Here is a 230,686-nt window from a genome sequence, read left to right on the forward strand (position 1 = left end):
GCAAGTCACGCTGACCCAGATCCGCATCATCGGCGGCTTCGACGCCACCGCACCCGACGGCACCGACCAGTGGTCCAAGCACCGCATCGTCACCAAACTCGAGGTGTACTTCCCGAAAGACCTCAGGCGAGACCCGGTGACAATCGACACCGGCGGCGCCCGCGACTGGCGATTCATCGCCTTGAACCCGCCGGCCACCGTCAGCAAATTGCTTATCCGCGTCGCTGAAACGTCTCCACCGCCCCAACCAGCAACGCCGACAAGTGAAACCGCCTCACCCAACCCGGACGAAGTGACCTCGGTAGCAATGTCGGAGATACAGTTCATCGGTATCGACGGACAGGCACCCCCACCCTGACGGTTCACCCCCGACAGTGATGCACCGTGCATCACCGACCGGTCACGCACGGAGCACAGCCGAGTCTCGCGCGTACCGTCGAAACGTGCCCACCACCAGGACTAAGCCCGCCGTGCGCGACGCCGCGTACGCGCCGATGCTGGCCACCCTGGGCGCCCCGCCCCAGGGCACCGGGCGGGCCGTGGAAGTGAAGGCCGACGGCCAGCGCGGCACGATCGTCGTGGCCGACGGCGCCGTCACCGTGTTCTCGCGCAACGGCACCGACATCACTTCTCTCGGGGTCGGCGTGTTGCGAATGGTCGAAAACCCTACGTCACGGCGCTGACCCTTTGCCTCACCGCCGCAACACGTGTTGTGCACGGCGTCTCCTGCGGATGGCGGGGCCGCGTGCGCGCGGAAACGTCACTATTAGTCACGGCTGTGGTCCTGCTTTCGAAGGGATGTCGTCAACATCGCTGCACCAGCGACTTCCGGCCCGGTTTCCCGGTGCTGAGCCCGGTAAACGCCCGCCCGCGTAAGCCGAACTGCTTGCCGGCTGTGTATTGCTTTTCGGGAGTCAGCCCACACCCCGGCCCTGGAGTCGGGGCTACTGCGGATCGGTGTCGGGATTGGTGTTGTCGGTGGCGGTGCTGTTTTGTCGGGCGTACGCGGCGTCGCGCACGACATCGTCGGTTTCTAATCCCGCGCCCAGCGCGCCGCCCAGGGTGGCCAACGAGCAGGTCAGCCACGCCAGCTCGGCGTAATCGCCGATGTGGACGGGATGTCCGACAGCGTCGCTGAAGCTGCGCGGCACCACCAGGCAGGCCGCCCCGATACCGGCGAGCACCAGCAAGACGGCATACAAGGCCGCTACGCCGATCACTACCGTGGCCGTGGTGGCGATGTTGAACAGCACCACCTGTTCCCGGTTGCGCCGCCCCGGCGCACGCTCCCACAACTCAGCGCCGATGATCAGGGTGGCGACCACCGCGGTGAGGGAGCCGATGGTGGCGCCGGCCAGCCGCACCGCGCCGAACGTGTCGGCCAGTCGCCAGATGTCGGAGGTCACCAACGCGAACACGCCGGCGGCCGCAGCCGCGGCCAGTGCCCGCGATAACCGCAGCGTCAGCCGCCAGGGCTGATTGGCCCGGACCATGCCGATCAGCAGTCGGATGTTGCCGGTGAGCACCCGGGCGGTGAAGGCATACGGTTGCTCGCCGATGTCGGTGCCCAGTTCCCGCACCCGCTGCGCGACGTCCTCAGCAGACCCCGCGTCGGTGTGCGTCACGTTCTGGTCGACGCCGAGGAGTTGCTCGACGAGCTGCACCATCAGATGTTGGGCGCGGTGGCGCCGTCCCGCGCCGAGCGCGGGCACACACAGCACCGCCACTTGATGCACCGGGTTGGCATGCGCGAGGACCGGACGACGGGCGCGGGTGTGCAACGGCAGATCGGTCAGACACACCACCACATCCCAGTCGCGGCGCAACAGCAGCCGCCGGGCCGCACGCACGATGTCCGCGTCGCTGGCGGGCGCGGCGACGAGCCGATCCTGCTCAACCTCGATGCGCCACGTCGCGCCGGGCAACCGCTGCTCGAGAAGGGACTGAAGACCATCGGCGATCACCCGATGCGCCATCTCCATTGATCGGCCCGGGGTGGCAACCACACCAAGCACCACGCACGCAGCTTGCTGCGCCTCACCTGCTGCCGGGCTCACCACCGCTCCCACCTCAACATCGCTCGGCGGGCACCGCCCTGGGCGCCCTCGTCGAGCAGGAATCTCCAGGTCGACACGACCGATCCGTCGTCGGAGACAGCGGATACCTTCACCGGTCCATCGGCCAGCAGTGCTGCCCCTCGACGAGACGTTCGAGCCGGTCCAGAACGGATTCGAGCATGTTCTCGAACTCGGTGGCGCTGTGATCTGCTGACAGCATCATCTCCAGTCGTTGCAGATGAGGATACTTCGACAGATCACCGCTGGCGCGCCGCTGGTTCAGAACGGTCTGGTCGGGATGCAGGTGAGCCCCGCGGGCAGAAATCTCCAACAACAGCTGCCCCAGCAGCGACGCGGTGTAGGTGCGGTAGGCCGCGACCGCGGCGACATCGTCGAAACCATAGGAGATCAAGGTGTCCAGGAAGGTCTCCATCCAGCGCAGACTCCGCAGCGGGGGACGCACCCACGGCGCCTCCGGCGCTTCGGAGGCCAGCAACGGAAACACCTGGGGATGATCGAGCGCGATCTGACGGACCCCATGGGCCAGCCGCAGCAGATAGTCCTGCCAGCTGTCGTGTTGGTACCGTGCGGCGAGGTGGTCGGCATGGAGTCGGTCCACGATATGGTCGACCACCCCGGTCAACAAGTCGCCGCGGCCGCGCACATACCGGTACAGCGCCATTGCTTCCACGCCGCACGCCCCGCCCAGCCGGCGCATCGTCAATCGGGCCAGGCCGTGCTGATCGATGAAGGTCAGGGCCGCCTCGACGATGACCTCGCGGCTCAGCCCAGACACACTCTGAACAGCACGATCGTCAGCGTGAGGAGCACCGTCATCGCGCTCGACCACACGCTGGCTGTCCACAGCCCATCGTCCTTTCCACGCCGGAGCTGCCGCCCCGCCACACCCAGGGGGTGAAGTGGCGGCCCTGTCAGACGCACCGGGTCGTCGAACTGCCCGCCTGCCGCGTGACACCCCACCCTGAGCAGTGTAGAGCGGGCCGCGGTGGGCGCTGAAAAGCGCGGCTGTGTCGGGCAGCCGAACAGTGGCCCGCCCCACACACATTGCCTGTTTACACCGTAAACAGAGTGGGGGTAGGGTCAGGTTCACCGGCTTCAGCGCGTAGGGCGGTAACCATCACCGCTAGCCCCGCGCAGCCTGCGCGAGAGAGGGTCGGGACCTCCGATGAACACCTCCGTCTCCACCTTTTACCCTGGTCTGCGGCTCAGTAAGTGTCTTGCTGCCGCACTCATCGATCCGCACAGCATGCTGCGCATCACCGCCGAGCGCGTCGGATCCGCGGTGGTGGTGCACGCCGGCGGCGAGATCGATGCACGCAACACCACCACCTGGCGATGCGTGCTCGATGAGGTCACGGCCGCCGCGGTCGCTCCCGGCCCGGTCGTGATCGATCTCGACGGGCTCGATTTCCTGAGTTGTTCGGCGTTCGCGGCGCTCAGCGAGGCCGCCGACCGGTGCCGATCGCAAGGGATCCCGCTGCGTCTGGTCAGCACCCGATCCGCGGTGGACCGGGTGCTGGCAGCCACCGGCTGGCAGGACCAGTTGCCCGTCTTTGGTGATGTGTGGGCCGCAGTCGATACCGACAACACGCCCGCCGCGGCCAGCCTCGACAGCGCCCTCTAAGCGCGACCGGCAGTTCTTGCTGCAGGCAATCCAACGTCTGGGCTCACTCGTGTCCGGCCTCGCCGCCGGGGGACTTTATGGAGATCATGATGAAGACAATCGACAGGGGGGCACTGGCAGATCGACGCGTCGATGGCCAGCGCGGTTTCTCCGGCTCCGCGCGCGGGTTTCCGGTGCCGCAGCTGGGGTCGGTGCGCTTTCTCTTCGATGAGGCGCGGTGGGACTGGTCGCCCACCGTCGCGCATATCCACGGCTACCGACTGGGAACGACGGCACCCGATACCGGGCAGCTGTTGAGCCACATCCATCCCGATGACCGCAGCCACGTCGAAAGTCTTCTCCAACGGCTATGGCGCACGCCGCAACCGTTCAGCACCCACCACCGCATCATCGACACCCACAACCGAGTGCACGACGTGGTCGTAATCGGGGCGCCGATCTACCGCAGCGGCGGTGACCGCGCTGCGGTGGGAATGCAATGCTCCTGCGTTGACCTCACCGCAGCCACTTCCCCCGCCGATGCCGTGCGCGAGCAGCCGCGCAGTACGGCGGAATACGGCTACACCGATGATGAGGATCGGCGACGCCGGATCCGCGCCGCCACACGATGCTGACTCCGCGGGCCAGGAGCGAAGAACCCGGTCGTTCACCCCGCCCACCTGCCGCGGTGACAACGACCGCGCTCCTTGCCCGTCGACAAGGAGCCATCAACTCAGTTCCGCCCGACAGCACCGGCGGTAGACCCGAACCGAACAACCGTCGAGGAGACCCTTCGCTCATGACCGCAACCGCCGCTGCCACCCGCTGCCCGTGGCCGGGAATCCTCACCGCCTACGCTGACCGGCTGCCGACGGAAACCGGTTGGGCCGCGGTCACTCTCGCGGAGGGGGCCACCCCGCTGCTGCCGGCGCCCCGGCTGTCCGCGCTCACCGGGTGCACGGTGGCGCTCAAGGTCGAAGGCCTCAACCCCACCGGGTCGTTCAAAGACCGCGGCATGACGGTGGCCCTCACCGCGGCGGTGGCCAGCGGCGCCGAAGCGGTGCTGTGCGCCTCGACCGGTAACACCGCCGCCTCAGCCGCAGCATATGCCGCGCGCGCGGGCATCACCTGCGCGGTGCTGGTACCGCACGGCAACATCGCCGCCGGCAAACTCGCGCAAGCGGTCATGCACGGCGCCACCGTCATTCACGTCGCGGGCTCGTTCGACGACTGCCTCACCCTGGCTCGCGCCGTGACCGCAGACGATCCGGCGATCGCGTTGGTGAACTCCATCAACCCTTATCGCATCGCCGGTCAGAAGACCGCCGCCTATGAGGTCGTCGAATCCCTGGGCGGCGCCCCGGACGTGCACGTGCTGCCGGTGGGCAACGGCGGCAACATCACCGCCTACTGGCAGGGCTACACCGACTACCATCGTGAAGGGCTCACCGACAAGCTGCCCCGCATGCTGGGCGTGCAGGCCGCCGGCGCAGCCCCGCTGGTGCGCGGTGAGCCGGTCACCGAGCCCGACACCGTCGCCACCGCCATCCGCATCGGCGCACCGGCGGCCTGGACCTCCGCTGTCGAGGCCCAACACGCCTCGGGTGGCGCGTTCCTCGCCGTCGACGACACCGACATCCTGGCCGCCTACCGTACGGTGGCGCGCCTAGAAGGCCTGTTCGTCGAGCCAGCCTCTGCGGCCAGCATCGCGGGCCTGCTGAGGGCAGCTGAGCAGGGCTGGATCCCCCGCGGATCGACCGTGGTATGCACACTGACCGGCAACGGCCTCAAAGACCCCGCCACGGCACTGCACGGGCTACCCCCGATCAGCGCGGTCCCCGCCCACACCGCCGCCGTCCGGGCCGCCATCCACGCCACCGACCCCGGCGAGCAGCGGCGATGACGATCCACCGGTGGGCAGGTGACTTCCGGCGCTCCAGCGTCGCCGCATCGACGGCACCGCGATCTGAGGGCTGTCGGGCGGGTCGACGCGCCAGGGGCGGCTCCCGCGCGTGACTGACGACGCGTCGACACGCACCGACCGATTGATCGCGCCGCCGGTCTTGGCGACTGACGACACCCGCAGCGCCTCTCGCCTCGAATTGTTCTTCGACTTGGCTTACGTTCTGGTGGTCGCGCAGCTGGCGTCCCGATGGGCCAGCGACATGTCGTGGAAGGCCGCGGCGGAGTTCGCCGGGCTGTTCACTGTCGTGTGGTGGTCGTGGGTAACCACCACGCTTTATGCCAACCGTTTCGCCAGTAACGATGTGCTGTACCGACTGACCAAGTTAGCCATCATGGGTGCGGTGGTGGTGATGGCCGGCAGCGCGACCACGGCAACGACAACAGATGCCAACATCTTCGCCGGCGGCTACCTGGCCACCCGCATCCTGCTGATGGGCCTGTACCTGCGCGCCTTACGTCACGTGCATCAGGCCCGCCCAACCATGGCGATCTACAGCGCCTGCATAGCCGTCGGGATCGGCGCCTGGGCGACGTCGTTAGCCGTTGACGGCGCTGTGAAGCTCGCCCTGTGGGCCGTGGGGATCGCGGTCGAGGCGCTGGCGCCGGTGCTGGCGAGCCGGTATGGATCCAACGTCCCGGTTCACGTCGAGCACCTCCCGGAGCGGTTCGGCCTGCTGGTCATTCTGGTGCTCGGGGAATCCATCGCCGCGGTGGCGACCGGTCTGCACGATTCGCACTGGAACCGGCCGTCACTGTTACCGGCGGCGTGCGGGTTTATCCTCGCCGCGGCCGCCTGGTGGGTGTACTTCGACCTCGGCGGCAAGGCCGCCCAAGGCCACCTGCAACACGGCCGGGATCCCCAAAGCAGCGGCGCCGCTGACCGCTACGTGTACGGCCATCTCCCGCTCACCTTCGGATTGGCTGTGCTGGGCGTCGGGATCGAGCAGCTGGTGCTACATCCGGGTGGGGACGTGTCCACCACCGGGCGGTGGGCGTTGACGATCGGTTTCACCGCCTTCCTCCTCGGCACGACCATCGTGCTCGCCGGGACAGCGCATTCCTGGCGAGCGGGCTGGCCATGGCCGGCCGCGGCGATTCCTGGTGTCCTTGCCCTGGGTGTCCTCGCCCAACGCTGGACAAGTTTGTCTGCGGTGCTGCTGACCAGCGCCGCCTGCCTCACCGTGATCACCGGACTTGCTGTCCGGGCGAAATCCGGGCAGCAGCGCGCCGCGCCCCCCGAATGACCCCGCTGCGCTGCGCAGTTCGCCCCTCCTGCGAGCCCGCGCCCAGCAAAGCCCCCGGCCGGTAGCTCAGCGACCCGGCGGTGATCTGTTCACGTCGACACCCACTGGGCCGATCAGCGCCAAGCGCGCCGCCGTTACCCCAACGGGGGTTCGGGCGGGTTCGGGTGTGACGGCGCACGGCCGCGGACTTGACGCCGGATGCCGTCGAGTGCCTCGTCTTCGGTGTCGGCCTGCCACGACAGCGCCGGTTCGCAATCACACAGCCCTCGATACAACAGGCACTCGGGCGACCACAACACCCGGTAGGTGAGGCCGTCAACCACGCTCACCCGCACTGTTGACCACTCGGCATCACTGGGGCCGCGTCGCCGCGGCGCGCGGCTCACCGACCACCGCGAGTGGTGCGCATGGTGTCATCATCGCGCGCCCGCGGTCTGTGCGGAAGCGGCGGCGTGCCCCGGTCCGCCGGCAGGGCCAGTGCCGGAGGGTGGCCGAGGCGCAGCGTCCGGGACACCGCGGCGCCGGGGGGATCACTGCCCACCAGATCCCGCAGTCTTCAGGGCGCCGACCGAGCGCCCGCCAGCCCGCAGCGGGAGACCCTGACGACCGGGCCCCGGCCTGCTCGCCGCCGCCGAGCAAGGCCTGCTCACTCGCGGCTCGACCGTGGTGTGCACCATTACCGGCAACGGGCTCAAAGACCCCACCACCGCACTCGACGGCCAGGCCCCGATCGCCGCGGTTCCCGCCGACGCCCCGCGGCCATCGTTGCCGCCCTGCACCTGTGACCGGCGGCGCAATGAGCGAGTGTGGCCCAGCACCCCGAACTCATTCGCGCGATGGACTGTGCAGCACCTTCAGGCCCGCAGCTTTCAACGCGCGATAGGCTTCTGCACCGGGAATCGCAACCAACGCGATGGCGATGCCGTCGCGCTCGCCGTTCGCAACGAGACGTTGAAGCGCCTCCACCGCGCAGGGGCTGAACCACGTCACAGCACTGACATCCACGATCACCGAACGGCACCCCGGACCGGAAACGGCGATTGTCTCGGCCATCAGCTCATCCACCCTGCGGAAGTGGCGACCGAAAAGCTCTCCGAACAGAAGCAGACAGCCGTCGCCGTAGATGCCGAAGTCGAGCGTGCCCAAGTAGTCGTATCCGATTCTCAACGGCTCGGCCCCGAAGTCCGCGTTCGACACGACGGTCATGGCCCCGCCCCACTCCACGCGACAGTCCGCTTCACCAGCGAATTTACGCCCACAGTTGCGAACCTCGCGGCAACCGTGCACCGCTCTTCGTTTTTCGACACCGATTCGTCGTAGATCGAACCGTCGTGGTGTGGGGGCCCGGCGACCGGCAACACCCGTGCCTGGCAGCGTGGGACAAGCCCGACCCGGCACGCGTGTTTCCAGGGCAGCGACCGCGAGCTGATGCTGACTGCTTAACATCAGGATTGACCCGGAGTCGCCTACACCAGGTCGCCCACGACGCAATCTCATCCACTACCCGCTGATGCCGGGCGGGTGCCCGGTCCACGACCGGCTAAACCGGCGCGGGCCAACGGGTTCGCGGACCGCTCGGTCCGTCGAGGAAGCTGACGGAGCTGCGAGCGACGCGCGCCACTGTGAGGCGTCGACCCGCGGATGTTGGTCTCCGCCCCGTGGGTGACGATTGGCTGGTTCGCTCGGTCGTCGGCGCGGTATGTGGAGGCCTGGACCGGACTCGATGCTGGTCGACTCGGTGGGTGTCGCTGGGATGGTCACCGGGTGTCGATGACGCGTTGTGCGATCTCGACCAGTTTGGTGTTGGTGTCTTGGGACAGTTGCCGCAGCATCGCGAAGGCGCGGCCGTCGTCGACGGTATAGCGCTCCATGATGATGCCCTTGGCCTGGCCGATGCGGTCCCGAGTGGACAACGCGGACTGCAGTTGCTCTCCTTCGCGGCTGGCCACGATCGCTGCTGCGGCGTTGCGCGGCCAGCACCAATCCGACGGTTTCGGCGTCGCCGTTCCACCGGTGGGGCGCGAACCCGAACAGGTTCAGCGCCCCCGCGGTGCGCTCGGCGGTGTAGAGCTTGAACGACAGCGCGCTGAGCACACCGAGGTCGACGACCTTGGACGCGTAGGTGGGAAGCGGGGCTCGGCGCGGAAGTCGTCGGTGCGCACCATGACCTCGTCGAGCGCGGCGTGCAGGCACGGCCCCTCGCCGGTTTCCATCTGCAGGGTGTCGAGTTCGAACATCAGATCGTCGGTGGTGGCAAGGGTCTGGTGCGTGGCGTCCTTACCGACCAGGAGCACTCCGGCGACGTCGACGCCGGGGATCATCTCCTTGGCAGCGGTGGTGACGTCGATCAACACGTCCTCGACGGTGCGCTGCGCCAGCGCCCGAGCCAGCTCCGCCATCCTTCGCGCGAGGTGGTGCCGGTCGGGCGAGGCGGTCATCCGCGTCATTCTGCCCTCCCGCGCATCGAACCGTGAGCCGGCGCTGAACGCCGGTGCGGGATCACGACGCCGGGGACGCGGTGCTCATCGAGTTCGCCCACGGCGGCGCGGCGCATCCTCGGCGACGACGCCGTGTTCGCCCGACGGATGGGTGGAGAGGAGTTCGTTGTGGCGATGCTTGGCCGCGACGTGGGCAGCAGTCACCGCGTGTTGAGCCGCATCGGCGCCAACATGCCACCAGGAGCAGAGCTGTTCGAATCGGCTACACCTGTTGGCGCCCACCGGAAGCACTGGCCACCACGGTGGCGCGAGCTGACGCTGCGCTGTACCGGGGGAAGGACCGTGGTCGCAATCAGATCGCCTACCTCGCCCACCCCAGCACTGCCGGGAATGTGCCCGATGTCGTGCGCTTCGCGCCGCCGTAGCGGAGTCCATCAGCCCGCGAATGCGCCCCGGGGAGGGAGGGGATCTCCGCCGGACCGGTCGGTGCTCGCCGCGGTCTACAGGTCAGAGGTCACCGACTTGCGGGTCTTCTTCACCTTCTTCAGATCGGTTTCCAGACCTTTGACCGTGGTGCGGTGCTCAGAGAGGGACTTCTTCACCTTCTTCAATGCTTTGGTGTGCCGCTCAAGGGATGTGCGCAGTGCCGCTTCGCGGCGTTCGACGCTGCGCAGCACTTTCTGGGCAGCCGCAACGCTGGCCGCGGGCGGCGTCGGTGCCTTGGCCGGCTTGCGGCTCGCCGGCTTTCTGCTGGCCGGCGTGCTCTTCTTACCCGATGAGGATGTCGGTGTAAGACTCGACTTGCGAGAGGAGCGCTGGGTGGAAGCCATGATGAATCCTTGTTTGAAGGGTTGGGACGCCATGGGTTTGGCGGTGCGTGTCAGCCGGTCACTGTGGGGGTGCGGCCGGGGTCGTGGTGGCCGGCGGCGGCGCCAGGGGCGCGCTGTCGGGGTGCGGGTTGTCGATGAGGTCGGTGTCGTCGTGGCCGCGTCCGCTGCGGCGGCGGGTGAACGCCGACACCGACAACAGCGCGCGCGAGAGCCTGGTCGGGGCGCCGCCGTTGCGACGTTGCAGATACAAGCCCACCTTTGACAGGACGAAGGCGATCAGCGGGAGCAGCAGGCTGGCCAGCAGCCAGCGGCGCACAGGCGAACTCAGAAGTGCCAGCATGGCGAGTCCTTTCCGAAATCGAGGGAGCGGCTAACGGGTGCGGGTGCCGCGGCGGCCGGTGATGCCGAGGTAGCCGGCGATGAGCAGGACCGCGAAGATGATGCCGACCAGGAACGGGATGATTTTGAAGCCGCCGTTCTGGTTGGAGTAGCCGAGTTTGTAGGACACCCAGGTACCCAGGAAGGAGCCGATCGCACCGAGCAGCACGGTCATGATGACGCCGATGTTCTGTTTGCCGGGCATGACGAGTCGGGCCAGCACGCCGACGATGAGTCCGACGACGATCGCGCCGATGATGGTTCCGATCACGGAATTCTTTCCTTTGATGGTTGGGGGCCGCGTCTCTTGAGAGCCGCGGTAGCGACGGAATATTTGGGGTCGCCGGAAGATGAACGGTGGCCGCCTCTGCCAGGCGGTGGGGATCGGGTAGGTCGGCTGCCCCGCCGCAGGGGGCGGGGCAGCCGGTGTGACTACTCGGCGGCTTTCTGGCGTGCTTCGTGGGTCTTGGCTTCACCGCGGGCGGCTTCGGCTTCGGCTTCCTTTTGGGCGACGTCGCGTTGGGCGTCGGCCTTGTCCTGCTGGGCCTTGCCCTCTTCAGTGAGGCTGTCGTTGCCGGTCACCGCGCCGATGGCCTCTTTGGCCTTGCCCTTGACTCCTTCGACGGCGCCCTTGATGCCTTCGGCGGGGCCGCTGTTGCTGTCTGCCATGATGGTGTTTCCCTTCTGGTGGTGGTGCTGACTTCTCCCGCCCCCTATGTGGACGGGAAACCTGGTGATACCCAACGTGTTCGGTGGTGGGTGTGGTTATGCGAGTCGCCGGGCTTGGGTTTTGCGGGTGTTGACGTGCAGGCGGGTTTGGACGGCGATGGCGTCGCCGAGCATGCCCACGGTGGTGGCGGCGACCTCATCAGCGGCGTGCGCGGCGTGGGCCAGGGCGTCGGTGCCAGCGGCGGTGACATCGAGGTGGATGCTGGGTTTGCCGCGGTCGATGACGGCTTTGCCGCTGGCTGACGCGATGGCGGGGCGCTCGCGCAGTTCGGCGGCCGCGGCGTCGGCCAACGATCCCAGGTTGGCCGACAGGCACCCTTCGGACAGATTGCTTTCCGCCAGGGTGAGATCGCGGGCGCGGCGGGCGGGCCGGTGGGTGGCCAGCCAGCGCAGGCCGAGCAGCACCAGCAAGACTCCTGCGGCGGTGACGGCCCAGGGCCACCACGCCGTTGCGGCGGCCGACACCAGCCCCGGCGCGGTCAGGTAGACCGGGGTGCCGTCGATGAGGTGGGTTGTCCAGATCACCATGGCAGCACCGACGGCCGCGAGCAGAACTCCGAGGACGAGGGCGGCGATGCGGTCGATGACGGTGGCGGTACCGGTCATGGGTTAGGGCCTTTCCACTCGGGTGCGCACCGAGATCCGCGGTGTTGAGGACAGTGGTTGCAGCGCGGTACGGACCGCGCCGGCGATGGTGTCTTTGGTGACGTCGGGTCCGGTGGTGCGGGCGGTCACTTTGACGGCGCGGCGGCTGGCTGAGGCGGTGGCCTTGGTGACTCCGGGCACCACGCGGGCGGCGGCGCCGGCCAGTTTCGCGGTGTCGCACACGTCGAGGTACACACTGGTCTGCGCGGTGACGGGGATGGCCTTGCGGCGGCGCGGGGACAGCGCGGCGCCGATCAGGACCAGCCCGGCCAGAGCGGCGATCACGCCGACGGGCACCATCCAGCCGTGCGCGGATTGACCGTCGAACCAGTCAATGGCGGCGCGGGTCCACGACGGTCCGCTGATCCAGCCGGCGGCGGCGATTCCATCGCGGATACCGACCGCACCAGCGGCGATCAGCAGCAGCGCGCTGATTACGCCGACATAGTGCGCAGCCGCCGGGGCCAGGGGCGGGGGCGCAGCGGCCGGTGTCTGCGGCGTCGCGGCGGGTTGGCGGGTGCCGTTGTGAAGGACCCCGGGCGCCGACGGTGCCGAAGGAAGGTGTTCGAGGTGTTCGGGGACGGTCATCATTGGACCCGCTTTCGGGTGGTGGCGGCGGGAGTGGTGACCGCGGCGACGGCCACGTCGACCCCGTCGACCTGCAGTCCGGCCAGGTGCGACAGCGCGAAGGTCACGTTGGCCCGCACCGCGGCACCGACCGCGCCGAGGTGATAACTCCAGGGCACCGCGATGTCGACTGTGGCGCGCACGCGGTCACCGGCAATGCTGACCTGGGTCTTCGGGGTCGTGCGTCCGGTCAGCTTGTCCAGGCCGCTGGCATGGAACTGCACTCCGGCGGTGTCCAGAGCCGCCTTGGCGGCGATCTGTTCGGCAACCCGGTCGTGCACGGTCAACGAGCCCCGCTCCCCGGGATCGCGGCCGACCGATGGCGGGGTGTCAGCCACGGCCGCGTCCCCGCAGCATCGCCGCCAGGTCGAACTCGCCGTCGCGCTGCCCGCCGACCGCGTAACCGACCGCACCCAGGATCAGGGCGATCAGGAAGCCGGTGAATCCGCCGGCGGCGGCAGCGACGCCGAGCAGCAGCCCGGCCAGTAAACCCACAGTGGCAGTGGTCATGTCGATGGTCCTCTCACATTCTTATGGTCGTTAGGGGTGGGCGGTTCAGAGGGTGATGTAGCGGCGGGCCCGGCGCCGGCGCCGCCACTGATACAGCCGGCGGCGCAGTCGCGCCTGCCGGGAGTGACGGACGATGAGCACCGGCTGGCCCGCGTCGGTGCCGTGGTCGATCGCGGCCAGCGCGGCGATGAACGCTGCCGCGGACCCGCCACGGTCGGGGTGATGGCGCCAGGCGGCCGACCGCCGCGCCCGGCGACGAGCGTGGCCCGCCTCCGCCCCCGGATCGGTCACCGCGATCTCGTGTCCACCGCTGGGGCGACATCTTCAACGGTGACGTTGACCGTGACGCCTGGATGCAGGCGCCCGACGGTGGCGCGCACCGCGGCGGCGGTCTCCCGCACGGCGGCACCAAACACGATCACCACATGAACGTCGACGGCCTCGTCGGTGACCCGGATCCCCGCGACACGGCGTCCCGGCAGATAGGTGCCGACCTCGCCGAACATGCCGGGGTGCAACGCGGCGACGCCGGGCACCGCCAGGACCGCCGCGGCGAGCCGCTCGGCGGGCTCCCGCGGTGCCGGCGTCGCCGCACCCCCCAGGGTCATCTACTGCACCCGAGCCGGGCGGCTGCTGTCGGTGCTGGTGTCGTCGTCGCTGTCGTCTTCGACGTGCACGTCGTTGACGGTGATGTTGACCTCGGTGACCTCCAAGCCGGTCATCTTCTCGATCGCGGCGATCACATTGCGGCGAATGCCGTTGGCCAGATCGGCGATCGCAACGCCGTACTCGGCGACGATCTCCAAATCGATGGCGGCCTGCTTCTCGCCGACCTCCACCGACACGCCCTGGGAATGGTTGACCGTCGCGCCGGGGATGCGCTCCCGCAACTGACCGACAATGCGCGACGCGCCGCCGCCCAGATCGAACACGCCGTTGACCTCGCGGGCCGACAGGCCGGCGATCTTGGAGACCACCGTGTCGGCGATCGTGGTCTTGCCCTGCGAGGAGGTCAACGCCGAATCGGCGGCGGTCACCGCCGGGGACTTCGGGGCGGTCGCAGTCGGTTGGGTGCTCGTCATGGGCACGTTCCTTTCATCATCCTGATTTCGGTTACAGGGGCGTAGACGGGGTAGAAGCAGCGAAGTGCACGCCCAGCGCGCAGATGTGAGGTAGAACACATGCACGCGGTTTCACACGGCTGCACAAGAGGTATCTCCCGACATGCGCCGCCGTGGCGCGCCAACCCGGCAAGGCAGGGCGCTCGGGAGGAGGCCGCGGTGGAACCCCCACCCCGTGCAGCTGCTGCGGCGGCCACACGTTTAGGTGACCGGACATTGGCCGCCGCCGCAGCGTTGGGCGAACGCGCAGCGTTCGAGACGATCGTGCACCGCTACGGCCCGATGCTCTACGGCTACGTGCGGCGCATGGTCGTTGACGGCGGTGCGGTCGACGACGTGGTGCAGGAGACGCTCGTGGCCGCCTGGCGCCAAATGGACCGCTACCGCGGCGAGGCGAGTCTCAAAACCTGGCTCTTCCGCATCTGTGACCGCAAGATCATCGACTCGCGGCGGGTCCGCTACGCCGAACCGATCGATGACCGCCTCCTCGATCCCGTCGACGGAGCCGCCGACGCCGACCCGGCCGTGGTGCTGTCCAACACCGAATTCCTGGCCTCATTGGAGCGCGCCCTGGCCGAACTCCCGGTCCGCCAACGCGCATCATGGGTGCTACGCGAGATCGATGGCTTGACGTTCCCCGAGATCGCAGTGACCCTGAATCTGAGTCCCGGCGCAGTGCGTGGACACCACCACCGGGCTCAATCAACCCTTCGACAAAGGATGCAGCGGTGGCAGCGATGAACGGGGACGACCCGCTCGATGTGCTGCTGAGCCGCGCCGGACAAGCATTGCGAGAACTCAGCGAACCCGGCTGGGATCGCATCGCCGACACCGTGATCGCCGCCATCCGCAACACCCCCCGCTCGGGCTGGCCGGTGGCCGCCGAAGACCCCGACCCGCAGGAGCCCCCGCAGCCCGGCGGTATCGCGGTCAGCGATCTGGTCATCCGCGCCGCACTGGCCGCCGCGCTACGCCTCGACCAGATCTGCGCGCCCGCCGCAGTCGACGTGCATCTCGACGGCACCGAACTGCACCACATCAGCGTCGAAATCACCGGCCGCTACGGCCACCGGCTCACCGAAGTCGCCGACCACGTGCGCGGTATCGCCGCGACCATCCTCGATGACCTCCTCGGGGCAGCCGCCCTCGGACATCAGATCGACGTCGCCGTCATCGACATCGTGCGCGCAAACCCGCTCACCGAATAACGCGCTGAACCCTAGTCAGGGGATAAGTGTTTCGTTGAGCGGGATGAGGGAACTGTCTCCGACGACGTAGCTCACGAGGACTGGAGTGCACATGAGGGACGCTCTCAACGACATGTGGCGCTCGGTAGCCACCTTCGCCCCGAAACTGGTGGCATTCCTGCTGATCCTGATCATCGGGATCATCGTGGCCAAACTGATCTCCAAAGCGGTCGACAAGATCCTGGAACGGGTCGGTTTCGACCGCGCCGTCGAACGCGGTGGGGTCAAACGCGTCCTAGTACTACAGCCGTAGATCGTTGCTCGTCGGCGTGTTTGCCTTGCTGGATTGGGTGACCGCGGCATCGTTCGGAGTTTGTGAGAACTAACGATGATGCCGCGGTCGCCGCGGCTTACAGGGTAGACGTTGATCGGTGGCGAAGTGGCTTTGATGAGGTGCTGGATCGGGTCGCGTCACGGTTCGCTCGGTGCGAGCCGCTGCGCAACGCCGGCGCGTTGATGCTCGGGTTGGTCTGTGACATTGACCGTAAGAACTGTTGGACGCTGGCCGAGCGTTGCGGCCACAGCAGCCCGGACCGGATGCAGCATCTGCTGGCGCGGGCGAAGTGGGACGCCGAGGGAGTGCGTGATGATCTTCGCGCCTACGTGGTCGACCACCTCGGCGATGACGAGGCGATCCTGATCGTCGATGAGACTGGAGACGTGAAGAAGGGCACTCATACCGTCGGGACTCAGCGCCAGTACACCGGTACCGCGGGCAGGATCGAAAACGCCCAAGTCGCTGTGTATTTGGCCTATGCGGGGCCCAACAGTCACGCACTGGTGGACCGCGAGCTATACCTGCCGAAGTCGTGGATCGACGACTCGGAACGCCGTCAGTGCGCCGGGGTGCCCACCGATGTCGAGTTCGCCACCAAACCTGCGCTGGCCGAGCGGATGATCACTCGTGCTGTGGCCGCCGGAGTCCCTGCGCGATGGGCCACCGGCGACGAGGTCTACGGCGCCGACCCCGACCTGCGCGCCGCGATCGCCGCCCAGGGGCTGGGCTATGTGCTGGCCGTCGGGTCCAATCGCACCGTCACCACCAGTACGGGCAGCCAGCGAGTAGACGAGCTTGCCCGGTCTCTGCCGCGGCGGGCCTGGCGGCGCGTCAGCGCCGGAACCGGCGCCAAGGGCCAACGCTGGTACTCCTGGACGTTGGTCGAAATCACCGACGCCGAGCCCGGCCACCATCACCTGCTGGTGCGCCGCAACGACAAGACCGCTGAATTGGCCTATTACCGCTGCTACAGCCCCAATCCGGTCACCCTGGCCGACTACGTACGGGTCGCCGGGCGGCGCTGGAAGGTCGAGGAATCGTTTCAAGCCGGCAAGGGCCTGGCCGGGCTCGACGAGCACCAGGTACGGACCTGGACCTCTTGGCACCGCTGGGTCACCCTATCCATGCTTGCCCATGCCTTCCTCGTCGTCACGACCGCCGCTCAACGGCGCAGCGACGAACCCGACGACCAGACCGGCCAGACACTGATCACGTTGACAGTCAATGAATTCCGCAGACTCTTCATCGCCCTGGTATTGCAGCCGCTACACGCGGTTGCCGACGTCCTCGCCTGGTCCACCTGGCGGCGACGACATCAAACGAGAGCCCGCACCTACCATTACCGCAAACAACATCAACAACAATGAACGCTATCTACGGCTGTAGTACTAGCCAACAGCCAATACGACGCCTCCACCATCGCCGGAAAAATCGTCTACTACGCACTGGTGCTGTTCGTGCTGCAACTGGCGTTCGGCGTGTTCGGCCCCAACCCCGTCAGCGACCTGCTCACCGGGGTCATCGCCTTCCTGCCCAAACTGTTCGTCGCCCTGATCATCGTGGTCGTCGCGTCGGCCATCGCCGCCGCGGTGCGAGATCTGTTGTCCAACAGCCTCAGTGGCCTGTCCTACGGCAGAATGCTGGCCAACATCGCCAGCATCTTCATCCTCGGCCTGGGGATCATCGCCGCCCTCAACCAGATCGGCATCGCGCTGACAGTCACCCTGCCGGTGCTCGTCGCGATCCTGGGCACCATCGGGGGCATCCTGGTGGTCGGGGTCGGCGGCGGACTAATCAAACCAATGCAGCACCGCTGGGAGGACTACCTCAACAAGGCCGAGCAGGAAAGCCGCAACCTCCGCGACACAGTGTCCTCCTCGCCCGACACCTCGCGTCCACAGCCACCAAACCAGGTCGGGGCGCCACCGAACTTCTACGACCCCTCCGCGCAGCAGCAAGCCCAGCCAGGCAGTCAGCCACCCTACGACTACCAGCAGCCCGGCTACCCGCCCCCCGGACAGCAGCAATCGCCCTACGGGACCAATCCGCCGCATCGGCCGGAGTACTAGCCCCTCGTTAACACAACCTGTTCCGTCGATTCGGTATCAGGGTCAGGGACCGGGGCGGTCGCGCGACTCTGTCGTGGAACGTCTCACTGCGGTCTCGCGCCCGTTTCCGACCAGACCATGACGCTAGGACTCGCATTTGTGTCCGGCGCCTTGTTGCTTGGCTCGGTACATGGCTTGGTCGGCGCGCTGCAGTGCATCGCCACCGGATTGGCCAGGGCGGATCATGCTGACACCGATGGAAACACTCCCTCGGGAGTGGACCCGCACCTCGTCAACCAGAGTGCGAGCCAGTTTATGGGCCTGGTTGGAAGTGGTATGTGGCAGCAGGGCGGCGAATTCATCGCCACCGATACGGGCGAAAACATCGGAAAGACTCAGGCGACGACGGATGGTGTGAGCGACGCTCTTGATGTAGTCATCGCCAGCGGCGTGGCCGTGCTGATCATTGATCCGTTTAAGCCCGTCAAGGTCGATCATGGGACTTGACCCCGTGTGTTGGACACGCTCAATCCCAGGAATGTGCTGGGGGAAGCGAGATGATCCAACCCGATGGCAAGGAAAAATTACCCCGATGAGTTCAAGCGTGACGCGGTCGCGCTCTACCGGGACACCGAGGGCGCGACGATCGCCCAGATCGCTGCCGAGCTCGGTGTCAGCGAGGCCACGCTCTCGGCGTGGTGCAAGTCGGCCGGGGTGCCGATTCGGCACCGCCGCGGTGTCGTAGTGGCCGAGCCTGTGCCAGGGGCCGAGAGCCCTGAGCAGGAGCTGGCCCGCCTCCGCAGTGAGGTCAAGGCGTTACGCGCCACCGAGGCGCGGTTGTCCACCGAGCGTGACATCTTGCGGTCGGCGGCCAAATATTTCGCCGGGGAGACGAACTGGTGAGCCGCTTTCAGTTTGTCGCCGACCACCTGCACGCCTTCGAGGTGAAGTGGCTCTGCGCAGTCGTCGAGGTTGCGCGTTCGTCGTTCTACGCGTGGTTGGCCGGTGCTGACGGACGAGCGGCCCGTCGGGCTGCTGACGAGGCGCTGGCCGAGCGTATCCGCGCCGTCCACGACGAGGACAACACCTACGGGGCGCCGCGGATCACCGCCGAGCTCAACGACGGTGCGCCCGAGGGGCAGCGGGTCAACCACAAGCGGGTGGCTCGGGTGATGCGCGGCGCCGGGATCGCCGGTTATCGACGCCGACGTCGGGTCAAGACGACCGTGGCGGACCCGGCGAACCAGAAGGTCCCCGACCTGCTCAAACGGGATTTCACCGCCGCGCAGGTCAACACCCGTTACGTCGGCGACATCACCTACTTGCCATTGGCGACCGGCGCCAACCTGTACCTGGCCACCGTGATCGACTGCTGTTCACGGCGGGTCGCCGGGTGGGCGATCGCCGATCACATGCGCACCGAACTGGTCATCGATGCGCTCAAAGCCGCTGCTGCACTGCGGGGTTCACTGGCTGGTGCAATATTCCATGCAGATAATGGAAGTCAGTACACCTCACGGGATTTCGCGAATCTCTGCCGCGATCTGGGGGTCGTCCAGTCGATGGGTGCGGTGGGGTCAAGTGCCGATAACGCGTTGGCCGAATCGTTCAACGCCGCCCTCAAGCGCGAGATTCTGCAAGACCGTAACTGCTGGCCGGACGCGGCGATCTGCCGCCGTGAGGTCTTTCGGTGGCTGGCCCGCTACAACACCACACGACGGCACTCCTACTGCCGTCATTCCAGCCCCGCGACCTACGAAAGGAACCTGACACCGGCTACGCTGCCCGAAGCCGCATAACCACAAATCCCGTGTCCACTACATGGGGGCAAGGCCCCATCAACACCGCAGCCTCGCCGTCGTAACCCTCAGAGCCACTCAACGCTGCGTAAAGCGCAAGTTCTTCTTCGAATCGCCCGCGGTTGAAGACATCTGTCAACGTGTCGTGAGTTGCCTGGCGCCGCAGAAGTTGCTCGTCCCGCTTACGAGCCGAGATATCTTCAATGTGGGCAATGAAATTGAGGGGTTGCCCCTCGGCGTCATGGGCCATTGAAGCCGACAGATGGACCCAGATAAGGTGGCCATCCTTTGCGTAGTAGCGCTTGTCCATCTGATAGCTCGTGATATCGCCTTGCAGCAATCGGCCAGCCTCGTGCAGGTCGGTGTCGAGATCATCGGGATAAGTGATGTCTTGGAACGTAAGTTGAGTCAGTTCGTGTGACCCCTCCCGGCGAGTCCGGAGGCTGTGTTCGTTGAATCACCCTGCCTTTGGTGGGGTGCGTTTGTGATCGTAGTGGAGCTTCTCGACGGCCTCGGGGGTGAAGTCGTCGAGGTACTCATGCGGACGCTCGGCGTTGAACCACACCACCCATTCGGCGGTGGCCAACTCGACCTGGTTGACGTCGCGCCACGGCCCTTGGCGGCGGATCACCTCGTTCTTGAACGACCCGACGGTCGTCTCGGCCAACGCGTTGTCCAGGGCGTCGCCGACGGAGCCGACCGAGGGATCCACGCCTTCGTCGATGAGGCGCTGGGTGAACGCCACCGAGGTGTACTGATCAGGCTCAACCGGTGGACGCAACACCCGAGGTCAGGAGGGTACTGTGGGACGTCCGTCGGATTGGGTTCGTGAGGTTACCGGGCGTAGACCGCTGCGGTCGCCGGGGCATCCCGGTCACCATCGTGGGTTGGAGCGTCGATTCTGGGGCAAGGTGGCCGAGGGGATGTTGCCTTCGGAAGCCGGGGTGGCGGTCGGTGTGTCGGGCGTCGTGGGATCACGATGGTTCCGTCAAGGTGGGGGCATGTCCCCGTACTCGTGGCCGGCGCCTTCAGGTCGCTATTTGACCTTTCCCGAGCGAGAAGAGATCGCGCTACTTCGCGTGCAGGGTAGAGGGATTCGGGAGATCGCTTCGGCTTTGGGGCGGAGTCCGTCGACGATCTCGCGGGAGCTGCGCCGCAACGCAGCGACCCGCAGCGGCACACTGCAATATCGGGCGTCGGTAGCGCAATGGAAGGCAGAACTGTTCGCCCGCCGACCGAAGGCCACCAAGCTGGAGACCAATCCGAAGCTGCGCGAGTACGTGCATCAACGACTGTCTGGCCAGGTTCATGATGCCGAGGGCAATGTGGTCGCCGGACCCGCGGTCGGGCAGTGGACTGGCCGCAACAAGCCGCATCGGGCCGATCGACGGTGGGTGCAGGCGTGGAGTCCTGAGCAGATCGCGAACCGGATCACGATCGACTTCCCCGATGATCTGTCGATGCGGATCAGCCACGAGGCGATCTACCAGGCCTTATACGTCGAGGGACGGGGTGGCCTCGACCGTGACGAGATCCTGAGTCTGCGCACGGGTCGAGCGTTGCGCATGCCGCGAGCCCGCTCGAAACGGGTCGCGTGGGCGCATGTCACCGAGGACACCGTGATCAGCAAGAGACCGAAGGAGGCGGATGACCGCGCAGTTGCCGGCCACTGGGAGGGAGATCTCATCATCGGGCTTGGACGCTCGGCGATCGGCACGGTTGTCGAGCGAAAGACGAGGTACACCATGCTTGTTCACCTGCCACGCCAGGATGGGTGGGGCGTGAGTAAACCGGTCAAGAACGGCCCGGCTCTCGGCGGCTACGGAGCGCTGTCCATGAACACCGCGCTGGAAGCGAAGCTGACGAAACTTGCAGAGCCGCTGAGGAAGTCACTGACATGGGACCGAGGCAAGGAACTATCTGCTCACACCGCGTTGACCGAGGCGACCGGTGTGCGGGTGTACTTCGCCGATCCGCACAGCCCGTGGCAGCGCGGAACTGATGAGAACACCAACGGTCTGCTGCGGCAGTACTTCCCCAAGGGGACTGACTTATCACGTTGGACATCAGCAGAATTGCAAGCTGTTGCCGACACATTGAACAACCGTCCGCGCAAGATACTCAAGTGGCGAACACCCGCCGAACTGATGCACGATGAACTATCCTCGATCGAGATTAGTGTTGCGTCGACCAATTGAATCCGCGCTGGCTGCCCGCATCGCTGTGTGCAATGAGCCCGCGCAAGCTGGTGCCGTCCTGGGTGCGGGTGAAGAATGCGTGCTCGACGGCGTCGAGGACCAGATCGGTGGTCATCGACCGGGCGGCCCTCCAGCCCACGATCCGGCGGCTGTACGCGTCGATGACGAACGCGACGTAGACGAACCCCATCCACGTCGCCACATAGGTAAAGTCGGCTACCCACAACCGATTTGGCGCCGACGCGTAGAACCGGCGGTCCACCAGATCTGGATACCGCCGGTGGGTCTCGTCGGCGATGGTGGTCTTGTGTTTGGACCCGTACCGGGCACCCTCCCACCCGTTGTCGCGCATGATCCGCTCCACCGTGCAGCGGGCGACGTCGTGGCCCTGGCCGCGTAGCCAGATCCACAACTTGCGTGACCCCAGCGTCTGGACGAACCTGCCCTTCTTCTTGTCTTCCCTTGCCGCGGTGATGATCTCGACCAACTCGGCATCGCGGATCTCGCGCCGGGTCGGGGACTTGGCGATCCACTCGTAGTAGGTCGACGGGCTGATCGCGGTGCCGTGCTCAGACAGCACGGCACACATGGGCTCGACACCCCAGCGCAGCCCGGCCCCGCCGTCGGGGCCGGCCACCTGATGGTCCTTGTGTTCGGCGATGAACCGGATCACCGTCTCCCGGGCCGGTCGAGCTCGGCCCCGAAGAAAATCGCCGCTGCTTTCAAGATCTCATTGGCCCGACGCAACTCGGCGATCTCCTTACGCAGCGCCTTGTTCTCCTCGGCCATCTGCGTGGTCACCCCCGGACGCTGGCCGGTATCGACCTCCGAGCGGCGAATCCAGGTCCGCAAGGTCTCCGGGGTGCCGATCCCCAACATGCCCGCGACCGCGGTGATCGCCGCCCACTGCGACGGGTACTGCGGACGGACCTCGGCGACCATGCGCACCGCACGCTCACGCAACTCGTCGGGGTACTTGCTCGGACGTCCCATAACTCAGATCCTCCCAAGATCGGGAGCCTCCGGAAACGCCGGGACGGGTCAATGACTGAAAAATCAGGCGTTTTTGCTGCGAGAAGACGAGTCTCCTCTCCGCTGAGATGAAGTGCCGCCCGCCAGGAAGCTAGGGAGCCGAGCCTGACGGACGGCACTTCACCATCGCACATCACTTGGGGTGTGCACAGCGATTGACGGAGCCCGAAATTAAGCCGACGGCCATCTTCGCCGCGATTGCCAGAACTCTGCGCCGCACCCACGGTGTTCCCAAACCGCCTATGTGCAGAGATTGTCTCGTTTGTAGTGAATGTGGACGGCTCGTATCTTGTCTCGTCTCACGCCTCGAAGCACGTTGACGCGTTTCGACTGAGCAGCGGGCCGCAGTCTGCGGCGATCAGGCCACTCTCGACAGCTCGGCTGCCGGAGCCTGGCGTGTCTGGTGTGGGCCACACCATGGGGTCGCGCCGTTTCCGAGCAGCCGTCCGTTCGATGAGGCACACTTCCCCCGATGACATACACCGGTGGCGCGGACTTGGCGGGGCGAATGGCGGAATTGGCGCGAACGCTGGCCAGCCCACGCCCCGTCAAGCGCGTGCTCTCAGACGTGTGCACCGCCGCGCTGGATCTCATACCTGGGGTGGATGCCGCTGGAGTGCTGCTGATCGGAAAAAATCGCACGTTCGAGACGATCCCCGCTGAGCACGATCTGGCGCACCGGTTGCACGCGTTGCAGATGGAATACGACGAAGGACCCTGCGTGCAGGCAGCCCTAGAGGACGTCGTCGTACGCACCGACGACTTCCGCCACGAGGCACGCTGGCCGCGGTACGCGCCGGCGTGCGTCGAGATCGGCATCTTGAGCGGATTGTCGTTCAAGCTGTACACCGCCGAGCAGATCGCCGGGGCGTTGAATTTGTTCAGCTTCCAGCCGAACGTGTGGAGCGCCGACGCCGAGAACGTCGGCGCCGTGCTGGCCGCGCACGCCGCGGCGGCTATTTTGGCCAGCCAGAACAACGAGCAACTACAGGCTGCGCTATCCACCCGCGACCGCATCGGTCAAGCCAAGGGCATCATCATGGAGCGCTTCAAGGTCGACGACGTGGCGGCCTTCAACATGCTGCGCCAACTGTCCCAAGAGAGCAACGTCAAGCTCGTCGACATCGCCGCCAAAGTCATCGCCACCCGCGACTAACTCCACAGACCGGCGGTCTCCAGTAGCCCATCCATGCCTACGACGGTGAACCTAACGTGGGCGCATCGGTGGCACGAGCTGCATTCACGCTTCGAGGTGTTGATGCGATGGGTAGGGTAAGTCCCCTGGGGTGGTGGGGTTTCGGGGGTGAGGCGAGCGAGCCGGGACTGACTTGAGGTGTGTCGGTGAGCCTCTTGAAGTGGGGCATCGCGTAGTGGTCATTGAGTTACCGACCAAAGTGACTCAAGTAAAGGACGCACCACGCGATGACCCAGGACTATTCTGCCTTGCTCGCCCAGCTCGATGCGCTCAAGTCCGCTGATGCGGGCGCGGTGTTCGCCGAGTTGATCCGTGCTGGACTGCAGGCGTTGATCGAGGCCGAGGCCGCTGAGGCGATCGGGGCCGGGCGCTATCAACGCAGCGAGCAACGCAACACGCACCGCAATGGGCATCGGGCCAAGACGGTGTCGACGACGTCCGGGGACATCGAGGTCAAGATCCCCAAGCTGCGGGCCGGCTCGTTCTTCCCGTCGCTGCTTGAGCGGCGCCGCCGCATCGACAAAGCGCTGCACGCGGTGATCATGGAGGCCTACGTCCACGGTGTCTCCACCCGCAGCGTCGATGACTTGGTTGCTGCCCTCGGCGTCGGCTCGGGGGTCTCCAAGTCCGAGGTGTCGCGTATCTGCGCCGGTCTCGATAAGGAGATCGAGGCGTTTCGGACCCGCAGGCTGACTCACACCCAGTTCCCCTACGTGTTTTGCGATGCCACGTTTTGCAAGGTCCGCGTCGGGGCCCATGTGGTGTCCCAAGCGCTGATCGTGGCCACCGGGGTGTCCATCGACGGCACCCGCGAAGTGCTCGGCACGGCCGTGGGTGACAGCGAATCCTTCGAGTTCTGGCGCGAGTTTTTGGGCTCGCTCAAAGCGCGCGGCCTGACCGGGGTGCATCTGGTGATCTCCGATGCCCATGCGGGCCTCAAAGCCGCCGTGGCCCAGCAGTTCGCCGGATCGTCGTGGCAGCGCTGCCGGGTGCATTTCATGCGCAACCTGCACGGCGCGGTCGCGGCCAAACATGCCCCGGCGGTCACGGCGGCGGTCAAGACGATCTTTGCCCACACCGATCCCGCCGAGGTCGCCGCTCAATGGGATCAGGTAGCCGACACGCTCTCGGCGAGCTTTCCGAAAATCTCGACAATGATGGATGAGGCCAAAACCGATGTGTTGGCGTTCACCGCGTTCCCGCGGGCGCACTGGCAAAAGATCTGGTCGAACAACCCCATCGAACGGCTCAATAAAGAGATCAAACGCCGCGCCGACGTGGTAGAAATCTTCCCCAACCCTGCGGCGTTCCTACGACTGGCGACCGCGGTGGTCATAGAAGCCCACGACGAATGGCAAGTCACTCGCCGCTACCTCTCCGACATCTCGATGGTCGAGCTGCGCAAAGTCATCGCCGCCAAACAGGCCGCCGCTGAACCCGCCGCCAAAGCCCTCGCCGAACAGCGCCAAATCGCCTAGCATTCACCACGACTCGTTGATCACTACGCGTACACCCACGCCGATCCGAAGTCCACCACGCCACGGGACTCTGTCCCAGACACCCGTCCGCTAGACACGGGTGCGAAATTGATCGGGGGAACCGTGACAACGCGCTGCAGATTGGCGAACCACACCGAAAACAAGCTCGGCGCCGCCAACTTCACCGTGTCGAAGCCCTACGGGATATTGTCCCGCTGGCCTCGGCGCAGAGCTTCCCCCGTGAAAGACCACCATCGCGGCAGTCCACCGTTGACGCCGGTGCGATTCAGTGCGCCGGTTGATTTCGATCGGGAGGCTACGTGATGCTGCTTCGTTTTGCCACGGTGGTGACCGCTTACATATTGATCTCTGTTGCGACGGCGCCACTGGCATCGACCGCTCCAGAATCAGATCCCGATCCTGCAGTGGCCGCGGCGAGTAGCGCCGATCCGCCTGCACCACCTCCAAATGACGGCCTGGTGCCCTCTGGGGCGCGCGCCACCCGCACGACCGCTGACGGCTGGACGATCAGCGTTTGGGCCGACGACGAGTCAGAAGTGCCGGTGGCGCCATTGACGACTTCCACGGCGTCACGTGAGTACATCGTGGGCGGCGCGTTCAACGCGTCGGTGACCGGCGCGGGCACCACCACGTTGACCGGCGGGACGCTCGAGGTCGGCTATCAGATCGGTTGTGGCATCGAGTTAGGGGTCAATGGCGTGCAATTAACGGGCTCGGTCGGCGTGGTCCCGGCGCTGGGTCCGACGGGACTGAGTGCCGGGCTTCCGATCAACGGCTCGGTTGCGGTCTACTTGGTGCCAGGCAAAGTCAACATCGTTCCGGTCAGCAAGATGGTGTTTAAGGGCACTGATCCGCGGATCACCATCTCGGACTTCCGCGTGTAAATCGACGGCTGCGTCGGGGAGTCGTTCCTGCGCTCGTATGCCACGCTGACGGGCACAACGACGGATACCCAAGACATCATCTCCTACACCGGCATCACGAAGGCCGTCTGACGCTGGATGCTCGTATTTGATCATTGGTCCCAGAGGAAGCGCCGCGAGACCGGCTGCCTACGCGCTGACACGACCAGATATGGAGTGAGCTTCATCATGACGGCGTCACCAGTGGGAGAACTTGCCCGGGCATTCGCATTGTTGCTCACCGCTTTTGGCGTCAGCCTTGCTGCCCTACCAGCGGCGGGCGCTGACCCCAACGACCTGGCGGTCCCGGGCACGCCCGAGCCCGGCACAGTCGTTGCGGGGTCGAGCGCTGCGGCGGACGCCAACCCGGCGTCGGCGGCAGCGTGCTCGCAGTTCGCCAACGCGCTCGACTCTGCCGCGGTCAACTACTCCGATTTCGCTGCTGGGATGTCATCTCCAGACTGGAATTACGCGAATCCGACGGTGCGGAGCGCCAATGTGGCCGGCAGGACCGCGCTACGGGAAGCGGCTCGCGCAGCTCTTAGCGCCTCGGACACGCCGGGTTTGCAGTCAGACGTCGCGGCTCCGATACGGGTCTGGTCGACACGGGCAGCGAAACTGCTCGTCAATATGTTTCTTCACCGCAGCAACGACGCTGTCGACACCGCGGCCACCGAGCTGAATGAGGCCACCTACAATGTCCAGATGGCTTGCGCGAAGGCCGGTACCCCGGCGGTGACCAGCTAGACTCAACGGGCTGCTGTGCAGGACCGAAAACTAAACGGCCACAAAGGGATGCGGCTAGGCTAAGCCCTTTCCATCCGACATCGTGGGCATACCGCCGCGGTGTATTCGGTTCGGACATATGGTGATTACTGGCACCCGGCGACGAGGTGAGCTTGCCCAAGCTCACCCGCAGCCACGCCCGGTCGGGGTCAGATCGATCGCGGTGGCGAACGCTCAGACAGGCTATACGGCAGGTCACGAGCGGGGGGCCGCCACCTCAATTTCCACCAGACCTGGGGCTAGAGAATCGGTGACACCAGGGGCGCGATTTTGCCGACTTCGGTGATTCGTGCTGTGATCGAATACGCGATGTGACCAGCGCCGTACCGCTATCCGAAAAATTCTCGGTAGTGTGCGGAATAACCGGGATGCCTCTGCTTCCTGGCTTAGCCTTGATCCACCGATCGAATAGGAGTTGGGGCGGGTTGTAAAAACGAAATGCCCTGTCGCGGTGAAAGAATGGGATTTGTCTAGGATCACATTCGGTCAGAACGAAGGGCATCTCGTAGATGCAACTATCTCACACTCGTCCTGTGGCGTCAGCCCGCTTTGATGACCCCAATCTGGTGTCGTGTGCCGGGCTGGTCCCGATGGCCGCTCTGGCTCATCAGTGCGGGTTGAGCAGCCTGGCTGATGAGCACATCACGGTGCCGACCGACAAGGGCGCCAACGCCGGGGCGAAAGTCTTGTCGCTGGTCGCGGGCATGGTAGCTGGTGCTGACAGCATCGATGACATGGCCTTGCTGCGCCACGGCGCGATGGGCACCGTGTTCGACCGCCCGTACGCCCCGTCGACGCTGGGATCGTTCCTGCGCGAATTCAGCTTCGGTCATGTCCGCCAACTCGACGCCGTGGCGGCGCGGTTGCTGGCCGGTCTGCACGAACGCACTCCGGTGCTGGCCGGTGTTGACGGTCCGGTGTGTGTTGATCTCGATGACACCATCATCGAAGTGCACGGCTACACCAAACAGGGATCTGGTTACGGATACTCCGGGGTCCGTGGGTTAAATGCGCTGATCGCCACGCTCACCACTGAGCATGGTGCACCGATCATCTGCGGCCAACGCCTACGCAAAGGCGCCTGCGGATCAGCACGTGGAGCTGCCCGCATCGTCGGCGACACGCTGGCCACCGTGACACGACTGCGCTCTTCGGCGGCAGCCACCCGGCCGCTGCTGCGAGCCGACTCGGCGTTCTACGGCTACCCAACCGTGGCGGCTGCTCTGCGCGGTGGTGCCGACGTGTCGATCACCGTGCGCCTGGACCCAAAAGTCAAAGCCGCCATCGCCGCCATACCCGAGGACGCCTGGATCCCGATCCAGTACACCGACGCGATCTACGACGAGAACACCCAGCGCTGGATCTCGCGCGCCGAGGTCGCCGAGATCGACTTCACCGCGTTCAGCTCCCGCAAAACCAGCGAGCAGATCCCCGGCAGGCTGGTGGTGCGGCGCATCCCCGACCTCAACCCCGCCAGCGGCGAGGGGCAGACCACCCTGTTCGACACCTGGCGCTTCCATGCCTTCTTCACCACCACCGACCTCGATACCGTCACCGCCGACAAGACCCACCGCGGCCACGCGCTCATCGAGCAGGTCCACGCCGACCTCAAAGACTCTGCTCTGGCCCATCTGCCCTCGGGGCGATTCGGCGCCAACGCCGCCTGGCTGGTGTGCGCAGCGATGGCGTTCAACCTCACCCGCGCCGCGGCCACCCTGACCGGACCAGCGCTGGCCAAAGCCCGCACCGGCACCATCCGCCGCACCCTGATCAGCGTGCCGGCACGCATCGCCTCCTCGGCCCGACGCCTGACCCTGCACCTGCCACGCAACTGGCCCTGGGAAACCGCGTGGAACACCCTGTTCCACAGTCTGTTTGGCCGAAACCGGCCACTGCTGGCCTAACAGAGCAACCCCAACCGCCCGCACGAGACGAAAGACCCACAGGAACAAGCCGATACCGAGATCGGGCCATCACACACACCCACCTCACGGCACACCCCGGGCCCAACGCACACAATCGAAATCGACTTCACACCGACAGCTCACCGGTGGATCGAGGCTTAGTGAGTGTGCGAACTGACAGAGAGGATCCCACGCCATGCCGGCTTCTGCTTCGGCTGTAGTAGCGGACGCCGACGCCTCCGTGGACCCACCTAACAGCCTGCGTGACCGTCTGAAGACCGTCGCGAGGTACGACCTTCCGGCGTCGATCGTGGTCTTTCTCGTTGCGGTGCCATTGTCGATCGGGATCGCAATCGCCTCCAACGCACCGATTATGGCGGGGCTGATCGCCGCGATCGTCGGCGGCATAATTGCTGGCGCGGTGGGTGGAGCGCCTCTGCTTGCCTCGGGTCCGGCCGCCGGCTTGACAGTAGTGGTAGCCGAGACGGTCAATACCTTTGGCTGGAAGACCACCACCGCCATCGTCGTCGGAGCCGGGTTGCTGCAAGTAGTTCTCGGCGTGAGCCGGCTCGCGCGATCGGCGCTGGCCATATCGCCCATCGTGGTGCACGCAATGCTCGCCGGGATCGGCATCACGATCGCCCTGCAACAAGTTCACGTACTGCTCGGCGGCAGCTCTCGGAGTTCGGTGTGGCGCAACCTGACCGAATTGCCGGCTCAGCTTCGGGCTCCCCACCTAAGCGACATCGTTGTAGGGCTCATTGTCGTCGCGATCATGCTGAGCTGGAAACGAAGCCCGGCTCGGCTACAAATACTTCCCGGGCCGCTAGTCGCAATCGTCGCCGCGACGGCGATATCGTTCGTGCCGCCGCTGAACGCCGACAGAATCGAACTCAACGGTTCGATCCTCGACGCGATCGGCTTGCCGACTCTGCCGCACGGCACCTGGGTGCCGTTTGTACTGGCTGTGTTGACCATCGCGTTGATCGCCAGCGTGGAAAGCTTACTTTCGGCAGTTGCGGTCGACAAGATGCACAACGGCCCGAAAGCCGATCTGAACCGCGAGCTCATCGGTCAGGGCGCGGCCAATATGGTGTCGGGGATGCTCGGCGGGCTGCCGGTAACCGGCGTGATCGTCCGCAGCGCAACCAACGTGGCGGCCGGTGCACGCACGCAGGCTTCGTCGATTTTGCACGGCGTGTGGGTGCTGCTGTTTTCCGTGTTGCTGGCCGGTCTGGTGCAACAAATTCCGAAGGCCGCCCTGGCCGGGTTGCTGATCGTGATCGGTATCCAGTTGGTCAAGTTGGCACACATCCGGCTGGCCTGGCGTACCGGCGACCTGGCTGTTTATGCGATCACAGTCACCGGAGTTCTGTTCCTGAACCTGCTGGAAGGCGTCGCCATCGGCGTCGCCGTCACCCTCGTCGTGGTGTTGTGGCGGGTGGTGCGCGCCTCAGTACATGCCGAACCGATCGACGAGGAGCATCACGAATGGCGTCTCACACTCGAAGGAGCCCTCAGTTTCCTTTCCTTGCCGCGGCTATCGCGCGTGCTGGCCTCAATTCCGCGTGGCAGCCGGGTCACCGTGGAGATCACAGTCGACTTCCTTGATCACGCCGCATACGAGGCCATCGAGGAGTGGGCTCGGCGGCACCGCCTAGCTGGCGGCTCGGTTTGCATCGACGAAATCGGCGAGAGCGCGATGGCAGCGGCCACCGTAGGGCCGCCGATTCGCCGGTCGCACAGCGCGATAGCCCGCGGCCTATCGCCCTGGCGCTCTCACGGCCACCACCCAGGGGACACCGGTTCGATGCTCACCCCGGTGTTGGACGGCGTCGCGCGTTACCATCGCCGACACGCCCCGCTGCTTCGCGAACATTTCAACGAGCTGCGCGGCGGGCAGCGACCGCGCGCTCTGTTCCTGACCTGCGCAGACGCTCGCTTGGTGCCCAATGTCATCACCGCCAGCGGGCCCGGTGACCTTTTCACCGTGCGCAACCTCGGCAACCTCGTTCAGCCGAACGCCGCTGACATGTCGATGGAAGCCGCATTGGCGTACGGAATCATCGAGTTGAACGTCAACACCATGATCATCTGCGGCCACTCCAGATGCGGAGCGATGACGGCATTGCTCTCCGAGGCTGGCCATCGTGACGGCATTCCCCCCGCTGTCGCGGCATGGATCGAACAGGCGCTGCCAAGCCTCGACGCGTTCCGCGCCGGTCACCCCGTCGGCCGGGCGGCGGCCAGGCAGGGGTATGACGCCTGCGATCAGTTGGCAATGGTCAACGTCGCTTGGCAAATTCAGAACTTGAAAGTCCATCCCGTGGTGGGTCCCGCTCTGGAAGAGCAGCGATTGGATACATTGGGGCTCTTCTTCGATATCGCCTCGGGCCGGGTACTGCGTATTACAGAGAGCGACGTCGAAAACCTCGGCGCGCCGAACGACTGACTCTTCCAACAGGGTAAGTCCCTCGGGCCTCGACAGCGGGGTCTCCAATCGGTCTCACGAATCTGCGCCGGCCCGGATGATTGATCGCCGGGATGCGGTTGCGGGCCGGCGGGCCAACTCGGGCGAGGGTGCGGGGCGCATGGTCGCCGGAGCGATCGCGTGATTCGTCGAGGGACCGACCAAAGTCACTCGAGCAAAGGAATCGACGCGATGACCACTGGCCACAATATTGACAGGCCGGCTGTGCTGGCTGATCGACTCACCGCCTGCCGCCCCGATGTGCTGCGCGAGCTGCTGGCAACTTTCATCCACGCCCTGATGGGTCGAAGTCGACGCTCTATGCTTCTCGAAGAGGCAGCCTCGGCGAGGTGCTCTTCACCCCAAACATGAACGGACGCAGTCGTTCTTGTTCAAGCTCCTCTGACGACGACGGGGCTAACCTCAGGCGTGCGTTCCTGCGGCGGCACATGCCGTTTGGGCGTTGTAGGCGTCGTTGTTGAGCTCGGTGGCCACATTGTCAAGGGTGTCACCGCCGCGGCGGAGTCCCATGATCAACAGGAGCTTCGTCGCGTCCACTGACCATGCCCGCATCGGCGCGGCGATCTCGGGCTGCAGACCCGGTGTCGCCGCCGCGGTCATGGCCGCGGCCGCCGCTTCCCGCAGCGCGGTCCGAGCGGTCACGTTACTGTTCCTGACAGTCGGATCTCTGTAGTCGGGAAGGTCCGTACCTTCGGTGGCGTCGGCGAAACCCGAGTAATTGGTCGCGGCGAAATTCAGCGTTGTGGCGAACTGCTTGCAGGCCACCGCCGCCGCGGGATTGACGTTGTCCGAGGTCGGCGCGGGGACCGTTACCATACCCGGAGCCGGCGTGTCCGTCTGTTCTGCGTCGTTGGGGTCGGCGGATGCGGTTGGGACGACCGCTAGCCCGATGCCAAACGCGATGAGAGACGCGGCCAACCCGCGCTCGCAAACATGTGATGACCTCAACAATTCCTCCTGCCGTGTCGGCCTGATCGCGGGCGATGCCGCGCCACCGGACCAGCTGATCTTGCCCTCACCGCCATTGAGCGGCTCTCCGTGCGAGACCACAGCAGAGTCAGGCGAATACGAGGCCGCAGTGATCGACAGAGAGCTCTCATGATCAGGTTCAAGGCATGGTTGTATATATCGAATGGTCGAGTCTACAGCTCACCAAATGATGAACCGCCGCTCAACGCTGGGTGGCCGTGCGGCGTCCATTCGATGCTGTGGACAGCCAGAGGCGCTCTCGATGGGTATGTGGCATGAACTGTTTTCGGTCCGTTTACCGTTTGGACACTCGGCCACTCAATCATACGACGCGACAGTTCCCTTGAATTCGGACCACGAGAGGCGTCACCGCGACCATGCCGAATCGTTTTGCCACCTTGACCGCCGTCTGCATGCTGATCCCGGTTGGGGTTGCGCCACTCGCGTCGGCCGAACCGCCCCCGGATCCCGCGGTGGAGCCGGCGGGAAACGCCGCACCTCCACCCCCGCCGAACAACGGCGCCGTCCCGCCCGCGGCACCGGGGGTCTTGGATACCCCGGACGGTTGGCATTTGACGGTGTCCGCGGTGGCCGAGACCCAGCTGCCGGTGGCGCCGCTGACTACCTCGCTGGCGTCGCGCGAATACCTCGTGGGCGGCACGTTCGTCGGGGCGATCACGGGCTCGGGTAAAACCGAGCTGAACGGCGGAAAACTGGAGGCAGGCTATCAGATCGGCTGCGGCATTACGCAAAATACTATCGAAACTCTTGTCGGGGCCGGTATTACCCCTTCGATCCGCATACCGTTTGCTGACAACGATCCGTCCTTCGCTCCGAACCTCACATACCGGGGAAGAATAGACCTCCGTCCCGGCACCGTGTCCACGGTTGCGGTCGACGAGAAAGAGTTCGAGGGGAAAGAAACGCGGGTCACGATCACCGGTTTCCGCATTGGCGTCGACCAATGTGCCGGTCAGTCGTTCATCCGGTCGTACGCGACGTTGACCAGCTCGACCGAGAACACCGAGGACGTCATCACCTATCTCGGTGTCACCAAGGCCGTGTGATGCGGTTTCGCAAGCGCGGCTGTGCCGGCGTCGATTTGGTGCCGCCGCGAAAGCCGCTCATGCAGCGAGACCTCGTGGGTTCAGGGATCGAGGCGCCGGTTCGCCTCCCGCCGACACCGGCGTATCCGTCACCGTGGTCACGCCCTGAACTGTCCGCCGACGTGATCAATCGCGCAGTGACCGAAGCGGTCCCGCGGGTCACGGTGCGTCGCCGGCTGGCCGCGGCGCGATCAAGCCGCGCCAATGGTTCACGTGTGCCGTTATCCGGCGAATCCATTTCAGAAATGGCTTACCAGCTTGAGAGACGCGCACTCGATAGTTTCGGGTGGCAAGTGTTGTTCATCCGTTCACCGTTTAGATACCTGGTCCATCGATCATTCGGCGGAACAGTTGCTTTGGATTACGACGACGAGAGGCGCCCCCGCACAATGTTTTATCGTTTAGCCACTCTGGCCGCTGTTTGCATGCTGGTCTCGACCGGGACAGCTCCGCTCGCCGCGGCGGAGCCGGATCCCAACCCGCCGCCGGTACCCGTCGCAAACGCCGGTCCCCCGCCGGACACCGGCGCCGTCCCGTCGGAGCAGCCGGGAATCGTCACGACCCCGGACGGCTGGCAGTTGACGGTGGCTGCGCTGAACGAGACCCAGCTGCCGGTGGCGCCGCTGACTACCGCGCTGTCGTCGCGCGAATACCTCGTGGGCGCCACGTTTACCGGGTCGATCACGGGCTCGGGTGACACCACGTTGGACGGCGGAAAGCTGGAGGTCGGCTATCAGATCGGCTGCGGCATCGAACTGGATAGGGTCAGGCTGGCTGGCCAGATCGGCATTGGCACGTCGGGGTCGACGCTCGCGGGTCTCGTACCTACCGGCGCCTCGCTCCCGATCAGCGGTACGTTTGAAGTCCAGCCCAAGCCGGGCGAGGTGACCACCGTTTCGGTGACCAAGAAGAAGTTCAAGGCCCAGGATGCCCGGGTCACCGTCAAGGATGTTCACATCAAGATCGACGGCTGCGTCGGTCAGTCGTTCCTGCGGTCATTCGCGGTATTGACGAGTTCGACCGCGGACACCAACGACATCGTCGCTTACTACGGCGTCACCAAGACCGTCTGACATCAGAGGTGGAGCGTGGGTATCCGAGCCGAAGGAGACGCCAGCCATGAGTAGCCGAGATCGCGGGGCGGTCGCCAAGGACGTGATCGCGAGCATTGTGGTGGCCGGTGCGCTCGCCGTCGGTGCGGCGGTCGCCCACGCGGCGCCCGCCGCTGCGGACCCTCCCGCGCCGCCCGCTGATCCGGCGATTCCGGTCCCGCCGCCGCAAGGGCCGACGATACCGATCATCGGCGCGCCTTTAGGGCCTAGTGGGCTTTCGGGATTGGCGCAAATTGGGGCTCCTGCCGCCGGCCCTCTTGGCCTACCCGAGATGCCCGACCCGACCGTCGGCAACGACTTGATGCTGGGCCAGAACCCAATTCCCTCGCCACCGGGCGGCCCCCCAGGCACGCCGCCGAACCTCAACGCGTTCAACAACGCCTACCTGCTCCCGCAGAACGTCGATCCCGCAGCGCCCGGCCAGGGAACGATGTTCGGGGTGGCGCCGGGCGACGAGAATGCGGACATCTCCGGCTTGGACTACCTCAGGCGCCTGCGTGCGATGTATAGCGACGACCGTCTGAAAGGCGGGCTTCTCGGCCAGATGCCACTGGATCAGCTCGGTGAGCCGCTGCCTGGTACCGCGCCCCCGCCCGGTACTGCGATTCCGGCCGGGCTGGGACAGGTCTTGCCGGATCAACCGCCGATCGTTTCACCCGGGCCGCCGCCGGTAAGTCCACCGGGGCCGCCGCCGGCCGGTTAACCTCCGCCGGTCCGTGGTACGCGGACCGCGTCGACGGTCGCTTCGATCAGCCGGTCTAGCACTTCGGCCGTTGCGCCAGTCCTGGTGCGGAGGGTGATCGCGTTCAGTGTCTCGGTCGCGATCTCGGCGAGCGCGCCGGTCGCCCAAGGCCAGAGCATCGGCGGCACACCACGTCAGATTTCACTCCCCGACGTTCGCGCATGCTCCACAACCGGCGAGTAAAGCAGAGGCGCCACGCTGTCGACCGTCACGTAATTCCCCCGGGGTATCCGTCAGGTAATTCCGCCACCGGTGGGCCTCGGGTGTAGGTCTACCGGGTGGCTTTGGTGTTGTCTACTGGCGCGGTGGCGCCGGGTCGTTTCCGCGGTCGATAGCTGGGTCCGTCCATCAGGATTTGGTGGCTGGTGTTGATCAGTCGGTCGAGCAGTGATTCGGCGACGACGGGGTTGGGGAACAGGTTGTACCAGTCAACTGGAGCTGGCACATGTTCGTTGTGACCGTTTTGCCCTGCTAGCTGGGCTTTCGACTGGTCTGCGTGTCTTGCCGATCTTCAAGGCGTGGTCGCGATATATTAGGTGCTGCCTTAACCAGTTAGGTGAGAAGAAGGTGTGCGGCTAGTGGAGGGTCTGCGGCTGATTCCCGGTGGCGCCGCACCGGTCGAGCCTGTTTCTGCCGATCCTGTTGTGTTTCAACGTGAATGCGTCGATGCGTTGGTGGCGTCGTGGCATGCTCGAGGATTCAGCCTGGTGACGATCGACAATGATATTGGGTTGTTGGAGCGGACGTTGGCGGCGCTGGGGCGTCCGGCGTGGGAGGTCACCAGTGAGGACATCGATCGCGTGGTCGGCGAGCTGGCGATGGCGGGGCGAGCGGCGTCGACGCGCCGAGAGTACGTGCAGATCTTCAAGGGGTTCCATCGGTTCCTGCAGACCCGCAAGGCTGCTGAGATCGAGGCCATGTTCGGGACGCGGTTGGTATGCCCGGTGGACGAGTTCAACGCCTCCCGGCACGTGGGCGACGACTCGCCGGCAGTCGCGGCGCCGCCGACCCCGGAGCGGGTGAGCGAGTTCTTCGAGTTCCTGAAGTCGAGGATCGCCACCGCCCGCAAGTACGGTCCGGCCGCGCGGGACTACGCGATGTTCCGGACGCTGTATCACGCTGGGTTGCGGTCGGAAGAGTCTGCGCTGCTGGAGATTCCGGACGTGCATTTCGATCGTGGACCGTTCGGTAAGTTGCACGTGCGGTTCGGCAAGGCTGCCCACATGTCCGGTCCCCGGCCGCGGTGGGTACCGATGTTGGACGGGCTGGAGGTGTTGTTGCGCTGGTTTCTGGCCGATGTGCGCCCGAAGTTCCCGGACTCGCCGGTGCTGTTCGCCGACGAGTCCGGCGGCCCATTGCATCGTGGCACGATCCGCAATCGGCTGCGATATCTGATGGAGCTGGAGGGCCGGCCGGCGACCGAGCGGTTCAGCCCGCACGCGCTGCGCCGGGCCTGCGCTACTCACAACTATGAGCGCGGTGTGGATCTGGTTGCGATTCAACAGCTGTTGGGGCATTGGACGGTGAGCTCGACGATGCGGTATGTGCGGCCGTCGGCGACATTCATCGAGGACGCCTACCGGCGTGCGGTCACCTCGACGCTGGCCGAGCTGAGCGGAGAGGACGGGACGGCATGAAGATTCGATGGCGGCTACGGATGGCCGCGGCCCAGCGCGAGGTCTGGACCGGCACCGAGCTGCGGCGGCTACTGGCCGAGCGAGCGGGTCTGGAGTTATCAGCGGCGTCGGTGTCAGCGCTGTTGACCAAAGAGCCCACCCAGATCAAGCTCTCGACGCTGATCGCCTTATGCACCGCGCTGGACTGCACCGCAGATGACTTGTTCGAGATCGACACCACCCCAGTCGAACAGATCGCGCCATCGCCGCGCCCAGTTGTCTCAGAGCCCAAGACCGCCACCGCGCGGGGTCGGTCGATGCCGCCAATGTAGGGCCCCACTCAAGGGTTAGAACGGGTTGCGGCTGATGGGGAAACGGCAACGAGACTGCCTCGACTGCGGCGCACCGGTCGGATACATCGGCCGCGAGCACTGCTGCCGGTGCACCCGCCGGTTACGAGAGCAGGCGGCCAAGGCGCGATGCCCGGGCTGCGGCCAGGGCCGGGTGTTGATTCCGGAGACGGGCCGGTGCGTGCTGTGCTCACGCCGCTGCCGCGAAGAGCCTGTCACGAATTTTGTGTAAGTCAGAGGTGATTTGACTACGAATTGTATTCTAAGACAACGGAAGTCGCCCTGGAAACAGCTTGGCGAGTGTGTTCAATGCCACAGTCCAGTTGTATGTTCCGGTGCCCGAGAACCCTCCTCTCTCGCTGGAGATGTTGCGCAGCCCGAGGTACAGCAACTTCATCGCGGCGTCCTTGTCGGGGAAATGGCCGCGGTTCTTGGTGATCTTGCGCAGTTGGAAGTTGATCGATTCGATCGCGTTGGTGGTGTAGACGATCTTGCGCAGCTCGACCGGATAATCCAGGAACGGCACGAACTCGGGCCAGGCGTTGCGCCACACGTCGATCGCGCCCGGGTACTGGGCGCCGTAGGCGGTGTCGAAGTCCTTGAGCGCGAGCTCTGCGGCCTCCACGGTCGGCGCGCTGTAGATCGCGCGCATCGATGTCGCGACCTTCTTGCGGTCTTTGTAGGACACGAACCGCATCGCGTTGCGGATCACGTGCACCACGCAGACTCCCGCTGTCAACCTTCTGATTCCGGACGCGTTCGTTCGCGCTGCAGCGATTGTTTGCTGCCTGCAGCGGGACGCTTCTGTAAACCAGTTAGGCCGCGGTCGGGCGGTGATGAACTGCCGGGTCGTAAGCGGTGTGGTCTTGCCAGCAGCGCCACAGGATCCGCACCCAACGAGCACCGAGACCGCGTAACGCTCGATGGTGGGCATGGCCGGCAGCACGGGCCTGCTGGTAAATCTCGGCCGACCACGGATCTTCACGGGTGGCGACGAACATCCACCAGTCAATGGCGTGCCGCATGCGGCGGTTAGCGGCGTAACGGAACCGAACCTGCCGTGTGCGCCCGGAGGCCTTGGTAACTGGCGCCAAACCGGTGTCGGCCAGCAGCGACGACGGCGAGGGAAACCGGGTGCGCTCTTCACCCATCTCCGAGATCAGCACTGCGGCGGTGACGGGTCCGATACCGGGGAAGCTGGTGAAGATGTGGGTGTCGGGGTGAGCGTCGAGTAGTTCACGTAGACGCTTGTCGTGGCCTCGTAAGTGGGTGTTGAGCAAGGCGAGTTGTTCGGTGAATGCTTTCGCCGCCACCGCTTTACCGGCCACAGTGCCTTCGCTAGCGGACAAAAGGTGCGGCTGCATGCGCTCGATGAGCGCTTCGGGCTTCTGGCGGCCGCTATAGCCGTGACGGCCGGTGAATCCACCCATCCGCGTCGCGGTGATCCTGCCCGCTTGCGCGGGCGTGGGATAGGTCTGGATGAAGGCCAGGGTGATGTCACGGTCCAGTGAGGAGAACAGGTGCAATGGCGCGGGATGGTAGGCCTCCAAGATCGAACGCAGCCGGTTTTCGGTGTCGACCTGCATGTCGAGGATGCGTTGACGGTCGCGACTGATCGCGGTCAGCTCGGCAAGGACCGGCGACGGGGTGGCTAACGGCCGCCACTGGGCATGCTGGTGACGCAACGTGTCGGCCAGCACGTAGGCGTCGAACTCGTCGGATTTTGCTGCCGCCATCCGATACCGTTCACGGGCCCGAGCCGAGATCTTCGGTGATACGCAATAGATTTCAGCTTCGCATTGCTGTTGGAGATGTTCGACAAGCAAGCCCTCGGCGCGTTCGATAGCGATGAGCACTGAGCCGGCCAACGAAGCGATCACCTCGACCAGGGCCATCAGACCGTCGACGGTGTGCGCGATTTTGCGGCTGAGGAGCTGTTGGCCGTCGTCGTCGAGGACGCAGAGGTGATGGGAGCGTCCGCCCCAATCGATGCCGCACCAGAAACGTTTCCCACCGTCCGGACTATCCTGAATCACTGCAGTCAGATCCCTTCGATCCGAAAGTTCACGCTGCAATGACGGGGCGTGCCCGGAACCTCATCTCGGCACTCACCGCTGATACCGGTGGTGCTGCTCTCGCTGGCCGGTCCATGCCCCGCAGCCACCACGGGCGGACGGGTCTGCATGTGGACCTCGAAGGTGACGCGTTTGCACAGGTCCTGCCCGTGGTGGTGCAGGTGAACGCCGAGACCATCCCGGCTCGTCCATTGTTAATAGATGAGGTCTGCACCACGGTCTCGGGGTAGATCGAGCGGATCGCGTCGGGCAGCCCGGTCAGCCCGTCGCAGCAGGCGATCAGGATGTCGCGCACCCCGCGGTTGCGCAGATCGATCACGACTTTCTGCCAGAACTTCGCCCCCTCGGAGTCTTGGATCCAGACCCCCAGGGCGTGTTTGCGGCCGTCGAGATCCACGCCGATGGCCAGATAGGCCACCTTGGTGGTGACGACCCCGTTGTCTTTGATGCGCAGCCGCAGCCCGTCGATGTAGAGGATCGGATAGACCTCGTCGAGCGGGCGCGATTGCCAGGCCTTGATCTCATCGACCACCACCTCGGTGATGTTGGAGATCAGCTCTCGCGACACCGACGCGCCGTACACCTCCTCGAGATGTGCTTCGATGTCGCGGGTGGTCATGCCGCGCGAGTACAGCGACAACACCACCGAGTTGAGGTTGCCCAGCCGGCGGACCTTTTTGGGCACGATCGCCGGCTCGAACGAGCCGTTACGATCACGCGGCACCGCGATGGCCACCGGGCCGTTGACCGTGGACACCGTCTTCGGTGTCGTGCCGTTGCGGGAATTGCCGCTGCCGCGCCCGGCCGGGTCACCGGCCTCGTATCCCAAGTGGTGGGTCAGTTCCGAATCCAACGCCCGTTCCAGCACCGCCTTGGTCAACTCGTTGAGCAAACCATCGGCGCCATCAATCGGGGTTCCCGACTTCACCGCATCCTTGATCAACGAATCCAGCGTCTCAGCCGAAAACGTCTCCGCCAGTTGCCGAGCCGCCGACTTTCCCGAACCCGACGACGCTATGGCCTTGGTCACAAATCACTCCTTCTGTCCGCCCGAACGGCGGTCCGATCTTGGACCACCCCGGACTTACACAGATGGAATGACACGCCCTCAGCCGTCGCAGCAGGCGATCAGGATGTCGCGCACCCCGCGGTTGCGCAGATCGATCACGACTTTCTGCCAGAACTTCGCCCCCTCGGAGTCTTGGATCCAGACCCCCAGGGCGTGTTTGCGGCCGTCGAGATCCACGCCGATGGCCAGATAGGCCACCTTGGTGGTGACGACCCCGTTGTCTTTGATGCGCAGCCGCAGCCCGTCGATGTAGAGGATCGGATAGACCTCGTCGAGCGGGCGCGATTGCCAGGCCTTGATCTCATCGACCACCACCTCGGTGATGTTGGAGATCAGCTCTCGCGACACCGACGCGCCGTACACCTCCTCGAGATGTGCTTCGATGTCGCGGGTGGTCATGCCGCGCGAGTACAGCGACAACACCACCGAGTTGAGGTTGCCCAGCCGGCGGACCTTTTTGGGCACGATCGCCGGCTCGAACGAGCCGTTACGATCACGCGGCACCGCGATGGCCACCGGGCCGTTGACCGTGGACACCGTCTTCGGTGTCGTGCCGTTGCGGGAATTGCCGCTGCCGCGCCCGGCCGGGTCACCGGCCTCGTATCCCAAGTGGTGGGTCAGTTCCGAATCCAACGCCCGTTCCAGCACCGCCTTGGTCAACTCGTTGAGCAAACCATCGGCGCCATCAATCGGGGTTCCCGACTTCACCGCATCCTTGATCAACGAATCCAGCGTCTCAGCCGAAAACGTCTCCGCCAGTTGCCGAGCCGCCGACTTTCCCGAACCCGACGACGCTATGGCCTTGGTCACAAATCACTCCTTCTGTCCGCCCGAACGGCGGTCCGATCTTGGACCACCCCGGACTTACACAGATGGAATGACACGCCCGCCGCCGAGGGAACCAGGCTGGCATCGCGTCGCTTACCAGAAGGGCTGGCTGGCATTCGCGGGTTCCACGAACTGGTGGCTGCCCACGCCCAGGATCCCACCGAGGTGGTAATCGGCATCGAAACCGACCGCGGCCTGTGGGTCGAAGCACTCGCCGCGGCCGGCTACGAAGTGTTCGCGGTCAATCCGCTCGCCGTGGCCCGCTACCGCGACCGCCACCAGGTATCGGGTGCGAAGTCTGATGCTGCTGACGCCAAACTCTTGGCTGATCTGGTGCGCACCGACCGGCACAATCACCGCCCGATCGCCGGGGACACCCCGGAGGTGGAGGCGATCAAAGTCCTGGCACGGGCGCATCAAAACCTGATCTGGAGCCGCAACCGCAACACCAACGCGCTGCGCAGCGCGCTGCGCGAGTACTACCCCGCTGCGTTGGAGGCCTTCGCCTCGCTGTCCGACCGCGACGCCCTGGCGATCCTGGGCCGCGCTCCCACCCCGACCGACGCCGCACGGCTGAGTGTCTCAAAGATCCGATCAGCGCTCAAAGCTGCTGGGCGACAACGCAACCTCGACGCCAAGGCACTCGAGATCCAAACCGCATTGCGCAGCGACCAGCTCGCCGCCGCGCCCGCGGTCACCGCCGCGTTCGGGGCCACCACCCGCGCCGCGGTCGCCATCATCACCGAGTTGAACCACCACATCGCCGACCTCGAAGCCGAATTGGCGGCACATTTTGAGACACACCCGGACGCCGACATCTACCTCTCCCTGCCAGGACTCGGTGTCATCCTCGGCGCCCGGGTGCTCGGTGAGTTCGGGGACGACCCCAACCGCTACACCACCGCCAAGTCTCGCAAGAACTACGCCGGAACCTCCCCATTGACCATCGCGTCGGGCAAGAAACGCGCCGTACTGGCCCGCCACGTCCGCAACCGCCGCCTCTACGACGCGATCGACCAATGGGCCTTCTGCGCCCTGACCAACAGTCCCGGCGCACGCACCTTTTACGACCAACACCGCGCCGCCGGCGACCTGCACCACCAAGCACTACGCGCCCTGGGCAACCGCCTCGTCGGCATCCTGCACGGCTGCCTCCGCCACCACACGCCCTACAGCGAACACAAAGCCTGGGCCCACCGCCAAACCGACTCCCGAGCTGCTTGACAACCTACGGTCCTGGGATGTCTAGGCTCACAATCCGCCCCGGGACTTCTTCACCCGCTCGACCAGATCGGCCGGACCGTCGAACGACACCCAGGCCTCATCGCGGCCCGCGGCGAACATCAACAGCTCACCGGGGTCCCCGGTCACGGCGACCTCGGCGCCCTTGCCGACGGTGGCCAGGGTGTCACCCTGCGGGGTGCGGAACACGACCTTCGCCGGCGCTTTGCGCAGAGTCATCCTGGCCATCATCGCGACCGGCCGGCGCAGCGCCGACACCGTCTGGTCGTCGAGGGGACGCGGTTCCCAGTCGGCCCCGGCGCGCCGGACGTCCTCGTGGTGGATGAACATCTCCGCGACGTTGGCGATCGGATCGAGCAGCTTGAACGGCGAGTACAGCGGCGGGCCCTCGGCGACCCGGCCCAGCAGCACATCCCAGTCCGTCGACGACGCGACCTGCTCCTGCACGCGTTCGGTGTAGTCGGCGAACGCCGGGATCAGGATCCCCGGCGCCGCGTCGAGGCGACGCTCCCGGACCACGAGGTGCGCGGTCAGATCGCGGACGTCCCACCCTTCGCACAGCGTCGGGGAGTCGGGTGCGGTGTCGCGGAAGGTGGCCACCAGGGCGGCCCGCTCTTGCTGAGCAACGGTCATCGGGTGCCTTTCGGTTCATCGGGACGGAGGTCAGTCATCATCGGGCAGCCACCATCCTGACCGCGGCAGTTCCACCGCGGATTGTGGACCCCAGGAGCCCTTGTCGTAGGCCTCGACGGCAGGGGGATCGTCGAGGACCGGTTGGCACACCTGCCAGAGCCGGTCGACCTCGTCACCGCGCGCGAACAGTGTCTGATCGCCGCGCAGCACGTCGAGCAGCAACCGCTCGTAGGCGTCGAGGCCGTCGCCGCCGGTGCCGTCGGGAGTCAGCGCCACCGGCACGCCGACCCGCTCCACCGTCAGCTCGGGGCCCGGGCGTTTCACGTTCAGCGCCAGCTGCGCCGTCGGGGTCTCGGTCAGGTCCAGCACCAGCCGGTCCGGCCGTCGAGTGTCACCGAACAGCTCCCCGGGCGGCGTGCGGAACGTCAGAGTGACCGTTCTGCGGTTGTCCTCCATGGCTTTTCCGGTGCGCAGGTAGAACGGGACGTCACGCCACCGCTCGTTGTCGACGTAGGCCTCGAGCGCCACGAACGTCTCCACGTCGGAGTCGTCGTCCACCCCGTCCTCGTCGCGGTAGCCGGCGTACTGCCCGAACACCACCCGGGCGGGATCCAACGGCCGCATGTCCTCGAACACCTGGGCCTTGGCGTTGCGCAGACCGTCGGCGTCCAGAGCGGACGGCGGCTCCATCGCGAGAAATCCGAGCACCTGGCACAGGTGGGTGGAGACCATGTCGCGGAAGCACCCGGTCGATTCGTAGAAGCTGCCCCGGCCCTCCAGCGCGATGTCCTCGGGCACATCGATCTGGACCGATTCGATGTGGTGTCTGTTCCAGGCCGGTTCGATCAGGCCGTTGGCGAACCGCAACGCGAGGATGTTCTGGACGGCTTCCTTACCCAGGAAGTGGTCGATGCGGTAGATGCGCTGCTCGTCGGCGACGGACTCGGTGGCCGCGCCGAGTTCGCGTGAGCTGTCCAGGTCGGTGCCGAAGGGCTTCTCGACGATGAGGCGCGCGCCCTCGGCCATGCCCTCGCGGCCCAGCATGGCGATCATCGGTTTCATCGCCGACGGTGGTACGGACAGGTAGATCAGCGTCCGGACGTCCTCACCCAGTTCCTTCTGCGCGGACGCCACCGCGGCGGCGAGGTCGGCGCCGTCGTCGGCGTCGGCGGACTGGAACGACAAGCGTTGCAGCAGGCCCTCGACCACCGCGTCGTCGAGATCGTCGATCGACTCGGACAAACCCTCGCGCACCGAGTCCCGGAACTCCTCGACGCTGTCGGGGGAGGACCGTCCCGAGCCGATGATGCGATGGTCGGCAGGCAGCCGGCCGGCCGCGGCGAGCCGGTAGAGGCTCGGAAAAAGCATGCGGCGGGCCAGATCTCCGCGGGCGCCGAACAGCACGAGGATCACGGGATGGTCGTCGCCGGTCATGAACCGTCCTTGTCGAGGGCGAGTAGTGCGTTCTCCACGACCTCGGTCAGCGCAGGGTGGATCCAGTAGGGCCGCCGGGCCAGCTCTGCGGCGGTGATGCCGAAATTCATGGCGACGACGAAGATCTGGACCAGTGTGGCGGCCTGCGGACCGATGACGTGCGCGCCGAGGATGCGCCCGTCCGGGGCGGCGAGCACCTTGCACAGACCGGACTCGTCCTGCATCGCCCACCCGTAGGCGACGTCGGAGAACTCGGCGACCCCGGTCCGGTAGTCGAGATTCTCGTCGCGGCAGTCCTTTTCGGTCCGCCCGATCGACGCGATCTGCGGGTGGGTGAACACCGCCGACGGCACCAGTTCGTGGCTGACGGCACGCAGGTCGGCGGGGTGGAGCAGATTGTGTTTGACGACGGCGGCCTCGCGGTTGGCGACGTGTTTGAGCGGGATCTCGGTGCTGACGTCACCGAGCGCGAAGACCCCGTCGGCGGTGGTGCGGCAGTATTCGTCGACGACGACGCGGCCGTCCTCGTGGGTGTCGATGTCCCCTTTGGCCACGTCGAGGCGATCGCTGTTGGAGCGGCGTCCCGCCGCGACCAGCAGCATGTCGGCGTCGACGATTGACCCGTCGTCCAGTCGGATGCGCAGATCGCCTGGCGCACCGGATATCTCGGCAATCTGACTCCCGCAACGCAGGTCGTAGCGGGAGCGCATCAGCTCGGTGTAGGTCGTGCGGACCGCGTCGTCCTGGAAGCCGCCGAGCAGCCGGTCGGAACGCTCGATCACCGTGATCCGGCTACCCGCCGCGGCGAAGACGTGGGCGAGTTCGGCCGCGATGTAGCCGCCGCCCAGCACGGCCAGATGGGCCGGCGCGGCGTCGACGCGCATCACGGTGTCGGAGGTCTCGTAGGGCAGGCCGGACCCGGCGACGACGTCGGGGATCACCGGCCGGCTTCCGGCGGCGATGACGATCCGGTCCGCGGCGATCTCGACGGTGTCCCCGTCGACGGCGACCTGCAGCCGGCCCGGCTGGGTGAACCGGGCGTGTCCGTTGTAGACGGTGATGAAATCGCTGTCCCGGCGGCCTTGTTCGCCGTCGGCGGCGATCGCGTCGGTGCGCCCGAAGACGCGGTCCCGCAATTGTGCCCACCGGAGCCGGCCGAAGTCGGCGTCGGTGTCGGTGTCGGTGTCGGCGTCGATGTCGATGTGGATGTCGAAGTCGCCCGCGGCCGCGACGGTGTCGGCGACCTGGGCGGTGTAGGACAGCATTTTCGACGGGATGCACCCGTAGTTGACGCAGGTGCCGCCGAACTTGCGGTCGTCGATGATGGCGACGTCGAGATCGGAGAAGCGGTCGTCGACGACCATGTTGCCCGACCCCGCGCCGATGACGACCAGGTCGTGTGTGCGCACCCGCCTGCTGTTCCCGCAACGCGGCGGGGATCAAACCCCGCGAGGATCTCAGAAGCTCTCGACGCCCTCGATGCGGACGACCATGCCCCGGCCGGTGGCGTCGTTGGTGAACCGGGTGCCGCTCTCGGTGGCCTCGATCGTCCACCCCAGCGCGCTGTAGGTGCGGTAGTCCAGCGTCACCGCCGGAATGGCGCCGAGGTTGCCGACCACCCAGCTCAGCTCACCGTCGGCGCTCAGGCGCACGCCGTTGGCGGGCATGCCGTCGATCACGGGCGCGTCGGTGAACGCCGACTCGCAGCCGACCTCCTGCTCGTCGAGCTGGCAGCGCGTCTTGCCCGACTTCGTCTGGATGAACACGTAGCCGTTCTGCGGTCGGAGGACCTCGCCGCCCGGCGGTCGGGGCCGCGTGGGGGTGGGGGTCGGCGCCGACGTCGACGGAGGCGCTGTGGTCGGCCGGCTGGGGCGCGGCGTCGGGAACTCCGGCTCGGTGAACGACGAATCGGGGGTGCGGGTCGCGGTCCCGTCGATCACCGTCTGGCACCCCGCGAGCACAGTCGCCGAGGCCAGCACCGCCGCCGCCATCAATCGCGTCCTCATCGGGTGCCAGCCTAACCTGGGGCCATGGGCACACCCGGGAACCTCGACGCGCAGATCCACGAGACGCACACGGGTCTCGTCGTTCTTCTCGGCGAGCGGGCGTACAAGGCCAAGAAAGCGGTGAAGACCGACTTCCTCGACTTCAGCACCGTCGAGCAGCGGGCGCGGGCCCTGCACCACGAGGTGACCCTCAACCGACGTCTCGCCCCGCAGAGTTACCTCGGGGTCGGCGAGTTCGCCATGCCGGGCGGTTCGCAGCCCGAGCCGGTGATCGTGATGCGCCGTTACCCGGACTCGGCGCGCCTGACCTCGCTTGTGGCACAGGGTAAACCGCTCACCGCCGAGCTCCGTGAGATCGCGGGCAGGCTCGCCGATTTCCACCGCGACGCCCGCCGCGGACCCGACATCGACGCGCAGGGCCGCCCGGAGGCGGTGTGGGAGCGCTGGGCGCAGAACCTCACCGAGCTTGGCCGCCACGCCGACGTGGTGTTCGACCGCGCGGACCTCGACGAGATCCATGCGCTCGCACAGCGGTTCCTCGCGGGCCGGTCGGTGTTGATGGCGCAGCGCATCGCGCAGGGGCGCATCGTCGACGGGCACGCCGATCTGCTGACCGACGACATCTTCTGTATGCCCGACGGTCCCGCGATGCTGGACTGCCTGGAATTCGACGACCTGCTGCGCTATGTCGACGGCGTCGACGACGCGGCGTTCCTCGCGATGGATCTGGAGTTCCACGGCAGGGGCGACCTCGGCGACGAGTTCCTTCGCGAGTACGTGGCGCGTGCGGCGGATCCGGCACCGCGGTCGCTGCAGAACTTCTACATCGCCTACCGCGCCGTGGTCCGCGCCAAGGTCGACTGTGTGCGCGTCGAGCAGGGTCACCCCGAGCCGGCCGACGACGCCCGCCGGCACCTGCACCTCGCCGCCGATCGTCTGCGGGACGGGGCGGTCCGCTTGGTCATCGTCGGTGGCGGCCCCGGCTCGGGGAAGACCACGGTGTCCCGGGCGCTCGCGGAAGTACTTGGCGCGCAGGTGATCTCCACCGACGACGTCCGCAGGGAGCTGCGCGACGCCGGCGTCATCAGCGGCGCCGTCGGTGCTCTCGACAGCGGGCTGTATGCGCCCGAGAGCGTTGCGCGGGTCTACGACGAGGTGCTGCGGCGGGCGGAGGCGGCGGTGACCGGCGGGTGTTCGGTGATACTCGACGGCACGTGGCGCGACGAGGAGGCGACCGGGCGGGCACGCCGGCTCGCCGAGAGCACCGAGACCCCGCTGACCGAATTCACCTGTGTGCTCCCGGTCGAGGAGGCCGGCGCACGGATCCGCGCGCGGACGCAGACCACGTCGGATGCGACCCCGCAGATCGCTGAGGCACTCGCCGGACGCACAGGCGTCGCCGGCAGGCACCCGCTCGACACCGGGCGTCCGTTGGCCGAATCGGTGGCCGAGGCGCAGCGCATCTGTCGAAAGGTCATTTCGCCGTTCACCCGCGGGTAACCCGGCTTCGATAGCGTCGCCCGCACCATGACCACACAGCGATCGGATGCGCGGGCCCACGATGACGGGGCCGACGGCCGGATCGGCGACCTTGCCGGCCTCGCCGAGGAGCTCGACTCGCTCCTGGACAACCTCGCCGCCGGCGAGGCCGCCTGGGCGGATGCCCTCCCCGCGGTGCCGGCGACCCGCCGGGCCAGTGCCCGCAACATGGCGCACTACTGGTCGCTGCGGCAGACCGACCTGCGGGATCTGCAACGTCGCCTCGCCGACCACGGATTGTCCTCCCTGGGCCGCAGCGAAGCTCATGTCGAGGCGACACTGCAAAGGGTCCGCGCCGCCGCCCGGGCGATGGCCGGAGAAGGATTCGGCGACCCCGCTCCTGCGGGACTGAGTCCGTCGGCGGGACGGGAGCTGTTGCAGCGCAGGACTGTCGAGCTGTTGGGTGCCGCGCCGCGGGATCGCGAGACCCGCATCATGGTGACCCTTCCGACGGAGGCGGCCACCGACCCGGACGTCGCCCGGAACCTGCTCGAACGCGGGATGGACGTCGCACGGATCAACTGCGCCCACGACGACGCGTCCGCGTGGGGGGCGATGGCGCACCACGTCCGCACCGCAGCCGCGGCGATCGACCGCCCGTGTCTGATCGCGATGGACCTCGGTGGGCCCAAGCTGCGAACCGGGCCGATCCGGCCGGGTCCGCGAGTGGTCAAGATGAAGCCGCGACGCGACGGCTGGGGACGTGTCAGCGCACCCGCGGAGGCGTTGCTGATCGCGCAGGAGGCGCCGGAGCCCTCGACCGGCCGGCTCCTGCTTCCCGTGCCGGGCGACTGGTTGGCGCGGCGGCGGGCCGGCGACGAGATCACCGTGCGCGACACCCGGGGAGCCGCCCGCCGTCTCGTCGTCGGCGGAACTGCGGACCGCGGCCGGATCGTCACGGCGACCAAGACGACGTACCTGAGCACCGGGACGGCGTTGCACGCAGACGGCCGGCGCGACAGCGCCGCGCTGGGCACGGTGCCCGATCTCGCACAGAGCGTGCTTCTGCGGCCCGGGGACCAACTGCGCGTCACCCGGGACTGCTCGCCGGCCGCACCGGACGCCGACGGTATCCCGAGGATCGGCTGCACCCTGCCCGAGGTGTTCGACAACGCCCGCGCAGGCGACCGGATCTTCTTCGACGACGGCAAGATCAGCGGCGTCGTCGTCGCGGCGACCCCCGACGCGCTGGACGTGCGGATCGCGCGCGCTGCCGAGACCGGCTCGAAACTGCGAGAAGCCAAGGGCATCAACGTTCCCGACACCCACCTGCCCATCTCGGCGCTGACCGGGAAGGACCTCGCGGACCTGGCGACCGTCGTCGAGGTCGCCGACATCGTGCAGCTGTCCTTCGTGCAGAGCCCCGCCGACGTCGGCGCGCTCTACGACGCGCTGGAGCAGTTCGGCGACGACGGCATCGGCGTGGTGCTCAAGATCGAGACCCGTCGGGCGTTCGAGAATCTGCCCCGGTTGCTGTTCGCCGCGATGCGCCGCCCCCGCGTCGGCGTGATGATCGCGCGCGGGGACCTCGCGGTGGAGGTCGGCTACGAACGCCTCGCGGAGTTGCAGGAGGAGATCCTGTGGTTGTGCGAATCGGCGCATCTGCCGGTCATCTGGGCGACCCAGGTGCTGGAGTCGCTGGCCAAGAGCGGTCTGCCGTCACGCGCGGAGGTCAGCGATGCGGCGATGGGAGCGCGGGCCGAGTGCGTGATGCTCAACAAGGGCCCGCACATCGGTGACGCGGTCACGGTGCTCGACGACATCCTGTGCCGCATGACCGAGCACCATCACAAGAAGAGCGCGCTGATGCGGCGACTCCGATCTTGGCATCCGCAATCCGGCGACGATGGGTAGCATCACGCGCATGCCCTCAGAGCCGCAACCGGTTTCGATCCTCCCGGTCTCCGAATGCTGGGAACTGCTGGCCGGCGCCCCGATCGGTCGACTGGTCACCAATTTCGAGGGTCAGTCCAACATCTTCCCGGTGAACTTCGCCGTGCAGAACCGCACCGTGCTGTTCCGCACCGCCGAGGGCACGAAACTCGTCGCCTCGGCGGTCAGCAGGGAAGTGCTGTTCGAGGCCGACGGATACTCGGGCGGCGAAGGGTGGAGCGTGATCGTGCGGGGGCCGGCGCGGTCGCTGCACACCAACGAGGAGATCGCCGAGGCCGAAGAGGCCGCGCTGTTGCCGTGGACGAACCCGGACGACAAGTCGCATTACGTGCGCATCCGCCCGATGAACGTCACGGGCCGGCGGTTCTTCTTCCGCGACGACATCACGCGTTAGACACCGCGCACAAATTCTTCGCCGGGCGGGAACAAACCCCGCAGGGGTGCCGTTGACCCTTTCGACAGTTGAGTCACATAGACTCAAGTCTCGCTTGACACGGTGGACCCGGGTGGAGCAGTCTTGAGCCCGGTGCACTCATACAACTGAGAACCAGGAAACGTCTATTCAGGAGGCAGTAACTATGGCTCGTGCGGTCGGTATCGACCTCGGGACCACCAACTCCGTCGTCGCAGTGCTCGAAGGTGGCGACCCCGTCGTCGTCGCAAACTCTGAGGGTTCCCGGACCACCCCGTCGGTCGTCGCGTTCGCGCGCAACGGCGAGGTGCTGGTCGGCCAGCCCGCCAAGAACCAGGCCGTCACCAACGTCGACCGGACCATCCGGTCGGTCAAGCGTGAGATCGGCACCGACTGGTCGGTGGAGATCGACGGCAAGAACTACACGCCGCAGGAGATCAGCGCCCGCGTGCTGATGAAGCTCAAGCGCGACGCGGAGAGCTACCTGGGCGAGGACATCACCGACGCGGTGATCACCGTCCCCGCGTACTTCAACGACGCCCAGCGTCAGGCCACCAAGGACGCCGGCCAGATCGCCGGCCTCAACGTGCTGCGCATCGTCAACGAGCCGACCGCGGCCGCGCTGGCCTACGGCCTGGACAAGGGCGAGAAGGAACAGACCATCCTGGTGTTCGACCTCGGTGGCGGCACGTTCGACGTGTCCCTGCTGGAGATCGGCGAGGGTGTCGTCGAGGTGCGCGCCACCTCCGGTGACAACCACCTCGGTGGCGACGACTGGGATGACCGGATCGTCGAATGGCTCGTCGACAAATTCAAGGGCACGTCGGGCATCGACCTGACCAAGGACAAGATGGCGATGCAGCGGCTCCGTGAGGCCGCCGAGAAGGCCAAGATCGAACTCAGCTCCTCGCAGAGCACCTCGATCAACCTGCCCTACATCACCGTCGACGCGGACAAGAACCCGCTGTTCCTCGACGAGCAGCTGACCCGCTCGGAGTTCCAGAAGATCACCCAGGACCTGCTGGACCGCACCCGCAAGCCGTTCCAGTCCGTCATCAAGGACGCCGGAATCTCGGTCGGCGAGATCGACCACGTCGTGCTCGTCGGTGGCTCCACCCGTATGCCCGCGGTGTCCGAGCTGGTCAAGGAGATGACCGGTGGCAAGGAACCCAACAAGGGTGTGAACCCGGACGAGGTCGTCGCCGTCGGCGCCGCGCTGCAGGCCGGCGTGCTCAAGGGTGAGGTGAAAGACGTTCTGCTGCTTGACGTCACCCCGCTGAGTCTCGGCATCGAGACCAAGGGCGGCGTGATGACCAAGCTCATCGAACGCAACACCACCATCCCGACCAAGCGGTCGGAGACCTTCACCACGGCCGACGACAACCAGCCGTCGGTGCAGATCCAGGTCTTCCAGGGTGAGCGCGAGATCGCCTCGCACAACAAGCTGCTCGGCTCCTTCGAGCTGACCGGTATCCCGCCGGCTCCGCGCGGTGTCCCGCAGATCGAGGTCACCTTCGACATCGACGCCAACGGCATCGTGCACGTCACCGCCAAGGACAAGGGCACCGGCAAGGAGAACACGATCAAGATCCAGGAGGGCTCCGGCCTGTCCAAGGAGGAGATCGACCGGATGATCAAGGACGCCGAGGCGCACGCCGACGAGGATCGCAAGCGTCGCGAAGAGGCCGACGTCCGCAACCAGGCCGAGTCGCTGGTCTACCAGACGGAGAAGTTCGTCAAGGAGCAGCGCGAGGCCGAGGGAGGATCGAAGGTCCCCGAGGACACCCTGACCAAGGTCGACGCCGCGATCTCCGACGCCAAGGCCGCGCTCGCCGGCACCGACATCGCCGCCATCAAGTCGGCCATGGAGAAGCTCGGCGAGGAGAGCCAGGCTCTCGGCCAGGCGATCTACGAGGCCACCCAGGCCGAGCAGGCCGCGGGCGGCGCGCCCGGCGGTGAGTCCGCCGGTGCGTCGAACTCCGGAGACGACGTCGTCGACGCCGAAGTTGTTGAGGATGATCAGGAGCGCAAGTGAGTGACGCAGATCGAGTAGAAGAACCGATCACCGTCACCGACAAGCGCCGCATCGATCCCGACACCGGGCAGGTGCGCGAGAACCCGTCCGAGCCGGCCCCCAGCGGGCCGGCCACGGACGAGTTCGCCGGGGAGACGGAGGAGGAGGCCGGTAAGGCCGCCGAGTTGCTCGCCGATCTGCAGCGGGTGCAGGCGGACTTCTCCAACTACCGGAGACGGACGCTGCGGGACCAGCAGGTGATCGCCGACCGGGCCAAGGCGTCGGTGATCACCCAGCTGCTGCCCGTGCTCGACGACCTCGACCGCGCACGCAGCCACGGCGACCTGGATTCCGGTCCGCTCAAGGCCGTCGCCGACAAGATCGTGACAACCCTTGAGGGGCTCGGACTTTCGGGCTTCGGCGAGGAGGGTGACGAGTTCGACCCCGAGTTGCACGAAGCTGTGCAACACGAGGGAGAGGGCACCCATCCGGTCCTCGGCTCGGTGATGCGGCGCGGTTACAAGGTCGGCGACGTGGTCGTCCGCCACGCGATGGTCGGTGTCGTCGACACCGTGCCCGACGCGTCCGGATCCGGTAATGCCGACTCTGGGGCCCAACAGCCTTCAGAATCGTAAGAATTGACGTATCAGAGATGACAACAGGTGAGGAGGTGACGCGTCATGGCCCAGCGTGAGTGGGTTGAGAAGGACTTCTACAAAGTGCTCGGCGTCGCTTCCGATGCCGACGAGAAGGAGATCAAGCGGGCCGCCCGCAAGATTCTCGCCGAGAACCACCCCGACCGGAATCCGGGCAACTCCGCCGCCGAGGAACGCTACAAAGAGGCGTCCGAGGCCAAAGAGGTGCTGACCGATCCCGCGAAGCGCAAGGAGTACGACGAGACCCGTCGACTGTTCGCCGGAGGCGGGTTCGGCCGCGGCCGCTACAGCGGTGGCGGGGGTGGTTTCGGCGGGTTCGGTGGTGACGGCGCGCAGGAGTTCAACCTCAACGATCTGTTCGACGCCGCCGGTCAGGCCGGCGGCGCGAACATCGGCGACCTCTTCGGCGGACTGTTCGGGCGCGGCGCACAACAGCCGCGGCCGAGCCGTCCCCGCCGGGGCAACGACCTGGAGACCGAGACCGAACTCAGCTTCCTGGAAGCCACCAAGGGCGTGGCGATGCCGCTGAGGCTGACCAGCCCGGCTCCGTGCACGAACTGCCACGGCAGCGGTGCGCGCCCGGGAACCAGCCCGAGGGTGTGCGCCAACTGCAACGGCGCCGGCGTCGTGAGCCGCAACCAGGGGGCGTTCGGGTTCTCCGAACCGTGTACCGAATGCCGGGGCAGCGGGTCGATCATCGACAACCCCTGCGACGAGTGCAAGGGCACCGGTGTCACCACCCGCACCCGCACCATCAACGTGCGGATCCCCCCGGGAGTCGAGGACGGACAACGGATCCGGCTCGCCGGCCAGGGCGAGGCTGGGCTACGGGGTGCGCCCTCGGGCGACCTCTACGTGACCGTGCATGTCAAGCCCGACAAGGTCTTCGGCCGCAACGGTGACGACCTGACGGTCAGCGTCCCGGTCAGCTTCCACGAATTGGCGCTCGGCACAACACTTTCGGTGCCGACGCTGGAAGGGAAGGTCGGAGTGCGGGTGCCCAAGGGCACCTCTGACGGCCGAATCCTGCGGGTCCGCGGTCGCGGCGTGCCGAAACGCGCAGGCGGCCACGGGGATCTGCTGGTGACCGTCAAGGTCGCGGTGCCGCCGAACCTCGAAGGCGAGGCCGCCGAGGCATTGGAGACGTACGCCAAGGCCGAGCGTGCGAGTGGGTTCGACCCCCGGGCAGGATGGGCGGGGAATATCTGATGAGCGGCCGTAAGGAAGAAGCACGCACGTTTCTGATCTCGGTGGCCGCCGAGCTGGCCGGTATGCATGCGCAGACCCTGCGCACCTACGACCGGCTCGGCCTCGTCAGCCCGCAACGGAGTTCCGGTGGCGGACGCCGCTATTCGCAGCGCGACGTGGATCTGTTGCGCGAGGTGCAGCGGCTGTCGCAGGACGAGGGCGTGAACCTGGCCGGCATCAAACGCATCATCGAGCTGACCAATCAGGTCGAAGCGCTGCAGTCGCGGGTCCGCGAACTCACCAACGAGGTCGAGCACCTGCGTTCGCAGCCGCGGCCCAAGAGCACGGCCCTGGTGGTCTGGCAGCCACGCCACCAACGCTAGACGACATCGCCGAAATTGCATTCCAGCAGGCGTCTTCTCGAACTTTCCCTGCTGGATTGCAATTTCGGCGTTTTGGGGTCAGGAGACCTTGATCCGGAACCGGGCCACGGCCGACTCCCCGGGCTGGACTTCGTGGTACCCGCCGCGGCGCAGCGCGTCGGTCGCCGCGGCCATCGGCTCGAAGCACACGACGTCGTCGTCGCCCGGGGCGTAAACCTGCGCGGCGGTGTAGCCCTGGTCGAAGTGCACCTCGATGCGGCGGTCGCCGCCCGAGAGCGCGAACACTGACCCGGCGGGAACCTCATCGAAGCCGTCGTCGATGAACTTGTCTCCCAACACTTCTGTGGCTGCGGGACGTTGCTCCACCCGGCCCGTGGGAATGCCCCACGCGTTCACCGGCTGATAGCGCATCGCGGGCGTCTCGATCTGCCACTGGGATCTGGGCACACCGGGCAGTTGCAGATACGGGTGGAATCCGAAGCACAGCGGCACCCGGGCGCCGGTCGTCGCGGTGACGGTGGTCGTCACCGTCAGCGTGCGGTCGGCCAGCGTGATGTCCAGCGTCAGCAGGTGCGGGAACGGGAACGTCGCCAGCAGCGCGGGCCGGGCCGCGAAATCGAGTTCGGCCGTCAGCTGGGACTCCAGCAGCGTCGTGACGGTCCAGTCCCGGTAGCCGCCCAACGTGCCGTGGATCGGCACGCCGTGCTGATCGGTGCGCACACCGCCGGTGCCGGGCGTCAGCGTCACCACAGCGCCGTCGACGCCGTAACCCATGCTGCTCAGCCGGTTGGCCCACGGGTAGAGGATCGGGATCCCCATCGTCTTGTGGTTGGACACGTAGGCCTGCAGGCCGCGGCGCTGGCCGAGCAGTTCCACCCCGTCGTCGGACAGCGACGTCGCGACCATGCCGGCGATCGGGACATAGGTCGCGGTCAGCGCCGAGGACGGATCGCGCAACGTGACGGTTTCGAACTCCTCCATGGCAGCGATCCTGCCATGCGACCCTCAGTTGCCCAGCGGATCGTGCTGGATCCTCTCGGCAGGTGCGCCTTTGGCGATCAGCGCCGACCGTGTGGCGGCCACCATCTCCGGCCGCCCGCACACCAGGATCTGCCGGTCCCCCCAGCTGCCGTACCTCGTCACGACCTCGTCGAGGCGGCCGGTCTGGCGGACGTGCAACCCGCGGGGCGGCCGGTTGTCGGGATACTCGGCGGCCCACGGCGGGTCGAAGTCGAACTCGGAGACCGGCGTCACCGACAGCCAGGGGTTCATGGACGCGACCTCCCACAGCGTCGGCAGGTCGTAGAGCTCGCACGGGTACTTCGCGCCGAAGAACAGGTGCACCCGCGGGTTCGCCGCGAACCGGCACATGTCCATGATCAGTGCCCGCAGCGGCGCCAGCCCGGTGCTACCCGCGACCATCAGCACATCGCCGGCCTCCCGATCGACGTGCATCGCGCCGTGTGGGGCGGCCAGGCGCCAGCGATCCCCGGGCCGCGTCTCCCCGAGGATCGTGGTGCTGACCATGCCGCCGGCGACCGAACGGACGTGGAATTCGACGTATCCCTGCGGATCCGCCGGGATCGCCGGGCTCAGAAAGCGCCAGCGCCGCGGCCACTGTGGCACCTGTACTGAGACGTATTGGCCTGCGTGGTAATCGATGTGGTGATCCATCTTGAGACGGATCACCGAGACGTCGCGGGTGGGACGGAGATGTTCGAGCACGGTGCCGTCGCAGAACGGGGGAGCGGTCTCGGCCTCGCCGGCCCCGCTCATCACCCCGACGGCCAGTGTCACGACGTCGGTCGCGGCTTCTTCCAGGCGCGCGTCCCACCGGTCGGTGAGCGTGGTGCGCACGGTGGCCAGCAGCGCGTCCTGCAGTCCCGCGTAGTGCTCCGGTGTGACGCCGTACTTGCGGTGATCGCGACCGAGTTGGGCGAGGAACGCGACGGGCTCCTCGGCCCGCTGGGCGATCAGTTCGTCGCACAGCCAGCGCATGGCGTGGGCGAAGACCTGGCGTTGCCCGGCCATGTCCGGCGGGAACAGGTCGCGGGCCGTCAGATCGGCGGCGAACCACCGCGTGTAGAACTCGCCGACGAGCCGCTCGGACCCCGGCCCGGGCTCGAACGCCTCCCGGAGGATGCGCACCGAGTCACGGTCTTCGAGTCCCACGCCGCCCGATACTAAGTCACTGCGCCGGCACCGCGCGGGCGCGAACTGCTGCGGCCGCGACGAGAGCGGTGCCTAACACGATCCAGCAGGTCAGCACGGTGATCGCGGTGGTGGCGCCGGCACCGCCGAAGGCGGCCGCCGACCGCAGCAGGGTGGCGGTCGCGCCCTGGGGCAGCAGCTGGCCGAACTGCCCCCAGCCCGCCGGCAGCATCTCCGGCGCACTGGCCAGGCCCGACAACGGGTTGCCCACCAGCAGCGCCAACGCCGCGCCGGCACCGAGGCCCGCGCGACCGAAGAGCGACCCGAGCCCGAGCACGCTCAGGACCGCCGCGGCGACCCCGAGCGACAGGGCGGCGGCGACGGCCCAGAAGTTGTGGTCGATGGCGCCGAGGGTGAACCTCAGCAGGGCTGCGGTCGTAATGCCGGCGAGCCCCGAGAAGACCACCGCGGCGGCGTACCGGATCCAGACCTCGCGGCGCAGAGCGAGGAGGAGTGCGATCGCGGGCAGGATCCCTGCGAGCGTGAGTGGCAGCGCGGACGCGGCCAGACCCACGCCGCGGGGATCGCGGGCGGTCGGGGGCGCGAGGTCCTCGGTGGTCAGCGGCATCCCGGTCTGGCGGCTGATCTCGGTGCCGAGTTGTGTCAGCACCTGCGCCACCGCGGGTCCCGCCTGGGTGGCGATGAGCATCGCGGGCTGGTCGCCCGGCGAACCTGGGAGCGCGATACCGCCGTAGACGTCCCCGCGCCGGATCGCGTCGCGCAACGCCTCCTCCCCGGGGTAGAACGTGACGTCGAAGGCTCCGGGCGCCTTCTGTTCGAGGACGTCGGCGATCCGGCCGCCGGCGGACTGTGGCCCGGCCGCGCCGATCGGGACGTCATGCGGCGCGGACCTGGTCGCGGGCAGCGCGAACGCGACCGTGACGACCGCGAGCAGGGCGGTGATGGCGAGGACGATGCCGGCGGCGCGAGCGCCCGCGGGCGGGTGATGTGCGTGGGCGTGGGTGACCCGGTGGGAGACGGCTGACGACATGACGCCCTCTATTCATTGGCTGTTGAATTACTGGTGAGGATAAGGCTAGGACTCTGGTGCCCATAATTCAATGGCTATTGAAATGTTAGGGTGATCCGGTGCCCCCACCAGCCCAGACAGGCCGCCGCCGCGGGCGTCGAAAGGGTGACCCGGTGTCCAGGGAGACGGTGCTCGCCGCGGCCAAGGGCCGGTTCGCCCGGGACGGTTTCGAGAAGACGACGCTGCGGGCCATCGCCGAGGACGCCGGCGTGGACGCGTCGATGGTGCTGTATCTGTTCGGCTCCAAGGAGGCGCTGTTCCGCGAGTCGCTGCGCCTGATCCTCGATCCCGGCGTTCTGATCGAGGCCCTGTCCGGGGGTGAGGCCGACATCGGCACGCGCATGGTGCGGGCCTATCTCGGGGTGTGGGAATCCCCGGAGAGCGCGGAGAGCATGCGCACGATGCTGGCCTCGGCGACGTCGAACCCCGACGCCCGGGAGGCCTTCCGCGGATTCATCCAGGACTATGTGCTCGCCGCGGTGGCCGGCACCCTGGGCGGCGACGATCGGGCCAGGCTGCGCGCGATGCTCGCGGCGAGCAGCCTGGTGGGCACGGCGATGATGCGGTACCTGATGGAGATCCCACCGCTGTCCGAACTGGCCACCGAGGATGTCATCAGACTGGTCGCACCGACGGTCACCCGCTATCTGACCGCGCCCGCCGACGAGCTCGGGTTACCCGGCTAGCGCGTGAATACCCTTGTAGAGCACCAGAAGACCGATGACGACCAGGATCGCCGCGATCAACGTGGCGTGCTGACGCTCCATCCACGCCTGCACCCGGTTCAGCGTCGGGTCGAGGCGCTCACCGGAGATCGCGTAGGCCACGATCGGCGCCGCGACGGTCGATGCCGCCACAAGCACGAACCACAGCACGGCGGCCCACACGGTGGGCGTATCCAGACCCGACGACCCAATCGCCAATCCTGCTGCGGCGCAGATGAACAGGACCTTGACATTGAGCACGGTCAGCGCCGCTGCCGTCGCGGCGGCTTTCGCCGGGGTCAGCGCGCTGATGCGGGTCATCCACCCCGGCATGTGCTCTGAGCTCGCACGCTTCAGCCAGCGGTAGGCGCCCCAGAGGATGAGGAGAACGCCGACAACGATCCGCAGCCACGACGCCCAACTCGGCGGTTTGGTGCCGATGCCGCCGACCAGATCCGACAGCTGCAGGAAGACCGCGGTCAGCGCGGCCAGACCGAGTACCCAGCCGGCCAGGAACGCCAGTCCCGTCGGCCTGGGCCGCGCGGCGCTGAGCACCAGCACCGCCGGAATGATCGACAGCGGGGACAACGCGATGACGAGGGCGAGCGGAATGAGCTCGATCAGGATGGATCCCCAGGTACCCGGCACCGACAGAAGGTAGCAAGCGACGCCAGGGGTTGCGATGAGTTCGGCGGCAGTGCCCGGTCGGTACGGAGGAGACCGTTCGAATCAGACGAGAAGGGAGCCGCATGTCGCTCACCCATGTGCTCGCGGTCGTCCACGTCACCGACGTCGACGCCGGCAGAAGGTGGTACGCCACGCTGTTCGGCAGACCCGAGGGCAACAACCCGATGCCGACGCTGGTCGAATGGCAGGTGCTGCCCGGAGCCTGGGTACAGGTCTTCCTTGACCCGGACAGGGCGGGCACCGACGAGCTGAACTTCGCGGTCGACGACCTCGACCGGCATGTCCGGGAACTGCGGGCCCGCGGTCTGGAGCCCGGTGACATCGTCGACGCGAGCAACGGGGTTCGCCTGTCGCGCATGCCGGATCCCGACGGCAACGTCGTCACCCTGATAGGCGGGTTCCGGGTCGTGTACTGACCCGACTCACCCGGTCCTGAGATCAATACTCCCGCAGGCTCTCTCGCAGTGTGGTTCCGGGGTAGCGGGTGCGGAACCGGCCGCGCTTCTGCAGTTCGGGGACCAGCAGCTCGGTCATGTCGTTGAAGCAGCCGGGGGTGTCGGTGGCCAGCATCATGAAGCCGTTGCAGTCGCCTTCGTCGAGGTACTGCTCCATCTGGTCGGCCACGTCGGCGGGCATGCCGACCGCGACCGGCGCGCCCATCGAGACCCCGTAGATCTGGGCGGCTTCGCGCACGGTGACGGGGGCGCCGTCCTTGGCTTCGAGGATCGCGTCGAACAGACCGCGGATGCCTTGGACGTCGGCGTCGACGACGTTGTCGTCGAGGCCGAGGGTGGAGAAGTCGAAACCGGTGTGGCCGGACAGGATTCCGAGTGCGCTTTCGATCTGGACGTTCTCGACGAACTCGGCGTAGCGGTCGTTGGCGCGGCCCTTGTCGCGGTCGATGATGGTCTGCAGGCCGTAGATCAGCTTCACCGACTCCGGGTCACGTCCGGCGTCGCTGGCGCGGGTGCGGATGTCGGTGGCGTAGGCTCGCATGCTCTTCGGGGTGGGGAAGATGCCGAACACCGATTCGGCGTGGCGGGAGGCGAATTCGCGTCCCTGATCCGAGGAGCCGGCCTGCCAGAGCACCGGGCGCTTCTGCGGTGACGGCGCGACGAAGTGCCGTCCCCTGGACTGGAAGAACTCGCCCTGGAAGTTCACTTCACGGACCTTGGCCGGGTCGGCGAAGACGCCGTTGTCGCGGTCGTAGACGATCGCGTCGTCATCCCAGGAGTCCCACAGCTGATAGAGCAGCTGCATGTACTCCTCGACCACCTCGTAGCGCTTGTCGCGCGGGGTGAGGTTCTCCTTGCCCATGGCCTGGAACTCGCTCTTGGAGTACGAGGTGACGATGTTCCAGCCGACGCGGCCGCCGGTGAGGTGATCGAGGGTGGAGAGTTGGCGGGCCATCATGTAGGGCGGCACGAAGGACGTCGACAAGGTGATGCCGATGCCGAGGTGCTTGGTGAAGGCGCCGACGATCGGTACGACGCTGGCGGGTTCGTGCACCGGGCATTGGCCGGCGAACTTCACCACCGGATCGGAACTGCCCTTGTAGGTGGTGTAAGGGGCCAGCTCGTCGGCGATGAACATCGCGTCGAACAGCCCGCGTTCCATGGTCCGGCCCAGGTCGCGCCAGTACTCGGGGCGTGACCAGTGGTATCCGACCTTGTCGCGCGGGTGCGCCCACATCGTCGAGGCGTGGTTCATCACACCGTGCTGAACGAACCCCAGCAGATGGGCTTTGCGCTTAGCGCTGTCGGTCATGCGGCAACTCTCCGATCGATGAGGAATGCGACTGTCACCGCGACCGCCGAGCCGATCGCGAGAATGGCCGGCAGGTACCAGAACACGCTGTCGACACCGAGCAGGACGATCACCGATGTGGAAGCGATGACCGCAGCGCCGGCCTTCCAGGTGAACGTCGTCGCGGCCCCTTCGAGCTCCCCGGCGGAGTCGGGTCCGGCATCACCGTCACTGGTCAGGATGTCCCGACGGACCCGCAGGAACGTCTGAATTCCCAGTGCGACATAGACGATTCCGATGGCGACGCCCGCGATGACGGCGATCCAGAACGCGATCATCGGACCGGATCCGGTTCTGCGACAGGGGCTTCGGTGATCACATCGCCGGCCAGGGCGTCGCCCCGGCGCAGCGATCCGTAATCGAAGGTCTGCCTGGACAGCAGGCTGATGCCGACGGCGGCCACGAGTGAGATCCCTTCCAACGTGATGATTCCGGCGAGTTCGCCGACGTACTGACGTACCGGGTAACCGACGGCGACGGCGAGCACCAGGCTGGCGACGAACGCCGTGGAGGTCATGCGCTTCCAGAAGATGGCCAGGCCCAGCGGAATGATCAGCGCTGCCTTGAGGAAGAACACGGTGGTGACGAGCTCGACGTAGTCGATGCCCGAGCTGACCACGATGCCGCCGATCACGCCGGCGACCAGGATCGAGGTCTTGGTGTAGCGGAACAACGACTTCGGCGCGATGTCCGGTTTGGCCTGCTTGAGGATGTCGACCGCGACCACGGAGGACAGCGCCGAGAACGCACCGTCGATCGACGAGTAGCAGGCGTTCAGGATGATCAGCACGTACAGCGCGATCAGGATCACCGGCAGACCCAGGTGGCTGATGACGTACGGCCCGATGCCGCCGGCGCCCGCGTCGCCGAGATCCTCTGGGGTCACCCCGAATCCGAGACCCACCAGGCCGAGCAGGCCGAGCACGATCGGGATCGGATAGAACCACAGCCCGGCCCACACGAAGGTGCGGCCCATCGACGCCGGCTTGAGCGCCCAGGCCTTCTGCCAGAACGTCTGGTCGGCCATCGTCGAGGCGAGCAGGCCCAGCGCCAGCGAGATGCCGAATGCCGCTGCGGCAGAACCGTCGAACGCGTCGAGGGTGTTCGCGCCGGCCTCGTCGACCTTCAGGAACACGAGCTCGGGTCCGCCGACCTTCTGCAGCACGAACAGCACGACGATCGCGGCGGGCACGGTGATGAGCAGGGTGTTGAACGTCGCGGTGATCGCCGAGGTCCACAACCCGCCGAAGTAGGAGTAGACGGTGACCGTCAGCAGCGTCAGGATCAGCACCGCGGTCGGATCGAGGCCGAAGACGACGCCCATCACCAGCACCACGCCGAACAGGTTGATGAAGATCTCGGCGAGTAGCCCGAGCAGCATCGCGACCAGCATCACCGTCGTCGCGGGCTTGTTCTGGAAACGCTCACGGATGAACTCGACGATCGTGTAGCCGGCCGGCATCTGACGGCGCAGCCGCAGCGCGAACGGCACCATCACCATGACCGCCAGGCCGTTGGGCACCACGAACCAGAGCAGGCCCGAGGTGCCGAACGAGAAGGCCTGCGCCGAGGACATCATCACCGCCATCGACCAGGTCCAGACGGCGATGACGGATCCGACGCCGAAGCCGAAACCGATGCGGCGGTCGGCAATCACGAAACCGTGGGTGTTCCTGACCATCGTGCGCACCGCGAAGGCCACGACGAACATCAGGGCACCCAGCCCGAGCATCAGCGCGATGCCGATGCCCGGTGAGAGGTTGGACGGGTGGAACACGCGGGACTCCTCGGGCGGGCTGACTCTCGCCGCAGTGCAGCGGCTGCGCCAGCTTCGTCGCCCCGGAGGCTTCGGAGAAGACTTGAACTCAGGGTGAGTCGAATCGTCCCAAGCGTTGTATCAGCGCCTAGGTGCCCTCGAACTGGTTCTGTCCGAGGCTGTCGACGAACCGCGGTCCGATCAGGTCGAGCTCGCGGCCGTACGCCTCGGCCCACCCGCCGAACGGATGGTGCGCGAGGTACTCGTTGCGGAAGCGGTCGTCCTCGGAGACCTCGGTGGTGCAGAACGACGGGATCGCGAGATCGACGACGGGTCCGTCGCGTTCGACCTCGGTCAGCACCAGCGGAGCGTTGCCGCCCAGGAACCGGTCGATCACCCAGCCGTCCTCACCCAGCCAGACCGACGACCGGATCTTGAGGACGACGTGGGCGGCGCGCGTGACGATCTGGCCGGCGACCAACGGATCGAGTTCACGCTCGGCCTCATAGCGGGTGCCGCCCGCGGCGGGGCCCTTGGCGGTCATGGTGCCGATCGCGTCGTCGCCGAGCGCCGTCACGAGATCGGAGACCTCCCGGTCCAGGTCCGCGGGCGCCGGGCCCTGCAGCCGGACCCGGACCGCGTAGCCGTCCGAGGCGAACAGATACGCCTGCGCGATCAGGACCGGGGACGGGTCGGACGCGGCGACGGCGGGCATGTCACGGACGAAGAACTTGCGTTCGAACTCGAAATCACCGATGCCGGAATCGGACATCTGGCGACGTTAACCCGGCCGCGGCCGGTTGTGTCGGCACGCGGTCCGTGTCCAGGCTTGAAAATCCCGCCGAAATTGATCAGAGTTGAGCGGAACAGACTCAACCTTGACGGCGTTGAGGAAGGCGAGAAGCATTTTTCCAGGGCCACCTCATGGCCCTCTGTATACGAAAGGGAGTGTCGTGGACTCGTTCAATCCGACGACCAAGACCCAGGCGGCCCTGACTTCGGCGCTGCAGGCGGCGACAGCCGCGGGCAACCCGCAGATCACTCCCGCCCACCTGTTGATGGCATTGCTCACCCAGAACGATGGCATTGCCGCACCTCTGCTCGAGGCCGTCGGTGTCGAACCCGCGACCATCCGCGCCGAGACGCAGCGTCTGCTCGACCGGCTGCCCAGCGCAACCGGCTCGGCGTCGCAACCCCAGCTGTCCCCACCGGCGATCGCCGCGATCACCGCGGCGACGCACCTGGCCACCGAGATGGACGACGAGTACGTCTCCACCGAACACCTGTTGGTCGGCCTCGCCACCGGTGACAGCGACGTCGCCAAGGTGCTCACCGGGCACGGCGCCTCACCGCAGGCGCTGCGCGAGGCGTTCGTCAAGGTCCGCGGCAGCGCCCGGGTCACCAACCCCGATCCCGAGGGCACCTATCAGGCGCTGGAGAAGTACTCCACCGACCTGACCGCGCGCGCCAGGGAGGGCAAGCTCGACCCGGTCATCGGCCGCGACCACGAGATCCGTCGTGTCGTGCAGGTCCTGAGCCGCCGCACCAAGAACAACCCGGTGCTCATCGGCGAACCCGGTGTCGGCAAGACCGCGATCGTGGAGGGCCTGGCCCAGCGCATCGTCGCCGGCGACGTCCCCGAGAGCCTGCGCGACAAGACCGTCGTCTCGCTCGACATGGGCTCGATGGTGGCCGGCGCGAAGTACCGCGGTGAGTTCGAGGAGCGGCTCAAGGCCGTCCTCGACGACATCAAGAACTCGGCCGGACAGATCATCACCTTCATCGACGAGTTGCACACCATCGTCGGCGCCGGTGCCACCGGCGAATCGGCGATGGACGCCGGCAACATGATCAAGCCGATGCTGGCCCGCGGCGAGCTGCGGCTGGTGGGCGCGACCACCCTCGACGAGTACCGCAAGTACATCGAGAAGGATGCCGCGCTGGAACGACGCTTCCAGCAGGTGCTGGTCGGCGAACCGTCCGTCGAGGACACCGTCGGCATTCTGCGCGGGCTCAAGGACCGCTACGAGGTGCACCACGGTGTGCGCATCACCGACTCCTCGCTGGTCGCGGCGGCCACCCTCAGTGACCGCTACATCACGTCGCGCTTCCTGCCCGACAAGGCCATCGACCTGGTCGACGAGGCGGCGTCGCGGCTGCGGATGGAGATCGACTCCCGGCCTGTCGAGATCGACGAGGTCGAGCGGCTGGTCCGTCGCCTCGAGATCGAGGAGATGGCACTCGCCAAGGAGGAAGACGCCGCGTCGAAGGACCGCCTGGAGAAGCTGCGCGCCGAGCTGGCCGACAAGAAGGAACAACTGGCCGAGCTGACCACGCGCTGGCAGAACGAGAAGAGCGCCATCGACGTCGTCCGCGAACTCAAGGAACAGCTGGAATCGCTGCGCGGCGAGGCCGACCGGGCCGAGCGTGACGGCGATCTGGCCAAGGCCGCCGAGCTCCGCTACGGACGCATCCCCGAGGTCGAGAAGAAGCTCGACGCGGCGCTGCCCCACGCGGAGGCACGCGAGAACGTGATGCTCAAGGAGGAGGTCGGTCCCGACGACATCGCCGAGGTGGTCGAGGCGTGGACCGGCATCCCGGCCGGCCGCATGCTCGAAGGCGAGACCGCCAAGCTGCTCCGGATGGAGGAGGAGCTGGGCAAGCGGGTGGTCGGCCAGCGCAAGGCCGTCACCGCGGTCTCCGATGCGGTGCGCCGGTCGCGGGCCGGTGTCGCCGACCCGAACCGGCCGACGGGCTCGTTCATGTTCCTCGGCCCGACCGGTGTCGGTAAGACCGAGCTGGCCAAGGCACTTGCCGAGTTCCTGTTCGACGACGAGCGCGCGATGGTCCGCATCGACATGAGCGAGTACGGCGAGAAGCACTCGGTGGCTCGCCTGGTCGGTGCGCCTCCCGGCTACGTCGGCTACGACCAGGGCGGTCAGCTGACCGAGGCGGTGCGGCGGCGTCCGTACACGGTAATCCTGTTCGACGAGATCGAGAAGGCCCACCCGGACGTGTTCGACGTGCTGCTGCAGGTCCTCGACGAGGGCAGGCTGACCGACGGGCAGGGACGCACGGTCGACTTCCGCAACACCATCCTGATCCTGACGTCCAACCTCGGCGCCGGCGGTTCCGAGGAGCAGGTGATGGCCGCGGTGCGGGCGGCGTTCAAGCCGGAGTTCATCAACCGGCTCGACGACGTGATCATGTTCGACGCGCTCGATCCCGAGCAGCTGGTGTCGATCGTCGACATCCAGCTCGAGCAGCTCGCCAAGCGGCTGGCTCAGCGCAGGCTGACGCTGGAGGTGTCGCTGCCCGCCAAGAAGTGGCTGGCCGAGCGTGGGTTCGACCCGCTCTACGGCGCGCGGCCGCTGCGGCGGCTGGTGCAGCAGGCCATCGGCGACCAGCTGGCCAGGATGCTGCTGGCGGGTCAGGTGCACGACGGCGACGTGGTGCCGGTGAACCTCAGCGCGGACGGGGACTCCCTGGTTCTGGGATGAGCGCTCGCGCGAAGACCCGACAGCTGGGCTGAGCGCTGGCGCGAAGACCCCGCCACACCCTCGGTGTGGCGGGGTTTTTCGTGTGTGGACGTCGCGAGCGAGCGTCCAGAGCGTCGATCCACCTCGTGACCTGGTTGTGATCTGCTCGAATTCTCAGATCCCGCCGCCGAGAAGTTACTCTGGAGCCAATGGTCCCGCTTTGGTTCACGCTGTCCGCACTCTGCTTCGTGGGTGCGGCTGTATTGCTGTACGTCGATCTCGACCGTCGTCGCGGGTTGGGCCGTCGCCGCAAGTCATGGGCGAAATCGCACGGCTTCGACTACGAACACGAGTCCACCGACATCATCAAGCGCTGGAAGCGCGGCGTGATGTCGACCGTCGGCGACGTGACCGCCAGGAACGTGGTGCTCGGGCAGATCCGCGGCGAGGCGGTGTTCATCTTCGACCTCGACGACGTCGCGACGGTGATCGCGCTGCACCGCAAGGTCGGCACCAACGTCACCGTCGACATGCGGCTCAAGGACGTCAAGGAGCCCCGCGAGAGCGACATCTGGCTGCTCGGTGCGATCGGACCGCGGATGGTGTATTCCACCAACCTCGACGCCGCGCGCCGCGCCTGCGACCGCCGCATGGTGACGTTCGCCCACACCGCGCCGGACTGCGCCGAGATCATGTGGAACGAAGGCAACTGGACGCTGATCAGCATGCCGGTCACCAGCACCCGCGCCCAGTGGGACGAGGGGCTGCGCACCGTGCGGCAGTTCAACGACCTGCTGCGCGTGCTGCCGCCGGTGCCGACCGCGGCCACCGGTCAGCCCGTCGCCCGCCGCACAGGCTCGCCGAGTCGCCCGCTCACGCCCGCACCCGCAGGCCGCGACCTGCCGCCCGGCCCCGCCGGCCCGGTCGGTCCGCCGCCGCGTCGACCGGCACCTCAGGGCCCGCCCCCGCCCCGCAGCGGGCAGCAGTCGCCCAACTATCAGCGGTAAGTATTCTCTGGGGCATGACCCGCCCCGTCGCACTGATCACCGGACCCACGTCCGGTCTGGGCGAGGGTTTCGCGCGCCGCTACGCCGTCGACGGTTACGACCTGGTGCTGGTCGCCCGCGACGAGTCACGGCTGAACACGCTGGCCGCCGAGCTGCGCGACGAGGCGGGAACCGCCGTCGAGGTGATCCGCGCCGATCTGGCGGATGCCGCGGACCGCGCCCTGGTCGCCGACCGTCTGCGCGCCGGGGTTCAGGTCCTGGTCAACAACGCGGGCTTCGGCACCTCCGGTGAATTCTGGACCACCGACTACGCCGTGCTGCAGTCCCAGCTGGACGTCAACGTCACCGCCGTCATGCAGCTCACCCACGCGGCCCTGCCGTCGATGCTCGACGCCGGGCGGGGCACGGTCCTCAACGTCGCCAGCGTGGCGGGGCTGCTCCCGGGACGCGGCTCGACGTACTCGGCGTCGAAGGCGTGGGTGGTGTCGTTCACCGAAGGCCTGGCCAACGGTCTCGACGGCACCGGCGTTGGGGTGCACGCGCTGTGTCCGGGCTTCGTGCACACCGAGTTCCACGAGCGGGCCGGCATCGACATGGCCGGCACCGCGGGATTCCTGTGGCTCGAGGTCGACGACGTCGTGCGCGAGACGATGGCCGATGTGGCCAAGAACCGGGTCGTCATCATCCCGGGTCTGCAGTACAAGGCGCTGACCACCGGGGGCCGGCTGGTGCCGCGCAACGTGGTGCGCGCGCTGACGAAAGTGGTGGGCAAGGGCCGTGGCCGGACCTGAGTGCCTGTGCGTCTGATCGCTCTGCTGGCCGCGCTGGTGCTCGCGGTCGCCTCGTGCTCGGGTGATTCCGCCGATCGCCGCGATGTCTTCTCGGTGCCGACGGCGACGCTGGGCGAGTCGCAGACGCTGCTCGGATGGAACATGTCGGTGGCCAACCTGCGGTTCGAGGCCGAGTACGTCCTCGTCGACGTGGACGCCGCACCCGCCCGGGAGGGCGAGCCGCACGCGGCGCCCGAGGACCTGCGGTTCGGGCTCTACGGCGCCCTCGTCCACCCTCTGGAGGCCGACGGACTCGGCAGCTGCGAGGACGTGACAAGCCTTGGCGTCAACCCTGTTTCGGCGTCACCGGACCGGATGAGCGGAACGGTGTGCATCGGCCCGCTGCGTGACCGGTCCCAGGTGCGCGGGGTATACGCGTATTCGCCGCGCGACCGCATCGCCGAAACCACCGTCGCGTACCCGGCGGCGTTCCCGGTCGGGGTGCTGCCCACCAATTCCAGCGAGACCGGACTGTCGGTGAAGACCAGCAGTGTGGATGCGTTCCGTGCCGACGGCGCGCAGCTGAACCCGACCGCCCTCGGTGACCCCGCCGCGTTCACCGGCAACGGATACATGCTGCTCGGACTCGAAGTCGACGGCCTGGCGGCGCGATACCGGGACGACTCGGCGCAGCGCGGCGGGCCGATGATGGTGCTGACCGCGCCGACCATCCCGGGCAAGGGGCTCAGCCACGCCTGCGACGTCTACGGCTCCTCGGTGCTGGTGCTCCCGGAGGCGTCACGGGAGGCGGTCCAGTTGCGAGCGTCGCTGTGCACGCAGGGCGAGATCAACGCCGCGCTGCTGTACGCGACGGTGTCCCTGGTCGGGACGCACGCGGCGCTGTGGACCACCGACGATGGCTGAGCCGCCCGGTCCCACCGAGTGGGGCGGCGACGGTCACGGTGTCGGCCCCTGGTCCGGTCCGCCACCCGACGACCCGCGCTACGACCCGGCATTGCTCAGGGACGGTGACAGCCGCAATGTCGTTGACGCCTACCGGTATTGGACGCGTGAGGCCATCATCGCCGACATCGACACCCGCAGACACCCGCTGCATGTGGCGATCGAGAACTTCGGCAACGACGCCAACATCGGCGGCGTGGTGCGGACGGCGAACGCGTTCGCGGTGGACACCGTCCACATCGTCGGCCGGCGCCGCTGGAACCGGCGCGGTGCGATGGTGACCGATCGCTATCAACGGCTGTGCCATCACGACACCACGGCCGGGCTGCTCGGCTTCGCCGCCGAGGCCGGACTGACCGTCGTGGCCGTCGACAACGTGCCGGGCGCCGTCAGGGTCGAGGAGCTCAGCTTGCCCCGCGAGTGCCTGCTGATCTTCGGCGCCGAAGGTCCCGGGATCACCGAGGACGCGAAAACCGGTGCGGCACTAGCTGTGTCGATTGCCCAATTCGGCTCCACCCGCAGTATCAACGCCTCCGTCGCCGCGGGCATCGTGATGCACGCCTGGATCAGGCAGCACGCCGACCTCAGCCGGGCCTGGTGACCGCAGCAGCCACCACACCGCGACGGCCGAGGTCAGCAGCAGTGCCGCTCCGACACCGGCCGAGACCGAAAGGCCAAGGGTGAACGACTCTTTCGCGGAGTCGAGAAGCGCGCTCTGCGCAGCGTCGGGGAGCCCGCGGGCGGCGTCGATGGCCTTCGGGAGCGAGTCGCGGGCCTGCGCCGCGGCGTCGGCCGGGACGCCCGCGGGGATGGTGACCGTGCGGTACACCGCGGTGAGGATCGAACCCAGCACCGCGATACCCAGGGCCATACCGAGTTCGTAGGCGGTCTCGGACACCGCGGCTGCCGCGCCGGCACGTTCCTTCGGGACGCTGGCGAGGATCACGTCGCTGGCGACGGTGAACGCCAGACCGAGCCCGACGCCGACCACGAACAGCGAGATCCCCAGTGGCAGATACGGGGTGAGGGGCCGGAAGATCAGCAACGACGCCATCAGAGCGGCCATCGCGGTCCCGACGAGCGCCAGCCCCGTGGTGAGCACGCTGCGATGCGAGAAGTAGCGCACGGCCACTCCGGCCAGGACGCCGAACACCGTGGCGGTCACGGCCGCGGGCAGCTCGGCCAGCCCGGCCTTCAAAGGCCCGTAACCGTGCACGAGCTGGAAGTACTGGGACAGGAAGAACACCAGGCCGGACAGGCCGAGCACGGAGAACAGGTTGGCGCCCACCACGCCGGAGAACCTCGGGTTGGCGAACAGCCGGACGTCGATGAGCGGGTGGGGCAGCCGCAGCTGGCGCCGCACGAACAGCGTCAGCGCCGCGGCCCCGACGGCGGCCGCGATCACCACCTCGGCGCCGAGCCCGTGCACCAGGCCGGTGAAGCCCTCCTTGATCGCGTAGACGATGCCCAGCATCCCGACCATCGACAGCGCGACACTGGGCAGGTCCCAGGGGCCCGGGTCGGGATCGCGGTGTTCGGGCAGCAGCACCAGTCCGCCCACGAGCAGGATCACCATGACCGGGATGTTGATCAGGAAGACCGACCCCCACCAGAAGTGCTCCAGCAGAACGCCACCCACCACCGGACCCAGTGCGGCGCCGGCCGAGAACGCCGAAGCCCAGATGCCGACGGCGATGCTGCGCTCACGAGAGTCGGGGAACAGGCCGCGGATCAGGGCCAGCGTTGCGGGTGCCAGCGTCGCTCCGGCCATGCCCAGCAGCGCGCGGGTCCCGATCAGCATCTCGGGGCTGGTCGAGTACGCGGTCAGTGCCGAGACGGCGCCGAATGCCGTTGCGCCGCAGAGCAACAGCTTGCGGTGGCCGACGCGGTCGCCGAGGCTGCCCATCGTGACCAGCAGCGCGGCCAGCACGAACGAGTAGATGTCGCCGATCCACAGCAGTTCGGTGCCCGTCGCGCCGAGGTCGGCGCTGATGAACGGGGTGGCCAGCGCGAGCACGGTGCCGTCGACACCGATGAGCAGCACGGCCAGGGTCAGGACGCCCAGGGCGAGCCAGCGTCTGCTCATCGGGGAGTCGCTCCGTTGAGTAGTAGGTCGAGGATCAGTCGGTTGAAGTCGCGGGCGGCGGCCCGCCCGGCGCGCACGCTCCACGCCGTGCCCCCGATCAGGCCGTAGAGCGCCTCGGTGAGCCAGGCCGCGGGCAGTTCGGGGCGGAAGTCGCCGTCGCGCTGCCCGCGCAGGAACAGGTCGGTAATCGCCGTGTCGATCTCCTGCCAGGCGTCCAGCGTGGAGTCGAAGTCGAGTTCCTGGCTCTGGCTGTACAGCAACGCGAGGTACGGCGACACCGGTTCGCACGCGGTGACCAGCCGGCGCAGCGCGTCGATGGCTGAATCCTCCTGTAGCCGAGCGTCTTCGAGGACATCGCGCATCTCCGCCACGGCGAGTTCCTCGAGCGCCGCCATCAACGCCGGACGCCCCGCGAAGTGCCGGTGCAGGGTCGCGCGGCTCACGCCCACCGCGGCGGCGATCTCGTCCTGCGTCGCGTTGGGACGCCGACCGAGAAAATCCGCGGCAGCGCGCAGGAGATCGTCCCGGGACAGCGCCATGCGACGAGAGTATCTCAAATGAGACAAAAATGTCTCATAGCTGTCGGACCGCCGATAGGGCAGGATCAACGTCATGGATCAGATGTGGGCCAACCGCGCCGCCAGCGCCGAAGCCGCCATCACCACCCGGCACCTGCGTCGGGTGTGGGGACTACCCGGCACGCAGCTCGGGGTGGTCGCCTGGCCCGCGGCGACCGGCCACCGCCGGTTCGGCACGTGGCACTACTGGTGGCAGGCACATCTGCTCGACAACCTCGTCGACGCCCAGCTGCGGGACCCTGCGCCCGAGCGCCTCACCCGGATCAACCGCCAGATCCGGGGTCAGCGGATCCGCAACATCGGCAAGTGGACCAACAGCTACTACGACGACATGGCCTGGCTGGCACTGGCGCTCGAACGCGCGCAGCGGCTCACCGGCGTCGGCCGGCCCAAGGCGCTGGACACGCTGGCCGACCAGTTCCTCACGGCGTGGGTGCCCGAGGACGGCGGCGGAATCCCATGGCGCAAGCAGGACCAGTTCTTCAACGCGCCCGCCAACGGGCCCGCGGCGATCTTCCTGGCACGGCACCTGGCCGCGCAGGGCGAGAGCCTGCGCCGGGCCCAGCAGATGGCCGACTGGATCGACGAGACGCTGCTCGACCCGCAGACCCATCTGATCTTCGACGGCATCAAGGGCGGCTCGCTGGTCCGCGCGCAGTACACCTACTGCCAGGGTGTGGTGCTGGGCGTCGAGACCGAGCTCGCCGCGCGCACATCCGACTCCCGGCACGCCGAACGCGTGCACCGCTTGGTGGCCGCAGTCGCCGAACACATGGCGCCGGGCGGCGTCATCAACGGCGCCGGCGGCGGTGACGGCGGGCTGTTCAACGGCATCCTCGCGCGCTACCTGGCGCTGGTCGCGACCGCGCTGCCCGGCACCTCGCCGGCCGACGAGCAGGCCCGCCGGACCGCGACGGAGCTGGTGCTCGCCTCGGGCCGGGCGGCCTGGGACAACCGCCAGACCGGCAAGGACACCGAGGATCTCCCCCTGTTCGGCGCGTTCTGGGACCGGCCCGCGCAGGTGCCCACCGCGGGGACGGCGGACGCCCGCAGCGTCGACGGCGCGGTCAACTCCTCGGAGATCCCAGAGCGGGACCTGTCGGTCCAGTTGGCGGGATGGATGCTCATGGAGGCCGCCTGCGTTGTGACCGCAGGTGACAGTGACTGAACCGGCCACGCAGCGGGGTTTCCCGCTGCTCCCGTCGCGGCTCAGCCGGGGCAGCAAGGCCACCAGAACCACCGACAACACCGCAGCCGCACTGCTGCTGACGTTCACCGTCGTCGCGATCCTGTGGGCGAACTCCCCATGGGCGCACACGTATTCGGCGCTGTTGGACACCCATGTGGGGTTCAGCTTCGGGAGCCATCACGCCGAGATGACGGTCAAGCACGTCGTCAACGACGCGCTGATGACGTTCTTCTTCTTCATCGTCGGGCTCGAGGTGACCCGCGAGTTCACCATCGGCGAGCTCACCGACCGCTCGCGCGCAGCCGTCCCGGTCGTCGCGGCCGCCGCCGGACTGATCCTGCCGGCCGTCGTGTTCCTGACGTTCAACCCGTCGGGGGAGAACGCGCACGCGTGGGGTGTGGTGATCTCGACCGACACGGCGTTCCTCGTCGGCGCGCTGGCGATCATCAAGCCGAAGTTCCCCGCCCGCGTGCGGCTGTTCCTGCTGACCCTCGCGGTGGTCGACGACGTCGGCGCGCTGATCGCGATCGCGGTGTTCTACTCCGACAGCATCCAGGTGGCGCCGCTCGTGGTGGCGGTGGCGCTGCTCGGCGCGCTCGCGTTGGTGCGCTACCTGCCCAAGGCGCGCGGTCCGGCGTACGCGGTGCTCGGCGCCGCGCTGTGGATCGCTCTGTACCTGGCCGGGATCCACCCCACCCTGGCCGGTGTCGCCGTCGCGCTGCTGATCCCCGTCTTCACCCCGGAGCGGGCGCCCGTGGAACGGGCCGTCCAGCAGATCCGGGCTTTCCGGCAGTCGCCGAACTCCCGTTACGCCCGCGCGGCGAGCCGCTCGCTGCGCGACTCGATCTCGATCAACGAGCGCCTGCAGACCGCGGTGAGCCCCGTGGTGTCGTTCGTGATCCTGCCGCTGTTCGCGCTGGTCAACGCCGGTGTGCTGCTCGACGGGCCGAGCCTGACGGCCGCCTTGCGGTCACCGCTGACCTGGGGCATCGTCGCGGGCCTGGTGGTCGGCAAATTCGTCGGGATCACCGGCGCCACGTGGCTGATCCGCAGGACCGGTCTCGGGGTGCTCGCCCCGGGGCTCACGTTGCGCCGCATCGCCGGCGGCGCGGCCCTGTCGGGTATCGGCTTCACGATCTCGCTGTTCATCGTCGATATCGCGATCGACGATCCGTCGCGCCAGGATCAGGCCCGCATCGGCGTCCTGGCCGCCTCGGTGCTCGCGTTCGCCCTCGGCTGGGCCATCTTCCGGATCACCGACTGGCTCAGCCCGCCCGAGCCCGTCGGCCTGAAACTGCTGCGGCCGATCGACCCGGAGCGCGACCACGTGCGCGGCCGTCCCGACGCACCGCTGACGCTGGTCGAGTACGGCGACTTCGAGTGCCCGTTCTGCAGCCGGGTGACGGGCGCGATCGACGAGGTCCGCGCGCACTTCGGCGACGACCTCCTCTACGTGTGGCGACACTTCCCGCTCGAACGTGCCCATCCTCGGGCGTTCGACGCGGCGCGGGCCAGCGAGGCGGCGGCGCTGCAGGGCCGGTTCTGGGAGATGACGCACGAACTGTTCACCCATCAGGACGACCTGGAGTGGTCGGACATGTACCGCTACGCGGTGGCGGCCGGGTGCGACATCGAGCAGTTCGACCAGGACGTCCGGGTGCACTCGTCGAAGGTGCTGCACCGGGTGAGCGACGACGCCGAGGACGCCGACGCGATGGATCTCAACGCCACACCGACGCTGTTCGTCAACGGCAAGCGGCACCGCGGGCCGTGGGATGCCGCGAGCCTGATCCGGGCGCTCGAAGCGGGCAGAGGCTAGCCCGCCTGCTCGCCGGCCTCCATCGGCGGTGTCGCGATGCCTGCCTGCTTGGCGGCTTTGCGACGCTTGTACCACTCGATCGCGATGGGCAGCACCGACAGGATGACGATGCCGATCACGATCGGCTCGAGGAGCTTCTGGATGATCTCGATGCGACCCAGGAAGAAGCCGAGCAGCGTCAGACCCACACCCCAGACGATGGCGCCGACGGCGTTGTAGAGGGTGAACACCGCGTAGTTCATCTTGGCTGCGCCCGCGGTGATCGGCGCCAGGGTGCGCACGATCGGAACGAAGCGCGCGATGACGATCGCGAACGGACCGCGCTGCTCGAAGAACAGGTGGGCCTCGTCGAGGTACTTCTGCTTCAGGAACCGCGCGTTCGGCGTGAACATCGCGGTGCCGACGTTGCGGCCGATCCAATACCCCACCTGGGCGCCGAGGACCGCCGCGATCGGGATGAACACCAGCAGCTGCCACAGCTGGAAGTTCACGACGGCGACGTTGCCCTCCGCCGACTGCGCCGAGATACCGGCCGCCAGCATGCCGGCGACGAACAGCAACGAGTCACCCGGAAGGATCGGGAACAGCACCCCGGACTCGACGAAGACGACCACGAGCAGACCGATCAGAGCCCACGTACCGAAGTAGCTCAGAAGGTTGATCGGGTCCAGGAAATCGGGCATCAGCGCGAGATTGTCGACGACCACGGATACCAAGGGTACCGGCGCTAGTCTTCGACCATGCCCACCCACAAGGCCGTGCATGTCGCCGGTGCCAACGAAGATCTGACTCTCGTCGAGGTGGAGACCGCGCCACCACCGCCCGGCCACGTCCGCCTCGCCGTGAAGGCCTGCGGCGTCTGTGGCACCGACCGGGAGTTCCGCGCCGGCCATTTCCCCGGTCTGCAGTGGCCGTTGACGCTGGGCCACGAGATCGCCGGGGCCGTCGCCGAGGTCGGTGACGGCGTCGAGGATTTCTCGGTCGGCGACCGGGTCGCCGTCGGCTGGTTCGGCGGCAACTGCAACCGCTGCATCCCGTGCCGGCGCGGATCGTTCATGCAGTGCGAGCGCATGCAGGTGCCCAGCTGGCACTACCCCGGCGGGTACGCCGAGTCGGTGACGGTGCCGTGGACGGCCCTGGCGCGCATCCCGGACGGACTGTCATTCGTCGAGGCCGCACCGATGGGGTGCGCCGGGGTCACCACGTTCAACGGTCTGCGGCAGACGCGCGCCAAAGCGGGTGACGTCGTCGCGGTGCTCGGGGTCGGTGGGCTCGGCCACCTCGGTGTGCAGTGGTCGCGGGCGATGGGCTTCGAGACGGTCGCGATCGCGCGGGGGACGGGTAAGGCCGAGGAAGCCCGCGAGCTGGGAGCCCACCACTACATCGACTCGACGGGGCAGGATGTCGCCGCGGAACTGAAGAAGCTCGGCGGCGCGGCGGTCGTGCTGGCCACGGCCAACAACGCCGAGGCGATGGCCGCCACCGTCGGGGGGCTGGGTCCGGCCGGCGAGCTGGTGGTCGTCGGCGTCTCCGCGGACAATCTCCCGATCAGCCCGCTGCACCTGATCAACGACGGGCTGTCGGTGACCGGCCACCCGTCGGGCACCTCGCGCGATGTCGAGGAGACCCTGCACTTCGCGATGCTGTCCGGGGTACGGGCCAGGGTGGAGGAAGTGCCGTTGGCTCAGGCCGCGGAGGCCTACGAGGCGATGGACTCCAGCCGGGCCCGCTACCGGATGGTGCTGACCGTCTGAGGCCGGCGGCGTTCTAGAAGCTCGAAAAGTCCTGCTGCACGCGACCTATTTCAACGTTCTGGCCGTTGAAGTCGGCGCGGCACGCCACCACGACGGTGTAGGTCTGCCCGGGAAGCGGAGCCGCGAACTCCAGCGGCGTGGTGCCCTTCGGGTTGACCTCGAACTCGCGGCTGACCGGAATGCCCAGACCGTTGACCTCCGTGGCGTTGTAGGTGCACTGCGCCCGCAGATTCGACGTGTTTCCCACAGTCACCTTGGCACGCAACCCTTCCCGCACGATGTCCAGCGTGACGGCGTTCGTCGGTGCCTGTTCGACGGCCGCGGGAGGCGGTTTGGGCGGGCACGTCTGCCCGGCAGGCACGGTTCCACCTCCGGTGCACCGGATGGGCTTCTGCGCCGCGGGTGGGGGTGGCGGCGCGGCGGGCGGTTCGCCGAGCGCGAGACTCACGACACTGAATTCCCGGTCGTCGTTGCGGACCATGCCCACGCCGAAGTCCTTGTACGCGCAGTTGGTGATCAAGGGACGCATCTTGTCGACCAGAACCCGGATCGCCTCCGAGGTCGGATCCTCCTGCGAGTCGCCCTCGGCGGTCTTGCCGTTGTAGCGGCCGGCCGGGGGTACACCCGGTGATCTGTTGCCCACCATCGCCTGCGCATTGCCCTCGAGGTCGATGTTGTAGTTCAGCGGCCCGCACGGCGACCCACTGCGCGCCGCGTTGACGGCCGCACGGATACCGTCGAGCGGACTGGCCTGCGCCGTCGGCGCCGCCACCCCGGACAGCGCGACAGCGGCCACGAAAAGTGTTGCAGAAGAAGCAGATAAAGTTGATCGAGTCTTGGTCACGGCCGTCTCCTTGGATGCGTTCGGTGGGTCGACCGTAAGCCGCGACAGGCCGAGGACTGTAGAGGGTGTCTCCCTGTTTCCGGGCGGCGCCATCGGGACGGGAATAGGGGAAAACACCCTGTCCGGCCGCGCTCCGGACTCCGCATCCGGCTGCAGCGCTGTGCGGCGGGGTCGTTCTTGACATACTCGACACACGCACGCCGGCCCAATCGCCGGCTCAGCCGGCCCGAGAGGAACCGCCATGCCGATCGCCACGCCCGAGGTCTACGCCGAGATGCTGGCCCGGGCCAAGGAACACTCGTTCGCGTTCCCGGCCATCAACTGTGTGGGTTCGGAGAGCGTCAACGCCGCCATCAAGGGGTTCGCCGATGCCGGTTCCGACGGAATCATCCAATTCTCTACCGGCGGTGCGGAATTCGCGTCCGGTCTGGGTGTCAAGGACATGGTCACCGGCGCGGTGGCGCTCGCGGAGTTCGCGCACGTGATCGCCGAGAAGTATCCGATCACCGTCGCGCTGCACACCGATCACTGTCCGAAGGACAAGCTCGACACCTACGTGCGCCCGCTGCTGGCGATCTCCTCGGAGAGAGTGCAGGCCGGCCGCAACCCGCTGTTCCAGTCGCACATGTGGGACGGCTCGGCGGTGCCGATCGACGAGAACCTGTCGATCGCCCAGGAACTGCTCAAGCAGGCCGCGGCGGCAAAGATCATCCTCGAGATCGAGATCGGCGTCGTCGGCGGTGAAGAGGACGGCGTCGAAGCCGAGATCAACGACAAGCTCTACACCACGCCCGAGGACTTCGAGAAGACCATCGAGGCGCTCGGGGTCGGCGAGCACGGCAAGTACCTGCTCGCCGCCACGTTCGGCAACGTGCACGGCGTCTACAAGCCGGGCAACGTCAAGCTCAAGCCCGAGGTGCTCGCCGAGGGGCAGAAGGTGGCGTCGGCCAAGCTCGGCCTCGAGGACGGGTCCAAGCCGTTCGACTTCGTCTTCCACGGTGGTTCGGGTTCGCTGAAGTCCGAGATCGAGGATTCGCTGCGCTACGGCGTGGTCAAGATGAACGTCGACACCGATACCCAGTACGCGTTCACGCGGCCCGTCGCGGCGCACATGTTCTCGAACTACGACGGTGTGCTCAAGGTCGACGGCGAGGTCGGCAACAAGAAGGTCTACGACCCGCGCAGCTATTTCAAGAAGGCCGAGGCGTCGATGGCCGAACGCGTCGTCGAGGCGTGCAACGACCTGCACAGCGCGGGCCGGAGCGTGTCAGCGGGCTGACCCTGCCGCAGGCGCCGTCGAGATCCACCTTTTGCGACGGAAGTGCGAGTGAACCCCTGCAAAAAGCGGATCTCGACGCAGTCGCCGGGCCGCGGGGGCTGAGCCTGAGGCGGGGTGCCTGAGTCCCTACTGCGGCGCCTGGCAGATCTTCCACTGGTCGTCGCGGAACTGCAGGTCGAAGCTGCGGGTCGAACGGGTCTGGGGTGCGAACGCCATGAACGTCGTGACGTTGGCCTCGGCGTGGTCGCCGTTGATGACGATCTCGTCGATGCTCGCGACGACCGGGTACCGGCCGGCCTCGGCGACGCGGCTGTGGGTGTCCTTCCACTGACGTTCGTCGAATTTGTTGTAGCTCTCGGCGGTCGCGCCGCAGGTGATGCTGCGCAGCGTCGCCAGGTCACCCTTCTCGATCGCCGCGTCGTAGTTCTGGATGGCGGTGCGGACACTGTCCTCCTGCGACACCGAGGTCGCCGATCCGCGGGTGAGCAGCAGCGTGCCGACCACCGCGGCGGCCGCGAGCGCGGCGATCACCAGGATGATCGCGATCACCCAGCCCCAGTTCCTGCGTCCCGTCTTCGGCGGTTTGGGAGTCTCGCCCCGCGGCGGGATCATCTGCGGCGCCGCGGGTTTGTGCGCGGCGAAGGCCTCGGTGGGCAGTTCGTGCGGGCGGTTGATGACCTGGGTCGAACCGGCGTCGAACCCCGACGGGGCCGTGAAGCGCCGCTCGCCGGCATCGTCCGACGGGTCGCCGTCCTGCGGCTCGGCGGGGGCGAACACCTCGGTGGCCGGCTCGTGCTCGGCATCGGTGCCGGGCAGCACCTCGGTCTCGGCTTCCGATGACTCGGCGGGCGCGTCGTCCTCGCCGTCTGGCCCTGGTGCGTTCGACATACCGCGGAGCTTATCCATGCGCGGTGACGGCTGCGGGGAGCCGCACGGCACAATGGGCCACATGACAAGGATGGGCGATCTCCTCGGACCGGAACCTGTGCTGCTGCCGGGCGATCCCGCGGCGGAGGCCGAGCTGGACGCGGCCGAGAACCCGTCCATCGTGGCGGCGGCGCACCCGGCGGCGTCGATCGCGTGGGCGGTGCTCGCCGAGCAGGCACTCGAGGCCGATCAGGCCGTCGCCGCGTACGCCTACGCCCGCACCGGCTACCACCGGGGGCTGGACTCGCTGCGGCGCAACGGCTGGAAGGGCTTCGGTCCGGTGCCGTTCGCGCACGAACCCAACCAGGGTTTCCTGCGGTGCGTCGCCGCGCTGGCCCGTGCCGCCGATGCCATCGGCGAGACGCCGGAGTATCAGCGCTGCCTCGACCTGCTCGACGACTGCGACCCGGCCGCTCGCGGCCGGCTCGGGCTGGGCTAACGCTTCTCGGTTTCGCACTCGCAGTCGGCGGCGCTGTCGGGCGGTTCGACCTGAACGGTCGCGTGTCCCAGGCCCCGGGCGGTCAGCACCGCGCGTGCGTCGTCGAGCACCGCGGCCGACTCCCGCACGCTGGTCAGGTGCGCGGTGACCATGTCCTTGCCGGGCACCAGCGTCCACACGTGCAGGTCGTGGACCTCGGTCACCCCGTCGACCGCGCACAGCGCGTCGCGCAGCTCGTCGACGTCGATGTGCGCCGGTGAGGACTCCGACAGGATCCGCAGCGCGGCCCGGGCCAGTGCGATGGCGCGGGGGAGCACCCACAGCGCGACCAGGACCGCGACGACGACGTCGGCGTAGGGCCAGGCGGTGGTCACCGTGACGATGCCCGCGATCAGCACCCCGATGCTGCCGACGGTGTCGGCGACGACCTCCATGTAGGCGCCCTTGACCGCGAGGCTCTCCTTGGAGTGCGACCGCAGCAGCAGCACGACGATGAGGTTGGCCAGCAGGCCCGCCAGCGCGACGACGATCATCGGCACGCCGGGCACGTCCGGTGCGTCGCCGAGACGCTCGACCGCCTCGTAGAGGATGAAGCCGGCGACGCCGAGCAGGAGTGCGGCATTGGCGACCGCGGTGAACACCTCGGCGCGGTGCCAGCCGTAGGTCCGCGACGGGGAGGCGCTGCCACGCTTGGCGAGCAGGACCGCGGTCAGGCCCATGAACATCGCGACGAGGTCGGTGAGCATGTGCCCGGCGTCGGCCAGCAGCGCGATCGAGTTGATCGCCAGCGCGGTGGTGAGCTCGACGACGAAGAAGATCGTCAGGATGCCCGCGGCGATCACCATCCGGGAGACTTTGGTGTCACCGCCGCCGTGGCTGTGATCGTGTCCGGCACCCATAGGCCAGAAATATATGCGCATTACTGCATACGTTGCAAGCGTCTACAGCCAGGGCGACCAGAACCGGGTGAGACCGCCGCCCAGCTGCGAGAGGTACACGTCCACCCCGGACAGTTCGAAGAGCCAGTACACCGCCGTGAAGAACCACTGGTTCAGCGGCGGCGCGATCAGCAGGATCAGCAGGATGAAGAACCCCCACTGCCTCGCCGGCGCCAGGGCACGCCGGGTCTCCGGGCTCAGGTGCGGCTCCAGCGCGCCGTAGCCGTCCAGGCCGGGGATCGGCAGCATGTTCAGCACGAACGCCGTCACTTGAAGAAAGCCCAGGAACGCGACACCGGCCCAGAACACCGCGTGCGCCGGGTCGTACATCAGCCGGGTCAGCCCGAGCAGCAGCACCGCGAACAGCAGGTTCACCGCAGGCCCGGCGAGGCTGACCACCGTCTTCTGCCGATCGGTCATCAATGCCGTCTGCACGTACACCGCCCCGCCGGGCAGGCCGATGCCGCCGAGGGCGATGAACAGCACCGGCAGCCCCAGCGACAGCAGCGGGTGGGTGTACTTGAGCGGGTTCAGCGTCAGGTAGCCGCGCACGGCGACGTCGCGGTCACCGAACCGGTACGCCGAGTACGCATGGCCGAACTCGTGCAGGCACAGCGTGACCAGCCAGCCGAAGATGACCAGGACGAAGACCGCGGCGTAGGACAGCGGGCGGACGTCGTCGCCGGACGTCCACGCCAGCGCGCCCCCGGCGGCCGTGACCGCCACCAGGGCGGCGAAGACCGGGCTCGGACGCACCCCGACGAGGCTAACCACGGCTAACCACGACCGACCCGCAGCCAGCCCTGCGTGTGCCGGTAGAACGTCGAGCGGCGCACCGGCCGCTTGGCCGGCTCGCCGTCGCGGACGACCATCGCACCGCTGGTGCCCAGCTGCGCGGCGCGACCGCTGATCCAACGCTTCGGACGCATCGGGCCGGTCAGCACGGTGGCGCGCAGCCCCGGCATCGCCGTCGTAGGTTCGATCCGGACACCGGTGACGTCGCCGTCGAACAGGCGCTCGTCGTCGACGATGGCCTCGCCCCGCACCGTGCGGGCGCCGTCGGGGGGCAGCCACAACGCCGCGCCGGCGATCACGGTGCCGGTCTCGTCGCGGATCAGCGGAACGCGGCCGGCGGGTGCGGTGCGCGCGGCCCGCGCCGCCCAGGGGCGCCGCAGGTGGGCGACCTCGATGTCGAGGCGGTCGGCGCGCAGCAGCTTGGTGAGCACGGCCGACAGGTCGCGGTCGGATCCGACGACGAGGAGGCGGCGGTACCCGGTGATGTCGTCGCTGAGATCCGAGCCGGTGCCGGTGAGCACCGGAAGGTCCCGCAGCGACCGCGGGACGCGACGTGCGCCGGGGCGCACGACGGCGATGCTGGACGGGTCCAATCTGCTCCTTGCAAACGACTGGTGATCAGGCCGGATGTAATCGGATAGGGTGGGTCACCGGCTGCACACAGTATCGAAGCGCAGCTTGAGCGAGAAACAAGCGGAAAGACGCGAAGGGCTCTGCAATGCCGGCAATCGTCCTGATCGGCGCCCAATGGGGTGACGAGGGCAAAGGAAAAGCGACCGACCTCCTGGGCGGACGGGTTCAGTGGGTGGTCCGCTACCAGGGCGGTAACAATGCCGGCCACACCGTGGTGCTGCCGACCGGCGAGAACTTCGCGCTGCACCTGATCCCGTCCGGGATCCTGACCCCGGGCGTGACGAACGTGATCGGCAACGGCGTCGTCGTGGACCCCGGCGTGCTGCTCACCGAGCTCAAGGGGCTCGAGGATCGCGGCGTCGACACCGACCGCCTGCTGATCTCCGCGGACGCGCACCTGCTGATGCCCTACCACGTGGCCATCGACAAGGTCGTCGAACGGTATGCGGGCAGCAAGAAGATCGGCACCACCGGTCGCGGCATCGGACCGTGCTACCAGGACAAGATCGCCCGTCAGGGCATCCGCGTCGCCGACGTGCTCGATCCGGCGGTGCTGGCCGAGAAGATCGAGGGCGCACTGGAGTTGAAGAACCAGGTGCTGGTCAAGATCTACAACCGCAAGGCGCTGGAGCCCGCCGAGGTGGTGGAGAACCTGTTGGAGCAGGCCGAGGGTTTCAAGCACCGCATCGCCGACGCCCGGCTGCTGCTCAACGAGGCGCTCGAGCGCGACGAGATCGTGCTGCTCGAAGGGTCGCAGGGCACCCTGCTCGACGTCGACCACGGCACGTATCCGTATGTCACGTCGTCGAATCCGACCGCCGGCGGCGCCTCGGTGGGTTCGGGCATCGGTCCCACCCGCATCACCACGGTGCTGGGGATCCTCAAGGCGTACACGACGCGTGTCGGCTCGGGCCCGTTCCCGACCGAGCTGTTCGACGAGCACGGCGCCTATCTCGCCAAGACCGGAGGCGAGGTCGGTGTCACCACCGGCCGCGCCCGGCGCTGCGGATGGTTCGACGCGGTGATCGCGCGGTACGCCACGCGGGTCAACGGCATCACCGACTACTTCCTGACCAAGCTCGACGTGCTCTCCAGCCTGGAGACGGTGCCGATCTGCGTCGGCTACACGGTCGACGGCAAGCGGACCGACGAGATGCCGATGACGCAGAGCGACATCGCGCGCGCCGAACCGGTCTACGAGGAACTGCCCGGCTGGTGGGAGGACATCTCCGGCGCCCGGGAATTCGATGATCTGCCCGCCAAGGCCCGCGACTATGTGCTCCGCCTCGAAGAGCTTGCCGGAGCACACGTTTCGTGCATCGGCGTCGGTCCGGGGCGGGACCAGACGATCGTGCGGCGAGACATCCTGGCGACATCATGAGCTCCGATTTCGGGCTGGATCCGCGCCGCGTCGATCCGGAGTACGACCGCCACGGCGGGTTCCCGGTCTTCGAGGCCGCCGATCCCGGACCGGGTTTCGGCCGGTTCCTGACGGCCATGCGCCTCGCGCAGGATCTGGCGGTGTCGACGGACCCGGATCCCGAGACCTGGAACGAGGCCGCCGACCGCGTCGAGGAGCTCGTCAAGCTGCTCGACCCGTACCGCGCCCGTGAGGGGGTCGGGCCGTCCAACCGGGTTCCGTCCCTGCCGGGCGCGGGCAGCCTGCTGATGCCGCCGTGGACGGTGACGAAGTTCGAGGCCGACGGCGTCGAACTCGAGGTGACGTTCAGCCGGTACCACGTGGGCGGCAACTCGGCGGTGCACGGCGGTGTGCTGCCGCTGCTGTTCGACTCGATGTTCGGCATGGTCATCCACGCGACCGGCCGGCCGATCAGCCGTACCGCGTTCCTGCACGTCGACTACCGCCGCGTCACGCCCATCGACACCGTGCTCACCGCCCGCGGCTGGCTGCGGGAAGCCGAGGGGCGCAAGGCATTCGTCAACGCCGAACTGCTCGACGCCGAGGGCAATGTGCTCGCCGAGTCGAACGGATTGATGATCAGGCTGCTGCCCGGTCAGCCGTGAGGAGATGATGGCCCGATGACCCATCCGGCCGACCGTCACCTGCGCCGCCTCACGACGCCGCGCGCCGCCGCGTTCGCCGGGGTGCTGTTCGCGTTGCTGTTCGGGGCGGCGCTGGTGCTGATCCGGACGGAGCTGCCCGGCGGTGGCTCCGCCGGGATGCAGTGGGAGGACGGCTCGACGCATCGGCTGCGGATCGCGATCGTGTTGATGCCCTTCGCGGGCATCGCGTTCCTGTGGTTCCTCGGGGTGGTCCGCGACGGTCTCGGCACCCTGGAGGACAGGTTCTTCTCGACCGTGATGATCGGCAGTGCGCTGGTGTTCCTCGCGATGATCTTCGCGTCGACCGCCGTGGGCGCGGGGCTGCTGGCCGCCAGGCAGATCGCGGTTCCCGGCACCCGCTCGGAAGTCGCGGCATTCGGCGAGGGCCTTCTGCTGGCGCTGTCGAACACCTACGCGCTGCGGATGGCCGGGGTGTTCATGATGTCGCTGGCCACCATCTGGCTGCGGACGAGGCTGATGCCGACCTGGCTCGTGGTGCTCACCTATGTGGTGTCGCTGACCGTGCTGGTGGGCAGTGACGTCAGCAAGTGGATGACGGTGCTGTTCCCGGTCTGGGTGCTGATCGTCAGCGTGATGATGCTGGCCCGCGCCGGGGTCATCGATCGTCGAGGCGCAACGCGGTCGCCGGACACAGTTTGACTGCCTCGGCGGCACGCGCGGCCTGCTCGTCGGCGACCTCCTCCTGCAGGATCACCACGATGCCCTCGTCGTCCTGATCGAAGACGTCGCCGGCGACCATCACGCAGTTGCCCGCCTGGATGCAGAGTTCACGGTCCGCGGAAACCTTCACCAGCTCACCTCCAATGACTTCAGACCGTAGATGAAGTGGAAGGACCGGAACGCGACATCGGCGAAGTCCTCGGCCGGTTCCAGCGACGGAAAGCGGCGAAACAGTGCGGGGAACGCGATCGCCATCTCCATCCGCGCGAGCGGCGCACCGAGGCAGTGGTGCACGCCGTGCCCGAACGCCAGGTGCCCGGGCGCACCTCTGCCGATGTCGAGAACCTCGGGGTGCTCGATGAACTCGGGATCCCGGTTGCCCGCGGGCAGTGACGCGAAGACCAGCTGCCCGGCGGGGATCGCGACACCGGCGATCTCGACGTCGGTGGTGGTGATCCGGGGGATCGAGGTCTGCACGATGGACAGCCACCGCAACAGCTCCTCGACCGCGGGTGCGACGGCCGCGGGATCGTCGCGGATCGCGGGGAGCTGGTCGGGGTGGCGCAGCAGCGCGAGCACACCGAGGGCCAGCATGTTCGACGTGGTCTCGTGGCCGGCGAGCAACAGCAGGCTCGCGACGCCGATCAGCTCGTCGTCGGTGAGTTCGCCGCCGTGCTCGCGGATCAGCATCCCGAGGATGTCGTCGCCGGGGTGACGTCTGGCGCCGGCGACGAGCGCGGCCATGTACTCGCGGCCCTCGCGCTGCAGCTCGAGGCGCTCGGGGATCGGGATCGACAGGTCGAGTTGGCGGGCGCTGCGGCGCTGGAAGTCGTCGCGGTCGGCGTACGGGACGCCGAGCAGTTCGCAGATCACCAGCGACGGGATGGGCAGGGCGAAGTGCTCGACCAGGTCTGCCGGGGGACCGGCGGCGGCCAGCGCGTCGATCTGGGTGTCGACGATCTCGGCGATGCGGGGTCGCAGCCGCTGCATGCGCCGGTGCGTGAACTCCGGGGTGAGCATGCGCCGCAACCGCTGGTGTTCGGGCGGGTCGAGCCCGAGCAGGTTGCCGGCCCGGGCCCGCGCCTGGGTCTCCTCGTCGACGGGCGGTGCGCCGGGGACGACGAAGCCGGGCGGCCGGCCGTTGGAGAACCGGGAGTGGTCCGACAGCACGGTCTTGATGTCGTCGTAGCGGGTGACGAGGTAGACCTGCATGCCGAACGCGTTGGTGACGCTGCGGACGCCTTCGCGCTCGCGGATCTCCCGCAGGTGCGGGGTGGGATCGAATCCGTCGCGCCGCATGTGCAGCGGTGGCAGATCGGGTGCGGCCTCTCCGGTGGCCTGACTCATCTTTCGACGCTACGCGTCGGAACGGGTCTCCTGCCGCAGCGCGGGCCACCAGATCTTCGGCCCGATCAGGGTGAACAGCGCCGGGATGATCACGGTGCGCACCAGGAACGTGTCGAGCAGGATGCCGAGCCCGACGATGATGCCGACCTGGGTCAGCACGATCAACGGCAGCACTCCGAGCACACAGAACACCGCGGCCAGCACGATGCCCGCGCTGCTGATCACCGCGCCGGTCGCCGAGACGGCGCGCACGATGCCGTCGCGGGTGCCGTGCCCGGGTGTCTCCTCGCGGGCGCGGGTGACCAGGAAGATCGTGTAGTCCACGCCGAGGGCGACCAGGAACAGGAACGCGAACAGCGGTGCGGTGTTGTCCAGGGCCGGGAAGCCGAACAGGTGCACGCTGGCCCAGCCGCCCAGGCCCAGGGCCGCGACGGAGCTCAGCACGGTGACGCCGACGAGCACCAGCGGTGCCAGCGCCGAGCGCAGCAGCACGTAGAGCACGATCAGCACCACCACCAGGATGGCCGGGATGACGACGGCGCGGTCGTGTCCGGCGGCCGCGGCGGCGTCGCGTGCGGTCGCGTCCGATCCGCCCACCAGCGCATCGGGGTCGGCCCGATGGACCGATTCGCGCAGTGCGTCGATGGTGTCGAAGGCCTCGTCGCTGGCCGGCTCGGCTTCGAGGACCACCGACCACTGGCTGCGGCCGTCGGCCTCGGCGCCCGCGGGGAACGCGGACACCACGCCCGGGGTGGCGGTGATGGCGCGTTGGACCTCGGCGCTGCGATCGCTTGTGGCGATGACACGGGTGGGGTCGGTCAGACCGCTCGGGAAGTGTGCGGCGAGGGTGTCGAAGCCGCGGACGGACTCGGCCTCGACGCGGAACTGCTCGGTCTGTGACAGGCCGACCGGGGTGCCGAGGATGCCGGTGCACAGCAGCGCGAGGCCGCCGATCGACACGATCGCGACCCGCGCGGGCCGGCGGGCCACCGCCGCGGCGATGCGGTGCCACACCCCGCTGTCGGTGAGCGGTTGGTCCCCGACGGCAGGGATGAACGGCCAGAACAGCTTTCGGCCGAAGACGGCCAGCGCGGGGGGAAGGACGAGAAGCACGAACACCGCGGCGACGACGAGTCCTGCGGCGGCCTGCACGCCCAGACTGCGGGTGCTCGGCGACGACGCGAACAGCAGGGTCAGCAGCGCCAGCACCACCGTCGCGTTGCTGGCGATGATCGCCGGGCCGGCGCGACGGACCGCGGTGTCGATGGCGTCGTTGTGAGAATCGGTGCGGCCCAGCTCCTCCCGGTAGCGCGAGATCAGCAGCAGGGCGTAGTTGGTGCCGGCGCCGAACACCAGCACGCTCATGATTCCGGAGGTCGACCCGTCCGGGCTCATGCCGAGCGCCTCGGCCACGGCGGAGCCGATGACGGCGGCGACGCGGTCGGCGAAGCCGATGACCAGCAGCGGCACCAGCCACAGCACCGGCGAGCGGTAGGTGATGATCAGCAACAGCGCCACCACGGCGGCGGTGACGGCCAGCAGGGTGAAGTTGGCCCCGGAGAACGAGTTCGCGATGTCGGCACCGAAGGCCGGGCCACCGGTCACCTGGGCCTGCAATCCCTCGGGCAGCCCGTCGGTGGCGGCGCCACGCAGCTCGGTGACCGTGTCGGTCAGATCGAACCCGGACAGGTCCGACGACATCGGCACGGTGGCCACCGCCGCCTGTCCGTCGTCGGAGACCTGGACGGGTGGCCCGGCGGGGCCGGACTGCGCCGCGGCGAGCATCCGGTCGCGGGCCCCGTCGACCGCGGCCAGGTCGGCCGGACCGAGCGGTGCCGAATCGGTGCGTGTGACGACCAGGATCGCGGGTACCTGATCTCCGCCGGGTAGCGCGGCCCGGGCGGCGTCGGCGCGGGCGGACTCCGAATCGGCGGGCACAGCGACGGGGGACTGCGAACTGGAGTCGCCACCGCCGAGCAGACCCATCAGGGCGCCGGAGACCAGGACGACGAGAAGCGCGATCACCCACGAAAATCGACGGCTCATCGCACCAACATTTCAGAAGATTAACAATTAATCAACTGAAACTTCGGTTAGGGTGGTCACGTGCAGAACGGAGATCGCGCCCAGGTCGAGGCGCTCATCGCCGCCGATGTGCGGGCGCTGAGCGCGGCATCGGATGGGATCGGACAGAGTTTCGCGGCCCTGCACGGGTTGACGGCGTCGGACTTCCGGGCGCTGCTGCACGTCACGGTCGCCGAGGATGACGGCGCGCCGCTCACAGCCGGCGAGCTCAGGGCGCGGATGGGCACCTCGGGCGCGGCCATCACCTACCTGGTGGAGCGCATGATCGAATCCGGGCACGTGCTGCGCGACACCGACCCGACGGACCGTCGCAAGGTCATGCTCCGGGTCGCCGACCACGGGATGGCCGTCGCGCGCGACTTCTTCAGCCCGCTCAGCGCGCACACCCACGCCGCCCTGGCAGACCTGCCCGACGAGGATCTGTTGGCGGCCCACCGGGTGTTCGCGGCGCTGACCGCCGCGATGGTCTCGTTCGGTGCGGAACTCGGATCTGGCAGGCTGAAAACCGATGACTGAGATGGAGACAGCGCACGAAGGCCGGACAGTGGTGCTGCTGCTGGGTGCCGGTGAGCGCACCCGCGAGCTCGCCCCTGCGTTCGAGCATCTGGGTGCGCAGGTCGTGACGGCCGACGCCGCGGCCGACGCCCAGACGCTCACGGCCCTGATCGAACAGAACGCGGCGCGCTACGTGGTGGCCGACCTGGATACTGCCGAGGCGACGAACGTGGCGACGACGGGGGCGTTGCACGCGATCGCCGATCGCGACGACGTCGAGGTCTTCCCGACGCTGCGCAGCATCCGGTTCGCGCTCGACGGGGAGGCGCTGCGCAGGCTCGCCGCAGATGAGCTCGGTCTGCCGACCGCGCCGTTCTGGTTCGCCGGCACGGTCGAGGAGCTGACCGCGATCGGGCAGCACGCGGGCTTCCCGCTGGTCGTCAAGCCGGTGTCCGGCGCGCCGGGCGAGGGTGAATCGGTGTTGCTGCGGCCCGAGGACGTCGAACCCGCGTGGCAGCGTGCGGTGGCCGCCGGCGCGCCGACCCGCCGGCGGGTCATCGCCGAATCGGTGGTCGAGGTCGACGTCGAGGTGACGTTGTTGACGGTGCGCACCGCCGGCCCGGCCGGGCCCACGGTGTCCTTCTGCGAACCGATCGGGCATCACCAGTCGCCCGAAGGATCCCTGGAATCATGGCAGCCGCAACAGCTTTCGCCGGTGGCGCTGGACTCCGCGAAGTCGATCGCCGCGCGGATCGTCAACTCGCTGGGCGGCCGCGGTGTCTTCGCGGTGGAGCTGCTCGTGCGTGGGGACGAGGTCTACTTCTCCGATGTGCGCCCGCGCCTGCAGGACAGCGGGCTTGTCACGCTGCGGTCCCAACGGCTGTCGCAGTTCGAGCTGCACGCACGCGCCGTCCTCGGTCTGCCCGTGGACACGATCATGATCTCGCCGGGCGCCGCCGAGGTGACCTGTTCCGCGGACGCCGATGCCCGTCTGGTGCTCGGCGAGGCCCTCGCGGTCGCCGAGAGCGACGTCCGCGTGCTGCGGTCCGAACCGCCGGTACGGGTGTCCCTGGCCACCGCCCCGGACCCGATCGTGGCCCGGGACCGGGCGCGGCGGGTGGCCTCGGCGCTGCGCAGGTCGGTGTGACGTGATGTCCGAACCACAGGGGAATGCCTCCGACGACTCGTCGAGCGGTTCCGCGATCGCGCCGTTCCTGGGGGCGCTGACGATCATTGTCGCCGTCGTGATCGGAATCTGGCTGATCAACGTGTTCTCCGGCGAGGAGCTCACCGACGCGCAGCAGATCGCGCGGGCGGCATCCGGTCAGAACGACGCGTTGCAGCGGGGGAGCTACCCCGATTACCAGGCGTTCACCTGTCCCGCGCAGCACGGCGACGAGTCGAAAGTGCTGTCCGAGCACCAGGATTCGGTGGCCGAGCGTGGGGACCGGTATGTCGACCGGGTCGAGGGTGTCGACATCGAGGGCGACCGCGCGACCGCGGACGTGACCTACTACTTCGACGGCGATCGCGAGGCCAAACAGACCGTCGAGATGTCCTTCGTGCGCGAGGACGGGACGTGGAAGGTGTGTTCGACCGGTCCCAGCTAGCTGTGGGACACTCACGGGCGTGAGCTACGCCGGAGACATCACGCCTGAGCAGGCCTGGAAGCTGCTGAACGAGAACCCCGATGCGGTGCTCGTCGACGTCCGCACCGACGCCGAGTGGCGGTTCGTCGGGGTGCCCGACCTGTCCGGCCTCGACCGAGATGTCGTCTACATCGAGTGGAACCGCACCGACGGCACCCGCAACGCCGGCTTCGTCGACGACCTGCAGGCTGCCGGCGTCACGCCCGGCGAACGGCCCGTCGTGTTCCTGTGTCGCTCGGGCAACCGCTCCATCGGCGCGGCCGAGGCGGCCACCGAGGCGGGTATCGGTCCGTCGTACAACGTTCTGGACGGGTTCGAGGGCAACCCCGACGACAACGGGCACCGCGGTGTCACCGGCTGGAAGGCGGTCGGACTGCCGTGGAGGCAGTCGTGAGCTCCGAACCCGATTCCGTTCCGTCGGTCCGGATACCGACGCCGTTGCCCGACGGCGTCGGTCAGGCCACCATCGGTGTGCGGGGCGGACTGCTGCGGTCGGGGTTCGAGGAGACCGCGGAGGCGATCTACCTGACGTCCGGGTACGTCTACGAATCGGCGGCCGAGGCGGAGAAGGCGTTCACCGGCGAGATCGACCGCTACGTCTACTCGCGCTACGGCAACCCGACGATCTCGATGTTCGAGGAGCGGCTGCGGTTGCTCGAAGGCGCTCCCGCATGCTTCGGCACCGCCAGCGGCATGTCGGCGGTGTTCACGTCCCTGGGTGCGCTGCTCGGGGCCGGGGACCGACTCGTCGCGGCGCGCAGTCTGTTCGGCTCCTGCTTCGTGGTGTGTAACGAGATCCTGCCGCGCTGGGGCGTGGAGACGGTGTTCGTCGACGGTGAGGACCTCGCCCAGTGGGAGGAGGCACTGTCTGTGCCCACCCAGGCGGTGTTCTTCGAGACCCCGTCGAACCCGATGCAGTCGCTGGTCGACATCGCCGCGGTGTGCGACCTCGCTCATGCGGCCGGGGCAAAAGTGGTGTTGGACAACGTCTTCGCCACTCCGATCCTGCAGCAGGGGATGCCGCTGGGCGCCGACGTCGTGGTGTATTCGGGCACCAAGCACATCGACGGGCAGGGCCGGGTGCTCGGCGGGGCGATCCTGGGCGACAAGGAGTACATCGACGGCCCGGTGCAGAAGTTGATGCGCCACACCGGTCCTGCGCTGAGCCCGTTCAACGCGTGGACCCTGCTCAAGGGCCTGGAGACGATGGCTCTCCGTGTGCAGCACCAGAATTCGTCGGCGCACCGCATCGCCGAGTTCCTCGAAGGCCACTCGGCGGTGAGCTGGGTGAAGTACCCGTTCCTGGAGTCGCATCCGCAGTACGACCTGGCCAAGAGGCAGATGACGGGTGGCGGCACGGTGGTCACGTTCGAGCTCGCGGGTGCGACGAAGGAGCGCGCCTTCGAGGTGCTCGACAAGCTGCAGATCGTCGACATCTCCAACAACCTCGGTGACGCGAAATCGTTGATCACCCACCCCGCCACCACGACTCACCGGGCGATGGGCCCGGAGGGACGCGCCGCGATCGGCCTCGGTGACGGCGTCGTCCGGATATCGGTCGGACTCGAGGGCACCGAGGACCTGATCGCCGACCTCGACAGGGCACTCGGGTAGTTGTCGCGCGCATCGGAGGCGAAGAAGGCGCGCCGCAGGAAACGCCGGACGGTCCGCGACCAGACCTGGCTACCGGCCGGGGTGCTCGACGAACTCGAGATCGCCTCGCAGCTCGAGGAATTCGATGCCCGCCTGACCGAGCGCGGTTGGGTGTTCGGCGAAGAGGCCGACGAGGGCTCGGGTGTGTTCTGGGTCTGGCCCGACTCGGCCGGCGACGTCGACCACGACGCGGAGCGCGCTGACGCAACCGTGATCCTGCTGAGCCCCGACGACGGCGGTGAGACGGCGCACGTCGTCTTCGTCGGAACCGCGGCCGACTACCAGTTCAACCTCGATGAGCTCTTCGAGCACATCGACATGATCGAGGCGTTCCGGCTCGGCGACCCGGCCCCGGTCTTCGACTAACCCTGCGATCCCTCGACGACGCCCCGGGCGGCGCGGGCGCGCTCCTCGTAGCCCTTGCGCTTGTCGGTGTCGACATCGAGGAACACCGTGTCCAGGCCGAGCGCCTTGTTCATCGCACGCCGGCCCTTGGGCGGCAGCATCTGCGCGGCCTGGGCGGTGAACCGCAGCGGCGGCGGCACCGACACGTGGGTCTTCGGCTTGTTCAACGTCTTGACGATGGCCGCGGCGATGTCTTCGGGTTCGACGGGTTTGATCGCCCCGCCGGACTTGGTGCCCGCGATCAGTTCGGTGTTGGTGAACGGCGGCATGATCACCGAGACGTTCACCCCGTGCGGCGCCATCTCGTCGGCGAGCGCGGTGGTGAGCCCGACGACCGCGTACTTGGCGCCGACGTAGACGACCTGACCGGGCAGCGGTATGACGCCCGACAGCGACGCGATGTTGATGATGTGCCCGCTGCGGCGCTTGACCATGTCCGGCAGTGCGAGCCGGCAGCCGGTGAGCACCCCGTAGACGTTGACCTCCAGCGACGACCGGATGGACTGTTCGGTCTCGTCGAGGAAGGGGCCGACGGGCATCACGCCGGCGTTGTTGATCAGGACGTCGATGTGCCCGCCACCGTCGGTGCGGGCCTTGTCGAGGAACGTCGCGAACGACTCCTGGTCGGTCACGTCGAGGGGATAGCCCGACACCGGTCCGAGGTTGGTCAGCTTGGCGACCGAGGACTCCTGCAGCGCTACGTCGCGGTCGCCGATCACGACCCGCGCGCCGTGGGCGAGCAGCGCCTCCGCGGTGGCGTAGCCGATACCTCGGGCGGCACCGGTGATGGCGATGGTCTTGCCTCGGATGTTGTCCATGCGGCGAAACTTTACACGTGTCAAGTTTCTGTGGGAAGAGGCGTTCGGTCGGCCCGCAGAACGGGCATTGCGGTCCTGCGCTAGACATGTAGGTGATGTCCGGTCCGGTGAGGGGTGAGCTGCGGTGAGCGGCGCACCGCACGTCGCCGTGGCGCTGGAGGGGTACGGCTGGCACCCGCAGGCGTGGCGGCACAGCGCCGGCGCCCCTCCGGTCACCAGCGGCGGATACTGGGCGGAGCTGGTCGCCACCGCCGAGCGCGGACTGCTGGATTTCGTGACGTTCGACGACGCACTGGCCCCGCAACGCCGCAGGCGCCCCGAGATCGACCCGCGCTGGCTTGCCGGGCGGCCCGACGCGGTGCTGGTGGCGGCGCGGGTCGCGCCGCTGACACGCCACATCGGTCTGATCCCGGTCGCGACCACCACGCACACCGAGCCGGCCGCCCTGTCCGAATCCCTTGCCACACTTGATCACCTCTCGCAGGGGCGCGCCGGCTGGCAGGTCAGGATCAGCGCCTCGCGTCATGAGGCGCAGCTGTTCGGCCGTCGTGACCCCGACGACCTCGGAGACCTGTTCGCCCACGCTCGCGGCGTGGTCGAGATCGTTCGGACGCGCTGGGAGGGTGGGGGAGGCCGGCCGGTGGTGACCGCGCTCGCCCACACCCCCACCGTCTACGAGTTCGCCGCGGACAGTGCGGATCTCGTGTTCGTCACGCCCCGCGACGACGAGTCGCTGTCGACCATCCTCGCCGAGGTGCGGGAGGCCGGCGGGCACGAACTCCGGGTGTACGCCGACCTCTACGTCACGTTCACCGGGGTGGTGGACGAACGCTCGGACGCGCGGGTGTTCTCCGGTACCGCGGACGAACTCGCCGACACGATCGCCGGATGGCACCGCCACGGTGTGCACGGCGTCCGGCTGCGGCCCGCCGTCAACGCCGTCGATCTGCCCGTCATCGCCGACGAGGTGATCCCATTGCTGCAGTGCCGCACAGGGTTTCGCAGCACCTACCGCCCCGGGGAGACGCTGCGCGGCCGGCTGGGGATCGAGTCATGAACGTTCCGCTGTCCGTTCTGGATCTCGCACCGATCTGCGACGGTTCCGATGCGGCCACCGCGCTGCGCAACACCGTCGACCTCGCCCGGCACGCCGAACGCTGGGGCTACAGGCGGTTCTGGGTGGCCGAGCACCATTTCGTCGCGGTCGCGAGCACCGCGCCGGCGGTGCTGATCGGGCAGATCGCCGCCGCGACCCGGACCATCCGCGTCGGCGCTGCGGCAGTCCAGCTCGGTCAGACCACCGCGGTGGCGGTCGTCGAGACGTTCGGCATGCTCGACGCGTTCCACCCCGGCCGCATCGACCTCGGCATCGGGCGATCGGGCCGACGCGCCCGCCCGCCGCGCCCCGACGGGCAGAAGCGGACACCCAGACCGGTGCCGCCGTGGCGGGAGATCGACGGTGTCGTCATCCCGTCCCCGTTCGACCTCTCCACCCTGATGCGCAACCCGCGGCTGAAGGCCCGCATGTCGGTGCTGCAGCAACCGGGTGCGGTGTCACCGGAGTTCGCCGACCAGGTCGACGACATCCTCGCGCTGATCGCGGGACGCTATGAGATCGACGGGTTCGCCGCGCACGTCGTTCCGGGCGAGGGTTCCGCGCTGACGCCCTGGGTGTTCGGCAGCAGCAAAGGCGAGAGCGCGCGCGTCGCCGGCGCGCGTGGCCTGCCGTTCGTCGCGAGCTACCACCTCACGCCCGCGACGGCGCTCGATGCGGTCGACGTCTACCGTGCGCACTTCCGTCCCTCGGCCACGCTGACCGAACCGTACGTGGTGGTCTCGGCGGACGTCGTCGTCGCCGAGGACACCGCGACGGCCCGGCATTTGGCGTCCAGCTACGGCCACTGGGTGCACGCGATCCGCACCGGCGACGGCGCCGTACCCTACCCCGACCCGGACAGGGTCGCGCCGCTGCCCGACGAGCAGGCGGCGACGGTGAAAGACCGCACCGCAACACAATTCGTCGGTGATCCCGACGAGGTGGCGCACCGGCTGGAGGCGCTGCGGCGGGTCGCGGACGCTGACGAACTCGTGATCACCTCGGTCACGCACGGTCACGAAGACCGCCTGCGCTCACACCGTCTGCTCGCCGAACGCTGGGGTATCACCGGTGAAGGCTGAGCGGCGCAAGCACATTCACCTGGGTGCGCGCCTCCCTGCCTCGTTCGACTCGTGCGACTCGCTCGTCCACCTCGCCCGCACCGCCGAACGCGGCCAGTTCGACTTCGTCCTCGTCGACGACGGCGCGCGGCTGCGCGAACAGCGGTCCGACGCCCTGACGATGCTCGCGGCCCTGGCCGCCGTCACCGACCGGGTCGGGCTCGTCGGCACCGTCGACACCGGTGCCACCGAGCCCTTCGAGGTGGCGCGCAGAATCGCGACGCTCGACCATCTGTCCGACGGCCGGGCGGGGTGGCACCGCGCAGGGGCCGATGTCCGTCGCGCCTGGGAGTTCCTCGCCGTCGCCCGGTTGTTCTGGGACAGCTGGGCTGAGGACGCCGTGCTCGCCGACCACGACGCCGGCCGCTACGTCGACCCCGACCGGATCAGGGCCGTCGAACACCGCGGTCCGCACTTCGATGTCCGGGGTTTCGCGACGTTGCCGCGTTCACCGCAGCGCCACCCGGTGCTGGTTCAGGACGGTGACTCCGAGGACGGCACCGCATTCGCGGCCGCGCACGCCGACGCGGTGATCACCCCGCACGCCGGACTGGAGGCGCGGCAGCGGTACGTCGCCGACGTCAGGACGAAGGTGGCTGCGGCCGGCCGTAATCCGGACAGCGTCACGGTGTTCGCGCTGACAAAACTCTCCCCCGGGAGCCCCGCGAAGGTCGCCGACGAGATGGACCTCCACGTCCAGTCGGGCGCCTGCGACGGGTTCCTCCTCGTGCCCGACCCGACGCCGCACGGCCTCGACGAGTTCGTCGACGACGTGGTGCCGCTGCTGCAGGAGCGGGGGAGTCTGCGCACCGGCTACTGCGGTCACACGCTGCGGGACCACCTGGCGCAGCCGGCCCTATAGGCTTGGCGATGTGTCGCAGGCGACCGTGGGCTGGCTGTTGCTGGCCGCTGCGGCGGTGACCTTCGTCTTCGGTGGCGTCTCACGGCTGGTGATCGGCGCGCGGCGCGACAGCAGAGCGGTACGCATGGTCGTCCACACCTTCCGCCGCACGGGCATCGCCCGCGTGCTGTTCGGCCGTTTCGACGACGACGTGCTCGACGACGACGAACTCGACGCGATGATCCTGATGCCGTCGATCGTCGTCGCCTGCGGTCTGGTGCTGACAGCGATCTTCCTGCTGCTCTACCGCACGCTCGCCTGAGCCGCCTGCGCGGCGGCGTCGCGCACCGGACCCCGCCACAGCGGGCCGTGGCCCGGCAGGATCACCTCCGTATCCAGTGCGCCCAGCGTGGTGAGGCTGCGCCGGCAGGCGTCCTCGTCGTGGTTGAAGACCGACGGCAGCAGCTGAGGCCCGCGCCGTGACGCGACCGGGTGACCGGTGATCAGCGCGTCGCCGCTGACCAGAACCCCGTCCACGACGTAGGAGCAGTGCCCGCCGGTGTGCCCGGGCGTCGGAATGCACACCGGCGAGCCGGGTAGCGCCGCGGCGATGTGGTCGGTCAACGGCGCGGTGGACGCGATGCCGGCATGGGTCAGCGCTCCCTTGCCGATGATCGACACCGACCACTTCAGCCACGTCGGCTGCCAGGCATGTTTGGCGATGTCGAGCGGGGACGCCTGTTCCAGATGGTCCCGACGGGAGTGCGCGACCTCGTCGGCGTGGCAGTAGACCGGGGTGCCGTGGGTGGCCGCGAACCAGATCGCGGTGCCGAAGTGGTCGATGTGCGCGTGGGTCAACAGGATTGCGCGGACATCACCCACGCCGAAGCCGAGGCCGTGCAGTGACGTCAGCACCTCGTCACGGTGGCCGGGGAAGCCCGCGTCGATCAAGATCACGCCGTCGTCATCGCGCACGAGCGTCCAGTTGACGAGCTCGGTCCGGACGAAGTGGACGCGATCGGTCACGGCCGTGACGACGGGTGCCATGGGGCGAGTGTAGAAACTAACGTATGGCTGAACTGAAATTGGGCTACAAGGCGTCGGCGGAGCAGTTCGCGCCTCGTGAACTCGTCGAACTCGCTGTCGCCGCCGAAGAGCACGGCATGGACAGCGCCACCGTCAGCGACCACTTCCAGCCCTGGCGGCACGAGGGTGGCCACGCCCCGTTCTCGCTGGCATGGATGACCGCCGTCGGCGAGCGCACCACGCGGCTGCAGCTGGGCACCTCGGTGCTGACGCCGACGTTCCGCTACAACCCGGCCGTCATCGCCCAGGCGTTCGCGACGATGGGCTGCCTGTACCCGGACCGGATCTTCCTCGGTGTGGGCACCGGCGAGGCCCTCAACGAGATCGCCACCGGATACGAGGGTGAGTGGCCCGAGTTCAAGGAGCGTTACGCGCGGCTGCGCGAGTCGGTCCGGCTGATGCGTGAGCTGTGGCTCGGTGACCGTGTCGATTTCGAGGGCGAGTACTACAAGACCAAGGGCGCGTCGATCTACGACGTCCCCGAGGGCGGGATCCCGATCTACATCGCCGCGGGTGGACCGCAGGTCGCCAAGTACGCAGGGCGCGCCGGCGACGGATTCATCTGCACCTCGGGCAAGGGCGAGGAGCTCTACAAGGAGAAGCTCATCCCGGCGATGCGCGAAGGCGCTGAGGCCGCGGGCAAGAACCCCGACGACGTCGACCGGATGATCGAGATCAAGATCTCCTACGACACCGATCCGGAACTCGCGCTGGAGAACACCCGGTTCTGGGCGCCGCTGTCGTTGACCGCCGAGCAGAAGCACTCCATCGACGATCCGATGGAGATGGAGAAGGCCGCCGACGAGCTGCCGATCGAGCAGGTCGCCAAGCGCTGGATCGTGGCATCCGATCCCGACGAGGCCGTCGCGAAGGTCGCCGACTACGTCGACTACGGACTGAACCACCTCGTGTTCCACGCGCCCGGGCACGATCAGCGCCGGTTCCTGGAGCTGTTCCAGCGGGATCTGGAGCCGAGGCTGCGCAAGCTCGGCTGACATCCGCAGTCCGCGAGATGATCCGGATTCTCGCGACGCTGCTGGGCCTCGGTGCCCTGGCCGTCGCGGTGACGGGGTTCGCCGCCCGCTATCTGCCGATCGCAGGGCATCCTACGTTGATCCTGGCCGCGGCGGCGCCCTACCTGTCGGTGGCGGCGCTCGCGGCGATGCTGTTGTTCGTGGTCGCGCGGCGCTGGGTGCTCGCTCTGCTCGCCGTGGCGCTGACGGTTGCGCTGATGTGGGTCTATGTTCCTCGCTACCTACCGGGGCCGAGCGAGCAGACCGACGCCGTCGACGTGCGGGTGCTGACCTCCAATCTCGGTATGGGAGAAGCGGATCCGAGGCAGTTGGTCGCGCTGGCCGGCGCCGGTGCGGATGTGGTCGCGGTGCAGGAGTTGACACAGGAGGCCGCTGACGGCTTGTCGGCGGCCGGTATGGACACCGTGTTCCCGCACCGGGTGATCGTTCCCGCGCCCGGGGCGACGGGTATCGGCATCTGGAGCAGACACCCCATCGTCCATTCCGGACGGATCGACGGCTATGCGCTGCCGATGGTGGGCACGAGGATCCGGGTACCGGGTGTCCGCGTCGACGCGACGGTGCTGTCGGTGCACCTGGCCGCGCCGTGGCCGATGCCCATCGAGGACTGGAAGTCCGACTACGCCACGTTTCCCGACACGCTGCGCGAGATGGGCGTCGCCGCCGGCGCGGGTGCGGTGATCGTGGCGGGCGATTTCAACGCGACCTACGAGATGGCGCCGTTCCGGCGGTTGCTCGACGGGGGGTACTCCGATGCGGGCAACGAGTCCGGTGCCGGCCTGGCCCGCAGCTATCCGGCAGGTGGCATCGGTCTGCCCCTGATCGGCATCGACCACATCCTGATCAAGAACTGTGCGGCGGCGACCGCACGGACCGTGGTGGTGCCGGGCGCGGACCACCGGGGGCTGCTCGCCACGCTCCGGGTGCCGGTGGACATGACCGCGAGCTGAAGGGGTCAGCGGGGAGTACGGACGGGGTCAGGCAGGTCAGGTTTGCTGATCCGGTACAGCCGCCATTGCTCCTGGCCGAAGGCACCCTGCGCCGAGTGGACCAGGGTGCCGATCCCCGCGCCGTCGAACCACAGTGTGGGATATCGCATCTGCACTGTGTCCGGGGCTGCGTTGTAGGCCGGGTTGGTGACCAGGATGTACTGCACCCCGAAATCCCAGGGTCTGTTCAATGTTGCGGTGTAGTCGTAATCGGTGTCGATGATGAACTGTCGGGGTCTGTCCGAGGCGAGCCAGATCCCCCAGTTCATGAACGTGTCCATCAGGATCGCCCCATCCGGCAGTTGCCGTCTGTCCAGGTATCGGGCGAGGATCCGGTCGTCCACGCCGACCCGTCGATACCACTGCTCGTCCGCCGGATACTCGTCGGGGAGGACCAGCGACTTCAGCCCGAACTGCAGTTGGTGATTTCCGATGTCTTTGTTCAGCATCGACACCGCCGTCACAGGGAGCCCGACCACGAGCGACAACGCGAGCGTTGCGCCACCCAACCGTTGAGGCAGTGCGCGTGCGGTGATCTTGTCGCGGGGTGACATGCCCGGCGTGAGCCAGATCAACGCGACCACGATCACCATCGGCACGGCCGGCATGTAATAGCGAAACCACCCGAACGTCGTCTCGGTGTATGCGCCCCAGATGGAGAACGCCAGGATCCCCCCGAGTGTGAGGAGCGGAACCGCGATGTCGGCACGGCGCCGGTAGATCGCCATCGCAACCCCGACCGCGACGGCAATCCCCGCGAACGGCTGCATGGCGGTCAAGCGGACGGCTTGGGTGATCCAGTCCTGGTCCTCACTGAGGCTGTTCCGGGTCAGCGCTGTCGTCACCTGGCTCGCGTTGCCGTACTGGGATGTGAGCGTCGGGAACATCTGACCGGTCATGATCCAGCTGGCCAGCGCCCACGTCACGAAGGAAACCATCAACGGAAAAACCAGCACGATCACGTTGAGAATCGTCGACGAGAACCGTGCGCGGGTAGCGCGTGTCGTTGCGGTGATGACACCGACGAACAATGCCGCGCCGGCAGCCGCCACGATCACCTCGTAGCGTGCCAGGTAGCCCAAGCCCAGTGCGATGCCGGCGACAGCCAATTGCTGCACGCTTCGGGTGTCAAGCCACAACAGGAGATATCGCACGCACAGCAGGACGAAGAACAGAGCGGCGGCTTCACTCAGACCGGACCCGCCGTACGTGACCACCATGGGATGAAGAGCGAAAACCCCTACTGCCACAATCCGCCACGCGCTCGGGACGCCCCTGTCGATGGCGATCCGGCGGACGACCAGAGCGGCGCCCGCCATGAACGGTGCGCTCTGGAGTCCGCCCGCCAGGCCGTAGGTCTTGAGCTCCGGCCATATCCGGTGAAGCGGCAGCAAGGGGAGTTCGAGCAAGCTGGGCAAGGGGTTCCAGACGAAACCGATCGCCGACAGATGCGGGTGGCGGCTCATCAGAGCGAAGCCTGCATGCGCGACGCGACTCGGTCCGTCGCCGTCGAAGAGGTTGTATCTGACCGAAAGCACCGCGCTGACGGCAATGTAGAACGCGGTCAGTGAGACGAACAGTGCGCCGGCATACCACCTTTCGGTGGACGGGCTTCTCCCGACGGGATCAACTGCCACCGGTCCGACCTCGTCGGCGCCACAGCCGGCAAATGACGATCCAGCAGACGGCGATCGCCGCCACGGCGCCGACAGACACGGTCAGCCATATCCACCATTTCCAGCCATCGGCGAAGTCCGGTTGCGGCAGGATCGGACCTCCGGCGACCAACGCCAGGTTCACCGTCGTCCCGGCGGAACCGGTGGCGATCGTGTCACCGGTCAACGTCGCCCAGCGGTTCTCGAGGCGCCACACGTATTCCAAACTCTCATCGAGCAATTCCGGATCGTCGCCGGCGTCGAGGGCCAGCACCACTCGATCGTTGTGTGTGAACGCCTGGACGACACCGAGCGGGCCTTTGATGTCGATGTCGGTGACCGGGACGCCCTCGACGTTGACATTGGTGCCGGTGGAGAGCATCGGAGGAGCGACACCGGCAGTGGCGAGATCCTCGCTGGGGCCGACCATCAACCACCCGGTACCTCGCTGGGAAGCCTCCGTGAGGCCAATGAGCCGCGGACGGAGTGTGGTGGTCGTCTGCTGACCCATCAGATTGATTGCCTGCGAGGCGAAGCGGAGGTTCTCGGGACGGTCGACGGAGACGTCGAAGTCCGGCGAGAATGCCATCGGTAGCACCGGGAACCCGCCGCGATTCGCGTTTCCGGGATCGACGCTCACCGTCGACCTGGGATCAACGACGAATGTGATCCTGTCGGTGAGTGGCGCGCAAGCTTGCTGCGGGTTGTAGCGGAGCTCAAGAGAAAAGCCGGTACTCGAGGACACGGCCTCTCGTGGGACGTCGAAAGAGAGGTCGAGGAGCCCAGATTCGTCGAGGCGGTGTGAAGCCACCACCGCGCCGCCGGACCGAACGAGCACCGAGGCATCGCCCGAGACGACCGGAGTGTGGTTGGCCATCAATCGGATCCGCGCGTTGTCGATGGACCCCACGGCGAACGAGGTCGCATCGAATCCCAGGTACAGCATCGACATGCCCAACACCGAAGACTCCGCAGCCATCCCCAGTTGACCGAATGTCGCTGTGTAGGAGGCTGTTTGAACTTCGGCGGATGTCGAGTCCACGGAAGCATCGGGTGTCTGGGCCAATTCGAATCGGCGGTCGGCGAAGATGCTCACCTGCCGTTCCAGCTCATCACCGGTACCGGTGATGACGAGGGATGCTTCAGGCGTTCCGGCCCTGTCGACCGAGATTCCCGCGGTATCGCCGCGGCGTACGACGATCGTTCGCTGAGCCACCCCCGCTCGGGCCGTACCGAGATTGATGTCGGTGGTTATCGCGATACGTACGGGTATGGGTCGGTAGAGACGGGTCAATTGGGCGACGAGGGTGAGCGCGGCCTGTTGTTCGTCCGGGCCGGGGTCCGGTCCGAGAGCAACGGTGATGCGCTCGAGATAGCCGGGCAGGAAATCGGCGACCGTGCGGGGCAGTTCCGCCTCCCCGGAGTACGTCGTCCGCAGTTCGGTCAACGTCACTGCCGGCATGCTGGTGCAGCTGTCCGTGCGATCGTCGCCGCGACCGCGGAGCGCAAAGCGCACCCTCGTGACATTGTCGACGACCTTCGACCGAGAGATGTCCACCGCGAACGGGACAGAGTCGATTCCCGGCGGTATCGGGATGCTTCCGAGGAATGTGCCTTCGCGGTCGAGAATGTCGACACGTCCGGGGGTGTCGATGACGGACCCGATTCGGCCGGTCAGCCGGGTGGCCGTGACGCCCGGCGGAACCGGAAACTGGACATCCGCCGTCCGTTCCACCCCGACCAGTTCCAGTTGATTGGAGAGGCCCAGCTGAGTCCAGCCCACATCAGTCGACGATCCGGGTATCGAGTGAACGGTCGGGCTGAGAGTCAAGGCGGTCGAAGCGACCAGGGCGATCGCCACGGCGAGACGACCGGCTCTCGCGATTAGGGATCGCATGTCAGAGGACCCGCCCCGCGGGGACCTGGTTCGATAGGCCGTGCACAGTCTTCTCCCAAAAGTGTGGTCGTGTCACGAGTTGAAGGATTGCCTTCATGGCGGCAATGGACTGAAGCACCCAGTACAGCGGAACGAGAATGGCCGCCCACCAGAGGTGCGGCTTTCCCAGATGCTGCAAGACGATCAACCCGAGGTAGACAGATAGGGGAGCTCCGACCAGATACATCGTCAGGTAGACGTAGTAGGTCAGCGTCGGAAAAGCCATCTCGACGAATTGCGGCCGGCCGAGGATCCAGGTCGCCATGGTCGACCAGAAAATGAGGTTCATGACGGCCACGAGGGGCACGGCTCCGGTTATGTTCAGCAGCCGCAGAATGCCTTTGCCGCCGATCTGCGACCACAGGGCGGCCGGATGGCGAAGGTGTACCAGCATGGTCTGCAGATAACCCTTGTACCACCGCGACCGCTGCCGGATCCAGTTCAGGACATCGGAATTCGCTTCCTCCAGCGTCACCGAATCCAGAATCCGGGTCCGGTATCCGGCGCGGGCGAGCCGGACCCCGAGGTCGGCGTCCTCGGTGACGTTGAACTCGTCCCAGCCTCCGATGGCGCGCCACACGGAGGTGCGCATGTGGTTGGAAGTGCCGCCCAAAGGCACGACGCAGCCGGCGGCTTCGACGGCGGGAAGCGTCATGCCGAACCACTGGTCGTATTCCATCGAGAACCATCGCGTGAGCAGGTTCTGCTCTTCGTTGAAGTAACCGAGGCGGGCCTGGAGGCAACCGACGTTGTCGGGCAGCTGTTGAAACGCCACAACGGCTTTGCGCAATTGGAGAGGGTCAGGGATGTCCTCGGCGTCGTAGATGGTGACCATTTCGCCCTTGAGCCCGGGTGTGGCCATTCCGTAGTTGCACGCCTTGGGTTTGGTCTTGGGTTGGCTGTTCGGAACCAGGATCAGGCGCACGGCTTCCAGCTCGGTTGTCGCCATCGCCCTACGCGTCGCGATGTCGTCTTCTTCGACCAGCAGCAGGATTTCGAGCTTGTCCTTCGGATATTCGAGTCGTCCGACTCCCGCGATCAGGTTGTGGACGATCGACGGCTCGTTGTAGACCGGAAGAAGAACCGTGTACACGGGCAGCTGATTGTCGGGGACAGCCCGTGCCTCCTCGTCGCTGATCGTGAGAAGGCTGGGTGAGCGCAGGCCTTGGACCAAGAGCCAGTGGCGGTCGATCGTCGAGGCGAGGTACAGGGCGGCCAGCACGGTGGTGACCGCCGGCAGCACGAGGTGCGGTGCGAGTACACCGGTCGCCGCCACTCCCAGAATGCCGGACACACCGAGGATGACCGATCCGTCGGTGGTCACCCTCCTCGCCGAAAGATCCTCGGGCAGGCGGCTTCCCGGGGTGTAGCTATGCACGAGCAGCGGCGTGTGCGAGCAGGCTGTCGGCGATCTCGGTCGCGTGCCGGACGACGACATCGTCCACCCGGCCTGGATCGTCGGCCTGCTGGCGGCCGATCCACAGCGCGGGGCTGAGCAAGGTGTCGACCACTTCGAGACCCGTCGGCGCGGGAGGTGGGGTCGCCGACTCGGCGACGTTCTGGTTCACGACCACGGTGACCTGCTGATAGCCGGAGTCGGTTCGCCAGTCCCAGGTGAGTGCGTACCACTGCGGGGTCGTGGTGTCGATCGCCGTATCGGCATTGCTGAATACTGCGCGGACCTCGACCGGTGCGGTGCTCTGCAGTCCGCTGGCCGGAACGAAGTTCAGCGGACGGGTGCTCGGATACCAGACGGTGTCGCGGTGGTCGTGCAGCGAAGCCAGGTTGCTTGTCGTGATGACGTCGACGGCCGCAGCCGGAAGCCCGACGGCGACCGGCACCCGGTAACGGACGAATCGCGCGTTCGGGCCGAGGAACCGTTCGGCCTCCGGGAGTTCCTGCTCGGCGTAGAGGCCCGACTTCGCGATCCAGTCGCCCTGCACGGCCGCCGGTTCGCGGATCGGCGCCGGGGAGGTGTGCACGACCGCCACCGCGAAGGCCAGCAGAACCAGCGCCAGCAACGATTTCCACGACCGCACCGGGTATGCCGGCATCTCCCCGGTGGCACCGGCGTCGGGCCCGACCCACCGTCGCATACCGACGTGGACCACGACGGGCAGGACCGCCGCCGCGACCGCGACCGTTCCGAACAGCGGAAGCGTGCCGAGCAGTACCGACCCCAGTCCCCAGCCCCCGATCAGGCACACCGACGTCGCGGCGAGTCGTTTGAGGCGGGGCGCCCGCGCTCCGGCCAGGTACACCGCGGTCGCCCCGTAGCAGACGGTCAGCGCGGCGACGGCGGAGTCGGAGCCGCCGAGCATGCCGGCAGCCAGGGTGAACAGGACTGGGTTGCAGCCGATCACCGTGAACAGCCATACCCGCCACATGCGCGCCGTGTGCCGCGCACCGAGGAAGATCGCCGTGGCACAGACCGTCCACAGGGCGGCCCCCAGCAGATCGAGCCGGAACGCCGCCGCCAGCGTCTCGAAACGCGTCGACACCAGCGCGATGCCGGCGAAGCCGATCGGACCCAGGATCGACACGAACAGCCAGTCGGACTCGTTGTCGTTGACACCCGGCGGCGGCCACCGGTAGGCGGAGGCGATCAGCAGTGCCAGCAACGGGGTCAGGGCGAGCATCGGCGTGCGCGACCCCGCCACGGCGTCGGCGACGAGTCGTCCGATATCGAGTCCGTAGCCGATCAGCACCAGCACCGCGATGGCCGTGACCCGTTCGCGGAAACCCCAGCGGACATCGATGTGGGGGAGCTTGACCGTCGGCGACGGGTGGTTGCTTGTGGTGACGGGTCGCGGACCTTCGATCACGCGAAGGTTACGCCGCAAATTTGCTGTAGTAGTCACTGTCTGCCGTTTTTTGATAGAAGGACCGGGTACTTGATCATGTCAGAGCAGTTCAGAAGCCGCAAGCCGAAATTTGGCGAAAATGTCAATTTGATGAACTAGTTTTTGCGCGGATTACATCAGCGCGTGGCATTGAATGGATGTTCGGCAGGCTAGCAATGTTGCCGAACGGGGGGCGGGTGCGCGCGACGGCACAATTTGGCAGGCTTTGGGACGTGCCCGACGCTGCGAAGACGACCATCTCCGCCATCTACGTGGCGTCGCCGGAAGGTGACACCGGGAAGTCGACCATCGCGCTGGGCATTCTGCACCGCCTGGCCGCCACCGTCGCCCGTGTCGGGGTCTTCCGGCCCATCACCCGCGGCGACGGGGCGCCGCGGGACTACATTCTCGAACTGCTGCTCGACCAGACCACCGCGGGCCTGCCCTACGAGGACTGCGTCGGGGTCACCTATCACCAGCTGCACGAGGATCCGGAGGCCGCGCTCGCCGAGATCGTCGACCGATTCCACGCGGTGGCCGACCGGTGTGACGCCGTGCTCGTGGTGGGCAGTGACTACACCGACGTCGCCGCACCGAGCGAGTTGTCGGTCAACGCCCGCATCGCCGCCAACCTCGGGGCGCCGGTGGTGCTCGCCGTCAAAGCCAAGGGACGCACCCCCGAACAGGTGGCGCAGGTCGTCGAGCTGTGCGTCGACGAGATCGCCGCGCAGCACGCCCACACCGCAGCGGTGGTGGCCAACCGCTGCGACCCTGCACAGCTGGTCGAGGTCGGCGAGGCGCTGACGAAGATCGAACCGCAGAGCTACGTGCTGCCCGAGGAGCCGCTGCTGGTGGCGCCGTCGGTCGCCGAATTGCAGGCCGTCGTCGAAGGTGCTGTGGTGCAGGGGGATCCAGCGCTCCTGCATCGGGAGGTGCTCGACGTCCTGGTGGCGGGCATGACGGCCGAGCACGTCCTCGAACGGCTCACCGAAGGCGGCGTCGTCATCACCCCGGGCGACCGGTCCGACGTCGTCCTCGCCGTGCTCAGCGCGCATGCGGCCGAGGGCTTTCCGTCGCTGTCCGGGGTGATCCTCAACGGCGGCCTGCCGCTGCACCCGGCCATCGACGGCCTGGTCGCCGGTCTCGGGCAGCGCCTGCCGATCGTCGAGACCCGGTTCGGCACCTTCGAAACCGCGAGCCGTGTCGCCGCGACCCGCGGCCGGGTCACGTCCCAGTCCCATCGCAAGATCGACACCGCGCTGACGTTGATGGACACCTACGTCGACACTGCCGAACTCCTCGCTCACCTGGCCCTGCCGATCCCGTCGGTGGTCACCCCGCAGATGTTCACCCACCAACTCCTTGAGCGGGCGAGCGCGGACCGGCAACGCATCGTGCTGCCCGAGGGCAACGACGACCGCATCCTGCGAGCCGCCGGACGTCTGCTGCAGCGCTCGGTCGCCGATCTGACAATCCTCGGCGACGAGAGCCAGGTCAGGGCGCGCGCGGCTGAACTCGGCGTCGACCTGTCCCACGCCGCGGTGCTCGATCCGAAGACCAGCGAGCTGTGCGACCGGTTCGCCGAGCAGTATGCCGAGCTGCGTAAACACAAGGGAGTGACCCTCGACCGGGCTCGCGAGGTCATCCACGACGTCTCCTACTTCGGCACCATGCTCGTACACAACGACATGGTCGACGGCATGGTGTCAGGGGCCCGCCACACCACCGCGCACACCATCCGGCCCGCGTTCGAGATCATCCGGACGGCGCCCGGGGTCTCGACGGTGTCGAGCATCTTCCTGATGTGTCTGGCCGACGAGGTGCTGGCCTACGGCGATTGCGCGATCGTGCCGGATCCGACCGCCGAGCAGCTCGCCGACATCGCGATCTCCTCGGCCCGCACCGCCGCGCAGTTCGGCATCGAGCCGCGGGTCGCGATGCTGTCCTACTCGACGGGCACGTCGGGGACCGGTGCCGATGTCGACAAGGTCAGGCAGGCAACGGAACTGGTGCGCTCCCGGGAACCGGATCTGCCGGTGGAGGGACCGATCCAGTACGACGCCGCCGTGGAACCGTCGGTCGCCCAGACCAAGATGCCCGACTCGACGGTGGCGGGCCGGGCCACGGTGCTGATCTTCCCGGATCTGAACACCGGCAACAACACCTACAAAGCGGTGCAGCGCAGCGCCGGCGCGATCGCGATCGGGCCCGTCCTGCAGGGACTGAACAAGCCCGTCAACGATCTGTCACGCGGCGCGCTGGTGGAGGACATCGTCAACACCGTGGCGATCACCGCCATCCAGGCTCAGGGGGTTCCCCGATGACACGCACGGTACTCGTGCTCAACTCCGGCTCGTCATCGGTGAAATACGCAGTCCTGGAACCTGATTCGGGTGTGCTGATCGCCGACGGCATCGTCGAGCGGATCGGCCAGGATGGCGGGGCGCGCGACCATGCCGCCGCGATGAAAGAGGTGTTCGACTCCCTGGCCGCCGACGGACACCAGCTTGAGGACCTCGGTCTGATGGCGGTCGGACACCGGGTGGTGCACGGCGGTCCGGACCTGTACCGGCCGACCATCGTCGACGAGGCTGTCATCGATCGACTCAAGGAACTGGGTCCGCTTGCCCCGCTGCACAATCCGCCGGCCGTCCTGGGGATCGAGGTCGCGCGCGACGCGCTGCCCGATCTGCCGCACGTCGCGGTGTTCGACACCGCGTTCTTCCACGACCTGCCCGCCGCCGCGGCAACGTACGCGATCGACGCCGAGGTGGCCCGCGACTGGAACATCCGCCGCTACGGCTTCCACGGCACGTCGCACCAGTACGTCAGCGAGCAGGCCGCGGCGTTCCTGGACGTGCCGCTGGAGTCGTTGAGCCAGATCGTCCTGCATCTCGGCAACGGCGCATCGGTCTCGGCGATCGTCGGCGGACGACCGGTGGAGACCTCGATGGGGTTGACACCGATGGAGGGGCTGGTGATGGGAACACGTTCCGGCGACGTGGATCCCGGCGTGATCTTCTATCTGTGGCGCGAGGCCGGGATGCCCGTCGAGGACATCGAGTCCATGCTCAACCGGCGTTCCGGGGTGCGGGGACTCGGCGGTGAGGTCGACTTCCGGGAGCTGCACCGCAGGATCGAATCCGGCGACGACGCAGCGGAACTGGCGTACGAGGTGTACATCCACCGGCTGCGCAAGTACATCGGCGCCTACCTCGCGATACTCGGGTCGGCCGACGTCATCACCTTCACCGCGGGGGTCGGGGAGAACGACGCGGTCGTCCGGCGCGACGCACTGACGGGCCTGGCCGCGTTCGGCATCGAGATCGACGAGCACCTCAACGACAGCCCGGGCAGGGGCGCCCGGCGCATCTCGGCCGACGGCGCCCCGACGACGGTGCTAGTGATACCCACCGACGAGGAGCTTGCGATCGCTCGGGCGTGTACGGGCGTACTTGGCGCTCGACCCGGTGACGGGTAGTTCCCGCTGCGGATCGCACACCCGCAGCAGGCGCCGGACATGCGGGCCGGCGAGCAGCTGCCAACGCACGCCACGGCGGTGGCACACCACGTTGACGTTGAACAGAGCGGCAAAGCCGGACGCGGCGAAGAACTCGACGGTCTGCAGGTCCACGATGAGCTTGCGGGAATCGCCGATACGTTTCTCGATGTAGTGGGCCAGCGGCATGTTGTTGGTGGCGTCGATCTCGCCGTGGATGGTCACCAGCACGGTCGTCGGCGGCAACTCGCACGCCGAGAACGTGGCGCGGTGGTGCTCCTCGCGGAGCTCGAACGATGTCGGATCCGGCCGGAACACCCTCTGGGTGCTCGAAGGCGGTAAGGCTTCCGATATGGCCATATGCATTTCCCCTCAGACGAACGGAAATTCGCACTGTGGGTGAGGTCAATGGATCGGCCCTGGGGGTTCAACGCTGCGCCGATGACATCACCGTGTGTAGTGGAGTCACCGTACTACGGAATTCGTGGCCTGACCATATGTCGATGTGAATTCCATGCGTGTACTCCTACCAGGAGTTATCCCGGCAGCGAGGCGGCATTGCGGGGGGTGGGCACGGGCCTGACGGACATCTCGGAACGGCCAGCAACGGAATCCGTCGTTGCTGGAATCGACGCTCAGAACGTGGACATCGGCCGCACGCTGTTGGCCAGATCGACCAGCGCGTAGCGGTGCGCCTGCGTCGGCGCCACCCGGGCCAGGCTGCGCAGGGACGCCTCCACGCCGAGCTGCAGCCCGTGCTCGGTGAACGGGAAACCGAGGATGTGGTTGGTGCTGGCCGTATTGTCGGCAAGCCAGTCCATCGCGGTGCCGAGGACCAGTGCGCGGATCTGCAGCACGCGGGGTTCGGTGTCGGGCAGTGCCTCCACCCGTCGCGCGGCGCTGCGGATGTGCTCCTCGGTGATCTCGCTGGTGGACCGCCCGGACAGCAGCGTCACCGCGCTGGTGAGCCGCGCGGTGGTGAAATGCCTTGAGGTGGCGGGGACTTCGTCGAGGGTGCGGACGGCGCCCTCGCGGTCGCCCTCGGCGGACAGCGCGCGGGCGAGTCCGAACCCGGCGGAGATCACCCCGTGGTCGGTGTCCCAGACGGTCTTGTAGAACGTGCGCTCATCGGAGGCACCGGCGAGCTCGGCGGTGGCGGCCAGCGCCAGCTTGGGCGCCAGTTCGCCGGGAAGGGTGTCCAGGACCTGCGTGAAATGCTTTGTCGCCGAGTCGTAGTCGGCGGTGAGCAGTTCAGAGACCGCGCGGAACCAGACCAGCCGCCAGCGCCAGCCGACCCGCTCGGCGAGGTCGTCGAGCTTGCGGGTCGCCTTGGCGACATCGCCGAGGTCGAGCAGCGCGCGCACCTCCATCAACGGCAGCTCGACCGACTGGCTCAGATCGACGCCGTCGGAATCCAGGGCGCCGTGCCGCACCGCGCGCAGCGAATCCAGCGTCTGCACAGGCTGACTCAGCAACGTCGCCGAGAGCACGGTGGCCCCGACGTCGGTGGGGTCCACCAGCGGCACCTGCAGCGCCTTGACGATCTCCTGTGCCGTGAGCTTCTCCGAGTGCACCTGACCGTCGAGGTAGACGTCGGTGTGCGCGACCAGCAGATCGACACCGAAGGTGGATCGAGACGGGCTGAACATCGTCGACAGGCCGGGACGCGGCACCCCGGTGTCACTGGCGACCACCTCGCGCAGCACACCCATCAACTGGCTGGAGAGTTCCTCGGCGGTCTGGAAGCGCCGGCGCGGATCCGGGTCGATCGCGCGGCGCAGCAGCCGGCCGAACGAGTCGTACTCCTCGAGGACCGGGTTGTCCTCCGGCAGACCGTCGAGATAGCGGCCCTTGCGGGTCGGCAGCCGCATCGTCAGAGCCGCCAGCGTGCGCCCCACGGTGTAGATGTCGGTGGCCACGGTCGGCCCGGTCCGCACGATCTCGGGCGCCTGGTATCCCGGCGTCCCGTACAGGTAGCCGAACGAGTTGATCCGCGACACCGCACCGAGATCGATGATCTTGAGCTGGTCCTCGGTGACCATGATGTTCTCGGGTTTGAGGTCGTTGTAGACCAGGCCCAGGGAGTGCAGATAGCCCAGCGCGGGCAGGATCTCCAGCATGAAGCCGATCGCCTCGGCCGCGGGCAGGCGGATCCGCGAGCTGTGTTTGAGCAGGGTCGCCTGCTTGAGGGAGGTGCCGCCGACGTACTCCATCACGATGTAGCCGACCGGATTGCCGTGCTTGTCCTCGTGTTCGACGAAGTTGTAGATCTTCACGATTCCCGGATGGGTCACCTCGGCGAGGAACTGCCGCTCGGCCATCGCGATCGCCTGCGCCTCGGCGTCGCCGGAGTGCACGAGGCCTTTGAGCACCACCGGTCGGTCGTTGACGTTCTTGTCGAACGCCAGATACACCCAGCCCAGCCCGCCGTGGGCGATGCAGCCCTTGATCTCGTACTGGTCGGCGACGATGTCACCTGGATTGAGCTGCGGCAGAAAGGAGTACGCGCTGCCGCAGTGCGGGCACCAGCCCTCCGACAGTGCGCGGCCGTCCTTGGTCGACCGGCCGACGGGCCTGCCGCAGTTCCAGCAGAAGCGTTTCGACTCGGCGACCACCGGGTCGGTCATCAAGGCGGCCAGCGGATCCCGCGCGGGCACCCGCGGGATCTCCACCAGCCCGCCGCCGAGCCTGCGCGTCGGGGACAGGTGGCGCGTGATCGTCGTCGCGGTGTCCTGCGGCTCGGTGTCCCCGCTGTGCACGAGTGCGTCGCTGTCGTCGTCGTCATCGTCGAAGTGCGGACGGAACACGGCCTGGGTGGCCATCGGCCGCAGTGTCGCCATCGAGTCGTCGGCCAGGTCGGCGAAACCGGCGGGCTGGGTCCCCGGACCGTCCTCGGGTTCGGTGTCGGGATCGATGTCGTCCGGGTACTCGCTCAATCCGTGTACCTCGCGACCGGAGGTGCGGGCGCCGGACCCAGCACGGTCAACCACTTGCGGTACAACGTGTTCCACGTGCCATCGCGCCGAATGCGTTGCAGTGTTCCGTTCACGTAGCGCACCAGACCGGTGTTCTGCAGGTTGACGCCGATGCCGTAGGGCTCCTCGTTCATCGACGGTCCGACGATGTGCAGATACGGATCCTGGGACACCAGCCCGGCCAGGATCGCGTCGTCGGTGCTGACGGCGTCGACCTGACGCTGTTGCAACGCCACCAGGCAGTCGGCCCACGTGACGACCCCGACGATCAGCGGCGGCGGACTGATCTGCTGGATCCGCTCCAGCGACGTCGTGCCCTTGGCGACACACACCCGCTTGCCCGAAAGATCGCTCGACTGACGGATGTTCGAGTCGCGCGGGGCCAGGATGCGCTGATTGGCGATCAGGTAGGCGGTCGAGAAGTTCACCAGCTTCTTGCGCTCACAGGTGATGGTCATGGTCTTGACGACGACGTCGACCTGATTGTCGCGCAGCGCGTCGACGCGGTCGGCCGACGACAGGATGCGGTACTCCACCTGCGACGGGGTGCCGAAGATGTCGCGGGCGATCTCGCCGGCGATGTCGACGTCGAAACCGGTGATCTCCCCGGTGATCGGGTCGCGGAAGCTGAACAGGTTGCTGCCGATGTCCAACCCGACGATCAGCCGGCCGCGGGCCTTGATGTTGGCGACCGCGGCGTCGGCCTCCTCCTGGGTGGCGAACGGCCGCAGGCTCGCCCGCGGATCACAGTCGGTGTCGGCGGGCGTCGCCGGCCGCGCGGGCACCGGCGGCAGCTCCTCGAGACCCGCCGGTGTCGGCGGGGCGAGCGTCACCGTCGGCGTCGGGACCACCGGCAGCGCCTGCGCGCAACCGCTCAGCATCACGGCGGTCGCCAGCGCCGCACCGACGCGCCGAAGCGCTCGCTTACTCATCAGGGTTGGTTTCTTCTTCGCGCAAGCGCTCATCAGCGGTACTCACTCAATCTCGGCCAGATCCCCAACGCCACCGACACCGCCGCCACCACCGACAGCAGCGCCGCACCCACCGTCGCCCCGGAGAGCACCCTGCGCGCGTTGACGATGTCGCTGCGCAGCTGGGTGCGGCTCTGATCGATACCCCGGGTCAACGCCTCGTCGATCTTGTCGAACGCGGGCGTCGCATCGTCCTCACCGGTGCCGAGGGCGACCTGCGTCGCCGCCTGGTAGTTGCCCACCGCGATGTAGGCGGTGATGCGGTCGTCGGCCGCGCGCCACCGGTCCAGCAGCGCCTCCGCGTCGGCGAGATCGCTCTTGTCGATCGAGTCGTCGCGTGCGACGTAGCGGGCGAGCTGCTGCTTCATCTCGTCGATGCGCTGGTAATAGGACTGTTTGCGGATGTCCTCGTCACCGCGCCGGATCAGCGACAGTGTCTCGTCGGCGCGGGCCTGCTGGGCGGTGATCGCCAGCGTCGTGACCGTCTTGAGCGATTCGGCCGCCGTCTCCTTGGCGCTGCGGCTGTCGGCGGTGGAGATGATCAGCGCGGTGCCGACCCACATCAGCATGATCAGCACCGCGAGACCGCCCGCGACGAAGCCGATGTTCACCCGCCGGCGGGTGCGTTTGGCCAGCCAGCGGTTGGCGAACACCCCGAACAGCAACGTCGCGGTCACCACCAGGATCACCGGGATCGGGATGCGCGTCGACGCCGTCGTCTCCGCGTCGACCCGCGCAGAGGTCTCCTCGTAGAGGCGCTGTGCGTCCGGCAGGATCTGCAACTGCATCAGCGCCGAGGCTTCCGACAGGTACGAGGAGCCGACCGGGTTGCCGGCACGGTTGTTGGTCCGCGCGGTCTCGACGAGACCCGTGTACACCGCCAGTCGCGCGTTGATGCGGCCCAGCAACTGGACGAGAGACTCCTCGGTGAGCCCGCTCGACGCGCGCGTGACCGCGACGGAGGCATCGGTGATGGCCTGTTCGTAGCGCTGCCGCACCGGACGCGGCTCAGCCCCGGCGATGAACGCGGTGGCCGCGGCGGCGTCGGCCACCGACAGCGTGGTGTAGAGCTGTCCGGCGGCGAACGCGAGCGGCTCGGTGTGGTTGAGCACGGCGGTCAGCGCCTGCTGACGGTCGTTGATCGTCGTCGACGTCGCGAACGCGCTGGCGATCACCAGCGCGGCCAGCACCATGCCGATCGACAGGATGCGGCCGGGAGTGGTCCACAGGAACCACCACCGCGGATGCGACGGCGCCGTCGGTGACCGCGACGCGAGAGGTTCGGTCGACGGGTGCGCCAACTCCACAGTCACGTCTGCGCGGACCTCATCCTGGTCTCGTTCTCTACGGCGGTCGTTCACGAACTATATAAAAGAATTCTAAGAGCTCGGGTTGCGACGCGTGCGGAATCAGGTGCCCCGAATTCGCAGACCGTTACCTAAGCTGGTCCTCGTGCGTGGCGACGGTGACGGCTGGGTGGTGTCGGCCTCGGGCGCCGCGTTCTGGGGCAGGCACGGTGCGGCGGGGCTTCTGCTCCGCGCGCCGGGCCCGAACGGAGCACCGGCGGTGCTCCTCCAGCACCGGGCGCCGTGGAGCCACCAGGGCGGGACGTGGGGACTGCCGGGCGGTGCCCGCGACAGCCACGAGACCCCCGAACAGGCCGCGGTCCGCGAAGCCGAAGAGGAGGCCGGGCTCTCGCCCCACCAGCTGACCGTGCGCACGACGGTCGTCACCGCCGAGAACTCCGGATGGACGTACACGACCGTCATCGCCGATGCCACCGAGCAACTCGTCACCGTCCCGAACCGGGAGAGCGCCGAACTGCGCTGGGTCGCCGAGGACGAGGTCACCGACCTGCCGCTGCACCCCGGGTTCGCGGCGAGCTGGGCCCGGCTGCGCGAGGTCACGGCGCTGATTCCGCTGATGGTCAATCCGCAGCGCTGATCACACCGCGGAGTCGAGCATCCCGGCCAACTGTTCGGCCGCCGCCCGCGGATCCTCGGCCGCGGTGATCGCACGCACCACGACCACCCGGCGTGCCCCGGCGTCGAGCACGTCGGGCAGCCTCTGTGCGTCGATGCCGCCGATCGCGAACCACGGCTTGGCGGTGTTCAGTGCGGCGACCTCCCGCACCAGGTCCAGCCCGGGAGCGGCGCGTCCCGGCTTGGTCGGCGTCGGCCAGCACGGGCCGACACAGAAGTAGTCGACATCCTCGGCGATCGCGGCCTCGGCCTGCGCGAGGTCGTGGGTGGACCTACCGACCACCCGGTCGCCGACGATCTGTCGCGCCACCGTCAGAGGCAGGTCGTCCTGGCCCAGATGCAGCACCTCGGCCCCGGACGCCCGCGCGATATCGGCACGGTCGTTGACCGCGACCAGCGCGTTGTGCCGGCGTGCCGCCTCGGCGAGGACGTGGAGGGCGTCGATCTCCGCGCGGGCCTCCAGCGGGCCGAAGGCCTTCTCGCCGGGCGAGCCCTTGTCCCGGAGCTGGATGATGTCGACACCGCCGGCCAGCGCGGCGTCGGCGAAGTCGGCGAGGTCGCCGCGCTCGCGGCGGGCGTCGGTGCACAGGTACAGGCGGGCACCCTGCAGGCTCGGGGATTCGGGCACGGTCGAAACGGTAGCGGTGAGCCGACGTAGGCTGGAACGCGACCACACGGGAGTCCCGGGAGCGGGGACTGAGAGTGGGCCCGCCGGCTCTTACCGTCGCACCTGATCCGGATCATGCCGGCGAAGGGAGTACGAATGCCGGCGCACACGCGCGGACGACTGGCCGTCATCGGCGGGGGCGTCATCGGACTCGCGGTGGCCCGTCGCGCCGCGCTCGACGGATGGGCCACGCGGGTCCACCGGACAGAGCAACCCGGCGCGTCGTGGGTCGCCGGTGGGATGCTCGCCCCGCACAGCGAAGGGTGGCCCGGCGAGGAACAGTTGCTCACGCTCGGGCTCGAATCGCTGCGACTGTGGCACGAACAGTTCCTCGGCAGTCTCCCCGCTCAGGTGGTGACCGCGCGCGAATCCCTGGTGGTCGCCGTCGACCAGGCCGACGCCGCGGACCTCAGGACGGTCGCCGCGTGGCTGTGCGCGCAGGGCCATCCGGTGACGCCGACGACCTCGGCCCGTGACCTGGAACCTCTTCTCGCGCAGGGAATCCGGCACGGATTCAGTGCCGACACCGAGCTCGCGGTGGACAATCGCGCGGTGGTCGCCGCGCTGGCCGAGCAGTGTGAACGCCTCGACGTGCGGTGGGCGCCGCCCGTGGACTCGCTGGCGGAGACCGCGGACGCCGACGCCGTGGTGATCGCCAACGGCATCGACGCGCCCGCGCTGTGGCCGGGTCTGCCCGTGCGCCCGGTCAAGGGTGAGGTGCTCCGGTTGCGCTGGCGCCGTGGATGTCTGCCGGTTCCGCGCCGCGTCGTGCGGGCCCGGGTGCGGGGACGGCAGGTGTACGTCGTGCCGCGCCCCGACGGGGTGGTGGTCGGCGCCACCCAGTACGAACACGGCCGCGACACCGCGCCGACGGTCGGGGGTGTGCGCGATCTGCTCGACGATGCGTGTGCGGTGATGCCCGGGCTGGGGGAGTACGAATTCGCCGAGGCGGCTGCGGGTCTGCGGCCGATGACGCCGGACAACCTGCCGCTCGTCAGCAGGCTCGACGAGCGCACGCTGGTCGCGGCGGGACACGGCCGGTCGGGTTTTCTGCTGGCGCCGTGGACGGTGGAGAAGATCGCCGCCGAGCTGGAAGGAGCGATGGTCATGGAGGTCGCCGAATGAAGGTCACATGCAACGACGAAGCGGTCGAGGTCGACGACGGCACCACCGTCACGCAGCTGCTGGGCCTGCTCGGTATCCCCGAGAAGGGCATCGCGGTCGCGGTGGACTGGGCGGTGATCCCACGCTCCCACTGGGACACCGCGCTGACCGACGGCGCCAAGGTGGAAGTGGTCACGGCGGTGCAGGGTGGCTGAGTTCGGCACCGGCAAGCTGTCCATCGCGGGCCGGGAGTTCGGCTCGCGGCTGATCCTCGGCACCGGCGGCGCGGCCAACCTCGCGGTGCTCGAGGCCGCGCTCGTGGCGTCGGGCACCGAACTGACCACCGTCGCCATGCGGCGCATCGACGCCGACGGGGGCACCGGTGTGCTGGATCTGCTCACCAGGCTGGGCATCACCCCGCTGCCCAACACCGCGGGGTGTCGAGGTGCGGCCGAGGCGGTGATGACCGCGCAGCTGGCCCGCGAGGCGCTGCAGACGAACTGGGTCAAGCTCGAGGTGATCGCCGACGAGCGCACGCTGCTGCCCGATGCGGTCGAACTCGTCAGGGCCGCAGAGCAACTGGTCGACGACGGATTCGCCGTGCTGCCCTACACCAACGACGACCCGGTGCTGGCCCGCCGGCTGGAGGCGACCGGGTGTGTCGCGGTCATGCCGCTCGGCTCGCCGATCGGCACCGGGCTGGGGATCGCCAACCCGCACAACATCGAGATGATCGTGGACAGCGCGCAGGTGCCGGTGATCCTGGACGCGGGCATCGGCACCGCCAGCGACGCCGCGCTGGCGATGGAACTCGGTTGCGACGCCGTGCTTCTCGCCTCCGCCGTCACCCGCGCCGCCGATCCGGCGGCGATGGCCGCCGCGATGTCGGCGGCGGTGCGGGCCGGGCATCTGGCCCGGCACGCCGGCCGGATCCCGAAGAGGTTCTGGGCGCACGCGAGCAGCCCGGCATTCGAGTGAACAGGTATGTGGCCCTGGGCAGTTCGATGGCCGCCGGACCGGGCATCGGGCCGCGGGCGCCGGGATCACCCCGCGCGGCAGGACGATCGGCGCGCAACTATCCGCATCTTGTCGCCGACGCGCTCGGCCTCGACCTGGTCGACGTCACGTACTCCGGTGCGACGACGGCGCACGTGCTCACGGAGTCCCAGCGCGGCGTCCCGCCGCAGATTCGGGCCCTCGACGGCAGCGAGTCGCTGGTGACGGTGACCATCGGCGGCAACGACGCCGGCTACGTGCCGATGCTGTTCGCGGCGGGACTGCCGCGGCTGCTGCGGGCGGTGCCCGTGCTCGGCGGCCGGTTACGCGAACTGCTCGACCCGTCCGCGCGATACGTCGCGCTGGCCGAGATCGGTGCGGCGCTGATCGAGGTGGGTCGCGAGATCCGGCGACGCGCTCCGAAGGCGACCGTGCTGTTCGTGGACTATCTGACGCTGGTGCCGGCGACCGGCGACGCACCGCCGCTGCGACCCGCCGACCTCGCGCTGGGCAGACACATCGCCGAGACCCTCCGGCAGCTCACCGCCGACGCGGCGCAGGCCACCGGGTGCGGACTCGTCCAGGCCGCCGACGCGAGCCGCGAGCACCACGCATGGTCCGCGCACCCGTGGACCACCAGATTCGGGTTTCCGGTCCCGGGCCGGCCCGCGCCGCTGCACCCCAACGCCGACGGCATGCGCGCCGTCGCCGATCTCGTGATCGCCGAGGTGTCGCGATGATCGAACTCGACGCGTTGACGAAGGTGTTCGGATCGGGCCGGGACGGACGGGCTCCCGCCGTCGACGGATTGACGTGCACGATCGAACCCGGCGTGGTGACCGGTTTCCTGGGCCCCAACGGCGCCGGGAAGACCACCACCATGCGCATGATCCTCGGCCTGGACCGTCCGACGTCGGGCACCGCGACCATCGACGGCAGGACCTACCGGCAACTGGCCGAGCCGCTGCGCACGGTCGGCGCGCTGCTCGACGCGAAGCAGGTCCACCCGAACCGCACGGTGCGCAACCATCTGCGCTGGATCGCCGCGACGCACCGGATCGCGTCCCGACGCGTCGACGACGTGGTCGACATGGTCGGGCTGTCCGCGGTGGCCGGGTCACGCGCGGGCACCCTGTCGCTCGGGATGAGCCAGCGTCTCGGCATCGCGGCTGCGCTCATCGGGGACCCACCGGTGCTGTTGTTCGACGAACCGGTCAACGGCCTCGACCCCGAGGGCATCCACTGGGTCCGCACCCTGATGCGCACCCTGGCCGCCGAGGGTCGCACCGTGCTGGTGTCCAGTCACCTGCTCGCGGAGATGGCCGAGACGGCCGACCGGCTGGTGGTGATCGGCAGGGGCCGCCTGATCGCGTCGACGACGGTGGCCGAGTTCATCGGAGGCGCAGACGGCGCGGCGGTGCGGGTGCGCAGTCCGCGCCTCGACGACCTGGCCGTCGCCCTGGCGGCCGCCGGCATGGCGGTGGTCCGGGACGGGGCGGCACTGACGGTGCGGCACACGACCACCGACGCCGTCGGCGAACTGGCTGCGACCCATTCCATCCCGCTGCACGAGCTGACCGGTCAGCAGGTGTCGCTGGAGCAGGCCTACCTGGCCGTCACCGACGACGCCACCGAGTACCGGGGCAGGACCCGATGATCCGGACCGCGGCCCGCGCCGTCGACGCGGAGCGCATCAAGCTGCTGACCCTGCGCTCCCCGCTGTGGGCGGCCGCGGCCGCGGCGGTGCTCAGCTTCGCGCTGGCCGCGTTGCAGGCATCGGTGTCCTACGGCTACGCCGCCATGCCCGTGTCGACGGCCGCGATGGGTGTCGCGGTGTTCGGCGTGCCGGTGCTGATGGTCGTCGCGGCGATGACCGTCACGGGGGAGTACCGCAGCGGTCTGATCGCGACGACGTTCACGGCGATCCCGCGTCGGACCCTGGTGGTGTGCGCCAAAGCCGTTGTCGCCGCCGCCTTCTCGGTGGTGGCTTCGGCGGTGATGGTGTTCGGGTCGGTGATGGTGGCGCGCGCGGCGGCAGCTCCCGGCGTCGCGGCCGGTCTGACCGTGTCGGCGACGATGCGTTTCGCGGCGGCGATCGCGGTCTATGCCGCGCTGACCGCGGTCCTCGGCGTCGGGGTCGCCGTGCTGCTGCGCCACACGGCCGGCGCGGTGACCGTGCTGCTGCTCTGGCCCCTGCTGATCGAACCGCTGTTGGGGAACCTGCCCGGCCGCAGTGTGGAGATCGGCCCGTATCTGCCGTTCGCCAACGTGTTCCGCTTCCTGGACGTGCAATGGCTCTTCCCGGAGTATCCGATGCACTGGGGGACTCTCGGTTCGCTCGGCTACTTCGCCGCGGTGGTCGGCGTCGTGTTCGCCGCGGGACTGGTCATGGTGAACCGCCGCGACGCCTAGCATGGCTGCTCATGACGGACCCGCAGACGCTGACGCTCACGCTGCCCCACCTGACCGTGACGGCGCTGTCCTGGGGACCCCCCGACGGACGGCTGGTGTTGTGCCTGCACGGATTCCCCGACAGCGCCTGGGGATGGCGTAAGTTCGCGCCGAGACTCGCCGAACACGGGTTCCGGGTCGTCGCCCCGTTCAGCCGCGGCTACGCGCCCACGGGGCCGGCGCCCGACGGTGACTACCACATCGGTGCGCTGATGTACGACGCGCTGGCGGTGCATCGCGAACTGGGGGCACCCGACGACGCGGTCCTCATCGGCCACGATTGGGGCGGGTTCACCGCGGCCGGCATCGCCGCATACCCCGATTCGCCCTTCGCCGAACACATTACGATGGCCGTCGCGCCGATCGGCGCCGTCAACAGGACCCGCGGGCCGCTCACCCGCCAGCTCGCGCTGCTGCCCAAGCAGCTGCGCAACAGCTGGTACATCATGTTCTTCCAGCTTCCCGAACTGCCCGAGCGCCTGCTGCCCCGGGTCATCCCGAGGTTGTGGCGGGACTGGGGACCGCAGGGCTACGACACCGGCGCCGAGTTGGCGGACGCGTTGGCCGCCCTGCCCAGCCCGGCCCACCGCCGGGCCGCGGTGGCGTACTACCGCGCGATGGTGCGTCCGTCGAAGCCGTCGGCCCGGTACGCCGACCTGCACAGGTGGTGCTTCGACGTACCGAGGGTCCCGATCCTGCACCTGCAGGGCGAACTGGACGGCGCGATGGAGGCCGAGTACGCCGCACCGATCGCGACGGCCCTGCCGGCGGGCAGCCGCGTCCGCATCATCGACGAGGCAGGACATTTCCTGCAGATCGAGCGACCGCAGGTCACCGCGGACGCTGTCCTGGACTATCTCGGTGACCGTCGCGGGCCGCGCTAACGTGGTGGCCGTGACCCGGAGAAGAGTTGCGGCTGTGCTGGCCGTCGCCGTACTGGCCGTCGCCGGCTGCGGACGTGAGACCGCCCCGGCCCCCCAGCCGCAGCCGGACCCGACCCCGGCAGGAGAATTCGCCGACGAACTGTCGGGCAAGGTCACCGCCGACGCGATGATGACCCACCTGACCAGACTGCAGGAGATCGCCGACGCCAACGGCGGCAACCGCGCGCTGGGCAGCCCCGGATACCGGGAGAGCGTCGACTACGTCGCCGATATCCTGCGGGACAAGGGATTCGACGTCGATACGCAGGACTTCGTCGTGAAGATCCCGTGGGCCGACGAACCGTCTCTGACGGTTGCGGGCAACAAGGTCGAGGCACGGCCGATGATGTACACGATCGGCACCGACGGCGACGGGGTCTCCGGACCGATCGTGGTCGCGAAGTCCGAGGACACCCCGGGCTGCACCGCGGACGACTACGACGGTCTGCCGGTCGACGGTGCGATCGTCCTCGTCGACCGCGGTTCCTGCCCGTTCGGCGGCAAACAGGCGATCGCGGCGGAACGCGGAGCGGTGGCCCTGATCGTGGCCAACAACGAGGACGGTGACGAGTTCGGCGGCGGGACCCTCGGTGGCGACACCGACGTCAAGATCCCGGTCGTCGGCGTCACCAGGGAAGCCGGTGAGCAGTTGCGCCGGGAGCCCGGTGCACCCGCCGTGCTCAACCTCAACGCGGGCGTGCGCGTCGAACGGACGCAGAACGTGATCGCCCAGACCACAACGGGTTCGACGGCCGACGTGGTGATGCTCGGCGCCCACCTCGACAGCGTTTCCGAGGGCCCGGGGATCAACGACAACGGCTCCGGGGTGGCCGCGATTCTGGAGACCGCGGTGCAGCTCGGTGGCGCACCCGAGGTGGCCAACGCCGTGCGGTTCGCGTTCTGGGGCGCAGAGGAGGACGGGCTGCGTGGTTCGAACAACTACGTCGGCACCCTCGACACCGAGACGCTGAAGGACATTGCGCTGTACCTCAATTTCGACATGCTCGGTTCGCCGAACCCGGGATACTTCACCTATGACGGCAACCAGTCGACGGCGCCGGATCCGCGGATCGGCGTGCCGCGGGTGCCCGAGGGGTCGGCCGGCATCGAACGCACGCTGGCCGCATACCTCGACCGGGCCGGAAAACCAGCCCGGGACACCTCGTTCGACGGCAGGTCCGACTACGACGCGTTCACCAAGGCCGGGGTGCCCGCCGGCGGGCTCTTCTCGGGGGCGGAGGCGAAGATGTCCTCTGAGGAGGCGGAGCTGTGGGGCGGTGAGGCGGACCAGCCCTTCGACCCCAACTACCACAAGGCCTCCGACACCCTGGAGCACATCGACCGTACGGCGTTGCAGATCCACGGCAGGGGGGTCGCCTACGCAGCCGGGCTGTACGCGCAGGATCAGCGCGGCCGCAACGGCATTCCGGTGCGTGAGGACCGCACCCGGCACCAGTTGACCGGCCCGTGAACATCCGACGGTACGCCGCCGCGTTCCTCGCGCTCGCCGTGTCGATCGCGGGGTGCGCCCCGGCCGAGTCTCCGCCGGCGCCGGACTGGGGTCCGGAGCTCGCGAAACGGGTGGTGATCGACAACGTCTACGGCCATCTGGTCACACTGCAGGAGATCGCCGACGCCCATGACGGGAACCGTGCCGACGGCTCACCGGGATATCAAGCCAGCGTCGACTACGTGGCACAAGCGCTGCGCGACAAGGGATTCGACGTGCAGACACCGGAGTTCGAGAGATTGTCGGGTTCTCGCGGCGGTGCGCCCGCGCTGACGGTGGCCGGTCGGGGCTTCCGCGTCGAGCAGGCGTCGCTGAAGATCACCACACCGCCCGGCGGGCTCAGGGCTATCACGCTGCGGCCGCGCAGACCGGCCGGCTGCACCGCCGCCGACTACCGCGAGGTGTCGGTCGACAAGGCGATCGCGGTGGTCGACGACAGCGGTTGTTCGGTCGTCCAGAAGCAGCGGGTGGCCGTCGGGGAAGGCGCGGTCGGCGTGCTCGTCGTCAGCGCGGCCACGCCGTCGCGGCCGGTGGGCGCTCCGCCGACGTTGTTCACCCCCGGCTACTACAACGACCTGACGGTGCCCGTCGGCGTGATCGACCCGACCGCGGACGCGGCGCTGCGCCGCACGGAGGCACCCGTCACGCTGGTGCTCGACAACAAGCCGGTGATGACCACGTCGCGAAACGTCATCGCGCAGACCAGAACCGGCGACCCCGGCAACATCGTGATGGTCGGCGCCCACCTCGACAGCGCGGCGTCCGGTCCGGGTATCAACGACAACGGCTCCGGCGTGGCCGCGGTGCTGGAGACCGCGCTGCAACTCGGTGCGCAGCCGCAGACCGCCAACGCGGTGCGCTTCGCGTTCTGGGGCGCCGAAGAGATCTCACTGGACGGTTCGAAGGCGTATCTGCGCTCGCTGGAGCGTGATCAGCTCAACGACATCGCGCTGTACCTGAACTTCGACATGCTGGGCTCGATCAACGCCGGCTACTTCACCGACGACGGCGACCAGTCCACCCAGATGGAGCCCGATTTCGTTGTCGCTCCCGAAGGTTCGGCCGGAATCGAGCGGACACTCGCCGGCAGTCTGCTGCTGGCCGGTGTGCGCCCGGCCGACATCCCCCTGATGCGCACCACCGACTACGCACCGTTCCTGGCTGCGGGCATCCCGGTCGGCGGGCTCACCACGGGGTCGTCCCAGCGCAAGACCGAGGTGCAGGCCCGGTTGTGGGGCGGCGAAGCCGGTGTGCCGTTCGACCCGAACTACCACACGCGACGCGACGACATCGACAACGTGGACCGCACGGCACTCGGGCGGATGGCATCGTCGGCGGCCTTCGCCGTCGGCACGTATGCCGACGCCCTCGACGGTGTCAACGGGGTTCCGGAGCGGGACCGGCGGGATCGGCGTACACCGTAGAGGGTCGCTCGCGACCCGGCCGGAAGCCCAGCAGCCGCATTCCGTGGTAGATCAGCAGCGCGGCGATCGACCCCAGCGCGATCCCGGTGAACGTCAGACTGCCTGCGCTCCAAGTGAAGTCGGCGATCCCGATGACCAGGGGGATCGCCGCGGTCATCTGATTGACCGGCTTGGAGAAGTCGACGTGGTTGGTCAGCCAGATGCGGATGCCGATGATGCCGACCAGGCCGTAGAGCACCACGGTCGCTCCGCCGAGCACCCCGGCCGGGATGGCGGCGATGACCGCACCGACCTTGGGGCACAACGACAACACGATCGCGACGAACGCGGCGATCCAGTACGGCGCCGTCGAGTACACGCGGGTCGCGGCCATCACGCCGATGTTCTCGGCGTAGGTCGTCGTCGCCGATCCGCCGCCGAACCCGGCCAGTGTCGTCGCGACGCCGTCGGCCGCCAGCGCACGGCCGGTGAGCGGGTCCATGTCCCGTTTGGTCATCTGGCCGACGGACTTCACGTGACCGATGTTCTCCGCGACCAGCGCGACGACCGCCGGAAGGAACAGCGGCAGCACCGACAGCGTGAACGTCGGCGCCTGGAAGTCGGGCAGACCGATCCACGCCGCGGCCGCGATGCCGGAGGTGTCGACCTCCCCCAGGAAGACCGCCAGCAGGTAACCGGCCGCGACGGCGACGAAGATCGCCAGCCGCCCGAGAAGGCCGCGGAACGCCGCGAGCACCACGACCAGCAGCACCAACGTCACGAACCCGAGCAGCGGCCCCTGCTCGAAGTTGTTCTTCGCCGCCGGCGCGAGATTGAACCCGATCAGCGCGACGATCGCGCCCGTCACGACGGGAGGGAGGGTGATGTCGATCCAGCGCGTGCCGGCCACATGCACGACAGCGCCGATGATGATGAGAAGCACGCCGACGGCGATGATCCCGCCCAGCGCACTCCCTGTGCCGTGTGACGCCGTCGCCGCGGTGACCGGGGCGATGACCGAGAAGCTCGACCCGAGGTAGCTCGGCAGCCGGTTCCCGGTGATCAGCAGGAACAGGATCGTGCCGACGCCGGAGAACAGCAGCGTCGTCGCGGGCGGAAAGCCGGTGAGCACCGGCACCAGGAACGTCGCGCCGAACATCGCGACGACGTGCTGGGCGCCCAGGCCGAGTGTGCTCGGCCAGCTCAGCCGCTCGTCGGGCGCGACCACGAAATCCGGGTCCGTCGTCGAATCCACGCGCTTCCAGGTGAGTGTCACGGGAGAACTACACACCACGGCGGAGGGCGCCGCCAGTTGTATAGGCCAACATCCCGACCAGCACCACGGCCGCGCCCGCCAGGACCGACACCGGCGGAAGGGTGAACGCCAGCACCACGCAGCCGATCAGGCCGACCGCCGGCACCAGCCGAGCCCTCGGCGTCGCGGTCAACGTCCACGCCGACGCGTTGGCCACCGCGTAGTACAGCAGCACGCCGAACGACGAGAAACCGATGGCGCTGCGCACATCGACGACGGCCGCGACGACGGCGACCACCACCCCGACGGCCACCTCGGCGCGCTGCGGGGTGCCGTGGCCGGGGTGGACGTGTGCCAGCGGGTGGGGGAGGTGGCGGTCGCGGGCCATCGCGAGCGTCGTGCGCGACACCCCGAGCAGCAGCGCCAGCAGCGCCCCGAGGGCCGCCAGCGCCGCCCCGACCGCGACCACCGGTGCCAGCGCGGGGAATCCGGCGGCGCGCACGGCGTCGGCCAGCGGCGCGTCGGCGGTGGCCAGACCCGTGCTGCCGAGCTGGGCCAGCACCGCGACCGCGACCACCGCGTACGTCAGCAGCGCGATCACCAGCGCCAGACCGATGGCGCGGGGGATGGTGCGGGCCGGGTCGCGCACCTCCTCGCCGAGCGTCGCGATCCGCGCGTACCCGGCGAACGCGAAGAACAGCAGACCCGCCGCCTGCAGGACGCCGTACGCGTCGACGTCGGGTCCCAGGGCGAGCCGGGACGCGTCGACGTCGCCGGAGCCGAACACGACGACCACCACCATCGTGAGCACGCCGAGCACCAGCGCGACGATCACCCGCGTCAGCGTCGCCGACCGTTGCACCCCCGCGTAGCTCACCGCGGTGAGCGCGACCACCGACCCGACCGCGACGGCGTTGGCGTACGCCGGCCACACGTAGTACCCGACGGTCAACGCCATCGCCGCACACGATGCGGTCTTGCCGACGATGAAACTCCACCCCGCGGTGTGCCCCCAGAACGGTCCGAGGCGCTCGCGGCCGTATACGTAGGTTCCGCCCGATTCCGGATAGCGGGCGGCCAGCCGTGCCGAGGACATCGCGTTGCACACCGCGATCAGCGCGGCGACGGCGAGTCCGACCAGTAGACCGGTGCCCGCGGCGGCCGCGGCGGGGGCGAGCGCGACGAAGATCCCCGCGCCGATCATCGAGCCCAGACCGAGCGTGACCGTGTCGAAGGTGCCGAGCCGTCGCCGCATCACCGAGTCCTCGGGCGGGGTCACCGCGCCACGATATCGTGTCCAGGTGGCGCACTCCGCCGAGGACAACGGCATTCGACGTCGGCCCAAGGACCGAAAAGCGCAGATCGCGCGCGCATCGGCGGAGGCGTTCAGTGAACTCGGCTACCACGGCGTAAGCATGGAGATGATCGCGTCGCGCGTGGGGATCTCGGCCGCGGCGCTCTACCGCCACTACGCCGGCAAGTACGAGCTCTTCCGCGACGCCGTGCTCAACCTCGGCCAGCAGCTCGTCGACGGCACCGCGGGCATCGACGGCGACGACCCCGAGGTGGTCCTCGCCCGGCTGGTGTCCGCGCTGATCGACATCGCCCTGGCCAATCGAAGCTCGGGCGGCCTGTACCGGTGGGAGCGTCGATACCTGCGCGGCGACGACCAGGCCGAGCTGCTGCAGCAGCTGCGGACGGTGCACCACCGCCTGCAGACCCCCGTGTCCGTGCTGCGTCCGGAGCTGACCGCCCGGCAGCGCTCCACGTTGTCGACCGCGGTGCTCTCGATCGTCGGAAGCATCGTCGACCACCGCGCGAAACTGCCTGCGGCACAGATACACCGGGTGCTGACGCAGGTCGCGCGGGCGATCCTGGCCACCGAGCTACCCGACGCCGCACCACCGGCGACACCCGCACCGGCCGCCGAACGCATCCGGTCCGCCGCGGAATCGTCCAAGTACGAAGCACTTCTGGCCGAATCGATGCGGCTGTTCAACCTCAACGGGTACCGCGACACCAGCATGGAGGAGATCGCGTCGGCGGTCGGGATGCCGGCATCGGGCATCTACAAGTACTTCTCGGGCAAGAACGACATCCTGGCGGCCATCTTCCGCCGTGCCTCCGACCGGGTGTCGGCGGAGACGGCCGAGATCGTCTCGACAGTGCCCGATCCGCAGGAGGCGCTGGCCGCGGTGATCGACGCGTACGTGACGCGGGCGTTCGGCCAACCCGAGATGGAGAGCCTGTACTACAGCGAGCGTCTCAACATGTCGCCGTCGGACCAGCGCATTGTGCGGGACCTGCAGCGATCGACCGTGGAATCGTGGGTCGAACTGGTGGCCGCGGTGCGGCCGGACTGGACCCCCGGGGAGGCCCGCTTCGCGGTGCACGCGGCGATGGCGCTGGTCATCGATGTCGGACGCCTGGTGCACTACGCCGCGTCCGACGAGGCCCGTGACACCGTGGAAGGGCTTGTGGACGCGGCGCTGCGGGGTAGCTACCGGTTACGGGCGACGTTGCCCAGCATGTAGATCAGGTAGACCGCCAGGCCGATCAGGGCGAACTTGCGGGTCTTCGGTGAGGCGATGCCGAGCCCGACAGCGGTCTCGATGGCGCCGTCGATGTACACGTGCTGCCGCGTGTCGGTCGGGAAGGCCTGCTTGGTGAGGTCTTCGTACAGGTGCGGGGCGACGAAGTGAGAGAGGCCGGTGCCGGCGAGGGCGAGACCGGCGATGGTGGCGGCACGTGAGTTTTCGTTGGACACAGGCGGAGCCTAGCCGAACGAATAGTCGGTGACCGGGAACTCGGAAGCCTCCCTGATGGCCGTCTGTGTGGACGTGGGGCGCAACAGGGTGGGCTCCCCGGCGGGGTTGAAGTAGTACGAGCGGGCGCTCGCGCAGTCGCCGATCGTGAACAACGAATTTCCGAGCAGATCGGTCATGCGGTCGAGAAACTCCGCATTGGCCTGCTCGGTGACCTCGAATGTCGTTGCGCCTCTTCGATGCACCTCGCCGAACAGCCGATCCATGTGGCGCATCTGGTATTCCATGGTGTTGAAGAAATTCAACCCGATGAAGGCGTAGGGGCTCGCGAGCGACAGATAGTTCGGGAAGTGCGGTATCGAGACACCCTGGTAGGCCTGGAATCTGGTCTCGCGCCACCACTTCCCGAGGTTGCGGCCGTTGCGTCCGATGACCTCGATGGCCGGGAAGTTCGCCTCCCACAAGTCGAAACCGGTGGCCAGGACCAGAGTGTCGATGACGGTCTTGGTGCCGTCGCCCGCGACGATGCCGTCGGCCTCGACGCGGGCGATGCCGGTGTCCTGCAGGTGCACGTGCGGTTTCGTGAACGTGCGGTAGTAGCTGTTGGAGAACGTGGGTCGTTTGCAGCCGAAGTCGTAGTCGGGCGTGAGCCGGCGCCGCAGGTCCTTGTCGCGGATCGTCACGAAGCGGTGGATCTTCGCCAGATCGGACGCGGAGATGTTGAACCGGCCCCGGAACGTGCCGTAGTGGCGGACGGCCACCGAGACCATGACCTCGTAGAGGCTGTCGGTCAACCGCTTAATCAGTCGCTGGGTCAACGGAACCCGGGCGAAAAGCCGCTTGGCCCGTTCGGAGAAGCGGAAATCGACCTTGGGCACCACCCAGATCGGGGTGCGCTGGAACACCGTCAGATCGGCGGACTTCTTCGCCAACTCGGGGATGAGTTGCACGGCCGTCGCGCCGGTGCCGATGACGGCGATCTTCTCGCCGGACGGGTCGTAGGAGTCGTCCCACGCGGTGGTGTGGATGACCCGGCCCTCGAACTCTGTGATGCCGGGGATGTCGGGCATGTGCGGCTGGGACAGGAACCCGGTGGCGGTCAGCAGGTACCGCGAGGACAGCGTCGTGCCGTCGGCGAGGTTCACCCGCCACAGCGTGGCGTCCTCGTCCCAACGGGCGCCGTCGACGGTGACGCCGAACCGGATGTGGCGGCGGACGTCGTACTTGTCGGCGACGTCGTCGGCGTACTGCTTGATCTCATCGCCCGTGGAGAACAGCCGCGACCAGTTCGGGTTCGGCTCGAAGAAGTACGAGTAGGTGGTCGTCGGCACATCCACGGCCAGCCCGGGATAGTGGTTGACGTACCACGTTCCGCCCAGATCGTCCTCGCGGTCGAGGATGACGAAGTTCTCGATCCCGGACCGCTTGAGCTGGATCGCCGCACCGATTCCCGCGAATCCTGCACCCACGATGACCGCGTCGAATTGCTCCGAAGTCATGCGAAGACGGTACCCGAGGTACCGGGGAACTCACCAAACCCGGGCATCAACCCCGGATGGATCCGGTGCGCGGAGGGTCGAGTGTTGCGATGCAGGTCACAGCCCGATCGCCGTTGTCCCAGGTCTCCGCGGTGGGGTAGAGGACGTAGAGCTGAACCGACTCGTCGAGCATCGACTGCGGCGAGTACGCGACGAGCTCCGGACTGCATCTCTCGTGGTAGGCCTCGACCTCGGCCTGGCCCGGGAAGTCGCCGTCGGGCATCATCAGCACCGCGAAGACCTCGCCGGCGTGCGGTTCCTCGCAGCTGATCGTCTTGACGGTCAGAACACGCTCCCCGTCGGGGATCTCGGCGAGGCAGTCACCGACCTTGACGTCGGTGGCGGTGACCCGGTCGCTGTTGGCGGCGAGCACCAGGAAGACGGCGATGCCGACGGTCCACACCGCCGCCAGCACGATGCCGGCGATGGCCATGCCGCGGCCGCTCCGGTACTGCTTGGCCTTGATCAACCCGACGACACCGCACACGAGGGCGATCAGAACGCCGCCGATCACGCCGAAGATCAGCGAGACGATGGCCCACCAGTTGGTTCTCGGGGCCTCCCCGAGGGACGGATCCGAGGGATCGTTCGGGTAGGGCAGCGGCGGTGGCGGCGGGTAGGGCTGGCCGTACGCGGGCTGGCCGTACTGGGGTTCGCCGTACTGGGGCTGGCCGTAGGGCGGCGGCGGCCCCCACGGCGGCCCTGGCGGCGGAGGTACGGTCACGCTGCGACGATAGCTCAGCCGAGCAGGCGAAGGGCCGCGTCGACCGCGAGCGCGGGGACGTCGAGCTTCTTCGAGCCGAGGTCGTGGCGGGCGCCGGTCACCTCGACGATCTCGACGGGGGCGCCGATCAGCGCCGCGGCGGGACGGAGCTCGTCCAGGGTGCCGAACGGATCGGCGGTGCCGTGGGTGAAGACCGTCGGGACCGTGATCCGCGGCAGGTGCTCGGTGCGGGCGCGCTCGGGCTTGCCGGGCGGATGCAGCGGATAGGAGAACAGCGTCAGGACGTCCAGCGCGAGGCCGTCGGCGACCGCCATGGACGTCATCCGGCCCCCGTAGGAGTGGCCACCCGCGAGGACGGGACCGTCGACGAGGGCGCGGACGGTGGCGACCGCCTCGACGATGCCGGCGATATCGGCGGCCGACGATCCCGACGGCGGCCCCTTGGGGCGTCGACGCCGGTACGGCAGGTTGTAGCGCACCGCGAGGAACCCGCGGCGGGCCCACTCGTCGCACAGTGCCACGAGCATCGGGGACTCGCGGCTTCCGCCGGCCCCGTGGGTCAGGGCGACTGCTCCGCGCGGTGTGCCGTCGGGGTGGTGGGACACACCGGCGATGGCGTCGATCTCTGTGGGGCTCGTCGAGGTCATGGGGCCAATCGGAACAGCGCCGATACCGGGCCGTGCCCCTGGCCCAGCGGATAGGCCGAGCGGATGCATTCGGTCACCCATCGCTTGGCGAACGCCACCGCGTCGGGCACCGAATAGCCGTGTGCGAGTGCGCTGGCCGTGGCGGCGGCCAGGGTGTCACCGGCGCCGTGGTCGTGGGTGGTGTCGATGCGCGTGGAGTCGAACCGGTGGAAGTCGGTGCCGTCGAACAGAAGGTCGGGGCTCTGCGCCGACGAGCGCAGGTGCCCACCCTTGACCAGCGCCCACTTCGGGCCGAGCGCGTGCAGTGCCCGGGCGGCGTCGCGCTGGGAGTCCTCGTCGACGACCTCTATGCCGGTAAGCAGGCCGACCTCGTCGAGATTCGGTGTCACGAGGGTCGCGAGCGGAAAGAGCTTCTCCTTGAGGGCATTCAGCGCGCTGGGATGCAGCAGCGGGTCGCCGTGCATGGAGGCGCAGACGGGATCCACGATCAGCGGAACGGTACCGGAGAGGCCCTGCGCGACCCAGGTGTCGGCGATGGTCTCGATGATCTCGGAGGAGGCGAGCATGCCGGTCTTGGCCGCCTGGAGTCCGATGTCGGAGGCGACGGCCTCGATTTGGCCTGCGATGACATCGAGCGGGATCTCGTGGAAACCCTTGACCCCCAGGGAGTTCTGCACTGTCACGGCGGTGACGGCGACGAGGCTGTGCACGCCGAGGAGTGCGAAGGTCCGCATGTCGGCCTGGATTCCGGCACCCCCACCGGAGTCGGACCCCGCGATCGTCAGCACCCGCAGCGGGGTCTGACCGGCGGGGGTCAACGGCAGGAAGCTCGATGTCGTGGCGGTGGTGGAATGGGTCATCTCGGTTCTCCCTACGCCGGCATTACCCGGTCAGGTTCGTACGGTCGACGGGACCACCCGTCCTCTCAGCGCGCTCGGTGTGCGCTCCCGCGTGTTGGCGGTTGCCACGCTAGCGCAGTCGCGGGGCGCGGGGAACGCCGACGTGCTGTCCGGTGTCGCTTCAGAACAGCGCACCGCGCACGAAGAAGTGTTCCAGGTTCCTGGTAATGATCGCTCCTGCCGGTAAGCGTGCGGCGATCTCCAGGTTCTCGTCGGCGACGTCCTCGGCCCACGCCACCGGCCAGCCGCCGTCGCCGAGGCTGGTCTCGAACGCGAGGACGAGATCGTCGCGGGTCATTGCGGACTCCACGACCATCGCGGTGGTGGTGGCTCGATGCGAAGCGGCTCCGGCGAAGCCGCGGCCGCACCCGCACGGACCTTCGGGATCGCGACGATCGCGGTCGCAGGGTTCCTGCACCCAGACGAGTTCACGCTCGATGCAGAAGTGGTAGTCACCAGGGTGGGTGCCCTGTGTATGGCCGGTCGCCACAAGGATTTTCATCGTCTCTCCTAGAAGGGTGGGTCGTTGCCGCGTGGTCCGTCGGCGCGTTCTGCAGCGTTGCGCCGCCGCTGGGCGGTGATGTAGACGGCGCGGCTGTGGTCGCGGGTCTTCGCGCGGCGGGGCATCATGGCGCCGCGCCATTCACGGATCGGGACCTGGGGTGGGTCGCCGGTCCAGAGGGTGGCGGTGGGTTTGCAGAGGGTGGGGAAGAGCAGGCGGCTGCCGGGGTGGGTGATGTAGGTGTGGCCGGTTGGGCTGGTCCAGGTGATGGTGCCGTCGGGGTGTTGGCGGTCGTGCCAGCCGCCGGGTCCGGTCCAGAACGTTTTCAGCAGGTGGTGAAAACGGCACAGGCATTTGAGGTTTGACGCGTGGGTGGGTCCGACGGGGTGGGCGACGGTGTGGTCGATGTCGGCCTCGGTGGCCGGTGTGTCGCAGCCGGGGAAGCGGCAGGTCAGGTCGCGGCAGCGGATGAAGTCGGCCAGCGCGGTGGAGGGGGTGTAGCGGGGTTCGGGTCCGGCCTGGCCGGGGTGGATGATCTCGCGGATCTTGGCGCCGTCGAGCAGGGCGTCGTCGAGCAGGGCGTCGAACAGTGGGGCGGGCATGAACCCGGACCCGAACAGGTAGCCCGAACGGCCGGGCAGGAGTGTGGGCTTGGAGCGGCGCGGCTTCGGTGGGGGCGTCGCGGGCTGCGCGTCAACGGCACCGGCATCGGCGTCGGTCGCGTCGCCTCGCGGTTCTTCACTCGCGGCGTTCGCGGTGGTTTGGTCGGTGAGGGCGTAGACGGTGAGTTCGCGTGGGGGTCGGGGGTTGGTGGCGGCGTCGCAGTCGGTGTGGCCGCAGCGGCAGGCCAGGGTGGTGATGCCGTGGAAGAGGGCGGTGAGGGCGTCGTTGCGGCGTTCGTCGAGGGTGCGGGGGTCGTTGTCGCAGACGCTGTAGGCCATCGTGGTCAGGGTGCGGTGTCCGGCGGCGGCGTCGCCGGCGAACATGCGCGCCCAGACGGTGGTGTATCCGGGCGCATCGCCGGGGTTGCCGATCTCGATCGTGCGGCCCACGTCGTGTTGACGGCTTTGGCGCACGGCGTCGGGGTCGTGGCGTTCGACGATGTGGTCGATGGCGGCTTCGGTTTTCTTGGCCGACTGTGGTCCCCAGTGCAGGATGTCGGCGGCCAGGTCGGCGTCGACGGCGGCGATGAGTTCGGGGTCGGTGATCAGGTCGGTGCGGGTGATGATGGCCCGGACCAGCAGTTCACTGAGGAGCCCGGCCAGGAACAAGGCCCCTACTTTGGGGAGGCGGTCGCGCAGGACGACGGCCCGGTAGGTCTGGTGGGTGGCCAGGCCCTGGGTGATGGTGACTGCGGCGGCGATTTCGGCGGCCACGGCGGCGTCGGGGTCGACCCACCAGTTCAGCCGGTCTTCGGGGGCCAGGTCGACCCGGCGGGTGAACAGTTCGGCCATCACGGCCAGCTTGCGGGCACAGACCGCGTTCTCCGCGCGCGCGGCGGCGCCCGCGGCGTCGACGAGTTCGGCATCCGAGAGCCCGGCCAGGGAGGCGGGCTCAGGAACCAAACTATCGAACATGTGTGGCGCTCCTAGTGTTCTAGTGGGCGCTTTTCTGCTGTTCAAAGATATTTCATGCTGCGGCGCAAGGGCTCTGGGCGTGTCGGCGTGGAGATGAAGGACGCGCACGCGGCAGGGCTCTAGGTTTCGGGGTTACCACACCAACCTCAACCAGAGGACCGATCCGCGTGCGCGTCAGTACTGCATTTAACCGTCTTCTCCAGATCCCTGGAGCATGGGTCGACAAGGTCGTCATCGGCGACCGCGACGTCGAGGTCACCTTGCGATCCAAGAGCAGGTTGCTGAACTGTCCGTGCGGTCAACGCGTCAGTGCCGGCTATGACCGACGCCAGCGGCGCTGGAGGCATCTCGATCTCGCCAGTCACCGGCTGTGGCTGATCTATGACATTCGCCGATTAAGCTGCCCAAACTGCGGAGTACGCACCGAGGAAGTCCCATGGAGTCGCCCCGGGGCGCGCCACACCCGCGACTTCGAGGACACCGTGCTGTGGCTAGCGACCCGAACCGACCGCACCTCGGTGGCGACGTTGCTGCGCTGTTCCTGGGAGACGGTCACCGCCATCATCAACCGCACCGTCGATGAACTGCTCGATGAACGTCGACTCGGTGAGATCTACCGCATCGGCGTCGACGAGATCTGCTACCGCCACCCGCACAAATACCTGACCATCATCGGCGACCATGCCACCGGCACCGTCATCGATATCCAACCCGGCCGTGGCGTCGACTCGCTGACCACGTTCTACGACAAGCTCACCGACGAGCAGCGCGCAGACATCGAAGCAGTCTCCATGGACGGCTCTACCGCATTTCGCTCCGCGACCGAAGACAAACTGCCCGACGCGACGATCTGTTACGACCCTTTCCACGTCATGCAATGGACCAACCGGGCGCTCGACGAGGTGTTCGCCGCTGCCATGACCACCAACCGAGCCGACTTCAACATGTCCTCAGGCCAATGGCGCAAAACCCGCACCGCATTGAGGACCGGCGCCGAGCGACTCAACTCCGCCCGCGGTCACCTCGTTGAAACCATCACCGCACAGAACCACGACATTGGCACCGCCTGGAGAATGAAAGAGCAACTACGACAACTCTTTCGAATTACACACCCCGCACGAGCACCACGGTATCTCCGACGCTGGATCCGCCGCGCGGCCGACAGCGGCATCCGTCCCCTCATTCAACTGGCCCGCCGCCTCGAACTGCACTTCGACGGCATCATCAACACCATCAAACTCGGCATCAGCAACGCCCTCATTGAAGGCATCAACGCCAAAATCCGCCTCATCAACGCACGCGGCTACGGCCACCACTCCGCCAAAGCCCTGACCTCAATGATCTACCTCTGCCTCGGCGGCCTGAACCCTCAACTACCCACAAGAACATGAGGAGTCGCACATGTGTTCGAGTATAGACGGGCTGACCGACAGGTCGGGGCACTACTTTCTGCCACCGACCGATCAAATCCTGCCATTGGAATTATCCGCCTGAACTGCGGGTTTAAGCAGTCAGATCATCAAGATCACCACAGGAAACAGTCGAAACCGCGCGATCCGCTCCACGGCTCCGACCCGACACAGGGAAGAGCAGACAATGTCGAAACTCACTATCACCACCGCCGTCGCCGCAGCGTTGACCGCAGGGGTCCTCGGGCTCTCCGCCCCGGCCCTGGCTGCCCCGACCGGAGGCGACGCCCAGGCCACCATCAGCCAGCTGGAAGCCCAGGGCAACCGGGTCATCGTCCACAAGCTCGCCGACGTCGACCTCGACGAGGCCACCGTCGTCGGCATCAACCGCGGTGCCCCGATCCGCGGCACGGTCCAGGACTACGCCAACGACCGCACCTACCAGAACACCATCACCGGCTACGTCTACTACGTGAACGTCCGTTGAGCGGCGAATGAGGCAGACGTCCGCTGAGCGGCGAACGAGAAAGGCGCCCCTGCGGGGGCGCCTTTCTCATGTCCGCAGATCGACGACGACCGGTGCGTGGTCGCTGGGGGAGCCCACCCGGTTCTTGCCGGTCTTGCGCTCGTCGCGAGCGATCTCGGCATGGGTCACGAGCTCGGCCAGTGTGGGCGAGCCCAGGATGAAATCGATCCGCATGCCACGGTTCTTCGGGAACCGCAGCTGCGTGTAGTCCCAGTACGTGAAGGTTCCCGGTCCCGGCGTGAAAGGCCGTACCACGTCGGTGAACCCGGCGTCGACGATCGCGTTGAAGGCGGCGCGCTCGGGAGCGGTGACGTGGGTGCTCTCCGAGAACAGTGAGATGTCCCAGACGTCGTCGTCGACCGGGGCGATGTTCCAGTCCCCGACCAAGGCCACAGGCGTCGACGGGTCGTCGGTCAACCAGCCCTGCGCGGTGTTACGAAGTGCGGCAAGCCATTTCAGCTTGTAGGTGTAGTGGGGTGAATCGATGGAGCGCCCGTTCGGGACGTAGAGGCTCCACACCCGGACACCGCCGCAGGTCGCTCCGAGGGCCCGCGCCTCGGCGGCCGCCTCCGCCTCGGGCTTGTCGCTCCATGTCGGCTGACCTTCGAACCCGACCTCCACGGCGTCGATGCCGACCCTGGACGCGATCGCGACACCGTTCCACTGGCTGAAGCCGCAGTGCACGACGTCGTAACCCAGCGCTGCGAATGGCATGGTGGGGAACTGCTCGTCGGAGCATTTCGTCTCCTGCATCGCCAGCACATCCACGTCGGCGCGCTCAAGCCAGTCGGTGACGCGGTCGACCCGGGCGCGAATCGAGTTGACGTTCCAGGTAGCCAGACGCATGGGCTCTACAGTAGGTCCTGCGCCCGCACGTAGCGCGAGCGGTGATGCACGACGAACCCCATCGACTCGTAAAGCGTACGGGCCGCGGTGTTCTCAGTGACCACCTGCACATAGGCGCGGGTCGCGCCACGCTCGTGCGCCCACGTCAGCATGCCCTCGCACAGCGTTCGTGCCAGACCCCTCCGCCTGGCGCTCTCGTCGACGCGCACGGCTGACAGGCCCGCCCAGCGGGTGCCGTCCGGCGCCTCGGTGACTGCGACGCGTCCCACGGCAGCGCCGTCGAGTTCGCCGAATCCGACCTCCCCGTCGATCACTGCCGTCAACACGTCCACCGGTACGTCGCGCTGATACACGCGCAGCCACGAGTCATCCGGGGTGGGGGACACCGGCACGGTCCGGGAGGGCGCGACATCCGTTGCCATGACCACGTTTTCGGCGTCGGTGGGAACGCCCTGGGGTATCCGGAACAGGCGGTCGGGGGCGGAGATCAGTGCCGGCAGGTCCCGCCGGGCGTACCAGTCGATGGCCTCTGTGATCTCAGCGAACGATGAATACTGCAGCGGCACTGCGGAATTGGCCCTTCGGGTGGCTCCGCGGCCGGACCGCAGCAACCAGCCGTGGTGCCACTCGTGGTCGACTCCCGGCCATCCCAGTGCGGCAGCGTGCTCCAGGTTGCGGATCTCGCCGGTACGCACCGGCATCTCGGGTACGACCCGCACGGCCAGCACGTCCCCGCGGTCCACGTCGACGACGTCGCCGTGGCGGGTGCGGATCCGCACCACGGCACCGGCGTCGACGATATGGCCGACGACGTCGGTCATCGGCCGCTCGGCATCCGTCGGCAGTCGGTAGCGCAGGCTGACCCGAGACCCGATCTCAGGTAGCTCGATCACGGGTCAGTGACCGAACGGATCGGGATCCTCGCCGGGCATCCACGTCAGCCCCGGAACGCCCCAGCCGTGCGACTTGACGGCCCTCTTCGCGGCCCGCGCGTTGCGGCCGATCAGAGAGTCCAGGTACAGGAAGCCGTCGAGATGACCGGTCTCGTGCTGCAGCATCCGCGCGAACAGGTCGGTGCCCTCGATGGTGATCGGGGTGCCGTCGGCGTCGAGGCCGGTGACGCGCGCCCAGTCGGCACGGCCGGTCGGGAACGACTCGCCGGGCACCGACAGGCAGCCCTCGTCATCGTCCTCGGGGTCGGGCATGGTCTCGGGAACCTCGGAGGTCTCCAGCACCGGATTGACGACGACGCCGCGACGCCGGACCGTCTTCTTGCGCGCATCGGCACAGTCGTAGACGAAGACCCGCTTGTTGACCCCGATCTGGTTGGCCGCCAATCCGACTCCGTGGGCGGCGTCCATCGTGTCGTAGAGATCGGTGATCAGATCGGCCAGGTCGGCGGGCAGCGAACCGTCCGGCCCGACGGGAATCGGTTCGGTCGCGGTGTGCAGGACGGGATCTCCGACGATGCAGATCGGTCTGACGGCCATGCCGAAAGCTTAGGGGGCGGGCTCGGCGCGGTTGTTTTGACCGCCGACTCGCGGCGATTGTTGGCTGTGCGCGTGACACAACCGTGATTGAATACTCGCCGAAACCACATGTATGTCATTTCGATCTCCGGAAGGGTCCAAGAAGCGATATGGACGGCGCCATCGCGCGGGCTGAGCGTTCTGGGGACGACAGCGAGCCCACCGACGGTCTGACCCGTCGCGAGCACGACATCTTGGCCTTCGAGCGGCAGTGGTGGAAATACGCCGGCTCCAAGGAAGACGCCATCAAGGAACTGTTCTCCATGTCGGCGACGCGCTACTACCAGGTGCTCAACGCGCTGGTGGACCGGCCGGAGGCGCTGGCCGCCGATCCGATGCTGGTGAAGCGGTTGCGCAGGCTGCGGGCCAGCCGGCAGAAGGCCCGGGCCGCACGCCGACTCGGATTCGACGTCACTTAGGTCACCGGGCAGCACGCCGGCCCGCGATACAGTAGGCGCCGATGAACCAGCGAGAATCCTCGGGACTACCCCTACGTGCCATCGTCATGGTGTTGCTGTTCCTCGGCGTGGTCTTCCTGCTCGTGGGTTTCCAGGCGCTGAGCGGATCCGACGACGACCAGTCGTCCACGGCCTCCACCACCGTGGTCACCACGACCACGACCACGTCGGCCGCGCCCGAACCGGCCAGGCCGGAAGTGCGCGTCTTCAACATCTCCGAGACCCCCGGTGCCGGCGAATCCACCGCCACCCGCCTGCGCGACGACGAGTGGAACGTCACCGAGGTCGGCAACCTGACGGTGCCCGACGTCACGGTCACGACCGTGTACTTCGGTGAGACCGAGGGCGAACAGGAGGCGGCCGAAGAGGTGGGCCGGCTCCTGGAGGCGCCCGTCGCACCGCGAGTGCCCGCGCTCATAGAGCAGCCACCGGGCGTAGTGGTACTCGTCACCGGCTAGGCTCTTGCACATGCTGAGGTCCGTCGCTGCCGCCACGTTGTTCGCAGTGCCCGCACTCGCGCTGAGTGCGTGCTCCCCTCCCGGTGAAGTGCCGTCGGATTCGCCCGGCACCACACCGTCGGTGTGGACCGGATCCCCGTCGCCGTCCGCGGAAGCGGGCGAGCACGGAGCCGGACACGGCGGCGGATCGGGCCAGGCCTCCGGGGAGACCCTGACCGCCGAGCTCAATCTCGCCGACGGCACCACGGTCGCCAACGCCGAGATCGTGTTCTCCGACGGATACGCGACCGTCACGGTCGAAACCACCGGCGAGGGCGATCTGACGCCGGGATTCCACGGCATGCACATCCACCAGGTGGGCAAGTGCGAGCCCAACTCCGTGGCGCCCACGGGCGGTGCGCCCGGTAACTTCAATTCCGCCGGCGGCCACCTTCAGGTCGGGGGCAACACCGGCCATCCGGCCAGCGGCGATCTGACGTCGCTGCAGGTGCGCGAGGACGGTTCGGCCAAGGTGGTGACGACGACCGACGCGTTCACCGCCGAGGATCTCACCGGCGACGCCGGCACCGCGATCATCATCCACGAGAAGGCCGACAACTTCGCCAACATCCCGCCGGAGCGCTACCAGCAGGTCGACGGTGCACCGCCACCGGATCAGACCACCCTGGCGACCGGCGACGCCGGAGCGCGGGTGGCCTGCGGTGTCATCAGCGGTTCCTGACCAAAGACCGGACAGCCGTATCGATTTCAACGGATCGGTACGACCGACACTGGGCGTCGAGTGGGAGTTCGCACTCGTCGACGCCCAGACGCGGGACCTGAGCAACGAGGCTGCGTCGGTGATCGCCGAGATCGGTGAGAACCCGCGGGTGCACAAGGAACTACTGCGCAACACCGTCGAGGTCGTGACGGGCATCTGTGACAACTCCGGCCAGGCGATGGACGACCTCGCGTCCACGCTGCGCCCGGTCCGCGAGATCGTGCGGGAACGCGGCATGGAGTTGTTCTGCGCCGGCACCCACCCGTTCGCGGACTGGTCGGCGCAGAAGCTCACCGACGCACCGCGATACGCCGAGCTGATCAAGCGGACCCAGTGGTGGGGCAGGCAGATGACGATCTGGGGTGTCCACGTGCACGTCGGGGTGTCCTCGGCGCACAAGGTCATGCCGATCATCACCTCGCTGCTCCACCAATACCCGCACCTGCTGGCACTGTCGGCGTCGTCGCCCTTCTGGGACGGCGAGGACACCGGCTACGCCAGCAACCGGGCGATGATGTTCCAGCAGTTGCCGACCGCGGGCCTGCCGTTCCACTTCCAGGAATGGCGGGAATGGGAGCGTTTCGTCAGCGACCAGAAGAAGACCGGGATCATCGACCACATGAACGAGATCCGCTGGGACATCAGGCCGTCCCCGCATCTCGGCACGATCGAGGTCCGCATCTTCGACGGGGTGTCCAACCTGCACGAGCTCTCGGCTCTGGTCGCGCTGACGCACTGCCTGATCGTCGACCTGGACCGCCGGATCGAGGCCGGTGAGTCGCTGCCGGTGATGCCGCCGTGGCATGTGCAGGAGAACAAGTGGCGCGCAGCGCGTTACGGTCTCGACGCGATCATCATCCTCGACGCGGACAGCAACGAGCGGCTGGTGACCGAGGACCTCGACGATCTCCTGGAGCGCCTGCAGCCGGTGGCCAGGAAGCTCGACTGCGTCGACGAGCTCGCGAGGGTGCCCGACATCTACCACAACGGCGCCTCCTACCAACGGCAGCGGCGCGTCGCCGAGGAACACGACGGCGATCTGCGGGCGGTGGTCGACGCCCTGGTCTCGGAGTTGGTGCTCTGAGCTGATGCCGACGCTGCCGATGTTCCCGCTCGAAGTGGCGATGCTGCCCGGAGAAGAGCTGCCGCTGCGCATCTTCGAGCCCAGGTACTCGGCACTGGTTCAGGCATGTCTGGCCGCCGTGGATCCGGTGTTCGGTGTGGTGCTGATCGCGGCGGGCCGCGAGGTCGGCGGCGGTGACGCGCGCAGCGATGTCGGTGCGCTCGCACGCATCACCGAGCACTCCGACATGGGTGCGGGCCGTTACCGGCTCAAATGTGCGATGGCCGAACGGATCCGGGTGCTGGAGTGGCTGCCCGACGATCCCTATCCCCGTGCGGTGATGCAGGAGTGGCCCGACGAGCCGGGCGGCCCCGTCGACTTCGCCGCGATCCGCGACATCGAGGACCGGATGGTCGGCCTGTTCGAGCGGATCGCGACCGCGCGCGGAGCCCAGGTGAACGCCCGCGACATCGTGCACGGCGCGGACGACTCGGGTGACCCGGCACAGTGGTTGTACGCGTTGACCGCTCGCCTCCCGATGGGTCAGGCCGACCGGTACGCGATCCTGGCGGCTCCGTCGGTCGCCGATCGGGTGGCCGCGCTGTCCGAGGCGGTCGACACCGTCATCGCGATGGTGGAGTTCCAGCTCTCGGAGTGATCAGTCGGTCGCGAACTGCGCGGTGACCAGTCGTGCCAGCGCGCGACCGTCGGTGAGCTCGCCCCGGTCCTCGGGGTGCTTCCAGTAGTGGCGCACCATCCAGTACACCGCCGGACCGGCGTCACCGTAGCGGTCGGCGTTCGACACGACGATCGGCTTCGCGTCCGGGATGGTCAGGACGATCGGGTTGTGTGCCCGGCTGGCGGCGACGTCGGCGATGTCGGTGATCTGATCCCATGTGGCCGAACGGGTTCCGAGAAGTGTGGCGTGTTCGATCCCGGCCGGCGTCAACCGTAGGCGTCCGGGTTCGCGGGACCTGACCAGACCGCTGAGCCCGAGCAGCGAGAGCCCCAGCAGAGCGGCCATCAGGGAGCGGAAGACCACGCCTCCGCTGAACAACACCCGGACGGACTCGCGGGCCGAGAACATCACGTACAGAGACGAACCCAACACGGCGCCGACGAGCGCGATCCCGTAGAGGACCGCGATCGCGGGATTGACCCGAAGGGTCGTCGCCGAATCAACCGACTCGCGGTAGCGGGCGGCGGAGACGGTGAAGGTCTCTCGCGCCACCGACGTTGCGGCCTGCACCACGCAGTAGACCGTCCCGACGACGAACACCACGACGCCGAACCACGTCGACGGGGTGAGGTTCCGGCGCCAGTTCGGTGTCAGAAGATGCCCTGGAAACTCTGCGCCAGCGCCGCGTCGGTCACCGTGTAGTCGTTGCCGGCACCCCGGACCGCGTCGCCCATCAGTGCCACGCCGGCGGCGATGGCCTCGACCTGTCCGCTCACGTGCGAGCCGACGAGACGGGCCGCCCACTGCGTCGTGGACCCGGGCATCCCGTCGGCAGCCGTTGACACGGCGGTAGCGGCCTGAGTCTCCCCGATCTCCGTCGACGTCGAGTTCACCTGACCGGCGAAGGCGCGCAGGACCTCGGGATCGACCCTCAACGACATGGGATCTGACGTTACCGCAGTCCAAAGATGGCCCGGCGCACCAATTCTCTAGAGCTTGCGGCCTTCCACGAACACGCCGGACGGTGCACCGGTGGCGTCGCGGTGGTAGCGCGCCATCACATCAGGCGCATCCGTCGAGCCCATCTCCCAGTGCCGCGCACACAGCCAGCAGACCACGTCGGGTCCGTCGGCATCCACGTCCATCGCGATCCTGCTGCCGCGTGCGCTGTAGAGGTCGATGCGCTCGAGAAGGTTGTCCTGTTCCGCCTCGGGCCGGTCTGCGTACAGGCCCTCGGCGGCCCACGCGGTCGGTTCGCTGTGCGAGAACCCCGCCGCCGTCAGCGCGCGCGGCCAGTCGTCACCGAGATCGACGGGGACCGGCACGTAGGTGGCCGTCGGTGTCACACCGGCACGGGTCAGCGTCTGCTGTTTGAAGGCAAGCGTCCGGGGGCGGTCCACCTCGAAGATGACGGTGTCGTTGAGCCACGGCAACCGCCACGCACGGGTGTCGAGGCCGGGGGACAGCAGGACGATCTGCGCCAGGCCCGCGGCGCTCGCGGCGAGGAAGAAGTCGTCGAACCACTTGGTCCGCGCCGCGACATAGTCGGGGACCGCCAGTGCCGCCTGGTCGGGTTCCATCGGGCCCGCGGCGTCGACCAGCATCTGGGAGTACCGATCGGTGAACAACGGTTGATCGCTGGAGGTTTCGCGCACGCGCGCGACCGCAGTGCCCAGCGCGAGCGCGTCGATCCCGGTGTCAGGTGCGCCGGGACTGTCCAGAATCGTCATGCTCGCCGGATTCCCGTTCGGCCGCGAATTCATGCATTTCGTCCCTGGTCAGCAGATCGTCCCGGATGTTCTGCTCACGGTAGGCGAGCTGGCCCACCCGGTTCGCGATCACCGGCGCGGTGATGATGGTGAACATCCCGGTCAGGATCAACATGCCGACGTCGAGGTTGCCGCGCAGCCGGATCGCCGCACCGGCCAGCACCAGCAGCAGACCGAGCACCTGTGGCTTGGTCGCGGCGTGCATGCGGGACAGGGTGTCGGGGAACCGGACGACGCCGATCGCGGCGGTCAGGGCCAGCGCCGAACCGCCGAGGATCAGGACCGAGGCGATGATGTCGGAGACGGTCATCGCGCAGTCCCCTTGTCCGCCGGATCGGCGACGTCGGGGACGCGGAACCTCGCGACGCTGACCGATCCGACGAACGTGATCAGTGCCAGCGCGGTGAGGCTGTAGGTGACGGTGGTGTCGAGGCTGAAGGCCGCCCAGGTGCCGATGGCGCACATCGTCACCGCGACCAGCGTGTCGAGGGCGACCAGTCGGTCCAGGGTGGTCGGGCCCAGCAGCATGCGGAACATGGTCACCAGCGCGGCCAGCGACAGCATCGCGCCGGCGGCGATCCAGACGTACATCATGCGGGGTCCACCTCCTTGTCCTCCGACGGCCGCCAGTCGGTTTCACGCTCGAACGACGCCACCAGCAGCTTCTGCAGTTTGTCGATCTGGTGATAGAAGCGGTTGACGGTCCGCTCGGACCCGACGTCGAGGACGTGGACGTAGATCATCCGGCGGGACTGGTCGATCTCGAGGACGATGTTGCCGGGTGTCAGGTTCAGGATGTTGACCGCCAGCGCCAGCACCAGATCGGACTTCAGATGCAGGTGCGCCCGGAGCACCGCGGTGAGCGGAGGCGGTCCGGGTTTGACCGCCAGCGCGGCCACCTGAAACGACGACACCACGAGCCATCCGGCGACCGTGGCGATCAGTCGCAGCACCGACAGCGGATGGAACCGTCCCTCCACTGGGACCGGCGGCAGCGGAAGCAGCAGCGTGATCACCAGCGCGACCGCCAGTCCGGAGAGGATGTTGGCCGCAGAGATGTTGCCCCACAACAGGACCCACACCAGGACAAGCCAGCACACGATCCACACCCGCAGAATGGGCTGCCTCATGGCTGCCCCCCGAGGACCGCGCCGATGTACTGACTGCGATCCAACACCTCGGCGGCGGCCCGGTCGCTGTAGGCGATGATCGGCCCGGCCAGCACCGTCAGCGCGAGGCCGACGACGATCAGCGCACCGGTCGGTGCGAGCATGCCGACCGGCATCCTGCCGACGTCGTCGCGGTCGGAGTGTTCGATGTCCATGGTCTCGTCGGTGTTGTCGAGCAGCGCCGTCGGGGCGGGACCCGACAGGTGACCTTCCGGGGCGTCCTTGCGGGCCCGCCAGAACGCCTTCGTCCAGACGCGGGCGACCACGTAGAGCGTCAGCAGGCTGGTGATCACGCTGCCCGCGACCAGGATCCACGCGAGCACCGATCCGGATTCGGCGCCGGCCTCCAGCAGCGCCACCTTCCCGATGAAGCCTGAGAACGGCGGAATCCCACCGAGATTGAGTGCGGGGACCACGAACACGAACGCCAACAGGGGGCTGGCGGCGGCGAGTCCGCCGAGCCGCTCCAACGTCGAGGCGCCGGCCTGGCGCTCGATGAGCCCGACGACGAGGAACAGGGTCGTCTGCACGAGGATGTGGTGTGCGACGTAGTAGATCGCCCCGGCCATGCCCAGCTGCGTCGACAGCGCGATACCGAACACCATGTAGCCGATGTGGCTGACCAGCGTGAAGGACAACAGACGCTTGATGTCGCTCTGGGCGATCGCGCCGAAGATGCCGATGACCATCGTCAGCAGACCGGCCACCAGCAGGATGCGGTCCATCCCGCCGCCGGGGAACAGCAGGGAGTGGGCCCGGATGATCGCGTACACACCGACCTTGGTCAGCAGGCCCGCGAACACCGCGGTGACCGGGGCGGGCGCGGTCGGGTAGGAGTCGGGCAGCCAGGCCGACAGCGGGAACACCGCGGCCTTGATGCCGAACGCGACCAGCAGCACGGCGAACAGCGCCATCCGCGTGCCCTCGGGGACGTCGTCGAGGCGCACCGCGATCTCGGCGAGGTTCAGCGTGCCGGTCGTCGCGTACACCAGCGCGATGCCGAACAGGAACACCAGCGACGAGACCATCGACACCATCACGTAGGAGATGCCGGCGCGGACGCGTTCCTTGCTCGCGCCGATGGTCAACAGCACGAAGCTCGCGGTCAGCAGCACCTCGAAGCCGACGAACAGGTTGAACAGGTCGCCGGCCAGGAACGCCATGAACACGCCCGCCGACAGCACGAGATAGGTCGGCAGGAAGATCGACACCGGTTGGCGTTCGTCGCCGTCGCGGATGCCCTGACCGATGGCGTAGAACACGACCGCGAGCAACACGATCGACGACACCACCAGCATCAGCGCCGAGAGCCGGTCCACCACCAGCGTCACACCCAGCGGACCCAGACCGTCCTCGGTCGGGCCCCAGCCACCGACCTGCAGCGCGATCGTGCCGTCGCGGTCGGCCAGATAGAGCAGAGCGGCCGACACCGCGACGACCGCCGACAACCCGGACACCACGATCGCGCGCTGCAGGCGCGGGCGTCGTCCGGCGATGAGCGTTGCGGCCGCCCCGAGCATCGGGATCAGGACCGGCAGCGGGGTGAGGACTGACGCGAGATGTGCCCCGATCATCGCGACCCCTCGTAGCCGGGAAGCGCGTCGAGCTCGTCGGGCAGGTCGGTGTCGCGGGACGCGTCCGGCATCAGGCGCTCCTCGATGTCGTCGTCCTCCTTGCCGGACAGCTGGGAGACCCTGATGTCCTCGGGGTCGTTGCTGACTTCCTCGATCGTGTTGATGCGGTACGACCGGTAGGTCAGGGCCAGCACGAACGCGGCGACGCCCATCGTGATCACGATCGCGGTCAGGATCATCGCCTGCGCCAGCGGGTCCGCCGTCGCGGTCTCGGTGCCGCTGGTGCGGCCGCGCACGGGCGGGTTGCCCGACGGTCCGCCCGCATTGAGGATCAGCAGGTTGATCGCGTTGCTGATGAGCAGCAGACCCAGCAGCATGCGGGTCAGGTTGCGCTCGAGCAGCAGGTACACCCCGGCGCTGGCGAGGACGCCGATCAGGATCAGCGGTATCAGGAACGTGGTCATCGCTGCCTCACCGTCCGGTCGGTCTGCCGGCGTTGTTCGCTCAGCTCGACATCGATGCGCGCGCCCAGGCTGCGCAGCACGTCGAGAACCAGACCGACGACGATCAGATACACCCCCAGGTCGAAGAAGAGCGCGGTCACGAACTTGACGCTGCCCAGCACGGGCACGTCGAACTCGATCACCGCCGAGGACAGGGCCGGGGCGCCGAGCAACAGGGAGGCCACAGCGGTCCCGGCGGACAGCGCCAGGCCGGCGCCGAGGATCTTGCCCGCGTCCAGCGGCAGCGTCTCGCCGAGCTCGTAGCGGCCGCCGGCGAGATAGCGCAGCACCAGGGCCAGGCCGGCCATCAGGCCACCGGCGAACCCGCCGCCGGGAACGTTGTGGCCGGCGAAGAAGAAGTACGCCGAGAGCACCATCATCACCGGGAAGATCAGCCGGGTGGCAACCTCCAGGACCAGCGACCGGTGCCGGGGGTCGCGCAGTTCGCTGCCGCGCAGCCAGGTGATCTCGCCGGCGGCGGGGCTGATGTTGTAGGACGACGGCAGCAGGCCGATGTCGGGCTGGCCGGCGTCCGAGACCCTCGGCGCGGCACCGAAACGACGACTGCGGAACACCATCGACGCGACGCCGGTGGCGGCGACGAGCAGCACCGAGATCTCACCCATCGTGTCCCACGCGCGGATGTCGACGAGCAGCACGTTGACGGTGTTCGAGCCGTGGCCGAGCACATACGCCGCTTCGGGCAGCAGGTCGGCGATGGGCCGGCCGGTGCGGGCCGCCATGGCGTACGCCGCGAGCGTGGTGACCGCGGCGCCGACGGCCAGGGCGAGCGCGGCCCTCGGCAGGCGGTACCGGGTGTTCTCCTCGCGGCTGGTCTCCGCGGGCAGCGTGCGCAACACGAGCACGAACGCGACCAGCGTCAGGGTCTCGACGAGGAACTGGGTCAGTGCGAGGTCCGGCGCACCGTGGAACGCGAAGATCGCTCCGCAGCCGTATCCGGTGACTCCGACCATCAGGACCGCCGCGAGGCGATTGCGCATCACCACCGCCGCGATCGCGGCGGCGACCATCAGCAGCCCGACGATGACCTGCGGCGGAGAATCCCACAGCGCGAACTCCGGCCGGTCGCGGGCGCCGAACGCCAGCACGCCCAGGGGCAGCAGCACCAGGGTGATCAGGATGAACGACTGCGTCTGGGGCAACGATCCGCGTTGGGTCAGCGCGGTCAGCCGCACCGACAGGATGTCGGCGCCACGGATCACCGCGTCGTAGGTGCGGTCGGCGTTGCCCAGCGGCACGTACGGCAGCCGGGCCCGCCGCAGCCGGCCGCGTCCGACGTACACCGCGACACCGGCGAGCAGAACCAGCGCCGACAGGATCAGCGGCAGGTTCACCCCGTGCCACAGCGCGAGGTAGTAGTCGCCGTCGTAGCCTTGCGGGTCGGGGACCGTGTCGCTGTAGTTGCTCAGGACGGTGTCGAGCGGCTTGGGCCACAGGCCGAACACCAGGCCCGCCGCGGCCAGGATCGCCGGCGGGATCAGGAAGCCGAGCTCCGGGCGGTGCATCTCCTCGACGCGGGTGCTCGGGTGGGGCAGACCTTTCCGGCCGAACGCGCCGAACACGAACCGCAGGCTGTAGACCGTGGTCAGGACCGAACCCAGGACGATGCCGGCCAGCACGAACGGCGACGCGGCACCCAGGTAGGGGCTGTGCAGCACGGTCTCGAAATCGGCCTCCTTGGCGATGAAGCCGAAGAACGGCGGCAGCGCCGCCATGGAGGCGGCGGCCGCGCACCCGATGATCAGCAGCGGCTTGGACCGGTCACCCAACCAGGCCAGCCTGCGGATGTCACGGGTGCCGGTGGCGTGGTCGATGATGCCGACGACCATGAACAGCGCGGCCTTGAACATCGCGTGCGCGCACAGCATCGCCAGGCCGGCGAGCATCATCTCGCTGCCGCCGACACCGACCATGATCGTGATGAAGCCGAGCTGGCTGACGGTGCCGAACGCCAGGATCAGCTTCAGGTCGTACTCGCGGATCGCCCGCCACCCGGCGAGCAGCATGGTGAGCAGGCCCAGGCCGACGACCGTCGGGCGCCACTCGGGGCTGTCGGCGAAGCCGGGGGTCATCCGGGCGATCAGATACACGCCGGCCTTCACCATCGCGGCCGCGTGCAGGTAGGCGCTGACGGGTGTCGGCGCGGCCATCGCGCCCGGCAGCCAGAAGTGCAGCGGCACGATGGCCGATTTCGACAGCGCGCCGATGAGGATCAGCACGAGCGCCACCGACGCGGCGACCCCGGTCGGCGGGTTGGCGATCAGCTCCGACAGCAGGAAGGTGTCCGCGATGTTGCCGATCACCACGATGCCGACCAGCATCGCGAGGCCGCCGAACGTCGTCACCAGCAGCGCCTGCATCGCGGCCCGCCGCGTCGTGGCGCGTTCGGCGTAGTGCCCCACCAACAGGAACGACAGGACGGTCGTGATCTCCCAGAACACGTACAGAACCAGCATGTTGTCGCTGGTGACCAGGCCGAACATGGCCCCGGAGAACGCGACGAGCTCGGCGGCGAAGCTGGGCAGGCGCTTCTCGATCCGGCCGTCGTGGTGGCGGAAGTAGTCGGCGCAGTAGAAGAGGACGAGCGCGCCGATCGCCAGCACCAGCACGCTCATGATCGCGGCAAGCGCGTCGAACCGCAGCGTGATGTCCATCGACAGGCCGGGCACCCACGGGACGTCGACGTTGCGCGACTGACCCTTGGCGGGCCAGTTCAGCACCACCCAGACGAGTGATCCCAGCGGCACCAGCGCGAGTGGATAGAACGCCAAACGGCCCCACCGGTACACCAGCAGAGGTGCCAGAAGGGCGGCGGCTGCGTGGGCAGCGAGGATGGCGAGCATGGCTCCGTCTCGTCGTGGGCGGCACGCTGTCGGGCGGGCTTACCGTCGGGCAGGTGGACATGGGGTGTCAGCCGTACTGACTTTGGAGTCACTCCAGTCTACGGGTGCCCTGCACCATCGCTCTGATGCGCTCCTCGACTCCCGATGCGAACACGAACAGGAGCTCGTCGCCCGCCCGGAGCGCCTCGTCGGGACCCGGAACGATCAGATGGATTCCCCGCATCAGCGTCACCAGGGCGCTGTCGGTGGGCATCTCCAGGTCGCGCACCCGCCGCCCGACCAGCGGGCCGCCGTCGGGAAGCGTGAACTTCGCGACGTTGGTGGCCTTCTGTCCGAGGTCGCCGCGCGAGTCCCGCCCGAGGGCCATCAGCCGGACGAGGTGACCGACGTCGATGGCCCCCTCGACCGCGGCGACCAGGGCCAGCGGGGTCGACACCGCGACGTCGATACCCCACGCCTCGGTGAAGAGCCATTCGTTGCGGGCGTCGTTGATGCGCGCGACCACCCGGTCGATGCCGAACTCCGTCTTGGCCAGCAGCGCCATCGCGAGGTTGGCCTTGTCGTCTCCGGTGGCCGCGATCGCGACGTCGCAGATCTGCATCTCGGCCTCTTCCAGTGACGCGATCTCGCAGGCGTCGGCCCACAACCATTCGGCGCCGGGGACGGTCGCCGGCTGATACCGGTCGAACTCCTTCTCGATGAGCAGGACCTTGTGGCCGTAGTCGACCAGCTCCTGGGCGACCGATCGACCGACGGCACCGGCGCCGGCTACTGCGATCCGCATCGAGCTCCCGTCACTGATTTACTCACTCGGGTGACCCTGCACCAGTTGTACGTCGCGCTGTTCCTCGGCGGTCTCGTACTGCTGGCGAGCATCGCCGCGACACGGCTGGCGACAGGGGTCGGTCTGCCCAGCCTATTGCTGTTCCTCGGCGTGGGCGTGCTGGTCGGTGAGGGCGGCCTGGGCCTGCAGTTCGACAACGCGCAACTGGGGCAGGATCTGGGCACCGCGGCGCTGGCGGTCATCCTCGTCGAAGGCGGTCTCACCACACGCTTCAGCGACATCCGCAAAGTCCTCGCACCGGCGGCGGTGCTGGCCACCCTCGGTGTCGCGGTGAGCACGGTGGTGACGGCGGCCGCGGTGCACTGGCTGCTCGGCATGAACTGGCAGCTGGCCCTGCTGCTGGGTGCGGTCATCTCCAGTACCGATGCGGCCGCGGTGTTCTCGGTGCTGCGGGTGGTCCCGCTCCCGCGCCGCTTGAGCGGCCTGCTCGAAGCCGAATCGGGCTTCAACGACGCTCCCGCGGTGATCCTGGTGATGCTGTTCAGCGTCGTCCCGATGGAGCTGAACGCGGTCGACATCGTCGGAACCCTCGTCTACGAGCTGGGGATCGGCACAGTGCTCGGCCTCGGGTTCGGGGTGCTGGGCGCGATGACGTTGCGGCGCATCGCGCTGCCGGCCGCGGGCCTCTATCCGCTGGCGACGTTCGGTCTGGGCATGCTCGCGTTCGCCGCCGCCGGAACGGCGCACGGCAGTGGATTCCTGGCGGCCTACCTGGCCAGCGTGGTGCTCGCCAACTCCGGCCTGCCCCACCGGTCGGCGACGCGGTCGTTCGCCGAGGGCGCGGGCTGGCTGGCGCAGATCGGGGTGTTCGTGATCCTCGGTCTGCTGGTGTCCCCGGACCAGCTGCTCGACGAGGTGGTGCCGGCCATCGTCGCCGGGCTGGCGCTACTGCTGCTTGCCCGCCCGATCTCGGTCTTTCTGTCGCTCATCGGTTTTCGGGTGCCGTGGCGGGAGAAGATGTTCCTGTCGTGGGCCGGTCTGCGCGGCGCGGTGCCCATCGTGCTGTGCACCTACCCGATCGTGGCCGGGGTGCCCGACAGCTGGCGGCTGCTGCACATCGTCTTCATCCTCGTGGTGCTCTACACCGCGATCCAGGGCCCGAGTCTGCGCCGGGTCGCCGAGTGGCTGAACCTGATCCCGCGCGACACCACCCGCGAGATCCAGGTCGACGCGGCGCCGCTGGACGTGCTCGGCGCGGAACTGCTGACGATGACGGTGCTGCCGGGATCGCGGCTGCACAACGTCACCGTGCTCGAGCTGCGGCTGCCGGATCCGAGCGTCATCACGCTGATCATCCGCGACGGGCAGTCCTTCGTCCCGCAACCGGTGACCCGTCTGCAGATCGGTGACGAGCTGCTGATCGTGACGACGTCGGTGACGCGGGATCAGGCCGAGCGCCGGCTGCGGGCGGTGAGCCGGCGCGGGAAGCTCGCGTACTGGTTCGACGAGTACGGCGACCCGGCCTAGTGGTGGGACCGGTGGCCGGTGAACCCCGGGCACGGCGGCATCGCCAGACGGATGGGTAATGCGTGGACCAGGACGCCGATGCCCGCGCCGAGGATCGGCCAGACCGGCCAGAAGTACCAGCCGCCCGAGCCCAGTCCGACGGCCAGCCAGACGGTCAGGACGATGACGACCATCGCGGCGTAGCCCGCGAGGTGGACATGGATGCCGCGGCGGGCGGCCGCGGTCCTGGCCGCCTGCCGGCGGGGATCGTTGCGGCGGAGATCGGCCACCGGCAGGTCGGCGGTGAGTTGGCGCAGGTCCGGTGTGGTGTACGCGTCGTACACCGCCAGCAGACGGGATTCGTACTCGGTCATGTCCAGGTAGCCCTGCGCGAGTGCCTGGCCGAGAACGTCCGCGGTGGCCTCGCGCTCCCGGTCACCGGTACGCAGTGTCGGTGAGGTCATGAGTCCTCCAAGTCTTGACAGTGACAAGTTCGACGATGGCACTCAAACTAGTCACTGTCAAGATAAAACTGGCGCAGCGCGTGGAGGCGGTCGACGGCGCGGCCCGTGGTGAGTTCCACCCGCTCCTGAGGATGCTGCCAGTAGTGGCGGACCAGCTCGATCAGTGCGGTGCCCTCGGGGGTGTAGATGCCGGGGGATTCGAGGACGCACCGGGACTCGTCCCTCATCGTCAGCACCATCGGCGGCCAGAACCGTGTGTGACCGTCACGCGCCTCGGTCCCGATCCCGACGACGTCATCCCACCTGCCGTGGTGTGTGCCCACGAGCGCGGGGAAACGAAAGCCCTCGGGGGTCAACTGCACGTAGCTGATGCCACGCCGCCGGTAGCCCCACCACCACCACGTCAACCCCACTGCCGCTCCGAGGCACGCGAGCGGAATGATCACGAAGGACTCGGGGAACGTGGAGAAGATCGGGATGTAGAGGTTTCCGTAGGGAACCGACACGACCAGCGCGGCCCAACACAGGGCCGCACCCGTGCCGGTCATCCGTCGTACTGCCGTGTCGATGCGTGCGTCGGGCTTCAACACGGTGCCCTCGGGGGTGAACTCGACCCGGGGCGACGTGCTGGTCGACGCCAGCACCACGCGGATGGAGACGGGCCAGGTGACGGACGCGACCAGGGCGATGGCCACAGTGGCCCAATAGCCCTCGCGCGCAGCAAAATACGCCCAACCCCAGCACATGGCCACGACGACGAGCGTGACGGCTATGCCAGTCCTTCTCAGTACCTTGTTCATGAGATCAGCGCGGAGGCATCTGCCGGTCGACGGCGTCGGCGTTCTGCTGCTCGGTGTGGGAGTACTCGGTCGCCGACGAGCCCAGCTTGGCGCTCAGATCGGTGGAGATGAGATGCATCTTCTCGGCGGCGCTGCGACGCGCGAGTTCGGCCGACTTCAACGCCGCTGCGGTGGAGGTGCACACCACACCGTGGGTCTTGAACACGTCGCCGGCCGATCCGTCGGGCGCGGACCTCGCCGAGTCGATCGTCGCGGCGACATTCTGCTGTATTCCGGCGGTGCCCCGGATGGACTCGGAGACGCGCAGCGGTGCGGGTGTGCCCGACTGCGCCCCGGACAGCCCGCCGGGCATCTGCGCGCTCTCGTCCACGACGCCGTAGTGCGATCCGATCTGGCGGATCCGGTCGGCGTTGTCGGCACTGTGCGAGACCATCTCCGTGACCCGTTGCATCGCGAACGGCACGGTCGCGGCGACGGCCGCGAGCTCGATGGCCATCGCGGCAGCCGCGCCGCCCGGAGGGATGAGCTTCGCAGTGATGGCGGCGGGAATGGCTGCGGCCAGCATTACCTGACGCGTGGAGACGAAATCGCGGGTGTCCTGCACCTGCCCGGCCTCCTCGGCCAGGACTTCCTGGATCTGCCCGTCGAACGTGGCCATGCTGCCGGCCCGTTGCTGCTGCTCGGTGTTGCGCAGACCGTAGGCATCGCTGGCGTCACCTTGCCAGTCCGGAGGCGGAACCGCTTGTTGCAGTTCATCATTGGCTTCGGAGAACTGTCGGGCGCCGTCGGTGAAACGCTCGCCGTCTTCGGGCCGGCCGAATCCGAGGGTGTTGGACGCCGCGGTCAGCGTCATCAGACCGGCGTTGATGATCGGCGTCGCCACCGAGGTCGCCAGCCCGGTCGCACCCATGGTCGACCCTCCGACAGCCGCCAGGGACTGCATCAGGATCGCCGCGTCGGTGGCGATCGCGGCCGAGCCCAGCGCGGGGTCCGAACTCATCATGTTGGCGTGATCGGCCACGCCGTAGAAGTAATTGGCGTCCACCCACAGCTTCCCCAAAGCCATGAATTCGACCCTATCAACGGGCGGAAAGGGTCAGATGCACCAATTCATCGGCCCTCGTGCGCATAGCGCGCACTGAGTTCCTCCAGCGCGGCATCGGCCTGAGCGGGGGTCGCGAACGGCATATTCGACGACACGAACTCGCGTGCCTCGGTGCGGTCGACGCCCTGGGCCACGAACATCTCGACGACCGTCACATGCATCACGGCGGTGGCGCGCTTGGCCGCGACCTCGGCCAGTTCGGTGATGGCGGCGGCGAGTTCGGACTCGGTCCACCGGGTGACCGCCGGGGTCAGGGCGACCCGGGCGATCGACCCGTCCAGATTGGCCGTGATCGTGATGGTTCCGGACGGATTCGTCACCTGGACGACGGGGATCTCGGGACCGGGGTCCTCCTCGGGGGCGACCAGGGCATCGAGGTCGCTGCCGGCGTCCTCCCAGTCGTCTCCGGGGTCGATCAGCGGCATCCCTCTTTCCTACCGCACCGCGGGCAGGGCCGGATACACGATTTCAGCGGGTGTCGGCGAACTGCCGCAGCGACTCCACCTGCGCCGGATCCAGCGACGGGCGCACCGTCTCGCGTGCCCGGGCCACGTCGTCGGCGGTGACGTCGGCGGCGTCGATGCTGCGGCGCATCGCGGTCAACGCCGCTTCCCGCAGCAGCGCCACACAGTCGGCGGCGCTGTAGCCGTCGAGATCGGCGGCGAGCACCTCCAGGTCGACATCAGCCGCCAGCGGCACCGATTTACCTGCGGTGCGCAGGATCTGGGTGCGGGCCTCGGCGTCCGGCGGCTCCACGAATACCAGCTTCTCCAGCCGGCCCGGGCGCAGCAGCGCCGGGTCGATCAGATCGGGCCGGTTGGTCGCGCCCAGCACCACGACGTCGCGCAGCGGGTCGATGCCGTCGAGTTCGGTCAGCATGGCCGCCACCACGCGGTCGGTGACCCCGGAGTCGAAACTCTGGCCGCGGCGCGGCGCGAGCGCGTCGATCTCATCGAGGAACACCAGTGACGGCGCCGAGTCCCGGGCGCGCTGGAACAGCTCGCGTACGGCCTTCTCCGAAGAACCGACCCATTTGTCCATCAGCTCAGCACCTTTGACGGCGTGCACGCTGAGGCGGCCCGAGCTGGCGAGCGCGCGCACCACGAACGTCTTGCCGCACCCGGGCGGACCGTAGAGCAGTACGCCCCGGGGCGGCTCGACGCCCAGCCGCTGGAAGGTCTCCGGATGCTGCAACGGCCACAGCACCGCCTCGGTGAGCGCCTGTTTGGTCTCGGCCATGTCACCGACGTCGTCGAGGGTGACCGCACCGACGGACACCTCCTCGGTGGCAGACCGCGACAGCGGGCGGATCACTCCGAGGGCGCCGACGAGATCCTCCTGGCGCAACGCCGGTGGCTCACCGTTCTCGCTGGCGCGGGCGGCCGCCCGCAGCGCGGCCTCGCGCACCAGCGCGGCCAGGTCGGCGACGACGAATCCCGGTGTGCGGTCGGCGATCTCACCGATCTCCAGGTTGGCGGAGGGGACGTCGCGCAGCAACACCTCGAGAAGCTGCTTGCGGACAGCGCCGTCGGGCAGGCTGAGACCGAGTTCGCGGTCGCACAGATCGGGTGCCCGCAGCCGGGGGTCGACGTTGTCGGGGACCGCCGACGTCGCGACGAACACGACGCCGCCGGCGACGGCCGACCGCAGCTCGGTCAGGATCAGCGTGGCGACCGGGTCGGGCGGGACGGGCAGCAGCGCGTCGATGTCGGTGACCAGCAGCACGCCTCCACCGTCGCGTGCGGAGGCGGCAGCAGAGGAGACCGCTGCGAGACGGTCGTCGGCGCGCAGCGAACCGACCTCGGGACCGTCGAGTTCGATCAGCCGTCGCTCGGCACACACAGTGCGCACCAGCGTGGCTTTCCCGACGCCGGCCGGACCGGACACCAGAACGCCGAGATTCGCGGTGGCGCCGAGCTTTTCGAGCAGCTCGGGTTGATCGAGGGCGAGCTTGAGCCACTCGGTGAGCCGACTGGCCTGCGCGTGCGCGCCCTTCAGGTCGTCGAAACCGACGGCCTGCGTCCGGGGTCGCTCCGTCCGGACAGGAGCACCGGACACCTCGGACGTCCCGTTGGCCGCCTCGGACGTCCCGGAAGCTTCTGACGCCCCTGAAGCCCAGCACACCAGCGAATTCGGTTGCACGCTCACCGGTCCGATCGGGTCGGCGGCGGTGACCGTCAGCAGCTCGGAGGTCCAGGTGATGCCGACCGAGGAAGCGAGCGCGGCACTGGCCGTCGACGTCGACGTGCCGGGCCCGAGATCGCGGGGCAGCAACGAGACCGTGTCCCCGACGGTCATCACCTTGCCCAGCAGGGCCTGCCGCAGAGTGGCGGGGGTGATGGACCGGCTGGCCAGGCGCGAACCGCACCACGGTATTGCCGCGGCTGTGCTGCCCCGGGTCATGACCCTGCCCCTTGCGCTTGGATTGGTCACCGCCGTGGCTTTGGCGCTGGGCTGGTGGGGCGCCGCGGTCGGCACATCCATGCGTGGCCCGCCGCCGGCGGCCCGGGCTGTGCTCTGGGGTCGTGATCGGCTCACCCGGTTCTGTATCACACGCTGCTGAGTGGGCGGCGCATGACCTGTCCGCATTGAGCGGACTCGGGTCGATGTCTGCTGCCCACCATCCATAGCCGCGTCCTCTTCAGCGCTGCGGCTCCGACGCAGAAGCGTGGAAACCCCATGAACCATGTCCTATCCGTACACACGCCCGACCTGTCCGCCTCACGTCGCCGCGCCGTCGGCCGGTATCACCGCCGGCCTGCCACGCTGGTCGGCCGCACTCCAGTGCTGTGGATCGGTGCTCCGTTCAGCTCTGAAGAGCGGGGCTTTTGGGCCAAACTCGAGGGCTTCAACCCCGGCGGGATGAAGGACCGCCCGGCCATGCACATGGTGGAGCGTGCCCTCGCCCGTGGCGATCTGCAGCCGGGTGGCCGGATCGTCGAATCCACCAGCGGCACACTCGGGCTGGGGCTTACGCTGGCGGGCACCGTATACGGGCATCCGGTGACGCTGGTCGCTGATCCCGGTATGGAACCGATTGTTCAACGAATGCTTTCGGCATACGGTGGGCAGGTGGATCTGGTGACCGAGCCACACCCGCGGGGCGGTTGGCAGCAGGCTCGGCGCGATCGGGTGGCCGAGATTTTGGCCGGTGATCCGACCGCCTGGTATCCGGATCAGTACAACAATCCCGACAATGTCGACGCGTATCGGGGCTTAGCGCTGGAGTTGCAGAATCAGCTGGGGTCCATCGACGTCTTGGTGTGCTCCGTGGGCACCGGCGGGCATTCAGCCGGCGTGGCGCGAGTGTTGCGCGAGTTCAATCCCGACTTGCAGCTGATCGGCGTGGACACCGTTGGTTCGACGATTTTTGGCCAGCCGGCAAGCACGCGGCTGATGCGCGGCCTGGGCTCGAGCATCTACCCCCGCAATGTGGATTACCGCGCATTCCACGAGGTGCACTGGGTGGCGCCCGCGGAGGCGGTGTGGGCGTGCCGAACCTTGGCCGCCACCCACTACGCCAGCGGCGGGTGGAGTGTGGGGGCGGTCGCGCTGGTGGCCGGTTGGGCGGCGCGCACCTACCCGCAGGGTACAAGGATCGCCGCGGTGTTTCCCGACGGCCCGCAACGCTACTTCGACACCGTCTACAACGACGACTACTGCCGGGCACACGGAATCCTGGCAGGCCCCCCGGGTGCAGAGCCCGCGGTCGTCGCGGAGCCCACAGAGTGCGTCGTCCAGTCGTGGACGCGGTGCGCGCGGGTGGTTGACCCCGTGGCGGTGGCGCGGTGAGGGCAGTGGCCGCACAGTTCAGGAGTTTTGGTTGGCCGAGCCGGCTGCTGATGATCAACCAGTTCGGCATCAACCTGGGCTTCTACATGCTGATGCCCTACTTGGCGGGATATCTGGCCGGCCCGTTGGGGCTCGCAGCATGGGCGGTCGGTCTCGTGCTGGGCGTGCGTAATTTCTCACAGCAGGGCATGTTCATCATCGGAGGCACACTCGCTGACCGGTTGGGCTACAAACCGCTGATCGTAGCGGGATGCCTACTGCGTACCGCAGGGTTCGGGTTGCTGGTCGTGGCCGAGTCACTGCCGATGGTGTTAATCGCCTCGGCGGCCACGGGCTTCGCCGGAGCATTGTTCAACCCGGCGGTACGCGCTTACCTGGCAGCCGATTCCGGTGATCGGCGCGTCGAAGCGTTCGCAGTGTTCAACATCTTCTACCAGGCGGGCATTCTGGCCGGCCCGCTGGCGGGACTGGCACTGATGGCGCTCGACTTCCGCGTCACCGCGGCAGCGGCGGCGACAGTGTTCGCGCTACTGACCGTTGCCCAACTGTTCGCCCTTCCCCAGCACAGCGCCACACTCAACGCCGAGAAGGCGTCCGTACTCGATGACTGGCGCGCCGTGGTGGCCAACCGATCCTTTCTGCTGTTCGCAGCGGCCATGACCGGCTCCTACGTGTTGTCCTTCCAGGTATATCTCGCACTGCCGCTGCACGCAGCGATTCTGGCGCCAGACGCCGAAACGCTCTTGGTTGCAGCGGTGTTCGCGATTTCCGGAGTGATCGCCGTGGGCGGACAACTGCGCATCACTCGCGTGTTCGGTGCACGATGGGGCGCGGGACGCTCACTAATCATTGGAACACTCATCTTGGCGGTCGCGTTCGTGCCGCTGGCCGTCGTTCCCGATAGCGGCCGGTTCGGCCTGGCGGCCTCCGCAATCGCCTTGCTCTCTGCCGCTGCACTGCTCGCAGTCGGATCAGCAGCGGTATTTCCCTTCGAAATGGACACCGTGGTATCACTCGCCCACAACCGGTTGGTCGCAACACATTACGGCTTCTACAACACCATCATCGGTGTCGGCATACTCGCCGGCAACTTGGGTACCGGCGCACTGATGCAAGCCGCACGCGATGCCGGAGCACCAGAGCTGATCTGGGCAGCGCTGAGCCTAATTGGCGGGCTGACGGCATCAGCGCTCTTCTACCTCAATCGCAGCGGGCGACTGCAGCCGGCGCCGGTCAAAGCCGCCATGGATCCGGATCGGCTGCCCTAGCTGGACCATCGTCCTGTGCAGTGACTGCCCGGCCGTCGCGGTGCCAGCCCGTGCGCGAACTTCCGGATCGCGGCCATCGGCTTCTCTCGAAAAGTTGAAAGTAGCTGTTTCAAACGCGTTCTCATCGTTATCCAACCGTGCCCGCAAGACCGGTATGACTGTCAGTGTTTGAGGTAACGTTGACTAGTAACTACTGATCTACTACGTACTAGACCAGGGCGATGAATGGCTGGTCCAGCGGCGAATTGGGAGTGGACATGGCTACATTGGCAAAGACGGTGACGATAGTCGCCGGTATCACCACCGCGGCCGTGTTGGTCGCCGCGCCGGCACCTGCTGCCCCAACGGGCCCTGGCTCTGCGCAGGATACGGTGAAAAGCCTTGAGGACAGCGGATATACGGTCATCGTGAGCAAGACCGGATCCGCGCCTCTTACGAAGTGCGCCGTGAGCTCGATTCGACCAGGACGCGACGTCACCGAGATGCGCAGGAACATGCGCGACCGCACCGTGGAGCGGGTGGTGTACAAGACCATCTACGTCGACGTCACCTGCTAAGGGAGGCGGCGATGCGGCGCGGTGGCTAGCGGCCGATCGACCGGTGCCGCAAGGGCGTCGTGGCGATGATCCCTAAACACCAACGCAAGGCATATATGACGTTCGAGCACGGGGTCCAACCGTGTGGCGGGGACGTTCGTCGCGGACGGTTGGAAGCTACTATACGTAGTAAGTACGTAGACTACATTGTGGCGCACGCCGCGGTTGAAAGACGAAGGTGGTGAAGGTTAGTTGCGATGGCTCCTAACCACGGCAGCCGTGGTGGCTGCTCTCGTGGCGCCGTCGGCGGGCACCCCAGCCGCCGAAGCTGCGGCCACCGAGGCTATCGGCGTGATTCGCGTCCTTCCGGGCCCCGGTGAGGTGGTCGGGGTCGCCCACCCAGTGGTGGTGGAGTTCATTGCGCCCGTCGTCAATAGGGAGGCCGCCGAACGCACGGTTGCAATCACCACCTCGCAGTCGACGACCGGTGAATTCACATGGCTCGACGATGCAACGTTGGAGTGGAAACCGACCGGCTATTGGCCGGCCCACGATGAGATCGAAGTGCGGGCAGGCGGGTTGAAGACCGAGTTCAGCACCGGTGCTGCGGTGGTCGGTATCGCGGACATCGATGCACACACATTCACCGTCGAAGTCGACGGCGAGGTGGTCCGTGAAATGCCGGCGTCGCTCGGCAAGCCCGGTTTCGAGACACCTGTCGGTGACTTCACGGTGTTGGAGAAGCAGCGCAACGTCGTGTTCGACTCACGCACCATCGGTATCCCCCTTGACGACCCGGAGGGCTACCTTATCGACGGCGAATTCGGCGTGCGCGTGACATGGGGAGGTGTCTACGTGCACTCGGCCCCCTGGTCGGTCGACGCGCAGGGATCGGCCAATGTCAGCCACGGCTGCATCAACCTCAGCCCGGAAAACGCCGAGTGGTATTTCGACATGGTGCGAGTAGGGGATCCCGTCACCGTTCAGGCGTAGCGGGTCGCGCCGATCCAGCATGCGGTTGGTGCCGTTTCGGCGACAGCGGCCACCCCTGCGCATTTCTGTGCGCCCTGCCTCAGCGTCTGTTGAATCGCGCGTATGCCATGGTGGCCGGTAAGCTCTTCGTCGAACAGTGGAGGTTCAACGGTGCGGGTGCGCGGCTTCGGCGAGTTGGAAGCGGTCATCATGGAACGCGTGTGGGACTACGGACCTGATGCGTCGATGACGGTACGGGAAATTTTTGAGCAACTGGCCGCCGAACGGCAAATCGCCTACACCACGGTAATGTCCACCATGGACAATCTGCATACCAAAGGCTGGCTGGCCCGCGAACGCGACGGTCGGGCCTATCGCTACTGGGCAACACTGTCGCGCGAGCAGCACACGGCACGGTTGATGCGCGATGCCCTCAAGGGCGGAGGGCGGTCAGACCTGGTGCTGAGCCACTTCATCGAGCAGATCGGTCCCCGGGAGTCCGAGCGGCTGCGCACGGCGTTGCGACGGCTGCCCAAGAAGCGGTCAGGTAAACGGTGAGCATCGCTGCGTGCCTGCTGCTCTACAGCTTCGTGGTGTGCGTGGTCGGCCCGCCGATTTTGCGTCGGCTCACCCGTGAAGGGCATGCTCCTCGCTACGGTGTGGCGGCATGGCTGACTGCCATCGGCAGTGTGCTTATCAGCTGGTTGATGGCCGCAGTGCTCATCGTCGGGGACCTTGTCACCGGCGGCGAACACCGCAACGGTGTGGTGGCGTCGTGTCTTGCCGTGTTGTGCGACGTGCTGACTGGGTATGCCGGTCGCATCCCGCAAGTACTGTTGCTCGCCGCTGCAGCCGCCGGTGTCATCGCCGCGTCGCTCGCCGGTGCCCGAATTGCCCGCGCTCTTGCTCGCCTGCGGGCAGGGGCGCTCGAGCACGCTGACGGGGTGCGGTTGGTGGGTCGGCCGGTCGGGCAGGACGTGTTCGTGATCGATGCTTCCGAGCGTGCCGCCTACTGCGTATCGGGTCGCCCACCGGTCATTGTGGTGACGACCGGTGCGCTGGCGGCCCTGGACGACGATCAACTGGGCGCCGTTCTCGCACACGAGCGCGCTCATCTGGCGGGGCGCCATCATCAAGTGATAGCCGCCCTACGCAGTCTCGCGGTGGTCTTCCCGAAACTCTCGCTGATGACACGGGGCGCCACTGAGGTTTCGCGGATACTGGAGATGTGTGCCGACGACGCGGCGGCCCGTCGATTCGGTCACCGCACGCTGCTTTCAGGATTGATGTCACTGGCCGGCGCAGCGCCGGCAGGATCATTGGGAGCGGCCGATGTGGCGGTGCTCAGCAGAGCCGAGCGCCTGGCGGTTCCCGCAACACCGCCGACGCAGATACGCGCCCGGGCAGCGTTGACTAGCGCATCGACGCTGATGGCCGGCGGACCGTTGCTTATTCTTGCGTTGATGGCATCGGGCACGCTGATGTGCGGTTAGCTCCAGGAATGTCGCGCAAGCATGAGACCAGAGGATCGGTGTGGCCGCCGACCGCGCGCTGGCCTGGTAGTAGGGCAAACCGCGTGGCCGGTGGCTGCTCCGGCGAACATGTGCGGCCCGTCCGACGCAGGCCCGCAACCGATTTTAGCTCTGTCAAGCGTTGTTCAGCCGACATCATCGCCAACTCGGATGCAGACAAGTTAGAACTCTGCGGAGTCCGACATTGTCCTACTAAGACGGCCAGTAGAAGATCACGGTATCCGACTCGACCGCCGGACACGCGACCGCGAACGGGCTGGCGACAGCGCCACCGGCCACACGGCGGCCCACAGAAGGAGTTGTGATCTCTCGCCCGGAGCACGGACATGCTGACCGACACCTCGAACGGCTCGGACACCACGGCCCCTCAGATACAGAGTCCTATCCTGAGCGAACACGACCCCCAGGCCGGACACGGCGAACACTTGGCCTACGTCGCTTAAGATAGCCCGGGCTCGGGCCATGACCGCCATGGCGGGCACGGGGACGTCCGGGGATGTGTTGCGCGGCAGGTTCTCTGGGGCAGCCTGATTTTGTCCGTACCGGTGGTGCTGTTCAGCCACATGGTCGCCGAACTGTTCGGCTACCTCGGATGGCGGGCAGCGTGGTGTCGCGTGGATCGCACCGAATCTGGGGCACGCTTATCCGTCTCCGGCGGTATGCCTTTATCTCACCGGCGGGTGGGCCCGAGCTGAAGTCCGTCGCCCGGGGATGATGCTGCTGATCGGTATCGCGTCAGCGTCGCGTTCATCGCGTCGGTGTGGTGCAGGCTAACTGGCGTATCGCGTCCCGGTATCCAAGCCGCCGGCGTTCGATGCAGGCCGATGCGGCGCGCGGGGTACTTGTCGACGGCACGCCCTTGCCCTACGCTTGGCCTACGGAGTTTCACCGTAGATGTGTGGGGTATGCGCCTGTCGTCCATGAGTTGTGGCTGTGCCGTCAGGCTGGCCGCGGTCACACGGATAGCCGCGTCTTGATGAAACCTCGCGGCACAACACCTGACAACAGTGATGGAGTGAGGCAAATGAGCACCGCGGCTGAAATGCTGGAAACCTACCCGCAGGATCTCGGCGGCATCGACCGTGCGGCATTGACGGCGTGCATCGAGGCGTGTATCGAATGCGCACAGGCATGTACCGCATGCGCAGATGCCTGTCTGAGTGAACAATCGGTCCAAGAGCTGACCACCTGCATTCGCACCAACCTCGATTGTGCAGATCTGTGTGAGACGACGGGTCGGGTGCTTTCGCGCCACACCGGCTACGATGCCAATCTGACCCGTTCGGTGTTGCAGGCCTGCGCCACGGCGTGTCAGTCCTGTGGCGATGAATGCGCTAGGCATGCCGAGCACCACGAGCACTGCCGAATCTGCTCCGAGGTGTGTCGGCGTTGCGGGCAGGCGTGCGAACAGCTGCTCTCATCGCTGGGCTGATCGCTGCGAAGCCTCCCGAGGGTAGCCAGCCTGCCGATGGCATCGTTGGCTTCTGTGATTCAGTATGGGCCCGGCCCGCTTCTGCGGCATGACACGCAGAGCCTGACCTGCCCCGGTTTCCTAAACGAAGTGAGCTGGCCGATCGTCCCCATGAGGAGGAATACACCAATGGCCACAGCGGAATACGCGTCTCCGGGATGACATGCGGTCACTGTGAGATGTCGGTCCGCGAGGAAGTCAGATCCCTCGGCGGCGTCAAGCATGTCGAGGTGAGCGCTGCCACCGGCGAACTGGTCGTCACCAGTGAGGAGCCCATCGCCGATGCGGCCATAATGGCGGCCGTAGACGAGTCCGGATATACCGCCGTGCGGATGACATGAGTACCGTCCAGGTAGTGTCCACAGCGGCGGCACGCCACGATGGCACACTCAGCCGAAACCAGCCCAGGTGCTGACGCGGGTGGCGCTTACTTATTGACAAGCGTCGAGAACGGCAGCTCTCTGGCACGGCTCCCCATGGCGATTCAGGGAGGCTGCAACCGCTCGAATGGCGCCGGGGGCGGGTGACGCTCCGGACGCTTCCAGCGCCCTTCGAAAGCCGCCTCGGTATCTGCAGCCGTGGCAGTTTGCCACGAACGACACGGCTATACGCGAACTTTCGGTATCTGTCTCAGGAAGTACTTTCGCTATCTACTATTTAGGTTAGTATGTGTCGGGGCGGCTGGGGCGCCGGTCCGATCTCCCTAGCTCGGGTGGCGCCTCAGTCGTTCCTTACATGCCAGCCGGCGCTGATGCGAGGGCCGTCGAGGTCACGAGAAGCATTGTCGCTCTTGCCTGTCGGTGCAAATCTGAACCGGGTCCCTTCGCCTCGAAGTTCATGCGACCGATTACTGGACGCCTTCCGCGTGCGGTGCCGCATCTGGTAAGCATGGTCGTAGAAGTACGTAGCAGCTGCGTATGCCTGCGGCGGCGTAAAGAATGGACAGGCAGTGCGAAATATCGTGATTGTGATGGCGGCGGCCGCAGCGATGATGCTGTTGGTGGGCACCGGCATACCAGCCGCGTTTGCAGCGGCGAAGTGTCCTCACATGTTCGGCTCCCAACAGCGAGTGGCTGACGCCGGTGCGCCGGTGGTGCAAGAGTGGACAGCCATCGATCTGCAGCGAGGCGCCGACCTCCTGCCTGGATATTCGGCAGTCGGCAAGCTGTGGGAGGCAGGCGTGTCGGTGAGCGCCATGAACGGAGCGGTCACACCGATCATCCCCAATTTTCAGGCCGTATCGCGTTCCGGCGTCCGGTATCCGGCGCTCTGGCAGGTGCCCAGCCCCAACGGAATCCCCAGTACGACCCTTGCAGACGGACAGACCTCGACGGGCAAACTGTACTTCGACGTCACCGCTGACGACCCTGTTGCCCTGATCTATACCACCGGCACGCCACGACCTGTGATGATGTGGTGCTGCAGCGGACCCATGCTCGACATGCAAATGGGGCCGGGCATGCAGATGGGCGATTGCCAGTGTAAGGAATCGGCAACGCCGTGTGCGTGCTGCGAACTCCAGGCGACCTAGCCGCATGGAACATTTCGTCGTCTGGCCAGAAACGAGGAGTCCCAAGGACGATCGGGGACCGTGTCGAATTATTCGCGAGCTCGAATGCCCGAGGCCTTTATATCAGCAGGGCCTGACCCGGCCTCAAGCGTCTTCTACGTGGTGGAGTATCCACGTGCCCGCCCATCGAAGCGCCGGCAACGAGAGCAGTGGTCGCGTATCGGGGCGCGACCTGGCGAGCTCAACACTCCCACGACCATCGGACTACGGAACAGCGTGGTAGCGAGCACGCGAACGCACAAGGAAACAAGACAGTAGGAGAGGTGGCCGCAGAATGCATGGCGATGACGGGTGGATGTGGCATGACGGCTGGAGCTGGGGCGGCTGGGCGTTAATGGTTATCGCGATGGTGTTGGTGTTGGCGGCGATCCTCACGGTCGTGGTGCTGGCCATGCGCTTTCTGACTCGTAACAGCACTTCCTCGCCGCCTCGTTACTCACCCTTCGGCCCGGCCGAAGATGTGCTCGCCGAACGCTACGCGCAGGGTGAATTGGATCACGACGAGTACCGTCGGCGCCTCAGCGTGCTCAGGAAACATAGAGCAGCACCATGAACGGCTTTCGTCTGGCGCTTGGGAAGTCTTTTGCCTTCGGCGAGACCGGCTGTGTTCCGATGGACTCACTATGTGCCGCATCGGCTGAAGCCAATTTCAACCATGAGTAAAAGGGGAGTTCCGCTACATCCGATAGCCCTAGTCGTGACGCTGGCAATGGCATTGACGGGTTGCTCAGGCGAAGCGGATGGACCCGCGAGACAGGAAGGCGCATCGCCCGAGCCAGCTGGCAGCGTAACCGGCTCGGTATGGGTAGCAGATGAGGACGGCGACAGCATCACGGTCATCGACGCGTCGACGAACGCCGTGATCGCCACGCTCGACGGGATCGAGGAGCCGCACAACGTTCAAATGGGCCCTGGCGGGGACACCGTGTACGCGGTCAGCGGTAGCGAAAATCTGTTGGTGGCGATCGACGCAGCGACATTTGCGGTCAAGGCAACCGCCCCAACCGGTGCAGAGCCTGCGCACGTCATCGAAGCCAACGGCAAGGTCTACGTGACCAATGCGGCAGATGGCACCGTGTCGGTGTACCGGGCCCCTGAACTGCAGCCGACCGGCCGCATCACGCTTGGCGGGATGCCGCACGGTCTGCGACCCGCCGGCGACGGCTCAATCATCGTCGTGGCCAACACCATGGCCGGCGCGCTCGATGTGATCGACCCCGCCACTGACACGCTGTTGGGCGCGGTTCCCGTGGGCGCGGGCCCGGCTCAGGTGGCCGTCACCGCCGATGGCCGCTACGCCTACACAGGAATCAGTGATCCGTCGTCGGTGGCGAAGGTGGATCTGGCTACTCGGACGGTGGTCGGTACCGTATCCGTGCCGACCCCGCCAGTCCAGGTCTTTCTGGCTCCCGATGGAGAAACCGTCGTGTCCGCAGACCAGGGCACACGCGACCAGCCGGGAAACACCGCGTCGGTGATCGACACCCATTCAATGACCGTGCGCAGCAGAGTAAACACCGGTTCCGGACCCCACGGTGTCGTTATCGATGACACAAGCACACGGGCATGGGTGACCAACAGCTACAGCGACACAGTCTCGGTTATCGAATTAGCCACGTCCTCGGTGGCGGCAACGGTTCCAACCGGCGCCGAACCCACCGGCATCAGCTATTCAATCCGCCGCCCCGCACCGGGCGCGTCCACAACCACGACATTGAAGTTGCCAGAACCGGCTACCAGCAGTCAAGAAGAGTCGCCCGACGACCATGGGCATTAGCCACAGACCACACCGACTGCAGTTTGACAGGCGTTCAAATCGGTCGCGGCCAGCGACGGGCTTGCACGCATCGCATGACCACACCACTCGCCACAGGTGGACCGACCGGAAGACATACTAACGAGGTATCAGCAGCACCGGGCATTACACCACTGCCGCACTCATCATGTGATCAAGACTCTTCATCACCGGGCTCGAAGGCTGGACTGATCACCAGCTCCCCGACGGCACCAAAGTGCTGCGCGCTCTCCGCGGGCACCTGTACGAGGCCAGCCCTCCCACGGGCCGTGTCATTCCGTCTGTGTAAGGCCGGGGTAGTCCATCAGCGGAGCGCCGTTCGGGCAGACAGTAAGGATGTTTTGCGGGCAAGACCACGTCAGGTGGCGGGTACGGCGGAACGCGCCTCGGCGATTGGCGGAGACGTTTACCGCTGAGACGCCTACCGCCGAGTTGGATTCGCTGATCAAGGATGCGGTCAAAGAGGGAACCACGATCGACGGCGCTGATGGTTTGCGAAACGAGTTGACCAAGGCCGTGCTGGAACGCGCGCTGAACTCGGAGCTGACCCATATCTTCGGGTATGAGGCCGGCGATCCGGCAGGGCCTGGCTCGGGTATTCTCGCGAACGGCACGACGCCGAAAACGGTGACCACGTTCAATGGTCGCGTCAAGATTGACTCGCCCCGCGACCGCACGGGTCGTTTGATCCGGCGATTTGCGGCGAAGAAAGACCGCCGGTTCGACAGCATCAATTCCATTGTGCTGTCGCTGTATCCGCGCGGCATAGCTACCCCCGATATCATGATGCACCTGGCCGAGGTGTACGCGTGTCGGTGTCGCGGGGAGCGGATCTCCAATTCTTACCGAGGTCGCGGTCGATGAAATCAAGGCTTTGCACTCGACACAGCGAGGGCACGATGTTCCTGCAGGACGTCGTCATCGAGCTGGGTAACCGCGGGGTTCGCTCGCCGTCTTCATCCTCGTCGGGTCGTCATTGCCTACTGAGCGCGAGCCACATCGCAAGTTCGCGCCGCGGGGCGACACGCCGGAACGTTCGTTTTCTAGATGTCCGACTCGTCCCGGATCGCAGGGGTGTGGTCGTCTTCGGAAACTGCGGCCGACGCGCTGTGGCTATGGGTGACTGCTTGCATTACCGTCGTGGCCGGTCTTGGAATGCGGAACCGGTTGGGGGGGCAGAGTCCCCGGATCCCGCCCCAGGCGGGCGCATTCCGCGGGTGTAGTGCAGGGCCGCCCCAGCACCGCTGGTACGTCGGGGTTCCCGGGGATGGCGCCTTGCGGTGTTCTGGGAACGAGGTGGGGCACACACGTCCCGGTCAACGGATCTGGTTCCTCGCCGGATACACACGGTTGCGCTGACGCGGTCGGCTCGCTGTTCACAGCCGGGACCAGGGCCAACAGGAGGAGCCCAGCAGCGGCTGCAATCCACGCCCTCACAAAAAGCCGCCGCACGGGATTGTCGATAGCCATCACGATGCTTTCTGCCGTTGAGGCCCGCTGGAAGTTTCCATTGGGTGACCTAGTACTAACAATGTCCATATTAGCGATGGTGGCGTCCCGCGCAAGGCCGTCAACGGACGTCTGCGAGGCGGCCCCTCACCGGTTGCGCCCTGCTCAGACATGACGGCTTAGTCCTAGGCCTGCCAACGGCTCCGAAATGCGCCGGAACAAACTGAGCGCATCGCACCACGTCCCGATCTCCGTACGTGTCCGTGCGCACCCTTGAGGTACTATTTGCATCATCAGTACGTGACATATCAGTACTATCTGTACCAGTACTAGAGCCATTAGGGGAACCTTAATAACCGCGCCAGCCCGCACCTGCGCATCGACGTCCCCGACGGCGGTTGAGTTGTTGCAAAACGGGGCCGCTACGCGGGGCATTGCGATCGAGGAGACTATGCCAACACCGCACTGGGATCCGGTAAGTGCGTCGTCTCTATGAGGACAACCAGCGAAGCGTTTTGCGAGATCTAACATGATGTGAGCAGGTACCTTGGGACTGGCGGTCGGTCGGTCGCCACGAGTCGAAGTTGGGCTCGCCAGTGGCCGGGCGGTTGAAGCAATGAGAGCTTTCGGCGCCGCATGGTGATCAGAAGTCCTCTTGCCGGTGTCGCACTTCTAAGTCACAGTCGTTGTTCATACACACAGAATGCATACATCGAGGGGACGTCAGGTGATTAACAAGAGGTTGAGCATCACGCGCGTGAGCTCAGCATTGGCGGTGTTCGGCGTCATAACCTACGTGCTCTGCTTCATCTGGCGGGCTCTGGCGCACTCGACGTTTACCGACAGTGCCTTTGCCGCCGCATTTCCCGGCTTCAGCTGGAGTGTCGTCGGATTCTTGACCGGCATGGGCTGGAGCATCGTCTACAGCGTGTACGCCGGGGTGGTGTTCGTCTGGGCATATAACCTGTGCTGCCGCGTCACGGTCGACCGTCGTTCGCGTGCCGAACACCAGAGCGTCCGTTAAAAGCGGCACTGTCCGGCGCAAAGCTGTTGGCTCCGCAACCGTGGTAAGCGAACCAGCAAACCACGGCGCAAGCACTAGCAATAGTCGTCGATCAGCCCGACTCATGTGGACTTCCAACGAAATTGGAGAAGTTCTGCGCGGCCTGGCATCGTCGGATACTTCAGTACTACCGGAATCCGATCGGCACATGTAGTCCACACCCGTGGCTGGTCATTGTCGCGTGTTCGACCGCGCAAGGCTCGGGCACCGTCTTTCATTCTCGGTCGACGGCGGATTTGCTGCCCGGATACGGCTGGACCAAAATCCTCTTCGACCCTGGGCCCACCGCCCACTCTGACTGAACCGGGCAGCTGAGGGCGCGGATTGGCCTGGCTTGGTGGGAGGCTCATCGTGCCACATTGGTGCTCGTCGGCTGCGGCACCTCGAAGTAATCGCCATTTCGCCTCCGCTGCCCTCAACCGAGACGACGCCGAACAATTGTGCGGTGAAACAGGCAACACCATAGTCCCGCTCAACTCACGATCCAGACGATCGGTAGGTCTGCAACTGAAGATGGCGGCAACGATCGACAATCTCGCCGATCTCGTCAGGATCGTCGGCGAGCACAAGTAGCTCAACGTCATCGGCCGCAACCATTCCCGGCTTGAGCAGCCGTTCGCGGATCCATCGCTGCAGTCCACTCCAGTGCGCCGATCCCGCGAGCACGACCGGAAAGTGGCGGATCTTTTCGGTTTGTATCAGAGTCAAGGCCTCGAAGAGCTCATCGAGCGTTCCAAAGCCTCCCGGAAGGACTACGAACCCGTTCGCGTAGCGGACGAACATCAGTTTGCGGACAAAGAAATACTGGAAGTGAAGCTCGAGATCGACGAAGGGATTGATGCCCTGTTCTTGGGCGAGCTCTATGCCAAGGCCGATCGAACGCACGCCAGCCTCGCGTGCGCCGCGGTTGGCGGCCTCCATAATCCCGGGTCCTCCACCCGTGATGATGTCGAAACCCAGCGCGCCCAGCCGTGCAGCCAGCGCGTGCGCCAGCTTGTAGTGCGGGTGATCCGGCGGCGTGCGCGCGGAGCCGAAAACTGACACGGCGTTCGTGACGTTCGCCAAAGCCGTAAATCCGGACGTCACTTCGTCCCGGATCCGGGTCACCCGGTCGGGGTCACCGCCGGCTGTTGCCCGTCATTGAGCGTGACGATGTTGTCGTCATCGGTGGTGATGATGACGGATCGATGAGAACAGCCCCGCTCGGTGTTTTGAGCGGGGCTGTGGTGGTCTCGGTGACGGGATCGTCGCCGCGGTGATGCCGTGGTGGTCTCGGTGATGGGAGTCTGGTTCAGTCTGAGGCTGTTTCGCTGATGGCGATGCGGGCAGCTTTCTCACCGACGATGGAATGACCGGCCGCGAACGCAGCCGTCAGCGCGTGCAAGGCGAGGTTGTTGACCGCTCGTGGGTGTCCGCGTGAGGCGTTGTGAATCAGGGTGACGGCATCCTCGGCGAACAGGGTGTCGGAGCGGCCGGCGATCTTGGTGTGATGGCTGATGTAGTCGGCGGTGTCAGCTGGACTCATGCCGGGCAGGGTGTAGCGCACGGCGATGCGCTGATCCAACGCGGCAAGGACACCGAGGCGTAGCCGGTGCCGCAGGGTGGGTTGGCCGACCAGCACCACCGCGAACGGTGACCCGGAGTCCATGTCATGGTTCGTGAGCAGCCGGATCGCTTCGAGCTGATGGTTGTCGAGCAGATGGGCTTCATCGACGACGAGCACGGGGTTGCGGCCGCGTTCGGCGTGTTCAGCGGCCAGGGCGTCCGCGGCCTGGGGTGCGAGGCGGGCGGTGTGAAAGACCGGGGTGTGTCCGAGTGCGGCCACGATGTGGGTGAGCATCCCGCGGACTCCGATGGTGGGGTTGGCCAGGTAGATGATGACGTGCCGGGCGGGGTCCAGGGCGGTCGCCGCGGCGCGGATGGCCACGGTTTTGCCGGCGCCGACTTCACCGGTGATGACCCCGATCGCGCACTGATTGACACACCAGCCGATGCGGGCGATCGCTTCACTGTGGCCGGGGTGGCGGTGCAGCATCGACGGAGCTAGATTCCGCCCGAACGGCATCCGGGAGAAACCCCAATGCGATTGCAGCCGTTCAATACTCATGCCGACACCCCATCTTCATGAGCAGCGTTGCTGGGGTCGAGGTCGGTGATGGAGAGCTGGCCAGGAATCTGAGCATGGTCGCCAGGGGCGTCGATAGTGCGGTCAGTGCGAGGGCCGTAGAGGGCGTGATAGCCGATACGTTCATCCTGGCGCAGCTGCTCATGATGGGCAGCGGCAGTCAACGCCAGATAGTCGATCCCCGTCACCGCCGGCGCAGGTCCTGAGTCAACGGTCTCGGGCCGGGCTTTCGGATGGGCATGGCGGGTGATGGTGTGAGCGATCGCGGCGCCGAAACTCTGATCCCGGTAGCGGACCTCGATCGTTTCCAGATCGAACGGGGAGAACACCAACTCCACCCGGCGCCCGGCCAGGGCCGGGTCGACCCGGTAGGTGTTGGCATGCAGCGAGACCGTGGCGGTTTTGGTCACCGTGCGGAACTCCGACCACAAGAACGCCTCAGTCAAATCCGCAGCAGTCGGCAACGCCGGCAGCCCGCCGAGCCGATCCCAGCCGTCCTCCCACCGAGCCAGCGGCGGCGCTTCGGTCTCGGAGTGGGTGCGGCGATGGTATTCGGTCTCGACCCAGGCCATGAACAGCCGGTTGAGCTCCAACAACGCCCCGCGGTGATCCACCCCGGCCGCGGCGAGGTCCTCGCTGCTGGTGTCGGTGACCTCGACGAGGAACTGTTCACGCACGGTGCGGAAGAACCGTTCGATCTTGCCGCGGCCCTGCGGGCGACCGGGCGCGGAATGCACCAGCCGGATCCCGAGTTTCGCGCACGCCCGCAGCAACCACGCATCGACGAACGCGGACCCGTTGTCGACATAGATCGAGGCGGGAACTCCGCGAGCAGCCAACGCCGGCTTCAACGCCGCCGCCAGGCGCACGGTGTCTTCGGCGAACCCGAAGCGGTGCCCGACCACCAACCGAGAATGGTCGTCGAGGAACGCGAAGAGGTAGGTTTTGCGGTCCCCGACCCGCGGGCCGTGCAGGGCATCGCCGACCCACAGTTCATTCGGGTCGGGGGCTTCGAACCGCCCGAACACCTCACCTGCCGCGCCGGTGGCCGGGCCCATCAGTTCGCTGCGGTGGAAGTGGCGCAGCAGGGTCGACTCTGAGGGTGCCCACCCGGTCGCGGTGCGCAGGATCCGGGCCACCTGGGCGGCGGTGCGGGCCGGGTTCTCCCGTTTCAGCGAGGAAGCCAGCTCCAACACCTGCTCATCGGTGCGGGTGGCCAACCGCCGCGGCTCAGGGACCAGTGCCTCGAAGCCGCCAGCCCGGTAACGGCGGATCCAGCGATCCAAGGTCGCCCGCGCCACCTGCACCTGACTGCCGAACGGGTCGATATGGCGCCGCTCGGCGATCTCGCGGACCAGCCTGCCCCGCTGCTTGGTCGACAACCCCGCCTCCAGTGCAGGGCAGATCAACTGATAGCGGAACAACCCGATCGCGTGGGCCCGCTCCCGACGCTTGTGCTCTTCCAATGACACCGCAGTGTCCTCCTCGCATGCTCGGCGGCCCTGCCCGAAACCGTTGCCGGGCAGGTTCCTTGGCGAGGATCACCGATCACGGCGCGTCGCGTCAGGGGCAACTGGTGTTGCGTGCACCCCACGTCATGCCGGTAACCAGTCCGGCGCCAACAGCCGCCCGCCGCTGACCGCCACCATCACCAAGTGCGGCGTCACCACGCCCAGCACCCCCGCCGGGCCGAACCGCTGACCGATCGCCGCAGCGGCGGTGATTATCGCGGCCACCAGATCACGCCAGCCGCAGCCGAACCCCTGCGGGACCGGCACGTCTATTCCGGTGCGCATCGCGACCTGGATGAACCACGCCCGCACTGACTCCACACGCCCGGCCACCCGGCGCAGCCATCCGCGCACCGTGGTCGCTGGCACCCTCAGATTCTCCGCGATTCGGCGATGCCCAAAGCCGTCGGCTCGCTGCACCAACGCATTCCAAATCGTCTGTGCGCCATACCCTCTACGCGCAAACATCATCACCGGCAGCAGCACATGCGTCACCAGACACGACCGGCAACGCCCCCGTCGCGGACGCACCGCGCCAGCTACGCCGCGGATGCGGCGGGGCCGGGCAAATCCCCAGCCGCCCAGCACACCGTCGTCGCAGGACGGGCACCCGATCTCGCCGGCAGCCAGCCGGGACTCGACGGAAACCAGATCAGCCTCTACCGTCACCATGAGTGCCTCCGTGCACTACAGCGCGGCACCCTGCGAGCCCGCCAAGACTTCAGCGGGGTGCCGCGCGACCCATCAGTACGTCCTCACCCTGACGGTGCACACCAACACCAGCAACCTCACGAGAATCCGGCGCCTCACATCAGCAACCTCAATGACGAATAACTACCCCGTGGTCGTCATGCTGAGAGACGGTCAACACCGGCCAGTGCAGCGAAGTCCGGTCCCAACCAACGCAGCAGTTCCTCGTCGCAAGTCGCTGGAGGGTGCTCTATTGACTCTGGCATCGCCACACGATGGTCCCACGCGCGGCGGAAATACATCTCACCAATCGACGGAAAGTTCTCCGCGCTCCAATCAAGTGCACGCTCTCGGTATCGTCGGCGCCGCACGTGAGGGCTGATGGCGACGAGCGTGGCCGCCCGGATGGCGGTGACGGCCGCGATGTTTGAGGCCGAGATCGGCGAGGCCTGCGGCCGAAGGGTAAGCACAACGGTGGCCGGGCCGCGGTGCGTCACGGCGCCGGGAAGCGTCTACTCGCCATCGTCCATGTATCCTTCTACAACGTCTGCTGTCGGGTGATTTCGGACCGTGGCTCCGCACCCGCATGCGAAATCCGTGCAATCCGACCACGATGCTCGGTAGCTGCAGCATCGTTGAACCGATGCGAACGCGCCAAGGCGTCCACTTTGCGACGCGGAACCGGCAAGCGCCGCTGATTCGGCGGAGGCCGGCAGCAAAAGAACATCAGAGACGGAGCAGATATGACCACACAGTCGGCAAGAGTTCGGGTTGCGGTGAACGGATATGGCGTCATCGGCAAGCGGGTCGCCGACGCGGTGGCGAATCAGGAAGACATGGAACTGGTCGGTATCGCCGATGTCGACGCCGGTTGGCGAATGAGAATCGCGGAGCAAAAAGGGTTCCGAATCTTCGCCTCCCTTGACGACCGTACCGAGGCCATGCGCGATCGAGGTCTGCAAGTCGCGGGCAATCTCGACGACCTACTCCGCGATGCCGAAGTGGTAGTCGATTGCACGCCCAAACCATTGGGCGCGCAGAACGCTGAGTACTACCGCGCGCACGGGGTGAGGTTCATAGTTCAAGGCGGTGAGAAGCATGAGGTTACCGGACACTCCTTTGTTGCCGATGCGAATTACGCCAGTGCGGTAGGCCGAGAGTCCACTCGCGTCGTCTCCTGCAACACCACCTCGATCGTGCGGACGCTGATCGCGCTCAAACGCGTCGGCCTTTTGAAGAAGGCACGGGGGACGTTGATGCGGCGGGCAACTGACCCTTGGGAGAGTCACGAGGGCGGCATCATGAACACGCTGGTGCCCGAGGCCAAGATACCCAGCCATCAGGCGCCGGACGCGCAGACCGTGGATGCTGAGCTTGACGTGGTGACGATCGCGGTCAAGGTGCCGCAGACGCTCGCTCACATGCACAGCTGGTCGATTCAGCTCACCCGGAACTCCACCGCCGAAGAGGTTATCGACGCCTTCAGGCAGTCCTCGCGTATCGCGATGATCCGCGTGGACGACGGATTGACAGCGCTCAACACTGTCAAGGAATTGATGGCAGACCTCGGGCGCCCGCGTGACGATCTCTACGAGGTCGCGTTGTGGGAAGACATGGTGGCGGTGAGCGAGGGCGAAGCCTTCTACGCCTACATGGTGGACAACCAGGCCATCGTCGTTCCCGATACGATCGATGCCATACGAGCTCTGACAAGTCGCGATCAGGACCCTCAGGCGTCGATGTCGAAAACTGATGCAGCCCTTGGGATTGGTTCAAAGCTGGTGTGACGGTGCGCCGCGCTGTCACATGCGCGCCACATGGATGACCCAACCCGAAGCAATGGGCGGATGGCCGGCACCCTTTCTGGCCGACCTACCGCAACCGACCTTCCCGGACTCTCCACCTCCTGTCTTTCGTCCTTACTTTGGGAGGATTCGCCCGCGGAGAACCGCACGTTACCCCTGCTGCGGGCTGTCAACCCGATGCGCGCTACAGGGTGGAGCCGCGACCAGTTTGCGGCGCGCGTTCTATGACGAATCGCCCCGGCCCGCCGCATTCGCGAGCTTGAAAGGGAGCTTTCGACCAATCCGTAGTAGTCTTCACCTGACAGGTGCGCTTCCTCGTGGAGATTCGTTGTGTGAGTAGCTCCGATATCCTTGAGGCAGTGCACCTTTCGGGTCTACGACACCCGATCAGACCGAATTGGGTGAAAGATCGAGGTCAAGAGCCAACAACATGACTGATAGGGCGATTGGGTTGACGTGGCGCGTCCCCAAAAACCGCCGTATGCAATTTAATAGAGATGTAGATCAAGAGCTGATACCCAGTTTAGTTGCACTGCATACGTCCAGGAAAATTGTGGGGCTGCTTCCATTCCGCCATAAGCCATTAAGAACAGAAAGCGTGGAAAGTTTCTGGACTGACTATTGGGTTATTGTCCTTGCGTTTGACACGGACCCCGACATCGTTTGGCAATCGATACGCAGTTCCGCGGTACCGAGGACGTTATTGCGAGCAGAAGTTCTTCTTATTCAACCAGGCATGGATATGTACTATCCCCGAGGCGGTGGAGCCAAAAGCTCTCCTGTTTGGCACATAATGGAATACGTTGTGTCGAGATTTGAGACACGCGCCGAATATTATAGAGAGCAGTATGAGTTTTCACGACCTGTTATCACGCATTTTTGGAAAAATGACTCTGTAGAAAGGATGATTGGTTTCGAAAGGGAACGCCTCTTACAAGACGACGGTTTCCTTCCGGGGTGGGACATTATTCATATAACAGGGTTCAAACCGTCACGGTTAGGTAGGGTTGCCTGGCATCTTTTGCGATCTCTGGCCACCTTCAATGGCTATGCGGAGAGAATCGGTTACAGGTCAGCTATGGAAGTCCTCCGTTCCTGGGACAAGAAGCGAAGAAAATATCTTGTCATCGCCAGGCAAGGCTATGCGCATACATTGCCACTATTTTGAAGATTGCTAATAATCCCGGAGGCTCGTGTGACCGTTTGCAGCCAGCTTGTTCGGTTCAATACGACCGATACGTTCCGATGATCATCGGGGTCAGTACATCCTTTTTCCGTGAGGGCAGAACACTTTGGTTAGGTTAGGCGTCGTCTGACTCGATACCCTAAGGGGTATCGTCGGTGTCAACCACGGTAGCGCTTCTGATGCGCGGAACGCAACGCCGACGGCGGAGAAAGTGCAGCGGGAGAACACATACGGCGCCACTCTCGGAATAACTGAAAATCCCGCGATCCGATGAACGGCTGGGCTTCGTCCAGTTGCCTACTTCGTAGCATCGGTCGCGCGTGCCTGTTGCCTAGCTAAGCTAGCTACTGGTGTGTGACTCGGATCGGACAGGGCCATTTCCCAGCGTTGGCCTGGGATCAGTGTTCGTGTGACATCTTCGAGGCAAACCCGGATCGGGCCGGTCGCACACGGATGAAGGTCCAGCACCACACGGTTGCTGCTGAGTTCGACGTCGATCGGTTGGCCGCGGTAGCAGATTTGGAAGGTGACGGCGCCGAGCTGGCGGGGCAGCAGTGGGTGAAGGCGCAGGACATCGTCACGGGTTTCGACTCCGGCGTAGCATCTGATCACCATGTCCGCGGTGCCGGCCATCGCACCCAAATGGATACCCGTGCGTGTTGTCCCGCCCTGGATGTCGGCGAGGTCGCTGTCCAATGCCTCGGTGAACAGGGACCATGAATGCGCACGGTCTGACCGAGCAAGCACCCAACTGTGCACCAGTCGGCTCAGGGTGGACCCATGGCTGGTGCGGGAAAGGTAGTAGTGCACGGTGCGGGGGATGAGTTCTGGTGGCAGCTGGTAGCCGAGGCGGGTGAAGACGGCCCGTAGTTCTTCGGCGGAGAACAAGTAGAACAGCATGAGCACATCGGCCTGTTTGGACAGTCGGTAGCAGTTGGTGCTGTCACCTTCGGCTTGCAAAATCAGGTCGAGGCGCCCGATGTTGCCATAACGTTGGCGGTAGCGGTCCCAGTCGAATTCGGCGAGGTCCTCATAGCCTTCGAACTGGCTGATGACGCCGTCATGAAACGGAATCCGCAGCCGCCGGCTGATCCGGTCCCATCGGTTCAGTTCCTCGGCGTTGACTGCGAGTCGAGACAGCGATGGGCCGCAGTCGCGCTGGTGTAGCAGATCAATTATGTCGCGCGCTCGTGTCAGTACCCAGGATGCGAGCACGTTGGTGTAGGTGTTGTTGCGTAGTCCCTCGCCGGGGGCGTTGGGGTAGCCGTCATGGAATTCGTCAGGGCCCATCACGCCGGTGATGTCGAAGCGGTCATCAGTTGCGTCGTGGGTGGCAAGGTCGGCGAAGAACCGGGCGACCTCCACCACGATCACGGCACCGTGATGGACGAGGAAATCGATATCGGCGGTGGCTTGGTAGTACTGCCATACGCTGTAAGCCAGGGCAAGGCCGACATGACGTTGCTGGTGGGAATTGTCGGGCATCCATTGCTGGTTGCGCAGATTGAACAATTCGGTGGGCGTCTCCTCGCGGCCGTCGCTTCCGCTCTGCCATGGAAACATCGCCCCTGCCAGCCCAACAGTGCGCGCGGCGGTTTGCGCCTTCGCGAGTCGGCGGTAGCGGTAGAGCAGCAGCGAGCGGGTCAGTGCGGGTCGGCGCAATGTGAGCATCGGGTAGATGAACAGTTCGTCCCAGAAGATGTGTCCGCGATAGCCCTCGCCGTGCAGGCCGCGCGCGGGTACGCCGGCGTCGAGTTCGGGGCTGGTGGCTGCCACGGTTTGCAGAGTGTGGAAGATGTGCAGGTTCAGCGCGAGCCGCTGGCGCGCTCCGGTCAGCATGCCGATGCCGAACCGGGTCCACCACTGTTGCCATGCGTTGACGTGCTCGGCGAGCAGTTGCTCGAAGTGGGGTGCTTGTCGGATCCGGTCGGTGGCAGCTAACGGTGCTGTTGAAATGCCCCGGTCGCGTGAGGTGGCAACCGCGACGACCTTTTCTAGGATCACCTCAGCATCGGGTTCGACGTCGAGCACGAAATCATGGCCGGCCAGCGCGGCTTCGGTGAAGGCCTTTCCGTCCACCGCCGGGTCCTGGCCCTGACGTAGCCGGGTTCGCGCTGCGGTGACCAGGCTGATCCCCGACTGGTTGGTGACGGCTTCGACGACCACCCTCTCTGCGTCTGGCCGAGTCACATCGACAATCGTCAGGTGGTGATGATTCAACGGCGCGTCGTCGGCGGCGTTGCTGTTGCTCACGTCACCGTTGACCGCTGAACGCACGTGGATCCGTCCGGCCCAGTTCTCCGCCTGGATTGCAATCTCGAGAGCGGCCAGGTGTGGCGTTGCCAGCGAGTGCAGCTGTCGGCTGGTGATTCGGGTGACGCGGCCGTGGCTGTCGCGGTAACGAGTGGTGCGGGTCAACACTCCACGGCGCAAATCGAGGCGTTGGTCATGACTGATCATCTCGGTGCTTCCGGGACACATGGGTTGGCCGTCGGCTACCTGGATTCTGACGTAAGTCCAATCGGGTGCATTGACCATATGTTCGGACTCGACGAGCCGGTCACCGATATCGCTGATCACCCTGTTGTATACGCCTGCGAAATAGGTTCCGGGATAGTGAGTTTCGCCGAGAGTACTGCTCGGTGCTGACCCGCGGGTGGCCCAATAGCCGTTTCCCAACGTGCACAGCGTTTCCCGGGTTCCCTCGTGGTCGGGATCGAAACCATCGTAGCTGAGAAGCCAGCCACTGACTGCCGGGTCCGCTCCGCCGCACCATCGGTCGCCGGCGCCGTCCGACGGGCTGGCTGCACGCTCGGGGTCGGTACCGCTGAGCAGACCGGTCAGGTTGGCCTGGGCCACGTCGGTCACCACCACGTCCGCGCCCGATGAAATCAGTTGAGAACGGTCGCCCGTTGTGTCCACCCCGACAATCAAGCCGATCCCCGCCGCCGCCGCAGTGCGCACACCCGCCGCATCGCGCGTCACCACGACCGCTTCCACCGGCGCGGTGCGCAGGCGACGTGCGGCTTGTACAAACACTGCGCGGTCGGAGTTGTTACTGCGCAAAACCGGTGGGCCGTCGCTGCCTGAGACGCCCTGGGTTTCCCGGAGGCTCGGGCTATTGGATTCCGATCAAGGGTTGGTCGGTCCGGTCTGCATCGTAGAACGCGGCTTCGAACTCGGCAGGTGGGATATCGCCGAGGTAGCTGTGCAGTCGGCTGGTGTTGTGCCAGTAGACCCAGCTGAGGGTGGCGAGTTCGACGTCTTCGACGGTCTTCCACGGCCCGCTGCGAGCCGGCCCGTAGATCAGCTCGGCCTTGTAGTAGCCGTTCACAGTCTCCGCCAGAGCGTTATCGAAACTTTGACCGGCTAATCCGGGCTCATGGACTCGCGGTGTTGGGCGGAATGGTTCATCGTCGGGGTGGTTTGGTGAGCTTGCGGATTTGTTCTTCGTGGCGTTTGACTCCTGCGGCGAGTGCTTCGACGGCGGTGCGCAGGTGTGCGACTTCGGTGGCCAGGCCGGTCAGGGTGCGGGCGTCGGTTTGTCGGGTGCGGTGTTCGTCGACGATGGCGCGGAGCTGGTGGTCGCGGTAGAGCGTCGCGCGGCTGATCTGGGCGTGTTCGGCCACGGTGGTGAAGGTGATGGGTTGGCCTGAGGTGGCGAGTTCGGCGCAGACGCGCTCGACTCGGAGCAGGGCGGGTTCATTCATGCGGATGCCGATCCGGTGATGAGTGCGTCGAGTCGGGAGACGAGGTTGTGGTGGCGCTCTGCTTCGTCGATCCATCCTCGTTTTTCTGCGTCTGCTGCCAGATCTTGGGCGTCGATGCGTTGGGCGGCGAGGACGGCCAGGTGGGTGGAGTCGGTGTGAAAGCTTGGGCAGTGTTCGCAGATGTTGGCGTAGGGGCAGGATCCTTGCGCGGGTGCGCGTAGGCAGTATCCGCCGGCGAGGCGGGATTTGATGGCCGGTGTGTCCTTCCATCCGGTGCCGGTGATGTCGGTGATGGGCAGCCCGACTGCGGTTTTCGGCAGCGCTCCGATATGGCTCTTCGCCAGATCCAGGGCGCGTTCGTATTCGGTGCGTACGGTGTGGTCGAAGAGGTGGGCGTAGCGCAGGCTCATCTGGGTGGAGACGTGGCCGAGTAATGCCATGAGTGCTTGCAGGGAGACTCCGGCGTTGATCAGCGCGGTGGCGTAGGTGTGTCGCAGTTGGTGCGGTGTGATGTGTCCCAGGCTGGCGGCCTGTGCTGCCCGGTTCAATTCTTCACGTACTGCGTTCTGGGAGAGTCGTTTTCCGTGGTGGGTGAACAGGAAGTCGGCTGGGGCTCCGGTGCGGGGGTGGATCATCGGTCGGCCCGATGAGCGGGTTGTGGTGATCCGGTCCACGAGGGTGAGGACCTCGTCGTCGACGGGGATCATGCGTTCGGAGTTGAGCTTGCCGAGGGGAACTTTGAGCCAGGATCCTTGGCCGGGGATCTCGTGGATGCAGTCGAGTTCGAGGTCGAGCAGTTCACCGATGCGCAGTCCGCATGCTCGCTGCACCAGCAGTGCGTCAGCGGCCAGTCGGTAGGGTGATTTTGCCAGTGCGGCAGTGAGTTTGCGGTCGGAGTCGACGGGCAGGTATCGGGGCAGGCAGCGGGGTGGCCGTGGCAGGTCGGTGCGGAAGATCAGGCGCCGCGGTGGCGCGTCGTCCCATCCCCATTCGGTGATCTCGGCTAGGAAGTTTCCCACCGCGTGGATGCGTCTGATCCGGTCTGCGACGGTGATCGGCTCACCGGTGACGCTGTTGGTGGCTGTGGTCAGCGAGGTGATGAACGGTTCGATGTGCCTGCGGCGGTCCAGTTGGTTCAGGGAGGTCAAGCTGGGGTCGGCGGCGGCGAGGTACCGGCCGAAATGGGCCAATCGGGTGGCCAGGGAACTGACCGTTTTGGGCACGCAGGTGGCGTATTTGCGGTTCAGGTAGGCCACGAACGCCGGTCGCAGCGCGACAGGAACGTCGACCATCCGCTGCTCGAGGGTCAACGCAGTGACCGCCGGCCGTGCCTGTGTATCAAGAATGCCGAGGTGGAACAGAATCTGGCGGGCACTGTGGGTGGTGCTGCGATAGTGCTTGGCGCCGCGTCCGGTACGTTCTTGGCGAACATGGCAGGCGTGCAGCAACTCCTGCAGGTCGCTTTCCCGCAGGCCGGTCAAGGGGCGGCCGGTCTGGATCAGCAGCCGGGCGATGATCTGCGAGCCGATGGCCGAGGCGACCCGTTCGGTGAAACCCAGTTCCAGTGCTGCGCTGATGAACTGATCGAGGTCGGGTTGCAGGCAACTGTCGGTCAGCTCATGCCACAGACTCGACAGCTTGCGGTGAACGAGGTAGTCGTAGCCCGGTTGCAACCGTCGGCTGACCATCAAGAAGGTGACGAATGGGCGTGTCGAGCAGTTCGCCGCCAGCTGCTCATCGAGTGGGATGTCGGCCCATGACTGGACTCGGGGCCAGCGCCGCAGGAACGATCGGGCGGCCTGGGCGTAGGCGGTGTTGCCGCGGTCCCGGCGTTGTAGGTGCACCAGGTAGGCGGCGTAGATCTGCGCCGGTGTTTCAGGTGTGGGAGCGTAATCGTGTTCGGGCAGCATCGTATTCCGCCTTGACATGGGTGGGTGCCAGATGGATGTAGCGGGCTGTGGTGTCGATGTGGGCGTGTCCGAGCAGTGCCTGCATCACCGCTAGATCCACACCGGCCTCGGCCATCGCGGTGCCGAAGGTATGACGTAACGCATGCGGGTGACCGGCGAGCACTCCGGACTTGATCCGGTGATACCGGAAGATGGTGCGCAGTCCGGCCGCGGTCAACGGCTGACCCCGGTGGGGGCCTTTGGCGACCAGGAAAAGGCGGTTGCTGTCCGATTCGGGTCGCTCGACGAGAAGATACGTTTGGATCAGCCCTGCGACCTCCACATCGAGGGGCACGCGGCGTTCCTTGGCGCCTTTGCCCATCACCTTCACCCAGCGGGCTCCGATATCGACGTCAGTCACGTCGAGGGTGAGCAGTTCCCCGGATCTCAACCCGGACAACAACATCAGCCCGGCCAGCGCTCGGTCACGCCAGGTTCGCAGGCTCGATAACAGCTCGGCGGTCTCGCGGCGATTCAAAGCCCGCGGAAGCCGCCGCGGTTCACGCAGGCGCAGCGCCGATCGGCGTTTCGGCCTCACCAGATGTCCGAGCAGGCCGTTGCGTTCCTCGGCGCTGACCCGCCGCGCTTCGCGGCCGCTGGGGATTGGGGTACGCAGTCCGGGGTCACGCAGCTCCCGGAAGGTGAACAGCCCCGTCAACGCGGCAAGCCGGTGATTGATGGTGGTCGACGAGTAACGGTCGAGACGCGTGCCGGTCATCGACACCACGTTGGTGGGGCGTCCCGCGATCGGAGTCTGCCTGCAGTGCCGCATGAAGTCGAGCACGGTCTCGGTGGTCACTGAACTCAACTCGACGTCGACGCTGCCGAGCCACCGGCAGAATGCCAACAGGTCATAGCCGTAGGCCCGCAGCGTGCGAGGAGAGTAATTCCGGTCGGCCAGATACCTGAGGTATTCGTTGACCAACGCATACTTCCCGCAACCCGGACCGGACAACACCCAGGCGACATCGGTGCCTGCTTGCAGACGCAGCTGATGCTGAATCGTCATGAGACAAGTGCAACCCCGCCGGCCCCCACCGGTCAAGCATTTTCCTTGCTGGCGTGTCGTTTACATGCCAGTACCGTCCCCGATTAGCCGGTCAACAGGCAATCCCCAACGGTCCCGATTGACGGGACTGCGCCGATCTCAGCGAGCCTTTCCCCATAGCGAATGGATGTGAATTGCGACCCGGCATCGGAGTGACATCTCAAGCCCGGCAACGTATTTCCACGTGACCACCGCGCCATCTCCACCGCGTCGAGGACCATCGAGGTCCGCATATGGCTGGCCACCCGCCACCCCACGATCATCCGCGAATACGCATCGATGATGAAGCACACATACGCCACCCCCGCCCAGGTCGGCACGAATGTCAGATCGGTCACCCAGAGGTCGTTCGGGGCCGTCGCGGTGAAGTTCCGCTTCACCAAATCCGGGTGCCGCGCCGCCGCTGGATCAGGCTTGGTGGTGCGGACCCGTTTGCCGCGCCGGACTCCTTCGATGCCGGCCGCCCGCATCAACCGGGCCACCTGATCGCGGCCGACGTCGTAGCCGTCGCGGCGGGCGGTCTTCCAGAGCTTGCGGGCCCCGTAGACGCAGTAATTGTCTTTCCAGAGCTGACACAACGCCGGCCCCAGGACGGCGTCACGCAGGGCCCGCGCTGACGGGACCCGGGCTTTGGCGTCGTAGTAGGTGCTCAGGGCCACCTGCAGGCCTGCGCTGCGCAGAACCGTGCAGATGGGCTCGACCCCGAACTCCTCGCGATTGTCGTCGATGAACTCGACTATTTCTTGTGTTGGCGGTCGAGCTCCGCCCCGAAGAAACTCGCTGCTCGTTTCAGAATCTCGTTGGCACGCTTGAGTTCTCGGATCTCCTGTTCGAGTTCCTGCACCTTCTTTGACTCCGAGGTGCTCACCCCAGGAGCCAGGCCTTCGTCGATGTCGGCCTGGCGGACCCAGGTGCGCACCGATTCCACGCCGTAGCCGAGTTGGCGAGCGACGCGCTGCACCGTGCCCTGCTCGGTGCCCAGCTCAGCCCGCAAGGTGCGGACCATCCGCACCGCGGCGGCCTTCTCCTCAGTGCTGTACCTGCGTGTCGTCGGCTTCCCGGGCGACTGTTCCTTCGGCATACCTGCATCCTCGTTTCCAAGGTCAGGAGCCTCCAGGATTTCCAGGGCGTTTCAGCCCTCAAGGCTTTCGTCGGCGGGGAGCTCTTTGAGGACAACCGCGGTGGGTACGCCGGCCGAGTGCAAAGTGTGCACCAGCTTCGCCACTGATTCGTCCGCCCGGACCGCGCCGGCATCGATGATGACCGCGTGTAAGCCGCTGGCAAAGCGATTCTCATGATCCATTGCGCCCACCTATGTGTCGTGTGACTACGGCCGAGCCGGCGTTACCGCGAGGAAGACGGTGCATACGTCGATAGGGAGGAACTCTCAATCCGGCTTCCAAGAAGTCACGCGCTGCTGCTGATGGGGGCAGCCGTCGCGATGGTCTGTGAGTTGTCAGCCAACTGACGACTGGTGTCGCCCAGCCCGTCTTTGGTTAGTACTATCTTCGATAGTAGGAGATCTTCTCGGCGCCCGACGTGTCAACTGCGCGTTATTCGCACGCAGTGGAAGGCGAGCCTGTGAGCGATGTCGGCCGCGGTGGTGTCTCGAAGGGAGGGGTGCGGCCGTGGCGGATGGTGGTGATCGCCATAGCGTGGGGCTCCTGCTTCCCGTTGCTGGACTGGGGTCTCGACGGTGTATCGACGCTGTGGTTCGTCACCTGGCGCGCCATCGTGGCCGGGTTGGTGTTGTGGGCCCTAGGTGCAGCGGTCAACTGGACTCCTGGGGCGCCATCGCCGCAGATGAGGCTGGGTACGTGGGCGTTGATCGGCGTACTGGCACTGATGAATGTCACGGTGTCGTTTGCGGCGATGGCCGCCAGCTCCACCGGCATCGCCACAGGTATGGCCACGGTGCTGGCGAATTCACAGGCGCTCCTGGTGGTATTGCCGGCGTGGGCGCTGTTCGGCGAGCGGCCCCGAACCGCCGAAATCGCCGCGGTGGTGTTCGGGGTGGGAGGCCTGCTTCTCATTGCGGTGCCCTCGGGCGGTGGCCGGGGTTACGGGTTGGCGCTGCTGGCGGCGGTAGGGGTCACGGCGGGTGCTCTGCTGGCTCGCCGGCTGGCCGACGTCGATGTGCTGAAGTTGGGTTACAGGCAGTTTCTGGTCGGCGGTGCCGCTCTGGCCGTCCTCGCAGCAGTGATCGATGGGCCACCGACCGTGGGAATGTCGGCGCACAGCTGGGTGGCGTTGTTTGTGCTGGCTGTTGGGGGCACCGCGCTGCCCTACCTGTTGTGGTTTGTCGAGCTGCGGCGCGCGTCGATCACTGCGGTGACGTCGTGGACGTTGCTGGTGCCTGTGGTGGGTTTGGCGCTGGGCGTCGTCGTGGTCGGCGAAAGGCTGGCTTTGGCCGAACTGCTGGGTGCAGCAACCGTGGTCACCGCCCTGGCGATCGTCGCCGTTGCCGGGCGCATCACGACCCGGCCGCAGCACATCAGGGGTGATGGCTGAGCCGACATCGCAAACAACCTCAGACTTGATCATGGCAACGAAGAAAGGCACGGTAGATGGCGCAGTTAGCGAGTATGGGAGGGGACACGTCGGCCGACGACGTGGACACGAGCACCGGGGAATCCATCGCACCGCAGCCTTACACCCTGGGGGATGCTGGCGGGCCGCTGAGTCGCGATGAGCTGAACCTTGTCGATGCCTGGTGGCGCGCGGCGAACTACCTGTCGGTCGGGCAGATCTATCTGTTGGACAACCCTCTGGCGCGTGAGCCGCTGCAGCCCGAACACATCAAGCCACGTCTGCTCGGCCACTTCGGCACCGTACCCGGGCTGAACTTGGTGTGGGCACACGCCAATAGACAGATCATTCGCCGCGAGCTGAGCGCCTTGTTTGTTGCCGGGCCCGGGCATGGTGGACCGGGCCCCAACGCGTGCGCCTGGTTGGAAGGCACCTATTCCGAGCTTTACAGCCACATCCCGCAGGATCTCGCCGGGATGAAGGCGTTCTTCACCCAATTCTCTTATCCAGGGGGTGTTCCGAGCCATTGCGCGCCGGAGACGCCGGGTTCGATCCACGAGGGCGGTGAGTTGGGTTATTCGTTGTTCCATGCGTTCGGGGCAGCGCTGGATAATCCTGACTTGACGGTCTTTTGCGTCGTCGGTGATGGTGAAGCCGAAACCGCGCCGCTGGCGACCAGTTGGCACGCGCACACATTCTTGAATCCGGTCCGCGACGGCACGGTAATACCGATTCTCGCGCTGAACGAGTACAAAATCGCCAACCCCACCATCTTCGCCCGTATGCCCGAATCTCGCCTGTTGGAATTGTTGCGCGGATACGGCTATGACCCGCATGTGGTCAGCGGTGATGACCCCGCGACCGTGCATCAAGCGATGGCCGCCGCTCTGGATGCCTGTCTTAACCAGGTCGAACAGATCAAGAAGTCGGCCCGGTTGAATACCGACCGGCGCTGGCCCATGATTGTGTTACGCACGCCGAAGGGCTGGACATGTCCGCCCATCGTCGACGGGCAGCAGGTCGAGGGTACGTTTCGTTCCCACCAGGTGCCCCTGCCCGCCGCGCGGACCGATACGCGACACCGCGAGGTCCTCCAAGAGTGGTTGCAGTCCTACCGTCCGGAGGACCTTTTCGACGAAGCTGGGCGACCGGTGGCCGCGCTGTCGAAGCTGGTGCCTGACGGCGATCGACGAATGAGCGCCAACCCGGTGAGCAACGGCGGAACCCAGTTGCGCGATCTGCGGCTGCCCGACTGGCGCGAGTACAGTGTCGAGGTTTCGGCTCCGGGGGCCACCTCGCACGCGGCCACCCGGGTGTTGGGCCGGTGGCTTCGCGATGTGACCGACTGGAATCGGACGAATTTTTTGACCTTCGCGCCTGATGAACTTGCCAGCAACCGGCTGCAGGACATTCTGGAGGTCACCGGCCGCAAATGGCAGGCCGACATCGGCGAGTTCGACGAAGGGCTCGATCCGCACGGCCGAGTGATCGAAGTGCTGTCCGAACACATGTGCCAAGGGCTGCTGGAAGGGTACCTGCTGACCGGCCGACACGGCGTCTTCACCTGTTATGAGGCGTTCATCCACATCGTCGACTCCATGTACAACCAGCACGCCAAGTGGCTGCAAGCCAGCATGGCGGTGCGCTGGCGCCGCCCCATCGCCAGCCTCAACTACCTCCTGTCATCACATGTCTGGCGGCAGGACCACAACGGTTTCACCCACCAGGACCCAGGCTTCCTGGACGTGGTGATGAACAAAAGACCCGAGATCGTGCGGGTTTACCTGCCCCCGGATACCAACACCTTGCTCTCGACCTATGACCACTGCCTGCGCTCGCGGCACTACGTCAACGTGGTGGTCGCGGGCAAACAACCACAAGCCGATTGGCTGTCGGCGACCGATGCGGCCCTGCACTGCGCGCGTGGGGTGGGAACCTGGCCCTGGGCCGGCAACAACGATGTTGTGGGAACCGTGCCCGATGTCGTACTGGCATGCGCTGGTGACATCCCAACACTGGAAACCCTTGCCGCTGCATCGATTTTGCGGGATCGCCTCCCAGCCTTACGGGTTCGTGTGGTCAATGTGGTGGACCTGATGCGACTGCTGCCCGAAGACAAACATCCCCACGGGCTGCCCGATTACGAATTTGACAGTCTGTTCACCGAAAGCAGTCCGGTGATCTTCGCCTTCCACGGCTATCCGTGGCTGGTGCACCGGCTCACCTACAACCGAACCAACCACAAGAACCTCCATGTACGCGGATACAAGGAAAGAGGCACCACCACAACACCCTTCGACATGGTGATGCTCAACGACCTGGACCGGTACCACCTGGTCATCGATGTCATCGACCGTGTTTGCGCACTAGGCACCCGGGCCGCCGGGCTGCGTCAGGAAATGGTCGATGCCCGTCTTCGGGCGAGGGCCTGGACCCGACATTACGGCGCCGACATTCCCGAAGTCGCCGAATGGACCTGGCCGGGGTAAGTGGTTGGGAACACCCGTCGGTGGGCCGGGGCCACACTCACCTAAAGCCGGGCATCACGTGGCTGTAACGGCGCGGCGTTGGTAGCTGTCGCGTAGACGTGGTGGCTATGGGCAACCTGAGGGTGAACGTGGCGCCGGCGCCTGGACCTTGGCTGGTTGCGGGGGTAAGTCTCCTGGGGTGGTGGGATTTCGAGGCTGAGACCGAATGGGCTCGGACGCTATCAAGCTTTTGCGCCGTGGTACCCCGTGGTGTGCCGATTGCGCATGAAATGCACCCGGCAGCGCTGCCATGATGAGTCGGTAACTGTTGGGCCACAGCGGTTTTCAGTCCGGCGTAGCATTGCAGATGACCAGATGCATCCCGGCCAGGCCGCGGGGGTCAAGTCCAGGGACGTGGTGTACGACGTCGTCGTGTGATTCTTCGAGGTGATGGTTCAGGCGGTCAGTGTCGCCGGGGTGGCCTCCTGTTCGGTCGGGGTGTCGTTGACTGTGCGTGATTTGCTCAGGACGTCGAGGCCGAGGTAGCGCCGGGATTCGGCCCATTCGTCGTGTTGTTCGGCCAGGACGGCTCCGACGAGGCGGATGAGGGCGTTGCGGTCGGGGAAGATACCGACGACGTCGGTGCGCCGGCGGATTTCCTTGTTGAGCCGTTCCTGGGGATTGTTGGACCAGATCTGGCGCCAGATCTGTTTGGGAAACGCCGTGAACGCCAGCAGATCCGGCCGTGCCGCTTCGAGGTGATCGGCGACCGTAGGTAGCTTGTCGTCCAGGGCGTCGATGATCCGGTCATATTGTGCAGCAACGGATTCAGCATCAGGCTGGTCGAACACAGAGTGCAGCAGGGTGCGCACCCAGGGCCACGACGACTTCGGGGTCACCGCCATCAGGTTGGTCGTGTAGTGGGTTCTGCAGCGCTGCCACGTCGCACCGGGCAGCGTGGCGCCGATCGCGGCGACAAGCCCGGCATGGGCGTCGCTGGTGACCAGTTTGACCCCCGACAGGCCGCGGGCGGTCAGAGCCCGCCAGAACGTTAGCCAGCCGGCGCCGTCCTCGGCGGTGGTGACATCGATGCCGAGGATTTCGCGGTAGCCCTCGGCGTTGACCCCGACCGCGATCAGCGCGTGCACGTTGACGACCCGGCCGCCCTCGCGGACCTTGAGCACCAGGGCGTCGGCAGCGACGAACGTATACGGGCCGGCATCGAGCGGTCGGGTGCGGAAGGCCTCGACGGCGGCGTCGAGCTCTTTGGCCATCACCGACACCTGCGACTTCGACAGGCTGGTGATGCCGAGGGTTTCGACGAGCTTGTCCATCCGCCGCGTCGAGACACCGAGTAGGTAGCAGGTGGCGACCACGGTGGTCAGGGCCCGCTCGGCGCGTTTGCGGCGTTCCAGCAGCCAGTCCGGGAAGTAGGAGCCCTGGCGCAGCTTCGGGATCGCGAGATCTAATGTGCCTGCGCGGGTGTCGAATTGGCGGTGCCGGTAGCCGTTGCGGGAGTTGGTCCGCTCGGTGCTGCGTTCGCCGTAGCTGGCGCCGCACAGGGCGTCGGCTTCGGCACCCATCAGGGTGTGGATGAACGTGGCGAGCAGCTCGCGCAGCACGTCGGGATGTGTGGTGGTGAGTCGTTCGGCCAGCACGGTGGGCAGGTCGATATTCTGGGCAACGGTCATCGCGTGGTTCCTTTGCTCGAGTGACTTTGACGGGTCCCTCGAAGAATCACGCGATGACCCTCAATCAGTCGGCTACGACACGCCGGTACCGCTAATCAGGTCCGACTCATACACCACTCTGCTGGACGCAACCGCCGCGGGCGCGCAGCGAGGCCAAAAACTCGCGCCAGAACTCGTAGGACTCACTGTCACCCACCGCGGTACCCGAACACTTCACGCGTGCCCTCGGGGCAGCGACGTCGGCGGGGTCGGTGTGGGCGAAAACCGTCTTGACCGCCGCGGTCACCGCTGGGGCGTGTTTGGCCGATACCGCTAACCATGCGACATTGAATGCTCGATGTGAGGTCATAATTACTCGGCCATCCAAACGCACTCCGAACAAGCGGCCGGCGTCGTCGACGCCGGTGATCAGGATGCACATACAACCCGGGGGACGGCCTGCGCCGAAGTCCGTGCAACGGTCAACTGCAGCTTTGTGTCCGTTGGTTGCGATCACTTCGGCGCGGTGGACCCCAGGCGGTCGATCATGGCGGTTGCGGCTGCGGCGATAGCCTCGCCGAAAACAACCAGTGGTGACCGCACACGTTGAACCACCCCGGGTTTGATGCACACCTTCTTTCGAGGGAAGGTCGTTTGCATCATGCCAAGGAAGTACGACGACGAGTTCAAGGCCCGAGCGGTCCGGTTGGTCACCGACCATGCCGAGGAGTACGACACCCGCACGGCCTGCATCACCGCGGTCGCCAAGCGGTTGGGGGTGTCGTATGAATCACTGCGCCGCTGGGTCAACCAGACCGAGGTCGACACCGGCCAACGTGACGGGGTGCCCACCGACGTCGCCCGTGAGAATAGAGAGCTGAAGCGCAAGAACCGCGAGCTTGAGGAAACCATCGAAATCCTCAAGGCGGCAACAAGTTTCTTCGTGCGGGAGAGCGACCCGCGACACCGTTGATTTGTGCGTTCATCGCCGAGCATCGTGCTCGGTTCGGGGTCGCTCCGATCTGCCGCGTGCTCACTGAGCACGGCTGCCAGATCGCCCCGAGAACCTTCTACGCCTGGCTGACCCGCCCCCCATCCGCTCGGGCGCTGTGGGACACCGTCATCACCGAGGTGCTCGCCGGCTTCTACGAGCCAGACGAGCACGGCCGACGCAAACCGGAGTCACTGTACGGGGCTACCAAGATGTGGGCTCACCTGCACCGACAAGGCATTGTGGTGGCCCGCTGCACCGTGGAGCGCCTCATGCGGGCCAACGGCTGGCGCGGGGTTACCCGCCGCAAGAAGGTCCGCACCACGATCGCCGATCCCGCCGCGGCGCGGGCGGCCGATCTGGTCAAACGCCGGTTCCGGGTGCCCGCGCCCAACGTGCTGCTGGTCGCGGACTTCACCTACGTACGGCTGACCAACGGAACGTTCGTCTACACCGCATTCGCCATCGACGCCTACGCGGGCCGGATAGTGGGATGGACCTGCTCGGCCAGCAAGGAGGACCGGTTCGTGCGTCAGGCGATCCGCCACGCCGCCCAACTTCGTATCGACGAGGGTAATCCATTGTTGGGCAACACTATTCACCATAGCGATGCGGGCTCTCAATATACGTCTGTGCGGTTCGGCGAGACCCTGGCGCTGTCTGGACTGGTGGCCTCAATCGGGACAGTCGGCGATGCCTTCGATAACGCTCTGGCGGAGACGACCATAGGGCTCTACAAGACTGAAGCCGTCCGCGATGACTCGCCGTTTCGGCGCGGCCCTCTGAGCCGTCTGACCGACGTGGAGCTGCTCACCGCCGAGTGGGTGCACTGGTACAACGCCGACCGGCTCATGCACCGCCTCGGTCGCATCCCACCCCTGGAGTACGAAGCCGTCCACTACGCTACAAACGCGGCCAACTCAGAGGCTGCACACCAGTAACCGGTGTGCATCAAACCCGGGGCGATTCACGTTTGTGCCAACTCCGGTCAGTTGTGTCTGTCACCGACAGTGTCGGCTGTCGTCGCTGCCACATCTCTGGTGTCGTCGACGGATTCACGTTGGGCAGAATGTCAGGTTGTCTCTGCGGCTGTGGTCGACAACCGAATCGAGCCAATGATTTTCGTCCTGGAGGGCATGCGGGCACGGAGGCGGCTTTCGCCGTTACGGCGCGGAGGGTCGGGTAGGACGGGGGAGGACGCGAATTTCATCGCCACCACGGCAGGCCACCGCCGGATCCGGGACGAACGTCCAAAGCCCTATGCTTCGGCCTGCGCCGCCACCAGGGGGGGACTTGACCCCGTGTGTTGGACACGCTCAATCCCAGGAATGTGCTGGGGGAAGCGAGATGATCCAACCCGATGGCAAGGAAAAATTACCCCGATGAGTTCAAGCGTGACGCGGTCGCGCTCTACCGGGACACCGAGGGCGCGACGATCGCCCAGATCGCTGCCGAGCTCGGTGTCAGCGAGGCCACGCTCTCGGCGTGGTGCAAGTCGGCCGGGGTGCCGATTCGGCACCGCCGCGGTGTCGTAGTGGCCGAGCCTGTGCCAGGGGCCGAGAGCCCTGAGCAGGAGCTGGCCCGCCTCCGCAGTGAGGTCAAGGCGTTACGCGCCACCGAGGCGCGGTTGTCCACCGAGCGTGACATCTTGCGGTCGGCGGCCAAATATTTCGCCGGGGAGACGAACTGGTGAGCCGCTTTCAGTTTGTCGCCGACCACCTGCACGCCTTCGAGGTGAAGTGGCTCTGCGCAGTCGTCGAGGTTGCGCGTTCGTCGTTCTACGCGTGGTTGGCCGGTGCTGACGGACGAGCGGCCCGTCGGGCTGCTGACGAGGCGCTGGCCGAGCGTATCCGCGCCGTCCACGACGAGGACAACACCTACGGGGCGCCGCGGATCACCGCCGAGCTCAACGACGGTGCGCCCGAGGGGCAGCGGGTCAACCACAAGCGGGTGGCTCGGGTGATGCGCGGCGCCGGGATCGCCGGTTATCGACGCCGACGTCGGGTCAAGACGACCGTGGCGGACCCGGCGAACCAGAAGGTCCCCGACCTGCTCAAACGGGATTTCACCGCCGCGCAGGTCAACACCCGTTACGTCGGCGACATCACCTACTTGCCATTGGCGACCGGCGCCAACCTGTACCTGGCCACCGTGATCGACTGCTGTTCACGGCGGGTCGCCGGGTGGGCGATCGCCGATCACATGCGCACCGAACTGGTCATCGATGCGCTCAAAGCCGCTGCTGCACTGCGGGGTTCACTGGCTGGTGCAATATTCCATGCAGATCATGGAAGTCAGTACACCTCACGGGATTTCGCGAATCTCTGCCGCGATCTGGGGGTCGTCCAGTCGATGGGTGCGGTGGGGTCAAGTGCCGATAACGCGTTGGCCGAATCGTTCAACGCCGCCCTCAAGCGCGAGATTCTGCAAGACCGTAACTGCTGGCCGGACGCGGCGATCTGCCGCCGTGAGGTCTTTCGGTGGCTGGCCCGCTACAACACCACACGACGGCACTCCTACTGCCGTCATTCCAGCCCCGCGACCTACGAAAGGAACCTGACACCGGCTACGCTGCCCGAAGCCGCATAACCACAAATCCCGTGTCCACTACATGGGGGCAAGGCCCGGGCACGGGCGCTGCCCGGATACGATTGGACGAAGGTGGTCTTTGATACCGGCCTCACCGCACAATTCGACCAGATCGGCCCGCTGTTGATTGGCCTGACCTGGCTCGCCGGGTTAGTCATTGCCGCAGCGGTCATCTTCGCCCGCCGCAGCACGTTGCCGTAAGACGACAGAACAGTCGCTGCAGTCGCTTGAGCATAAGTGCGAGAAACCCGTTCAGCGATGATCTCCGGGGGCGCGATATCTCTTTCGGTGATGTCGCATGGATGCCGCGCTCATTATCGCCTGCGAACGGCCCAGCGAGAAGGCGTGGGATGTTATCGAGCCGCCTCGGCGGCACCGCCTGGGGAGCGAAGTACCGCGTACACCTCGCAGTGTCCTCACCCACCGCATGTATCGTTGCCGGCGCTTCGGTGTCGCCATCGCTGCCAATTCAAACAGTATTAGGCGAGGGGCGAATGTCGCTGGCCGGCATGCGCCGGCATTGCGCCCCGTCGGGCACAGCCGGGGACTTTGGTCGGTTGCGATAGAGCCCAATTGGCCCGCCTGTAGTGGACGTTGTGCTGTTGGCGCGTCCCGGTGGGTAGTGCAAAATCGGCACTGTAGCACCGATGAAAGGATCCCCGATGAAGACTCAGCGCGCTCTTTGGTATGGCGCAGCGGTCGTCGCCGTCGCGTTGGCCGCGATGGTCTTGGGCGCCCCGGCGTCGCTTGTCCTGCTGGCCCTGCTCTTGCTGGCATGCCCGGTGATGATGATGTTCATGATGGGCGGAATGGGCGGCGGCCATGGCCATGGCCATGGTTCCGATCGTGAGTCCACCGACACCCACGATCATCGCGACTCCGCCGGGCGGCCATAACCACCAAAGACACCGCGGATCGGACGGCAGCGCGATGGCCGATGCAACCGGCAAGTCAGAAGACATGGTGATCAACCGTGACGAGGGAAGCATGGTTGTCGCCGTTTTCGGCGCGCATGGACGCTACCGCGGGATCGCCTGGTGCACGCGCCAGCCACGCCACTGACGGTAAGGGCGTTGTGGACCCAATCCAATCCGTCGCCTCAAAGCCGATGCGTCAAACGTTTCGGCGCCGCGCACCGAACCGCCATCGGGGCGCACCGTCGCACCGAACGCCGGTGAGGCCCTGTTCGAAGCGGTCTCCGCGCGGGTGCGCACGCTGCCCGACGGGCAGCGGCCCAATCTCGTGGTGTTCGGGGAAAGCCTGGGGTCCTTCGGCGCCGAGGCGGCGTTCTCGTCGCTGAACAACCTCATCGCCCGCACGGATGGGGCGATGTTTTCCGGCCGACGCTGGGTGGGACCACCCGCGCATCGTCTATCTGCAGCACCCCTCCGATCCCATCGCCTGGTGGGATCCCGATCTGGCGTTGCGCAAACCGGATTGGCTCAAAGAGGACCGCGGCAATGACGCGTTGGCGAGCATGAATTACAGTGGATTCCGGTGGTGACATTCCTGCAGATCGCCGCGGACATGGCCGTGGCGACCGGAGTCCCCGACGGCCACGGCCACCGCTACGTCAAAGACCTTGTGACGCCTGGGCGTTGGCCTTGCAGACCACCGGCATGGACCGCCGACAAAACCGAGCGCCTACGCGCGATGATCCAGACGCCCCAATAGCCCAGCCGACATGGCACCGTCGGGGCCCAGCGGTTTTGACGAACTCCCCGCGGATTGAAAAGGGGCCTTCTACCCTCGATTCCGTGTCCTAGTACCGCTGCATTGACGCCCCAGCGGCCTCCAGTCTTGAGTGTGGGGGACAGGCGCGAAGGATTCGGGAGTGGCCGTGAACGAACACATGGTGGCGTTGGACGTGATCCAGCATGCGCTGGAGTTGGCGGTGCGGGCGCCGTCGCTGCATAACAGTCAACCCTGGCGATGGGTGCTACACGACGGGGTGCTTGATCTGCATGCGGATCCCACCCGTATCGGTCACGGCAGCGACCACACCGGGAAGGAGGTGCTGCTCAGTTGTGGTGCCGTGTTGGATCATTTACGGGTGGCCATGGCCGCGGCGGGCTGGGACAGCCTCACCGAGCGCTTCCCCAACCCGAACGATCGCGATCACCTGGCAACAGTTGAGTTCGCGCGTGCGGTGTTCGTCACCGATGCCCAACGCGGCCGCGCGGCGGCCATCGCCCACCGGCGCACCGATCGGCTTGCGTTCGCGGTCCCCGCGAGCTGGGAGGCGTTTGAAACCGTGTTGCGCGCAACGGTCATCGGCAACGGCACGCATCTGGACGTCCTCGACGCGGATGCCCGCTCCCAATTGGCACACGCGTCGCGGCTCACCGAGCAGTTGCGACGCTACGATGCGTCCTACCACGCCGAATTAGCATGGTGGACAACACAACCGCCATCCACACAGGGCATCCCGCCGACCGCGTTGGTCTCCGGCGCTGAATCGGCTCGGGTGGATGTGGGGCGGGCCTTTCCTGTCCGCGGCGAGACCAACCGGCGCGCCGACATCGATCGCGATGACGCCAAGATTCTGGTGTTGTCCACCTACGATGACAGCCGCGACTCCGTGCTGGTCTGCGGCGAAGTGCTCTCCGCCGTGCTGCTGGAGGCCACCATGGCCGATCTGGGCACCTGCACCCTGACACACATGATCGAAGCGGCCGCCAGCCGCGAAATCGTGCGCCGCCTCACCAGACGAACCGCCGAGCCGCAGGTGTTGATCCGAATCGGCACCGCGCCGCCAACCGATCCGCCGCCACCTCCCACACCGCGGCGGCCGCTAACCGACGTGCTCGAAATCGGCCCCTAGCCTCGATCTTTGGTGAAGGGCTCAGTTTGCTGGGGGGTGGGGTCGGTTGTGTCGGGTGCGGTGGACTGGGCGTTGGTGGTCCTCGGCGCGGTGTCGCTGATTCTCCTGTGTCCTTGGTGGTGGGGTTGCCGGTGGTGAATTCAGTTGAGCGCGGCGAGGTTTCGTAGTCCGTTGATCAGCAGGCCATCGTCGGCTCAGGCGCAGGATGTGGCGGCGGCCGGTGATGATGATCCACCCGGCCACGCTCAGCAGCCGCAAGCGTAATCGTTTGGGTTCCCAGCTGCGGGGGGCGGGCCAGGCCAGCAATTGGGTCCAGGTCAGCAGCTCGTAGGCCAGGGCGGCGAGATCGAGCCAGATCTCGTTCTTGCCGAAGGCCGGTAGTGTTATCTAGAGCTGGTTATCGGTTGTCCACTACGTGCATGACGGAACCCGGATTCCGCGTCCATGAAACGCCAATGCCCGCGACCATGATCGGCTCTACACGGATCGCGTGCGCCTTAATTTTTCGAGCGCCGGCGCGGACCATTACGCCATCGACTTGAGCTGCCGATGATGCCACAACCGGACGCAATCCGGCGACGTCCCGAAAGATTCGAGTAATGGGACGCTATCGTACTATGGCGGTCAGTAGACGTTGAGAGTACCGATTCAACCAAGCGCGCAGGGTTGACCGGTGAATACCTGCATTAGTTTCATCCCACCTACTTGCTGTCAGGAGCTGTGATGTCCAACCCAGAGAAGGGACACGTCGGCCCACATCCGGGATCCGCCAGACACGAGCACGCCCCCCAGGCGCAGAGCCCAGCGCCCAGCGCCGAAGATCCCCACGCTGGGCACGGAGAGCATCTGGCTTACATCGGACAGGATCCCCAGGCCGGACATGACGGTCATGATCGACATGCCGGCCATGGCGCGCACGGGGAGATGTTTCGCCGCCGGTTCTGGTTCAGCCTGGTTCTGTCGGTACCGGTGGTGGTGTTCAGCCACATGATCGCCGAACTGTTCGGCTACACCCGGCCGGACTTTCCGGGCATGACATGGATCGCCCCGATTCTGGGCACGGTGATCTTTGTCTATGGTGGCATGCCGTTTCTCACCGGCGGCTGGGCCGAGGTGAAATCGCGCCGTCCCGGGATGATGCTGCTGATCGCGATGGCGATCAGCGTCGCGTTCGTCGCCTCGTGGGTCACCACTCTGGGGATCGGGGGTTTCAACCTGGATTTCTGGTGGGAACTGGCGTTGCTGATCGTCATCATGCTGCTGGGGCATTGGCTGGAGATGCGGGCCCTGGGTTCAGCATCGGGGGCACTGGACGCACTGGCGGCGATGTTGCCCGACACCGCCGAGAAGGTCACCGCCGACGGAGTCCGCGAGGTCCCTCTCTCAGAGCTGGAGCTAGGCGATGTGGTGCTGGTGCGTGCCGGCGCCCGGGTGCCAGCCGACGGCGCAGTCACCGACGGCCGCGCCGAGGTTGACGAGTCGATGATCACCGGCGAGTCCAAGCCGGTGACCCGCCAGGTCGGCGATACCGTGGTGGCCGGCACCGTGGCCACCGACAGCGCTCTGCGGGTGCAGATCACCGCGGTCGGCGATGACACCGCCCTGGCCGGTATCCAGCGTATGGTCGCCGCCGCGCAGGCTTCCTCTTCGCGGGCGCAGGCACTCGCCGACAAGGCCGCCGCGTTTCTGTTCTATTTCGCCGCCGTCACCGGTGTGATCACCTTCGCGGTGTGGACGTTGTTGGGCAACCTCGACTATGCGGTGACCCGCACGGTCACCGTCCTGGTCATCGCGTGTCCACATGCCCTCGGGCTGGCGATTCCGCTAGTCATCGCAATCTCCACTGAACGCGCCGCACGCGCCGGGGTGCTGGTCAAGGATCGGCTGGCGCTGGAACGGATGCGCACGGTGGATGTGGTGCTTTTCGACAAGACCGGCACCTTGACCGAGGGGCGACATCAGGTCACCGGCACCGTTGCCACCGCCGGGATCAGTGAAGAGCAGCTGCTCGCGCTGGCCGCCGCGGTCGAGTCCGACAGTGAGCATCCGGTCGCCCGGGCCATCGTGGCCGCGGCCCAATCACGGATGCCGTCCAGTGAGCGGGTTGTCGCTAACGACTTCCGGTCCCTGCCCGGCCGGGGGGTGCGCGCCAGCGTCGACGGCACCGACGTTTCGGTCGGTGGCCCGGCCATGCTGGCCGACCTGCGACTGTCGGTCCCCGATGATGTCAGCGCAGTGACCCGCGGTTGGGTGCAGCGCGGCGCCTCGGTGCTGCATATCGTCCGCGATAACCAGGTGCTGGGCGCGGTGGCACTCGAAGACGCCGTCCGGGAGGAATCGCGTCAGGCGATCGACGCGTTGCACGCCCGAAACGTCAAGGTGGCGCTGATCACCGGCGATGCCCAACAGGTCGCCGATGCGGTTGCCACGGATCTGGGCATCGATGAGGTGTTCGCCGAGGTGCTGCCCGAACACAAGGACGCCAAGGTCGCCGAACTGCAAAAGCGTGGGCACCGGGTGGCGATGGTCGGCGACGGCGTCAACGACGCACCGGCGTTGGCCCGCGCCGACGTCGGCGTGGCCATCGGCGCCGGTACCGATGTCGCAATCGAATCCGCGGGGGTGGTGCTGGCAGCCAACGACCCGCGCGCAGTGCTGTCGATCATCGAACTGTCCCACGCCAGCTACCGCAAGATGTGGCAGAACCTGGTGTGGGCGACCGGATACAACATCATCGCCGTACCGTTGGCCGCCGGTGTACTCGCCCCGATCGGGGTGGTGCTGCCGCCTGCCGCGGCGGCGGTGCTCATGTCGGTCTCGACGATCGTCGTCGCGCTCAACGCCCAGCTGTTGCGCCGCCTTGATCTGGACCCCGCCCACTTGGCCCGGACCCGACAAGCCACTCGCCACATCCGCACCGACAGAGGTGCATCAGTCAGTATCGATGCCTAGAAGATCCTTTCGTGGCCGAACGCGGCGCTGTCGTCGCTGTCGCGGTGTTGATGCTGGCGGCCTGCGGAACCGCCCCGCCGCCGCGGGCACCGATTGCGATGCCCGACATCGATCGCGGTCGCGTCGGCCCGCGTACAGCATTGGCGCCGCCGCTGCTGCACGTCGACGCGGGGTGAACGGTGTTGGCCGGCACCCACACCGGAACGTGCTGCATCGCAGGCAGGGCGGGCACCGGACTCTGCAAGCGTGGCCTACCAGCGAACCTGCCCTACTTCCCACGCCGTCTGGTAAGGCAGATTCTCACTTCTAGTTTCGTCAGCACAAGCACCGTTGTCGCGCATCCAATTCGGCGGTCGACTTCGCTGAGCCATTCGAGCGCCTGCCCATCGGCGGCCCTGCGGACGGAATGCTGTGCCGACTTGCGGAGACGGTCACCGCGACGGTGCTTCAATTATGGGCGGCTCGCTTGCCCAACTTTGGGTGTTTGTGCGTGACGAGTCGCTACTGCAGTGTGCACAGTCCGCACACGGATCATCTTAGTATTGACCAACTACATATAGCTTGCAACGTCTATCTAGTGGCAGTGATGCGCTGAGCGGAATGTTCAGTTGAGATTGAGCATGGCAACGTCGGGACGCACTTCCTCCAGGATGGGTTGAGGTGGAGAAGCTGACCGACTGGGCAAGGACGTTGGCCTACAAGGAAATTGCGGCCGCTTTGCTCGCGTTCGGCGTGCGGTGTGCGTCGCCGCAAAGGGAGCTAACTGTTACTGTGGCAAGCTCCTCGAGCGACCGTGTAGAGCTTTACCGAGCCAAGGGAGGGAGTATCAGCCGCGAACGAAGATGCTCGAATCACCTCTTTCGCAGAACCTTGACAGCGTCACACGCTATCGTCAATTCTCATATAGCAGAGTCACTTCGGTAGTGCAGGGAGTGAAGTAACAGGCTCGACAAGGAGAGGCTGATGAAGCTAGCGCAGAGCCGGCGAGTCACCGGTCCGAGCCCTCCGGCGGCAGATGCCGCGTCCAGCCTATATGTCCGTCGGCGATTAATACGTGACTGCACTTCGGAGCAATGGCTAGTGCGAACTCCTTTGGTTCGGTTCGTGCACGGGCATAGCACACACGCACGTTTGCGCGGCAACGGGCGGTAGTCGGGGAGTAGCAATCGAGAGGAGACATGAAATGAATGAGGTTCTGCAATACAGATGGGTAAGACGGCGTCTGGGTGGGGCGACTACCGCTGTTGCGGCGTCGTGCATCGTAGCGTCGGTAGCAGCCGGAGCTGCGGTTGCGCAGCCACCGCCGCCGGATCCGTGTTCTCCGGCCGCCGTGATGCGCGCGCACGCTGCAGCGATGACTCGAATGGCTGACTATCTCGACTCCCGCCCCGACGTTCAACAGGTGTTTGTCGATGCCAGAAGCAAGGCCACACCCCAGGAGCGGCACGGCGTGATTCAAGCGTTCACCGAGAATCACCCAGACGTGGCTGCTGCCTTTCAGAACATCCATCAACCGGTTAAGGATCTGAGTGCGAGATGCGGCTTGCCCATGGGCCCAGGGATGATGCCCGACGGCATGGGGCCCGGTGGTATGGCGCCCGGACAGATGGGTCCCGGCGGCATGGGGCCCGGGCAGATGGCGCCTGGAGCGATGCCTGGGCAGTGAGTCTTGGCGCTCGTCGCTTAATGACTACGCGGGAAATGACAGTGGTGCGACGTGGCGTCACAACCTCTGAGCGCAAACTCGTCTTCGGTGGGTGGCTCTCTGCTCACCGGCGAGTATGGGCGAGCGCGGGCATACTTGAGCCGCTAGCGCGTCGCCGGCTGCGCCTGACGACCGGCGCTAGTTTTAGTGCGGTCAGCACCGCGGTCGCTCATGGCAGAAGCATCGCTTCCTCAGGGCCGGCGACCAGCAACGGCATGAATACGGCATTGCCCGATCGCGGCCGTAGAAGGCGTCGCTGTTGAACCCGGAGTGCTCGGCACCCGGCCTTTACCAAAGGGCCGACAATTCTACTAAGCGACTCAGTAGACGCTCCGCATACTACTAAGCTATTTAGTAGTATGCGGAGACGGACAGCGTGTGGACAGTTTGTCGGCCGACGCGGCGCCGGGCCGGTTAGCCAGGGCTGACCCGTCGGCATCTGGCGGCGAATCTCGATGCCAACCGGCCTCACCATAGGAGCACCATGGACACATCTTCCGATCAACCATTCACCGGCACGACCAGCGGGGCTGCCGCTAGCTCCGAGTACCGGGTGATAGCCAGCTACCGCGACTACGCGCAAGCTCAGCGCGCAGTCGACTTCATGTCCGATTCAGAATTCCCGGTGGAGAACCTCCGAATCCTCGGTCACGATGTGACCACCGTGGAAGCCGTCATCGGCCGCCTGACCAAGGGCCGCGCCGCGCTCACGGGCGCGTCGAGCGGAGCCTGGTGGGGCCTGTTGATTGGGCTGCTGTTGGGAATGTTCGCCGTTGGCACCGCCTGGTTCGGCGTTATGGTGGCTGGCTTGCTCATCGGCACCGTCTGGGGAGCGATCTTCGGGTTCGTCGAGCACTGGGCGACCGGTGGCCGGCGAGATTTCACGTCGATGTCGACGCTGGCCGCTGAGCGTTACGACGTGGTGTGCACGCCGGCGTTCGCCGAGCAGGCCGCTCAGCTGCTGGCCACCATGCGAGGCTGACGACGCTGGCGGCGCTCGGGCTCGCGCAGCCACCTTCGCGGTGTGGTGGGCCCTCGGCGCCAGCGTGCAAACCGCGATGCTGTTCGCCATTACCGTGGTGGTGATCACGTGCCTGACGCGTTCGGCTTGGCCACGCCAGTAATCATGGTCGGAACAGGACTTGGCGCCAAGCGCGGTGTCCTGTTCAAAAACGCTGCTGCACTGGAGACCTCAGCACGCATCGACACCGTCGTCACGGACAACACCGGCACCTTGAACCGCCCCGGGTTTGATGCACACCGGTTACTGGTGCGCAGCCTCTGATGGGGCTGTGTTTGTAGCGTAGTAGACGGTCTCGTACTCGATGGGTGGGATGCGGCCCAGGCGGTGCATGAGCCGGTCGGTGTTGTACCAGTGCACCCACTCGGCGGTGAGCAGTTCGACATCGGTCAGACGGTGCAAGGGACCCCGCCGGAATGGTGAGTCGTCGCGGACTGCTTCGGTCTTGTACAGCCCTATGGTCGTTTCGGCCAAAGCGTTATCGAAGGCATCCCCGACCGTGCCGATCGAGGCCACAAGCCCGGACAGAGCCAGGGTTTCCCCGAACCGCACAGACGTGTATTGAGAGCCCGCGTCGCTGTGGTGAATAGTATTGCCCAACAATGGATTACCCTCGCCGCTTCGGAGGTGTGCGGCATGGCGGATCGCTCGGCGCACGAACCGGTCTTCCTTGCTGGCCGAGCAGGTCCATCCCACAATCCGGCCCGCGTAGGCGTCGATGGCGAATGCGGTGTACACGAACATCCCGTTGGACAGCCGTACGTAGGTGAAGTCCGCCACCAGCAGCACGTTGGGGGCCGGCACCCGGAACTGGCGCTTCACCAGATCGGCAGCCCGGTCGGCGGCCGGATCCGAGACGGTGGTGCGGACCTTCTTGCGGCGAGTAACTCCACGCCAGCCGTTGGTCCGCATGAGACGCTCCACGGTGCAGCGGGCCACCGCGATGCCCTGGCGTTGCAAGTGAGCCCACATCTTGGTGGCGCCATACAGCGACTCGGGCTTGCGCCGACCGTGCTCGTCTGGCTCGTAGAAGCCGGCCAGCACCTCGGTGATCACGGTGTCCCACAGCGCCCGAGCGGATGGGGGGCGGGTCAGCCAGGCGTAGAAGGTCCTCGGGGCGATCTGGCACCCGTGCTCAGTGAGCACGCGGCAGATCGGAGCGACCCCGAACCGAGCACGATGCTCGGCGATGAACGCACAAATCAACGGTGTCGCGGGTCGCTCTCCCGCACGAAGAAACTTGTTGCCGCCTTGAGGATTTCGATGGTTTCCTCAAGCTCACGATTCTTGCGCTTGAGCTCCTTGTTCTCCCGCGCGATATCGGTGGGCACTCCATCCCGCTGGCCGGTGTCCACCTCGACCTGGTTGACCCACCGGCGCAAAGATTCGTAGGACACCCCCAACCGCTTGGCTACCGCGGTGATGCAGGCGGTGCGGGTGTCGTACTCCTCGGCATGGTCGGCCACCAGCCGTACCGCGCGGGCCTTGAACTCGTCGTCGTACTTGTTCGGCATGATGCAAACAACCTTCCCTCGAAAGAAGGTGTGCATCAAACCCGGGGTGGTTCACCTTGACTAAGCCTCAATCCACCGAGTAGCCGGATGAGCGTCGGCTGAGGTGGCTGTTGCAGTTCGCAGCGGTTGTGAGCAGGGGTTATCGGCTGGTCTGCCCAGCTTTTCCTGTGTGCTCCGGTGGCCTTTCGGCGAGGGTCAGGTGGTAGCGAATTTTGGTGGGCTATGGCCGATGACGCTGCGCCACAGTCGCAGCCAGTGCTGCGCCCAAGGCCAGTGGCTGGGTAGGTGCAGGACGGGTCGGCGTTGGGGCCGGGCCAGTCGCGCCGGGATGGTGACGATCTTGCGGCGCAACGTAGCGCCGCGGGCCACCGCATGAGTGCCGCCGGCCAAGACGCCGGCAGCGCGCAACAGATTGTGAGCGATGGCCGCGCAGAGCACCCAGGCGGAGTTCGCCCCGAATCGTCCAGAGGGCATGTGGGCCAGCGGTCCGTCGATCAGGTCGGCGAACACGGTTTCGATGATCGCGTGCTGGCGGTGAGTGATGTCGGCGTCGACGGTCGGTAGGTCGGTGTTGGTGAAGAACGGGTGATACCGCCACGTCGGGAACAAGGCGTCGCGGAAGCGGGCGTCTTTGACCCGACGCACCACCAGGCGAGCGGTGAACCGCTCTTTGGTGGATGCGAACGCGGTGTAGCCGATTTCAGCGACTTCGGCATCAGAGATCCACTCGCCGGTGTCGGGATCACGCACCGCGCCCGGATATTTCACCGGCGTCCACGCGGCTTCGTCGATGGCATTGATGGCCCGGTCGATTGCAGCGTTGCGGGTCATCACCAGCGAGAACTGCGCACCATGTCGTCGGCAGGCGCCGACGACAGAGCGGTTGCCGTAGGACGAATCACCGCGCACCAGGATCGCACCGCTGGCCCCGGCCGCGCGAGCGGTGGTGATGGCCTGGGCGACCATCCGGCCGGCTCCTTTACCGGAGCCGGTCCTGCCGGCCCGCAGGCGCATCCCGGCGATCACCGGTGCCGCACCAGGGGTGCTGATGGTGGTGGCCAACGGTGACAGACCCTTGCGTAGGACCTGCTTGCCGGCGATCTTGGTGTGTCCGTATGAGGCGCCCTGTTTGGCGTGACCATAAACCGGTCGCAGCAGTGAGTCGATGTCGATGAACACCTGGGTCTCGGCGCCGGGCAGCACATCGACCCGCTGGCAGAGTGCAGCCAGATGCTCGCGCAGCACTGATTCGAGTTGGCGTGCGTGTCCGAAGGTGAACTCCCGCAACAAAGTTCCGATGGTCGATGGTGCGTACACACCGTCGAACAGTGTTTCCATACCACCCGAGCGCACGACGTCGAGGTCATCGATGCTGTCGGCGCCAGCGCACATCCCGGCGATCACCGTGGCCAGCTTCGGTGCCGGGTTGGCCGATCCCGACTTGATCTTCGGTGCGGGGATGGAGATCTTGTCGGCCAACAGATCTGGCAGTCCAGTCTGGGTGGCCAGCGCCATCACTGGCACCAGCCCTGCGCACGACACGAGATGCTCATCGTCGAAGACCGCCGACGACGCCGCGAACCTATGGGACACTTGCACTGGAAGTGCCTTTCTGAACTGATCTGATTGATGCGTAGAGAACACCAATCTTTCCAGCTCAAGGGGCACTTTCCTCATTCCGACACCCCACGACCAGGCAATTCATCGGTGGATTCAGGCTAAGGGTGAACCGGAGGTCACCGACGCCGTCGTCGAAGGCATCGCCGAGGACGAACTCCCGGCGCTGGTGGCGGCGGTGGAGACGGAATCTGAACATTTTACTGGCAGCGGCGATCGCGCGCTATGCCACCGAGCAAGGCGCTACGTCACTGCCGCTCAACAATTTTCGAAGCGTGCCCGGACATGAAGCCACCGCTGACGTGGCCGGACACGTGGTCGCCGTCGGCAATCGCAAGCTCATGATCGAGCAAGGCGCCGAGATAATGGACCGACGTGACGAACTGGCATCCAGCGGCCGCACCGCCGTACTGGTCGCAGTGGACGGTCGCGGTGTCGGGGTTAATCGCGCTAGCAGACGCGGCCCGACCAACATCAGCTGCGCGGTCGCCGCTCTCCACGACATCGGAGCACAGGTCGTCATGCTCAGCGGTGACAACGAGGCGACCGCCAGACGGATCGCTTCGCAACTGGGTATCGACACGATCATCGCCGACGTGCTGCCTGAGGACAAAGCCGCCCAAATCGCCGAACTACAGCGAGACGGTCGAAAGGTCGCCATGGTCGGTGACGGAGTCAACGACGCACCTGCCCTGGCTCAAGCCGATCTCGGTGTGGCGATTGGTGCCGGCACCGATGTCGCCATCGAGACTGCCGACCTGGTGCTCATGCGCTCCGATCCGCTCGATGTACCCATCGCCCTTCGTATCGGCCGCGGGCACTCTGCGAAAGATGCGACAAAACCTTGGGTAGGCAGTCGGCTACAACGTCATCGCGATCCCTATTGCCGCGGGAGCGTTTCAGCCTGCATTCGGGCTCGTCTTGCGCCCAGAGATCGCCGCTTTGTCCAGCTTGATCGTCGCTGTCAACGCCCTCTTGGTAGCGGCTGAGCCTGCCCGCGCCAGCACCGGATCCCGCGCACGCACGCATGACGAGCGCGTTGGAACGGACTTCTGGCGAGGGTCCAAAGGCCCTCGAACCGATTGCATACGCCTCTGTCGGCGTCTCTGCGTCTCAACCATCGTAGTAAGGCGCTGCAGGAGCAGCCGACGTTCACGAGGAGGTATTGCCGTGATGATTTGGTACGGCGACGGCATGGGATGGTGGGGATACGCCGCCATGGGCATCGGAATGGTGCTGTTCTGGGCGTTGCTGGTCGGCGGGATCGTACTACTGATCAAACTCGCCGCCGGCGACGCGACCCAGCCAATCCGACCTCCACTCTCCGCCGAACAACTTCTTGCCGCACGATTCGCCGGCGGCGAGATCACCGAAGCGGAGTACCACGACCGCCTGCAGGTTCTGCGGGGCGCCCCTCGAACAACACCATAGTGATCATCAAAGACAGCGGCTTCGACGAAATCGACCGGGCCGTCCGACGACGCACCTTCGGCACGTTATCGACAATGGACCGACGGGGAGCACCTCACGCCACCGCCGTGATCTACGCCGTGTCACCGCCCGATCAGCCGTTGACGCTCTTCGTCACCACCAGAAGCACCACAGCCAAAGTGCACCACATCCGCAAGCATCCGGAAGTGGCGTTCGTCATCCCAGTGCCTCACCGGCTACCCGTGTTCCCACCGAGCGCCGTCCAATTTCAGGGTTTAGCAACGATATTGGAGGCTAACGACACCGCTGCAATCGGCGCCTTTCAAAAATCATGGTTCCATCGTCGGATCCTTGCTGCAGAACAGCGCATAGTCAGGTCAAGTCCAGGGACGTGGTGTACGACGTCGTCGTGTGATTCTTCGAGGTGATGGTTCAGGCGGTCAGTGTCGCCGGGGTGGCCTCCTGTTCGGTCGGGGTGTCGTTGACTGTGCGTGATTTGCTCAGGACGTCGAGGCCGAGGTAGCGCCGGGATTCGGCCCATTCGTCGTGTTGTTCGGCCAGGACGGCTCCGACGAGGCGGATGAGGGCGTTGCGGTCGGGGAAGATACCGACGACGTCGGTGCGCCGGCGGATTTCCTTGTTGAGCCGTTCCTGGGGATTGTTGGACCAGATCTGGCGCCAGATCTGTTTGGGAAACGCCGTGAACGCCAGCAGATCCGGCCGTGCCGCTTCGAGGTGATCGGCGACCGTAGGTAGCTTGTCGTCCAGGGCGTCGATGATCCGGTCATATTGTGCAGCAACGGATTCAGCATCAGGCTGGTCGAACACAGAGTGCAGCAGGGTGCGCACCCAGGGCCACGACGACTTCGGGGTCACCGCCATCAGGTTGGTCGTGTAGTGGGTTCTGCAGCGCTGCCACGTCGCACCGGGCAGCGTGGCGCCGATCGCGGCGACAAGCCCGGCATGGGCGTCGCTGGTGACCAGTTTGACCCCCGACAGGCCGCGGGCGGTCAGAGCCCGCCAGAACGTTAGCCAGCCGGCGCCGTCCTCGGCGGTGGTGACATCGATGCCGAGGATTTCGCGGTAGCCCTCGGCGTTGACCCCGACCGCGATCAGCGCGTGCACGTTGACGACCCGGCCGCCCTCGCGGACCTTGAGCACCAGGGCGTCGGCAGCGACGAACGTATACGGGCCGGCATCGAGCGGTCGGGTGCGGAAGGCCTCGACGGCGGCGTCGAGCTCTGACCCGTCCCGGTGAGTCCGGAGACTGCTTTCGTTGAATTACCCTGCCTTTGGTGGGGTGCGTCTGTGATCGTAGTAGAGCTTCTCGGCGGCTTCGGGGGTGAAGTCGTCGAGGTACTCGTGCGGGCGTTCGGTGTTGAACCAGAGGACCCACTCGGCGGTCGCCAGCTCGACCTGGTTGACGTCACGCCACGGGCCTTGCCGGCGGATGAGTTCGTTCTTGAACGACCCGACCGTGGTCTCGGCCAGCGCGTTGTCCAGGGCGTCGCCGACCGATCCGACCGAGGGATCCACACCTTCGTCGATGAGCCGCTGGGTGAACGCCACCGACGTGTACTGGCTGCCCGCGTCGCTGTGAGCAATCAACCCGTGCAGGCTGGTGGTGCCGTCCTGGGCGCGGGTGAAGAAGGCATGCTCGACGGCGTCGAGGACCAGGTCGGTGGTCATCGATCGGGCGGCCCGCCACCCCAGGATCCGGCGACTGTATGCGTCGATGACGAACGCCACGTAGACGAACCCCGTCCACGTCGGTACATAGGTAAAGTCGGCTACCCACAATCGATTTGGCGACGGGGCGTAGAAGCGTCGGTCCACCAGGTCGGGGTAGCGCACGTGACTGTCATCGGCGATGGTGGTCTTGTGCTTGGATCCGTACCGTGCACCCTCCCAACCGTTTTTGCGCATGATCCGCTCCACTGTGCAGCGGGCGACGTCGTGGCCCTGGCCGCGAAGCCAGATCCACAACTTGCGTGACCCGAGCGTCTGAACGAACTTGCCGGTCTTTCTGTCTTCCCTGGCCGTGGTGATGATCTCGACCAACTCGGCATCACGCACCTGCCGTTGCGTCGGAGTCTTGGCGATCCACTCGTAATAGGTCGACGGACTGATCGACACACCGTGCTGCGAGAGCACGGCGCACATGGGCTCGACACCCCAGCGCAACCCGGCCCCACCGTCGGGGCCGGCCACCTGATGGTCCTTGTGTTCGGCGATGAACCGGATCACCGTCTCCCGGGCCGGTCGAGCTCGGCCCCGAAGAAAATCGCCGCTGCTTTCAAGATCTCATTGGCCCGACGCAGCTCGGCGATCTCTTTGCGCAGCGCCTTGTTCTCCTCGGCCACCTGAGAGGTCACCCCCGGGCGCTGGCCGGTGTCGACTTCCGCGCGGCGGATCCAGGTCCGCAACGTCTCGGGTGTGCCGATCCCCAACATGCCCGCGACCGCGGTGATCGCCGCCCACTGCGACGGGTACTGCGGGCGCACCTCAGCGACCATGCGCACCGCGCGCTCACGCAGCTCCTCGGGGTACTTGCTGACACGTCCCATAACTCAGATCCTCCCAAGATCGGAAGTCTCCGGAAACGCCGGGACGGGTCACTCTTTGGCCATCACCGACACCTGCGACTTCGACAGGCTGGTGATGCCGAGGGTTTCGACGAGCTTGTCCATCCGCCGCGTCGAGACACCGAGTAGGTAGCAGGTGGCGACCACGGTGGTCAGGGCCCGCTCGGCGCGTTTGCGGCGTTCCAGCAGCCAGTCCGGGAAGTAGGAGCCCTGGCGCAGCTTCGGGATCGCGAGATCTAATGTGCCTGCGCGGGTGTCGAATTGGCGGTGCCGGTAGCCGTTGCGGGAGTTGGTCCGCTCGGTGCTGCGTTCGCCGTAGCTGGCGCCGCACAGGGCGTCGGCTTCGGCACCCATCAGGGTGTGGATGAACGTGGCGAGCAGCTCGCGCAGCACGTCGGGATGTGTGGTGGTGAGTCGTTCGGCCAGCACGGTGGGCAGGTCGATATTCTGGGCAACGGTCATCGCGTGGTTCCTTTGCTCGAGTGACTTTGACGGGTCCCTCGAAGAATCACGCGATGACCCTCAATCAGTCGGCTACGACACGCCGGTACCGCTAATCAGGTCCGACTCATACACCACTCTGCTGGACGCAACCCATAGTCAGCCAGGGCGGTCAAATGTGTTTCATCGCGATCCAGCCGAACAAAACGATATTCAGTTACGGCATTGGGCTGTCAGCCCTCGACATACTGCGACAACCGCGCCAAGCGGCCGGACAGACACAGCTACCCGCAGGTCGATAGGCGGACAACGTTGCTTGTACCGCGACCGAGTCTTCCAATACTGGCGCGTCATCGAGATGCAAGTGCCAAAAGGGCTGCTAGTTGTCGTCGCGGATCGCGGCCAGGGCTTACACGTGTGCGCCGCCGGGCGTGCGCTCGTGGTCGTCACGGTGGAGACCTTGCCCTCGCTCGGGTCATCGATGCGTCGATTACTCCGTCGAGCCCTGGCGTGCAGCTTCGCACGCGAGTCGACGAACCTAAGTACCACCAGCGGCTAGGATGTCCTGCGGCGCGCAGCCGCTATGCACTCACGACCGCTGGCAGGACCGGCCTTCACCGAATCTTCAAGAAACCGCTAGCCGAGCCAGAGCGAAGACGTCGAGACTTGTGATGACCAACGACAGGTATGACGACGACCGGTGCGCTGGACAGGAAAAGGAGCTTTTAAAATGAAATCGATCCACACAGTGGTGGCGGGGGTGGCCGCCGTGGGTGCACTTTTCGCTGTCGGGGCCTGTAGCAACACCGCCACTGAACAATCGGGGCCTTCGACGCCCGCAGCCTCCACCTCGATGCCCGCCGGGGCTCAAGCACACAACAACGCCGATGCGATGTTCGCCCAGCACATGATTCCGCATCATCAGCAGGCCATCGAGATGAGCGACATAATCCTCGGCAAGCAAGGCATTGACCCGCGGGTCACCGACCTTGCCAAGCAAATCAAGGACGCTCAAATGCCCGAAATCGAACAACTCAAGGGCTGGCTTAGTGCCTGGGGGATGCCCACCACGATGCCCCGGATGGACATGCCTGGCTCCAGCAACATGCCTGGGATGCCAAGTCATTCGATGCCCAGCGCTAGCGGGACGCCCGGTGACGGCGGTGGAGCCCATCACGGTGACATGCCCGGTTCCAGCAGCATGCCCGACAACTCGATGATGCCTGGCGGGTCGATGTCGCCCGGCGCAAACAGCATGCCGGGTATGGGAATGATGTCGCAGGCCGATATGGACCGCCTGAAGAACGCGCAAGGCGTAGAAGCCAGCAAATTGTTTCTCACACAAATGATCGCCCATCACCAGGGCGCGATCGATATGGCGCAGAACGAGGTCGAGAACGGCCAGTACCAGGCGGCGGTGGAGATGGCCAAGTGTCGCCTGCCATGAGGATGGGACCAGTGTGACCTGATTTTTGCCAGGGTGATGGGACCACCTGGATTGCCAGTTATGGGACCACCGGCGCGTCGCGTCGGTGGTCTTTTCATTTGTTCGTTCGATCGCCGTGACAGCTCAAGTCACGGAGGTCGCCGGCATGGCTTTTCGGGAGGTCAGTGTGAACGAGATCAGGGAAGTTCTGCGGGTGTGGCTGGGCGTGGCGGGGTTACCGGCGCCGGGGTACCGGACGATCGCCGCGCATTGCGGTGTGGATCGCAAAACGGTGCGCCGTTACGTCGAGGCCGCCCACGCGGCCGGTCTGCGCCGCGGCGACGACGCCGGCGCGATCGACGACGGTCTGATCGGGATGGTCGCCGAAGCGGTGCGCCCGGTTCGCCCCGATGGTCACGGCGCGGCGTGGGAGCAGTTATTGGGGTTCGAGGATCAGATCACCAAGTGGGTGGCCGGCTCTGGTGAGCAGCGGCCGTTGACAGTGACCAAGATCCACACTCTGCTGGGAAGGCAGGGCTGTGTGGTGCCGTATCGGACGTTGCACCGATTCGCCAGCCAGCGTTGCGGTTTCGGCCGCAAAGATCTCACGGTGCGGGTCGCTGATGGTGATCCCGGGGTGGAGTGCCAGGTCGACTTCGGCTATCTGGGGATGCTCACTGACGTCGATGATGGGCGCCGCCGCAAGGTGCATGCGCTGATCTTCACCGCGGTGTACTCCCGGCACATGTTTGTGTGGCTGTCCTACTCGCAGACTCTGGCCGCGGTGATCGCCGGCTGCGAGGCGGCCTGGGAGTTCTTCGGCGGCGTGTTCGCCGTGCTGATCCCCGACAACCTCAAACCGGTGATCGCCGCCGCCGATGCGGTCAACCCGCAGTTCAGCCAGGGCTGGCTGGACTACGCCGGGCATGTCGGGTTCCTGACCGACCCGGCGCGGGTGGCCTCGCCGAAGGACAAGCCGCGAGTGGAACGCGCCGTGCAGTACGTGCGCCGAAACTTCTGGGACGGTGAAACATTCACCAGCCTGGCCCATGCGCAGCAGGCGGCGACGGTGTGGTGTCGTGACACCGCGGGCACCCGCACACACGGCACCATCTGCGCTCGTCCGCTGGAGGTGTTCACCGCCGAGGAACAGTCCCGGCTGTTGCCGGTGCCAGGGGTTTATGACGTGCCGGTGTTCAAGACGGTCAAGGTGCACCGCGATTTCCACGCCGAGGTCGCCAAGGCGCTGTATTCGCTGCCCGAGTGCTGGATCGGTCAGTACCTGGACGTGCGGGCCGACACCGAGTTGGTGAAGTTCTATCGCCGCGGCGTGCTGGTCAAGGTCCATCCTCGCCAGCCGGCCGGTGGGCGCAGCACCGACCCCGCTGATCTGCCCGAACACAAGACCGGCTACGCGCTGCGCGATGTGACGACATTGATCGCCACCTGCGCCGCGCACGGCCCCAACGTCGGGATCTACGCCGAACGCATCCTCGATGACCGGCTGCCCTGGACGAAGATGCGCACCGTCTACCGGCTGCTGGGCCTGGTGCGCCGCTACGGCGCCGACCGGGTCGAACAGGCCTGCGCACTGTCGCTGGATCTTGATGTCGTCTCGGTGAACAAGATCGCCTCCATGCTCGAGCGTGCCACCGAGACCAGCACACCCGCGCTGCCGAAGGCCGTCCGCCACACCGCCACCCGCTTCGCCCGCGATCCATCCGAATTCAGCTCCACCCCAACACCATTGACCATCATCACGACCACCGTTGCCGAGGAGAACCGCTGACATGACCACCACCGCCCGTGGCGCCACCGACCCGATCGGCGCTGACCTGCTCCGACTGCTCAAGACCCTCAAACTCGGCGCGATGGCCGACACCCTGCCCGAACGCGCCGCTCTGGCCCGCCAACACAAACTCAGTCACATCGGGTTCCTGGAAACGCTGCTGGCCGACGAGGTCTCCCGACGCGAATCCCGCTCCGCCGCGTTGCGGGCGACCAAAGCCGGACTCGACCCCACCATGCGGTTTGATACCTGGACCGCACACGAGGACCTGCGCTATGACCGCACCCTGCTGGGGGATCTGACCTCACTGCGGTTCCTCGACGCCGGCCAGTCCGCGATCGTCCTCGGGCCCGTTGGTGTTGGCAAGACGCATCTGGCAACAGCATTGGGACACATGGCCATTCGACGCAGACACACCGTAGTCTTCGGCCGGGCCGACAAACTGTTCACCCGACTGCGCGCCGCAAGGCTCGACCACACCGTCGACGCCGAGATCCGCCGCCTGGCCGCCGTCGACGTCCTCATCATCGACGACTTCGCGCTACGCCCGCTCGACGCCACCGAAACCAGCGACTTCTACGAAATCGTCGTCGAGCGCCACCGCGCCAAGACCACCATCGTGACGTCGAACCGCGAGCCCGCTGAATGGCTGACCATGACCGCCGACACCCTGCTGGCTCAATCAGCCATCGACCGGCTGACCTCCGCCGCGCACACCCTGGTCATCGAAGGACCGTCCTACCGCCAACGGACCCGGCCCCAGCTTGACCCAGACCCCGCCGACGAGCATCCTCAGTAACGCGCCACGGTGGTCCCATCCCCCTGGCAATCAGGTGGTCCCATCACCCTGGCAAGCGACACCAAGTCGATCACTAGCAGCCAGCAGAAGGAGATCGACACGATGAAGTCGATTCTGTCCTCGCTGTAGACAGAGTCGGACTGCATGGCCGCTCAGAGAAGGACACGCGTGCTGCTTCTTGCAGCCGCTGCGATATGTGGTGCAACCCTGGTTGTGATCGCCATAAGCACGCGGGGTTTCGGACTCATCAACTCGACAGTCGCGAACGCGTCCGCGCGTGCGGCACAGGAGCGGTGCGAGCGTGATGTCGTCGCGAGGCTAGCGTCACCATCGACAGCGAGACTTTCCGACATCACCGTGACGAGCACGCAACTTGATCCGGAGGTGAAAGACTTGTTCTCGTCGTTGGAAGGGGGGCCCCTCTACGGCGTCGACCACTCTCGCATCACCGTTCGGAATGTGGAAGGCATTGTCGAGGCCCCGAGCGAGGTCGGCGGAACCCTGCACGACCCCTTCGTGTGCCGGGCGTATTTTATCGACGGCAATCTGGCCGACACTCTTGTCGTGTTCGACCATGACCACTGACACCGGTCTGGCTACCCTTCGCGTGCCGACGGCCGAACCCAGTTCGCGCATTAATGCCCTTTGCAACCGCCTGGTGACCGAACACGGCCGCTGCGCGAGTTGACAACCCCGCCAAATGGAGATCACGCAGTTCGCTGCGCGGACGGACGATTCTGACGCCGAGGGTCTCGAATCCGTTTCCCATCCTCTTGACACTTGCATACCCCCGAGGGGTATAGTACGCAAATACCCCCATGGGGTAAGTGAGAGGAGTCCTAGTCGTGGACACGACGGCGCCCGGTTACCTGCAGTCCAAAGACGGCTATTTGCAGCGGTTGCGCCGCATAGAGGGTCAGGTGCGCGGTGTGGCGAGGATGATCGAGGAAGACGCCTACTGCGTTGACATACTCACCCAGATCTCGGCTGCCACCAAGGCGCTGCAATCGGTGGCGTTGATGCTGCTCGACGAACATCTGAACCACTGCGTCAGCCACGCCGTCCAGGAAGGCGGCGATGCGGCCCAGCAGCGGCTCACCGACGCTTCCGCGGCCATCGCCCGTCTCGTGCGCTCATGAACAGACCCCACCTACTGAACGACCCCTATTACCGACGAAATGAGCCGATGAAACCGAATCTCACCTCCTCGGTGCCACTGGCCGAGCCCGCAACCGCCGGATGCGGTTGCTGCGGGCGGCAACAGACTGCTCTATCCATCCCAACCACACCCGTGCAGGAGAACGACATGAGTACCACCACCGCCAGCTACCCCGTCACCGGGATGACCTGCGGTCACTGCGTCGGCGCGGTCACCGACGAACTCACCGCATTGCCCGGCGTCACCGGTGTGAGCGTGGAGCTGGTGCCCGCAGGCACCTCGACAGTCACCATCACCAGCGACACCCCGCTCGACACCGATGAGGTGCACGCCGCGCTGCACGAGGCCGGCGACTACCACCTGGCCACTTCCTAACCAACACCGCACCGCGCTCCGCAAGCGGGTCGGCTGTAGGAGACAACAGCACGTGAGCACCACCGATCACGCGGCCGCGCTCGATGAGCCGCTCAGCGTCGAGTTGTCGATCGGCGGGATGACCTGCGCTTCGTGTGCCGCCCGGATCGAGAAGAAGCTGAACAAGCTCGACGGGATCAGCGCCAGCGTCAACTACGCCACCGAAAAGGCCAAAGTCACCTATCGCGGATCGATCGACACCGCACAACTGATCGCCGCTGTGGCGGCCGCCGGCTACACCGCCGCCGCACCGCCACCCTCGGTGGCCGCCGGCGGTGAAGACGTCGAAACCACGGCAGCAGAATCCGACGAGGCCGCCTCGTTGCGGACCCGACTGCTGATCTCGCTGGTGTTGACCGTGCCGGTCGTGGTCCTGTCGATGATTCCGCCGCTGCAGTTCACGAACTGGCAATGGCTCGCTCTGACCTTGGCCTCGCCCGTCGTGGTCTGGGGAGCGTTACCGTTTCATCAGGCGGCCTGGGTCAACGCCCGCCACGGCGGGGCCACCATGGACACGCTGATCTCACTGGGTGTCACTGCAGCCTATCTGTGGTCGCTGTGGGCACTGTTCCTGGGACATGCCGGCATGCCCGGCATGCGGATGACGTTCAGCCTGTTCCCGGCCACGGGCGGGGGCGCCGACCACATCTACCTTGAGGTCGCCTCCGCGCTCACCGTGTTCATCTTGGCCGGGCGTTATTTCGAGGCACGCGCGAAGACGCGTTCGGGTGCGGCGCTGCGGGCGCTGATGGACATGGGGGCCAAGGATGTCGCGGTGTTGCGAGGCGGCGCCGAGACCCGGATCCCCACTGCCCAGTTGGCCTTGGGGGATATCTTCGTCGTGCGTCCGGGGGAGAAGGTTGCGACCGACGGTGTTGTCACCGAGGGCGCTTCGGCGGTGGACGCCTCGATGCTCACCGGGGAATCGGTGCCAATCGAGGTGCGACCGGGAGATCGGGTCATCGGGGCGACCGTCAACTTCGGCGGACGACTGTTGGTGCGCGCCACCCGGATCGGCGCCGACACCCAGCTGGCGCGGATGGCGCGACTGGTCGCCGACGCCCAGAACGGAAAGGCCCCTGTGCAGCGCTTGGCTGACCGGGTCTCGGCGATCTTCGTCCCGATCGTCATAGCGTTGTCCCTGATCACCATGGGTGTGTGGCTGCTGGCCGGGCACACGGCGGCGGCGTTTACCGCCGCCGTCGCCGTCCTGATCATCGCCTGCCCGTGCGCCCTGGGGCTGGCCACCCCCACCGCGCTGCTGGTCGGCACCGGCCGAGGCGCCCAGCTCGGTATTTTGATCAAGGGACCGCAGGTCCTCGAGTCGACTCGCCGCGTCGACACCATCGTGCTGGACAAGACCGGCACCGTCACCACCGGCCGGATGAGCCTGATCGCCGTGTACCCGGGTGTCGGCGAGGACGCCGCGCAGGTGCTGACACTTGCCGGGGCCTTGGAGAACGCTTCGCAACACCCGATCGCCCAAGCGATCGTTGCGAGTGCCGCTGCCAACGGTGACGCGCTGCCGTCTGTCGACGGGTTCACCAACCACGACGGATTGGGTGTCAGTGGCGTCGTCGCTGGGCACGCCATGTTGGTCGGGCGCCGCGGCTGCCTTACGGAACAGTGGTCGCTGACCGCCCCCGACATCCTCGTCGACGCCGCGGAGCAAGCCGAAACACTGGGCCAGACCCCGGTCTGGGTGGGCTGGGACGGGGCGATCCGCGGAGTGATTGTCGTCGCCGACACAATAAAGTCCACCTCGGCTGCCGCGGTCGGCCAGTTCCGCCGGCTTGGTTTGCGCCCGGTTCTGTTGACCGGGGACAACCGGCGCGCCGCACACGCGGTGGCCGCGCGGGTCGGCATCGACCCGCGAGATGTGATCGCCGAGGTGCTACCAGCCGACAAGCTCGATGCGGTGAAAGACCTGCAAGCGCAGGGGCGCACTGTCGCCATGGTCGGCGACGGAGTCAACGACGCCGCCGCACTGGTGCAGGCCGATCTGGGCCTAGCCATGGGCACAGGCACCGACGTCGCCATCGAGGCCTCTGACCTGACATTGGTCGGCGGTGATCTTCGCGCCGGCGCAGATGCCATCCGGCTGTCCCGCTCGACGCTCAAGACGATCAAGGGGAATCTGTTCTGGGCGTTCGCCTACAACATCGCCGCCCTGCCGCTGGCCGCACTCGGGTTGCTCAACCCGCTCATCGCCGGCGCCGCAATGGCGTTCAGCTCCGTTTTCGTGGTCAGCAACAGTCTCGCCTGCGCCGCTTCGCCAGCCACGCCTCCCATCAACCCTCATCCGCAGTGAACACCGAGGCAACAGCACCAGGGGCCCCGAACCAAGCTGTCATTTGAAGTAGCAGAAACGGTTCATGGATACCAGACATTGGTCCACAGTTTTGGGCTGACTAATCCCGTTGGTACACCGCATAACAGCGATATCGGAAAAGTGCGATGGGAGCTTGCTTGCGCACTTCACCGGCTTCGATGTCAGGCAACCGTGACATCGACGAGCTTGTTTACGGTACCGCGACATCAGTGTCGTGCTGCCCGCTGCACGTGCCGTGAAACGGTGATCACTCCGGATCCGCGCAGGGGCGAGGACACCTACGACCCTCATCGACGACGCCGTCGCCGCGCTGGCCGATCGCCGGGGAGTCTGGCTCGGCGATGACCTGGCCAGCATCGCGCTGATCGCCAGTCTCATCGAGCAAGCCGAAAGATGGTTGCCCCACCTGGTCCACGACGCCCGCGCCAACGGCCACGGCTGGACCGAGATCGTTCGAGCACTGGGCACCAACCCCGACGAGGCTCGCTTTCGATTTGACCCCCAATCCCCAATCGCCGACGGCAGATGGCCCTACGATCACTAACCGCGGCGCGACGCCCCTCAGGCCCGCCAGCACCCAAATTGTCGACCGTCGCGTAATTCCCCCGGGGTGTCCGTCATGTAATTCCGCCACCGGTGGGCCTCGGTGTAGGTCTACCGGGTGGGCTTGGCGTTGTCTACCGGCGCGCTAGCGCCGGGTCTTTTTCGGGGTCGGTAGCTGGGTCCGTCCATCAGGATCTGGTGGCTGGTGTTGATCAGGCGGTCGAGCAGCGACTCGGCGACGACGGGGTTGGGGAACAGGTTGTACCAGTCCTTCGGTGATCGGTTGGAGGTCAGGATGAGGGGGCGGCCGTTGACGGCGCGATCGGAGATCAACTCGTAGAGGTCGTCGGCGTGCATCGCGGTGTGTTCGCGCATGGCGAAGTCGTCGAGGATCAGCACGAGCGGTTTGGTGTATTCGCGGATGCGTTGACCCCAGCTGCGATCGGCGTGACCGCCGGCGAGGTCGGAGAGTACCCGGGAGGTCTTGGCGAATCGGACGTCGCCGCCGCGGCGGGCCACTGCGTGCCCAAGCGCTTGTGCCATATGGGTTTTCCCGACTCCGACGGGTCCGTAGAGGATCACTGATTCGGCGGCGTCGAGCCACCGCAGTGCGGCCAGGTCGCGCAGCATCGCCGCGGGCAGCTTGGTGTTGGCGGTGAAGTCGAAGGATTCGAATGTCGATTGTTCCTCGAAGCGGGCTCGGCGGATGCGCCGGGTGAGGGCGGCGGATTCTCTGCGGGCGATCTCGTCTTCGCAGAGCACCTGGAGGAAGTCGAGGTGCCCGAGGGTGCCGTCGCGGGTCTGCGCCAGCCGGGCATCCAGGGTGTCGAGCATGCCGGTGAGTTTGAGGGTGCGCAGCGCATTGCGTAGTGCGGGGTCGAGGATGCTCATGGTGGTGATGTCCTTAGGTTCAGATCGAATGATGTTGGTTGCCAGCTGGATACGATGCGTTGATCACGCGATCTCGCCGGTGGTGGTGTCGAAGGCTTGCGGCCCGCGCAGATGCGCCGCGGCTTGCGGGGCGGCGGATTCGATGATGCCGTCGAGTTCGGTGCCGGCGGCCAGGATGCCCTTGACCGTGCGGTAGCTCGGGTCGCCGACGGTGATCGCCCGCGCGCAGGCGGCTTCCAGGCGGTCGTGGCCGACGGTCTTGAGCAAGGCGAGGACGCCTTGAGCGCTGCGCAGTCGGTGGATGGCGTTGACTTCCATGAATTCGGCGATCACCTGGGTACAGGCCGGTCCGACCTCGGCGGCTACTCGGCGACACCAGGTCGGGTTGCGCATCGTGAAGGCGATCTTCTCCGGCGGGTAGTGCTCGAAGTCGGTGGCCCGCCCACGGTGATGGGTGACGTGGGTGGCCACGACGTCGCCGTCGTGCACGATCTGCACCAGGTCGCCGCACGTGCGGGCGTGGACCTGTTGGCCCATCAGCCGCCACGGCACCGAGTAGAGCGCCTTGCCGACTTTCACGTGGCAGTCGGCGGCGACCTTGCCCGTCGACCACACCGCAAGTTGGAAATCACTGTGCGGCAACGGCAACAGGGCATGCTGTTCAACGGTGGAGAACACGAACCCTGGTTGCTCACCGTCGAGTGCCCGAGAGTTTCGCGCCCCGGCTACCTCACGGCACCAGACCAGCGCGGCGGCCTGCATCTGCTCCAGCGAGGTGAACTCGCGGCCCCGCCAGAACGAGTCCCGAATGTATTGCATCGGGCGCTCGACGCGTGGTTTGTCCTTCGGCTTGTTCGCCCGCGCCGGGTCGATCAGGCAACCGTAGTGGGCACCCAGTTCGGCGTAGGCCTTGTTGATCTTCGGGTCATAGAGATCCGGTCGAGTGACACCGGTCTTCAGGTTGTCCGGGACCAGCCGGGCCGGGACGCCACCGAAGAACTCGAACGCTGCCACATGCGAAGCGCACCAGGAGGATTGATGCATCTTCAGGACCGGTTGGACGAACAGATGCCGCGAATGGGCCAGCACCATCACGAACGCCCACACCGTCACGCGTCGACCACTGACTGGGTCGAACCACATCCCGAGGCGGCCGTAGTCGATCTGGGCCTCGCTGCCCGCTGGCACCGATCCGCGGGCCACGGTCACCTTCTCCCGCGTCGCCTCTTCGGAGAGGTTCGCCGAGATCCACCTGCGCACTGAGGATTCCGACGCGGCAACGCCATAGTCGTCACGCAGCCGCTGCGCCACGGTCGCCGCACTGACCTCGGCCTTGAGCCAGTCACGGATCCGGTCGCGGTGCACTTCGATGCCCGGCCAGGTCGTGGCCCGCAGACCGGGGTCGGCGACCTCGGGAAACCACCGACCAATGTGCGCCGCCCACTCGGGCTCGGTGACCGGCTCCCCGCCCGGGGTCAGCGACTCGGCGATCGCCGGCGCCAAATACTTCGCGATCGTCTTGCGGTCGATGCCCAAACTCTCCGACAGCTGGCGCTGAGACCGACCCGCATGCCAATGGGTCAACAACTCGATCAGGTCGAACACGTCGAAACTTCTCCTCGCCATTCGGCGCCCTTCCTCACGAGTCGAACCGTGAGTCGAGCGAACCTGTGTACGAGGCCCACGACCGGCTGCCACACCGCCCCAGGGTGGGGGAATTACGTGACAGACGGGGTGGGGGAATTCCGTGACGGACAACCCCTCAAGCTGGAGGAATTACGTGACCGCTGACACCAAATGCGTTGAGCAGCAAGTTTCTTCGCAAAGCCGCATCGAAGCGGGCAACGTTACAGCCGCCGATCTTCGGGCCCGCGCGTGTGTTGAGTTGGTGCTGCGGCGAATCGCTGGGCGCATTCGGGCGAGCAGAACACCATCGCCGTTGTTGTGGCGCAGTCGGCTCGGCGCCGCGCTGGCATCAACGCGCACGTGGCGACGAGGGGGCGGAAGTCGCGGACCTAGTGACCTTCAGATGTGTCACACACAATCTGATAACTCAGTATTATCGATTTATTACGTACGTTTTAACTCCGTAGAAAAGGTGGTCGAACCATGAAGCGCCAGAAAGCGTCCCATACTGGACCGTCAACTACTGGGCGTGAGCACTGGCTTCGGCTTGCCTTGGCCGGTGGAGTCCTCGCAGCGATCGCGGCGGTGCCGGCATTCGCCGTTCCAAGCAGTGATCTGATCACACCGGCGGCTCCCTGCCCTAACGGAGAAGAAGTCGACGTGTTCAGCCTGTCATGCACACCGCACCTTGCACCGCGCTCGCCGTTGCAGCCCATCCCGGGCAATCCGGATGTCCCCGCAATACGGGGGGTGCCATGCACCACCGAGCCAGAGTGCACCCGTCTGGGCCGAAAGCCCGGTATCTTGGCCCCGCAGCCTGTACCGCATGCCAAGTTTGGACACGAGGGCACCGCCGAATCTCATCCATAGCGGGGACAGCCTGCTGACGCCGAACCGTGTCGGATGACCCTTCGCGCAAGAACCTGATCGCAAGAACTGATGATGAAGTGTCGAGCCTTTCGCACGGATCTTTCCTCGGATCAACACGTCGGCAATGCCGCCGGTCAGCGCGCGACGCCGCTCAGCTCAGACCGCGCCAGCTTCCAGATAGATATTGCCTGCGCCATCGGTTCGTGTGATGGTCAGCTCGAACGGATGGTCATCCCCGCCACACCGGCGCTGCCGAAGAACAGGGAGGCAGCGGCTGCCACGGCACCCACCGGTGATGTGGTCGCTGTGGACCCCTCGGCCACCATGCGTGATATGGCCGCGGCCAGATGCGCTGCGCTTATCCGTGACGGCCGCGTCGAGGTTCGGGACGGCACCGCCGAAGCGACCGGATGTGCCCACGGCACTGTCGATGTGGCGATCTCGGTCAACAACGTGATGTTATGGAATCGTCCCGCGGGGTTTGCAGAGTTGTTCCGTGTCCTGCGTCCGGGCGGACGGCTCTTGCTCAGTGTTCACCGGCACGTCCTTGATGTCGATCCCGTTCAACTCGTCGATGACGCGCAGTCGGCGGGGTTCACCGATGTGAAGCTTTCCGTGCGTGCAAGGCGCTTTAACAGCCCCGCCGTCGAATTGATCGCGCGCCAGCCCGAACGTTGACGGGTTCGGGACGGCACCGCCGAAGCGACCGGATGTGCCCACGGCACTGTCGATGTGGCGATCTCGGTCAACAACGTGATGTTATGGAATCGTCCCGCGGGGTTTGCAGAGTTGTTCCGTGTCCTGCGTCCGGGCGGACGGCTCTTGCTCAGTGTTCACCGGCACGTCCTTGATGTCGATCCCGTTCAACTCGTCGATGACGCGCAGTCGGCGGGGTTCACCGATGGGAAGCTTTCCGTGCGTGCAAGGCGCTTTAACAGCCCCGCCGTCGAATTGATCGCGCGCCGGCCCGAACGTTGACGGATCAGCTTAGGTTCATGCCGCATGGCTTATGGAAGCCATGGGCGGTGACCTGGCACCGGCTGACTCGGGACGGTGAAGGCGGCGAGTAACGTGGCCACGATCACATTGTCGGCGGCACGTTCATTCAACCGGCCGGCGGTGAGCTCCTCGGCGGCGCCATGAAGGACGTTGGGAAAGGTCGCCATTAGCCCGGATTTTTCGTGGAATGTTGACTGTGGGGGTGTGTAGATAAGCGAAAGTGCCTGTCCTGCAAGGAATAATTGGACTTCTCTACGGTTCAAAAACCCTGACGGGAAGGCACTTCGCAGGTGAAGAATATCGCGGCGGCATCGCCGGTGAAAGTTTCCGCCGACGGCCATGGCGTTGTGTCGCATGCCGGGATGGGCATGCTGCGTGAGCTTGCCGACCGGACCGGCTTATCGGCGCAGGTCACGGCCGCGTTGGCCGACACCTACCGCGGCCCGTGGGTGTATGCGCCTGGGGAGGTGTTCGCTGATCTGGCGGCCGCGGTCGCCGACGGCGCGGACTGCATCGACGCGGTCGGTCAGCTGTGCGGTGACCGGGAGCACGTCCTGGGGGCCAAGGCCTCAACGACCACCATGTGGCGGCTGATCGATGAGCGGATCGATGCCGCGCATCTACCCGGGGTGCGCGCAGCCCGAGCCGCGGCGCGGGCAGCGGCCTGGGCTGTCGGAGCCGCCCCCACCACCGGCGGCTGGCTGCATATCGACATCGATGCCACGCTGGTGATCGATCACTCCGACAACAAGGCCGGGGCTGCGCCGACCTGGAAGAAAACGTTCGGGCTGCACCCGCTGCTGGCGTTTCTGGACCGCCCCGACATCGCCGGCGGCGAAGCCCTGGCCGGGTTGCTGCGCAACGGTAACGCCGGCTCCAACACCGCCTCCGACCACATCATCGTCCTGCACCAGGCTTTGGCATCGCTGCCAGCGGCGTGGCGGCCCAACCCCGACGATCCCGACAACCCCGAGGCCCCGAAGGTGTTGGTGCGCTGCGATACCGCCGGATCCACCCACAAATTCGCCGCAGCGTGCCGGGCCGCCGGGGCCGGGTTCTCCTTCGGGTACCCCGTCGATACCCGCGTCCAGGACGCCGTGGACACCCTCAACCTCGGCGATTGCTGGTATCCAGCGATCGACACCGACGGCGGGATCCGCGACGGCGCGTGGGTCGCTGAAGCCACCGACCTGGTCAACCTGGCCTCCTGGCCCGAAGGGACCCGGCTGATCCTGCGTAAAGAACGCCCCCACCCCGGCGCGCAGTTGCGGTTCACCGACGCCGACGGCATGCGGGTCACCGCGTTCATCACCGACACACCACCGGGTGTCGTACCCGGTCAGGTCGCCGGTCTGGAACTACGGCACCGCCAGCACGCCCGCGTCGAGGACCGTATCCGCGAACTCAAAGCCACCGGGCTGCGTAACCTGCCCTGCCACTCCTTCTGGGCCAATGCTGCCTGGCTCGAAATCGTCCTGGCCGCCGCTGACCTGGTCACCTGGACCCGCCTCATCGGGTTCGCCAGCGATCGCGCTCTGGCCCGCGTCGAGATCACCACGTTCCGCTACCGGGTCCTGCACGTGGCCGCCCGTATCACCCGCGGCGCCCGCCAACTGCGGCTACGCATCGATGCCACCTGGCGCTGGGCGGCGGCGATCGCCGCCGCCTGGCACCGCGTCCGCACCGCCTTCGGATAACACCCCACCCCATCGGACCCATCAACGATGAAGGACCCACAGGCCCCAGGAAAGCCCGCCCCACCCGGCGACACGGGACAGCACCTCTACGCCACCACACGAAAACCACTACCCAACAACACAACTCGGCATCACACCGAACCCACACCAATTACCACGCAAAATCCGGGTTAGCCACATGGTTGGTAGATCGTCCCGGAAGACGCCCGCGCGACGGCCCCGTGATCCGCCCCTGCACCCGCCGGTGCGGAATCTCGTGCTGGTTGTGAATCCCAACCGGGCCTGATGGTGCGCTGCGCGGCCTGAAGAAGTGCACGATGCCGATTCATGATCTGGCATGAAGAGGTCACCAGCCGAGCAAAGTGCCGCTCGGGGGTAACCAGGTGAGGTCGACTGTGTCGAGGGTCTGTTGCGCCTCCGCCAGCGTGCGGACGAATACCGCGTCGACGAGGTCCGCACGGGTGGGGAAGTGACCGTACGGGCCACGCACTGGCATAGATCCTACTGTGTACGTACGTTGACAGCAGAACCCCTCGGATCCATTGCTGTTCGCTTGGTGTACCGCGCCTTTGTTGCCGTTTGCAGCGTCGTCAACGTCGCAGCGGGGTTGCGAGTAAGCCCGTTCATGGTGCGTCGAAGGTGTAGAACGTCTCGAAGGTGGTTGCACTGTCGGTCGAGCGGTGGATGCCCTTCTCGGTCGCAACGAACACCAGGCCTCGCCCCGCTGCCAACACAGCCTGCGGGCGCTCACCCAGATCGCGTTGCGCTTGCCACGTTGCCCCCGAATCTTGGCTGGCATACACCATCCCGGTCGGGGTAACCCCGATCAAGGGTCCTTCGTCGGGCCAACTCAGCAAGATCAGAGGGGGTGTGCCGACGACAGGTGTGAAGGTCTTAGCCTGGTCGACGCTGCGCAACATGCCCGTGCCGGTCGTGGCGAGGACGCCGTTGGGGTCGGTGGGTGACACCGCGATGTCGACGGCGCTGATCTCCGCACGTCGATCCCAGGTCTTTTTGTCTGCGGTTACCATCACCGATCGGGTTCCGCTGTCGAGTCCAAAGAGCAGTCCATGCCGGTAGTCGAGGGAATGGAAATCGGCCTCGCCGGTCATCGACAGTGTGTGCCAGGTTTGGCCGCCGTCGGTGCTTTCGATCAAACCAAGGTTCGGTGGAGCGTCGCGGCTGTCTGCGCCGGGATGCCCACTGCCCAGGAAATGATTCGGTCCTACGACAATGAATCCCATGAAGTCCTGCACGAGGTCGCCGACGAGTTCGGGGTCGCGCTCCCCGGCGAGTCGGTACACGCCGTAGTGCGTGCCGGCATACAACACGCCGTCGGAATCCACGCCCATGGCGTGGATGTGCGAAAAACCGCTGGGGTTGGATCGGCCAGAGGGGCTGTCAGCACTTGAGCATGCTCCGCTCAGCAATGCGGTAACCGTAGAGATAGTGATCAGGGCCGAGCGCATGCGTGCCTGCCATCTCAAGGGCGTTGTCACGACAGCCGTCTGTGATGATTGCAGCGTGATCGGTGCTTTTCGGCGGGCTCAGAGGTTCGCATTTCCTGCTCGCCACTGCTCCCACGGGATATTCCAATCACCGAGGCCGTCGGTACCGGACAGTGTTTGCCCTACGGTGTTGACGACTTCGACGATGTCGCCGCGCTTGGTGTTCTCGTAGAACCAGATGGCATTCGCGGGGCTGACGTTGAGGCAGCCGTGGCTTACGTTGGCACGCCCCTGACTGCTGACCGACCATGGTGCTGAATGCACATATATGCCGCTGTAAGACATCTGGGTCGCCCAATCGACATCGAGCCGGTAACCGTCTGGTGAATTGACCGGCACGCCGTAGGTCGACGAGTCCATGATCAGATTCGGGTACTTGTCGCCGATGATGTAGGCGCCGTTGTCAGTTGGTGTGCTGTCCTTTCCCATGGACAGCGGCATGGTCTTGATCAGTTCGCCGTTGCGCCTGACGCTCAGCGTCTTGGTGCTGTCGTCGGCGGTGGCGATGACGTGATCACCGATGGTGAACCGGGTGCTGACGTCGTCCTGGCCGAACAAGCCGTTCCCGAGGTCGACACCATACGTTTTGACCGAAACCTCAACGGTAGTACCGGGTTTCCAATATTCGGCCGGGCGCCAGCGGACCTCGCGGCTGCTGAGCCAGTAGAACGCTCCGTCTACCGGGGGAGTAGTGACGACCGTAATCGCGTTCTGGGCAGCCAGACGGTTCGGGATGTCCTCGTCGAAGCGGACGGCGATGGGTTGGCCGACTCCGACGACTTCGCCGTTGTTCGGCATGACGTAAGGCATCGTCAGGTTCTCCGGCGACTGCGTTTGGAATGTCATGCTGTTGCGAGTGACGCCGCCCAGTCCGAATGCTTCGGCGTGCAACGTGTACTGCTTGTTGTAGCCCAGTGGTTCGGTCGTCGTCCACGTCACTCCATCTGGGCTGAGGTGCCCGTCGACTGAAATGCCGTCTGCATTGACCATGGTTACCGGACCGAGGACGCCGTCGCCGGCGGTCATCGTGACAGGAGAGTCCACCGCGACGCCGACGGCGCCGTCTGCCACTGAGGATTGCAGCGTCGGTACCAGTAATTCGCTATACGGGTCGCCCTTGTCTGCAATCACCTGAGGGGCCGGCGCGGCCGCGTTGCTGCTGCATCCCATGAGCAGCACCGTCAACGCCACCACGGCCGCGGCGATGAGCCCGAGCCGAGTGTTCCGTCGACCGATCCGTGAAGTCCGCCGCCGCAGCAGCATGGCTACTCCTTCTCTGCCGTCGTCTCAACGCGGATGCGACGGCTGCAAGCATTGCTGTCCCGGCACAGTCGCGCCACGCTGCGCATGTGACCACCCTCCATGGTCACCGCTCGGTGTTTTGCTTACCTAGCCCTTCGTCGAAGGTTCGGTAAAGGTTCGGACGTCGCCATTGACCTACCAACACGAGCGTGCGTGCTACCGAAGCTACTACTGCATCGGTACGTACATCGTAGCCACCCGTCAGCGCACATGTCGGTTGACTCCCTGGCGCGAGCGGGCCGAGGGCACCTGTCACACTTCACACTCGGCGATGGGAGGGTCTGGCGCGTCAGAGAGAAATCCTCAGCTGCTACTGGGTACGCGCAGTTGCTACGTATGTAATGAGCTCAGCCGGCAATCGTGCCTTTGCAAACCGCCGCCGCCGCGGCGTGCGGGCACAGACTGACGCCCGCAGAGTCGCTTCGGTACCTGGTTGCGGCGAGCGCTGAGCCCGGTGGTCGCCGCCGATCGTCGCGACGTTTGGCTGTTATGCAGTGTGGGAGCCTTGAGGTCGTGGTCGGGGATGCTGCGGTGATCCTACTTCCGCTGCTTGAACACGCCGGAGCCGCTGAAAGTCCAGTCGTTCGAGTGGTGGCCTTCGGCGCAGTGCACGCCACTCACCGGATGGCTATGCCGGTCGACATGATCGTTGAAGCCTTCGTCCGTCGTTGTGTCACTACGTTGGAGGCGTTCGATACACCATGAAGCCACCTGGCTCGATTCGTTCTCGATCAGAGGGTCGGCCGAGTGCTGGACAGGGGTTTACGTTTGCCTCCGGATACATGGCAGGCCATCACGACTAAGGGGATGGGCGACCGACACGAGGTCCGGCGGTCAGGGTCTTTACCGATTCTTCATCGAATACGGAAGCGACCCTTTAGGTTCTGCCTGCAGGCTAGCTAGCTGCGCAACGAAAGGAATTCGCGTGCACCTGAACCGGTTAATTGGCATCGCCGCCGCTGCAGCACTCGCATTGAGCGCCTGCAGTAACAGCCCACAAAGCGAACAAGACATGTCGTCAATGACTACTTCGGCGGTGGCCACCCCGTCGTCATCCGCTTCTCCAAGCGAGCGCGCGCCGGGGACTCAAGCGCACAACGACGCCGATGTGACCTTCGCCCAAGGGATGATCCCGCACCATCAGCAGGCAATCGAGATGAGCGACATGCTGCTGGCAAAGCAGGGCATCGACCCGCGCGTGGTGTCGTTGGCCAACGAGATCAAGGCGGCTCAGGGCCCGGAAATCCAGCAATTGCAAGGTTGGCTATCAGAATGGGGCGTGTCTCCCACTACGTCCCCGGGCGCTGGTATGCCGGGCATGCCCGGCCATGACATGGGCAATATGGGCGGCGGCATGATGACCGAGGAAGACTTGACCGCGCTTCGTAACGCGCAGGGTGTCGAGGCGAGCAGGCTGTTCTTGACGCAGATGATCGAGCATCACCGAGGTGCCGTCGCGATGGCGCAGACTGAGGTCGACAACGGCCAGTTCGCGCCGGCGATCGAGATGGCACGTACGATCATCGCCTCGCAACAAAAAGAGATCCAGACCATGGAGCAGATCCTCGGCTCGCTGTAGGGATGTCAGAACGCTAGGAGCGTCGAGCTCTCCTCGATGTCCCCGTGCCGGTGATTTCCGCCGGCACGGGGACCCTTGCAGCGATCCGCGGATCAAGACCTTGGAGGACTTGAACCTCGACGCTCGTCTTCTCTGCGGCGAGATGTGTTTGGCCCACTGGCCAACGCCTGGCCCACCGCCGCCAAACGCCGCGGTAAACCCAGGGAGACAGACCGATCTGACACGACACGCCGCTAACTACATAGCCCGGCCGCGGACGTGGACAGATTGTCCAATTAGGGTCGGACGTGCAGGTCTTGAGACGCTGGCCTCGGCAAGTCTGGTCGGCGGTGCTCCGACGTGGCGACCGGAAGTGTGATGATGAACGTGGCCCCGGTGCCCGGTCCTTGGCTGCGTGCTGTGATGGAGCCCCCGTGTGCCTCGACGAGTGCTTTTGCGATTGCTAAACCGATGCCGGCTCCGCTCTTGTCGTGGGTGCGTTCTGCTTCCACGCGGTAGAACCGCTCGAATACGTGCGGAAGGTGTTGGGCGGGAATGCCTTCGCCGGTGTCGGAGATGCTGACTTCGAGCTGGTGACGGTCTATGTGGACGCGGACGTCGACGTGGCCGTGCGGCGGTGTGTGCCGCAATGCGTTGTCAAGCAGGTTGGCCATTACCTGAGCGAGTCGCTGCGGGTCGCCTGAAACTGCGGGAACGCGGGGTGGCAGGTGGGTGGCCAGGGTTACCTGTTTGGCTCGGTAGCGTTTGGCTGCGGCGCTGACCGCGGTCCTGACCAGCTCGGCGATGTCGGTGTCAGTCGTCGTCATCGATGCGGAGCTTTCCTCAGCTTGAGAGAGAGCGGCGGCATCTTGGGCGAAACGCACCAGTCGGCGCGTCTGATCACGCAGCATGGCAGTGGTGGTCGGAGTCAGTTTCTCGACACCGTCTTCGACCGCTTCCATGTAGGCTTCCAAAACCGCGACCGGAGTGCGGATTTCGTGGGCC

Annotated in this window: 213 protein-coding genes, 24 pseudogenes and 1 other annotated feature (2 of these 238 only partly in view); of the genes and pseudogenes, 125 read left to right on the forward strand and 112 right to left on the reverse strand. The window is 66.6% G+C overall.

Annotation, left to right across the window (positions count from 1 at the left end; genetic code table 11):
• A protein-coding gene (locus DYE23_RS02340; RefSeq protein WP_235660310.1) for a discoidin domain-containing protein crosses the window boundary here: on the forward strand, window positions 1-358 show its 3' portion. 299 nt of this gene lie to the left of the window's left edge; the window shows 358 of its 657 coding nt (coding positions 300-657); its start codon lies beyond the left edge, outside the window; its stop codon occupies window positions 356-358.
• A gap of 85 nt (window positions 359-443) precedes the next feature.
• The gene (locus DYE23_RS02345) at window positions 444-683 is read left to right on the forward strand and encodes an ATP-dependent DNA ligase (RefSeq protein WP_147292254.1); all 240 of its coding nucleotides are present in this window, start codon (window positions 444-446) and stop codon (window positions 681-683) included.
• Between the two features lie 261 nt (window positions 684-944).
• Here the strand turns inward: DYE23_RS02345 and DYE23_RS02350 are convergent, their stop codons facing one another.
• Window positions 945-2,057 (reverse strand): hypothetical protein, encoded by a 1,113-nt coding sequence (locus DYE23_RS02350; protein WP_235660311.1) that lies wholly within the window; start codon window positions 2,055-2,057, stop codon window positions 945-947.
• A 109-nt stretch (window positions 2,058-2,166) separates the two neighbouring features.
• Window positions 2,167-2,844, reverse strand: coding sequence for a TetR/AcrR family transcriptional regulator (locus tag DYE23_RS02355; RefSeq protein WP_235660540.1), 678 nt, complete (start codon window positions 2,842-2,844; stop codon window positions 2,167-2,169).
• A gap of 399 nt (window positions 2,845-3,243) precedes the next feature.
• Between DYE23_RS02355 and DYE23_RS02360 the strand changes: the two genes are divergently transcribed.
• The 5 genes and pseudogenes from DYE23_RS02360 to DYE23_RS31215 form a co-directional block, all read left to right on the forward strand.
• The gene (locus DYE23_RS02360) at window positions 3,244-3,702 is read left to right on the forward strand and encodes an anti-sigma factor antagonist (protein WP_115326395.1); all 459 of its coding nucleotides are present in this window, start codon (window positions 3,244-3,246) and stop codon (window positions 3,700-3,702) included.
• Window positions 3,703-3,779: 77 nt separating this feature from the next.
• Window positions 3,780-4,316 (forward strand): PAS domain-containing protein, encoded by a 537-nt coding sequence (locus DYE23_RS02365; RefSeq protein ID WP_115326396.1) that lies wholly within the window; start codon window positions 3,780-3,782, stop codon window positions 4,314-4,316.
• Window positions 4,317-4,480: 164 nt separating this feature from the next.
• On the forward strand, window positions 4,481-5,584 hold the full coding sequence (gene thrC / locus DYE23_RS02370; protein WP_115326397.1) for a threonine synthase: 1,104 nt from the start codon (window positions 4,481-4,483) through the stop codon (window positions 5,582-5,584).
• A gap of 142 nt (window positions 5,585-5,726) precedes the next feature.
• Entirely contained in the window at window positions 5,727-6,890 is a 1,164-nt protein-coding gene (locus DYE23_RS02375) for a low temperature requirement protein A (protein ID WP_172527690.1), read from the forward strand.
• 615 nt (window positions 6,891-7,505) lie between these two features.
• A pseudogene (locus DYE23_RS31215) lies at window positions 7,506-7,675 on the forward strand (threonine synthase); the annotation flags it as partial.
• 40 nt (window positions 7,676-7,715) lie between these two features.
• On the opposite strand, the gene DYE23_RS30535 reads toward DYE23_RS31215, so the two are convergent.
• From DYE23_RS30535 to DYE23_RS02440, 13 genes and pseudogenes are all read right to left on the reverse strand, one after another.
• Window positions 7,716-8,096 (reverse strand): STAS domain-containing protein, encoded by a 381-nt coding sequence (locus DYE23_RS30535; protein ID WP_147292255.1) that lies wholly within the window; start codon window positions 8,094-8,096, stop codon window positions 7,716-7,718.
• A gap of 551 nt (window positions 8,097-8,647) precedes the next feature.
• A pseudogene (locus tag DYE23_RS02390) lies at window positions 8,648-9,328 on the reverse strand (GAF and ANTAR domain-containing protein).
• A gap of 500 nt (window positions 9,329-9,828) precedes the next feature.
• On the reverse strand, window positions 9,829-10,158 hold the full coding sequence (locus tag DYE23_RS30540) for a hypothetical protein (RefSeq protein ID WP_147292256.1): 330 nt from the start codon (window positions 10,156-10,158) through the stop codon (window positions 9,829-9,831).
• 58 nt (window positions 10,159-10,216) lie between these two features.
• Window positions 10,217-10,498 (reverse strand): hypothetical protein, encoded by a 282-nt coding sequence (locus tag DYE23_RS02395; RefSeq protein ID WP_115326401.1) that lies wholly within the window; start codon window positions 10,496-10,498, stop codon window positions 10,217-10,219.
• 30 nt (window positions 10,499-10,528) lie between these two features.
• The gene (locus DYE23_RS02400; protein WP_115326402.1) at window positions 10,529-10,807 is read right to left on the reverse strand and encodes a GlsB/YeaQ/YmgE family stress response membrane protein; all 279 of its coding nucleotides are present in this window, start codon (window positions 10,805-10,807) and stop codon (window positions 10,529-10,531) included.
• A gap of 161 nt (window positions 10,808-10,968) precedes the next feature.
• The gene (gene mbp1 / locus DYE23_RS02405; RefSeq protein WP_115326403.1) at window positions 10,969-11,205 is read right to left on the reverse strand and encodes a microaggregate-binding protein 1; all 237 of its coding nucleotides are present in this window, start codon (window positions 11,203-11,205) and stop codon (window positions 10,969-10,971) included.
• Between the two features lie 96 nt (window positions 11,206-11,301).
• Entirely contained in the window at window positions 11,302-11,871 is a 570-nt protein-coding gene (locus DYE23_RS02410) for an alkaline shock response membrane anchor protein AmaP (RefSeq protein WP_115326404.1), read from the reverse strand.
• Between the two features lie 3 nt (window positions 11,872-11,874).
• On the reverse strand, window positions 11,875-12,498 hold the full coding sequence (locus tag DYE23_RS02415; RefSeq protein ID WP_115326405.1) for a DUF6286 domain-containing protein: 624 nt from the start codon (window positions 12,496-12,498) through the stop codon (window positions 11,875-11,877).
• A complete protein-coding gene (locus DYE23_RS02420; RefSeq protein ID WP_115326406.1) occupies window positions 12,498-12,875 on the reverse strand; it encodes an Asp23/Gls24 family envelope stress response protein in 378 nt (125 codons plus the stop codon). Before DYE23_RS02420 ends, DYE23_RS02415 begins: the two co-directional genes overlap by 1 nt.
• Window positions 12,868-13,047: a hypothetical protein gene (locus tag DYE23_RS02425; RefSeq protein ID WP_115326407.1), complete on the reverse strand. Its 180-nt coding sequence runs from the start codon at window positions 13,045-13,047 to the stop codon at window positions 12,868-12,870. Before DYE23_RS02425 ends, DYE23_RS02420 begins: the two co-directional genes overlap by 8 nt.
• A gap of 45 nt (window positions 13,048-13,092) precedes the next feature.
• Window positions 13,093-13,338 (reverse strand): hypothetical protein, encoded by a 246-nt coding sequence (locus DYE23_RS02430; protein ID WP_115326408.1) that lies wholly within the window; start codon window positions 13,336-13,338, stop codon window positions 13,093-13,095.
• Window positions 13,335-13,655 (reverse strand): Asp23/Gls24 family envelope stress response protein, encoded by a 321-nt coding sequence (locus DYE23_RS02435; RefSeq protein ID WP_115326409.1) that lies wholly within the window; start codon window positions 13,653-13,655, stop codon window positions 13,335-13,337. The genes DYE23_RS02430 and DYE23_RS02435 overlap by 4 nt, the downstream gene beginning before the upstream one ends.
• Window positions 13,656-14,129: an Asp23/Gls24 family envelope stress response protein gene (locus DYE23_RS02440; protein WP_115326410.1), complete on the reverse strand. Its 474-nt coding sequence runs from the start codon at window positions 14,127-14,129 to the stop codon at window positions 13,656-13,658.
• Window positions 14,130-14,327: 198 nt separating this feature from the next.
• Between DYE23_RS02440 and DYE23_RS02445 the strand changes: the two genes are divergently transcribed.
• The 5 genes and pseudogenes from DYE23_RS02445 (at window position 14,328) to DYE23_RS02465 (ending at window position 17,761) form a co-directional block, all read left to right on the forward strand.
• A complete protein-coding gene (locus DYE23_RS02445; RefSeq protein ID WP_235660312.1) occupies window positions 14,328-14,909 on the forward strand; it encodes an RNA polymerase sigma factor in 582 nt (193 codons plus the stop codon).
• Window positions 14,897-15,376, forward strand: a complete 480-nt coding sequence (locus DYE23_RS02450) for a hypothetical protein (RefSeq protein ID WP_115326412.1) — start codon at window positions 14,897-14,899, stop codon at window positions 15,374-15,376. Before DYE23_RS02445 ends, DYE23_RS02450 begins: the two co-directional genes overlap by 13 nt.
• A gap of 91 nt (window positions 15,377-15,467) precedes the next feature.
• Window positions 15,468-15,653, forward strand: a pseudogene (locus DYE23_RS02455) (mechanosensitive ion channel family protein); the annotation flags it as partial.
• Between the two features lie 77 nt (window positions 15,654-15,730).
• Window positions 15,731-17,059 (forward strand): IS701 family transposase, encoded by a 1,329-nt coding sequence (locus DYE23_RS02460; protein WP_435404778.1) that lies wholly within the window; start codon window positions 15,731-15,733, stop codon window positions 17,057-17,059.
• A gap of 81 nt (window positions 17,060-17,140) precedes the next feature.
• Complete coding sequence (locus tag DYE23_RS02465; RefSeq protein ID WP_372516314.1) at window positions 17,141-17,761, forward strand: mechanosensitive ion channel family protein; 621 nt, start codon at window positions 17,141-17,143, stop codon at window positions 17,759-17,761.
• Between the two features lie 123 nt (window positions 17,762-17,884).
• Here the strand turns inward: DYE23_RS02465 and DYE23_RS02470 are convergent, their stop codons facing one another.
• A complete protein-coding gene (locus DYE23_RS02470; RefSeq protein WP_115326413.1) occupies window positions 17,885-18,238 on the reverse strand; it encodes a GGDEF domain-containing protein in 354 nt (117 codons plus the stop codon).
• Window positions 18,239-18,310: 72 nt separating this feature from the next.
• Here DYE23_RS02470 and DYE23_RS02475 point away from each other — a divergent pair.
• A protein-coding gene (locus DYE23_RS02475; RefSeq protein WP_115326414.1) for an IS3 family transposase occupies window positions 18,311-19,539 on the forward strand; the annotation gives its coding sequence in 2 pieces (ribosomal slippage) (window positions 18,311-18,623 and window positions 18,623-19,539; 1,230 coding nt in all).
• On the opposite strand, the gene DYE23_RS02480 is transcribed toward DYE23_RS02475, so the two are convergent.
• Together DYE23_RS02480 and DYE23_RS02485 are read right to left on the reverse strand one after the other, a co-directional pair.
• On the reverse strand, window positions 19,517-19,951 hold the full coding sequence (locus DYE23_RS02480; RefSeq protein WP_115326415.1) for a PAS domain S-box protein: 435 nt from the start codon (window positions 19,949-19,951) through the stop codon (window positions 19,517-19,519). The two genes, DYE23_RS02475 and DYE23_RS02480, sit on opposite strands and share 23 nt — an antisense overlap.
• A 45-nt stretch (window positions 19,952-19,996) precedes the next feature.
• A pseudogene (locus DYE23_RS02485) lies at window positions 19,997-20,296 on the reverse strand (integrase core domain-containing protein); the annotation flags it as partial.
• Between the two features lie 46 nt (window positions 20,297-20,342).
• Between DYE23_RS02485 and DYE23_RS02490 the strand changes: the two are divergent.
• Window positions 20,343-21,737 carry an IS30 family transposase gene (locus DYE23_RS02490; protein WP_115326416.1) on the forward strand — a complete coding sequence of 465 codons (1,395 nt, stop codon included), beginning with the start codon at window positions 20,343-20,345 and terminating at the stop codon, window positions 21,735-21,737.
• A gap of 7 nt (window positions 21,738-21,744) precedes the next feature.
• On the opposite strand, the pseudogene DYE23_RS02495 reads toward DYE23_RS02490, so the two are convergent.
• Window positions 21,745-22,730 (reverse strand): annotated as a pseudogene (locus DYE23_RS02495) (IS3 family transposase); the annotation flags it as partial.
• Between the two features lie 511 nt (window positions 22,731-23,241).
• Here DYE23_RS02495 and DYE23_RS02500 point away from each other — a divergent pair.
• From DYE23_RS02500 to DYE23_RS02530, 7 genes and pseudogenes are all read left to right on the forward strand, one after another.
• Entirely contained in the window at window positions 23,242-23,925 is a 684-nt protein-coding gene (locus tag DYE23_RS02500; protein WP_115326417.1) for a GAF and ANTAR domain-containing protein, read from the forward strand.
• Between the two features lie 266 nt (window positions 23,926-24,191).
• On the forward strand, window positions 24,192-25,442 hold the full coding sequence (locus DYE23_RS02505; RefSeq protein WP_115326418.1) for an IS256 family transposase: 1,251 nt from the start codon (window positions 24,192-24,194) through the stop codon (window positions 25,440-25,442).
• 323 nt (window positions 25,443-25,765) lie between these two features.
• Window positions 25,766-26,458 (forward strand): annotated as a pseudogene (locus DYE23_RS02510) (MspA family porin).
• An 84-nt stretch (window positions 26,459-26,542) separates the two neighbouring features.
• Complete coding sequence (locus DYE23_RS02515) at window positions 26,543-27,112, forward strand: Rv2240c family protein (protein ID WP_235660313.1); 570 nt, start codon at window positions 26,543-26,545, stop codon at window positions 27,110-27,112.
• Between the two features lie 548 nt (window positions 27,113-27,660).
• On the forward strand, window positions 27,661-29,055 hold the full coding sequence (locus DYE23_RS02520) for an IS1380 family transposase (RefSeq protein WP_115326321.1): 1,395 nt from the start codon (window positions 27,661-27,663) through the stop codon (window positions 29,053-29,055).
• 196 nt (window positions 29,056-29,251) lie between these two features.
• Window positions 29,252-31,507, forward strand: coding sequence for a SulP family inorganic anion transporter (locus tag DYE23_RS02525; RefSeq protein WP_067396830.1), 2,256 nt, complete (start codon window positions 29,252-29,254; stop codon window positions 31,505-31,507).
• Between the two features lie 210 nt (window positions 31,508-31,717).
• Window positions 31,718-31,850, forward strand: a pseudogene (locus tag DYE23_RS02530) (IS256 family transposase); the annotation flags it as partial.
• Between the two features lie 98 nt (window positions 31,851-31,948).
• Here DYE23_RS02530 and DYE23_RS02535 read toward each other — a convergent pair.
• Window positions 31,949-32,464 (reverse strand): Rv2240c family protein, encoded by a 516-nt coding sequence (locus tag DYE23_RS02535; protein WP_406775975.1) that lies wholly within the window; start codon window positions 32,462-32,464, stop codon window positions 31,949-31,951.
• Window positions 32,465-33,102: 638 nt separating this feature from the next.
• Between DYE23_RS02535 and DYE23_RS02540 the strand changes: the two genes are divergently transcribed.
• The 3 genes from DYE23_RS02540 to DYE23_RS02550 all read left to right on the forward strand — a co-directional run bounded on the left by DYE23_RS02540 (window position 33,103) and on the right by DYE23_RS02550 (window position 35,436).
• Window positions 33,103-33,582, forward strand: a complete 480-nt coding sequence (locus tag DYE23_RS02540; protein WP_308207165.1) for an MspA family porin — start codon at window positions 33,103-33,105, stop codon at window positions 33,580-33,582.
• 428 nt (window positions 33,583-34,010) lie between these two features.
• Window positions 34,011-34,694: an MspA family porin gene (locus tag DYE23_RS02545; protein WP_061004163.1), complete on the forward strand. Its 684-nt coding sequence runs from the start codon at window positions 34,011-34,013 to the stop codon at window positions 34,692-34,694.
• Window positions 34,695-34,740: 46 nt separating this feature from the next.
• Window positions 34,741-35,436, forward strand: coding sequence for a hypothetical protein (locus DYE23_RS02550; RefSeq protein ID WP_084377652.1), 696 nt, complete (start codon window positions 34,741-34,743; stop codon window positions 35,434-35,436).
• Between the two features lie 310 nt (window positions 35,437-35,746).
• On the opposite strand, the pseudogene DYE23_RS02555 reads toward DYE23_RS02550, so the two are convergent.
• Window positions 35,747-35,914 (reverse strand): annotated as a pseudogene (locus DYE23_RS02555) (hypothetical protein); the annotation flags it as partial.
• 130 nt (window positions 35,915-36,044) lie between these two features.
• Here DYE23_RS02555 and DYE23_RS02560 point away from each other — a divergent pair.
• Both DYE23_RS02560 and DYE23_RS02565 read left to right on the forward strand, forming a co-directional pair.
• The gene (locus DYE23_RS02560) at window positions 36,045-37,112 is read left to right on the forward strand and encodes a tyrosine-type recombinase/integrase (protein WP_067393172.1); all 1,068 of its coding nucleotides are present in this window, start codon (window positions 36,045-36,047) and stop codon (window positions 37,110-37,112) included.
• Window positions 37,109-37,423 carry a helix-turn-helix domain-containing protein gene (locus tag DYE23_RS02565; protein WP_067393169.1) on the forward strand — a complete coding sequence of 105 codons (315 nt, stop codon included), beginning with the start codon at window positions 37,109-37,111 and terminating at the stop codon, window positions 37,421-37,423. Before DYE23_RS02560 ends, DYE23_RS02565 begins: the two co-directional genes overlap by 4 nt.
• Window positions 37,424-37,703: 280 nt before the next feature.
• Here the strand turns inward: DYE23_RS02565 and DYE23_RS02575 are convergent.
• The 4 genes and pseudogenes from DYE23_RS02575 to DYE23_RS02590 all read right to left on the reverse strand — a co-directional run.
• Window positions 37,704-38,165 (reverse strand): annotated as a pseudogene (locus DYE23_RS02575) (transposase); the annotation flags it as partial.
• 91 nt (window positions 38,166-38,256) lie between these two features.
• Window positions 38,257-39,477: an IS110 family RNA-guided transposase gene (locus tag DYE23_RS02580; protein ID WP_079654850.1), complete on the reverse strand. Its 1,221-nt coding sequence runs from the start codon at window positions 39,475-39,477 to the stop codon at window positions 38,257-38,259.
• A 214-nt stretch (window positions 39,478-39,691) separates the two neighbouring features.
• Window positions 39,692-40,495: pseudogene (locus DYE23_RS02585) on the reverse strand (IS256 family transposase); the annotation flags it as partial.
• Between the two features lie 132 nt (window positions 40,496-40,627).
• A pseudogene (locus DYE23_RS02590) lies at window positions 40,628-41,344 on the reverse strand (IS256 family transposase); the annotation flags it as partial.
• 63 nt (window positions 41,345-41,407) lie between these two features.
• Between DYE23_RS02590 and DYE23_RS02595 the strand changes: the two are divergent.
• Window positions 41,408-42,637 (forward strand): IS110 family RNA-guided transposase, encoded by a 1,230-nt coding sequence (locus tag DYE23_RS02595; RefSeq protein WP_115328842.1) that lies wholly within the window; start codon window positions 41,408-41,410, stop codon window positions 42,635-42,637.
• Between the two features lie 27 nt (window positions 42,638-42,664).
• On the opposite strand, the gene DYE23_RS02600 is transcribed toward DYE23_RS02595, so the two are convergent.
• Genes DYE23_RS02600 through DYE23_RS02615 form a run of 4 tightly spaced genes read right to left on the reverse strand, consistent with a single transcriptional unit; the run spans window position 42,665 to window position 46,728 of the window.
• Window positions 42,665-43,288: a TIGR03085 family metal-binding protein gene (locus tag DYE23_RS02600; protein WP_099962378.1), complete on the reverse strand. Its 624-nt coding sequence runs from the start codon at window positions 43,286-43,288 to the stop codon at window positions 42,665-42,667.
• Window positions 43,289-43,318: 30 nt separating this feature from the next.
• A complete protein-coding gene (gene zwf / locus DYE23_RS02605; protein ID WP_115326420.1) occupies window positions 43,319-44,722 on the reverse strand; it encodes a glucose-6-phosphate dehydrogenase in 1,404 nt (467 codons plus the stop codon).
• Window positions 44,719-46,131 (reverse strand): mycothione reductase, encoded by a 1,413-nt coding sequence (locus tag DYE23_RS02610; RefSeq protein ID WP_115326421.1) that lies wholly within the window; start codon window positions 46,129-46,131, stop codon window positions 44,719-44,721. The genes zwf and DYE23_RS02610 overlap by 4 nt, the downstream gene beginning before the upstream one ends.
• A gap of 48 nt (window positions 46,132-46,179) precedes the next feature.
• Window positions 46,180-46,728, reverse strand: coding sequence for a hypothetical protein (locus DYE23_RS02615; protein WP_011891265.1), 549 nt, complete (start codon window positions 46,726-46,728; stop codon window positions 46,180-46,182).
• A 24-nt stretch (window positions 46,729-46,752) separates the two neighbouring features.
• Between DYE23_RS02615 and DYE23_RS02620 the strand changes: the two genes are divergently transcribed.
• The 7 genes from DYE23_RS02620 to DYE23_RS02650 all read left to right on the forward strand — a co-directional run bounded on the left by DYE23_RS02620 (window position 46,753) and on the right by DYE23_RS02650 (window position 54,813).
• Window positions 46,753-48,228 (forward strand): bifunctional aminoglycoside phosphotransferase/ATP-binding protein, encoded by a 1,476-nt coding sequence (locus DYE23_RS02620; RefSeq protein WP_115326422.1) that lies wholly within the window; start codon window positions 46,753-46,755, stop codon window positions 48,226-48,228.
• A gap of 27 nt (window positions 48,229-48,255) precedes the next feature.
• The gene (locus tag DYE23_RS02625) at window positions 48,256-50,121 is read left to right on the forward strand and encodes a pyruvate kinase (RefSeq protein ID WP_172527692.1); all 1,866 of its coding nucleotides are present in this window, start codon (window positions 48,256-48,258) and stop codon (window positions 50,119-50,121) included.
• Window positions 50,122-50,131: 10 nt separating this feature from the next.
• On the forward strand, window positions 50,132-50,554 hold the full coding sequence (locus tag DYE23_RS02630) for a pyridoxamine 5'-phosphate oxidase family protein (RefSeq protein ID WP_115328844.1): 423 nt from the start codon (window positions 50,132-50,134) through the stop codon (window positions 50,552-50,554).
• A gap of 184 nt (window positions 50,555-50,738) precedes the next feature.
• Window positions 50,739-52,607 (forward strand): molecular chaperone DnaK, encoded by a 1,869-nt coding sequence (gene dnaK, locus DYE23_RS02635; RefSeq protein ID WP_115326423.1) that lies wholly within the window; start codon window positions 50,739-50,741, stop codon window positions 52,605-52,607.
• Window positions 52,604-53,221, forward strand: coding sequence for a nucleotide exchange factor GrpE (gene grpE / locus DYE23_RS02640; protein WP_011891260.1), 618 nt, complete (start codon window positions 52,604-52,606; stop codon window positions 53,219-53,221). The genes dnaK and grpE overlap by 4 nt, the downstream gene beginning before the upstream one ends.
• A 45-nt stretch (window positions 53,222-53,266) precedes the next feature.
• The gene (dnaJ, locus tag DYE23_RS02645) at window positions 53,267-54,451 is read left to right on the forward strand and encodes a molecular chaperone DnaJ (RefSeq protein ID WP_011891259.1); all 1,185 of its coding nucleotides are present in this window, start codon (window positions 53,267-53,269) and stop codon (window positions 54,449-54,451) included.
• A complete protein-coding gene (locus tag DYE23_RS02650) occupies window positions 54,451-54,813 on the forward strand; it encodes a heat shock protein transcriptional repressor HspR (protein ID WP_011891258.1) in 363 nt (120 codons plus the stop codon). Before dnaJ ends, DYE23_RS02650 begins: the two co-directional genes overlap by 1 nt.
• A gap of 78 nt (window positions 54,814-54,891) precedes the next feature.
• On the opposite strand, the gene DYE23_RS02655 is transcribed toward DYE23_RS02650, so the two are convergent.
• Genes DYE23_RS02655 through DYE23_RS02665 form a run of 3 tightly spaced genes read right to left on the reverse strand, consistent with a single transcriptional unit; the run spans window position 54,892 to window position 58,015 of the window.
• On the reverse strand, window positions 54,892-55,794 hold the full coding sequence (locus tag DYE23_RS02655; protein ID WP_011891257.1) for an aldose 1-epimerase: 903 nt from the start codon (window positions 55,792-55,794) through the stop codon (window positions 54,892-54,894).
• Window positions 55,795-55,818: 24 nt separating this feature from the next.
• Window positions 55,819-56,985, reverse strand: a complete 1,167-nt coding sequence (locus tag DYE23_RS02660) for an FAD-binding oxidoreductase (protein ID WP_013470522.1) — start codon at window positions 56,983-56,985, stop codon at window positions 55,819-55,821.
• Window positions 56,986-57,001: 16 nt separating this feature from the next.
• On the reverse strand, window positions 57,002-58,015 hold the full coding sequence (locus DYE23_RS02665) for an ABC transporter permease (protein ID WP_115326424.1): 1,014 nt from the start codon (window positions 58,013-58,015) through the stop codon (window positions 57,002-57,004).
• A 98-nt stretch (window positions 58,016-58,113) separates the two neighbouring features.
• On the opposite strand from DYE23_RS02665, the gene DYE23_RS02670 reads away from it, so the two are divergent.
• Entirely contained in the window at window positions 58,114-58,740 is a 627-nt protein-coding gene (locus DYE23_RS02670; RefSeq protein WP_099962384.1) for a TetR/AcrR family transcriptional regulator, read from the forward strand.
• On the opposite strand, the gene DYE23_RS02675 is transcribed toward DYE23_RS02670, so the two are convergent.
• The gene (locus tag DYE23_RS02675) at window positions 58,729-59,406 is read right to left on the reverse strand and encodes a GAP family protein (RefSeq protein WP_011891253.1); all 678 of its coding nucleotides are present in this window, start codon (window positions 59,404-59,406) and stop codon (window positions 58,729-58,731) included. The two genes, DYE23_RS02670 and DYE23_RS02675, sit on opposite strands and share 12 nt — an antisense overlap.
• Before the next feature lie 101 nt (window positions 59,407-59,507).
• Between DYE23_RS02675 and DYE23_RS02680 the strand changes: the two genes are divergently transcribed.
• On the forward strand, window positions 59,508-59,861 hold the full coding sequence (locus DYE23_RS02680) for a VOC family protein (protein ID WP_011891252.1): 354 nt from the start codon (window positions 59,508-59,510) through the stop codon (window positions 59,859-59,861).
• 22 nt (window positions 59,862-59,883) lie between these two features.
• On the opposite strand, the gene DYE23_RS02685 is transcribed toward DYE23_RS02680, so the two are convergent.
• The 4 genes from DYE23_RS02685 to DYE23_RS02700 form a co-directional block, all read right to left on the reverse strand.
• Window positions 59,884-61,212: an LLM class flavin-dependent oxidoreductase gene (locus DYE23_RS02685; RefSeq protein WP_115326425.1), complete on the reverse strand. Its 1,329-nt coding sequence runs from the start codon at window positions 61,210-61,212 to the stop codon at window positions 59,884-59,886.
• Window positions 61,209-61,529: a hypothetical protein gene (locus DYE23_RS02690; RefSeq protein WP_011891250.1), complete on the reverse strand. Its 321-nt coding sequence runs from the start codon at window positions 61,527-61,529 to the stop codon at window positions 61,209-61,211. Before DYE23_RS02690 ends, DYE23_RS02685 begins: the two co-directional genes overlap by 4 nt.
• Entirely contained in the window at window positions 61,526-63,028 is a 1,503-nt protein-coding gene (locus DYE23_RS02695; protein WP_172527693.1) for a sodium:solute symporter family transporter, read from the reverse strand. The genes DYE23_RS02690 and DYE23_RS02695 overlap by 4 nt, the downstream gene beginning before the upstream one ends.
• 127 nt (window positions 63,029-63,155) lie before the next feature.
• Window positions 63,156-63,779 (reverse strand): CYTH domain-containing protein, encoded by a 624-nt coding sequence (locus tag DYE23_RS02700; protein WP_011891248.1) that lies wholly within the window; start codon window positions 63,777-63,779, stop codon window positions 63,156-63,158.
• A 181-nt stretch (window positions 63,780-63,960) separates the two neighbouring features.
• On the opposite strand from DYE23_RS02700, the gene clpB reads away from it, so the two are divergent.
• From clpB to DYE23_RS02725, 5 genes are all read left to right on the forward strand, one after another.
• Window positions 63,961-66,507 (forward strand): ATP-dependent chaperone ClpB, encoded by a 2,547-nt coding sequence (gene clpB / locus DYE23_RS02705; protein ID WP_115326426.1) that lies wholly within the window; start codon window positions 63,961-63,963, stop codon window positions 66,505-66,507.
• A gap of 188 nt (window positions 66,508-66,695) precedes the next feature.
• A complete protein-coding gene (gene ttfA / locus DYE23_RS02710) occupies window positions 66,696-67,493 on the forward strand; it encodes a trehalose monomycolate transport factor TtfA (RefSeq protein ID WP_013470523.1) in 798 nt (265 codons plus the stop codon).
• 14 nt (window positions 67,494-67,507) lie between these two features.
• Entirely contained in the window at window positions 67,508-68,284 is a 777-nt protein-coding gene (locus DYE23_RS02715) for an SDR family NAD(P)-dependent oxidoreductase (RefSeq protein ID WP_115326427.1), read from the forward strand.
• A complete protein-coding gene (locus tag DYE23_RS02720; RefSeq protein ID WP_011891245.1) occupies window positions 68,285-69,187 on the forward strand; it encodes a hypothetical protein in 903 nt (300 codons plus the stop codon).
• Window positions 69,180-69,827 (forward strand): TrmH family RNA methyltransferase, encoded by a 648-nt coding sequence (locus DYE23_RS02725; protein WP_115326428.1) that lies wholly within the window; start codon window positions 69,180-69,182, stop codon window positions 69,825-69,827. The genes DYE23_RS02720 and DYE23_RS02725 overlap by 8 nt, the downstream gene beginning before the upstream one ends.
• Here the strand turns inward: DYE23_RS02725 and DYE23_RS02730 are convergent.
• Both DYE23_RS02730 and DYE23_RS02735 read right to left on the reverse strand, forming a co-directional pair.
• Window positions 69,711-71,312, reverse strand: coding sequence for an MFS transporter (locus DYE23_RS02730; RefSeq protein WP_115326429.1), 1,602 nt, complete (start codon window positions 71,310-71,312; stop codon window positions 69,711-69,713). The genes DYE23_RS02725 and DYE23_RS02730 overlap by 117 nt on opposite strands.
• Window positions 71,309-71,851, reverse strand: coding sequence for a TetR/AcrR family transcriptional regulator (locus DYE23_RS02735; protein ID WP_011891242.1), 543 nt, complete (start codon window positions 71,849-71,851; stop codon window positions 71,309-71,311). The genes DYE23_RS02730 and DYE23_RS02735 overlap by 4 nt, the downstream gene beginning before the upstream one ends.
• 73 nt (window positions 71,852-71,924) lie before the next feature.
• Between DYE23_RS02735 and DYE23_RS02740 the strand changes: the two genes are divergently transcribed.
• On the forward strand, window positions 71,925-73,058 hold the full coding sequence (locus DYE23_RS02740) for a glycoside hydrolase family 76 protein (RefSeq protein ID WP_115326430.1): 1,134 nt from the start codon (window positions 71,925-71,927) through the stop codon (window positions 73,056-73,058).
• On the forward strand, window positions 73,045-74,898 hold the full coding sequence (gene nhaA / locus DYE23_RS02745) for a Na+/H+ antiporter NhaA (RefSeq protein ID WP_372516201.1): 1,854 nt from the start codon (window positions 73,045-73,047) through the stop codon (window positions 74,896-74,898). Before DYE23_RS02740 ends, nhaA begins: the two co-directional genes overlap by 14 nt.
• Here nhaA and DYE23_RS02750 read toward each other — a convergent pair.
• The gene (locus DYE23_RS02750) at window positions 74,895-75,581 is read right to left on the reverse strand and encodes a VTT domain-containing protein (protein WP_049777382.1); all 687 of its coding nucleotides are present in this window, start codon (window positions 75,579-75,581) and stop codon (window positions 74,895-74,897) included. The genes nhaA and DYE23_RS02750 overlap by 4 nt on opposite strands.
• Window positions 75,582-75,638: 57 nt before the next feature.
• On the opposite strand from DYE23_RS02750, the gene DYE23_RS02755 reads away from it, so the two are divergent.
• Entirely contained in the window at window positions 75,639-76,652 is a 1,014-nt protein-coding gene (locus tag DYE23_RS02755; protein ID WP_115326432.1) for an alcohol dehydrogenase catalytic domain-containing protein, read from the forward strand.
• Window positions 76,653-76,665: 13 nt separating this feature from the next.
• Here DYE23_RS02755 and DYE23_RS02760 read toward each other — a convergent pair whose 3' ends face one another.
• Entirely contained in the window at window positions 76,666-77,448 is a 783-nt protein-coding gene (locus tag DYE23_RS02760; protein WP_235660314.1) for a hypothetical protein, read from the reverse strand.
• Window positions 77,449-77,737: 289 nt separating this feature from the next.
• On the opposite strand from DYE23_RS02760, the gene fbaA reads away from it, so the two are divergent.
• Complete coding sequence (fbaA, locus tag DYE23_RS02765; RefSeq protein WP_011891236.1) at window positions 77,738-78,775, forward strand: class II fructose-bisphosphate aldolase; 1,038 nt, start codon at window positions 77,738-77,740, stop codon at window positions 78,773-78,775.
• A gap of 126 nt (window positions 78,776-78,901) precedes the next feature.
• On the opposite strand, the gene DYE23_RS02770 is transcribed toward fbaA, so the two are convergent.
• Window positions 78,902-79,663 carry an Rv0361 family membrane protein gene (locus DYE23_RS02770; RefSeq protein ID WP_013470530.1) on the reverse strand — a complete coding sequence of 254 codons (762 nt, stop codon included), beginning with the start codon at window positions 79,661-79,663 and terminating at the stop codon, window positions 78,902-78,904.
• A gap of 61 nt (window positions 79,664-79,724) precedes the next feature.
• On the opposite strand from DYE23_RS02770, the gene DYE23_RS02775 reads away from it, so the two are divergent.
• A complete protein-coding gene (locus DYE23_RS02775; RefSeq protein WP_041788346.1) occupies window positions 79,725-80,141 on the forward strand; it encodes a DUF3151 domain-containing protein in 417 nt (138 codons plus the stop codon).
• Here the strand turns inward: DYE23_RS02775 and DYE23_RS02780 are convergent.
• From DYE23_RS02780 to DYE23_RS02790, 3 genes are read right to left on the reverse strand one after another with little or no spacing between them, the layout of a single operon-like run.
• On the reverse strand, window positions 80,138-81,040 hold the full coding sequence (locus tag DYE23_RS02780; RefSeq protein WP_013470532.1) for a cation diffusion facilitator family transporter: 903 nt from the start codon (window positions 81,038-81,040) through the stop codon (window positions 80,138-80,140). The two genes, DYE23_RS02775 and DYE23_RS02780, sit on opposite strands and share 4 nt — an antisense overlap.
• Before the next feature lie 42 nt (window positions 81,041-81,082).
• Complete coding sequence (locus tag DYE23_RS02785; RefSeq protein ID WP_115326433.1) at window positions 81,083-81,853, reverse strand: site-2 protease family protein; 771 nt, start codon at window positions 81,851-81,853, stop codon at window positions 81,083-81,085.
• Between the two features lie 2 nt (window positions 81,854-81,855).
• Entirely contained in the window at window positions 81,856-82,467 is a 612-nt protein-coding gene (locus tag DYE23_RS02790) for a hypothetical protein (protein ID WP_011891231.1), read from the reverse strand.
• Between the two features lie 125 nt (window positions 82,468-82,592).
• On the opposite strand from DYE23_RS02790, the gene DYE23_RS02795 reads away from it, so the two are divergent.
• The 3 genes from DYE23_RS02795 to DYE23_RS02805 are packed head-to-tail and all read left to right on the forward strand — an operon-like array spanning window position 82,593 to window position 85,231.
• Window positions 82,593-83,888, forward strand: a complete 1,296-nt coding sequence (locus tag DYE23_RS02795; RefSeq protein WP_011891230.1) for an adenylosuccinate synthase — start codon at window positions 82,593-82,595, stop codon at window positions 83,886-83,888.
• Window positions 83,885-84,532 carry a PaaI family thioesterase gene (locus DYE23_RS02800; RefSeq protein ID WP_011891229.1) on the forward strand — a complete coding sequence of 216 codons (648 nt, stop codon included), beginning with the start codon at window positions 83,885-83,887 and terminating at the stop codon, window positions 84,530-84,532. Before DYE23_RS02795 ends, DYE23_RS02800 begins: the two co-directional genes overlap by 4 nt.
• A gap of 15 nt (window positions 84,533-84,547) precedes the next feature.
• Window positions 84,548-85,231 (forward strand): hypothetical protein, encoded by a 684-nt coding sequence (locus tag DYE23_RS02805; protein WP_011891228.1) that lies wholly within the window; start codon window positions 84,548-84,550, stop codon window positions 85,229-85,231.
• Here DYE23_RS02805 and DYE23_RS02810 read toward each other — a convergent pair.
• From DYE23_RS02810 to DYE23_RS02820, 3 genes are read right to left on the reverse strand one after another with little or no spacing between them, the layout of a single operon-like run.
• Entirely contained in the window at window positions 85,188-85,382 is a 195-nt protein-coding gene (locus DYE23_RS02810) for a ferredoxin (RefSeq protein ID WP_013470536.1), read from the reverse strand. The genes DYE23_RS02805 and DYE23_RS02810 overlap by 44 nt on opposite strands.
• On the reverse strand, window positions 85,379-86,599 hold the full coding sequence (locus DYE23_RS02815; RefSeq protein WP_115326434.1) for a cytochrome P450: 1,221 nt from the start codon (window positions 86,597-86,599) through the stop codon (window positions 85,379-85,381). The genes DYE23_RS02810 and DYE23_RS02815 overlap by 4 nt, the downstream gene beginning before the upstream one ends.
• Before the next feature lie 9 nt (window positions 86,600-86,608).
• On the reverse strand, window positions 86,609-88,645 hold the full coding sequence (locus tag DYE23_RS02820) for an MMPL family transporter (protein WP_115326435.1): 2,037 nt from the start codon (window positions 88,643-88,645) through the stop codon (window positions 86,609-86,611).
• 60 nt (window positions 88,646-88,705) lie between these two features.
• Here DYE23_RS02820 and DYE23_RS02825 point away from each other — a divergent pair, with 60 nt between their 5' ends.
• Genes DYE23_RS02825 through DYE23_RS02850 form a run of 6 tightly spaced genes read left to right on the forward strand, consistent with a single transcriptional unit; the run spans window position 88,706 to window position 92,847 of the window.
• Window positions 88,706-89,200 (forward strand): MarR family winged helix-turn-helix transcriptional regulator, encoded by a 495-nt coding sequence (locus tag DYE23_RS02825; RefSeq protein WP_013470539.1) that lies wholly within the window; start codon window positions 88,706-88,708, stop codon window positions 89,198-89,200.
• On the forward strand, window positions 89,193-90,326 hold the full coding sequence (locus tag DYE23_RS02830; RefSeq protein WP_115326436.1) for an ATP-grasp domain-containing protein: 1,134 nt from the start codon (window positions 89,193-89,195) through the stop codon (window positions 90,324-90,326). The genes DYE23_RS02825 and DYE23_RS02830 overlap by 8 nt, the downstream gene beginning before the upstream one ends.
• A gap of 4 nt (window positions 90,327-90,330) precedes the next feature.
• Window positions 90,331-90,789, forward strand: coding sequence for an Rv0361 family membrane protein (locus DYE23_RS02835; protein WP_115328846.1), 459 nt, complete (start codon window positions 90,331-90,333; stop codon window positions 90,787-90,789).
• A gap of 19 nt (window positions 90,790-90,808) precedes the next feature.
• Window positions 90,809-91,222 (forward strand): rhodanese-like domain-containing protein, encoded by a 414-nt coding sequence (locus DYE23_RS02840; RefSeq protein WP_011891222.1) that lies wholly within the window; start codon window positions 90,809-90,811, stop codon window positions 91,220-91,222.
• A complete protein-coding gene (locus tag DYE23_RS02845; RefSeq protein WP_115326437.1) occupies window positions 91,219-92,442 on the forward strand; it encodes an O-succinylhomoserine sulfhydrylase in 1,224 nt (407 codons plus the stop codon). Before DYE23_RS02840 ends, DYE23_RS02845 begins: the two co-directional genes overlap by 4 nt.
• Window positions 92,443-92,847, forward strand: coding sequence for a hypothetical protein (locus tag DYE23_RS02850; RefSeq protein ID WP_115326438.1), 405 nt, complete (start codon window positions 92,443-92,445; stop codon window positions 92,845-92,847).
• Here DYE23_RS02850 and DYE23_RS02855 read toward each other — a convergent pair.
• On the reverse strand, window positions 92,844-93,704 hold the full coding sequence (locus tag DYE23_RS02855; RefSeq protein ID WP_011891219.1) for an SDR family oxidoreductase: 861 nt from the start codon (window positions 93,702-93,704) through the stop codon (window positions 92,844-92,846). The two genes, DYE23_RS02850 and DYE23_RS02855, sit on opposite strands and share 4 nt — an antisense overlap.
• 124 nt (window positions 93,705-93,828) lie before the next feature.
• Between DYE23_RS02855 and DYE23_RS02860 the strand changes: the two genes are divergently transcribed.
• From DYE23_RS02860 to DYE23_RS02875, 4 genes are read left to right on the forward strand one after another with little or no spacing between them, the layout of a single operon-like run.
• Window positions 93,829-94,761 carry an LLM class flavin-dependent oxidoreductase gene (locus DYE23_RS02860; RefSeq protein WP_013470542.1) on the forward strand — a complete coding sequence of 311 codons (933 nt, stop codon included), beginning with the start codon at window positions 93,829-93,831 and terminating at the stop codon, window positions 94,759-94,761.
• Entirely contained in the window at window positions 94,758-95,882 is a 1,125-nt protein-coding gene (locus tag DYE23_RS02865) for an LLM class flavin-dependent oxidoreductase (RefSeq protein WP_011891217.1), read from the forward strand. Before DYE23_RS02860 ends, DYE23_RS02865 begins: the two co-directional genes overlap by 4 nt.
• The gene (locus tag DYE23_RS02870) at window positions 95,872-96,783 is read left to right on the forward strand and encodes an LLM class flavin-dependent oxidoreductase (protein WP_115326439.1); all 912 of its coding nucleotides are present in this window, start codon (window positions 95,872-95,874) and stop codon (window positions 96,781-96,783) included. Before DYE23_RS02865 ends, DYE23_RS02870 begins: the two co-directional genes overlap by 11 nt.
• 10 nt (window positions 96,784-96,793) lie before the next feature.
• Complete coding sequence (locus DYE23_RS02875; RefSeq protein WP_011891215.1) at window positions 96,794-97,084, forward strand: hypothetical protein; 291 nt, start codon at window positions 96,794-96,796, stop codon at window positions 97,082-97,084.
• Here DYE23_RS02875 and DYE23_RS02880 read toward each other — a convergent pair.
• Window positions 97,066-97,809: an MBL fold metallo-hydrolase gene (locus DYE23_RS02880; protein WP_115326440.1), complete on the reverse strand. Its 744-nt coding sequence runs from the start codon at window positions 97,807-97,809 to the stop codon at window positions 97,066-97,068. The genes DYE23_RS02875 and DYE23_RS02880 overlap by 19 nt on opposite strands.
• A 23-nt stretch (window positions 97,810-97,832) precedes the next feature.
• Here DYE23_RS02880 and fgd point away from each other — a divergent pair, with 23 nt between their 5' ends.
• On the forward strand, window positions 97,833-98,843 hold the full coding sequence (fgd, locus tag DYE23_RS02885) for a glucose-6-phosphate dehydrogenase (coenzyme-F420) (protein ID WP_011891213.1): 1,011 nt from the start codon (window positions 97,833-97,835) through the stop codon (window positions 98,841-98,843).
• 17 nt (window positions 98,844-98,860) lie between these two features.
• Window positions 98,861-99,832 carry an endonuclease/exonuclease/phosphatase family protein gene (locus tag DYE23_RS02890; protein ID WP_115326441.1) on the forward strand — a complete coding sequence of 324 codons (972 nt, stop codon included), beginning with the start codon at window positions 98,861-98,863 and terminating at the stop codon, window positions 99,830-99,832.
• 5 nt (window positions 99,833-99,837) lie between these two features.
• On the opposite strand, the gene DYE23_RS02895 is transcribed toward DYE23_RS02890, so the two are convergent.
• The 4 genes from DYE23_RS02895 to DYE23_RS02910 all read right to left on the reverse strand — a co-directional run bounded on the left by DYE23_RS02895 (window position 99,838) and on the right by DYE23_RS02910 (window position 106,287).
• Entirely contained in the window at window positions 99,838-101,508 is a 1,671-nt protein-coding gene (locus DYE23_RS02895; RefSeq protein WP_115326442.1) for a glycosyltransferase family protein, read from the reverse strand.
• Window positions 101,498-103,309, reverse strand: a complete 1,812-nt coding sequence (locus DYE23_RS02900) for a cellulose biosynthesis cyclic di-GMP-binding regulatory protein BcsB (protein WP_147292257.1) — start codon at window positions 103,307-103,309, stop codon at window positions 101,498-101,500. Before DYE23_RS02900 ends, DYE23_RS02895 begins: the two co-directional genes overlap by 11 nt.
• Before the next feature lie 115 nt (window positions 103,310-103,424).
• On the reverse strand, window positions 103,425-104,840 hold the full coding sequence (locus DYE23_RS02905) for a glycosyltransferase family 2 protein (protein WP_115326444.1): 1,416 nt from the start codon (window positions 104,838-104,840) through the stop codon (window positions 103,425-103,427).
• Window positions 104,833-106,287 carry a hypothetical protein gene (locus tag DYE23_RS02910; RefSeq protein WP_235660315.1) on the reverse strand — a complete coding sequence of 485 codons (1,455 nt, stop codon included), beginning with the start codon at window positions 106,285-106,287 and terminating at the stop codon, window positions 104,833-104,835. The genes DYE23_RS02905 and DYE23_RS02910 overlap by 8 nt, the downstream gene beginning before the upstream one ends.
• A 251-nt stretch (window positions 106,288-106,538) precedes the next feature.
• On the opposite strand from DYE23_RS02910, the gene pta reads away from it, so the two are divergent.
• Together pta and DYE23_RS02920 are read left to right on the forward strand one after the other, a co-directional pair.
• Window positions 106,539-108,629 (forward strand): phosphate acetyltransferase, encoded by a 2,091-nt coding sequence (pta, locus tag DYE23_RS02915; protein WP_172527694.1) that lies wholly within the window; start codon window positions 106,539-106,541, stop codon window positions 108,627-108,629.
• Window positions 108,626-109,786, forward strand: coding sequence for an acetate kinase (locus DYE23_RS02920; RefSeq protein WP_115326446.1), 1,161 nt, complete (start codon window positions 108,626-108,628; stop codon window positions 109,784-109,786). The genes pta and DYE23_RS02920 overlap by 4 nt, the downstream gene beginning before the upstream one ends.
• Here DYE23_RS02920 and DYE23_RS02925 read toward each other — a convergent pair.
• From DYE23_RS02925 to glnX, 4 genes are all read right to left on the reverse strand, one after another.
• Window positions 109,706-110,164: an STAS domain-containing protein gene (locus DYE23_RS02925; protein WP_099962391.1), complete on the reverse strand. Its 459-nt coding sequence runs from the start codon at window positions 110,162-110,164 to the stop codon at window positions 109,706-109,708. The two genes, DYE23_RS02920 and DYE23_RS02925, sit on opposite strands and share 81 nt — an antisense overlap.
• Window positions 110,165-110,439: 275 nt before the next feature.
• Complete coding sequence (locus DYE23_RS02930; RefSeq protein WP_099962392.1) at window positions 110,440-112,740, reverse strand: serine/threonine-protein kinase PknG; 2,301 nt, start codon at window positions 112,738-112,740, stop codon at window positions 110,440-110,442.
• A complete protein-coding gene (locus DYE23_RS02935) occupies window positions 112,737-113,711 on the reverse strand; it encodes a glutamate ABC transporter substrate-binding protein (RefSeq protein WP_494337388.1) in 975 nt (324 codons plus the stop codon). Before DYE23_RS02935 ends, DYE23_RS02930 begins: the two co-directional genes overlap by 4 nt.
• 32 nt (window positions 113,712-113,743) lie before the next feature.
• The gene (gene glnX, locus DYE23_RS02940) at window positions 113,744-115,063 is read right to left on the reverse strand and encodes a protein kinase G-activating protein GlnX (protein ID WP_115326448.1); all 1,320 of its coding nucleotides are present in this window, start codon (window positions 115,061-115,063) and stop codon (window positions 113,744-113,746) included.
• Window positions 115,064-115,202: 139 nt separating this feature from the next.
• Between glnX and DYE23_RS02945 the strand changes: the two genes are divergently transcribed.
• The gene (locus DYE23_RS02945) at window positions 115,203-115,694 is read left to right on the forward strand and encodes an NUDIX hydrolase (protein ID WP_115326449.1); all 492 of its coding nucleotides are present in this window, start codon (window positions 115,203-115,205) and stop codon (window positions 115,692-115,694) included.
• On the opposite strand, the gene thiE is transcribed toward DYE23_RS02945, so the two are convergent.
• Window positions 115,695-116,360 carry a thiamine phosphate synthase gene (gene thiE / locus DYE23_RS02950; protein WP_115326450.1) on the reverse strand — a complete coding sequence of 222 codons (666 nt, stop codon included), beginning with the start codon at window positions 116,358-116,360 and terminating at the stop codon, window positions 115,695-115,697.
• A gap of 135 nt (window positions 116,361-116,495) precedes the next feature.
• Between thiE and thiO the strand changes: the two genes are divergently transcribed.
• The 9 genes from thiO to DYE23_RS02995 are packed head-to-tail and all read left to right on the forward strand — an operon-like array spanning window position 116,496 to window position 124,807.
• Entirely contained in the window at window positions 116,496-117,524 is a 1,029-nt protein-coding gene (thiO, locus tag DYE23_RS02955; RefSeq protein ID WP_115326451.1) for a glycine oxidase ThiO, read from the forward strand.
• Window positions 117,521-117,718, forward strand: coding sequence for a sulfur carrier protein ThiS (gene thiS / locus DYE23_RS02960; protein ID WP_011891198.1), 198 nt, complete (start codon window positions 117,521-117,523; stop codon window positions 117,716-117,718). The genes thiO and thiS overlap by 4 nt, the downstream gene beginning before the upstream one ends.
• Window positions 117,711-118,481, forward strand: a complete 771-nt coding sequence (locus DYE23_RS02965) for a thiazole synthase (protein WP_115326452.1) — start codon at window positions 117,711-117,713, stop codon at window positions 118,479-118,481. Before thiS ends, DYE23_RS02965 begins: the two co-directional genes overlap by 8 nt.
• Window positions 118,478-119,239, forward strand: coding sequence for an SGNH/GDSL hydrolase family protein (locus DYE23_RS02970; protein WP_115326453.1), 762 nt, complete (start codon window positions 118,478-118,480; stop codon window positions 119,237-119,239). Before DYE23_RS02965 ends, DYE23_RS02970 begins: the two co-directional genes overlap by 4 nt.
• Complete coding sequence (locus DYE23_RS02975) at window positions 119,236-120,156, forward strand: ABC transporter ATP-binding protein (protein WP_115326454.1); 921 nt, start codon at window positions 119,236-119,238, stop codon at window positions 120,154-120,156. The genes DYE23_RS02970 and DYE23_RS02975 overlap by 4 nt, the downstream gene beginning before the upstream one ends.
• On the forward strand, window positions 120,153-120,911 hold the full coding sequence (locus DYE23_RS02980; RefSeq protein WP_011891194.1) for an ABC transporter permease: 759 nt from the start codon (window positions 120,153-120,155) through the stop codon (window positions 120,909-120,911). Before DYE23_RS02975 ends, DYE23_RS02980 begins: the two co-directional genes overlap by 4 nt.
• Window positions 120,912-120,922: 11 nt before the next feature.
• The gene (locus DYE23_RS02985; RefSeq protein ID WP_115326455.1) at window positions 120,923-121,834 is read left to right on the forward strand and encodes an alpha/beta fold hydrolase; all 912 of its coding nucleotides are present in this window, start codon (window positions 120,923-120,925) and stop codon (window positions 121,832-121,834) included.
• A gap of 10 nt (window positions 121,835-121,844) precedes the next feature.
• On the forward strand, window positions 121,845-123,344 hold the full coding sequence (locus DYE23_RS02990; protein ID WP_172527695.1) for a M28 family metallopeptidase: 1,500 nt from the start codon (window positions 121,845-121,847) through the stop codon (window positions 123,342-123,344).
• The gene (locus tag DYE23_RS02995) at window positions 123,341-124,807 is read left to right on the forward strand and encodes a M28 family metallopeptidase (RefSeq protein WP_115326457.1); all 1,467 of its coding nucleotides are present in this window, start codon (window positions 123,341-123,343) and stop codon (window positions 124,805-124,807) included. Before DYE23_RS02990 ends, DYE23_RS02995 begins: the two co-directional genes overlap by 4 nt.
• Here DYE23_RS02995 and DYE23_RS03000 read toward each other — a convergent pair.
• Entirely contained in the window at window positions 124,761-126,062 is a 1,302-nt protein-coding gene (locus DYE23_RS03000; protein WP_115326458.1) for a uracil-xanthine permease family protein, read from the reverse strand. The genes DYE23_RS02995 and DYE23_RS03000 overlap by 47 nt on opposite strands.
• A gap of 7 nt (window positions 126,063-126,069) precedes the next feature.
• Window positions 126,070-127,296: an APC family permease gene (locus tag DYE23_RS03005; RefSeq protein ID WP_115326459.1), complete on the reverse strand. Its 1,227-nt coding sequence runs from the start codon at window positions 127,294-127,296 to the stop codon at window positions 126,070-126,072.
• A gap of 46 nt (window positions 127,297-127,342) precedes the next feature.
• On the opposite strand from DYE23_RS03005, the gene DYE23_RS03010 reads away from it, so the two are divergent.
• The gene (locus DYE23_RS03010) at window positions 127,343-128,575 is read left to right on the forward strand and encodes a TetR/AcrR family transcriptional regulator (protein WP_115328848.1); all 1,233 of its coding nucleotides are present in this window, start codon (window positions 127,343-127,345) and stop codon (window positions 128,573-128,575) included.
• Here DYE23_RS03010 and DYE23_RS03015 read toward each other — a convergent pair.
• The 7 genes from DYE23_RS03015 to DYE23_RS03045 form a co-directional block, all read right to left on the reverse strand.
• Window positions 128,542-128,808: a DoxX-related protein gene (locus DYE23_RS03015; protein ID WP_115326460.1), complete on the reverse strand. Its 267-nt coding sequence runs from the start codon at window positions 128,806-128,808 to the stop codon at window positions 128,542-128,544. The two genes, DYE23_RS03010 and DYE23_RS03015, sit on opposite strands and share 34 nt — an antisense overlap.
• Before the next feature lie 9 nt (window positions 128,809-128,817).
• Entirely contained in the window at window positions 128,818-130,305 is a 1,488-nt protein-coding gene (locus DYE23_RS03020) for a flavin-containing monooxygenase (RefSeq protein ID WP_115326461.1), read from the reverse strand.
• A gap of 46 nt (window positions 130,306-130,351) precedes the next feature.
• Window positions 130,352-131,068: a DUF4190 domain-containing protein gene (locus DYE23_RS03025; protein WP_115326462.1), complete on the reverse strand. Its 717-nt coding sequence runs from the start codon at window positions 131,066-131,068 to the stop codon at window positions 130,352-130,354.
• Between the two features lie 14 nt (window positions 131,069-131,082).
• Complete coding sequence (locus DYE23_RS03030) at window positions 131,083-131,715, reverse strand: alpha/beta hydrolase family protein (protein WP_115326463.1); 633 nt, start codon at window positions 131,713-131,715, stop codon at window positions 131,083-131,085.
• Entirely contained in the window at window positions 131,712-132,575 is an 864-nt protein-coding gene (gene thiD / locus DYE23_RS03035; RefSeq protein WP_115328849.1) for a bifunctional hydroxymethylpyrimidine kinase/phosphomethylpyrimidine kinase, read from the reverse strand. The genes DYE23_RS03030 and thiD overlap by 4 nt, the downstream gene beginning before the upstream one ends.
• A gap of 160 nt (window positions 132,576-132,735) precedes the next feature.
• The gene (locus DYE23_RS03040) at window positions 132,736-133,116 is read right to left on the reverse strand and encodes a DUF7715 family protein (RefSeq protein WP_115326464.1); all 381 of its coding nucleotides are present in this window, start codon (window positions 133,114-133,116) and stop codon (window positions 132,736-132,738) included.
• Between the two features lie 8 nt (window positions 133,117-133,124).
• Window positions 133,125-134,693: an HNH endonuclease signature motif containing protein gene (locus DYE23_RS03045; RefSeq protein WP_115326465.1), complete on the reverse strand. Its 1,569-nt coding sequence runs from the start codon at window positions 134,691-134,693 to the stop codon at window positions 133,125-133,127.
• 167 nt (window positions 134,694-134,860) lie between these two features.
• Between DYE23_RS03045 and DYE23_RS03050 the strand changes: the two genes are divergently transcribed.
• Window positions 134,861-136,084: an ISL3 family transposase gene (locus DYE23_RS03050; RefSeq protein ID WP_115326466.1), complete on the forward strand. Its 1,224-nt coding sequence runs from the start codon at window positions 134,861-134,863 to the stop codon at window positions 136,082-136,084.
• Between the two features lie 205 nt (window positions 136,085-136,289).
• On the forward strand, window positions 136,290-136,589 hold the full coding sequence (locus DYE23_RS03055; RefSeq protein ID WP_013470567.1) for a hypothetical protein: 300 nt from the start codon (window positions 136,290-136,292) through the stop codon (window positions 136,587-136,589).
• Window positions 136,590-136,655: 66 nt separating this feature from the next.
• Here DYE23_RS03055 and DYE23_RS03060 read toward each other — a convergent pair whose 3' ends face one another.
• The 3 genes from DYE23_RS03060 to DYE23_RS03070 are packed head-to-tail and all read right to left on the reverse strand — an operon-like array spanning window position 136,656 to window position 138,964.
• A complete protein-coding gene (locus tag DYE23_RS03060; protein ID WP_115326467.1) occupies window positions 136,656-137,474 on the reverse strand; it encodes an exodeoxyribonuclease III in 819 nt (272 codons plus the stop codon).
• A gap of 5 nt (window positions 137,475-137,479) precedes the next feature.
• Entirely contained in the window at window positions 137,480-138,367 is an 888-nt protein-coding gene (locus DYE23_RS03065) for an N-acetylglutamate synthase, CG3035 family (protein ID WP_115326468.1), read from the reverse strand.
• A gap of 3 nt (window positions 138,368-138,370) precedes the next feature.
• Entirely contained in the window at window positions 138,371-138,964 is a 594-nt protein-coding gene (locus DYE23_RS03070) for a peptide deformylase (RefSeq protein ID WP_011891177.1), read from the reverse strand.
• A gap of 149 nt (window positions 138,965-139,113) precedes the next feature.
• Here DYE23_RS03070 and napA point away from each other — a divergent pair, with 149 nt between their 5' ends.
• The 5 genes from napA to DYE23_RS03095 are packed head-to-tail and all read left to right on the forward strand — an operon-like array spanning window position 139,114 to window position 142,400.
• A complete protein-coding gene (napA, locus tag DYE23_RS03075) occupies window positions 139,114-139,422 on the forward strand; it encodes a nucleoid-associated protein NapA (protein ID WP_011891176.1) in 309 nt (102 codons plus the stop codon).
• 41 nt (window positions 139,423-139,463) lie between these two features.
• The gene (locus DYE23_RS03080) at window positions 139,464-139,919 is read left to right on the forward strand and encodes a LytR C-terminal domain-containing protein (RefSeq protein WP_011891175.1); all 456 of its coding nucleotides are present in this window, start codon (window positions 139,464-139,466) and stop codon (window positions 139,917-139,919) included.
• A 10-nt stretch (window positions 139,920-139,929) separates the two neighbouring features.
• On the forward strand, window positions 139,930-140,640 hold the full coding sequence (sodC, locus tag DYE23_RS03085; protein ID WP_115326469.1) for a superoxide dismutase[Cu-Zn]: 711 nt from the start codon (window positions 139,930-139,932) through the stop codon (window positions 140,638-140,640).
• A complete protein-coding gene (locus tag DYE23_RS03090; RefSeq protein ID WP_115326470.1) occupies window positions 140,621-141,763 on the forward strand; it encodes a glutamate--cysteine ligase in 1,143 nt (380 codons plus the stop codon). Before sodC ends, DYE23_RS03090 begins: the two co-directional genes overlap by 20 nt.
• Before the next feature lie 4 nt (window positions 141,764-141,767).
• Window positions 141,768-142,400 (forward strand): LON peptidase substrate-binding domain-containing protein, encoded by a 633-nt coding sequence (locus DYE23_RS03095; protein WP_115326471.1) that lies wholly within the window; start codon window positions 141,768-141,770, stop codon window positions 142,398-142,400.
• Here DYE23_RS03095 and DYE23_RS03100 read toward each other — a convergent pair whose 3' ends face one another.
• The 10 genes from DYE23_RS03100 to DYE23_RS03145 form a co-directional block, all read right to left on the reverse strand.
• A complete protein-coding gene (locus tag DYE23_RS03100; RefSeq protein ID WP_115326472.1) occupies window positions 142,401-143,024 on the reverse strand; it encodes a hypothetical protein in 624 nt (207 codons plus the stop codon).
• A 47-nt stretch (window positions 143,025-143,071) separates the two neighbouring features.
• The gene (locus DYE23_RS03105) at window positions 143,072-143,362 is read right to left on the reverse strand and encodes a type VII secretion target (protein ID WP_115326473.1); all 291 of its coding nucleotides are present in this window, start codon (window positions 143,360-143,362) and stop codon (window positions 143,072-143,074) included.
• 48 nt (window positions 143,363-143,410) lie between these two features.
• Window positions 143,411-144,151 (reverse strand): SAM-dependent methyltransferase, encoded by a 741-nt coding sequence (locus DYE23_RS03110; RefSeq protein ID WP_115326474.1) that lies wholly within the window; start codon window positions 144,149-144,151, stop codon window positions 143,411-143,413.
• On the reverse strand, window positions 144,120-144,500 hold the full coding sequence (mnhG, locus tag DYE23_RS03115) for a monovalent cation/H(+) antiporter subunit G (protein ID WP_115326475.1): 381 nt from the start codon (window positions 144,498-144,500) through the stop codon (window positions 144,120-144,122). Before mnhG ends, DYE23_RS03110 begins: the two co-directional genes overlap by 32 nt.
• Window positions 144,497-144,784 (reverse strand): monovalent cation/H+ antiporter complex subunit F, encoded by a 288-nt coding sequence (locus tag DYE23_RS03120; protein WP_011891168.1) that lies wholly within the window; start codon window positions 144,782-144,784, stop codon window positions 144,497-144,499. Before DYE23_RS03120 ends, mnhG begins: the two co-directional genes overlap by 4 nt.
• Entirely contained in the window at window positions 144,781-145,320 is a 540-nt protein-coding gene (locus DYE23_RS03125; protein WP_011891167.1) for a Na+/H+ antiporter subunit E, read from the reverse strand. The genes DYE23_RS03120 and DYE23_RS03125 overlap by 4 nt, the downstream gene beginning before the upstream one ends.
• On the reverse strand, window positions 145,317-146,933 hold the full coding sequence (locus DYE23_RS03130) for a Na+/H+ antiporter subunit D (protein WP_011891166.1): 1,617 nt from the start codon (window positions 146,931-146,933) through the stop codon (window positions 145,317-145,319). The genes DYE23_RS03125 and DYE23_RS03130 overlap by 4 nt, the downstream gene beginning before the upstream one ends.
• Entirely contained in the window at window positions 146,930-147,397 is a 468-nt protein-coding gene (locus DYE23_RS03135; protein ID WP_011891165.1) for a Na(+)/H(+) antiporter subunit C, read from the reverse strand. Before DYE23_RS03135 ends, DYE23_RS03130 begins: the two co-directional genes overlap by 4 nt.
• The gene (locus DYE23_RS03140) at window positions 147,394-150,300 is read right to left on the reverse strand and encodes a Na+/H+ antiporter subunit A (RefSeq protein ID WP_115326476.1); all 2,907 of its coding nucleotides are present in this window, start codon (window positions 150,298-150,300) and stop codon (window positions 147,394-147,396) included. The genes DYE23_RS03135 and DYE23_RS03140 overlap by 4 nt, the downstream gene beginning before the upstream one ends.
• An 88-nt stretch (window positions 150,301-150,388) precedes the next feature.
• On the reverse strand, window positions 150,389-151,084 hold the full coding sequence (locus tag DYE23_RS03145; RefSeq protein ID WP_115326477.1) for a potassium channel family protein: 696 nt from the start codon (window positions 151,082-151,084) through the stop codon (window positions 150,389-150,391).
• Window positions 151,085-151,114: 30 nt separating this feature from the next.
• Between DYE23_RS03145 and DYE23_RS03150 the strand changes: the two genes are divergently transcribed.
• Window positions 151,115-152,611, forward strand: a complete 1,497-nt coding sequence (locus DYE23_RS03150; protein WP_115326478.1) for a potassium/proton antiporter — start codon at window positions 151,115-151,117, stop codon at window positions 152,609-152,611.
• Here the strand turns inward: DYE23_RS03150 and DYE23_RS03155 are convergent.
• From DYE23_RS03155 to DYE23_RS03175, 5 genes and pseudogenes are all read right to left on the reverse strand, one after another.
• Window positions 152,608-153,054 (reverse strand): DUF1707 domain-containing protein, encoded by a 447-nt coding sequence (locus DYE23_RS03155; protein ID WP_011891161.1) that lies wholly within the window; start codon window positions 153,052-153,054, stop codon window positions 152,608-152,610. The genes DYE23_RS03150 and DYE23_RS03155 overlap by 4 nt on opposite strands.
• Window positions 153,055-153,101: 47 nt before the next feature.
• Window positions 153,102-153,854, reverse strand: a complete 753-nt coding sequence (locus tag DYE23_RS03160) for a hypothetical protein (RefSeq protein WP_115326479.1) — start codon at window positions 153,852-153,854, stop codon at window positions 153,102-153,104.
• Window positions 153,855-153,858: 4 nt separating this feature from the next.
• A complete protein-coding gene (locus tag DYE23_RS03165) occupies window positions 153,859-154,920 on the reverse strand; it encodes an EspA/EspE family type VII secretion system effector (protein WP_011891159.1) in 1,062 nt (353 codons plus the stop codon).
• A gap of 44 nt (window positions 154,921-154,964) precedes the next feature.
• Window positions 154,965-155,384: a hypothetical protein gene (locus tag DYE23_RS03170; RefSeq protein ID WP_011891158.1), complete on the reverse strand. Its 420-nt coding sequence runs from the start codon at window positions 155,382-155,384 to the stop codon at window positions 154,965-154,967.
• A gap of 43 nt (window positions 155,385-155,427) precedes the next feature.
• A pseudogene (locus tag DYE23_RS03175) lies at window positions 155,428-157,323 on the reverse strand (AAA family ATPase); the annotation flags it as partial.
• Between the two features lie 37 nt (window positions 157,324-157,360).
• Here DYE23_RS03175 and lpqS point away from each other — a divergent pair.
• From lpqS to DYE23_RS03240, 14 genes and pseudogenes are all read left to right on the forward strand, one after another.
• On the forward strand, window positions 157,361-157,522 hold the full coding sequence (gene lpqS / locus DYE23_RS32060) for a putative copper homeostasis (lipo)protein LpqS (RefSeq protein WP_459076704.1): 162 nt from the start codon (window positions 157,361-157,363) through the stop codon (window positions 157,520-157,522).
• 116 nt (window positions 157,523-157,638) lie between these two features.
• Entirely contained in the window at window positions 157,639-158,751 is a 1,113-nt protein-coding gene (locus DYE23_RS03180) for a PLP-dependent cysteine synthase family protein (RefSeq protein ID WP_115326480.1), read from the forward strand.
• 50 nt (window positions 158,752-158,801) lie between these two features.
• On the forward strand, window positions 158,802-160,019 hold the full coding sequence (locus DYE23_RS03185) for an MFS transporter (protein WP_115326481.1): 1,218 nt from the start codon (window positions 158,802-158,804) through the stop codon (window positions 160,017-160,019).
• Window positions 160,020-160,276: 257 nt separating this feature from the next.
• Window positions 160,277-160,576: a hypothetical protein gene (locus DYE23_RS03190; RefSeq protein WP_115328850.1), complete on the forward strand. Its 300-nt coding sequence runs from the start codon at window positions 160,277-160,279 to the stop codon at window positions 160,574-160,576.
• A gap of 273 nt (window positions 160,577-160,849) precedes the next feature.
• Window positions 160,850-161,548, forward strand: a complete 699-nt coding sequence (locus DYE23_RS03195) for a L,D-transpeptidase (RefSeq protein WP_235660542.1) — start codon at window positions 160,850-160,852, stop codon at window positions 161,546-161,548.
• 150 nt (window positions 161,549-161,698) lie between these two features.
• A complete protein-coding gene (locus DYE23_RS03200; RefSeq protein ID WP_115326483.1) occupies window positions 161,699-162,085 on the forward strand; it encodes a BlaI/MecI/CopY family transcriptional regulator in 387 nt (128 codons plus the stop codon).
• Window positions 162,082-163,020 carry a M56 family metallopeptidase gene (locus DYE23_RS03205; RefSeq protein WP_115326484.1) on the forward strand — a complete coding sequence of 313 codons (939 nt, stop codon included), beginning with the start codon at window positions 162,082-162,084 and terminating at the stop codon, window positions 163,018-163,020. Before DYE23_RS03200 ends, DYE23_RS03205 begins: the two co-directional genes overlap by 4 nt.
• 1,063 nt (window positions 163,021-164,083) lie before the next feature.
• Window positions 164,084-164,491: a four-helix bundle copper-binding protein gene (locus tag DYE23_RS03210; RefSeq protein ID WP_067393773.1), complete on the forward strand. Its 408-nt coding sequence runs from the start codon at window positions 164,084-164,086 to the stop codon at window positions 164,489-164,491.
• Between the two features lie 168 nt (window positions 164,492-164,659).
• Window positions 164,660-164,871: pseudogene (locus DYE23_RS03215) on the forward strand (heavy-metal-associated domain-containing protein).
• Window positions 164,872-165,479: 608 nt separating this feature from the next.
• Window positions 165,480-166,061, forward strand: coding sequence for a DUF1942 domain-containing protein (locus DYE23_RS03220; RefSeq protein ID WP_133259123.1), 582 nt, complete (start codon window positions 165,480-165,482; stop codon window positions 166,059-166,061).
• 313 nt (window positions 166,062-166,374) lie between these two features.
• Window positions 166,375-166,653, forward strand: coding sequence for an SHOCT domain-containing protein (locus DYE23_RS03225; RefSeq protein ID WP_115326485.1), 279 nt, complete (start codon window positions 166,375-166,377; stop codon window positions 166,651-166,653).
• A gap of 144 nt (window positions 166,654-166,797) precedes the next feature.
• A complete protein-coding gene (locus DYE23_RS03230) occupies window positions 166,798-167,877 on the forward strand; it encodes a YVTN family beta-propeller repeat protein (RefSeq protein ID WP_308207166.1) in 1,080 nt (359 codons plus the stop codon).
• Window positions 167,878-168,288: 411 nt separating this feature from the next.
• Entirely contained in the window at window positions 168,289-168,759 is a 471-nt protein-coding gene (locus DYE23_RS03235) for a transposase (RefSeq protein ID WP_172527697.1), read from the forward strand.
• Window positions 168,760-170,101: 1,342 nt separating this feature from the next.
• Window positions 170,102-170,368, forward strand: a complete 267-nt coding sequence (locus DYE23_RS03240) for a hypothetical protein (protein ID WP_234809705.1) — start codon at window positions 170,102-170,104, stop codon at window positions 170,366-170,368.
• Window positions 170,369-170,884: 516 nt separating this feature from the next.
• Here DYE23_RS03240 and DYE23_RS03245 read toward each other — a convergent pair.
• The 4 genes from DYE23_RS03245 to DYE23_RS03260 form a co-directional block, all read right to left on the reverse strand.
• Window positions 170,885-171,514, reverse strand: a complete 630-nt coding sequence (locus DYE23_RS03245) for an LOG family protein (RefSeq protein WP_115326489.1) — start codon at window positions 171,512-171,514, stop codon at window positions 170,885-170,887.
• A gap of 184 nt (window positions 171,515-171,698) precedes the next feature.
• Window positions 171,699-172,514, reverse strand: a complete 816-nt coding sequence (locus DYE23_RS03250; protein WP_016343888.1) for an ExeA family protein — start codon at window positions 172,512-172,514, stop codon at window positions 171,699-171,701.
• Window positions 172,511-174,004: a DDE-type integrase/transposase/recombinase gene (locus tag DYE23_RS03255; RefSeq protein ID WP_115326490.1), complete on the reverse strand. Its 1,494-nt coding sequence runs from the start codon at window positions 174,002-174,004 to the stop codon at window positions 172,511-172,513. The genes DYE23_RS03250 and DYE23_RS03255 overlap by 4 nt, the downstream gene beginning before the upstream one ends.
• Window positions 174,005-174,127: 123 nt before the next feature.
• Window positions 174,128-174,715 carry a helix-turn-helix domain-containing protein gene (locus DYE23_RS03260; protein WP_115326491.1) on the reverse strand — a complete coding sequence of 196 codons (588 nt, stop codon included), beginning with the start codon at window positions 174,713-174,715 and terminating at the stop codon, window positions 174,128-174,130.
• 761 nt (window positions 174,716-175,476) lie between these two features.
• Between DYE23_RS03260 and DYE23_RS03265 the strand changes: the two genes are divergently transcribed.
• Together DYE23_RS03265 and DYE23_RS30545 are read left to right on the forward strand one after the other, a co-directional pair.
• On the forward strand, window positions 175,477-176,520 hold the full coding sequence (locus tag DYE23_RS03265) for a type II glyceraldehyde-3-phosphate dehydrogenase (protein ID WP_067393754.1): 1,044 nt from the start codon (window positions 175,477-175,479) through the stop codon (window positions 176,518-176,520).
• 448 nt (window positions 176,521-176,968) lie between these two features.
• Window positions 176,969-177,706: a hypothetical protein gene (locus DYE23_RS30545; RefSeq protein WP_147292258.1), complete on the forward strand. Its 738-nt coding sequence runs from the start codon at window positions 176,969-176,971 to the stop codon at window positions 177,704-177,706.
• A gap of 315 nt (window positions 177,707-178,021) precedes the next feature.
• Here DYE23_RS30545 and DYE23_RS03270 read toward each other — a convergent pair whose 3' ends face one another.
• From DYE23_RS03270 to DYE23_RS30725, 7 genes and pseudogenes are all read right to left on the reverse strand, one after another.
• Window positions 178,022-180,763, reverse strand: coding sequence for a glycoside hydrolase family 65 protein (locus DYE23_RS03270; RefSeq protein WP_235660317.1), 2,742 nt, complete (start codon window positions 180,761-180,763; stop codon window positions 178,022-178,024).
• A gap of 79 nt (window positions 180,764-180,842) precedes the next feature.
• Window positions 180,843-181,100: pseudogene (locus DYE23_RS03275) on the reverse strand (integrase core domain-containing protein); the annotation flags it as partial.
• A 34-nt stretch (window positions 181,101-181,134) separates the two neighbouring features.
• A complete protein-coding gene (locus tag DYE23_RS03280) occupies window positions 181,135-181,434 on the reverse strand; it encodes a DUF6262 family protein (protein ID WP_115326493.1) in 300 nt (99 codons plus the stop codon).
• Window positions 181,431-183,362, reverse strand: a complete 1,932-nt coding sequence (locus tag DYE23_RS03285) for a tyrosine-type recombinase/integrase (protein WP_235660318.1) — start codon at window positions 183,360-183,362, stop codon at window positions 181,431-181,433. Before DYE23_RS03285 ends, DYE23_RS03280 begins: the two co-directional genes overlap by 4 nt.
• A complete protein-coding gene (locus DYE23_RS03290) occupies window positions 183,310-184,392 on the reverse strand; it encodes a tyrosine-type recombinase/integrase (protein WP_011895481.1) in 1,083 nt (360 codons plus the stop codon). Before DYE23_RS03290 ends, DYE23_RS03285 begins: the two co-directional genes overlap by 53 nt.
• Before the next feature lie 101 nt (window positions 184,393-184,493).
• Window positions 184,494-185,512: pseudogene (locus DYE23_RS03295) on the reverse strand (IS3 family transposase); the annotation flags it as partial.
• Window positions 185,082-185,213 (reverse strand) — a sequence feature (AL1L pseudoknot). It overlaps the preceding pseudogene by 132 nt.
• A 51-nt stretch (window positions 185,513-185,563) precedes the next feature.
• The gene (locus DYE23_RS30725) at window positions 185,564-185,734 is read right to left on the reverse strand and encodes a hypothetical protein (RefSeq protein ID WP_172527698.1); all 171 of its coding nucleotides are present in this window, start codon (window positions 185,732-185,734) and stop codon (window positions 185,564-185,566) included.
• 278 nt (window positions 185,735-186,012) lie between these two features.
• On the opposite strand from DYE23_RS30725, the gene DYE23_RS03300 reads away from it, so the two are divergent.
• Together DYE23_RS03300 and DYE23_RS03305 are read left to right on the forward strand one after the other, a co-directional pair.
• Window positions 186,013-186,942 carry a DMT family transporter gene (locus tag DYE23_RS03300; RefSeq protein WP_234809701.1) on the forward strand — a complete coding sequence of 310 codons (930 nt, stop codon included), beginning with the start codon at window positions 186,013-186,015 and terminating at the stop codon, window positions 186,940-186,942.
• A gap of 56 nt (window positions 186,943-186,998) precedes the next feature.
• Complete coding sequence (locus DYE23_RS03305; protein WP_115326495.1) at window positions 186,999-189,449, forward strand: phosphoketolase family protein; 2,451 nt, start codon at window positions 186,999-187,001, stop codon at window positions 189,447-189,449.
• A 257-nt stretch (window positions 189,450-189,706) separates the two neighbouring features.
• Here the strand turns inward: DYE23_RS03305 and DYE23_RS31990 are convergent.
• From DYE23_RS31990 to DYE23_RS31995, 3 genes and pseudogenes are all read right to left on the reverse strand, one after another.
• Window positions 189,707-189,824, reverse strand: a pseudogene (locus tag DYE23_RS31990) (transposase); the annotation flags it as partial.
• 59 nt (window positions 189,825-189,883) lie between these two features.
• The gene (locus DYE23_RS03315; protein WP_115326326.1) at window positions 189,884-191,119 is read right to left on the reverse strand and encodes an IS256 family transposase; all 1,236 of its coding nucleotides are present in this window, start codon (window positions 191,117-191,119) and stop codon (window positions 189,884-189,886) included.
• A gap of 127 nt (window positions 191,120-191,246) precedes the next feature.
• A pseudogene (locus tag DYE23_RS31995) lies at window positions 191,247-191,346 on the reverse strand (transposase); the annotation flags it as partial.
• Between the two features lie 413 nt (window positions 191,347-191,759).
• Between DYE23_RS31995 and DYE23_RS03325 the strand changes: the two are divergent.
• The 6 genes and pseudogenes from DYE23_RS03325 (at window position 191,760) to DYE23_RS03345 (ending at window position 197,502) form a co-directional block, all read left to right on the forward strand.
• Window positions 191,760-193,030, forward strand: a protein-coding gene (locus tag DYE23_RS03325; protein WP_110783669.1) for an IS3 family transposase whose coding sequence is annotated in 2 segments (ribosomal slippage) — window positions 191,760-192,033 and window positions 192,033-193,030 — 1,272 coding nt in all. Because the reading frame shifts where the segments join, the coding sequence is not laid out codon by codon here.
• Between the two features lie 419 nt (window positions 193,031-193,449).
• Window positions 193,450-194,678, forward strand: a protein-coding gene (locus tag DYE23_RS03330) for an IS3 family transposase (protein WP_109536170.1) whose coding sequence is annotated in 2 segments (ribosomal slippage) — window positions 193,450-193,762 and window positions 193,762-194,678 — 1,230 coding nt in all. Because the reading frame shifts where the segments join, the coding sequence is not laid out codon by codon here.
• Window positions 194,679-194,750: 72 nt separating this feature from the next.
• Window positions 194,751-194,879 (forward strand): hypothetical protein, encoded by a 129-nt coding sequence (locus tag DYE23_RS31700; protein ID WP_264033163.1) that lies wholly within the window; start codon window positions 194,751-194,753, stop codon window positions 194,877-194,879.
• Window positions 194,880-195,340: 461 nt separating this feature from the next.
• Entirely contained in the window at window positions 195,341-195,574 is a 234-nt protein-coding gene (locus tag DYE23_RS03335; RefSeq protein WP_067395772.1) for a DUF2933 domain-containing protein, read from the forward strand.
• A gap of 265 nt (window positions 195,575-195,839) precedes the next feature.
• Window positions 195,840-196,352, forward strand: a pseudogene (locus DYE23_RS03340) (alpha/beta-hydrolase family protein); the annotation flags it as partial.
• 166 nt (window positions 196,353-196,518) lie between these two features.
• Entirely contained in the window at window positions 196,519-197,502 is a 984-nt protein-coding gene (locus DYE23_RS03345; protein WP_067395775.1) for an Acg family FMN-binding oxidoreductase, read from the forward strand.
• Between the two features lie 180 nt (window positions 197,503-197,682).
• Here the strand turns inward: DYE23_RS03345 and DYE23_RS32000 are convergent.
• Window positions 197,683-197,874: pseudogene (locus DYE23_RS32000) on the reverse strand (transposase); the annotation flags it as partial.
• 351 nt (window positions 197,875-198,225) lie between these two features.
• On the opposite strand from DYE23_RS32000, the gene DYE23_RS03355 reads away from it, so the two are divergent.
• From DYE23_RS03355 to DYE23_RS03375, 5 genes and pseudogenes are all read left to right on the forward strand, one after another.
• Window positions 198,226-200,454: a heavy metal translocating P-type ATPase gene (locus DYE23_RS03355; protein WP_115326497.1), complete on the forward strand. Its 2,229-nt coding sequence runs from the start codon at window positions 198,226-198,228 to the stop codon at window positions 200,452-200,454.
• 11 nt (window positions 200,455-200,465) lie between these two features.
• On the forward strand, window positions 200,466-200,630 hold the full coding sequence (locus DYE23_RS30730) for a hypothetical protein (protein WP_165604485.1): 165 nt from the start codon (window positions 200,466-200,468) through the stop codon (window positions 200,628-200,630).
• A 1,007-nt stretch (window positions 200,631-201,637) separates the two neighbouring features.
• Window positions 201,638-202,120, forward strand: coding sequence for a hemophore-related protein (locus DYE23_RS31705; RefSeq protein ID WP_067395762.1), 483 nt, complete (start codon window positions 201,638-201,640; stop codon window positions 202,118-202,120).
• Window positions 202,121-202,643: 523 nt separating this feature from the next.
• The gene (locus DYE23_RS03370) at window positions 202,644-203,141 is read left to right on the forward strand and encodes a YflT domain-containing protein (protein WP_067394814.1); all 498 of its coding nucleotides are present in this window, start codon (window positions 202,644-202,646) and stop codon (window positions 203,139-203,141) included.
• A 31-nt stretch (window positions 203,142-203,172) separates the two neighbouring features.
• Window positions 203,173-203,402, forward strand: a pseudogene (locus tag DYE23_RS03375) (ATPase P); the annotation flags it as partial.
• Between the two features lie 21 nt (window positions 203,403-203,423).
• Here DYE23_RS03375 and DYE23_RS03380 read toward each other — a convergent pair.
• Both DYE23_RS03380 and DYE23_RS03385 read right to left on the reverse strand, forming a co-directional pair.
• A protein-coding gene (locus DYE23_RS03380) for an IS3 family transposase (protein ID WP_115326498.1) occupies window positions 203,424-204,694 on the reverse strand; the annotation gives its coding sequence in 2 pieces (ribosomal slippage) (window positions 203,424-204,421 and window positions 204,421-204,694; 1,272 coding nt in all).
• 195 nt (window positions 204,695-204,889) lie between these two features.
• Window positions 204,890-206,293 carry an IS1380 family transposase gene (locus tag DYE23_RS03385; RefSeq protein ID WP_115326499.1) on the reverse strand — a complete coding sequence of 468 codons (1,404 nt, stop codon included), beginning with the start codon at window positions 206,291-206,293 and terminating at the stop codon, window positions 204,890-204,892.
• Window positions 206,294-206,418: 125 nt separating this feature from the next.
• Here DYE23_RS03385 and DYE23_RS03390 point away from each other — a divergent pair, with 125 nt between their 5' ends.
• The 3 genes from DYE23_RS03390 (at window position 206,419) to DYE23_RS03400 (ending at window position 208,170) form a co-directional block, all read left to right on the forward strand.
• A complete protein-coding gene (locus DYE23_RS03390) occupies window positions 206,419-207,300 on the forward strand; it encodes an HAD-IC family P-type ATPase (RefSeq protein WP_372516206.1) in 882 nt (293 codons plus the stop codon).
• Between the two features lie 181 nt (window positions 207,301-207,481).
• Window positions 207,482-207,742, forward strand: a complete 261-nt coding sequence (locus DYE23_RS03395) for an SHOCT domain-containing protein (protein WP_083126121.1) — start codon at window positions 207,482-207,484, stop codon at window positions 207,740-207,742.
• Complete coding sequence (locus DYE23_RS03400; RefSeq protein WP_264032934.1) at window positions 207,742-208,170, forward strand: pyridoxamine 5'-phosphate oxidase family protein; 429 nt, start codon at window positions 207,742-207,744, stop codon at window positions 208,168-208,170. Before DYE23_RS03395 ends, DYE23_RS03400 begins: the two co-directional genes overlap by 1 nt.
• 4 nt (window positions 208,171-208,174) lie before the next feature.
• Here DYE23_RS03400 and DYE23_RS03405 read toward each other — a convergent pair.
• From DYE23_RS03405 to DYE23_RS03415, 3 genes and pseudogenes are all read right to left on the reverse strand, one after another.
• Window positions 208,175-208,987: pseudogene (locus DYE23_RS03405) on the reverse strand (IS256 family transposase); the annotation flags it as partial.
• A 36-nt stretch (window positions 208,988-209,023) separates the two neighbouring features.
• Window positions 209,024-210,309 (reverse strand): IS3 family transposase gene (locus tag DYE23_RS03410; protein WP_115326500.1). Its coding sequence is split into 2 segments (ribosomal slippage): window positions 209,024-210,027 and window positions 210,027-210,309, totalling 1,287 coding nucleotides; the frame shifts between segments, so codons are not numbered across the junction.
• Window positions 210,310-210,360: 51 nt separating this feature from the next.
• Window positions 210,361-210,789, reverse strand: a pseudogene (locus tag DYE23_RS03415) (transposase); the annotation flags it as partial.
• Window positions 210,790-211,498: 709 nt separating this feature from the next.
• Here DYE23_RS03415 and DYE23_RS03420 point away from each other — a divergent pair.
• The 7 genes and pseudogenes from DYE23_RS03420 to DYE23_RS03450 all read left to right on the forward strand — a co-directional run bounded on the left by DYE23_RS03420 (window position 211,499) and on the right by DYE23_RS03450 (window position 218,713).
• Window positions 211,499-212,215 (forward strand): DUF305 domain-containing protein, encoded by a 717-nt coding sequence (locus tag DYE23_RS03420; RefSeq protein WP_115326501.1) that lies wholly within the window; start codon window positions 211,499-211,501, stop codon window positions 212,213-212,215.
• Between the two features lie 145 nt (window positions 212,216-212,360).
• The gene (istA, locus tag DYE23_RS03425; RefSeq protein ID WP_115326215.1) at window positions 212,361-213,983 is read left to right on the forward strand and encodes an IS21 family transposase; all 1,623 of its coding nucleotides are present in this window, start codon (window positions 212,361-212,363) and stop codon (window positions 213,981-213,983) included.
• A gap of 1 nt (window position 213,984) precedes the next feature.
• Window positions 213,985-214,782 carry an IS21-like element helper ATPase IstB gene (gene istB, locus DYE23_RS03430; protein WP_067388237.1) on the forward strand — a complete coding sequence of 266 codons (798 nt, stop codon included), beginning with the start codon at window positions 213,985-213,987 and terminating at the stop codon, window positions 214,780-214,782.
• A gap of 168 nt (window positions 214,783-214,950) precedes the next feature.
• The gene (locus DYE23_RS03435) at window positions 214,951-215,367 is read left to right on the forward strand and encodes a hypothetical protein (protein ID WP_235660320.1); all 417 of its coding nucleotides are present in this window, start codon (window positions 214,951-214,953) and stop codon (window positions 215,365-215,367) included.
• 260 nt (window positions 215,368-215,627) lie between these two features.
• Window positions 215,628-215,921, forward strand: a complete 294-nt coding sequence (locus DYE23_RS03440; RefSeq protein ID WP_067394808.1) for a metal-sensitive transcriptional regulator — start codon at window positions 215,628-215,630, stop codon at window positions 215,919-215,921.
• Window positions 215,922-216,088: 167 nt separating this feature from the next.
• On the forward strand, window positions 216,089-216,316 hold the full coding sequence (locus DYE23_RS03445) for a heavy-metal-associated domain-containing protein (RefSeq protein WP_083126190.1): 228 nt from the start codon (window positions 216,089-216,091) through the stop codon (window positions 216,314-216,316).
• Between the two features lie 118 nt (window positions 216,317-216,434).
• A pseudogene (locus DYE23_RS03450) lies at window positions 216,435-218,713 on the forward strand (heavy metal translocating P-type ATPase).
• Between the two features lie 628 nt (window positions 218,714-219,341).
• Here the strand turns inward: DYE23_RS03450 and istB (DYE23_RS31075) are convergent.
• Both istB (DYE23_RS31075) and istA (DYE23_RS31080) read right to left on the reverse strand, forming a co-directional pair.
• The gene (gene istB, locus DYE23_RS31075) at window positions 219,342-220,121 is read right to left on the reverse strand and encodes an IS21-like element helper ATPase IstB (RefSeq protein WP_115327697.1); all 780 of its coding nucleotides are present in this window, start codon (window positions 220,119-220,121) and stop codon (window positions 219,342-219,344) included.
• A gap of 63 nt (window positions 220,122-220,184) precedes the next feature.
• On the reverse strand, window positions 220,185-221,726 hold the full coding sequence (istA, locus tag DYE23_RS31080) for an IS21 family transposase (RefSeq protein WP_115327696.1): 1,542 nt from the start codon (window positions 221,724-221,726) through the stop codon (window positions 220,185-220,187).
• 963 nt (window positions 221,727-222,689) lie between these two features.
• Here istA (DYE23_RS31080) and DYE23_RS31235 point away from each other — a divergent pair.
• From DYE23_RS31235 to DYE23_RS03475, 3 genes and pseudogenes are all read left to right on the forward strand, one after another.
• Window positions 222,690-223,295 carry a class I SAM-dependent methyltransferase gene (locus tag DYE23_RS31235; protein WP_207568604.1) on the forward strand — a complete coding sequence of 202 codons (606 nt, stop codon included), beginning with the start codon at window positions 222,690-222,692 and terminating at the stop codon, window positions 223,293-223,295.
• 18 nt (window positions 223,296-223,313) lie between these two features.
• Window positions 223,314-223,595, forward strand: a pseudogene (locus DYE23_RS30740) (class I SAM-dependent methyltransferase); the annotation flags it as partial.
• Window positions 223,596-223,906: 311 nt separating this feature from the next.
• Entirely contained in the window at window positions 223,907-225,313 is a 1,407-nt protein-coding gene (locus tag DYE23_RS03475) for an IS1380 family transposase (RefSeq protein WP_016341434.1), read from the forward strand.
• 346 nt (window positions 225,314-225,659) lie between these two features.
• On the opposite strand, the gene DYE23_RS31240 is transcribed toward DYE23_RS03475, so the two are convergent.
• The 3 genes from DYE23_RS31240 to DYE23_RS03490 all read right to left on the reverse strand — a co-directional run bounded on the left by DYE23_RS31240 (window position 225,660) and on the right by DYE23_RS03490 (window position 228,084).
• Window positions 225,660-225,809, reverse strand: coding sequence for a hypothetical protein (locus DYE23_RS31240; protein ID WP_234787840.1), 150 nt, complete (start codon window positions 225,807-225,809; stop codon window positions 225,660-225,662).
• Between the two features lie 127 nt (window positions 225,810-225,936).
• The gene (locus DYE23_RS03485; RefSeq protein WP_083126142.1) at window positions 225,937-226,782 is read right to left on the reverse strand and encodes a F510_1955 family glycosylhydrolase; all 846 of its coding nucleotides are present in this window, start codon (window positions 226,780-226,782) and stop codon (window positions 225,937-225,939) included.
• A gap of 78 nt (window positions 226,783-226,860) precedes the next feature.
• The gene (locus DYE23_RS03490; protein WP_165799790.1) at window positions 226,861-228,084 is read right to left on the reverse strand and encodes a L,D-transpeptidase; all 1,224 of its coding nucleotides are present in this window, start codon (window positions 228,082-228,084) and stop codon (window positions 226,861-226,863) included.
• A 964-nt stretch (window positions 228,085-229,048) separates the two neighbouring features.
• Between DYE23_RS03490 and DYE23_RS03500 the strand changes: the two genes are divergently transcribed.
• Window positions 229,049-229,702 carry a DUF305 domain-containing protein gene (locus tag DYE23_RS03500; RefSeq protein WP_067387067.1) on the forward strand — a complete coding sequence of 218 codons (654 nt, stop codon included), beginning with the start codon at window positions 229,049-229,051 and terminating at the stop codon, window positions 229,700-229,702.
• Between the two features lie 275 nt (window positions 229,703-229,977).
• Here the strand turns inward: DYE23_RS03500 and DYE23_RS03505 are convergent, their stop codons facing one another.
• Window positions 229,978-230,686: the 3' portion of a sensor histidine kinase gene (locus DYE23_RS03505; protein ID WP_115326503.1), read on the reverse strand. The gene runs 491 nt beyond the window's last position; 709 of the gene's 1,200 nt are visible here — the last part of the coding sequence; the start codon falls outside the window, past its right edge; the stop codon is at window positions 229,978-229,980.

This window comes from Mycolicibacterium gilvum (assembly GCF_900454025.1).
In the GTDB taxonomy this organism is placed as follows: Bacteria; Actinomycetota; Actinomycetes; order Mycobacteriales; family Mycobacteriaceae; genus Mycobacterium; species Mycobacterium gilvum.

Excerpts from the sequence above, each read along its gene's own strand:
- napA (WP_011891176.1), top strand. The coding sequence starts at position 139,114 with ATGGACGGCGCCATCGCGCGGGCTGAGCGTTCTGGGGACGACAGCGAG.
- DYE23_RS03005 (WP_115326459.1), bottom strand. The coding sequence starts at position 127,296 with ATGCGGCGACGGCTCGGCACCTTCGACACGGTCACGCTCGGTCTGGGC.
- DYE23_RS30535 (WP_147292255.1), bottom strand. The coding sequence starts at position 8,096 with ATGACCGTCGTGTCGAACGCGGACTTCGGGGCCGAGCCGTTGAGAATC.
- thiO (WP_115326451.1), top strand. The coding sequence starts at position 116,496 with ATGCCGGCGCACACGCGCGGACGACTGGCCGTCATCGGCGGGGGCGTC.
- DYE23_RS02805 (WP_011891228.1), top strand. The coding sequence starts at position 84,548 with ATGACCCATCCGGCCGACCGTCACCTGCGCCGCCTCACGACGCCGCGC.
- DYE23_RS02550 (WP_084377652.1), top strand. The coding sequence starts at position 34,741 with ATGAGTAGCCGAGATCGCGGGGCGGTCGCCAAGGACGTGATCGCGAGC.
- DYE23_RS03285 (WP_235660318.1), bottom strand. The coding sequence starts at position 183,362 with ATGTCAAGGCGGAATACGATGCTGCCCGAACACGATTACGCTCCCACA.
- DYE23_RS03210 (WP_067393773.1), top strand. The coding sequence starts at position 164,084 with ATGAGCACCGCGGCTGAAATGCTGGAAACCTACCCGCAGGATCTCGGC.
- DYE23_RS03490 (WP_165799790.1), bottom strand. The coding sequence starts at position 228,084 with ATGCTGCTGCGGCGGCGGACTTCACGGATCGGTCGACGGAACACTCGG.
- DYE23_RS03040 (WP_115326464.1), bottom strand. The coding sequence starts at position 133,116 with ATGAAAATCCTTGTGGCGACCGGCCATACACAGGGCACCCACCCTGGT.
- DYE23_RS02690 (WP_011891250.1), bottom strand. The coding sequence starts at position 61,529 with ATGATCGCGTTCTGGATCGCCGTCATCGCGGGCGTCGCCATCGGAATC.
- DYE23_RS03070 (WP_011891177.1), bottom strand. The coding sequence starts at position 138,964 with ATGGCCGTCAGACCGATCTGCATCGTCGGAGATCCCGTCCTGCACACC.
- DYE23_RS02410 (WP_115326404.1), bottom strand. The coding sequence starts at position 11,871 with ATGACCGGTACCGCCACCGTCATCGACCGCATCGCCGCCCTCGTCCTC.
- DYE23_RS02395 (WP_115326401.1), bottom strand. The coding sequence starts at position 10,498 with ATGCTGGCACTTCTGAGTTCGCCTGTGCGCCGCTGGCTGCTGGCCAGC.
- DYE23_RS03260 (WP_115326491.1), bottom strand. The coding sequence starts at position 174,715 with ATGGTGACGGTAGAGGCTGATCTGGTTTCCGTCGAGTCCCGGCTGGCT.
- DYE23_RS31705 (WP_067395762.1), top strand. The coding sequence starts at position 201,638 with ATGAATGAGGTTCTGCAATACAGATGGGTAAGACGGCGTCTGGGTGGG.
- DYE23_RS03130 (WP_011891166.1), bottom strand. The coding sequence starts at position 146,933 with ATGATCGGGGCACATCTCGCGTCAGTCCTCACCCCGCTGCCGGTCCTG.
- DYE23_RS03030 (WP_115326463.1), bottom strand. The coding sequence starts at position 131,715 with ATGACCTCGACGAGCCCCACAGAGATCGACGCCATCGCCGGTGTGTCC.
- DYE23_RS02830 (WP_115326436.1), top strand. The coding sequence starts at position 89,193 with ATGACTGAGATGGAGACAGCGCACGAAGGCCGGACAGTGGTGCTGCTG.
- DYE23_RS03290 (WP_011895481.1), bottom strand. The coding sequence starts at position 184,392 with ATGACGATTCAGCATCAGCTGCGTCTGCAAGCAGGCACCGATGTCGCC.
- DYE23_RS02655 (WP_011891257.1), bottom strand. The coding sequence starts at position 55,794 with ATGGAGGAGTTCGAAACCGTCACGTTGCGCGATCCGTCCTCGGCGCTG.
- DYE23_RS02920 (WP_115326446.1), top strand. The coding sequence starts at position 108,626 with ATGACACGCACGGTACTCGTGCTCAACTCCGGCTCGTCATCGGTGAAA.
- DYE23_RS02750 (WP_049777382.1), bottom strand. The coding sequence starts at position 75,581 with ATGCCCGATTTCCTGGACCCGATCAACCTTCTGAGCTACTTCGGTACG.
- DYE23_RS02665 (WP_115326424.1), bottom strand. The coding sequence starts at position 58,015 with ATGTCGTCAGCCGTCTCCCACCGGGTCACCCACGCCCACGCACATCAC.
- DYE23_RS03225 (WP_115326485.1), top strand. The coding sequence starts at position 166,375 with ATGCATGGCGATGACGGGTGGATGTGGCATGACGGCTGGAGCTGGGGC.
- DYE23_RS02985 (WP_115326455.1), top strand. The coding sequence starts at position 120,923 with ATGACGGACCCGCAGACGCTGACGCTCACGCTGCCCCACCTGACCGTG.
- DYE23_RS02775 (WP_041788346.1), top strand. The coding sequence starts at position 79,725 with ATGACAAGGATGGGCGATCTCCTCGGACCGGAACCTGTGCTGCTGCCG.
- DYE23_RS02730 (WP_115326429.1), bottom strand. The coding sequence starts at position 71,312 with ATGAGCAGACGCTGGCTCGCCCTGGGCGTCCTGACCCTGGCCGTGCTG.
- istB (WP_115327697.1), bottom strand. The coding sequence starts at position 220,121 with ATGAGCATCCTCGACCCCGCACTACGCAATGCGCTGCGCACCCTCAAA.
- fbaA (WP_011891236.1), top strand. The coding sequence starts at position 77,738 with ATGCCGATCGCCACGCCCGAGGTCTACGCCGAGATGCTGGCCCGGGCC.
- DYE23_RS03135 (WP_011891165.1), bottom strand. The coding sequence starts at position 147,397 with ATGACCACGTTCCTGATACCGCTGATCCTGATCGGCGTCCTCGCCAGC.
- dnaK (WP_115326423.1), top strand. The coding sequence starts at position 50,739 with ATGGCTCGTGCGGTCGGTATCGACCTCGGGACCACCAACTCCGTCGTC.
- DYE23_RS30545 (WP_147292258.1), top strand. The coding sequence starts at position 176,969 with ATGACTGATAGGGCGATTGGGTTGACGTGGCGCGTCCCCAAAAACCGC.
- zwf (WP_115326420.1), bottom strand. The coding sequence starts at position 44,722 with ATGACCGGCGACGACCATCCCGTGATCCTCGTGCTGTTCGGCGCCCGC.
- DYE23_RS02735 (WP_011891242.1), bottom strand. The coding sequence starts at position 71,851 with ATGGCGCTGTCCCGGGACGATCTCCTGCGCGCTGCCGCGGATTTTCTC.
- thrC (WP_115326397.1), top strand. The coding sequence starts at position 4,481 with ATGACCGCAACCGCCGCTGCCACCCGCTGCCCGTGGCCGGGAATCCTC.
- DYE23_RS02715 (WP_115326427.1), top strand. The coding sequence starts at position 67,508 with ATGACCCGCCCCGTCGCACTGATCACCGGACCCACGTCCGGTCTGGGC.
- DYE23_RS02740 (WP_115326430.1), top strand. The coding sequence starts at position 71,925 with ATGGATCAGATGTGGGCCAACCGCGCCGCCAGCGCCGAAGCCGCCATC.
- DYE23_RS02545 (WP_061004163.1), top strand. The coding sequence starts at position 34,011 with ATGTTTTATCGTTTAGCCACTCTGGCCGCTGTTTGCATGCTGGTCTCG.
- DYE23_RS02820 (WP_115326435.1), bottom strand. The coding sequence starts at position 88,645 with ATGAGCCGTCGATTTTCGTGGGTGATCGCGCTTCTCGTCGTCCTGGTC.
- DYE23_RS02975 (WP_115326454.1), top strand. The coding sequence starts at position 119,236 with ATGATCGAACTCGACGCGTTGACGAAGGTGTTCGGATCGGGCCGGGAC.
- DYE23_RS02815 (WP_115326434.1), bottom strand. The coding sequence starts at position 86,599 with ATGAGTCAGGCCACCGGAGAGGCCGCACCCGATCTGCCACCGCTGCAC.
- DYE23_RS03080 (WP_011891175.1), top strand. The coding sequence starts at position 139,464 with ATGAACCAGCGAGAATCCTCGGGACTACCCCTACGTGCCATCGTCATG.
- mnhG (WP_115326475.1), bottom strand. The coding sequence starts at position 144,500 with ATGACCGTCTCCGACATCATCGCCTCGGTCCTGATCCTCGGCGGTTCG.
- DYE23_RS03315 (WP_115326326.1), bottom strand. The coding sequence starts at position 191,119 with ATGACCGTTGCCCAGAATATCGACCTGCCCACCGTGCTGGCCGAACGA.
- istB (WP_067388237.1), top strand. The coding sequence starts at position 213,985 with ATGACCACCACCGCCCGTGGCGCCACCGACCCGATCGGCGCTGACCTG.
- DYE23_RS03370 (WP_067394814.1), top strand. The coding sequence starts at position 202,644 with ATGGACACATCTTCCGATCAACCATTCACCGGCACGACCAGCGGGGCT.
- DYE23_RS02680 (WP_011891252.1), top strand. The coding sequence starts at position 59,508 with ATGTCGCTCACCCATGTGCTCGCGGTCGTCCACGTCACCGACGTCGAC.
- DYE23_RS03105 (WP_115326473.1), bottom strand. The coding sequence starts at position 143,362 with ATGTCGTTGAGGGTCGATCCCGAGGTCCTGCGCGCCTTCGCCGGTCAG.
- DYE23_RS02795 (WP_011891230.1), top strand. The coding sequence starts at position 82,593 with ATGCCGGCAATCGTCCTGATCGGCGCCCAATGGGGTGACGAGGGCAAA.
- DYE23_RS03355 (WP_115326497.1), top strand. The coding sequence starts at position 198,226 with ATGTCCAACCCAGAGAAGGGACACGTCGGCCCACATCCGGGATCCGCC.
- thiS (WP_011891198.1), top strand. The coding sequence starts at position 117,521 with ATGAAGGTCACATGCAACGACGAAGCGGTCGAGGTCGACGACGGCACC.
- DYE23_RS02425 (WP_115326407.1), bottom strand. The coding sequence starts at position 13,047 with ATGACCACTGCCACTGTGGGTTTACTGGCCGGGCTGCTGCTCGGCGTC.
- DYE23_RS03485 (WP_083126142.1), bottom strand. The coding sequence starts at position 226,782 with ATGCGCTCGGCCCTGATCACTATCTCTACGGTTACCGCATTGCTGAGC.
- DYE23_RS03265 (WP_067393754.1), top strand. The coding sequence starts at position 175,477 with ATGACCACACAGTCGGCAAGAGTTCGGGTTGCGGTGAACGGATATGGC.
- DYE23_RS03155 (WP_011891161.1), bottom strand. The coding sequence starts at position 153,054 with ATGACCTCACCGACACTGCGTACCGGTGACCGGGAGCGCGAGGCCACC.
- DYE23_RS02525 (WP_067396830.1), top strand. The coding sequence starts at position 29,252 with ATGCCGGCTTCTGCTTCGGCTGTAGTAGCGGACGCCGACGCCTCCGTG.
- DYE23_RS02800 (WP_011891229.1), top strand. The coding sequence starts at position 83,885 with ATGAGCTCCGATTTCGGGCTGGATCCGCGCCGCGTCGATCCGGAGTAC.
- DYE23_RS03305 (WP_115326495.1), top strand. The coding sequence starts at position 186,999 with ATGGCGCAGTTAGCGAGTATGGGAGGGGACACGTCGGCCGACGACGTG.
- DYE23_RS03165 (WP_011891159.1), bottom strand. The coding sequence starts at position 154,920 with ATGGCTTTGGGGAAGCTGTGGGTGGACGCCAATTACTTCTACGGCGTG.
- DYE23_RS03145 (WP_115326477.1), bottom strand. The coding sequence starts at position 151,084 with ATGCGGATCGCAGTAGCCGGCGCCGGTGCCGTCGGTCGATCGGTCGCC.
- DYE23_RS02360 (WP_115326395.1), top strand. The coding sequence starts at position 3,244 with ATGAACACCTCCGTCTCCACCTTTTACCCTGGTCTGCGGCTCAGTAAG.
- DYE23_RS02890 (WP_115326441.1), top strand. The coding sequence starts at position 98,861 with ATGATCCGGATTCTCGCGACGCTGCTGGGCCTCGGTGCCCTGGCCGTC.
- DYE23_RS02415 (WP_115326405.1), bottom strand. The coding sequence starts at position 12,498 with ATGACCGTCCCCGAACACCTCGAACACCTTCCTTCGGCACCGTCGGCG.
- DYE23_RS02855 (WP_011891219.1), bottom strand. The coding sequence starts at position 93,704 with ATGGACAACATCCGAGGCAAGACCATCGCCATCACCGGTGCCGCCCGA.
- DYE23_RS03420 (WP_115326501.1), top strand. The coding sequence starts at position 211,499 with ATGAAATCGATCCACACAGTGGTGGCGGGGGTGGCCGCCGTGGGTGCA.
- DYE23_RS02980 (WP_011891194.1), top strand. The coding sequence starts at position 120,153 with ATGATCCGGACCGCGGCCCGCGCCGTCGACGCGGAGCGCATCAAGCTG.
- DYE23_RS03170 (WP_011891158.1), bottom strand. The coding sequence starts at position 155,384 with ATGCCGCTGATCGACCCCGGAGACGACTGGGAGGACGCCGGCAGCGAC.
- thiD (WP_115328849.1), bottom strand. The coding sequence starts at position 132,575 with ATGACCCATTCCACCACCGCCACGACATCGAGCTTCCTGCCGTTGACC.
- DYE23_RS03280 (WP_115326493.1), bottom strand. The coding sequence starts at position 181,434 with ATGAATGAACCCGCCCTGCTCCGAGTCGAGCGCGTCTGCGCCGAACTC.
- DYE23_RS03335 (WP_067395772.1), top strand. The coding sequence starts at position 195,341 with ATGAAGACTCAGCGCGCTCTTTGGTATGGCGCAGCGGTCGTCGCCGTC.
- DYE23_RS02925 (WP_099962391.1), bottom strand. The coding sequence starts at position 110,164 with ATGGCCATATCGGAAGCCTTACCGCCTTCGAGCACCCAGAGGGTGTTC.
- DYE23_RS02620 (WP_115326422.1), top strand. The coding sequence starts at position 46,753 with ATGGGCACACCCGGGAACCTCGACGCGCAGATCCACGAGACGCACACG.
- DYE23_RS03185 (WP_115326481.1), top strand. The coding sequence starts at position 158,802 with ATGATCAACCAGTTCGGCATCAACCTGGGCTTCTACATGCTGATGCCC.
- DYE23_RS02520 (WP_115326321.1), top strand. The coding sequence starts at position 27,661 with ATGCAACTATCTCACACTCGTCCTGTGGCGTCAGCCCGCTTTGATGAC.
- DYE23_RS02650 (WP_011891258.1), top strand. The coding sequence starts at position 54,451 with ATGAGCGGCCGTAAGGAAGAAGCACGCACGTTTCTGATCTCGGTGGCC.
- DYE23_RS02505 (WP_115326418.1), top strand. The coding sequence starts at position 24,192 with ATGACCCAGGACTATTCTGCCTTGCTCGCCCAGCTCGATGCGCTCAAG.
- fgd (WP_011891213.1), top strand. The coding sequence starts at position 97,833 with ATGGCTGAACTGAAATTGGGCTACAAGGCGTCGGCGGAGCAGTTCGCG.
- istA (WP_115326215.1), top strand. The coding sequence starts at position 212,361 with ATGGCTTTTCGGGAGGTCAGTGTGAACGAGATCAGGGAAGTTCTGCGG.
- DYE23_RS03060 (WP_115326467.1), bottom strand. The coding sequence starts at position 137,474 with ATGCGTCTGGCTACCTGGAACGTCAACTCGATTCGCGCCCGGGTCGAC.
- DYE23_RS02365 (WP_115326396.1), top strand. The coding sequence starts at position 3,780 with ATGGAGATCATGATGAAGACAATCGACAGGGGGGCACTGGCAGATCGA.
- DYE23_RS02935 (WP_494337388.1), bottom strand. The coding sequence starts at position 113,711 with ATGAGTAAGCGAGCGCTTCGGCGCGTCGGTGCGGCGCTGGCGACCGCC.
- DYE23_RS02470 (WP_115326413.1), bottom strand. The coding sequence starts at position 18,238 with ATGATCGACCTTGACGGGCTTAAACGGATCAATGATCAGCACGGCCAC.
- DYE23_RS02625 (WP_172527692.1), top strand. The coding sequence starts at position 48,256 with ATGACCACACAGCGATCGGATGCGCGGGCCCACGATGACGGGGCCGAC.
- DYE23_RS02700 (WP_011891248.1), bottom strand. The coding sequence starts at position 63,779 with ATGTCCGATTCCGGCATCGGTGATTTCGAGTTCGAACGCAAGTTCTTC.
- DYE23_RS02865 (WP_011891217.1), top strand. The coding sequence starts at position 94,758 with ATGAACGTTCCGCTGTCCGTTCTGGATCTCGCACCGATCTGCGACGGT.
- DYE23_RS02780 (WP_013470532.1), bottom strand. The coding sequence starts at position 81,040 with ATGGGTGCCGGACACGATCACAGCCACGGCGGCGGTGACACCAAAGTC.
- DYE23_RS30540 (WP_147292256.1), bottom strand. The coding sequence starts at position 10,158 with ATGGCTTCCACCCAGCGCTCCTCTCGCAAGTCGAGTCTTACACCGACA.
- DYE23_RS03095 (WP_115326471.1), top strand. The coding sequence starts at position 141,768 with ATGCCGACGCTGCCGATGTTCCCGCTCGAAGTGGCGATGCTGCCCGGA.
- DYE23_RS02600 (WP_099962378.1), bottom strand. The coding sequence starts at position 43,288 with ATGACCGTTGCTCAGCAAGAGCGGGCCGCCCTGGTGGCCACCTTCCGC.
- DYE23_RS03020 (WP_115326461.1), bottom strand. The coding sequence starts at position 130,305 with ATGACTTCGGAGCAATTCGACGCGGTCATCGTGGGTGCAGGATTCGCG.
- DYE23_RS02435 (WP_115326409.1), bottom strand. The coding sequence starts at position 13,655 with ATGACCCTGGGGGGTGCGGCGACGCCGGCACCGCGGGAGCCCGCCGAG.
- DYE23_RS03140 (WP_115326476.1), bottom strand. The coding sequence starts at position 150,300 with ATGCTCGCCATCCTCGCTGCCCACGCAGCCGCCGCCCTTCTGGCACCT.
- DYE23_RS30725 (WP_172527698.1), bottom strand. The coding sequence starts at position 185,734 with ATGGATCATGAGAATCGCTTTGCCAGCGGCTTACACGCGGTCATCATC.
- dnaJ (WP_011891259.1), top strand. The coding sequence starts at position 53,267 with ATGGCCCAGCGTGAGTGGGTTGAGAAGGACTTCTACAAAGTGCTCGGC.
- DYE23_RS03445 (WP_083126190.1), top strand. The coding sequence starts at position 216,089 with ATGAGTACCACCACCGCCAGCTACCCCGTCACCGGGATGACCTGCGGT.
- DYE23_RS03125 (WP_011891167.1), bottom strand. The coding sequence starts at position 145,320 with ATGAGGCAGCCCATTCTGCGGGTGTGGATCGTGTGCTGGCTTGTCCTG.
- DYE23_RS02565 (WP_067393169.1), top strand. The coding sequence starts at position 37,109 with ATGAAGATTCGATGGCGGCTACGGATGGCCGCGGCCCAGCGCGAGGTC.
- sodC (WP_115326469.1), top strand. The coding sequence starts at position 139,930 with ATGCTGAGGTCCGTCGCTGCCGCCACGTTGTTCGCAGTGCCCGCACTC.
- DYE23_RS02615 (WP_011891265.1), bottom strand. The coding sequence starts at position 46,728 with ATGAGGACGCGATTGATGGCGGCGGCGGTGCTGGCCTCGGCGACTGTG.
- DYE23_RS31240 (WP_234787840.1), bottom strand. The coding sequence starts at position 225,809 with ATGCCAGTGCGTGGCCCGTACGGTCACTTCCCCACCCGTGCGGACCTC.
- DYE23_RS03250 (WP_016343888.1), bottom strand. The coding sequence starts at position 172,514 with ATGAGTATTGAACGGCTGCAATCGCATTGGGGTTTCTCCCGGATGCCG.
- DYE23_RS02880 (WP_115326440.1), bottom strand. The coding sequence starts at position 97,809 with ATGGCACCCGTCGTCACGGCCGTGACCGATCGCGTCCACTTCGTCCGG.
- DYE23_RS03110 (WP_115326474.1), bottom strand. The coding sequence starts at position 144,151 with ATGACGATTCTGGACAGTCCCGGCGCACCTGACACCGGGATCGACGCG.
- DYE23_RS31235 (WP_207568604.1), top strand. The coding sequence starts at position 222,690 with ATGAAGTGTCGAGCCTTTCGCACGGATCTTTCCTCGGATCAACACGTC.
- DYE23_RS03120 (WP_011891168.1), bottom strand. The coding sequence starts at position 144,784 with ATGATGTACGTCTGGATCGCCGCCGGCGCGATGCTGTCGCTGGCCGCG.
- DYE23_RS02685 (WP_115326425.1), bottom strand. The coding sequence starts at position 61,212 with ATGACCGACAGCGCTAAGCGCAAAGCCCATCTGCTGGGGTTCGTTCAG.
- DYE23_RS03055 (WP_013470567.1), top strand. The coding sequence starts at position 136,290 with ATGTCGAAACTCACTATCACCACCGCCGTCGCCGCAGCGTTGACCGCA.
- DYE23_RS03160 (WP_115326479.1), bottom strand. The coding sequence starts at position 153,854 with ATGAACAAGGTACTGAGAAGGACTGGCATAGCCGTCACGCTCGTCGTC.
- DYE23_RS02440 (WP_115326410.1), bottom strand. The coding sequence starts at position 14,129 with ATGACGAGCACCCAACCGACTGCGACCGCCCCGAAGTCCCCGGCGGTG.
- mbp1 (WP_115326403.1), bottom strand. The coding sequence starts at position 11,205 with ATGGCAGACAGCAACAGCGGCCCCGCCGAAGGCATCAAGGGCGCCGTC.
- DYE23_RS02835 (WP_115328846.1), top strand. The coding sequence starts at position 90,331 with ATGTCCGAACCACAGGGGAATGCCTCCGACGACTCGTCGAGCGGTTCC.
- DYE23_RS03180 (WP_115326480.1), top strand. The coding sequence starts at position 157,639 with ATGAACCATGTCCTATCCGTACACACGCCCGACCTGTCCGCCTCACGT.
- DYE23_RS02725 (WP_115326428.1), top strand. The coding sequence starts at position 69,180 with ATGGCTGAGCCGCCCGGTCCCACCGAGTGGGGCGGCGACGGTCACGGT.
- DYE23_RS03045 (WP_115326465.1), bottom strand. The coding sequence starts at position 134,693 with ATGTTCGATAGTTTGGTTCCTGAGCCCGCCTCCCTGGCCGGGCTCTCG.
- ttfA (WP_013470523.1), top strand. The coding sequence starts at position 66,696 with ATGGTCCCGCTTTGGTTCACGCTGTCCGCACTCTGCTTCGTGGGTGCG.
- lpqS (WP_459076704.1), top strand. The coding sequence starts at position 157,361 with ATGACCCTGCCCCTTGCGCTTGGATTGGTCACCGCCGTGGCTTTGGCG.
- DYE23_RS03190 (WP_115328850.1), top strand. The coding sequence starts at position 160,277 with ATGGCTACATTGGCAAAGACGGTGACGATAGTCGCCGGTATCACCACC.
- DYE23_RS02500 (WP_115326417.1), top strand. The coding sequence starts at position 23,242 with ATGACATACACCGGTGGCGCGGACTTGGCGGGGCGAATGGCGGAATTG.
- DYE23_RS02630 (WP_115328844.1), top strand. The coding sequence starts at position 50,132 with ATGCCCTCAGAGCCGCAACCGGTTTCGATCCTCCCGGTCTCCGAATGC.
- DYE23_RS02755 (WP_115326432.1), top strand. The coding sequence starts at position 75,639 with ATGCCCACCCACAAGGCCGTGCATGTCGCCGGTGCCAACGAAGATCTG.
- DYE23_RS02770 (WP_013470530.1), bottom strand. The coding sequence starts at position 79,663 with ATGTCGAACGCACCAGGGCCAGACGGCGAGGACGACGCGCCCGCCGAG.